The 229,234-nt window shown below is 58.4% G+C and carries 211 protein-coding genes, 5 tRNA genes, 2 other RNA genes, 1 pseudogene and 2 other annotated features (2 of these 221 only partly in view); of the genes and pseudogenes, 102 read left to right on the top strand and 117 right to left on the bottom strand.

Annotation, left to right across the window (positions count from 1 at the left end; translation table 11 throughout):
- The 5 genes in view from CYR55_RS02405 to yihU are tightly spaced (at most 58 nt apart) and all read right to left on the bottom strand, a layout consistent with a single transcriptional unit that may run on beyond the window.
- Nucleotides 1-945: the 5' portion of an alpha-glucosidase gene (locus CYR55_RS02405; RefSeq protein WP_101814546.1), read on the bottom strand. Its footprint begins 1,092 nt before the window's first position; 945 of the gene's 2,037 nt are visible here — the first part of the coding sequence; its start codon is at nt 943-945; the stop codon falls past the left edge of the window.
- A gap of 30 nt (nt 946-975) precedes the next feature.
- On the bottom strand, nt 976-2,331 hold the full coding sequence (locus CYR55_RS02400) for an L-fucose/L-arabinose isomerase family protein (RefSeq protein ID WP_101814545.1): 1,356 nt from the start codon (nt 2,329-2,331) through the stop codon (nt 976-978).
- 3 nt (nt 2,332-2,334) lie between these two features.
- Complete coding sequence (locus CYR55_RS02395; RefSeq protein ID WP_101814544.1) at nt 2,335-3,384, bottom strand: aldose epimerase family protein; 1,050 nt, start codon at nt 3,382-3,384, stop codon at nt 2,335-2,337.
- Between the two features lies 1 nt (nt 3,385).
- A complete protein-coding gene (locus CYR55_RS02390; protein ID WP_101814543.1) occupies nt 3,386-4,258 on the bottom strand; it encodes a class II fructose-bisphosphate aldolase in 873 nt (290 codons plus the stop codon).
- Between the two features lie 58 nt (nt 4,259-4,316).
- Nucleotides 4,317-5,210: a sulfolactaldehyde 3-reductase gene (gene yihU / locus CYR55_RS02385; protein WP_101814683.1), complete on the bottom strand. Its 894-nt coding sequence runs from the start codon at nt 5,208-5,210 to the stop codon at nt 4,317-4,319.
- Between the two features lie 178 nt (nt 5,211-5,388).
- Between yihU and CYR55_RS02380 the strand changes: the two genes are divergently transcribed.
- From CYR55_RS02380 to CYR55_RS02370, 3 genes are all read left to right on the top strand, one after another.
- The gene (locus CYR55_RS02380) at nt 5,389-6,285 is read left to right on the top strand and encodes a PfkB family carbohydrate kinase (RefSeq protein WP_101814542.1); all 897 of its coding nucleotides are present in this window, start codon (nt 5,389-5,391) and stop codon (nt 6,283-6,285) included.
- A 43-nt stretch (nt 6,286-6,328) separates the two neighbouring features.
- Entirely contained in the window at nt 6,329-7,132 is an 804-nt protein-coding gene (locus CYR55_RS02375; protein WP_101814541.1) for a DeoR/GlpR family DNA-binding transcription regulator, read from the top strand.
- A gap of 116 nt (nt 7,133-7,248) precedes the next feature.
- Nucleotides 7,249-8,154: a LysR family transcriptional regulator gene (locus CYR55_RS02370; protein ID WP_101814540.1), complete on the top strand. Its 906-nt coding sequence runs from the start codon at nt 7,249-7,251 to the stop codon at nt 8,152-8,154.
- Between the two features lie 50 nt (nt 8,155-8,204).
- Here the strand turns inward: CYR55_RS02370 and CYR55_RS02365 are convergent, their stop codons facing one another.
- Both CYR55_RS02365 and dacD read right to left on the bottom strand, forming a co-directional pair.
- Nucleotides 8,205-8,780 (bottom strand): YecA/YgfB family protein, encoded by a 576-nt coding sequence (locus tag CYR55_RS02365; RefSeq protein ID WP_101814539.1) that lies wholly within the window; start codon nt 8,778-8,780, stop codon nt 8,205-8,207.
- A 131-nt stretch (nt 8,781-8,911) separates the two neighbouring features.
- Nucleotides 8,912-10,105 carry a serine-type D-Ala-D-Ala carboxypeptidase DacD gene (gene dacD / locus CYR55_RS02360; RefSeq protein WP_101814538.1) on the bottom strand — a complete coding sequence of 398 codons (1,194 nt, stop codon included), beginning with the start codon at nt 10,103-10,105 and terminating at the stop codon, nt 8,912-8,914.
- 347 nt (nt 10,106-10,452) lie between these two features.
- On the opposite strand from dacD, the gene CYR55_RS02355 reads away from it, so the two are divergent.
- From CYR55_RS02355 to CYR55_RS02340, 4 genes are all read left to right on the top strand, one after another.
- Entirely contained in the window at nt 10,453-12,759 is a 2,307-nt protein-coding gene (locus CYR55_RS02355; RefSeq protein WP_101814537.1) for an FdhF/YdeP family oxidoreductase, read from the top strand.
- 144 nt (nt 12,760-12,903) lie between these two features.
- The gene (locus CYR55_RS02350) at nt 12,904-14,841 is read left to right on the top strand and encodes an exoribonuclease II (RefSeq protein WP_101814536.1); all 1,938 of its coding nucleotides are present in this window, start codon (nt 12,904-12,906) and stop codon (nt 14,839-14,841) included.
- A 260-nt stretch (nt 14,842-15,101) separates the two neighbouring features.
- Nucleotides 15,102-17,168 (top strand): carbon starvation CstA family protein, encoded by a 2,067-nt coding sequence (locus CYR55_RS02345; RefSeq protein WP_101814535.1) that lies wholly within the window; start codon nt 15,102-15,104, stop codon nt 17,166-17,168.
- Complete coding sequence (locus tag CYR55_RS02340) at nt 17,161-17,460, top strand: YbdD/YjiX family protein (protein ID WP_101814534.1); 300 nt, start codon at nt 17,161-17,163, stop codon at nt 17,458-17,460. The genes CYR55_RS02345 and CYR55_RS02340 overlap by 8 nt, the downstream gene beginning before the upstream one ends.
- 48 nt (nt 17,461-17,508) lie before the next feature.
- On the opposite strand, the gene CYR55_RS02335 is transcribed toward CYR55_RS02340, so the two are convergent.
- The 3 genes from CYR55_RS02335 to fsa form a co-directional block, all read right to left on the bottom strand.
- A complete protein-coding gene (locus tag CYR55_RS02335) occupies nt 17,509-19,233 on the bottom strand; it encodes a hypothetical protein (protein WP_101814533.1) in 1,725 nt (574 codons plus the stop codon).
- Between the two features lie 300 nt (nt 19,234-19,533).
- Nucleotides 19,534-20,523 carry a 2-keto-3-deoxygluconate transporter gene (gene kdgT / locus CYR55_RS02330; RefSeq protein WP_101814532.1) on the bottom strand — a complete coding sequence of 330 codons (990 nt, stop codon included), beginning with the start codon at nt 20,521-20,523 and terminating at the stop codon, nt 19,534-19,536.
- 299 nt (nt 20,524-20,822) lie between these two features.
- Nucleotides 20,823-21,488: a fructose-6-phosphate aldolase gene (fsa, locus tag CYR55_RS02325; protein ID WP_101814531.1), complete on the bottom strand. Its 666-nt coding sequence runs from the start codon at nt 21,486-21,488 to the stop codon at nt 20,823-20,825.
- A 131-nt stretch (nt 21,489-21,619) separates the two neighbouring features.
- Between fsa and CYR55_RS02320 the strand changes: the two genes are divergently transcribed.
- The 3 genes from CYR55_RS02320 to CYR55_RS02310 all read left to right on the top strand — a co-directional run bounded on the left by CYR55_RS02320 (nt 21,620) and on the right by CYR55_RS02310 (nt 25,770).
- The gene (locus CYR55_RS02320) at nt 21,620-22,519 is read left to right on the top strand and encodes a glycyl-radical enzyme activating protein (protein ID WP_101814530.1); all 900 of its coding nucleotides are present in this window, start codon (nt 21,620-21,622) and stop codon (nt 22,517-22,519) included.
- A gap of 4 nt (nt 22,520-22,523) precedes the next feature.
- Nucleotides 22,524-24,956, top strand: coding sequence for a formate C-acetyltransferase/glycerol dehydratase family glycyl radical enzyme (locus tag CYR55_RS02315; protein ID WP_101814529.1), 2,433 nt, complete (start codon nt 22,524-22,526; stop codon nt 24,954-24,956).
- Between the two features lie 67 nt (nt 24,957-25,023).
- Nucleotides 25,024-25,770, top strand: coding sequence for a DeoR/GlpR family DNA-binding transcription regulator (locus tag CYR55_RS02310; RefSeq protein WP_101814682.1), 747 nt, complete (start codon nt 25,024-25,026; stop codon nt 25,768-25,770).
- Nucleotides 25,771-25,892: 122 nt separating this feature from the next.
- Here CYR55_RS02310 and araD read toward each other — a convergent pair whose 3' ends face one another.
- Nucleotides 25,893-26,588 carry an L-ribulose-5-phosphate 4-epimerase gene (gene araD / locus CYR55_RS02305; protein WP_101814528.1) on the bottom strand — a complete coding sequence of 232 codons (696 nt, stop codon included), beginning with the start codon at nt 26,586-26,588 and terminating at the stop codon, nt 25,893-25,895.
- A 450-nt stretch (nt 26,589-27,038) separates the two neighbouring features.
- Between araD and osmB the strand changes: the two genes are divergently transcribed.
- Nucleotides 27,039-27,257, top strand: a complete 219-nt coding sequence (gene osmB, locus CYR55_RS02300; protein ID WP_072933019.1) for an osmotically-inducible lipoprotein OsmB — start codon at nt 27,039-27,041, stop codon at nt 27,255-27,257.
- Between the two features lie 317 nt (nt 27,258-27,574).
- Here the strand turns inward: osmB and yciH are convergent, their stop codons facing one another.
- The 5 genes from yciH to pgpB form a co-directional block, all read right to left on the bottom strand.
- Nucleotides 27,575-27,901: a stress response translation initiation inhibitor YciH gene (yciH, locus tag CYR55_RS02295; protein ID WP_101814527.1), complete on the bottom strand. Its 327-nt coding sequence runs from the start codon at nt 27,899-27,901 to the stop codon at nt 27,575-27,577.
- Nucleotides 27,902-27,911: 10 nt separating this feature from the next.
- Nucleotides 27,912-28,640, bottom strand: a complete 729-nt coding sequence (gene pyrF / locus CYR55_RS02290) for an orotidine-5'-phosphate decarboxylase (protein WP_101814526.1) — start codon at nt 28,638-28,640, stop codon at nt 27,912-27,914.
- Nucleotides 28,641-28,757: 117 nt separating this feature from the next.
- A complete protein-coding gene (gene lapB / locus CYR55_RS02285; RefSeq protein WP_101814525.1) occupies nt 28,758-29,927 on the bottom strand; it encodes a lipopolysaccharide assembly protein LapB in 1,170 nt (389 codons plus the stop codon).
- Nucleotides 29,928-29,933: 6 nt separating this feature from the next.
- The gene (locus tag CYR55_RS02280) at nt 29,934-30,242 is read right to left on the bottom strand and encodes a LapA family protein (RefSeq protein ID WP_101814681.1); all 309 of its coding nucleotides are present in this window, start codon (nt 30,240-30,242) and stop codon (nt 29,934-29,936) included.
- A gap of 208 nt (nt 30,243-30,450) precedes the next feature.
- Nucleotides 30,451-31,212, bottom strand: a complete 762-nt coding sequence (gene pgpB / locus CYR55_RS02275) for a phosphatidylglycerophosphatase B (RefSeq protein ID WP_101814680.1) — start codon at nt 31,210-31,212, stop codon at nt 30,451-30,453.
- Nucleotides 31,213-31,569: 357 nt separating this feature from the next.
- Between pgpB and ribA the strand changes: the two genes are divergently transcribed.
- Nucleotides 31,570-32,166 carry a GTP cyclohydrolase II gene (ribA, locus tag CYR55_RS02270; RefSeq protein ID WP_101814524.1) on the top strand — a complete coding sequence of 199 codons (597 nt, stop codon included), beginning with the start codon at nt 31,570-31,572 and terminating at the stop codon, nt 32,164-32,166.
- Nucleotides 32,167-32,257: 91 nt separating this feature from the next.
- On the opposite strand, the gene acnA is transcribed toward ribA, so the two are convergent.
- The 3 genes from acnA to topA form a co-directional block, all read right to left on the bottom strand.
- A complete protein-coding gene (acnA, locus tag CYR55_RS02265; RefSeq protein ID WP_101814523.1) occupies nt 32,258-34,930 on the bottom strand; it encodes an aconitate hydratase AcnA in 2,673 nt (890 codons plus the stop codon).
- A gap of 252 nt (nt 34,931-35,182) precedes the next feature.
- Entirely contained in the window at nt 35,183-36,157 is a 975-nt protein-coding gene (cysB, locus tag CYR55_RS02260) for an HTH-type transcriptional regulator CysB (protein WP_101814522.1), read from the bottom strand.
- 339 nt (nt 36,158-36,496) lie between these two features.
- Complete coding sequence (gene topA / locus CYR55_RS02255) at nt 36,497-39,094, bottom strand: type I DNA topoisomerase (RefSeq protein ID WP_101814521.1); 2,598 nt, start codon at nt 39,092-39,094, stop codon at nt 36,497-36,499.
- 442 nt (nt 39,095-39,536) lie between these two features.
- On the opposite strand from topA, the gene CYR55_RS02250 reads away from it, so the two are divergent.
- A complete protein-coding gene (locus tag CYR55_RS02250; protein ID WP_101814520.1) occupies nt 39,537-39,788 on the top strand; it encodes a YciN family protein in 252 nt (83 codons plus the stop codon).
- 58 nt (nt 39,789-39,846) lie between these two features.
- Here CYR55_RS02250 and sohB read toward each other — a convergent pair whose 3' ends face one another.
- The gene (sohB, locus tag CYR55_RS02245) at nt 39,847-40,890 is read right to left on the bottom strand and encodes a protease SohB (RefSeq protein WP_101814519.1); all 1,044 of its coding nucleotides are present in this window, start codon (nt 40,888-40,890) and stop codon (nt 39,847-39,849) included.
- A 338-nt stretch (nt 40,891-41,228) separates the two neighbouring features.
- Here sohB and CYR55_RS02240 point away from each other — a divergent pair, with 338 nt between their 5' ends.
- Nucleotides 41,229-41,990 (top strand): YciK family oxidoreductase, encoded by a 762-nt coding sequence (locus CYR55_RS02240; protein ID WP_101814518.1) that lies wholly within the window; start codon nt 41,229-41,231, stop codon nt 41,988-41,990.
- Between the two features lie 4 nt (nt 41,991-41,994).
- A complete protein-coding gene (gene cobO / locus CYR55_RS02235) occupies nt 41,995-42,582 on the top strand; it encodes a cob(I)yrinic acid a,c-diamide adenosyltransferase (RefSeq protein ID WP_101814517.1) in 588 nt (195 codons plus the stop codon).
- A gap of 54 nt (nt 42,583-42,636) precedes the next feature.
- Here cobO and cobT read toward each other — a convergent pair whose 3' ends face one another.
- The 6 genes from cobT to rnm all read right to left on the bottom strand — a co-directional run bounded on the left by cobT (nt 42,637) and on the right by rnm (nt 48,209).
- Complete coding sequence (gene cobT, locus CYR55_RS02230) at nt 42,637-43,683, bottom strand: nicotinate-nucleotide--dimethylbenzimidazole phosphoribosyltransferase (protein WP_101814516.1); 1,047 nt, start codon at nt 43,681-43,683, stop codon at nt 42,637-42,639.
- A gap of 155 nt (nt 43,684-43,838) precedes the next feature.
- Nucleotides 43,839-44,570 carry an adenosylcobinamide-GDP ribazoletransferase gene (gene cobS / locus CYR55_RS02225; RefSeq protein ID WP_165699506.1) on the bottom strand — a complete coding sequence of 244 codons (732 nt, stop codon included), beginning with the start codon at nt 44,568-44,570 and terminating at the stop codon, nt 43,839-43,841.
- A 533-nt stretch (nt 44,571-45,103) separates the two neighbouring features.
- Nucleotides 45,104-45,976, bottom strand: coding sequence for a 23S rRNA pseudouridine(2605) synthase RluB (rluB, locus tag CYR55_RS02215; protein WP_101814513.1), 873 nt, complete (start codon nt 45,974-45,976; stop codon nt 45,104-45,106).
- A gap of 219 nt (nt 45,977-46,195) precedes the next feature.
- Nucleotides 46,196-46,312: a YmiA family putative membrane protein gene (locus CYR55_RS02210; RefSeq protein ID WP_101814512.1), complete on the bottom strand. Its 117-nt coding sequence runs from the start codon at nt 46,310-46,312 to the stop codon at nt 46,196-46,198.
- A 368-nt stretch (nt 46,313-46,680) separates the two neighbouring features.
- On the bottom strand, nt 46,681-47,301 hold the full coding sequence (locus tag CYR55_RS02205; protein WP_101814511.1) for an L-threonylcarbamoyladenylate synthase: 621 nt from the start codon (nt 47,299-47,301) through the stop codon (nt 46,681-46,683).
- Nucleotides 47,302-47,333: 32 nt separating this feature from the next.
- Entirely contained in the window at nt 47,334-48,209 is an 876-nt protein-coding gene (rnm, locus tag CYR55_RS02200) for an RNase RNM (protein ID WP_277622300.1), read from the bottom strand.
- A gap of 220 nt (nt 48,210-48,429) precedes the next feature.
- Nucleotides 48,430-48,531, top strand: a sequence feature (Trp leader region).
- A 28-nt stretch (nt 48,532-48,559) separates the two neighbouring features.
- On the opposite strand from rnm, the gene CYR55_RS02195 reads away from it, so the two are divergent.
- From CYR55_RS02195 to CYR55_RS02165, 6 genes and pseudogenes are all read left to right on the top strand, one after another.
- A complete protein-coding gene (locus CYR55_RS02195; RefSeq protein ID WP_101814679.1) occupies nt 48,560-50,122 on the top strand; it encodes an anthranilate synthase component 1 in 1,563 nt (520 codons plus the stop codon).
- Nucleotides 50,122-51,736: pseudogene (gene trpD / locus CYR55_RS23880) on the top strand (bifunctional anthranilate synthase glutamate amidotransferase component TrpG/anthranilate phosphoribosyltransferase TrpD). Before CYR55_RS02195 ends, trpD begins: the two are co-directional and overlap by 1 nt.
- A gap of 3 nt (nt 51,737-51,739) precedes the next feature.
- Nucleotides 51,740-53,098, top strand: a complete 1,359-nt coding sequence (gene trpCF / locus CYR55_RS02180) for a bifunctional indole-3-glycerol-phosphate synthase TrpC/phosphoribosylanthranilate isomerase TrpF (protein ID WP_101814507.1) — start codon at nt 51,740-51,742, stop codon at nt 53,096-53,098.
- Nucleotides 53,099-53,139: 41 nt separating this feature from the next.
- Complete coding sequence (gene trpB / locus CYR55_RS02175; RefSeq protein ID WP_101814506.1) at nt 53,140-54,330, top strand: tryptophan synthase subunit beta; 1,191 nt, start codon at nt 53,140-53,142, stop codon at nt 54,328-54,330.
- Nucleotides 54,330-55,136 carry a tryptophan synthase subunit alpha gene (trpA, locus tag CYR55_RS02170; protein WP_101814505.1) on the top strand — a complete coding sequence of 269 codons (807 nt, stop codon included), beginning with the start codon at nt 54,330-54,332 and terminating at the stop codon, nt 55,134-55,136. Before trpB ends, trpA begins: the two co-directional genes overlap by 1 nt.
- A 167-nt stretch (nt 55,137-55,303) precedes the next feature.
- A complete protein-coding gene (locus tag CYR55_RS02165; protein ID WP_101814504.1) occupies nt 55,304-55,618 on the top strand; it encodes a BON domain-containing protein in 315 nt (104 codons plus the stop codon).
- A 61-nt stretch (nt 55,619-55,679) separates the two neighbouring features.
- Here CYR55_RS02165 and ompW read toward each other — a convergent pair whose 3' ends face one another.
- A complete protein-coding gene (gene ompW / locus CYR55_RS02160) occupies nt 55,680-56,312 on the bottom strand; it encodes an outer membrane protein OmpW (protein WP_101814503.1) in 633 nt (210 codons plus the stop codon).
- Between the two features lie 285 nt (nt 56,313-56,597).
- On the opposite strand from ompW, the gene CYR55_RS02155 reads away from it, so the two are divergent.
- The 4 genes from CYR55_RS02155 (at nt 56,598) to yciA (ending at nt 58,951) form a co-directional block, all read left to right on the top strand.
- Complete coding sequence (locus CYR55_RS02155) at nt 56,598-56,984, top strand: YkgJ family cysteine cluster protein (RefSeq protein ID WP_101814502.1); 387 nt, start codon at nt 56,598-56,600, stop codon at nt 56,982-56,984.
- A 52-nt stretch (nt 56,985-57,036) separates the two neighbouring features.
- Nucleotides 57,037-57,789 (top strand): YciC family protein, encoded by a 753-nt coding sequence (locus CYR55_RS02150; RefSeq protein ID WP_101814501.1) that lies wholly within the window; start codon nt 57,037-57,039, stop codon nt 57,787-57,789.
- 118 nt (nt 57,790-57,907) lie between these two features.
- Complete coding sequence (locus tag CYR55_RS02145) at nt 57,908-58,465, top strand: septation protein A (RefSeq protein ID WP_101814500.1); 558 nt, start codon at nt 57,908-57,910, stop codon at nt 58,463-58,465.
- Nucleotides 58,466-58,522: 57 nt separating this feature from the next.
- Nucleotides 58,523-58,951 carry an acyl-CoA thioester hydrolase YciA gene (yciA, locus tag CYR55_RS02140; RefSeq protein ID WP_101814499.1) on the top strand — a complete coding sequence of 143 codons (429 nt, stop codon included), beginning with the start codon at nt 58,523-58,525 and terminating at the stop codon, nt 58,949-58,951.
- Between the two features lie 51 nt (nt 58,952-59,002).
- Here the strand turns inward: yciA and CYR55_RS02135 are convergent, their stop codons facing one another.
- Nucleotides 59,003-59,752 (bottom strand): energy transducer TonB, encoded by a 750-nt coding sequence (locus CYR55_RS02135; RefSeq protein WP_101814498.1) that lies wholly within the window; start codon nt 59,750-59,752, stop codon nt 59,003-59,005.
- A 281-nt stretch (nt 59,753-60,033) separates the two neighbouring features.
- On the opposite strand from CYR55_RS02135, the gene CYR55_RS02130 reads away from it, so the two are divergent.
- Nucleotides 60,034-60,330 (top strand): YciI family protein, encoded by a 297-nt coding sequence (locus CYR55_RS02130; protein ID WP_101814497.1) that lies wholly within the window; start codon nt 60,034-60,036, stop codon nt 60,328-60,330.
- A gap of 72 nt (nt 60,331-60,402) precedes the next feature.
- Here the strand turns inward: CYR55_RS02130 and CYR55_RS23265 are convergent, their stop codons facing one another.
- A complete protein-coding gene (locus CYR55_RS23265; RefSeq protein WP_139300324.1) occupies nt 60,403-60,576 on the bottom strand; it encodes a YciY family protein in 174 nt (57 codons plus the stop codon).
- Nucleotides 60,577-60,830: 254 nt separating this feature from the next.
- On the opposite strand from CYR55_RS23265, the gene cls reads away from it, so the two are divergent.
- Entirely contained in the window at nt 60,831-62,291 is a 1,461-nt protein-coding gene (gene cls / locus CYR55_RS02125) for a cardiolipin synthase (RefSeq protein ID WP_101814496.1), read from the top strand.
- 132 nt (nt 62,292-62,423) lie between these two features.
- The gene (locus CYR55_RS02120) at nt 62,424-62,747 is read left to right on the top strand and encodes an HI1450 family dsDNA-mimic protein (RefSeq protein WP_101814495.1); all 324 of its coding nucleotides are present in this window, start codon (nt 62,424-62,426) and stop codon (nt 62,745-62,747) included.
- 437 nt (nt 62,748-63,184) lie between these two features.
- On the opposite strand, the gene oppF is transcribed toward CYR55_RS02120, so the two are convergent.
- From oppF to CYR55_RS02085, 7 genes are all read right to left on the bottom strand, one after another.
- Complete coding sequence (gene oppF / locus CYR55_RS02115; protein WP_101814494.1) at nt 63,185-64,186, bottom strand: murein tripeptide/oligopeptide ABC transporter ATP binding protein OppF; 1,002 nt, start codon at nt 64,184-64,186, stop codon at nt 63,185-63,187.
- Nucleotides 64,183-65,178, bottom strand: coding sequence for an ABC transporter ATP-binding protein (gene oppD / locus CYR55_RS02110; protein ID WP_101814493.1), 996 nt, complete (start codon nt 65,176-65,178; stop codon nt 64,183-64,185). Before oppD ends, oppF begins: the two co-directional genes overlap by 4 nt.
- 11 nt (nt 65,179-65,189) lie before the next feature.
- Nucleotides 65,190-66,098 (bottom strand): oligopeptide ABC transporter permease OppC, encoded by a 909-nt coding sequence (gene oppC / locus CYR55_RS02105; RefSeq protein ID WP_101814492.1) that lies wholly within the window; start codon nt 66,096-66,098, stop codon nt 65,190-65,192.
- Nucleotides 66,099-66,113: 15 nt separating this feature from the next.
- Complete coding sequence (gene oppB, locus CYR55_RS02100) at nt 66,114-67,034, bottom strand: oligopeptide ABC transporter permease OppB (protein WP_101814491.1); 921 nt, start codon at nt 67,032-67,034, stop codon at nt 66,114-66,116.
- Between the two features lie 115 nt (nt 67,035-67,149).
- Nucleotides 67,150-68,796 (bottom strand): oligopeptide ABC transporter substrate-binding protein OppA, encoded by a 1,647-nt coding sequence (oppA, locus tag CYR55_RS02095; RefSeq protein WP_101814490.1) that lies wholly within the window; start codon nt 68,794-68,796, stop codon nt 67,150-67,152.
- A gap of 169 nt (nt 68,797-68,965) precedes the next feature.
- Nucleotides 68,966-70,594 (bottom strand): ABC transporter substrate-binding protein, encoded by a 1,629-nt coding sequence (locus CYR55_RS02090; RefSeq protein ID WP_101814678.1) that lies wholly within the window; start codon nt 70,592-70,594, stop codon nt 68,966-68,968.
- 686 nt (nt 70,595-71,280) lie between these two features.
- Nucleotides 71,281-71,925, bottom strand: a complete 645-nt coding sequence (locus CYR55_RS02085; RefSeq protein WP_072930797.1) for a YchE family NAAT transporter — start codon at nt 71,923-71,925, stop codon at nt 71,281-71,283.
- A 522-nt stretch (nt 71,926-72,447) separates the two neighbouring features.
- Between CYR55_RS02085 and adhE the strand changes: the two genes are divergently transcribed.
- Nucleotides 72,448-75,129: a bifunctional acetaldehyde-CoA/alcohol dehydrogenase gene (gene adhE, locus CYR55_RS02080; protein ID WP_101814489.1), complete on the top strand. Its 2,682-nt coding sequence runs from the start codon at nt 72,448-72,450 to the stop codon at nt 75,127-75,129.
- A gap of 148 nt (nt 75,130-75,277) precedes the next feature.
- On the opposite strand, the gene CYR55_RS02075 is transcribed toward adhE, so the two are convergent.
- Nucleotides 75,278-75,874, bottom strand: a complete 597-nt coding sequence (locus CYR55_RS02075; RefSeq protein ID WP_101814488.1) for a thymidine kinase — start codon at nt 75,872-75,874, stop codon at nt 75,278-75,280.
- A 486-nt stretch (nt 75,875-76,360) separates the two neighbouring features.
- On the opposite strand from CYR55_RS02075, the gene hns reads away from it, so the two are divergent.
- Nucleotides 76,361-76,768, top strand: coding sequence for a histone-like nucleoid-structuring protein H-NS (hns, locus tag CYR55_RS02070; RefSeq protein ID WP_101814487.1), 408 nt, complete (start codon nt 76,361-76,363; stop codon nt 76,766-76,768).
- A gap of 157 nt (nt 76,769-76,925) precedes the next feature.
- On the opposite strand, the gene CYR55_RS02065 is transcribed toward hns, so the two are convergent.
- From CYR55_RS02065 to rssB, 4 genes are all read right to left on the bottom strand, one after another.
- Entirely contained in the window at nt 76,926-77,930 is a 1,005-nt protein-coding gene (locus CYR55_RS02065; RefSeq protein ID WP_101814486.1) for an NAD-dependent epimerase, read from the bottom strand.
- 9 nt (nt 77,931-77,939) lie between these two features.
- Nucleotides 77,940-79,283, bottom strand: coding sequence for a UDP-glucose dehydrogenase family protein (locus CYR55_RS02060; protein WP_101814485.1), 1,344 nt, complete (start codon nt 79,281-79,283; stop codon nt 77,940-77,942).
- A gap of 40 nt (nt 79,284-79,323) precedes the next feature.
- A complete protein-coding gene (galU, locus tag CYR55_RS02055; protein WP_101814484.1) occupies nt 79,324-80,259 on the bottom strand; it encodes a UTP--glucose-1-phosphate uridylyltransferase GalU in 936 nt (311 codons plus the stop codon).
- A 214-nt stretch (nt 80,260-80,473) separates the two neighbouring features.
- Nucleotides 80,474-81,487 carry a two-component system response regulator RssB gene (gene rssB / locus CYR55_RS02050; RefSeq protein ID WP_101814483.1) on the bottom strand — a complete coding sequence of 338 codons (1,014 nt, stop codon included), beginning with the start codon at nt 81,485-81,487 and terminating at the stop codon, nt 80,474-80,476.
- Nucleotides 81,488-81,857: 370 nt separating this feature from the next.
- On the opposite strand from rssB, the gene CYR55_RS02045 reads away from it, so the two are divergent.
- From CYR55_RS02045 to CYR55_RS02025, 5 genes are all read left to right on the top strand, one after another.
- Nucleotides 81,858-82,322: a YchJ family protein gene (locus CYR55_RS02045; RefSeq protein ID WP_101814482.1), complete on the top strand. Its 465-nt coding sequence runs from the start codon at nt 81,858-81,860 to the stop codon at nt 82,320-82,322.
- Nucleotides 82,323-82,386: 64 nt separating this feature from the next.
- Complete coding sequence (purU, locus tag CYR55_RS02040; RefSeq protein ID WP_101814481.1) at nt 82,387-83,235, top strand: formyltetrahydrofolate deformylase; 849 nt, start codon at nt 82,387-82,389, stop codon at nt 83,233-83,235.
- A gap of 153 nt (nt 83,236-83,388) precedes the next feature.
- Nucleotides 83,389-83,473 (top strand) — tRNA-Tyr (locus CYR55_RS02035).
- Nucleotides 83,474-83,518: 45 nt separating this feature from the next.
- Nucleotides 83,519-83,645: non-coding RNA, RtT sRNA (locus CYR55_RS02030), on the top strand.
- A 104-nt stretch (nt 83,646-83,749) separates the two neighbouring features.
- A tRNA-Tyr gene (locus tag CYR55_RS02025) sits at nt 83,750-83,834 on the top strand.
- Nucleotides 83,835-84,001: 167 nt separating this feature from the next.
- On the opposite strand, the gene CYR55_RS02020 is transcribed toward CYR55_RS02025, so the two are convergent.
- The 6 genes from CYR55_RS02020 to pspA form a co-directional block, all read right to left on the bottom strand.
- Complete coding sequence (locus tag CYR55_RS02020; RefSeq protein WP_101814480.1) at nt 84,002-85,054, bottom strand: TIGR01620 family protein; 1,053 nt, start codon at nt 85,052-85,054, stop codon at nt 84,002-84,004.
- The gene (locus CYR55_RS02015; RefSeq protein ID WP_101814479.1) at nt 85,051-86,448 is read right to left on the bottom strand and encodes a YcjX family GTP-binding protein; all 1,398 of its coding nucleotides are present in this window, start codon (nt 86,446-86,448) and stop codon (nt 85,051-85,053) included. Before CYR55_RS02015 ends, CYR55_RS02020 begins: the two co-directional genes overlap by 4 nt.
- Nucleotides 86,429-86,656 (bottom strand): phage shock protein PspD, encoded by a 228-nt coding sequence (locus CYR55_RS02010; RefSeq protein ID WP_101814478.1) that lies wholly within the window; start codon nt 86,654-86,656, stop codon nt 86,429-86,431. Before CYR55_RS02010 ends, CYR55_RS02015 begins: the two co-directional genes overlap by 20 nt.
- Nucleotides 86,657-86,753: 97 nt before the next feature.
- Nucleotides 86,754-87,113 (bottom strand): envelope stress response membrane protein PspC, encoded by a 360-nt coding sequence (gene pspC / locus CYR55_RS02005; RefSeq protein ID WP_101814477.1) that lies wholly within the window; start codon nt 87,111-87,113, stop codon nt 86,754-86,756.
- Complete coding sequence (gene pspB, locus CYR55_RS02000) at nt 87,113-87,340, bottom strand: envelope stress response membrane protein PspB (RefSeq protein WP_072930836.1); 228 nt, start codon at nt 87,338-87,340, stop codon at nt 87,113-87,115. The genes pspC and pspB overlap by 1 nt, the downstream gene beginning before the upstream one ends.
- A 70-nt stretch (nt 87,341-87,410) precedes the next feature.
- Nucleotides 87,411-88,076, bottom strand: a complete 666-nt coding sequence (pspA, locus tag CYR55_RS01995; RefSeq protein ID WP_101814677.1) for a phage shock protein PspA — start codon at nt 88,074-88,076, stop codon at nt 87,411-87,413.
- 219 nt (nt 88,077-88,295) lie between these two features.
- Here pspA and pspF point away from each other — a divergent pair, with 219 nt between their 5' ends.
- The 8 genes from pspF (at nt 88,296) to dtpA (ending at nt 97,853) form a co-directional block, all read left to right on the top strand.
- Entirely contained in the window at nt 88,296-89,306 is a 1,011-nt protein-coding gene (pspF, locus tag CYR55_RS01990) for a phage shock protein operon transcriptional activator (RefSeq protein ID WP_101814676.1), read from the top strand.
- Nucleotides 89,307-89,396: 90 nt separating this feature from the next.
- Nucleotides 89,397-91,040 (top strand): ABC transporter substrate-binding protein SapA, encoded by a 1,644-nt coding sequence (gene sapA / locus CYR55_RS01985; protein ID WP_101814476.1) that lies wholly within the window; start codon nt 89,397-89,399, stop codon nt 91,038-91,040.
- Entirely contained in the window at nt 91,037-92,002 is a 966-nt protein-coding gene (gene sapB / locus CYR55_RS01980) for a putrescine export ABC transporter permease SapB (RefSeq protein WP_101814475.1), read from the top strand. The genes sapA and sapB overlap by 4 nt, the downstream gene beginning before the upstream one ends.
- Nucleotides 91,989-92,882, top strand: a complete 894-nt coding sequence (gene sapC, locus CYR55_RS01975; RefSeq protein WP_101814474.1) for a putrescine export ABC transporter permease SapC — start codon at nt 91,989-91,991, stop codon at nt 92,880-92,882. Before sapB ends, sapC begins: the two co-directional genes overlap by 14 nt.
- A 46-nt stretch (nt 92,883-92,928) precedes the next feature.
- On the top strand, nt 92,929-93,921 hold the full coding sequence (gene sapD, locus CYR55_RS01970; RefSeq protein WP_101814473.1) for a putrescine export ABC transporter ATP-binding protein SapD: 993 nt from the start codon (nt 92,929-92,931) through the stop codon (nt 93,919-93,921).
- On the top strand, nt 93,921-94,733 hold the full coding sequence (gene sapF, locus CYR55_RS01965) for a putrescine export ABC transporter ATP-binding protein SapF (protein ID WP_101814472.1): 813 nt from the start codon (nt 93,921-93,923) through the stop codon (nt 94,731-94,733). Before sapD ends, sapF begins: the two co-directional genes overlap by 1 nt.
- Nucleotides 94,734-94,879: 146 nt before the next feature.
- A complete protein-coding gene (gene fabI, locus CYR55_RS01960) occupies nt 94,880-95,668 on the top strand; it encodes an enoyl-ACP reductase FabI (RefSeq protein ID WP_101814471.1) in 789 nt (262 codons plus the stop codon).
- Between the two features lie 673 nt (nt 95,669-96,341).
- Nucleotides 96,342-97,853 carry a dipeptide/tripeptide permease DtpA gene (dtpA, locus tag CYR55_RS01955; protein ID WP_101814470.1) on the top strand — a complete coding sequence of 504 codons (1,512 nt, stop codon included), beginning with the start codon at nt 96,342-96,344 and terminating at the stop codon, nt 97,851-97,853.
- A 45-nt stretch (nt 97,854-97,898) separates the two neighbouring features.
- On the opposite strand, the gene CYR55_RS01950 is transcribed toward dtpA, so the two are convergent.
- The 3 genes from CYR55_RS01950 to CYR55_RS01940 all read right to left on the bottom strand — a co-directional run bounded on the left by CYR55_RS01950 (nt 97,899) and on the right by CYR55_RS01940 (nt 100,235).
- Nucleotides 97,899-98,210, bottom strand: a complete 312-nt coding sequence (locus CYR55_RS01950; protein WP_101814469.1) for a hypothetical protein — start codon at nt 98,208-98,210, stop codon at nt 97,899-97,901.
- Entirely contained in the window at nt 98,203-99,087 is an 885-nt protein-coding gene (locus tag CYR55_RS01945; RefSeq protein ID WP_101814468.1) for a hypothetical protein, read from the bottom strand. The genes CYR55_RS01950 and CYR55_RS01945 overlap by 8 nt, the downstream gene beginning before the upstream one ends.
- A 119-nt stretch (nt 99,088-99,206) precedes the next feature.
- Nucleotides 99,207-100,235, bottom strand: a complete 1,029-nt coding sequence (locus CYR55_RS01940; RefSeq protein WP_101814467.1) for an AraC family transcriptional regulator — start codon at nt 100,233-100,235, stop codon at nt 99,207-99,209.
- A 200-nt stretch (nt 100,236-100,435) separates the two neighbouring features.
- Between CYR55_RS01940 and CYR55_RS01935 the strand changes: the two genes are divergently transcribed.
- The 5 genes from CYR55_RS01935 to gstA all read left to right on the top strand — a co-directional run bounded on the left by CYR55_RS01935 (nt 100,436) and on the right by gstA (nt 105,522).
- Nucleotides 100,436-101,059 carry a glutathione S-transferase family protein gene (locus tag CYR55_RS01935; protein ID WP_101814466.1) on the top strand — a complete coding sequence of 208 codons (624 nt, stop codon included), beginning with the start codon at nt 100,436-100,438 and terminating at the stop codon, nt 101,057-101,059.
- A 155-nt stretch (nt 101,060-101,214) separates the two neighbouring features.
- Nucleotides 101,215-101,478, top strand: a complete 264-nt coding sequence (locus tag CYR55_RS01930; protein ID WP_101814675.1) for a hypothetical protein — start codon at nt 101,215-101,217, stop codon at nt 101,476-101,478.
- A gap of 377 nt (nt 101,479-101,855) precedes the next feature.
- Nucleotides 101,856-103,508, top strand: a complete 1,653-nt coding sequence (locus CYR55_RS01925) for a sensor domain-containing protein (RefSeq protein WP_101814465.1) — start codon at nt 101,856-101,858, stop codon at nt 103,506-103,508.
- A gap of 393 nt (nt 103,509-103,901) precedes the next feature.
- Nucleotides 103,902-104,768 (top strand): 4-hydroxy-tetrahydrodipicolinate synthase, encoded by an 867-nt coding sequence (gene dapA / locus CYR55_RS01920; RefSeq protein ID WP_101814464.1) that lies wholly within the window; start codon nt 103,902-103,904, stop codon nt 104,766-104,768.
- A gap of 148 nt (nt 104,769-104,916) precedes the next feature.
- Nucleotides 104,917-105,522: a glutathione transferase GstA gene (gene gstA / locus CYR55_RS01915; RefSeq protein ID WP_101814463.1), complete on the top strand. Its 606-nt coding sequence runs from the start codon at nt 104,917-104,919 to the stop codon at nt 105,520-105,522.
- Nucleotides 105,523-105,564: 42 nt separating this feature from the next.
- On the opposite strand, the gene pdxY is transcribed toward gstA, so the two are convergent.
- The 5 genes from pdxY to anmK form a co-directional block, all read right to left on the bottom strand.
- Nucleotides 105,565-106,425 carry a pyridoxal kinase PdxY gene (gene pdxY, locus CYR55_RS01910; protein WP_101814462.1) on the bottom strand — a complete coding sequence of 287 codons (861 nt, stop codon included), beginning with the start codon at nt 106,423-106,425 and terminating at the stop codon, nt 105,565-105,567.
- Between the two features lie 205 nt (nt 106,426-106,630).
- Entirely contained in the window at nt 106,631-107,905 is a 1,275-nt protein-coding gene (tyrS, locus tag CYR55_RS01905; RefSeq protein WP_101814461.1) for a tyrosine--tRNA ligase, read from the bottom strand.
- Nucleotides 107,906-108,049: 144 nt separating this feature from the next.
- Nucleotides 108,050-108,697: a pyridoxamine 5'-phosphate oxidase gene (pdxH, locus tag CYR55_RS01900; protein ID WP_101814460.1), complete on the bottom strand. Its 648-nt coding sequence runs from the start codon at nt 108,695-108,697 to the stop codon at nt 108,050-108,052.
- A gap of 65 nt (nt 108,698-108,762) precedes the next feature.
- Entirely contained in the window at nt 108,763-109,068 is a 306-nt protein-coding gene (locus CYR55_RS01895; protein ID WP_101814459.1) for an MliC family protein, read from the bottom strand.
- Between the two features lie 27 nt (nt 109,069-109,095).
- Nucleotides 109,096-110,217, bottom strand: a complete 1,122-nt coding sequence (gene anmK, locus CYR55_RS01890) for an anhydro-N-acetylmuramic acid kinase (protein ID WP_101814458.1) — start codon at nt 110,215-110,217, stop codon at nt 109,096-109,098.
- Nucleotides 110,218-110,522: 305 nt separating this feature from the next.
- Between anmK and CYR55_RS01885 the strand changes: the two genes are divergently transcribed.
- Nucleotides 110,523-110,990: an outer membrane lipoprotein gene (locus tag CYR55_RS01885; RefSeq protein ID WP_101814457.1), complete on the top strand. Its 468-nt coding sequence runs from the start codon at nt 110,523-110,525 to the stop codon at nt 110,988-110,990.
- A gap of 73 nt (nt 110,991-111,063) precedes the next feature.
- On the opposite strand, the gene slyA is transcribed toward CYR55_RS01885, so the two are convergent.
- Complete coding sequence (gene slyA / locus CYR55_RS01880) at nt 111,064-111,495, bottom strand: transcriptional regulator SlyA (RefSeq protein ID WP_101814456.1); 432 nt, start codon at nt 111,493-111,495, stop codon at nt 111,064-111,066.
- A gap of 182 nt (nt 111,496-111,677) precedes the next feature.
- On the opposite strand from slyA, the gene CYR55_RS01875 reads away from it, so the two are divergent.
- The 3 genes from CYR55_RS01875 to CYR55_RS01865 are packed head-to-tail and all read left to right on the top strand — an operon-like array spanning nt 111,678 to nt 114,808.
- Nucleotides 111,678-111,914, top strand: coding sequence for a DUF1656 domain-containing protein (locus CYR55_RS01875; RefSeq protein ID WP_420912711.1), 237 nt, complete (start codon nt 111,678-111,680; stop codon nt 111,912-111,914).
- 7 nt (nt 111,915-111,921) lie between these two features.
- A complete protein-coding gene (locus tag CYR55_RS01870) occupies nt 111,922-112,776 on the top strand; it encodes an efflux RND transporter periplasmic adaptor subunit (protein ID WP_101814455.1) in 855 nt (284 codons plus the stop codon).
- 4 nt (nt 112,777-112,780) lie between these two features.
- A complete protein-coding gene (locus CYR55_RS01865) occupies nt 112,781-114,808 on the top strand; it encodes an FUSC family protein (RefSeq protein ID WP_101814454.1) in 2,028 nt (675 codons plus the stop codon).
- Between the two features lie 21 nt (nt 114,809-114,829).
- Here CYR55_RS01865 and sodC read toward each other — a convergent pair whose 3' ends face one another.
- The 3 genes from sodC to CYR55_RS01850 form a co-directional block, all read right to left on the bottom strand.
- Nucleotides 114,830-115,351, bottom strand: a complete 522-nt coding sequence (sodC, locus tag CYR55_RS01860) for a superoxide dismutase family protein (protein ID WP_101814453.1) — start codon at nt 115,349-115,351, stop codon at nt 114,830-114,832.
- A gap of 120 nt (nt 115,352-115,471) precedes the next feature.
- Nucleotides 115,472-116,368, bottom strand: a complete 897-nt coding sequence (locus CYR55_RS01855; protein ID WP_101814452.1) for an aldo/keto reductase — start codon at nt 116,366-116,368, stop codon at nt 115,472-115,474.
- Nucleotides 116,369-116,472: 104 nt separating this feature from the next.
- Nucleotides 116,473-116,712 (bottom strand): DUF1289 domain-containing protein, encoded by a 240-nt coding sequence (locus CYR55_RS01850; RefSeq protein ID WP_101814451.1) that lies wholly within the window; start codon nt 116,710-116,712, stop codon nt 116,473-116,475.
- 315 nt (nt 116,713-117,027) lie between these two features.
- On the opposite strand from CYR55_RS01850, the gene eptA reads away from it, so the two are divergent.
- The 4 genes from eptA (at nt 117,028) to rnt (ending at nt 121,262) form a co-directional block, all read left to right on the top strand.
- Nucleotides 117,028-118,665: a phosphoethanolamine transferase EptA gene (gene eptA, locus CYR55_RS01845; protein WP_101814450.1), complete on the top strand. Its 1,638-nt coding sequence runs from the start codon at nt 117,028-117,030 to the stop codon at nt 118,663-118,665.
- 160 nt (nt 118,666-118,825) lie between these two features.
- Entirely contained in the window at nt 118,826-119,917 is a 1,092-nt protein-coding gene (gene nemA / locus CYR55_RS01840; RefSeq protein ID WP_101814449.1) for an alkene reductase, read from the top strand.
- Between the two features lie 156 nt (nt 119,918-120,073).
- Nucleotides 120,074-120,481 carry a lactoylglutathione lyase gene (gene gloA / locus CYR55_RS01835; protein WP_101814448.1) on the top strand — a complete coding sequence of 136 codons (408 nt, stop codon included), beginning with the start codon at nt 120,074-120,076 and terminating at the stop codon, nt 120,479-120,481.
- 85 nt (nt 120,482-120,566) lie between these two features.
- Nucleotides 120,567-121,262 carry a ribonuclease T gene (rnt, locus tag CYR55_RS01830; protein ID WP_101814447.1) on the top strand — a complete coding sequence of 232 codons (696 nt, stop codon included), beginning with the start codon at nt 120,567-120,569 and terminating at the stop codon, nt 121,260-121,262.
- An 84-nt stretch (nt 121,263-121,346) separates the two neighbouring features.
- Here the strand turns inward: rnt and CYR55_RS01825 are convergent, their stop codons facing one another.
- Entirely contained in the window at nt 121,347-121,691 is a 345-nt protein-coding gene (locus tag CYR55_RS01825; RefSeq protein ID WP_072930895.1) for a Grx4 family monothiol glutaredoxin, read from the bottom strand.
- Between the two features lie 427 nt (nt 121,692-122,118).
- On the opposite strand from CYR55_RS01825, the gene CYR55_RS01820 reads away from it, so the two are divergent.
- Entirely contained in the window at nt 122,119-122,910 is a 792-nt protein-coding gene (locus tag CYR55_RS01820) for a C40 family peptidase (protein WP_101814446.1), read from the top strand.
- Nucleotides 122,911-122,975: 65 nt separating this feature from the next.
- Here CYR55_RS01820 and cydH read toward each other — a convergent pair whose 3' ends face one another.
- Nucleotides 122,976-123,065 carry a cytochrome bd-I oxidase subunit CydH gene (gene cydH, locus CYR55_RS01815; RefSeq protein ID WP_101814445.1) on the bottom strand — a complete coding sequence of 30 codons (90 nt, stop codon included), beginning with the start codon at nt 123,063-123,065 and terminating at the stop codon, nt 122,976-122,978.
- 324 nt (nt 123,066-123,389) lie between these two features.
- Here cydH and purR point away from each other — a divergent pair, with 324 nt between their 5' ends.
- Nucleotides 123,390-124,415, top strand: a complete 1,026-nt coding sequence (gene purR / locus CYR55_RS01810) for an HTH-type transcriptional repressor PurR (RefSeq protein ID WP_101814444.1) — start codon at nt 123,390-123,392, stop codon at nt 124,413-124,415.
- Nucleotides 124,416-124,458: 43 nt separating this feature from the next.
- Here purR and punR read toward each other — a convergent pair whose 3' ends face one another.
- Complete coding sequence (gene punR / locus CYR55_RS01805; RefSeq protein ID WP_101814443.1) at nt 124,459-125,364, bottom strand: DNA-binding transcriptional activator PunR; 906 nt, start codon at nt 125,362-125,364, stop codon at nt 124,459-124,461.
- 128 nt (nt 125,365-125,492) lie between these two features.
- On the opposite strand from punR, the gene punC reads away from it, so the two are divergent.
- Together punC and cfa are read left to right on the top strand one after the other, a co-directional pair.
- A complete protein-coding gene (gene punC / locus CYR55_RS01800) occupies nt 125,493-126,701 on the top strand; it encodes a purine nucleoside transporter PunC (RefSeq protein ID WP_101814442.1) in 1,209 nt (402 codons plus the stop codon).
- A gap of 348 nt (nt 126,702-127,049) precedes the next feature.
- Nucleotides 127,050-128,201, top strand: a complete 1,152-nt coding sequence (gene cfa, locus CYR55_RS01790; RefSeq protein WP_101814440.1) for a cyclopropane fatty acyl phospholipid synthase — start codon at nt 127,050-127,052, stop codon at nt 128,199-128,201.
- An 85-nt stretch (nt 128,202-128,286) separates the two neighbouring features.
- On the opposite strand, the gene bglB is transcribed toward cfa, so the two are convergent.
- Nucleotides 128,287-129,426: a beta-galactosidase BglB gene (gene bglB, locus CYR55_RS01785; protein ID WP_101814439.1), complete on the bottom strand. Its 1,140-nt coding sequence runs from the start codon at nt 129,424-129,426 to the stop codon at nt 128,287-128,289.
- A gap of 204 nt (nt 129,427-129,630) precedes the next feature.
- Nucleotides 129,631-130,287, bottom strand: coding sequence for a riboflavin synthase subunit alpha (locus tag CYR55_RS01780; RefSeq protein WP_101814438.1), 657 nt, complete (start codon nt 130,285-130,287; stop codon nt 129,631-129,633).
- A 205-nt stretch (nt 130,288-130,492) separates the two neighbouring features.
- On the opposite strand from CYR55_RS01780, the gene CYR55_RS01775 reads away from it, so the two are divergent.
- The 6 genes from CYR55_RS01775 to CYR55_RS01750 all read left to right on the top strand — a co-directional run bounded on the left by CYR55_RS01775 (nt 130,493) and on the right by CYR55_RS01750 (nt 134,798).
- On the top strand, nt 130,493-131,866 hold the full coding sequence (locus CYR55_RS01775; RefSeq protein WP_101814437.1) for an MATE family efflux transporter: 1,374 nt from the start codon (nt 130,493-130,495) through the stop codon (nt 131,864-131,866).
- 173 nt (nt 131,867-132,039) lie between these two features.
- Nucleotides 132,040-132,116, top strand: a tRNA-Val gene (locus CYR55_RS01770).
- 30 nt (nt 132,117-132,146) lie between these two features.
- Nucleotides 132,147-132,223: transfer RNA gene (locus tag CYR55_RS01765), tRNA-Val, on the top strand.
- A 16-nt stretch (nt 132,224-132,239) separates the two neighbouring features.
- Nucleotides 132,240-132,316 (top strand) — tRNA-Val (locus tag CYR55_RS01760).
- Nucleotides 132,317-132,849: 533 nt separating this feature from the next.
- Complete coding sequence (gene pykF, locus CYR55_RS01755; protein WP_101814436.1) at nt 132,850-134,262, top strand: pyruvate kinase PykF; 1,413 nt, start codon at nt 132,850-132,852, stop codon at nt 134,260-134,262.
- A 299-nt stretch (nt 134,263-134,561) separates the two neighbouring features.
- On the top strand, nt 134,562-134,798 hold the full coding sequence (locus CYR55_RS01750; protein ID WP_004943717.1) for a major outer membrane lipoprotein: 237 nt from the start codon (nt 134,562-134,564) through the stop codon (nt 134,796-134,798).
- Between the two features lie 179 nt (nt 134,799-134,977).
- On the opposite strand, the gene CYR55_RS01745 is transcribed toward CYR55_RS01750, so the two are convergent.
- The 7 genes from CYR55_RS01745 to sufA all read right to left on the bottom strand — a co-directional run bounded on the left by CYR55_RS01745 (nt 134,978) and on the right by sufA (nt 141,853).
- Nucleotides 134,978-136,003: a L,D-transpeptidase family protein gene (locus CYR55_RS01745; RefSeq protein WP_101814435.1), complete on the bottom strand. Its 1,026-nt coding sequence runs from the start codon at nt 136,001-136,003 to the stop codon at nt 134,978-134,980.
- Nucleotides 136,004-136,096: 93 nt separating this feature from the next.
- On the bottom strand, nt 136,097-136,507 hold the full coding sequence (gene sufE / locus CYR55_RS01740) for a cysteine desulfuration protein SufE (protein ID WP_101814434.1): 411 nt from the start codon (nt 136,505-136,507) through the stop codon (nt 136,097-136,099).
- A 42-nt stretch (nt 136,508-136,549) separates the two neighbouring features.
- Nucleotides 136,550-137,770: a cysteine desulfurase SufS gene (sufS, locus tag CYR55_RS01735; RefSeq protein WP_101814433.1), complete on the bottom strand. Its 1,221-nt coding sequence runs from the start codon at nt 137,768-137,770 to the stop codon at nt 136,550-136,552.
- Nucleotides 137,767-139,071, bottom strand: coding sequence for a Fe-S cluster assembly protein SufD (gene sufD / locus CYR55_RS01730; RefSeq protein WP_101814432.1), 1,305 nt, complete (start codon nt 139,069-139,071; stop codon nt 137,767-137,769). Before sufD ends, sufS begins: the two co-directional genes overlap by 4 nt.
- Nucleotides 139,046-139,792, bottom strand: coding sequence for a Fe-S cluster assembly ATPase SufC (sufC, locus tag CYR55_RS01725; protein ID WP_101814431.1), 747 nt, complete (start codon nt 139,790-139,792; stop codon nt 139,046-139,048). Before sufC ends, sufD begins: the two co-directional genes overlap by 26 nt.
- 130 nt (nt 139,793-139,922) lie before the next feature.
- Nucleotides 139,923-141,452, bottom strand: coding sequence for a Fe-S cluster assembly protein SufB (sufB, locus tag CYR55_RS01720; protein ID WP_101814430.1), 1,530 nt, complete (start codon nt 141,450-141,452; stop codon nt 139,923-139,925).
- An 11-nt stretch (nt 141,453-141,463) separates the two neighbouring features.
- Nucleotides 141,464-141,853 carry a Fe-S cluster assembly scaffold SufA gene (gene sufA / locus CYR55_RS01715; RefSeq protein ID WP_420912710.1) on the bottom strand — a complete coding sequence of 130 codons (390 nt, stop codon included), beginning with the start codon at nt 141,851-141,853 and terminating at the stop codon, nt 141,464-141,466.
- A 550-nt stretch (nt 141,854-142,403) separates the two neighbouring features.
- On the opposite strand from sufA, the gene CYR55_RS01710 reads away from it, so the two are divergent.
- A complete protein-coding gene (locus CYR55_RS01710; RefSeq protein ID WP_101814429.1) occupies nt 142,404-142,808 on the top strand; it encodes a hypothetical protein in 405 nt (134 codons plus the stop codon).
- A gap of 19 nt (nt 142,809-142,827) precedes the next feature.
- On the opposite strand, the gene CYR55_RS01705 is transcribed toward CYR55_RS01710, so the two are convergent.
- Together CYR55_RS01705 and ydiJ are read right to left on the bottom strand one after the other, a co-directional pair.
- Nucleotides 142,828-143,247, bottom strand: coding sequence for a hotdog fold thioesterase (locus CYR55_RS01705; RefSeq protein ID WP_101814428.1), 420 nt, complete (start codon nt 143,245-143,247; stop codon nt 142,828-142,830).
- Complete coding sequence (ydiJ, locus tag CYR55_RS01700) at nt 143,244-146,297, bottom strand: D-2-hydroxyglutarate dehydrogenase YdiJ (protein WP_101814427.1); 3,054 nt, start codon at nt 146,295-146,297, stop codon at nt 143,244-143,246. The genes CYR55_RS01705 and ydiJ overlap by 4 nt, the downstream gene beginning before the upstream one ends.
- A 308-nt stretch (nt 146,298-146,605) precedes the next feature.
- On the opposite strand from ydiJ, the gene ydiK reads away from it, so the two are divergent.
- Entirely contained in the window at nt 146,606-147,709 is a 1,104-nt protein-coding gene (gene ydiK, locus CYR55_RS01695) for an AI-2E family transporter YdiK (RefSeq protein ID WP_101814426.1), read from the top strand.
- A 254-nt stretch (nt 147,710-147,963) separates the two neighbouring features.
- Nucleotides 147,964-148,078: antisense sRNA RprA (gene rprA, locus CYR55_RS01690), an RNA gene on the top strand.
- Nucleotides 148,079-148,352: 274 nt separating this feature from the next.
- Here rprA and ppsA read toward each other — a convergent pair.
- Nucleotides 148,353-150,734 (bottom strand): phosphoenolpyruvate synthase, encoded by a 2,382-nt coding sequence (gene ppsA, locus CYR55_RS01685; protein ID WP_101814425.1) that lies wholly within the window; start codon nt 150,732-150,734, stop codon nt 148,353-148,355.
- Between the two features lie 390 nt (nt 150,735-151,124).
- On the opposite strand from ppsA, the gene ppsR reads away from it, so the two are divergent.
- Together ppsR and CYR55_RS01670 are read left to right on the top strand one after the other, a co-directional pair.
- Nucleotides 151,125-151,946 carry a posphoenolpyruvate synthetase regulatory kinase/phosphorylase PpsR gene (gene ppsR, locus CYR55_RS01675; protein ID WP_101814672.1) on the top strand — a complete coding sequence of 274 codons (822 nt, stop codon included), beginning with the start codon at nt 151,125-151,127 and terminating at the stop codon, nt 151,944-151,946.
- A 179-nt stretch (nt 151,947-152,125) separates the two neighbouring features.
- The gene (locus tag CYR55_RS01670; RefSeq protein ID WP_101814424.1) at nt 152,126-153,172 is read left to right on the top strand and encodes a 3-deoxy-7-phosphoheptulonate synthase; all 1,047 of its coding nucleotides are present in this window, start codon (nt 152,126-152,128) and stop codon (nt 153,170-153,172) included.
- Between the two features lie 63 nt (nt 153,173-153,235).
- On the opposite strand, the gene CYR55_RS01665 is transcribed toward CYR55_RS01670, so the two are convergent.
- The 8 genes from CYR55_RS01665 to CYR55_RS01630 all read right to left on the bottom strand — a co-directional run bounded on the left by CYR55_RS01665 (nt 153,236) and on the right by CYR55_RS01630 (nt 160,618).
- A complete protein-coding gene (locus CYR55_RS01665) occupies nt 153,236-154,678 on the bottom strand; it encodes a protein adenylyltransferase SelO (RefSeq protein ID WP_101814423.1) in 1,443 nt (480 codons plus the stop codon).
- Between the two features lie 88 nt (nt 154,679-154,766).
- Nucleotides 154,767-155,495, bottom strand: a complete 729-nt coding sequence (locus tag CYR55_RS01660; RefSeq protein ID WP_101814422.1) for an EAL domain-containing protein — start codon at nt 155,493-155,495, stop codon at nt 154,767-154,769.
- A gap of 372 nt (nt 155,496-155,867) precedes the next feature.
- Nucleotides 155,868-156,884, bottom strand: coding sequence for a lipoate--protein ligase (locus CYR55_RS01655; protein WP_101814421.1), 1,017 nt, complete (start codon nt 156,882-156,884; stop codon nt 155,868-155,870).
- Nucleotides 156,885-156,910: 26 nt separating this feature from the next.
- Nucleotides 156,911-157,384: a C40 family peptidase gene (locus tag CYR55_RS01650; RefSeq protein ID WP_101814420.1), complete on the bottom strand. Its 474-nt coding sequence runs from the start codon at nt 157,382-157,384 to the stop codon at nt 156,911-156,913.
- 196 nt (nt 157,385-157,580) lie between these two features.
- Nucleotides 157,581-158,336 carry a vitamin B12 ABC transporter ATP-binding protein BtuD gene (gene btuD / locus CYR55_RS01645; RefSeq protein WP_101814419.1) on the bottom strand — a complete coding sequence of 252 codons (756 nt, stop codon included), beginning with the start codon at nt 158,334-158,336 and terminating at the stop codon, nt 157,581-157,583.
- A 2-nt stretch (nt 158,337-158,338) separates the two neighbouring features.
- Nucleotides 158,339-158,890: a glutathione peroxidase gene (locus tag CYR55_RS01640; RefSeq protein ID WP_101814418.1), complete on the bottom strand. Its 552-nt coding sequence runs from the start codon at nt 158,888-158,890 to the stop codon at nt 158,339-158,341.
- A gap of 76 nt (nt 158,891-158,966) precedes the next feature.
- Entirely contained in the window at nt 158,967-159,995 is a 1,029-nt protein-coding gene (gene btuC / locus CYR55_RS01635; protein ID WP_101814417.1) for a vitamin B12 ABC transporter permease BtuC, read from the bottom strand.
- A gap of 152 nt (nt 159,996-160,147) precedes the next feature.
- Nucleotides 160,148-160,618: a DUF2502 domain-containing protein gene (locus CYR55_RS01630; RefSeq protein WP_165699515.1), complete on the bottom strand. Its 471-nt coding sequence runs from the start codon at nt 160,616-160,618 to the stop codon at nt 160,148-160,150.
- Between the two features lie 270 nt (nt 160,619-160,888).
- Here CYR55_RS01630 and CYR55_RS23475 point away from each other — a divergent pair, with 270 nt between their 5' ends.
- Nucleotides 160,889-161,047 carry a hypothetical protein gene (locus CYR55_RS23475; RefSeq protein WP_165699496.1) on the top strand — a complete coding sequence of 53 codons (159 nt, stop codon included), beginning with the start codon at nt 160,889-160,891 and terminating at the stop codon, nt 161,045-161,047.
- 324 nt (nt 161,048-161,371) lie between these two features.
- On the opposite strand, the gene ihfA is transcribed toward CYR55_RS23475, so the two are convergent.
- The 10 genes from ihfA to CYR55_RS01585 form a co-directional block, all read right to left on the bottom strand.
- Nucleotides 161,372-161,668, bottom strand: a complete 297-nt coding sequence (gene ihfA, locus CYR55_RS01625; RefSeq protein ID WP_004717732.1) for an integration host factor subunit alpha — start codon at nt 161,666-161,668, stop codon at nt 161,372-161,374.
- Between the two features lie 4 nt (nt 161,669-161,672).
- Nucleotides 161,673-164,060, bottom strand: a complete 2,388-nt coding sequence (gene pheT / locus CYR55_RS01620; protein WP_101814415.1) for a phenylalanine--tRNA ligase subunit beta — start codon at nt 164,058-164,060, stop codon at nt 161,673-161,675.
- A gap of 14 nt (nt 164,061-164,074) precedes the next feature.
- A complete protein-coding gene (pheS, locus tag CYR55_RS01615) occupies nt 164,075-165,058 on the bottom strand; it encodes a phenylalanine--tRNA ligase subunit alpha (protein WP_101814414.1) in 984 nt (327 codons plus the stop codon).
- A 125-nt stretch (nt 165,059-165,183) separates the two neighbouring features.
- Nucleotides 165,184-165,308: a sequence feature (Phe leader region), on the bottom strand.
- Nucleotides 165,258-165,302, bottom strand: coding sequence for a pheST operon leader peptide PheM (pheM, locus tag CYR55_RS24180; protein ID WP_165699514.1), 45 nt, complete (start codon nt 165,300-165,302; stop codon nt 165,258-165,260). It overlaps the preceding feature by 45 nt.
- A gap of 112 nt (nt 165,309-165,420) precedes the next feature.
- Nucleotides 165,421-165,777 carry a 50S ribosomal protein L20 gene (rplT, locus tag CYR55_RS01610; protein WP_013576134.1) on the bottom strand — a complete coding sequence of 119 codons (357 nt, stop codon included), beginning with the start codon at nt 165,775-165,777 and terminating at the stop codon, nt 165,421-165,423.
- A gap of 40 nt (nt 165,778-165,817) precedes the next feature.
- Nucleotides 165,818-166,015 carry a 50S ribosomal protein L35 gene (gene rpmI / locus CYR55_RS01605; RefSeq protein ID WP_101814413.1) on the bottom strand — a complete coding sequence of 66 codons (198 nt, stop codon included), beginning with the start codon at nt 166,013-166,015 and terminating at the stop codon, nt 165,818-165,820.
- 96 nt (nt 166,016-166,111) lie between these two features.
- Complete coding sequence (infC, locus tag CYR55_RS01600) at nt 166,112-166,663, bottom strand: translation initiation factor IF-3 (RefSeq protein ID WP_101814412.1); 552 nt, start codon at nt 166,661-166,663, stop codon at nt 166,112-166,114.
- 3 nt (nt 166,664-166,666) lie between these two features.
- Nucleotides 166,667-168,595 carry a threonine--tRNA ligase gene (gene thrS, locus CYR55_RS01595; protein WP_101814411.1) on the bottom strand — a complete coding sequence of 643 codons (1,929 nt, stop codon included), beginning with the start codon at nt 168,593-168,595 and terminating at the stop codon, nt 166,667-166,669.
- Between the two features lie 291 nt (nt 168,596-168,886).
- Nucleotides 168,887-170,017, bottom strand: a complete 1,131-nt coding sequence (locus CYR55_RS01590; protein ID WP_101814671.1) for an ABC transporter substrate-binding protein — start codon at nt 170,015-170,017, stop codon at nt 168,887-168,889.
- 114 nt (nt 170,018-170,131) lie between these two features.
- Nucleotides 170,132-170,758, bottom strand: a complete 627-nt coding sequence (locus CYR55_RS01585) for a transglycosylase SLT domain-containing protein (protein WP_101814670.1) — start codon at nt 170,756-170,758, stop codon at nt 170,132-170,134.
- Nucleotides 170,759-170,884: 126 nt separating this feature from the next.
- Here CYR55_RS01585 and ghoS point away from each other — a divergent pair, with 126 nt between their 5' ends.
- Nucleotides 170,885-171,199: a type V toxin-antitoxin system endoribonuclease antitoxin GhoS gene (gene ghoS / locus CYR55_RS01580; protein WP_101814410.1), complete on the top strand. Its 315-nt coding sequence runs from the start codon at nt 170,885-170,887 to the stop codon at nt 171,197-171,199.
- 181 nt (nt 171,200-171,380) lie between these two features.
- Nucleotides 171,381-172,250, top strand: a complete 870-nt coding sequence (locus CYR55_RS01575) for a fructosamine kinase family protein (RefSeq protein ID WP_101814409.1) — start codon at nt 171,381-171,383, stop codon at nt 172,248-172,250.
- A 51-nt stretch (nt 172,251-172,301) separates the two neighbouring features.
- Here the strand turns inward: CYR55_RS01575 and CYR55_RS01570 are convergent, their stop codons facing one another.
- Nucleotides 172,302-172,850 (bottom strand): YniB family protein, encoded by a 549-nt coding sequence (locus CYR55_RS01570; RefSeq protein ID WP_101814408.1) that lies wholly within the window; start codon nt 172,848-172,850, stop codon nt 172,302-172,304.
- Between the two features lie 199 nt (nt 172,851-173,049).
- Between CYR55_RS01570 and hxpB the strand changes: the two genes are divergently transcribed.
- Complete coding sequence (gene hxpB, locus CYR55_RS01565) at nt 173,050-173,715, top strand: hexitol phosphatase HxpB (RefSeq protein ID WP_101814407.1); 666 nt, start codon at nt 173,050-173,052, stop codon at nt 173,713-173,715.
- Between the two features lie 69 nt (nt 173,716-173,784).
- Here hxpB and CYR55_RS01560 read toward each other — a convergent pair whose 3' ends face one another.
- A complete protein-coding gene (locus tag CYR55_RS01560; RefSeq protein WP_101814406.1) occupies nt 173,785-174,117 on the bottom strand; it encodes a cupin domain-containing protein in 333 nt (110 codons plus the stop codon).
- A gap of 44 nt (nt 174,118-174,161) precedes the next feature.
- Nucleotides 174,162-174,326 carry a hypothetical protein gene (locus tag CYR55_RS23465; protein WP_165699505.1) on the bottom strand — a complete coding sequence of 55 codons (165 nt, stop codon included), beginning with the start codon at nt 174,324-174,326 and terminating at the stop codon, nt 174,162-174,164.
- 77 nt (nt 174,327-174,403) lie between these two features.
- Between CYR55_RS23465 and kduI the strand changes: the two genes are divergently transcribed.
- From kduI to CYR55_RS01540, 4 genes are all read left to right on the top strand, one after another.
- Nucleotides 174,404-175,240 carry a 5-dehydro-4-deoxy-D-glucuronate isomerase gene (kduI, locus tag CYR55_RS01555; RefSeq protein ID WP_101814405.1) on the top strand — a complete coding sequence of 279 codons (837 nt, stop codon included), beginning with the start codon at nt 174,404-174,406 and terminating at the stop codon, nt 175,238-175,240.
- Nucleotides 175,241-175,304: 64 nt separating this feature from the next.
- Nucleotides 175,305-176,066, top strand: coding sequence for a 2-dehydro-3-deoxy-D-gluconate 5-dehydrogenase KduD (gene kduD / locus CYR55_RS01550; protein ID WP_101814404.1), 762 nt, complete (start codon nt 175,305-175,307; stop codon nt 176,064-176,066).
- 195 nt (nt 176,067-176,261) lie between these two features.
- Nucleotides 176,262-176,825, top strand: coding sequence for a metal-dependent hydrolase (locus CYR55_RS01545; RefSeq protein ID WP_101814403.1), 564 nt, complete (start codon nt 176,262-176,264; stop codon nt 176,823-176,825).
- A gap of 193 nt (nt 176,826-177,018) precedes the next feature.
- Nucleotides 177,019-178,410 (top strand): L-cystine transporter, encoded by a 1,392-nt coding sequence (locus CYR55_RS01540; RefSeq protein ID WP_101814402.1) that lies wholly within the window; start codon nt 177,019-177,021, stop codon nt 178,408-178,410.
- Nucleotides 178,411-178,482: 72 nt separating this feature from the next.
- On the opposite strand, the gene kdgR is transcribed toward CYR55_RS01540, so the two are convergent.
- Nucleotides 178,483-179,274 carry a DNA-binding transcriptional regulator KdgR gene (gene kdgR / locus CYR55_RS01535; RefSeq protein ID WP_101814401.1) on the bottom strand — a complete coding sequence of 264 codons (792 nt, stop codon included), beginning with the start codon at nt 179,272-179,274 and terminating at the stop codon, nt 178,483-178,485.
- Nucleotides 179,275-179,551: 277 nt separating this feature from the next.
- Here kdgR and rhaS point away from each other — a divergent pair, with 277 nt between their 5' ends.
- Nucleotides 179,552-180,376: an HTH-type transcriptional activator RhaS gene (rhaS, locus tag CYR55_RS01530; RefSeq protein WP_101814400.1), complete on the top strand. Its 825-nt coding sequence runs from the start codon at nt 179,552-179,554 to the stop codon at nt 180,374-180,376.
- A 119-nt stretch (nt 180,377-180,495) separates the two neighbouring features.
- The gene (locus CYR55_RS01525) at nt 180,496-181,905 is read left to right on the top strand and encodes an MFS transporter (RefSeq protein WP_101814399.1); all 1,410 of its coding nucleotides are present in this window, start codon (nt 180,496-180,498) and stop codon (nt 181,903-181,905) included.
- A gap of 51 nt (nt 181,906-181,956) precedes the next feature.
- Here the strand turns inward: CYR55_RS01525 and htpX are convergent, their stop codons facing one another.
- From htpX to CYR55_RS01505, 4 genes are all read right to left on the bottom strand, one after another.
- On the bottom strand, nt 181,957-182,838 hold the full coding sequence (htpX, locus tag CYR55_RS01520; RefSeq protein ID WP_101814398.1) for a protease HtpX: 882 nt from the start codon (nt 182,836-182,838) through the stop codon (nt 181,957-181,959).
- A 265-nt stretch (nt 182,839-183,103) separates the two neighbouring features.
- Nucleotides 183,104-185,143 carry a carboxy terminal-processing peptidase gene (prc, locus tag CYR55_RS01515; RefSeq protein WP_101814397.1) on the bottom strand — a complete coding sequence of 680 codons (2,040 nt, stop codon included), beginning with the start codon at nt 185,141-185,143 and terminating at the stop codon, nt 183,104-183,106.
- Nucleotides 185,144-185,162: 19 nt separating this feature from the next.
- Nucleotides 185,163-185,882, bottom strand: coding sequence for an RNA chaperone ProQ (gene proQ / locus CYR55_RS01510; protein WP_101814396.1), 720 nt, complete (start codon nt 185,880-185,882; stop codon nt 185,163-185,165).
- Nucleotides 185,883-185,973: 91 nt separating this feature from the next.
- The gene (locus CYR55_RS01505) at nt 185,974-186,474 is read right to left on the bottom strand and encodes a GAF domain-containing protein (RefSeq protein WP_101814395.1); all 501 of its coding nucleotides are present in this window, start codon (nt 186,472-186,474) and stop codon (nt 185,974-185,976) included.
- A gap of 359 nt (nt 186,475-186,833) precedes the next feature.
- Between CYR55_RS01505 and yebS the strand changes: the two genes are divergently transcribed.
- The 11 genes from yebS to CYR55_RS01450 all read left to right on the top strand — a co-directional run bounded on the left by yebS (nt 186,834) and on the right by CYR55_RS01450 (nt 200,703).
- A complete protein-coding gene (yebS, locus tag CYR55_RS01500; RefSeq protein WP_101814394.1) occupies nt 186,834-188,081 on the top strand; it encodes a membrane integrity lipid transport subunit YebS in 1,248 nt (415 codons plus the stop codon).
- On the top strand, nt 188,050-190,683 hold the full coding sequence (locus CYR55_RS01495; RefSeq protein ID WP_101814393.1) for a PqiB family protein: 2,634 nt from the start codon (nt 188,050-188,052) through the stop codon (nt 190,681-190,683). Before yebS ends, CYR55_RS01495 begins: the two co-directional genes overlap by 32 nt.
- A 149-nt stretch (nt 190,684-190,832) precedes the next feature.
- On the top strand, nt 190,833-192,278 hold the full coding sequence (rsmF, locus tag CYR55_RS01490) for a 16S rRNA (cytosine(1407)-C(5))-methyltransferase RsmF (RefSeq protein ID WP_101814392.1): 1,446 nt from the start codon (nt 190,833-190,835) through the stop codon (nt 192,276-192,278).
- Nucleotides 192,279-192,694: 416 nt separating this feature from the next.
- Nucleotides 192,695-193,225, top strand: a complete 531-nt coding sequence (locus CYR55_RS01485) for a Csu type fimbrial protein (RefSeq protein ID WP_101814391.1) — start codon at nt 192,695-192,697, stop codon at nt 193,223-193,225.
- 71 nt (nt 193,226-193,296) lie between these two features.
- Entirely contained in the window at nt 193,297-193,788 is a 492-nt protein-coding gene (locus CYR55_RS01480) for a Csu type fimbrial protein (protein WP_101814669.1), read from the top strand.
- An 18-nt stretch (nt 193,789-193,806) separates the two neighbouring features.
- A complete protein-coding gene (locus CYR55_RS01475; protein ID WP_101814390.1) occupies nt 193,807-194,364 on the top strand; it encodes a Csu type fimbrial protein in 558 nt (185 codons plus the stop codon).
- Between the two features lie 38 nt (nt 194,365-194,402).
- Nucleotides 194,403-195,167 carry a fimbrial biogenesis chaperone gene (locus tag CYR55_RS01470; RefSeq protein ID WP_101814389.1) on the top strand — a complete coding sequence of 255 codons (765 nt, stop codon included), beginning with the start codon at nt 194,403-194,405 and terminating at the stop codon, nt 195,165-195,167.
- A 405-nt stretch (nt 195,168-195,572) separates the two neighbouring features.
- Complete coding sequence (locus tag CYR55_RS01465) at nt 195,573-197,948, top strand: fimbria/pilus outer membrane usher protein (RefSeq protein WP_101814388.1); 2,376 nt, start codon at nt 195,573-195,575, stop codon at nt 197,946-197,948.
- A gap of 35 nt (nt 197,949-197,983) precedes the next feature.
- The gene (locus tag CYR55_RS01460) at nt 197,984-198,937 is read left to right on the top strand and encodes a Csu type fimbrial protein (RefSeq protein ID WP_101814387.1); all 954 of its coding nucleotides are present in this window, start codon (nt 197,984-197,986) and stop codon (nt 198,935-198,937) included.
- A gap of 55 nt (nt 198,938-198,992) precedes the next feature.
- Entirely contained in the window at nt 198,993-200,345 is a 1,353-nt protein-coding gene (locus CYR55_RS01455) for a sensor domain-containing diguanylate cyclase (protein WP_241522055.1), read from the top strand.
- 112 nt (nt 200,346-200,457) lie between these two features.
- Nucleotides 200,458-200,703 (top strand): DUF1480 family protein, encoded by a 246-nt coding sequence (locus CYR55_RS01450; protein WP_101814385.1) that lies wholly within the window; start codon nt 200,458-200,460, stop codon nt 200,701-200,703.
- A 729-nt stretch (nt 200,704-201,432) separates the two neighbouring features.
- Here CYR55_RS01450 and CYR55_RS01445 read toward each other — a convergent pair.
- From CYR55_RS01445 to CYR55_RS01430, 4 genes are all read right to left on the bottom strand, one after another.
- Nucleotides 201,433-202,077: a hypothetical protein gene (locus CYR55_RS01445; protein WP_241522054.1), complete on the bottom strand. Its 645-nt coding sequence runs from the start codon at nt 202,075-202,077 to the stop codon at nt 201,433-201,435.
- Complete coding sequence (locus CYR55_RS01440) at nt 202,064-202,453, bottom strand: ASCH domain-containing protein (protein ID WP_101814383.1); 390 nt, start codon at nt 202,451-202,453, stop codon at nt 202,064-202,066. The genes CYR55_RS01445 and CYR55_RS01440 overlap by 14 nt, the downstream gene beginning before the upstream one ends.
- 86 nt (nt 202,454-202,539) lie before the next feature.
- Nucleotides 202,540-205,443, bottom strand: a complete 2,904-nt coding sequence (locus CYR55_RS01435) for a WG repeat-containing protein (RefSeq protein WP_101814382.1) — start codon at nt 205,441-205,443, stop codon at nt 202,540-202,542.
- Entirely contained in the window at nt 205,440-208,172 is a 2,733-nt protein-coding gene (locus CYR55_RS01430) for a WG repeat-containing protein (RefSeq protein ID WP_101814381.1), read from the bottom strand. The genes CYR55_RS01435 and CYR55_RS01430 overlap by 4 nt, the downstream gene beginning before the upstream one ends.
- A gap of 512 nt (nt 208,173-208,684) precedes the next feature.
- Here CYR55_RS01430 and CYR55_RS01425 point away from each other — a divergent pair.
- On the top strand, nt 208,685-209,560 hold the full coding sequence (locus tag CYR55_RS01425; RefSeq protein WP_101814380.1) for an NAD(P)-dependent oxidoreductase: 876 nt from the start codon (nt 208,685-208,687) through the stop codon (nt 209,558-209,560).
- 10 nt (nt 209,561-209,570) lie between these two features.
- Here CYR55_RS01425 and CYR55_RS01420 read toward each other — a convergent pair whose 3' ends face one another.
- Nucleotides 209,571-210,125, bottom strand: coding sequence for a sugar O-acetyltransferase (locus CYR55_RS01420; RefSeq protein ID WP_101814379.1), 555 nt, complete (start codon nt 210,123-210,125; stop codon nt 209,571-209,573).
- 127 nt (nt 210,126-210,252) lie between these two features.
- Between CYR55_RS01420 and yddG the strand changes: the two genes are divergently transcribed.
- The 3 genes from yddG (at nt 210,253) to CYR55_RS01405 (ending at nt 214,264) form a co-directional block, all read left to right on the top strand.
- Entirely contained in the window at nt 210,253-211,152 is a 900-nt protein-coding gene (gene yddG / locus CYR55_RS01415; RefSeq protein ID WP_101814378.1) for an aromatic amino acid DMT transporter YddG, read from the top strand.
- Between the two features lie 653 nt (nt 211,153-211,805).
- Complete coding sequence (locus CYR55_RS01410) at nt 211,806-212,936, top strand: acyltransferase family protein (RefSeq protein WP_165699504.1); 1,131 nt, start codon at nt 211,806-211,808, stop codon at nt 212,934-212,936.
- 173 nt (nt 212,937-213,109) lie between these two features.
- Nucleotides 213,110-214,264: an acyltransferase family protein gene (locus CYR55_RS01405; RefSeq protein ID WP_101814376.1), complete on the top strand. Its 1,155-nt coding sequence runs from the start codon at nt 213,110-213,112 to the stop codon at nt 214,262-214,264.
- A 338-nt stretch (nt 214,265-214,602) separates the two neighbouring features.
- Here the strand turns inward: CYR55_RS01405 and CYR55_RS01400 are convergent, their stop codons facing one another.
- Nucleotides 214,603-214,914, bottom strand: coding sequence for a hypothetical protein (locus CYR55_RS01400; protein ID WP_101814375.1), 312 nt, complete (start codon nt 214,912-214,914; stop codon nt 214,603-214,605).
- 143 nt (nt 214,915-215,057) lie between these two features.
- Between CYR55_RS01400 and CYR55_RS01395 the strand changes: the two genes are divergently transcribed.
- Complete coding sequence (locus CYR55_RS01395) at nt 215,058-215,867, top strand: DUF2971 domain-containing protein (RefSeq protein WP_165699503.1); 810 nt, start codon at nt 215,058-215,060, stop codon at nt 215,865-215,867.
- 76 nt (nt 215,868-215,943) lie between these two features.
- On the opposite strand, the gene CYR55_RS23875 is transcribed toward CYR55_RS01395, so the two are convergent.
- The 5 genes from CYR55_RS23875 to ftnA all read right to left on the bottom strand — a co-directional run bounded on the left by CYR55_RS23875 (nt 215,944) and on the right by ftnA (nt 218,910).
- On the bottom strand, nt 215,944-216,114 hold the full coding sequence (locus tag CYR55_RS23875) for a YnfU family zinc-binding protein (protein ID WP_277622297.1): 171 nt from the start codon (nt 216,112-216,114) through the stop codon (nt 215,944-215,946).
- A 473-nt stretch (nt 216,115-216,587) separates the two neighbouring features.
- Nucleotides 216,588-216,923 carry a YebY family protein gene (locus CYR55_RS01390; RefSeq protein WP_101814373.1) on the bottom strand — a complete coding sequence of 112 codons (336 nt, stop codon included), beginning with the start codon at nt 216,921-216,923 and terminating at the stop codon, nt 216,588-216,590.
- 33 nt (nt 216,924-216,956) lie between these two features.
- On the bottom strand, nt 216,957-217,853 hold the full coding sequence (copD, locus tag CYR55_RS01385; protein ID WP_101814372.1) for a copper homeostasis membrane protein CopD: 897 nt from the start codon (nt 217,851-217,853) through the stop codon (nt 216,957-216,959).
- Nucleotides 217,850-218,224, bottom strand: a complete 375-nt coding sequence (gene copC, locus CYR55_RS01380) for a copper homeostasis periplasmic binding protein CopC (protein WP_101814371.1) — start codon at nt 218,222-218,224, stop codon at nt 217,850-217,852. Before copC ends, copD begins: the two co-directional genes overlap by 4 nt.
- 176 nt (nt 218,225-218,400) lie before the next feature.
- Nucleotides 218,401-218,910: a non-heme ferritin gene (gene ftnA, locus CYR55_RS01375; protein WP_101814370.1), complete on the bottom strand. Its 510-nt coding sequence runs from the start codon at nt 218,908-218,910 to the stop codon at nt 218,401-218,403.
- Between the two features lie 358 nt (nt 218,911-219,268).
- Here ftnA and CYR55_RS01370 point away from each other — a divergent pair, with 358 nt between their 5' ends.
- Entirely contained in the window at nt 219,269-219,499 is a 231-nt protein-coding gene (locus CYR55_RS01370) for a DNA polymerase III subunit theta (protein ID WP_101814369.1), read from the top strand.
- A gap of 24 nt (nt 219,500-219,523) precedes the next feature.
- On the opposite strand, the gene pip is transcribed toward CYR55_RS01370, so the two are convergent.
- Nucleotides 219,524-220,480 (bottom strand): prolyl aminopeptidase, encoded by a 957-nt coding sequence (gene pip, locus CYR55_RS01365; protein WP_101814368.1) that lies wholly within the window; start codon nt 220,478-220,480, stop codon nt 219,524-219,526.
- 443 nt (nt 220,481-220,923) lie between these two features.
- On the opposite strand from pip, the gene CYR55_RS01360 reads away from it, so the two are divergent.
- Nucleotides 220,924-221,676: a carbon-nitrogen hydrolase family protein gene (locus CYR55_RS01360; protein WP_101814367.1), complete on the top strand. Its 753-nt coding sequence runs from the start codon at nt 220,924-220,926 to the stop codon at nt 221,674-221,676.
- 28 nt (nt 221,677-221,704) lie between these two features.
- Nucleotides 221,705-222,364, top strand: a complete 660-nt coding sequence (exoX, locus tag CYR55_RS01355; RefSeq protein WP_101814366.1) for an exodeoxyribonuclease X — start codon at nt 221,705-221,707, stop codon at nt 222,362-222,364.
- Nucleotides 222,365-222,502: 138 nt separating this feature from the next.
- Here exoX and CYR55_RS01350 read toward each other — a convergent pair whose 3' ends face one another.
- The 4 genes from CYR55_RS01350 to dbpA all read right to left on the bottom strand — a co-directional run bounded on the left by CYR55_RS01350 (nt 222,503) and on the right by dbpA (nt 226,863).
- A complete protein-coding gene (locus CYR55_RS01350) occupies nt 222,503-224,545 on the bottom strand; it encodes a S9 family peptidase (RefSeq protein ID WP_101814365.1) in 2,043 nt (680 codons plus the stop codon).
- A 157-nt stretch (nt 224,546-224,702) separates the two neighbouring features.
- Nucleotides 224,703-225,008, bottom strand: a complete 306-nt coding sequence (gene yqfB, locus CYR55_RS01345) for a N(4)-acetylcytidine aminohydrolase (protein WP_101814364.1) — start codon at nt 225,006-225,008, stop codon at nt 224,703-224,705.
- A gap of 25 nt (nt 225,009-225,033) precedes the next feature.
- Nucleotides 225,034-225,369 carry a YebG family protein gene (locus CYR55_RS01340; protein WP_101814363.1) on the bottom strand — a complete coding sequence of 112 codons (336 nt, stop codon included), beginning with the start codon at nt 225,367-225,369 and terminating at the stop codon, nt 225,034-225,036.
- A 111-nt stretch (nt 225,370-225,480) separates the two neighbouring features.
- Complete coding sequence (gene dbpA, locus CYR55_RS01335; RefSeq protein ID WP_101814362.1) at nt 225,481-226,863, bottom strand: ATP-dependent RNA helicase DbpA; 1,383 nt, start codon at nt 226,861-226,863, stop codon at nt 225,481-225,483.
- Nucleotides 226,864-227,328: 465 nt separating this feature from the next.
- Between dbpA and purT the strand changes: the two genes are divergently transcribed.
- Nucleotides 227,329-228,507, top strand: a complete 1,179-nt coding sequence (gene purT / locus CYR55_RS01330; protein WP_101814361.1) for a formate-dependent phosphoribosylglycinamide formyltransferase — start codon at nt 227,329-227,331, stop codon at nt 228,505-228,507.
- Nucleotides 228,508-228,567: 60 nt separating this feature from the next.
- Here the strand turns inward: purT and CYR55_RS01325 are convergent, their stop codons facing one another.
- Entirely contained in the window at nt 228,568-228,807 is a 240-nt protein-coding gene (locus CYR55_RS01325) for a YoaH family protein (protein WP_101814360.1), read from the bottom strand.
- A gap of 217 nt (nt 228,808-229,024) precedes the next feature.
- Between CYR55_RS01325 and pabB the strand changes: the two genes are divergently transcribed.
- Nucleotides 229,025-229,234 carry the start of an aminodeoxychorismate synthase component 1 gene (pabB, locus tag CYR55_RS01320; RefSeq protein WP_101814359.1) on the top strand. 1,176 nt of this gene lie beyond the right edge of the window, so 210 of the gene's 1,386 nt are visible here — the first part of the coding sequence; the start codon lies at nt 229,025-229,027; the stop codon falls past the right edge of the window.

The raw sequence follows: 229,234 nt of genomic DNA, 5'->3' as shown, positions 1-229,234 counted from the left end.
AAGCCCCGGGTAGAGTTCTTCGTCCCAGCGCCAGTTCCACATCAGCCGTTTGCCGAACGAGGTGATGCGACGCCCTTCCCAGTCCTGCGCCCAGATGCCCGCCACGCTGACGCCCATTTCACGGGCGCGATCCAGCTTCTGCTGGCAGACGTCGGTGCCGCCCTGAATGCCGAGGATGATGCCGTCATACACCCAGTCCGGCAGTTCCGGCTGGCGGCCGAGCATCGTCGAGAGTTTGCTGACCAGCGCCAGCTGGCTTGGGGCGGTGTCAAAGCAGAGCTCGGCCTGTGCTTCCCAGATTGCCAGCTCATGGTGGTCAGGCGCAGAGAAGTCAAAACACATGTAGCTGCTGTTGCTGACATGGCAGAAATAGCGGCGGCTGGAGACAAAGGTCGGCTGCGGGAAGAACGTCCAGTAGTAGTCGCCGCCGGCGTTTTCCTGGCAGTCCGCCTGCCAGGTGACCAACGTTTTTTTGTTGCGCCCGACGCCCTGTTCACTGGTCCAGAGCGGGAACGGGCGGCCGCGCAGGTTGAAGTAGGAGAACTGCTCGCCGCAGCCGTAAACGCGCTCCTCCGGCTCCGCCACCAGGTTCAGCCAGAGCCGGTTATGGTGCGGGCTGGCGTTGGCGATCAGAAGCCGCAGGCGGCCTGCGTCATCCTGTGCGATGGTCAGCGTGGCGGAGGCGACCGCCCCGCGTGACAGCGTGACGCAGACCCCGTGTGCGCTGTCACGGATGGCGCACTCAGTCAGCGCCAGTTTTTCATGCAGCTTGTCTTTGATGCTGAAGTTGCCGCGGAACATCTCAATGTCCGCCTCGCCCTGCCCGACGCTCAGGCAGGGGTGTTGCGCGCTGTGCTGCAACAGCAGGCGGCCGTCGAGGTGCAGGGTAAAGCCGTCTGTGGCCGGGCTGAACCGGAGGCCGCCCTGGGGGGTGGTGCTTGTCATGATGGTATGCTCCCTGTGTGTGAGCCGGCATCAGGCCAGTTCAAGCAAGTCCAGATCCAGCAGTTGCGCGACTTTGCGCAGCAGCGGGCGGTGGTCGCCGTAGGCCAGCGAGGTGTGGTGCTCCATCCCGGCCGCCAGCAGCCGCTGCCGGTAGAGGTCAGCGTGAACATCCAGCCGCGCCACCCCGGCGGTGCCGGAGAAGGCCAGAGGCGCTTTCAGCATCTCGCCGCCCGCCAGCATCAGCCGCAGTTTGCCCTGCCCTTGTGAGATGCGGCAGAGGGTGATGCGCCCCGGTTTCAGCGCGAACTCCGACAGCAGCGGCAGTTTGCGGTTGGAGTGCAGCGCGGCGCGCACCGGCCCGTCGCGGTCGGCCATCTCAATCGGTGCCTGCCCGCAGTGCCAGAACACCACGCTGTCCTGTTCCGGGTCGATGTCCACCAGATCGGTATTGAACGCCCCCTGCCCGGAGGCCCACTGCAACAGCAGCGAGGAGAGCACGCCGAACATGTCCGCCTCACAGCCGCAGGGGATCTGGTCTTCATTCATCAGCGCCAGCGCACCGCAGGCGGCACAGCCATAGTCGGTGAAGAAATCGGGCCAGCAGCGCACGGCGATGCCGTCATAGCCGTGGGTTTTCGCCTGCTGTTGCAGCGCGGCATAGACTTTCAGCGTTTTGCGGGTCGGCGCTTCCGGCATCTCCTCAAGGTTGCTGAAATCGCGGCTGCGCCGCTGCCACGGGGCATCGGTGACGCGCTCCGGCAGCGCGGCCGCCTGCGCGATCAGTTCCTGCACCGGCAGCCGCTCGCTGTGGGTACCGAAGCGTGCTTCCAGCTGGTCACGGTCATAGTTGCAGGCATCAAAGCCTTGCGGGTGGTCGCCCACTACCAGCACTTTCGCCCGCCGCAGTTTGCTGACGATCCCGGCGGCCTGTGCCAGCAGGCGCAGCTCCGTGGCGGCGTGGGCGCTGCCCGGCGCGGCGTGCAGCGTGTGTACGCGAAGGCCGTGGCGGCTCAGGGCATGGCAGGCGAGGTTCACGCCGCAAAAGGCGTTTAGCCGCAACCGCCCGCCGGTGCGCGCCTCCGGGAACGACCAGAGCAGCGTGGGCACCGCCCATGCCCGCAGCAGTTCGGTGGTCAGCGCCGCGTCGGTAAAGGTCACTTGCAGGATCACCAGCAGATCGGGTTGCGCCTCACGCAGCGCGGCAGCGGCGGTGTGTACCGCGTCCGCATCCAGGCAGAGCACCGGCTCCCCGGCCAGCCGGACGCCGAGGCCGCGCAGCGTCTGCCACGCCTGCGCCAGCATCTCCTCTGCATAGGGCACATCAAAGGTGGCGCGCCCCAGCGCCAGCACGCCGAGGGTCAGCGGACGGGCAGTATTATCGTTCATGGCTTACTCCTCCCTGAGGATGCTGAAATGGTGCGCGGTGTGGTGGCGGTAGATTTCGCCCGGTTGCAGGACAACGCCGGGGAAGTGCGGCTGGTTAACGCTGTCCGGGAAGGCCTGCGTCTCCAGGCACAGCCCGGCAAACGCGCCGTAGGGCGCGCCGCCCTTGCCGACCCACGGCCGGTTGCTGAGTTTCGCGCCGTTATAGAGTTGCAGGCCGGGCTGGTCGGTAAACACCCGCATTTCACGCCCGGAGACCGGGTCTGCCAGCGTGGCGGCCGGGTGCAAACCGTTGCCCGTAGAACGCGCCCGCAACACATAGTTGATGTCGATGGCCGGTTGCTGCGCCATCGCCGCGCCCAGCGCGATCGGTTGACGGAAATCGAGCGGCGTGCCCGCTACCGCGTAGATCCCGCCGGTCGGCAGCATGGTCGCCGGGTCAACCGGGGTATAGAGATCGGCCTCTATCTGCAACCGGTGCCCGCGGATGTCAGACGCCTGCGCTGACAGATTGTAGTAGCTGTGGTTGGTGAGGTTGACCGGCGTCGCCCGGTCGGTCACCGCGTCATACTCAACATGCAGCACGTTCTCTTCCGTCAGGCGGATGCGGTGCGTCACCGCCAGCGTGCCGGGGTAGCCCTCTTCGCCGTCCGGCGAGACGCGGTGGAAGCGCACGCCGTCCGCTTCAGCCTCCGCCTGCCAGACGTACTTATCAAAGCCGCGCACCCCACCGTGCAGGTGCTGGCCGGTGGCCGCCTCATTGCAGGCCAGCGTGAACGTCTCCCGGCCGAGGCGGAAGCCGCCGCCGCCGATGCGGTTGGCACAGCGCCCGGCTATCGCGCCGAAAAACGGGTGCCCGGCCTGATACTCCGCCAGCGTGTCAAAGCCCAGTACCACGTCCGCCAGCCTGCCGTGCCGGTCGGGCAGCCAGAGCTGGGTAATGATGCAGCCATAGTTAGTGACTGCTAACCTGATGCCCTGCGCATTGGTCAGGGTAAACAGGCTCACCGCCTGCCCCTGGTGTTCCCCAAACGGGGTTGCTGTTACCTGCGTCATCTCACTCTCCTGTAAAATGGCCCGCCTGCCCCTGACTGCCGAACAGCCGGATCTTCTCCTGCACTTTGCGCCGCATCGCCTCGCGCCCGCTGCCCAGCGACACCGCCAGCGCGTACTCCTGCGGGTCATCGGCCAGCACCGCCGCCATGCCTTCGGTAAACGCCTGCCGCAACTCGGTGTCCACGTTGACTTTGGCGACCCCGAGGCCGATGGCGCGGCGCACCTGATCGTCCGGCACGCCGGAGCCGCCGTGCAGCACTACCGGCCGCTGCACGATTTCACGGATCTCCGCCAGCCGGTCAAACGCCAGCCGGGGCGTTGTTTTGTACAGCCCGTGGGCGGTGCCGATAGAAACCGCCAGGTAATCCACCCCGGTGGCCTGCACAAAGGCCAGCGCCTCGTCGCAGCCGGTGATCAGCGCATCCTCTTCCGCCACGTCGATCTCATCCTCCACGCCGCCGATTTTGCCGATCTCCCCTTCACAGCCGATGTGCAGCGCGTGGGCGACCTCCGCCACCGCGTGGGTAATGCGCACGTTCTCATCAAACGGCAGGTGCGAGCCGTCAAACATCACCGACTGGAAGCCGCAGCGCACCGCCTCCATGGTCTGCTCAAAGCTGCGGCTGTGGTCGAGGTGCACGCAGACCGGCACCGTCACGCGGTCCAGCCAGGCATCCACCAGCGCTTTCATCGGCCGCATCCCCAGCGTGTTAATCACCTTCTGGCCGATCTGGATCATCACCGGGGACTGCTCCGCCTCGGCAGCCTCCAGGATCGCCAGCACGGTTTCGGCGTTGTGGGCGCTGAACGCGCCGATGGCATAACCCTGCTGCCACGCATGGCGAATCAGGGTATCTCCCGCGATATAGGGCATAGTTCACTCCTCTGTAGTGATGTGTCAGATGTCGTGATATGTCAGATGTCGTGACGTGTCAGGCACCGTGATAATGCCGCCCTGCGGCGGCCCGGGCCTGTTCCAGCAGGGCGCTCCAGTCCTGCCGCCCACGCCCCTGTGCCCGCGCCTGGCTGTAGAGCTCACGTGCGGCCGCGCCCAGCGGCAGCGGCACGCGCAACTGGCCGCCGATGTCCAGCGCCAGCCCCAGATCCTTGTGGGCCAGATCGATCATAAAGGCCGGGCTGAGGTCGCCTTTCAGCACTTTGTCCGGCCAGCTGGTGGTGAAATGTCCGCGCCCGGCGGAGGTCTGGCCCATCACCTCCAGCGCGTTGGCGAGCGGCAGGCCGAGCGCCTCGCACAGTACCGCCGCCTCGGCCGAGAGCGCATTGAGCGCGATGCTCATGTAGTTGTTGACGATTTTCATGCGGATGCCGCACCCCGGGCCGCCCGTTTCCACCAGCGTGTCCCCCATGCAGCGCAGCAACGGCGCGGCACGGCGCACCTGTTCCGGCGTGCCGCCCGCCAGGATCAGCAGCGTGCCTGCTACCGCATGTTCCGAGGTGCGCCCGACCGGCGCATCCATAAAGCTGACGCCCCGTTCGGCCATCGCCTGCGCCAGCGCGTCGCTCTCCAGCGGATGGATGGTGGACATCTCCACCACCAGCGCGCCGGGGGTGAGGGTCTCCGCGACGCCCTGCGCGCCCAGCAGCACCTGCCGCACCCGCTGCCCATCCGGCAGCATGGTGATCACCACCTCCACGCCGCGCGCCGCGTCTGCCGGGCTGGCGGCGGCCTCTGCCCCGTCGGCCACCAGCGACGCCACCGCCTGCGGGCTGAGATCGTAAACCTGTAGCCAATGCCCGTGGCGCAACAGGTTCCGCGCCATCGGCGCGCCCATCTGCCCCAGTCCGATAAATGCCACTTTCGCCATGGCTGCGTTCTCCCTTTTGGTCATGCCCAAGAAAAAATGACATTCAATCTGTCATTTCATGGTGTTTTTTGATCATATTTGTTGTTTTGAGTAAAAAATCAGACACCAGTCACTTTTTCAACAATTTGCGCCGATAAACTGGACAGCAGTGACCATCAGGATCGTTAAGGAGAGCGCCATGACCACATTGGCCTGCGTGGGGATTACCGTGGAAGACCGGTTGTATTATCTGGATACGCTGCCTGAGGGCGGCGGCAAGTATGTGGCCCGGGAGTATCAGGAAGCGGGCGGCGGCCCGGCGGCCACCGCGGCGGTGGCGGCCGCGCGGCTGGGGGCGCAGGTCGATTTTATCGGCCGCGTCGGGCAGGATGCCTGCGGTGAGGCACTGTGCGCCGGGCTGGCGGCGGAGGGCGTATCGGTGCAGCACTGCCGCCGGATAGCGGGCGCGGCCTCCGGCCAGTCCGCCATTGTGGTGGATCGCTACGGTGAGCGGATGATCATCAACTTTCCCGGCCGGGCGCTGGCGGCCGACGCGGAGTGGCTGGATGCGATCGATTTCCGGCGCTATGACGCGCTGCTGGCTGATGTGCGCTGGCCGGAAGGGGCGCAACAGGCGATGGCACAGGCGCGGGCGGCGGGCATCCCGACGGTGCTGGACGCCGACCTCACGCCGCAGCCGATCGCCCCGCTGCTGGCGCTGGCTGACCATGCGGCCTTCTCCTGGCCCGCCCTGCAACGGCTGGCCGGGGATCTGCCGCCGGAGGCCGCCCTGCGCCGGGCCGCCGCGCTGACGCCCGGCACCGTTTACGTCACGCTCGGCAGTCAGGGCTGTTTCTGGCTGGAAGAGGGGTGCTGCCGCCACCAACCGGCATTTGAGGTGGAGGTGAAAGACACCACCGGCGCCGGGGATGTGTTCCACGGTGCGCTGGCCTGGGCGATTGCCCGCCACGCGACCCCGGCGGAGGCCGTGCGCCTGGCCAGTGCGGCGGCGGCGCTCAAATGCACCCGGCCGGGCGGACGGGCGGGCATTGCGGACTGTGATCAACTCAGCGCATTTTTGTCACATTATGTATAAACTGGCCCGCAACCGGACACGGAGATAAGGATAAGGAGCAGCCATGAGTTTGACGGATCTGACGGGCAACCCCCGGCATGACCAGCTGATCGCGCTGATCGCGGAGCGGGGCTACATGAGCATTGAGGCGCTGGCGCAGTTGCTGGCGGTATCGACCCAGACGGTGCGCCGCGATATCCGCAAGCTGAGCCAGGAGGGGTTTATTACCCGCCACCACGGCGGCGCGGGGCGCGCCTCCAGCCTGGTAAATACCGCCTTCGAACAGCGCGAACTGGCCTGCAACGATGAAAAACGGGCGATTGCTGAGGCGTTGGCCCGGCAGTTGCCTGACCGCTGCACGCTGTTTATGACCATCGGCACCACCGTTGAGCATATCGCCCGGGCGCTGCTCTCCCACAGCCAGTTGCGCATCATCACCAACAGCCTGCGGGTGGCGCAGATCCTCTATAAGCAGAAAGATTTTGAGGTGCTGGTGCCGGGCGGCACGCTGCGCGCCCACAACGGCGGCATTATCGGGCCGAGCGCCATCCAGTTTGTCTCCGGTTTCCGCGCGGATTACACCCTCACCAGCACCGGCGCGCTGGAAGCGGACGGCACGCTGCTGGAGTTTGACGTCAACGAAGCGGCGATGGCGCGGGCGATGATGGCCCACAGCCGCAATGTGCTGGTGGCGGCGGACCACACCAAGTTCCGCGCCTCGGCGGCCGTGGAGCTGGCACAGGTCAGTGAGATCAGCGCGCTGTTTACCGACACCGCCCCGCCGCCGCCGCTGGCCGCCCGGCTGGCTGCCGCCGCGGTAGAGGTACACCTGGCACCGGTCACTGCCGCCGGTGACGCCGTGCCCTGATCGTTGTCAATCCGCTGAATGGGCGGCCCCGGCGGCCGTTTCACAGCGGATTACCCGGCCGCCGGGGTGGTATACTGGCCGCCATCACATCGCCGAGCGGATCACCTGCCCTATTTATGGACATTAAACAACTTATCTACCTCTGCAACCTGGAGCGGGAGCGCCACTTCGGCCGCGCCGCCGAGGCCAGTTTCGTCAGCCAGCCGACGCTCTCCATGCGCTTAAAAAACCTGGAGAAAGAGCTGGGGCTGAACCTGATCAACCGGGGCAATAACTTCGAGGGCTTCACCGCTGAGGGGCAGCGGGTGCTGAACTGGGCGCGTGAGATTGTCGCGGTGTATCAGGGGCTGAAGCTGGAAGTGGACTCCCTGAAGCACGGGCTGACCGGCACGCTGCGCATCGGCGTGATGCCGCAATGCAGCCTGTCGCTGGCGGAGATGCTGAAGGGCGTGCAGGCGGATAACCCGCGGCTCGACTACCGGGTGGCCGAGCTGAGCGCCGATCAGCTGCTGGATGCGCTGAACAGCCACGCGGTGGATGTGGGCATCGGGTTCTTTGAAATGACCACGCTGAACGAACTGCGTTTCCAGATGCAGCCGCTGGAGGACAGCGGCGTGGATGTGCTCTACCACCCCGACCATTTCCCGCACCTGAACGGTGACACGCCGCTGGCGCTGGCGGAGGCGGCCGCGCTGCCGCTCTGCCTCTCTGATTCCAGCCGCTACTTCCGCCGCTACCTGGATAACCAGTTCAGCCTGGCCGGGCTGGTGCTGCGGCCGATCCTTGACAGCAGCTCGATTTTCCAGCTGATGCAGGGGGTGTATGTCGGGCTGGGTTGTGGGCTGGTGCCGCACGGCCACCTGATTGACGCCATGACCCCCGCCCTGCGCTACCGCCCGCTGGCGATTGCGCCGATGAGCCGCCACGCCGCGCTGGTGGTGGCCGAAACCGGCCGCGCCACCCCGCTCGCCCAGCACTTCTTCGATGCCGCCCAGGCCTGGCTGCGCGAACGGCAGGCGTAAAAACGCCGCCTGAGAAGGCGGCGTGATGGCGTGCCGGGTGGACGGCGCGCCTAGTGCAGCTGGAGGGCGTGCTGTTCGCGCCAGTAAGCGTGCAGTTGCAGGGCGGCAGGCTGGATCGCCTCCTGGCTTTCGGCGTATTCCTCCGGCGTCATCTGTGCCAGCAGCGGCGCGTTCTCCTCCTGCCCGTGCAGGGTGATCGCCCCCAGCGCCGGTTCCAGATCTGCCGGCAGCGGCGGCCAGTCGCCCAGCGCCATGCCGCGCAAATACCCGAAGCACCACTCTTCCACAATGGTGTGCTCCTCTTCCCCTTCCTCGAGGTAGCCGAACATCGGGTCAAACTGGTCAGGCGCCTCATTGAGCCGCTGATCGATGTCGTTCATATGCTGGAAGGTGAGATCCATAAAGCGGGTCATCTCCTGCTCCGATGACCAGTGCGGGACGTGCGCTTCGCCGCCCCACAGCGCCGTCAGCCACTGCGCGGGCTCAATCACCGTTGGCCCGGAGAGAATCGCCGTCAGCAGGCCATCCAGCTCCGAGACATCCAGCACCGAGTCCTCATTGCCGTATTTGAGCAGCACCTCGTCCAGCCACTCAAGCTCTTCTTCATTCAATGGCCCTTGATTCATACCGCGCCTCCTCAGGCTTAGGGGGGCCGTGAGAACGGCACCCGGGTGTATTACTCTATTTTAGCTGCCAAAACCGGAACGGCAGGGAGAAAAAAGCCGGCACGGTGGCCGGCTCGTCTTTGTCTGGCGTACTAGATCTTCAGTTTGACGTAGTCCACCGCGCGGCTGAACAGGCTGCCCTGTTTCACCGGCTCCAGCACCACCAGCGGGATCGATTTGAGCACTTTGCCCTGATCGACGATGTTGATCTTGCCCACCGCCTGCCCTTTTTGCAGCGGCGCGTCCAGCTGCGGGCTGTTCAGCACGTATTGCGCTTTGATCTTGTCGCTGTCACCGGCCGGGACGCTGAGGAACACCGCGTCGGCGCTGCCCAGTTTCACTTTGTCGGTGTCACCGTACCAGACCGGCTCGCTGGCGATGTTCTGCCCGGCCTTGAACACCGGCAAAGTGGAGAACTCGCGGAAGCCCCAGGTCAGCAGTTTGCGCGCCTGCTCCTCACGCCCTTTCGGGCTTTTGCCGCCCATCACCACGGCGATCAGGCGGCGCTGGCCTTCGGTCGCCGAGGCGATAATGTTGAACCCGGCGCTTTCGGTATGGCCGGTTTTCAGGCCGTCCACGTTGAGGTTTTTGTCCCACAGCAGGCCGTTGCGGTTGTTCTGGGTGATGTTGTTATACGTCAGCGTCTTCTCGCCATACATCCGGTACTCCTCCGGCTCGCCGTGGATGATGGCGCGCGAGAGCACCGCCAGGTCATGCGCGGTGGTGTATTGCCCCGGCGCATCCAGCCCGTGTACGGTCTGGAAGTGGGTATCGTTCAGGCCGAGCCGGGTGACGTACTGGTTCATCAGATCCACAAACGCCGGCTGGCTGCCCGCCACGTAATCCGCCATGGCCACGCAGGCGTCATTGCCGGAGTCGATGATGATGCCGCGGCTCAGGTCACGCACGGTGACGCGGTCGCCGGGCTTGAGGAACATCAGGGAGGAGCCGGCAAACACCGGGTTGCCCGCGGCCCACGCATCTTTGCCCACGGTGACCACGTCATCCAGGGTGATTTTGTGCTGATCCAGCGCGCGATCCACCACATAGCCGGTCATCAGCTTGGTGAGGCTGGCCGGGTTGCGGCGTTCGTCCTGGTTGCCCTGCGCCAGGATGTCGCCGGTGGCGTAGTCCATCAGCACAAAGGAGGCGGCATCAATGCCCGGGGCCACCACCGGGAACGCCACCGGCGCGACGCCGGCCGCCGTCGGCGCATCGGCCGCCATGCTCTGCCCGGCGGTCATCATCAATACGCCACATAACATACTCAATACACTACGCTTCACACACTTATCCTCTTACCGCGCAGGCAACCCCGGCCCGCGCCAAAAAACCGATGAAAATCCGGCGGGTAGAGTGCATGAATTCCGCAGCAGGTGAAACCCTAAGACCTTTGCCAAAGATTGCATAATGAAACGGCGCTGTTACAAGTCGGTCACAAAAACAACAGCCTGCGCCGGCGGGCTTTTTGTTGCGCAATCTGTTCCGGTGCGATAAGCATCCTCTATCAGGCGATTGCGCCATTCGATTAGACGCTCCCCCCTTCACTCCCTAGAATTGCGACATAAATTATGCAAACGCTTAAAAAAGTGTTTACGTTTCTGAAACAACTACACCTGCGACAACACATCGAATGAAATTCAAACCTGCTATTAAACCGTACACCGGCGCTGCGGGCGGCTGGGGCGCGCTTGAGTCCACTACCCGTTATGTCTTCGACAGCAAAAAAGTGCTGTCTAACCTGCGCAACCTGATGCGCGTGAACAAAGGCCGCGGGTTTGACTGCCCCGGCTGTGCCTGGGGTGACGACAACCACAGCACCTTCAGCTTCTGTGAGAACGGCGCGAAAGCCGTGACCTGGGAAGCGACCCGCAAAGCGGTGGAGCCGGAGTTCTTCGCCAAACACAGCGTCTCTACCCTGCGTGAGCAGAGCGACTATTTCCTGGAGTACCAGGGCCGCATCACCCACCCGATGCGCTATGACCGCGCCACCGACCGCTACCGCCCGGTAAGCTGGGAAGCCGCCTTCGCGCTGATTGCCGAGCACATCAAGGCGATGGACAACCCGAACCAGATCGAGCTCTACACCTCCGGCCGCGCCAGTAACGAAGCCTCTTACCTTTATCAGGTGTTCGGCCGCATGCTCGGCACCAACAACTTCCCGGACTGCTCCAACATGTGCCACGAGGCGAGCGGTGTGGCGCTGAAACAGAGCATCGGCGTCGGCAAGGGCACCATCCGCCTGGATGATTTCGAAAAAGCGGACGCGATTTTCGTCTTCGGCCAGAACCCCGGCACCAACCACCCGCGTATGCTGCACAGCCTGCGCCATGCCGCTGACCGCGGCGCGCGCGTGGTGAGCTTCAACACCCTGCGTGAACGTGGCCTGGAGCGTTTCGCTGACCCGCAGAAACCGCTGGAAGTGATCACCACCAAAGCCGGCCGCATCAGCTCCGCCTATTACCAGCCGAACCTCGGTGGTGACATGGCCGCCGTGCGCGGGATGGTGAAAGTGCTGCTGGAGCGCCACCGCCTGAAACTGGCGGCCGGTGAGCCGGGCCTGTTCGATCAGGCGTTCCTCGACCAGAACTGCGAAGGCGTGGAAGCCTATTTCGACGCGGTGGATGCCACCTCCTGGGATCACATCGTCAGCCAGTCCGGCCTGAGCGAGCAGGAACTGCGTGAAGCCGCCACCATTTATGAAGGTGCAGAGCGCGTGATCTGCACCTGGGCGATGGGCCTGACCCAGCACAAGCATTCGGTGCCGACCATCCGTGAAGTGGTGAACCTGCAACTGCTGTTCGGCCAGCTCGGTAAACCGGGTGCCGGCCTCTGCCCGGTGCGCGGCCACAGTAACGTGCAGGGCAACCGCACCATGGGCATCGACGAAAAAGCCCCGGCCGCGCTGATGGACAGCCTGGCGGCGCATTTCAACTTCACCCCGCCGCGTGAAAAAGGGCACAACACCGTGGAAGCGCTGGAAGCGATGCTGCGCGGCGAAGTGAAAGTGCTGATCGCGCTGGGCGGCAACCTGGCGGCGGCCGCGCCGGACACCGACCGCACCGCAGCCGCGTTGCAGGCCTGTGACCTGAGCGTGCAGATCAGCACCAAACTCAACCGCAGCCACCTGCTGCCGGGCAAAGATGCGCTGATCCTGCCGACCCTGGGCCGTACCGAGCTGGACATGCAGGCCACCGGTTCGCAGTTCATCACCGTGGAAGACTCCTTCAGCATGGTGCACGCCTCTGAAGGCGTGGGCAAACCGATCTCCGACATGCAGCGTTCCGAAACCGCGATTGTCTGCGGCATCGCGGATGCGGTGCTCGGCACCCAGTACCTGGACTGGATGGCGCTGGCAGCGGACTACAACCTGATCCGCAACCACATTGAAGCCACCATCCCCGGCTTCCAGGATTTCAATGCCCGTTGTGACATCAAAGGCGGCTTCTACCTCGGCAACGCAGCGGCAGAGCTGCGCTTCAATACGCCGGGCAACAAGGCCCACTTCAGCAACGCCCCGCTGCCGGAAGCCGTGATCCCGATGCCGGACGGTGAAAAAGCGCCGTTTACCCTGCAATCCCTGCGTTCACACGACCAGTACAACACCACCATCTACGGCCTGGATGACCGCTACCGCGGCGTGTACGGCCAGCGTGAAGTGCTGTTCATCCACCCGCAGGATATGGCGGCGCTGGATCTGAAAGAGGGTGAGCTGGTTGACATCGAGACAATCTGGCATGACGGCGTGGAACGTGTGGTCACCGGCTTCAAGCTGGTGAGCTATGACATTCCGCGCGGTAACCTGGCGGCCTACTACCCGGAAACCAACCCGCTGGTGCCGATGTCCAGCTTCGGTGACGGCACCCATACCCCGACCTCCAAATCGGTGCCGGTGGTGATTCGCCGCAGCGAACAACGTGACCTCCGCCGCATCGCCTGATGCGGTTTCCCGGCCGGTGGCCGGGCCTTGCCAAAGGCGCTTTATTCGCAGGGGATTGCGGCTAAAGCGCTTGCCCGTCGCGGCTGATTCGCGTAAAACTGTCAGCCGCGATTTATGCCACCCTTAACCCACGCCCGGGACGCTATGTTTCAAGATAACCCGCTGCTTGCACAGCTAAAACAGCAACTCCACTCTCAGACTCCCCGCGCGGAAGGCGTGGTCAAAGGCACTGAGAAAGGCTTTGGCTTCCTGGAAGTGGACGGCCAGAAAAGCTACTTCATCCCGCCGCCGTACATGAAGAAAGTGATGCATGGTGACCGGGTAATCGCTGCCCTCCATACCGAAAAAGAGCGTGAGGTTGCTGACCCGGAAACGCTGGTGGAGCCGTTCCTGACGCGCTTTGTCGGCCGGGTACAGAAAAAAGATGACCGCCTGTCCATTGTGCCGGATCATCCGTTGCTGAAAGACGCCATCCAGTGCCGCCCGGCACGCGATGTAAAACATGACTTCAAAGAGGGTGACTGGGCCGTTGCTGAGATGCGCCGCCACCCGCTGAAAGGCGACCGCAGCTTCTACGCTGACCTGACCGCCTACATTACTTTTGGTGAAGACGATTTCGCCCCCTGGTGGGTGACGCTGGCGCGCCATAACCTTGAGCGTGAAGCGCCGGAGGCCGAGGCCCCGACTGAGATGCTGGCCGCCCAGCCGCCGCGTGAAGACCTCACCGCCCTGCCGTTCGTGACCATCGACAGCGCCAGCACCGAAGACATGGACGATGCGCTCTATGTTGAGACGCTGGCCGACGGCCGCCTGCAACTCACCGTGGCGATTGCTGACCCGACCGCCTACGTCAGCGAAGGCAGTGACATCGACAACGCTGCGCGCATCCGCGCCTTCACCAACTACCTGCCGGGCTTCAACATCCCGATGCTGCCGCGCGAGCTGTCTGACGACACCTGCTCACTGCGCCCGGACGTGCTGCGCCCGGTGCTGGCCTGCCGCGTGACGCTGGGTGAAGACGGCAGCCTGGGTGATGACATCCGTTTTTTTGCCGCCAACATCGAGTCGAAAGCCAAACTGGTGTATGACGAGGTCTCTGACTGGCTGGAAGAGAAAGGCGGCTGGCAGCCGCAAAATGACGCGATTGCTGAACAAATCCGCCTGCTGAAGCGCGTGTGTGACCTGCGCAGCCAGTGGCGTGAACAGCACGCGCTGGTGTTCAAAGACCGCCCGGACTTCCGCTTTGTGCTGGGTGACAAGGGCAATGTGCTGGAGATCGTGGTGGAGCACCGCCGCATCGCCAACCGCATTGTGGAAGAGTCGATGATTGCCGCCAACGTCTGCGCCGCCCGCGTGCTGCGTGACCGCCTCGGCTTCGGCGTGTACAACGTCCACACCGGCTTCGACCCGCTGCTGGTGGAGAATGCGGTGGCGATCCTCGAGGCCAACGGCATCAAGGCGGACGCCGCCGAACTGCTGACCCTGCCGGGCTTCTGCACCCTGCGCCGTGAGCTGGATGCCCAGCCGACGCCGTTCCTCGACAGCCGCATCCGCCGCTTCCAGACCTTCGCGGAGATCGCTACCGAACCCGGCCCGCACTTCGGCCTCGGCCTGGAGGCGTACGCCACCTGGACGTCGCCGATCCGTAAGTACGGCGACATGGTGAACCACCGCCTGCTGAAAGCGATCATCCTGGAACAGGGTGCTGAGCGCCCGCAGGCCGAGATGACGCAACAGCTGGCCGACCGCCGCCGCCTGAACCGCATGGCGGAGCGCGATGTGGGTGACTGGCTCTACGCCCGTTACCTGCAGCCGAAAGTCGGCAGCGGCGAGCGCTTCCGCGCCGAGGTGATCGACGTCACCCGCGGCGGCCTGCGCGTGCGCCTGCTGGACAACGGCGCGGTGGCCTTTATCCCGGCCCCGTTCCTGCACGCCGTGCGTGACGAACTGGTGTGCAGCCAGGAGACCGGCACCGTGCAGATCAAAGGTGAAGTCGCCTACCGCCAGAGCGACGTGATCGAGGTTGAAATCGCCGAAGTGCGCATGGAAAACCGCAACGTGATCGCCCGCCCGGCCGCCTGACCGGTTAATCCCCGGCATTGATCTGCTCATCCCGCACTCCGGTGCGGGATTTTTTTGCCTGCGTCCGGCCTGTTTCTCCGGTTAAAACCCTGCCCGCCTCACACTTCTTCGCAGCCCCGCTTCTCAAGCGCGCCACAATCCCTATGGTTAACAGGTTACAAAAGTTTAGCCGGGGTTACAGGTGGTTAACGGCACGCCGCGCCCTGCCCCCGGCCGCGCATTTCCCCCTTCCTCCCCTACAGATACAAGGAGCAGTTTCCATGAACAACGTCAAAACCAGGCTTATCTGGTTAGCGGTGGCGTTACTCGGTGCGGTGGCCTTTGCCATGCTGGCCCTGAGCCGTGGCGAGGCGGTCAACGCCGTGTGGCTGGTGGTGGCCGCCGTGGCCTGTTACAGCATCGCTTACCGTTTTTACAGCCGGTTCATCGCGACAAAGGTGTTTGAGCTGGATGACCGCCGCATGACCCCGGCGGAGCGCCGAAACGACGGGCTGGACTATGTGCCGACCAATAAGTGGGTGCTGTTCGGCCACCACTTCGCGGCGATTGCCGGGGCCGGGCCGCTGGTCGGGCCGATCCTGGCGGCGCAGATGGGCTTTCTGCCCGGCACGCTGTGGATTTTGATCGGCGTGATGCTGGCCGGTGCCGTGCAGGATTTCCTGATCCTGTTTATCTCGACCCGCCGCGACGGCCGCTCGCTGGGCGAAATGGCGAAGCAGGAGCTGGGGGCGTTCGCCGGGGTGGTGACCATGCTCGGCGCGCTGGGGGTAATGATCATCATCCTGTCGGCGCTGGCGCTGGTGGTGGTCAAAGCGCTGGCCAACAGCCCCTGGGGCCTGTTTACCATTGCCGCGACCATCCCGATTGCGCTGCTGATGGGCGTGTATATGCGCTTTATCCGCCCCGGCAAAATCGCGGAAGTCTCGGTTATCGGGTTTGTGCTGATGATGCTGGCGATTATCTACGGCGGCAACGTGGCGCAAGACCCCTACTGGGGGCCGTTCTTTACCCTCTCCGGCACCGCGCTGACCTGGGTGCTGGTGATTTATGGCTTTGTGGCGTCGGTGCTGCCGGTGTGGCTGCTGCTGGCCCCGCGTGATTACCTCTCCACCTTCCTGAAAATCGGCGTGATCGTCGGGCTGGCGGTGGGCATTGTGTTCGCCATGCCGGAGATGAAAATGCCGGCGGTGTCGCGCTTTATTGATGGTTCCGGCCCGGTGTTTGCCGGCAGCCTGTTCCCGTTCCTGTTTATTACCATCGCCTGCGGCTCTATTTCCGGCTTCCATGCGCTGGTCTCCAGCGGCACCACGCCGAAACTGATTGAGCGCGAAAGCCATATCCGCGTTATCGGCTATGGCGCGATGCTGATGGAATCCTTTGTGGCGATCATGGCGCTGATCTGCGCCTCGGTGATTGACCCGGGCGTCTACTTCGCCATGAACTCCCCGGCGGCGCTGATCGGCACCACAGTGGAGAGCGCCTCGCAGGCGATCAACGGCTGGGGCTTTGTGGTGACGCCGGATCTGCTGACGCAGATTGCGCGTGACGTGGGCGAAACCTCGATCCTCTCCCGCGCCGGCGGCGCGCCGACCTTCGCCGTGGGCATGGCGCATATCATCACCGAGGTGTTCAACAGCCGCGCCATGATGGCGTTCTGGTACCATTTTGCCATCTTGTTTGAGGCGCTGTTTATCCTGACGGCGGTGGATGCCGGTACCCGTGCCTGCCGTTTTATGGTGCAGGATCTGGCGGGCGTAGTGGTGCCGGGGCTGGCGAATAACCGCTCATGGCTCGGCAATATGGCCGGGACGACCGTGGCGGTGGCCGGCTGGGGCTTCTTCGTTTATCAGGGGGTGATCGACCCGCTCGGCGGCATCAATACCCTGTGGCCGCTGTTCGGCATCGGCAACCAGATGCTGGCCTCGATGGCGCTGATCCTCGGCACCGTGGTGCTGTTCAAGATGAAAAAGCAGCGCTACGCCTGGGTCACGCTGTTGCCCACCGCCTGGCTGTTTATCACTTCGATGACCGCCGGCTGGCAGAAGATTTTCCATGAGAAACCGGCGATCGGCTTTCTGGCGCAGGCGCGCAAGTTCTCCGCCGGGATTGACGCCGGTACGGTGATCGCCCCGGCCAAATCGCTGAAAGACATGGAAACCATTGTGTTTGCCAACCAGATTAACGCCGCACTGTGCGCCTTCTTTATGCTGGTGGCGGTAACGATGCTGATTTCCGCCTTCTTCGTGATCCGCCGGGCATTGCGCTCCAGCCAGCCGACCACCCATGAAACCGAGGTGCGGTTGCGCCGGGAGGTGACGCATGGCTGAACATTCTCTGATACTGGCCGTGCCGCGCCCGGCAGTGTTGACAATCCGGTCTTGTCACCCGCTGGCGGACGCGCCGCCGCAGACCCTGAACAGCCGGGTGCGCCTGGTGTTCCGCCGGCTGGCGCAAAGCTTCCGGTTAATGGTCGGCGTGCATGATTACCAGGCCTACCTGCGCCACCACCGGCTGCACCACCCTGGTGACGTGCCGATGAGTGAGCGGGCCTTCCACCGTTACTGCCTGGAGGCGCGCTTCCCCAGCCAGGGCGGAAAACTGGGGAAATGCCCCTGCTGAGGCAAAAAAAACGGCTCCGCAAGGAGCCGTTCTGACGGGTGGTGCCGCTTAGGCCACCTTGGCAATGGAAGACCAGGTCAGCGCCCCATCGGTATTGACAAAGATAATCCCCGCTTTGGCCGTGTCTGCCCCTAACCTTTCGGTAATTGTCCCGATAGGGTAGTTGGTGCCGGACGGCGTCGCCCATTTGGTCACCGTCGTGGCGCGGCAGCCACGGGTCACGAACCCCCGTTCGCCGGTGTAGTTGAAACTGTCCATTAATACGTTATTGAACACAATCGCCGCACCGTTCACCAGGTCCACCTTGTCGGCCCGCCCGCCATTGAGGATGGCGCTCTGGCGGTAAGCCCCGCTGATGGTGCCGGTGAAGTTACAGTCAGTGAAAGTCACCGGGGCATACCCGGCCACCGGCACTTTGGTACCGGTGATGTCGCCGCTGATGTAACTGCCCATGAAGGTGATGTCTCCGCGGATATTGTTCGGGAAGCTGACGTTGGTGATATTCCCCTTGATAATCTTCACCTTACCGGCGTTGTAGAAGAACGACAGGTTCGCCACGGTAGGGTTGATGATGTCCATATCTGACTCAACCTGGAACACATTGGAGATGGCCGGTTCCATTACTGTAATGTCGTAGGTCGGCGCCTTGATGTACCAGGAGCTGAACAGGCAGGTCGAGAAAATCGACTTGGTGCCGTAGGCGGTGCTCACCACTGACGAGCCGCAGTTCCAGTTGCGGAACTCCGAACGGTCAGCCGCCAGGTAGATCGACGGCACCAGCGACACCCCCACCGTCTGCTGGGTGGTGTTATCGAGTTTGTCGGCGTCAATAATTACCTGCTGGATAATCGAGTTACCGGTGACGATGCTGTGGTTGAGGTACTTCAGGCCGGACGCCAGCCCGGTGGTGCCGTCATCTTCGGTCAGGATAATCAGCCGCTCGGCGTGGATGTTGTTGATCACATTCCGCACCTTGTTGGCGATCTTGATGCCGCGATGGTACGCCTGCTCACACTGCACCGACACAATGTGGGTGGCGTTCTGGGTATCCGAATCTGACCCCATCACCAGCGCATAATCATTCAGGTTACCGCAGCGCTCCACGCTCAGCCGCTGGAAGGTGGAGTCCCAGATGGTGTCCTGGTGAATACCGATACCGTTGAACCCTTGCGCGCGGACATGCTCACCGACAAACCATTGACCTTTCATATAGATTCCGTTCAGCACCGTATCCCGGCTGTCGCACTCCACCACTAATGAGCCGTCAATGATCTGGCGGCTGGTGCGCCCCGCGTTGGCTGCTTTGGTCGGGTCCCCCAGTGTCAGCACATAATCGCCGACGAAGCCGCTTGGTTTGACTTTAAACCGGCCCGCCTGGTCCGCCACAATACGCGTGACGTTGGTCAGGTCGATGGTGGCACTGACGCGCCACGGGCCAAAGCGGAAATCCACCACTTTACCGGCCGAGGCCGCCACATAGGCTTTCATCTGCGTGGTGCAGTCAATGCTGCCGCCGGGGCGGCAACCGAAATGCACCGGCAACAGCTGGGTATCCATGCGTTTCCAGCGCTTGCCGCCAGCAGTGACAATCACTGAGCCGCCATTGTCTACGCTGGTGGTGTCTTTGGCATCATAGGCAAAGAGGCCACCGCCGTTAGGGATGCTGTCGGTATAGGTCACGTTGCTGTAATAGCTGGCGACGTTAATGGTTTCGCCATCGGTAGTCGGTTCAACTTTGCGTAAAGCGACGATATCAAGGCATTGTGTAGCCATGGTTACTTCCTCCTGTTCACTATGAACACCTGCATAATCACAAAACCCCGTGGCAGGTACGAATCGCTAACTTAAGGGGCGATAATGATTTTTCGCCTCCCAGCAAGCCAAAGACTAGCGAAACCGTGGGCAGTGAGGAGTCAACAAACATCAATAAACAACACTGTTAATGTTTAAGCAAAACAGCGCCTGAAGAAACAGCAGGATAGTACCGGAGGAAAATGCCCGGCGACGAAGGCAGGCCCTATAAAAAACCCCACCTGGTGAGGGTGGGGCATGCAGATAACGGATATAAATGGCTTATTTAATGCGCGCGGCCTGCTGGTCAAGGCTGCTTTTACGGGCACTCTTTACTTTTCTTGACCAGATGGCAGTAATAATCGGCACCAGCACTGAGGTGACAATCACTGACGTCGCCACCAGCGCCGTGGCGGCCGGGGCCACACTGCGGAACTCCGGTACCATTTCTGCGATCAGCACCGGGGTAGCCACCGCCGCCCCGGCCGAACTGGAGGCGGCAATACCCGCCGTGCCGTCGCCGCCGCCCAGGAATTTATCCGCCAGGATCAATGGAATACCGGTAATAATGATCACCATCACCCCCAGCAGGATACCCAGCAGGCCGGTCTGGGCAATCACGCTCAGGTTGATGGTGTTGCCCAGGGCAAAGGCGAAGAATGGGATCAGCGTCTGCACCGCCTTGCCGAAGAAGTCACGCAGTTCCGGGTCAAGGTTGCCGAGCGCAAAGCCCACCAGGAACGGCAGCACCGCCCCGACAAACACGTGCGGCTCAAAGGAGGCGATGCCTGCGGTGCCGAGGATGATCATGGTCATCAGCGGGCCGGACTCCAGCGACATCAGCACAAAGGCCCCCGCCTCCTCTTTGGTGCCGTACTGCTGCATGATGGAGGCGTACAGCCCGCCGTTGGTCATGTCCATCGCGGCCACCAGCGCCAGCGTGGACAGCCCGGCAAAGAAGCCGATCTCCACCCCATTTTCCGGCAACACCCGGGAGGCTACCGCTGCCACAATCCAGGCAACCGCGATTTTCGTTAACACCAGCGTACCGGATTTGCGCAGCACGGTCCCGGTGGCGCTCAGCTTGATCGACGCGCCCATACAGAAGAACCAGACGGCCAGGATCGGCACCGTACCGGCGATCAGGCCATTGGTAAAGGAACCAAAATATTTCCCGGCATCAGGCGCAAAGGTGTGGCACAGCGCCCCAATAAACAACGGCACCAGCATCATGCCACCCGGAATTTTTTCTATCGCACGTTTAATTTGCATGGGACTTTTTCGCCTCAGAGAACTAAGAAAACGGATGCGGGCCACTGGTACCAGCCGGCCTCATTCATTGATGAGCCAATGGGTGAGTAAGTTAAACGTTTACATAGTGAATAAAAATGATCTCGCCCGCATTTATGAAACGCCGTTTCTATTTTTGTGACGCAGGCAGTTCAACTACGCTTGGGAGGGCTAAAAAAATCTCATGCGGTCTCATTTATCTCAGAATGGGTGATAAAACAGACAGATTGCAGGCGTAAAAAAGCCTGCCGGGCGGCAGGCTTCAGCGGATGGGGGGTGTATCAGCTCAGCAGCCGGGTACCGAAAGCGCCCTGCCAGTCATTACCGAAAGCCTGAATCGCGGCATCCACCGCCGGGGCGGTAAACAGCTGCTCCGCCACATCCACCGGCAGGGTAATGGCGCGGCAACCGGCCAGCAGGCAATCCACCGCCTGACGCGGGGTGCGGAAACTGGCGGCCAGCACACTGGCGTCCGGGGCGTGCTGATCCAGCAGTGATTGCAACTGGCGCACCATGGCAATGCCGTCACTGCCCTGCGCATCCAGCCGGTTTACGTAAGGGGCCACATACTCCGCCCCGGCCAGCGCGCCCAGCAACCCCTGCCCGGCGGCGTACACCGCCGTGCCGAGCGTCGGGATGCCGAGGGTTTTCAGCGTTTTCAGCGCCGCCAGCCCTTCGCCGTTCACCGGCACTTTCACCACCAGCCCCGGCACGCGCTGCGTCAGCAACTGCGCCTCTGCCACCATGTGGTCTGCGTCCTCTGCCAGCACCTGGGCAAACAGTTTGCCGGTGCCGCCCAGCGCATCCCGCAGCGCCGGCAGGACGTCCCATAACGGTTTACCGGCACGGGCCACAATGGTCGGGTTGGTGGTCACGCCATGCAGCGGCAGAATGCGCGCCAGGCGTTTGACGGCATTTACGTCTGCCGTATCCAGATATAGCTCCATCTCACTCTCCTGATTAGTCGGGCAACATCACACTGCCCGCATGGTAACGGATAAAGCCGCCCTCTTCTTGACACACGTCAATATAACTTTCGTTCGAAAGCACTTTAATCTCCGAACGAAACGGAGGCGCTATGCTGTTTAATCTTCAACGTTACTCAACCCACGATGGCCCCGGCATCCGCACCGTGGTGTTTTTAAAAGGCTGCTCGCTGAGCTGCCGCTGGTGCCAGAACCCGGAAAGCCGCGCCCGCACGCCTGACCTGCTGTTCGACCCGCGCCTGTGCATTGCCGGTTGCCGCGAATGCAGCCAGCGCTGCCCGGAGGCGGTGACGCATCACCAGGATCAGCTGACGCTGCACCGTGAACGCCTGACCGACGCTGACCAGCAGGCACTGGCTGCCGCCTGCCCCAGCGGCGCGCTGTCACTCTGCGGTGAGGCGCTGAACCTGGATTCAGTGATGGCGACCCTGCTGCGTGACCGCCCCTTCTACCAGCGCAGCGGCGGCGGCATCACCCTTTCCGGCGGCGAACCCTTTATGCAGCCGGACACCTGCGCCGCCCTGTTGCAGCGCTGCCGGGCTGAGGAGCTGCACACCGCCGTGGAGAGCTGCCTGCATGTGCCGTGGCGTTATATTGCGCCCTCCCTGCCGCACCTGTCGCTGCTGCTCGCTGACCTGAAACACGTGGATGAGGCGCGTTTCCGCGACTGGACCGGCGGCTCCGCCCGGCGGGTGATGAGCAATTTCCGCCGCCTGGCCCAGGCCGGGGTGCCGGTGATTGTGCGGGTGCCGGTGATCCCCGGTTTCAATGCGGACTGCGCCTCGCTGCGCGCCATCATCGATTTTGCCGCAGACGAAACCTGCTGCAAAGAGATCCATTTTCTGCCCTATCACACGCTCGGCATCAATAAGTATGCCCTGTTGAACCAGCCTTACACCGCACCGGCCACGCCGCTGGATGATCCGGCGCTGCTGGCCTTTGCCCGGCACTATGCCCGGCGGCGCGGCCTGAACGCCCTGTTAAGAGGATAGCACCATGACCCAACTCAACCTTGATACCCTGAGTGACCGTATCCGCGCCCACAAAGCAGCGCTGGTGGCGATTGTTAAACCGCCGATCTGCACCGAGCGGGCGCAGCACTACACCGAGATGTACCAGCAGCATCAGGACAAGCCGCTGCCGGTGCGCCGCGCACTGGCCCTGGCTCACCACCTGGCGCAACGCACCATCTGGATTAAGCATGACGAGCTGATCGTCGGCAACCAGGCGAGCCGGGTGCGCGCCGCGCCGATTTTCCCGGAATATACCGTGGGCTGGATTGAGAAAGAGATCGACGATCTGGCGGATCGCCCCGGGGCCGGGTTCGCCGTCTCGGAACAGGATAAAACCGTGCTGCACCGGGTCTGCCCGTGGTGGCGCGGCCAGACGGTGCAGGATCGCTGCTACGGCATGTTCACGGATGAGCAGAAAGCGCTGCTGGAGGCGGGCATCATCAAGGCCGAAGGCAACATGACCTCCGGTGACGCCCACCTGGCGGTGAACTACCCGTTGCTGCTGGAGCTCGGGCTGGATGGCCTGCGTGAAAAAGTCAGTGAACGCCGCGGGCGGCTGGCGCTGACCGACTGGGACGACCTGCATAAAGAGCAGTTCCTGAAGGCGATTGATATTACGCTGGGCGCGCTCAGCGACCACATTTTACGTTTTGCCGATCTGGCGCGGCGCATGGCCGCGGAAGAGACCCGCCCTGCCCGCCGGGATGAGTTGCAGGCGATAGCGGCTAACGGTGACCTGATCGCCCACCAGCCGCCGCAAACCTTCTGGCAGGCGCTGCAGCTCTGCTATTTCGTGCAACTGGTGTTGCAGATTGAGTCTAACGGCCATTCGGTTTCCTTCGGCCGCCTCGACCAGTACCTCTACCCGTGGTACCGGCGGGATGTGGAGCTGACCGGGCAACTGCCGCGTGAACAGGCGATTGAGCTGCTGAACAGCTGCTGGCTGAAACTGCTGGAAGTGAACAAAATCCGCTCCGGCAGCCACTCCAAAGCCTCCGCCGGCAGCCCGCTCTACCAGAACGTCACCATTGGCGGCCAGCGCTGGGCAGATGGCCGGGCGGTGGACGCGGTTAACCCCCTCTCCTATGGGGTGCTGGAGTCCTGCGGCCGGTTGCGCTCCACCCAGCCGAACCTCAGCGTGCGTTACCACAGCGGTATCAGTGATGATTTTATGGATGCCTGTGTACAGGTGATCCGCTGCGGCTTCGGGATGCCGGCGTTCAACAACGATGAGATTGTGATCCCGGAGTTTATCAAGCTGGGCGTTTCGCGTGAGGATGCCTACGATTATGCCGCCATCGGCTGCATTGAAACCGCCGTGGGCGGCAAATGGGGCTACCGCTGCACCGGCATGAGCTTTATCAACTTCGCCCGCGTGATGCTGGCGGCGCTGGAACAGGGGCGGGACAGCCAGAGCGGCCGGGTGTTCCTGCCGCAGGAACAGGCGCTCTCCAAAGGCAATTTCACCCGGTTTGATGAGGTGATGGCGGCCTGGGACCGCCAGATCCGCTACTACACCCGCAAATCGGTTGAGATTGAATGTGTGGTGGATACGGTGCTGGAGGAGAACGCCCATGACATTCTCTGCTCAGCGCTGGTGGATGACTGTATTGAGCGCGGCAAGAGCATCAAACAGGGCGGCGCAAAATATGACTGGGTTTCCGGGTTGCAGGTCGGCATTGCGAACCTCGGCAACAGCCTGGCGGCGGTGCGCACGCTGGTGTTTGAACAGGGCGTGATCGGCCAGCAACAGCTGGCGGCGGCGCTGGCCAGCGATTTTGACGGGCTGGACGGCGAGAAACTGCGCCAGCGGCTGATCAACGGCGCGCCGAAGTACGGCAATGACCGCGATGAGGTAGATGACCTGCTGGTGCGCGCTTACCAGACGTATATCGATGAGCTGAAGCAGTACCACAATACCCGCTTCGGCCGTGGCCCGGTGGGCGGCACCTATTACGCCGGGACGTCATCCATCTCTGCCAATGTGCCGTTCGGCGCGGCCACCCCGGCGACACCGGACGGGCGCAAGGCCGGTACCCCGCTGGCCGAGGGTGCCAGCCCCGCGTCCGGCACCGACACCCTGGGCCCGACGGCGGTGTTCAACTCGCTGGGCAAACTGCCGACTGCGGCGATCCTCGGCGGCGTGCTGCTGAACCAGAAACTCAACCCGGCCACGCTTGAGAACCCGCGTGACCGCGAAAAACTGCTGGCGCTGCTGCGCACGTTCTTTGACGTCCATCACGGCTGGCACGTGCAGTACAATATCGTTTCGCGTGATACCCTGCTGGCAGCCAAGGCGCAGCCGGATCAGTACCGTGACCTGGTGGTGCGTGTCGCCGGCTATTCGGCGTTCTTTACGGCTTTATCGCCGGACGCGCAGGATGATATTATTGCGCGCACTGAACACACGCTCTGAGAAACCTCTTTTTTTCAGAAGATACTTTGTGGCAGCCACCCGGCTGCCCTTTTTTGTCTGGGCCACTATGAACGCACGACAACAACACATTATGCAGGTGGTAAACCAACAACGCCGGGTCAGCGTGGGCGAGCTCGCCCAGCAATGCGGCGTCTCTGAGGTGACTATCCGGCAGGATCTTAACCGGCTTGAACAGCGCAGCTACCTCAAGCGCGTTCACGGTTACGCCGTCGCGATTGAGAGTGACGATCTGGACGCGCGGATGATGTCCAACTTCGCCCAGAAGCAGAAGCTGGCGCAGTTCGCCGCTTCCCTGGTGAACGATGGCGACACCATCTTTATTGAGAGCGGCAGCAGCAACGCCCTGCTGGCGCGCTACCTGGCGGAGCGCAAGCACATTACGCTTATCACCGTCAGCAGTTATATCGCCCATTTACTGCGTGCGACCCCGTGTGACGTGATTCTGTTGGGCGGTATGTACCAGAAAGAGAGCGAAACCGTGGTCGGCCCGCTGACCCGCCTCTGCATCCAGCAATTGCATTTCAGCAAGGCGTTTGTCGGCATTGACGGCTTTACGCCGGAGAGCGGGTTTACCGGCCGGGACATGATGCGCGCCGATGTGGTCAACGCGCTGCTGGCGAAAGGGGCGGAAAATATTGTGCTGACCGACTCCTCGAAATTCGGCCAGATCACCCCGAACGTGCTCGGGGCCGCCAGCGCCTTCAGCCGGGTGATCACCGACGATAAACTGCCGCCGCAGTATGCCGGGTATCTGGCTCAGCAAGGGATTACGGTAGATTTGGTCAGCGAATAGGCCTGCGTTGCCGCAGGCCGGTCAGAGGGAATGAGGACGTCGGGACGTGGCGTCGGCGTGATTGGCCCCAGCTATTATTGACCCCGGTTGTCATTGACCCCGGTTATTATTGACCCCGGTTATTATTGACCATAATAGGCATTTTTGCCGTGCTTGCGCAGGTAGTGCTTGTCCAGCAGTTGTGGTTGCATCGCCGGTAAGTCCGGGGTGAGCTGGCGCGAGAAAATGCCCATGTACGCCACCTCTTCCAGCACCACGGCGTTGTGTACCGCGTTATCGGCGTCACTGCCCCAGGCAAACGGGCCGTGGGAGTGCACCAGCACCGCGGGTACCGCCTGCGGATCGATATTGCGTTCACGGAAGGTTTTCACGATCACCTCGCCAGTCTCCCACTCATACCGCCCGCCAATTTCCGCTTCATTCATCATCCGGGTACAGGGGATCGGGCCGTAGAAGTAGTCCGCGTGGGTGGTGCCCCAGGCCGGGATGTCCTGCCCCGCCTGCGCCCAGATGGTGGCATGGCGCGAGTGGGTATGCACAATGCCGCCCACCTGCTCAAAATTGAGGTAGAGCACCCGGTGGGTGTCGGTGTCTGATGAGGGTTTTTTGTTGCCTTCCACCACGCGGCCGCTCTCCAGCTCCACCACCACCATATCTTCTGCCGTCATGTGCGCATACTCGACACCGGAGGGTTTGATCACCAGCAGCCCCTGCCCGCGGTCAACCGCGCTGACATTTCCCCAGGTAAAGGTCACCAGGTTATGGCGCGGCAGGGCCAGGTTCGCTTCCAGCACCTGTTGTTTCAATTCGTTAAGCATCGTCTTGTCCTTGGTTACTGCGCAGATGCCCTATTCTGGAAGCCCGGCCCGGCGCCCGGTATGGGCGAAATCGCTGAAGAGTGCGTAGAAACCTGCTGTGTCACGATCTGTGTCTTTTTGTGCGGCGCTAATTCCGGCTGTAATAAATTAAGAATATTTACCTAGTCGCTGCGCCGGCAATAAATAGAATACGCCTTGTCCGGCACGCTTTTTTACGCTGTTTTCGTTACCCTGTTGTCGCACGGTAAAATAGAACACCAAAAAAGCCGGTGCATTCCACGGGAATGCCAATGATAATTCTGATGTTCCCGATAATCTGCTGTGTGGAATACCATACAGAGACCCTGAAATGGGCATTATTGCCTATAATGAATACAGCAGTACCGGCTTAAGTTGATTAATTTCACTTAAGTCAGAATATGGCGTATTCCCCTGCAAGGAGAAGTAAACATGATGAAAGTAAATAAACGCCTGACCACCGTGGTGCTGGTCACAACCCTGGCCCTCTCCCTGTCGGCCTGTTCGAACATGTCCCACCGTGGCCGTAACACCGCCATCGGTGCCGGTGCCGGCGCACTGGGCGGCGCAGTACTCACAGACGGCAGCACCCTGGGCACTCTGGGCGGCGCAGCCATCGGTGGGATTATTGGTCATCAGGTTGATCGTTAATTGACATAGCGTGGAAGAAAAGAAAGGTAAAGAAAGGTCTGTCTGGGTCAGTTTATTTCCCCGGCACACGCTTTACCCGGCAACTCTCTATAAAAGAGAAGGCCAGGCAGGACGCCGATAACAGATTTCAGGTCTGATAATAAAAAAAGGTGCGGTAACCGCACTGCGTCAGGAATAACCGGGGTATCCGCCGGGATACTGAATTAACCTGTTACCTGAACGCATTTTGATAAGTATGATGTTTATTCACGCCCAGCAACCTCAACGTTGTTACCTGCGGGCGCATTGCGCGCCCGCAGTTTTCATCCATTTACCCGTCAGCCGCCCGCCAGTTTGACTTTCATGCCTTTGGCTTCCAGTAATTGCTGCAACAGTTCACGCTTGTCGCCCTGGATTTCAATCACGCCCTCTTTCACCGCCCCGCCGCAGCCGCATTTTTTCTTCAGCTCTGCCGCCAGTTTCTCCAGCGCCGTATCATCCAGATCCACGCCGCTGATCACGCAGACGCCTTTGCCTTTGCGGCCGCTGGTCTGGCGCTGAATACGCACGATGCCGTCGCCTTTCGGGCGCGCCGGTTTACTCTCCGGGGCCACAATCCGGCCGCTGCCGGTGGAATACACCAGCGGGTTATCATCACGTGCCATGCTCTTCTCCTCAGGCCAGCTCAGCCAGAATGGTACGCAGGGCAGCCGCCGGATCGGCAGACTGGGTAATCGGACGCCCGATCACCATATAGTCCACGCCCGCCGCCTGCGCCTGCTGGGGGGTCATGATGCGGCGCTGGTCGCCCGCCTCACTGCCGGCCGGGCGGATGCCGGGCGTCACCAGTTGGAAATCGCGGCCGCATTGCTGCTTGAGGCGCACCGCTTCATGGGCGGAGCAGACCACGCCGTCCAGCCCGCAGTCGCGGGTCAGGCGTGCCAGCCGCTCCGCATGGTCTGCCGGGGAGAGATCAATGCCGACTTCCGCCAGATCGCTCTGCTCCATGCTGGTCAGCACGGTAACGGCAATCAGCAACGGGGCATCTGCGCCGAACGGCAGCAATGCCTCCCGGGCCGCGGTCATCATCCGGCGGCCCCCGCCGGCATGCACGTTCACCATCCATACCCCCAGTTCGGCGGCGGCAGCCACCGCTTTGGCCACGGTGTTGGGGATGTCGTGGAATTTCAGGTCGAGAAACAGCTCAAACCCCCGGCTGTGCAGGTCGCGCACCAGTTGCGGCCCAAATAGGGTGAACATCTCCTTGCCGATTTTCAGGCGGCAGTCACGCGGGTCAATCTGGTCAGCAAAGGCCAGCGCGGCCGCCTGATCAGCATAGTCCAGTGCGACAACAACCGGTGAGGAGACCGGGCCACGGGAGGTGGGGGTGAGAACAGACGCCATTTCTTCATCCTTATACGCGGGGGGTTGGGCTGGGTTCGCCATTTTTACCGCCCGCATTCTACATGGCAGCGGCGGGAAAGCCCAGCGCGCGCCGGGCAGCACAACAGGGCGTCGTGCTTACTGGCCGTCGAGGCCGCGGATAGGTTTGACCGAGGCCCAGGCCCGGCAGGAAGGACAGTGCCAATAGAGGGAATGGGCGGTAAAGCCGCATTTATGGCAGCGGTAGCGCGGTTTGGTGCGGATCTGCTCGCCCACCATGTCACGCAGCAGTTGCAGGCTCTCTTTGGCGCGCCCCTCTTCGGCGTCCGCCAGGTGATAATCCATCAGCCGGTAGAAGACGCGCATGGTCGGGTGGCGCTGGAGCTGCCGGTTGATATAGACCTGCGCCACGTCGCGGCCTTCGTCCTGTTCGAGGATCTCCGCCAGATAGAGTTCAGCTATCGCGCCGGTGTTGCTCTCCACGCAGCGCTTGAGGAAATCTGTCCATTCAGTGGGCTGTTGCAGGTGGGTAAAGCATTCATGCAGCATCGGCAGGGTTTCGCTGACCATCTCTTTATCCTGCTCCAGCACCTGCTCCAGCGCGGCGGCGGCTTTCGCCCAGGCCTGTTGCGCCATAAAGATCCGGCCCTGCATGATGGAGACGCGCGCACAGTTCCGGTCTGCGGCGGAGGCCTTTTTCAGCAGCCCCATCGCCTTCTCCTGATCGTCACTGCCCATGGCCAGCAGCGCCAGTTCACAGTAGAAGTGCGCCACCTCAACCCGTTTGTCCTCTTTGCCCAGCCGGGTGAGTTTTTCAGCGACATCAATCGCCTTTTGCCAGTCGCTGGTGGCCTGGTGGATCACCAGCAGCTGTTGCAGCGCCGAGTGCTGGAAATCCTCTTCTTTAATCAGCTGGGTAAACATCTCTTCCGCCCGGTCGTAGAACCCGGCGGCCATGTAGTCACGCCCCAGTTGCTGCACCGCCAGCAACCGCTGCTCAAAGGTCAGTGAGGCGCTCTCCATCAGAGCCTGGTGAATACGAATGGCGCGGTCCACTTCGCCGCGTGAACGGAACAGGTTACCCAGCGTCAGGTGGGCCTCCACGGTGTTGCTGTCCTCTTTTAACATGTCGAGGAACAGATCCACCGCTTTATCCTGCTGGTTGGAAAGCAGGAAGTTAACCCCCGCCACATATTCGCGTGACAGGCGGTTCGCCTCCTGTTGCTTGTTCTGTTGAGCACTTCTGTGCCCCATGTACCAGCCGTAGGCGGCTGCCACAGGCAACAACAGAAACAGCAGCTCTAACATAGGGTGTTATTCCTTGCTGAGAGAGGTCTGCGCCACTGGCAGGCTCTCACCGGCCGGTGCAATCTGCTGCTCCAGGCGTTTGATTTTACGCTGTGCGCGGGAGAGGGACAGGCGGACGCGCAAATAGAACAGGCCGCAGATGACCCAGCCAAGGATGAAGCCGGTACCGAACAGCGTGGCCAGCAAAGTAGAGACGCGGTAATCGCCCTGGGCGAGAAGATAATTAAAGGTGACAACCTGATCGTTATGGGCGCCTAACGTGATGGAAATCACGATGATCACCAGCAAGACCAAAAAAATGAGCAGATATTTCACATTCATTCCTGTGATGCCGGGTTAACCGGATGAATTAAGCCAACATTGTGGCGTCCTGACCTATTAAGTTAGCACTTCCCATTGCGGCTGGGAAACCCTGCGCCATGATAATGCCGCTTACCGGCGCTATTTGCACACTGCGTGCCCAACGGCCGGGAGAGGATATGGGGCCGCCGGCGCGCTGACACAAGCGCCGGGGCCGCCGGGATCAGGTTTTCTCGCGTGCGGCAATCTCTTTATGCTCGTCGCGCTCAACGTTCAGCGGGCCGATAAAGCGCTGAACCAGACAGCAGGCCACTGTCACCAGCACCCAGCTCATCACGGTCGCCATCGCCAGATCGCGCGGCCAGTGCATGCCGAGCACCAGCCGGCTGCCCATCACCGCCACTGCCCAGACCACCAGCAGCGCAATGGTTTTATAGCGCCGGCGCGGCCATAACAGGCCGATGCCGAGCAGTGCCCAGCTGGCGGCAAACATCGTATGGCCGGATGGGAACGCGAAGCCGGTCTCAAACTGCCAGTGCGCTTTCAGCCAGTGCGGCACCTGGGTGTTGTCCCGCAATTGCTCTTCCACCAGCGCGCTGCGATCCGCCCGCTTGAGCTGGTAGAACGCCTGGTTATCCACCTGATATTGCTTCTCCATCCAGACCACAAACGGCCGCGGCTCCTGGACGTGATCTTTCACCAGGCTCTTGAGTTGCTGGCCCAGCAGGATGGCCGCCGCCAGCAACAGCGCCAGACCGATCGCCCCGCGCAACTGGAAACGCAGGCACCACAGGAACCAGGCGATCAGCAGCACAGAGGTGATGATGCCCCAGGGGCGGGTCACGGTCTGGGTTATCCAGTACAGGACGCGCAAAAAGGCGCTGGCGTCACCCGGCTGCCACTGCCAGCCGGAAGCCCAGACCGCCAGCGGCATCACCAGCAACAGCAGTGCGCCCAGGGTGGTCCGTTTTACGATGGCAAACAGGCTGCCGTCGGTGATCGGGGGGGTGCGGTGTTCAGGCATAGTACCGTCCTTGTAAAAATGAGCATTAATTTAACCACGTTGTCATAAGCTTGACACAATAAATCCATTTCACCGCAGCCAAAGTGCGCTAGTATTTTGAATAGCCATAATTTTGCCGCTAACCGGCAGGTCATCAGCCGTTTTGATAGCCAGCCAGCACGATCGGCGGGCTTTTTGCTGCCCGGCGTCTGTTTTTTGCTGTACCGGCTGCGGCCGGATGAACCGCCGCCCGGCGGTTTAGTGCTGGTCAAGGCGCGCCACAAAACGTAGGATGCGCAACAAGAATAACGTCAAATATCAGTTTTTTTGGAGAGTAACATGCAGCTTAAACGGGTCGCCGAAGCGAAACTGCCGACGCCGTGGGGAGATTTCCTCATGGTCGGCTTCGAAGAGTTGGCCACCGGTCAGGATCACCTGGCGCTGGTGTACGGCGACGTCTCCGTCAGTGAGCCGGTGCTGGCGCGCGTACACTCAGAGTGCCTGACGGGTGATGCCCTGTTCAGCCTGCGTTGCGATTGCGGTTTCCAGCTGGAGGCCGCCCTGACGCAGATTGCCGAAGAGGGGCGCGGCATCCTGCTTTACCATCGTCAGGAAGGGCGCAACATCGGGCTGCTGAATAAGATCCGCGCCTATGCGTTGCAGGACAAAGGGGCTGACACCGTGGAAGCCAACCACCAGCTCGGGTTCGCCGCCGATGAGCGCGACTTCACGCTGTGCGCGGACATGTTCAAGCTGCTGGGGGTAGACGCCGTGCGCCTGCTGACCAATAACCCGAAAAAAGTGGCGATCCTGACGGAAGCCGGCATCAACATCACCGAACGTGTGCCGTTGATCGTGGGTCGCAACCCGAAAAATGAGCACTATCTGGCGACCAAAGCGGCCAAAATGGGCCACCTGCTCGACCCGAAAAAATAAGCCGTTCCGGCACGAAAAAGGGCACCCATGCGGGTGCCCTTTTTTATGGCCTGCCGGGGGAATTCCCCGGCAGCTTCCGTGAATTTGCCGGTTATGCCAGCATTTTACGGATCATATAATGCAGGATGCCGTCATTGTTGAAGTAGGTCAGCTCATTGCCGGTATCGATGCGGCAGCGGGCATCGATCTCTGCGGTATGGCCGTCGGCATAGGTCAGCGTGACTTTCACCGTCTGCCCCGGTGACAGGGTTTGCAGGCCATGAATACTGATCTGCTCCTCGCCGGTCAGGGCCAGGGTTTTGCGGGTCACCCCTTCCGGGAACTCCAGCGGCAGAATGCCCATGCCGATCAGGTTAGAGCGGTGGATACGCTCAAACGACTCGGCAATCACCACCCGGATCCCCAGCAGGCGCGGCCCTTTTGCCGCCCAGTCACGGCTGGAGCCGGAGCCATACTCTTTACCGGCAATCACCGCCAGCGGCACCTTCTCCTGCTGGTAACGCATCGCTGCGTCATACACCGCCATCTGTTCCTGGGACGGCAGGTGGCGGGTCACCCCACCCTCCACGCCCGGCACCAGCTCGTTACGGATACGCACGTTGGCAAAGGTACCGCGCACCATCACCTCATAGTTGCCGCGGCGTGAGCCGTAGGAGTTAAAGTCATTCTTCTCTACGCCATGATCGCGCAGATAATGCCCGGCCGGGCTTTCCGCCTTGATGTTGCCCGCTGGTGAGATGTGGTCAGTGGTGACGGAGTCGCCCAACATCAGCAGGATGCGCGCGCCTTCGATGTCCTGCACCGTTTTCGGCTCTGCTTCCATATCATCAAAGAACGGCGAATGGCGGATATAGGTGGAGTCATCCTGCCAGCTGTAGGTCGGCGAGCCTTTCACCTGAATCGCCTGCCAGTTTTCATCGCCGTTGAACACCTCAGAGTACTCTTTGAGGAACATCTCCGTACGCACCTGCTCCACCGCCTGCGCGATCTCATTGGCACTCGGCCAGATCTCATGCAGGTAGACCGGGTTGCCCTGTTTGTCCGTGCCGAGCGGGTCTGCGCTGAGGTTGACCTTCAGGTTGCCGGCCAGCGCATAGGCCACCACCAGCGGCGGTGAGGCCAGCCAATTGGTTTTGATCAGCGGGTGGATGCGCCCTTCAAAGTTACGGTTACCGGAGAGCACCGCGCCTACCGTCAGGTCACCGGCCTTGATCGCCTCCTCAATCGGCCCGAGCAGCGGGCCGGAGTTGCCGATACAGGTGGTACAACCGTAGCCCACCAGGTTGAAGCCGAGCTTGTCGAGATAGCTCATCAGCCCCGCTTTGGCCAGGTAGTTGGTCACCACCATGGAGCCGGGTGCCAGCGAGGTTTTCACCCACGGCTTGCTCATCAGCCCGCGTTCCACCGCTTTTTTCGCCACCAGCCCGGCCGCCATCAGAATGCTGGGGTTGGAGGTGTTAGTGCAGGAGGTAATGGCAGCGATGACCACCGCGCCGTTCTCCAGTTGCATATCCTCGCCGCGCAGGGTGATGGTCTCGGCCTCACTGCCGGCGCGGGCGTTGACATCCAGTTCTGTCGCGGCGGTAAACGCCTGCGGCACACCAGGCAGCGATACCCTGTCCTGCGGGCGTTTCGGCCCGGAAACGCTGGACTGCACCGTGCCCATGTCCAGCGACAGCGTGCTGGTAAAGATCGGCTCGTCGCCCTCGTGCCGCCACAGCCCCTGCTCGCGGGTGTATTTTTCCACCAGCGCAATCTGCTCATCGCTGCGACCGGTGAGTTTCATGTAGCTGAGCGTCACCTCATCCACCGGGAAGAAGCCGCAGGTCGCGCCATATTCCGGCGCCATGTTGGCAATGGTGGAGCGATCCGCCAGCGGCAGATCTGCCAGCCCATCGCCATAGAATTCAACAAACTTGCCGACCACGCCATGCTTACGCAGCATCTGGGTCACGGTCAGCACCAGATCGGTGGCGGTGATGCCTTCGCGCAGTTTGCCGGTGAGTTTGAAGCCCACCACATCCGGGATCAGCATCGAAACCGGCTGGCCGAGCATCGCGGCCTCCGCCTCAATACCGCCGACGCCCCACCCAAGCACGCCCAGGCCGTTGATCATGGTGGTATGGGAATCAGTACCGACCAGCGTGTCCGGGTAGGCGATCTCTTTGCCGTCCTGCTCCTCATGCCACACCGCCTGCCCGAGATACTCCAGGTTCACCTGGTGGCAGATGCCGGTGCCCGGCGGCACCACGCGGAAGCGGTTAAACGCCTGCTGCCCCCAGCGCAGAAACTGATAGCGCTCATGGTTGCGCTCCATCTCCAGCCGCACGTTCTCGTCAAACGCGCTGGTGGTGCCGTACTCGTCCACCGTCACTGAGTGGTCAATCACCAGATCGACCGGTGACAGCGGGTTAACCTGATCCACCGCCCCGCCCAGCCGTTTTACCGCCTCACGCATTGCGGCCAGATCCACCACCGCCGGTACACCGGTGAAGTCCTGCATCAGGACGCGCGCCGGGCGGTAGGCAATTTCACGGTTGGCGTGGCCGGTTTTCTGCCAGGCCACCATCGCCCGCAGGTCGTCTTCGGTGACAGTGTCGCCATCAATATGGCGCAACAGATTCTCCAGCAATACCTTCATCGATTTCGGCAGGCGGGAGATGTCCCCCAGTTGCTCAGAGACCGTATTCAGGCTGTGGTAGTGGTACTCGTGATTCAGCGCGTCCAGCTTTTTCTGACTTTGCTCACGAAGATCGGATGACATGGCGCTCCTCCCATTTGGATCTGTTCATGTCACACAATATCCGGCCAGTGAACGGAATACCGCCAATACCCGGCCAGCTTGTGCGTCTTAATTTAAAGATAACACAAACAGCGTGTAACGTTTTGATAACAACACATTTTGATCAGGGCGATCGGCGCAACCCCTTAATGGCAGGGGAAAATCGGCAAAACAGAGAATAATGCGGGAACGGGCAGAAAGGGAAAGCCGCCGGGCTATGCCCGGCAGACCAGGTTATTTCACCGGCAGGGAGATGTCTTTGAACATCGCTTCGATCTCTTCGTTGGAGCGCAGTGACACCGCGCTGTCTACCACGTCGCGCGTCAGGTGCGGGGCGAACCGGTGGATGAAATCGTACATGTAGCTGCGCAGGAAGGTGCTGCGGCGGAAACCGATTTTGGTGGTGCTGTAGGTGAAGATGTCGCGCGCATCCACCGTGACCAGATCCGGGTCTTGCACCGGGTCAATCGCCATGCTGGCGATCACCCCGACGCCCAGCCCCAGCCGCACGTAGGTTTTGATCACATCCGCATCGGTGGCCGTAAACACGATGCGCGGCGTCAGCCCGGCGCGGTTAAAGGCGGTGTCCAGCTCGGAACGGCCGGTAAAACCGAAGGTGTAAGTGACGATCGGGTAGGTCGCCAGCTCCTCAATGGTGACATGCTCTTTCCCGGCCAGCGGGTGATCGGGCTGAACCACCACGGCGCGGTTCCAGTGGTAGCACGGCAGCATCACCAGATCGTCATACAGGTGCAGCGCCTCGGTGGCGATGGCGAAATCAGCGGTGCCTTTGGACACCGCTTCGGCGATCTGGGTCGGCGACCCTTGGTGCATATGCAGCGAGACGCGCGGGTAGCGCTCAATAAAGCCTTTGATCACCTGTGGTAAAGCGTAACGCGCCTGGGTGTGGGTGGTGGCCACATAGAGCGAGCCTTTGTCGGGATAGGTATGCTCACCGGCGACTGCTTTGATGGCGTCCACTTTAGACAACACTTCGCGCGCGATGCGGATGATCTCCTGCCCGGCCGGGGTAACCTGCGTAAGGTGTTTGCCGCTGCGGGCAAAGATCTGAATGCCCAGCTCGTCTTCCAGCATCCGCACCTGTTTGCTGATGCCCGGTTGTGAGGTGTAAAGCCCTTCTGCCGTCGAGGAGACGTTAAGGTTGTGATTGACAACTTCCACAATGTAACGAAGCTGCTGCAATTTCATATCTTTACCGTCCTAGGTTAAGCACTGCCCCGCAGGCAGCCAGACAAGTGATGATAAGCGTATCGCCGATCTCTGCATCGCCGGGGGAAGCGTAACGCCGGGGCGAAAGAAGTCAGGTCAGTTAATGACAATTAAACATAAAAAAAGATTTTATATAACTATTATAACAATCGGAACGGGCCTGTATAGCGCTTCGCCCTGCCTGTAGGCTATTTCTATCAATCAATTTACATAAAATCATATGTATGCATGATGATAAATCTACCCGGTATAAAAAAACCAGCGTTTACACGCTGGTTTTTTACGGAGTGCTCAGGCGGTCACCTTCTCAGGTGATGCTTATTTTTTGCTTTCAGTCCACTTACCGTCAACAAAGAACGCTGACCAGCCGGTGGCCTTGCCCTCTTTCTCCGAGGAGACGTACTGCTGCTTGGTTTTGCGGCTGTAACGCACCAGGGTTTTGTTGCCGTCCGGATCGGTGGCCGGCGCATCCGCCAGGTAACGCAGCTTCTCCGGCAGGCGGTCGCGGAAGCGGGCCAGCTCTTCTACCAGGGGCGCACGGGTCTCGCGTGATTTCGGGAAGGTGTTGGCCGCCAGGAAGACCCCGGCCGCGCCGTCACGCAACACGAAATAGGCGTCAGACTTCTCGCACTCCAGCTCCGGCAACGGCACCGGATCTTCCTTCGGCGGCGCGACTTCACCGTTACGGAGGATCTTACGGGTGTTTTTGCACTCGTCGTTGGTACAGCCCATGTACTTGCCGAAACGCCCCATTTTCAGGTGCATCTCTGAACCACATTTTTCGCACTCCACCACCGGGCCGTCATAGCCTTTCAGGCGGAATTCGCCCTGCTCAATCTCATACCCTTCACAGGCCGGGTTATTCCCGCAGACGTGCAGCTTGCGCTGGTTGTCGATCAGGTAGCTGTCCATCGCCGTGCCGCATTTCGGGCAGCGGCGGCGGGCGCGCAGCGCGTTGGTTTCGGCGTCTTCGCCTTCCAGCACGTTGAGCACTTCCGTTTCCGGCACCAGGTTAATGGTGGTTTTGCAGCGCTCTTTCGGCGACAGCGCATAGCCGGAGCAGCCGAGGAACACGCCGGTGCTGGCGGTACGGATGCCCATTTTGCGGCCGCAGGTCGGGCAGTCGATGCTGGTCAGCACCATCTGGTTCGGGCGCATACCGCCCTCTTCCGGGTCCTGCTCCGCTTTGCCGAGCTGGTCGCTGAAATCGCTGAAGAAGCCGTCCAGCACCGCTTTCCATTCGGCCTGATTATTGGCCACCTGGTCGAGGTCATTTTCCATGCGCGCGGTGAAATCGTAGTTCATCAGCTCGCGGAAGTTCTCTTCCAGGCGGTCGGTGACAATCTCACCCATCTTCTCGGCGTAGAAACGGCGGTTTTCCACCCGCACGTAACCGCGATCCTGAATGGTGGAGATGATCGACGCATAGGTTGACGGGCGGCCGATGCCGCGTTTTTCCAGCTCTTTCACCAGCGAGGCTTCGCTGAAGCGTGCCGGCGGCTTGGTGAAGTGCTGGCTCGGCAGCAGCTGCTGCAGGGTCAGTTCGGTGCCGATTTCCACATTCGGCAGCGTGCGGTCTTCATCATTTTTACGCAGCGCCGGCATGACACGCGTCCAGCCGTCAAAGCGCAGGATGCGGCCTTTGGCACGCAGCTGGTAGTCCGCTGCCTGCACCGTCAGGGTGGTGGAGTCGTATTTGGCCGGCGTCATCTGGCAGGCCACGAACTGGCGCCAGATCAGCTGGTAAAGCTTCTGCGCGTCCGCTTCCATGTCTTTGAGCTGCTCAGCCACCACCTGCACATCGGAAGGACGAATCGCTTCGTGCGCTTCCTGCGAGTTCTCTTTGCTGCTGTAGGTATTCGGCTCTTTCGGCAGGTATTTATCGCCGAATTCGGTGCCGATGTAGCCACGCACCATGGTCAGGGCGTCCTGGCTCAGGTTGGTGGAGTCGGTACGCATATAGGTGATGTGGCCCGCTTCATACAGGCGCTGCGCCATCATCATGGTTTTTTTCACGCCAAAGCCCAGGCGGGTACTGGCCGCCTGTTGCAGCGTGGAGGTAATGAACGGCGCGCCGGGGCGGCTGCTGGTGGGTTTGTCTTCGCGGTCCAGCACCGTATAGCGCGCTTTTTCCAGCAGGGCGACGGCGGCGTGGGTCTGCTCGCGGTTAACCGGCTTGAAGGGTTTGTCATGATGGTGGGTCACCTCCATGTTCAGCACGGTTTCATCCTGGGTGTTCAGCTGTGCATGCAGCTCCCAGTACTCTTCCGGCACAAACGCCTTGATTTCGCGCTCACGCTCTACCACCAGCCGGACGGCCACAGACTGTACGCGGCCGGCGGACAAGCCGCGGGCAATTTTCTTCCACAGCAGCGGCGAGACCATGTAGCCCACCACGCGGTCCATAAACCGGCGTGCCTGTTGGGCATTGACGCGGTCGATGTTCAGCTCGCCCGGCTGGTTAAACGCCTGCTTGATGGCATTTTTGGTGATTTCGTTGAACACCACGCGGCTGAAGCGGCTGTCATCACCGCCGATCACTTCCCGCAGGTGCCAGGCAATGGCTTCCCCTTCGCGGTCAAGGTCGGTTGCGAGGTAGATGTGGTCGGCGTTTTCCGCCAGGGATTTCAGCTCCGCCACCACTTTCTCTTTGCCGGGCAGGATTTCATACTGCGCCTGCCAGCCGTGGTAAGGGTCAACCCCCATCCGGTTTACCAGCGCGGCTTTCTCATCCTTTTTGACTTTTTTCTTTGGTTTTTCTTCGGAAGATTCGGCGCTTTTTTTACTGGCAGACCCGCTGGTGGGTAAATCGCGGATATGACCCACGCTGGACTTCACCACGTAGTCATTGCCTAAATATTTATTAATCGTTTTGGCTTTTGCCGGGGACTCAACTATTACGAGAGCTTTTCCCATATTTATCTTTACCTAAATTAATTCTTCCGAAAAAGAAATTTTTATCTCGTTATGCCGCAGCAGTATGACGCTCTTTTTTATATTGCGACAGTGAAGCAGGAGATCAAGGCATTTTTCATCATCGGGTTACTGATTGCTCATCACTGACACAATCAGCCCGGTCCGCCTGCGGGGTAGGCCCCGGCACCTGCCGACTGCAACCGTTTTTTCCATGCGCCTGACAGCAAGCCGACACACAAAAAGTCTCAAGCGTAAAGTAAATCTTCCACTTATCCGGCGAAACGCCACACTCTACCTGATAAATAACGCCACGCAACCTAATTAGCATGGATCCTGCGTTTTCGCCAATGCTCTCTTTTGGCTCGAATGTCCTTATCCGGTTTGCGGGTGTTCGAAGGCCGCACTACACTGGCGGCGGATAATCAGTTGCGGAGTCATCAGGATGAACAAAAATAGAACGGCAATCGGTAAAAACGCGTTACTGGATCTCGCCAATAATATTATCAAAACACATGAGGATTATTTGCACGGTATGGTTGCCACCGATGTGCGGCAAAATGGCGATGTGCTGGTTTTCAGCGGGGAGTTTTTCCTTGATCAGCAAGGGTTGCCTACGGCGAAAAGCACGGCGGTATTTAATATGTTTAAACACCTGGCCCATCAGTTATCCGATAAATATTATCTGGAAAATTAACCATTCGGTTAAAAGGGGCGGACGCCCCTTTTTCTTCTTTATAACACCGCTGTTTTGTTTATAACATTGGCTTCTGGCCGCGCTGCCACCAGCGCAGCAGCAGGCGGTCAGCACTTTCAGCGGCGCTGCCGGTGAAGCGGTCCATCAGGCGCTTGCGGCGGGTGTAACGCACGCTTATCACCTCGTGATTTTCCATCTCGGCGATCAGCAGATCATCACTGGTGCCGATGGCATCAATCAGCCCTTTTTCACGCGCCTGCATGCCGAACCAGTGCTCGCCAGTTGCGACACTGTCGATGTCGAGCGACGGGCGCTGCTGCTTGACGAACTCTTTGAACAGCAGGTGCGTTTCATTCAGATCCTCGCGGAACTTCTCGCGCCCCTGCTCGGTGTTCTCACCAAACAGCGTCAGGGTACGTTTGAACTCCCCGGCGGTGTGCAGCTCCACGTCGATGTCGTTTTTCTTCAGCAGCCGGTTAAAGTTAGGGATTTGGGCCACCACGCCGATAGAGCCGATCACCGCAAACGGCGCGGCGATAATGCGGTCCGCCACGCAGGCCATCATGTAGCCGCCGCTGGCCGCCACCTTGTCCACCGCTACCGTCAGCCGGATACCGGCCTGGCGCAGGCGCGTCAGCTGTGACGCCGCCAGCCCGTAACCGTGCACCACCCCGCCGGGGCTTTCCAGGCGCAGCAGCACCTCATCCTGCGGCGTCGCCACCGCGAGCACCGCAGTAATCTCCTCACGCAGCGACGCCACTTCATGGGCATCGATGCTGCCCCGGAAATCCAGCACGTAGAGGCAGGGTTTGCCGTCGCTGACGCCCTGTTTCGCATTGTGTTTTGCCTGTTTCGCCTCCGCTTTGCGCTCTTTTTTCAACGCTTTGGCACGGGCTTTGCGCGCAGGCTCATCCATGCGCGCAGCGCGCATGTCCTGCTGCACTTCCCGGTACTGTTCCGAGAGATCGGTGAGTTGCAGTTCGCCGGGGCGCTGCGCTTTGCGCGCCCGCAGGCTGAAGATCAGCACCACCAGGGCGCCGACGGCCACCACCAGGGTGACGACTTTGGCTAAAAACAGCCCATACAGAGAGAGTAACTCCACAAATTTCCGCCTTTTTCCTGTCAGTCAATGTCCGGTTATCCAGTGTAAACATTTCCGGCGGCGACGTCTTGCCGCAGGCTGCCGAACCGGGCAGAGAGTGTCGCACGGCCGCGCCGGAGGCGCACGGTATGTTCCTGTTTTGTTACAAAGATTAGGCTGAAATTGCGGTTATTCATTGAAAAGTCGATCCATTTGAGGCATATAACGTGCAATATTCCTGAAAACACCCACGATTCGCGCCAGGGTTGCGTTGACGGTCGAGCCTGCTCCCGCCGTGCCCCTGGTCTCCGTGACCGGCCCACGCCGCCGGCACCTTTGCCACGCGAGAGGACACCCCTGTGCATTATCATCCAAAGCGTAACCTGCTTGAAAACCGCCTGATTCTGGTCACCGGTGCCGGTGACGGCATCGGCCGTGAAGCCGCCCTGACTTACGCCCGCTTCGGCGCGGGCGTTATCTTGCTGGGCCGTACCGAGAGTAAATTGCTGGCCGTGCAACAGCAGATCGCCCAGGCCGGGCTGAAACCGGCACGCGTCATCACGTTTGACCTGCTGACCGCCACCCCGGCTGATTGCCGCGCCGTGGCCGACACGCTGGCACAACACCTGCCGCGCCTTGACGGCGTGCTGCACAACGCCGGGCTGCTGGGTGAGATCACCCCGATGGCGCAACAGGACAGTGAGCTGTGGCATCAGGTGATGCAGGTCAACGTCAATGCCACCTTTATGCTCACTCAGGCGCTGTTGCCGCTGTTGCTGAAATCCCCGGGCGGATCGCTGGTGTTTACCTCGTCCAGCGTCGGCCGCGAGGGCCGCGCCGGCTGGGGGGCTTACGCCGTCTCCAAGTTCGCCACCGAAGGGATGATGCAGGTGCTGGCGGAAGAGTATAAACACTCCACCCTGCGGGTGAACTGCATCAACCCCGGCGGCACTCGCACCACGATGCGCGCCTCCGCTTTCCCGCAGGAGGACGCCAACAAGCTGAAAACCCCGGCGGATATTATGCCGCTCTACCTCTACCTGATGGGCGACGACAGCCGCCGGAAAACCGGCATCAGTTTCGATGCGCAACCGGGCCGCAAGGCCGGCCCGGCGGAGTGATGCCATGAGTGACCGCCACCAGCAACGCCAGCAGAAACTCAAAGAACAGGTCGATGCCCGCATCAAAGCCGCGCAGGAGACCCGCGGCCTGCTGATTGTCTTCACCGGCAACGGCAAGGGCAAAACCACTGCCGCATTCGGCACCGTGACCCGCGCGGTGGGGCATGGGCTGCGCGCCGGGGTGATCCAGTTCATCAAGGGCGAATGGCCGAACGGCGAGCGTAACCTGCTGGAACCGCACGGCGTGGAATTTCAGGTGATGGCGACCGGCTTCACCTGGGAAACGCAGAACCGCGACACCGACACGGCCGCCTGTCAGGCGGTGTGGCAGCACGGTAAAAAAATGCTGGCCGATGAGACACTCGATCTGGTGCTGCTGGATGAGCTGACCTATATGGTGAGTTACGGCTACCTGGATCTGGCGGAGCTGATGGCGGCGCTGGATGCCCGCCCGGCGCACCAGACGGTGATCATCACCGGGCGCGGTTGCCACCGTGACCTGCTGGAGCGGGCTGATACGGTAAGCGAGCTGCGCCCGGTGAAACACGCCTTTGACGCCGGGGTCATGGCGCAGAAAGGCATCGACTGGTAACGGCCAGCGCTGGAGGGTTGTCAGAGCTGGACTGTTGCCAAAACGGGACGGTTGTCAAAGCTGAATATTGCACTCCGCCAGCGTCGCCATTTCATTGTGCATGGCGCAGGCGGCATCCACCAGCGTAAAGGCCAGCGCGGCCCCGCTGCCCTCGCCGAGGCGCAGGGAGAGATCCAGATAAGGGTGCAACTGCAGGTGCGCCAGTGCCAGCTGGCTGCCGCGTTCCGCTGACGTGTGCGACGGGATCAGGTAGTCACGGGCCGCCGGGGCAATCAGGCAGGCCGCCAGCGCCGAGGCATAAGAGAGGTAGCCATCCAGCACTACCGGGATACCGGCCGCCGCGGCTCCCAGGATCGCCCCGCTCATCGCCGCCAGGTCAAAGCCGCCGACTGCGGCCAGCACGCCGAGGCCGTCCTGCGCGTCCGGCTGGTTGGTGTCCAGCGCGCGCTGTACCACCGCCACTTTATGGGCCAGCTGCTCCGGCGGCAGATTTGCGCCTAAGCCCACGGCCTGCTCCGGCGGCTGGCCGGTAATGGCGCAGATCACCGCGGCAGCCGGGGTGGTATTGCCCATGCCCAGCTCACCCACGCCCAGCAGATCCAGCCCGTCAGCCACTTGTGCCGCTACCCAGCGCGCACTCCACAGGATAATCGCCTCCGCCTGCGCCCGGTGCATTGCCGGCCCCACTGCGATGTTCGCGCTGCCCTGCCCCTGATGGCAGTCCAGCGCCCCGGCCACCGGGCCGCCGATGATGCCGGTATCCACCAGCGTCACCCGGGCACCGGCCGTTTTAGCCATCACGTTAACCCCGGCGACCCCACGCAGGATATTGTTGGCCTGAATCGCCGTCACTGCCTGCGGTGACGGCGTGACGCCCTCCTGCCAGACGCCATGATCGGCAGCCATCACCACAATCTCTTTCTGTGGGAAGTGCAGCGGGCGGTCACTGCCGCGGATGCCGGCCAGTTGTACCGCCAGGGTTTCCAGACGGCCCATACTGCCGGGCGGCTTGACCAGGGAATCCAGCCGTTGCTGGGCGCGCGTCATTGCTGCCTTGTCGAGGGGGGCGATAGCGCCGGGGATATCGTTGACCGTGGTCATATTGTTACTCTCCATGTGATGTCGCGGCAGCCAGGCCGCTGTTGACTTTTTTCAAGGGGAAATGCTGCACGTGCCGCCGGGCGGGCAGTTTTTTGCCGGCGAAAAGAGGGCTGCCCCGCCACACCCGGTGTCGGGGGGCAGCCGGGGTGATCAGATCAATGCCACATCAGCGCAAGCAGGAACACAATCTCAAACAGTTCGTTACCGGCGCCCAGCGTATCGCCGGTTTGCCCGCCGATTTTCTCCTGCACCGCACTGCGGAACATCAGTGCGGCAAACAGCGTCACCGCCACCGCAATCAGGCTCATGACCCCACATAACAGCACCACACCCACCAGGGTGATCAGCAGGGTGAACACGAAGCGGCGCGGGCAGATCTTGCCGATATAGAGATTGCCCAGCCCATCCTCACGCGCGTAGTTCTGCCGGAACATCAGGATCAGCAGCATCCCGCGGCTCAGCAGCGGCGTGGCGAGCAGTACCGGCAGCATGGCATAGCCGCTGACGCTCATCTGGTAGACAGCCCCGACGCGGATCAATAGCGTCAGGATAACTGCCGCTGCACCATAGGTACCGATGCGGCTGTCACGCATAATCTCCAGCGCCCGCGCCCGGCCGGCACGGGAAAACAACCCGTCACAGCTGTCCGCCAGGCCATTCAGGTGAAAGGCCCCGGTCACCAGCACATTGGTGGTCACCGCCAGCATGGCGGCCATCAGCGGCCCCAGTGCACTGGCCGTCAGCATATAGATGACGGTACAGCACATCCCCACGATTAATCCGATAACCGGGAACCAGTAAACCCCCCGGGGATAATCCTCCACGCTCATCCGGGCTGAGGCGTTAGCCGGTACCGGGAGGCGGGTTAAAAATTGTAAGGTTGCCAAAAAAACTTTCATAGCGAGCATCTGTCCATTGATGTTAATCCTAGCCTTTAAAGGTGTACTAAATGCCGGTGGCCCACAGGCGTATCCCTGGGTTCATCCGGTAATATGCAGGCATTCCCTGCCGGCCTGATGGTCTCCCTCCCTCCCCGTACCGCAGGGAACCCCTGGCGGCCGGGCATTGCTCACGGCCTGTTTTCATGTGGCCAACCTGTCCGGCGGAACCAAAGATGCGCATAACCACTCTTTTCTGGTGGCTTATCCGGTTACGGCCTGTTTTCTCCGTAACGGGCTGATGAACCGGCAAAATACCCGCTCCCGGCGCATTTTCCCTCGGTACCGCCGCTTATTAATATCACAGGTCTAACCACGGTTTAATCGCAATTGATTGAAATGAAATTCGTTTCTATTTCAGCGATGAATATCTTACTGAAATAATGTTACTTTTATATAATTTCATTACGTAAAATTCAGAAAAATTCAAAAAAAAACCGCAGCGAAGGCTGCGGTTCAAGAGATCGGGCGGCGTGAATTGATTAGCCGCGCTTATTTGTCGCGCTGCGGCGGCTGGGTGCGACCTGGCTATGGCGCTTCACCGCACGCCGGATTTGGTTGGCTTTTACGCGGCGGCGATCTTTTTCCACCGGCATTTTGCTGACGGTTTCCGGGTCCAGTTCTACCAGTTCACGCAGGTAATTAATCTGCGGCAAATCCAGCTCTGTCCAGCCGCCGCGCGGCAGCCCTTTCGGCAGCGTCAGGTCACCGTAACGTACGCGGATCAGGCGGCTCACCTGCACGCCCACCGCTTCCCACAGGCGGCGCACCTCACGGTTACGGCCTTCGGTCAGGGTTACGTTGTACCACTGGTTCAGCCCTTCCCCACCCTGATAGGTGATGGTGCGGAATGCCGCCGGGCCATCTTCCAGCTGAACGCCACGGCTGAGCTGTTTGATTTTTTCATCGTCTACCTGGCCGAATACGCGCACGGCGTATTCACGCTCCACTTCACGGCTCGGGTGCATCAGGCGGTTTGCCAGCTCCCCGTCGGTGGTAAACAGCAGCAGGCCGGAGGTGTTAACGTCCAGGCGGCCCACGGCCACCCAGCGCGCACCACGCAGTTTCGGCAGGCGGTCAAACACCGTCGGGCGGCCTTCCGGGTCGTTGCGGGTACAGAGTTCGCCTTCCGGCTTGTAGTACGCCAGCACGCGGCACACCGCTTCGGTGGATTCATTAATGGAGACCACGTGGCCGTCCATACGGATTTTCATACCCGCCGTCACCTCAACGCGATCGCCGAGCGTGGCGATTTTGCCGTCTACACTGACGCGGCCTGCCTGGATAATGGCTTCAATTTCGCGGCGGGAACCGTGGCCGGCCCGCGCCAGAACTTTCTGTAATTTCTCGCTCATTGAGCAACCTCTGTTGTCGCCTTCACAGGCGTCAGATAAACCGCAAAAGGAATTTCTGCGGCTCAGGAATGGGGCTTATAAGCAATCTTGATATAAATCAATCACTTATAAAAAGTTTAGCCGACTATTATACACAGTTACGGCCACTTTGTATTCCCTATTATAGCGTGAGGAAAACGGAAAGGATCGGGCGGAGCGGCCCGCAACGAAGAAGAGAAATTAACCAAACAGCCACCAGAGCAGGCAACCCCAGAACAGGCCACACCCGGCCAGCATTGCCAGCCACACCTTACGGCGCAGGCGATTATCTTCAGCGCGTTGTTTCTGTGAACGCATAGATCATTCCAATAAGAAATAAGATCAATCTTATTGTGAATAGGTAAGCACGGATAATCGTTTGAACCGTTTAATATCATGAATGTAATAGCCATGATTAATCATCGCAAGATATTGAATTAACGGAACCGTTAATTCATACCCTGCAAAATATAATTAATTTAACTTAAGTCATGTTAATAATAATACTTAAGCCAAATCAGGCGGGCCAGAAAAGAAAATAAGGGGGAACCCGCCGCGCCGGGTAATTAACCGCACAGGGGACGACACTCCGGCAAGAAACACATTGGCAAGAAGCAAGAAACACATTGGCAGAGATAACAGCGCCGGGGTCTGCCCGGTAACGCAGGGTTACCGGGCGGTGGCCATTAGCGGAACGGGGCCGGATCGCCCGCCCCTTCGCGGATCACTTCTGGGGTGCTGTCGGTGAGGTCGATCACGGTGGTGGGTTGCTGGCCCAGCGAACCGCCGTGGATAATCAGATCCACCTGCTTGCCCAGGGTCTCTTTGATCTCGTCCGGATCGGACTCGGCAAAATCGTTGCCCGGCAGCATCAGCGTGGTCGACATCAGCGGCTCATGCAGCGCCTCCAGCAATGCCACGGTAATCGGGTTGGACGGCACCCGCAAACCAATGGTTTTACGTTTTTCGCTCATCAACCGGCGCGGCACCTCTTTGGTGGCTTTCAGGATGAACGTGTAGTTACCCGGCGTGTTGTTTTTAATCAGACGGAAGGCGCTGTTGTCCACGTAGGCATAGGTGGAGAGCTCGCTTAAATCACGGCAGACCAGCGTAAAGTTGTGATTGCTGTCCAGCTGGCGGATGCGGCAGATGCGCTCCATCGCCGCTTTCTCCTCCAGCCGGCACCCGAGCGCATAACCGGAGTCCGTCGGGTAAACAATCACCCCGCCTTTGCGCAGCACGTCTACCGTCTGGTTGATCAGGCGCAGTTGCGGATTTTCGGGGTGAATATAGAAAAACTGACTCATCAGGTACCTCTTTTATCGTTGTGATCCCGGCTTCATGCCGGGCTTCCGGCGGGCCAGTCACGCCAGACCGGCTCCACGCCGCCCGGCAGCCAGAGCTTGCGGCCCAGTTCTATCCACGAGCAGGGCTGGTGGAAGTCCGATCCCTGCGACGCCAGCAGCTGAAACTGCTGGGCGTACTGGGCCAGTTGCGTGCGTTCATTGGGGGCTTGCTGACACTGGGCCACTTCCATGGCATCGCCCCCGAGCTCAGCAAAAAAGGCCAGCAGCCGCTTGAGCCATTTTGCGGAGAGATCGTAACGGCCGGGGTGGGCCACCACCGCCTGGCCGCCAGATTGATGAATAACATCAATAGCCTGTTCTATTGTACACCACTGGGGCGGAACGTAGCCGGTTTTCCCCTTGGCCAGGTATTTCTTGAATACCTGCGCGACGTTCTCCGCTTTGCCGGCCTCAATCAGGAAACGGGCAAAGTGGCCGCGCGTCACTGCCCCGCCGTCCGCCAGCCGTAACGCGCCCTCCAGCGCACCGGGAATGTGCGCTTTCTCCAGACGGCGCGCCATCTCCTCCGCCCGCTGCTGACGGTAGAGCCGCTGCTGTGCCAGCAACGCCTGCATCATTGGGTGCTGCGGATCGATATTCAACCCAACGATGTGAATCTCATGGTTTTCCCACAGGGTGGAGATCTCCACCCCGTTTACCAACTGTAGCGGCAACTGCTGCGCCGCAATGGCCTCCGCTGCTGCTGCCAGGCCGTCAACCGAGTCATGGTCTGTGATCGCCAGCACCCCGACGCGCATCGCCACGGCGCGCGCCACCAGCGCGGCAGGCGTCAGGAACCCGTCTGAGGCGGTGGTGTGGCTGTGGAGATCGAACAGGGTAAAGGCGGTGGAAGTGGCGTCAGTCAACATGGTCATCCTGCAAAAAACGTGAATCCCCGGTGGGGCTGTGGCGGCACGTTACCCCATTGTGGCGGCCGGATGCCAGCCCTAAGTCATATTCATCATTTTTATCATTTCACGCTAAACCCCGGAAATGAGGGTTGACTTTCTTTCTCCGAACCCGTTAACTAGTACACAAGTTCACGACAACCTGGTGCTGATGATGAAAACTCTGCGGATTACCCTTCTTGCTCGCTGGTGGCGCTCCTCCCTTTTGCGGGCGGTGTAATCACGCATGCGGTCGTCAGACCTTGCAGATACCCAAGAGCCCGCCAAGTGCGGGCTTTTTTGTGGATAAAAATAACGACGTGGAAGCAAACATGAACATAACTCAACCTACACTAGACCTGCTGAGCGTGACCGGTTGCTACCGGGACGACCCGACCGCCATCTTTAACCAGCTGTGCGGCGCACGCCCGGCCACCCTGCTGCTGGAATCCGCTGAGATCACCAGCAAGCAGAACCTGAAAAGCCTGTTGATTGTAGACAGCGCCCTGCGCATCACCGCACTGGGCCGCACCGTCAGCCTTCAGGCGCTTACCGCCAACGGCGCGTCACTGCTGCCGCTGCTGGATGCGGCACTGCCGCCGGAAGTCAGCAACCGCGTGCGCCCCAACGGCCGTGAGCTGACGTTCCCGGCCATCGACCCAATGCAGGATGAGGACGCGCGCCTCTGTTCACTGTCGGTGTTTGATGCGCTGCGCCAGATCCTGACGCTGGTTATCTGCCCGCCTGATGAACGTGAGGCAATGTTCCTCGGTGGCCTGTTTGCCTACGATCTGGTGGCCGGGTTTGAAGACCTGCCGCCGCTGCGCGCTGACCAGCGCTGCCCCGATTTCTGCTTCTACCTGGCGGAAACGCTGCTGGTGCTTGACCACCAGCACCGCACCAGCCGCCTGCAGGCCAGTGTGTTTACCCCGTCTGCCGCTGAGAAACAGCGCCTGCAACAGCGCCTGGCCCAGTTGCAGCAGCAGTTGCAGCAGCCTGCGCACCCGATCCCGCACCAGACGGTGCAGGACATGGCGCTGAGCTGTAACCAGAGTGATGCCGAGTACGGCGCGGTCGTGAGCGGGTTGCAAAAGGCTATCCGTGTGGGTGAGATTTTCCAGGTGGTGCCGTCGCGCCGCTTCTCCCTGCCCTGCCCGTCGCCGCTGGCCGCTTACCAGACGCTGAAAGAGAACAACCCCAGCCCTTATATGTTCTTTATGCAGGACAACGATTTCCAGCTGTTCGGTGCCTCGCCGGAAAGCGCCCTGAAATATGAGGCCGACAGCCGCCAGATTGAGATCTACCCGATTGCCGGTACCCGCCCGCGCGGCCGCCATGCGGACGGCTCGCTGGACCGCGACCTCGACAGCCGGATTGAGCTGGAGATGCGCACTGACCATAAAGAGCTGGCAGAGCACTTGATGCTGGTGGATCTGGCGCGCAACGATCTGGCGCGCATCTGCGAGCCGGGCAGCCGCTACGTGGCAGATCTCACCAAAGTTGACCGCTACTCGTTCGTGATGCACCTGGTCTCCCGCGTGGTGGGCACCCTGCGCCGCGATCTGGATGTGCTGCACGCCTATCAGGCCTGTATGAACATGGGCACCCTGAGCGGCGCGCCGAAAGTCCGCGCCATGCAGCTGATTGCCGCCTCAGAAGGCAGCCGCCGCGGCAGCTACGGCGGCGCGGTGGGTTACTTTACCGCCCATGGCGATCTGGACACCTGCATCGTGATCCGCTCCGCCTATGTGGAGGATGGGATCGCCACCGTGCAGGCCGGCGCCGGCGTGGTGCTGGACTCCGTTCCGCAGGCGGAAGCTGACGAAACCCGCAACAAAGCCCGCGCCGTGCTGCGCGCCATTGCTACCGCACATCATGCCCGGGAGGTGTTCTGATGGCTGACATCCTGCTGCTCGATAATATCGACTCCTTTACCTACAACCTGGTGGACCAGCTGCGCACGTTCGGCCACCGGGTGGTGATTTACCGCAACCAGATCCCGGCGGACACCATCATCGCTAAACTGAAAGAGATGGAACAGCCGATCCTGATGCTCTCCCCCGGCCCCGGCACCCCGGCCGAGGCCGGCTGTATGCCGGAACTGCTGCAACGGCTGCGCGGCCAGCTGCCGGTGATCGGCATCTGTCTCGGCCATCAGGCGATTGTGGAAGCCTATGGCGGCCATGTCGGCCAGGCGGGTGAAATCCTGCACGGCAAGGCCTCGCCGGTGGAACATGACGGGCAGGCGATGTTTGCCGGGCTGCCAAACCCGCTGCCGGTGGCGCGTTACCACTCGCTGGTCGGCAGCGACACCCCGGCCGGGCTGGTGGTCAATGCCCACTTCAACGGCATGGTGATGGCCGTCCGCCACGATGCCGATCGCGTCTGCGGTTTCCAGTTCCACCCGGAATCGATTCTTTCCTCACAGGGCGCACGTCTGCTGGAGCAGACCCTGGCCTGGGCACTGGTTTAAGACAAGGAGACAGATTATGACAACGTCACATGAACCCCATGCCGCCATCCTTGAGCAGCTCTACCGTGCCGAGCCGATGAGCCAGGCACAGAGCCGCCAGCTGTTTACGGCCATTATCCATGGCGAGCTGGAGCCGTCACAGCTGGCCGCGGCGCTGATCAGCATGAAAGTGCGCGGTGAACGCCCGGAAGAGATTGCCGGGGCAGCGCAGGCGCTGCTGGCCGATGCACAGCCTTTCCCGCGCCCGGACTACCCGTTTGCCGATATCGTCGGCACCGGCGGCGACGGCAGCAACAGCATTAACATCTCCACCGCCAGCGCCTTTGTGGCCGCGGCCTGCGGGGTGCGGGTTGCCAAACACGGCAACCGCAGCGTTTCCAGCCGCTCCGGGTCTTCCGATCTGCTGGCGGCGTTCGGCATCCGCCTTGATTTACCGGCTGACGAGGCACGTCAGGCGCTGGACGATCTCGGCATCTGTTTCCTGTTTGCGCCGCAGTACCACACCGGGTTCCGCCACGCGATGCCGGTGCGCAAGCAGCTGAAAACCCGCACGCTGTTTAACGTGCTGGGGCCGCTGATCAACCCTGCCCGCCCACCGCTGGCGCTGATTGGCGTCTACAGCCCGGAGCTGGTGCTGCCGATTGCCGAAACCCTGCGCACACTGGGTTACCAGCGCGCTGCGGTGGTACACGGCGGCGGCATGGATGAGGTGGCGATCCACGCACCGACCCAGGTGGCAGAGCTGAACCACGGCAGCGTCACCACCTATCAGCTGACCCCAGGCGATTTCGGCCTGCCGGGCTACCCGGTGGAGGCGCTGCTGGGCGGCACACCGGAAGAAAACCGTGACATTCTGGCACGCTTGTTACAAGGTAAAGGTGAACCCGCCCACGAGGCCGCGGTGGCCGCTAATGTCGCGCTTTTACTGAAGCTTTTCGGGCAAGAAGACCTAAAACAGAATGCGCAGCAGGCGCTTGCGGTGATCCGCAGCGGCGACGCTTACCAGCGTGTCAGCGCATTGGCAGCAAGAGGATAAGTGATGCAGGAAACCGTGCTCCACAGGATCGTTCGTGACAAGGCAGTTTGGGTCGCGGCACGTAAAGAACAGCAGCCGTTGGCCGATTTTGAACACCTGCTCGGCCCCAGCCGGCGCAGCTTTTACCACGCCCTTCAGGGCGCCCGGACCGCCTTTATCCTGGAATGTAAAAAGGCGTCCCCCTCCAAGGGGCTGATCCGGGAAGATTTCGACCCGGCTGAGATTGCCGGGATCTACAGCGACTACGCCTCCGCCATTTCGGTGCTGACAGATGAGAAATATTTCCAGGGCAGTTTTGATTTTCTGCCGCTGGTGAGCGCCGCCGTGACCCAGCCGGTGCTGTGCAAAGATTTCATCATCGACCCGTACCAGATCTACCTGGCGCGCCACTATCAGGCCGATGCGGTGCTGCTGATGCTCTCGGTACTGGACGATGAGCAATACCGCCAGCTGGCCGCGGTGGCACACAGCCTGAACATGGGCGTGCTGACCGAGGTGATCAGTGACGAGGAAGCCGCGCGCGCCCTGCGTCTGGGCGCAAAAGTGGTCGGCATTAATAACCGCGACCTGCGCGACCTGAGCATCGACCTTGACCGCACCCGACGCCTTGCGCCGCTTCTGCCGGGCGTGACGGTGATCAGCGAGTCGGGCATCAACACCTACGCCCAGATCCGCGAACTGAGCCGCTTTGCCAACGGCTTCTTGATCGGCAGCGCGCTGATGGCGGAGCCGGATCTGGCCGCTGCCGTGCGCCGCGTGATGCTGGGTGAGAACAAAGTCTGCGGCCTGACCCGGCCGGAAGATGCCCGGGCGGCCCATCAGGCCGGGGCGGCATTCGGCGGGCTGATCTTCGCAGCCCGCTCACCGCGCTGCATCACGCCGGAACAGGCGCAGCAGGTGATGGCGGGCGCGCCGCTGAAGTATATCGGCGTGTTCAGCGACCAGCCGGTTGACGGGGTGGCGCAGACCGCCGCCGCACTCGGCCTGCACGCGGTGCAGTTGCATGGGCAGGAGGATCAGGCCTATATCGACAGCCTGCGTGCCGTGCTGCCGGAGTGCTGCCGCATCTGGAAAGCGCTGAGCGTGCGCGGCCAGATGCCCGCCCGCGACCTTAACCACGTTGACCGTTATGTGCTGGACAACGGCAACGGCGGCAGCGGCCAGCGGTTTGACTGGCGGGTGCTGGCCGGGCAGCCGTTGGAGAATGTGCTGCTGGCCGGTGGGCTGGGCGCGGACAACTGCGTACAGGCGGCCCAGCTCGGCTGCGCCGGGCTGGATTTTAACTCCGGCGTGGAGTCCGCCCCCGGCATCAAAGACCCTGCGAAACTGATCGCCGTATTCCAGACGCTGCGGGCCTACTGAGGCGCGCCGTCAGACCGTTTTCATATACAGGACAGCGAAGAATGACATTACTTAACCCCTACTTTGGTGAGTTCGGCGGGATGTATGTACCGCAGATTCTGATGCCCGCGCTGAAACAGCTGGAAGAGGCATTTGTCAGCGCCCAGCGCGACCCGGCATTTCAGGCCGAATTTTTTGACCTGCTGAAAAACTACGCCGGCCGCCCGACCGCGCTGACGTTGTGCCGTAACCTCACCGCCGGCACCCGTACCAAACTCTACCTGAAGCGCGAAGATCTGCTGCACGGCGGCGCGCACAAAACCAACCAGGTGCTGGGGCAGGCGCTGCTGGCAAAACGGATGGGCAAAACTGAAATCATCGCCGAAACCGGTGCCGGGCAGCACGGCGTGGCGTCGGCCCTGGCCTCCGCCCTGCTCGGCCTGAAGTGCCGCATCTATATGGGCGCGAAAGACATAGCCCGCCAGTCACCGAACGTGTTCCGCATGCGGCTGATGGGCGCGGAGGTGATCCCGGTACACAGCGGCTCCTCCACGCTGAAAGATGCCTGTAATGAGGCGCTGCGTGACTGGTCCGGCAGCTATGAAAATGCCCACTACATGCTGGGCACCGCCGCCGGCCCGCACCCCTACCCGACCATTGTGCGTGAATTCCAGCGGATGATTGGCGAAGAGACCAAGGCGCAGGTGCTGGAGAAAGAGGGCCGCCTGCCGGATGCGGTGCTGGCCTGTGTGGGCGGCGGCTCCAATGCCATCGGGATGTTTGCTGACTTCATCGAAGAGGAGTCAGTGGCATTGATCGGCGTTGAGCCGGGCGGGCTGGGCATTGAGTCCGGCCAGCATGGCGCGCCGCTCAAGCATGGGCACGTCGGCATCTATTTCGGCATGAAAGCGCCGATGATGCAGACCGAAGAGGGGCAGATTGAGGAGTCCTACTCTATTTCTGCCGGGCTGGATTTCCCGTCCGTCGGCCCGCAGCACGCTTACCTGAACAGCATCGGCCGCGCGGAGTATGTTTCGATTACCGATGAAGAGGCGCTGGACGCCTTCAAAGCGCTCTCCCGCAGCGAGGGGATCATCCCGGCGCTGGAGTCCTCCCATGCGCTGGCCCATGCGCTGAAAATGATCAAAGAGAACCCGGAGAAAGAGCAACTGCTGGTGGTGAACCTCTCCGGCCGCGGCGACAAGGATATTTTCACAGTTCATGACATTCTGAAAGCACGGGGAGAGATTTGATGGAACGCTATCAGCAACGTTTTACGGCGCTGGCCGCCCGCCGGGAAGGCGCATTTGTGCCCTTCGTGACCCTTGGCGACCCGAACCCGGAACTCTCGCTGGCAATTATCGACACGCTGGTGGAAGCCGGGGCCGATGCGCTGGAGCTGGGCATTCCGTTCTCCGATCCGCTGGCGGATGGCCCCACCATCCAGAACGCCACCCTGCGCGCGTTTGCTGCCGGGGTAACGCCGACCCGCTGCTTTGAAATGCTGGCGGCGATCCGCGAAAAACACCCGGACATCCCGATTGGCCTGCTGATGTATGCCAACCTGGTGTTCCACAAAGGGATTGATGCTTTCTACCAGCGCTGCGCCGAGGTCGGGGTGGATTCCGTGCTGGTGGCTGACGTGCCGGTTGAAGAGTCTGCGCCGTTCCGCGCCGCCGCCCTGCGCCACGGCATCGCGCCGATCTTTATCTGCCCGCCGAATGCCGATGATGGCCTGCTGCGCGAGGTGGCTGCCCATGGCCGCGGTTACACCTATCTGTTGTCACGTGCCGGGGTGACCGGTACCGAGCAGCGCGCCCAACTGCCGCTCGGCCACCTGATCGACAAACTCACCGAATACCAGGCTGCGCCGCCGTTGCAGGGCTTCGGCATCTCCGAACCGTCACAGGTGCGTGAGGCGCTAAATGCCGGGGCGGCCGGGGCGATCTCCGGCTCTGCCATTGTGCGCATCATTGAGCAGCACCATGCCCAGCCGGAAGAGATGCTGCGCCGCCTGGCGACGTTCGTGACTGAGATGAAGGCCGCAACCCGCGCCTGATCCCCTACGCCTTACCGTTTCGTGCGGTAAGGCGTTATTTGTGCTGCTTATTTCCCCACCGAATTTGTCTAACCCCCATCTATGCACCACACTGATTGAACCTGCGCCCGTAACGGCCCATCGGCCGCGGCAAAGGACGATCCTTTTATTTGGCATGGAGAGTGGATATGAAAATAATCAAAGCCTTATCTGCACTGTGTATGGCGCTGATGGTTGCGCTGACCCTGTCCGCCTGTGCACCGACCGCAAAATCGGAAGGTACCGGCGGTTATCTTGATGATACGGTGGTCACCACCAAAGTGAAATCTGCCCTGCTGGCCGATGAGACACTGAAATCGACCGAAATTAATGTAGAAACCTTTAAAGGCCGGGTTCAGTTGAGCGGCTTCGTCAGCTCGATGGCGGACGCCAGCCGCGCCGTTCAGGTCACGCGTAAAGTGACCGGCGTGCGCTCGGTTGAGAACGCGATGCAGATCAAATAACCGCTTCGCCGCACAGAAACAGAAAAGGCGCACCCCGGTGCGCCTTTTTTCTGCCGGCCTTTCAGAAGCGGTAACCGGCACCAAACATAAAGACCCACGGGTCGATGCGGGTGTCGATACTCTGGTGGGCATCCCCGGCGTTAAAGCGCGCCTTGGTTTCGATATTCATCCACCATACCGACATGTTCAGCAGCCAGTGATCGTTGAGGTTGTAGTCCAGCCCCGCCTGCCCGGCGATGCCCCACGAGTCTTTCAGGCTGAGATCGCTGAGGCCTGCCGCTTTGCCGGTGTCATTGAATTTCTCATCAAAGAAGGTGGTGTAGTTCACCCCGACGCCCAGGTAGGGGCGTAACTTGTCCTGTTTGCTGCCGAAGTAGTATTGCGCCATCAGCGTTGGCGGCAGTTGCTTCACTTCGGCAATAGTGCCGGTGGATTGCAGGCCAATTTTGTGTTTGAACGGGGTGGCCGCCAGCAACTCAACGCCGATGTTGTCCGTTACCAGGTAGCTGAAGGTCAGCCCCAGCTGGGTGTTGTTATCCACATTGAAGGGGCCAAGCCCCATCACATTGTCTGACCCTTCCGTCGGCCGCACCGTGGCCGTACCGGCACGCACGATGAAATCCCCGGCCTGATGTGCCGACGCGATGGCCGGCAGTGCCGCTGCCGCCAACAAAACCCAGGATGCCTTGTTCATTCTTCTCTCCTTTGCCTGAATATATTTCCGTGAGAAATGTTTATGGTTTTTACATTTACATTTTGTATGGATGCGCATCATTGCATTGAAAAGATAAGGATTCCATCCCGATCAATTTGCCCTAAACCATTAAAAAGAGATGAATTGATCCAGATCAAAAACACCTCTTTTTCTCAGCATTTTTTTCGGCCTGAAATTTCAGTTGCCAAAAAACAGGGCCGTGCGTAACGTGCTCTTTCCCCGTGTTTTTGGTTCGAAACCGTAAGGAGTCGGTGGGTAATCAAGATGAGCGAATCCCTTAATCCCTGCATTAGCTGTGGCGCCTGTTGCGCCTATTTCCGGGTCTCCTTTTATTGGGCCGAGGCTGAAGACGGCGGCGGGCCGGTGCCGGTTGACCGCACTGAACCTGTCACCCCGTTTCTCCGCTGTATGCAAGGCACTAACAGTAAGTCGCCGCGCTGTACCGCCCTGGAAGGTGAGATAGGCCAGGCCGTTTCCTGTTCCATCTACCTTAACCGGCCGACCCCGTGCCGGGAGTTTGATCAGTCTGGTGAAAACGGCATCGCCAATGAGGCGTGTGACCGGGCGCGGGCGCGCTATGGCCTGCCGCCGCTGCCGGTCAGCCTGCTGCCGTCAGCAATGCCGGATGCGGGGTGCCACACAGGCACGTAACAGGTTACAATCAGCGCCTTATTGTGATTTTGATTGTTGCCAAGGAGTTTCCATGCCCATCACGGCCAGTACGTTGTACCGTGACAGTTTCAACTTTATGCGTAACCAGCTGGCCAGTATTCTGCTGCTGGCGCTGCTGACCGCATTTATTACCGTGCTGCTGAACCAGGCCTTTATCCCGGACGCCGACCAGCTCAATGTTCTGGCCAACGCCGAGAGTGACCTGACCTCGACGGCCGGGATGGGGCTGCAGGAGATTATCCAGCAGATGACGCCGGAGCAGCAGATCGTATTGCTGAAGGTCTCTGCGGCCGCGACCTTCTCCGCGCTGGTGGGCAATGTGCTGCTGGCGGGCGGGATGCTGACGCTGATCCGCCTGGTGTCTGAACGCCAGCCCACCAGCGCGCTGCGGGCCATTGGGGTATCCGCCCCAATTTTGCCGCGGATGCTGCTGCTGATGTTCATCTGTACCCTGCTGATTCAGCTGGGCCTGATGCTGTTTATCCTGCCTGGCGTGTTGATTGCGATTGCTGTGGCGCTGGCCCCGGTGATTGTCGCCAGCGAGCGGGTCGGCGTGATGGGCGCGCTGCGCCTCAGTGCGCGGCTGGCGTTTGCCAATATCCGGCTGGTGGTGCCGGCCATGATGCTGTGGCTGGCGGCCAAATTGCTGCTGCTGTTCCTGGTCAGCCACCTCACGGCGCTGACCCCGACCGTGGCCACAGTGGTGCTGACCGCGCTGAGCAATGTGGTCTCCGCCATGCTGCTGATCTACCTGTTCCGTCTCTATATGCTGTTACGTAAGTAACCGGCATGATGTTATGAGGGCACCTGCGGGTGCCCTTTTTTCTGCCTGCCCGGCCGGTGGTACACACGCCCCACTGAATCCGGTATAGTCGGCCAATGGGTTTAACTTGGAATAATGTATGAAGCAGTTTCTGGATTTTCTTCCGCTGGTTGTGTTTTTCGTGGTTTACAAGCTGTATGACATCTACGCCGCCTCCGGTGCGTTGATCGCGGCCACCGCGCTGGCGCTGATTTTTACCTGGGTGAAATACCGTAAAGTTGAAAAGATGACGCTGATCACCTTCGCGATGGTGGCGGTGTTCGGCACCCTGACGCTGGTTTTCCATGACGATCTGTTCATCAAATGGAAAGTTACGGTGATTTATGTGCTGTTTGCCCTGGCGCTGCTTATCAGCCAGTGGGTACTGCGCAAGCCGCTGATCCAGCGGATGCTGGGGAAAGAGCTGACGCTGCCGGACAGCGTCTGGAACCGGCTCAACAGCGCCTGGGCCCTGTTCTTCCTGGTCTGCGGCCTGGCCAACATTTATGTGGCGTTCTGGCTGCCGCAGAGTGTCTGGGTGAATTTCAAGGTCTTTGGCCTGACCGCGCTGACACTGGTGTTTACCCTGCTGAGCGGCCTCTATATCTACCGCCATATGCCGGAAGAGCAGAAACACCCACAAGAGCCTAAAAAATAAGTGGCCTGCCCCTGCCGCACCGGCAGGGATATTATTTCCTTACTGTGAAGCAATCCCATGAGTGAAAAACAGAGTTTACCCAACGGCGAGCTGGTGCTCCGCACGCTGGCGATGCCGGCAGACACCAACGCCAACGGCGATATTTTCGGCGGCTGGCTGATGGCGCAGATGGACATGGGCGGCGCGATTCAGGCCAAAGAGATCGCCGAAGGCCGGGTGGTCACGGTGCGGGTGGACGGCATGACCTTCCTGAAGCCGGTGGCGGTGGGCGATGTGGTGTGCTGTTATGCGCGCTGTATCCGTACCGGGCGCAGTTCGATGACCATCCATGTGGAAGTGTGGGTGAAGAAGGTATCGTCTGAGCCGCTGGGCCAGCGTTACCGCGCTACCGAGGCAGTGTTTACCTATGTGGCGGTGGACGATCAGGGCAAATCCCGCCAGTTGCCTGCCGGGAAAGATAATTTCCGCGTCGGCAGTGACGACTGACCTGCCCCGCGTCAGAAAAAAGCCACGGCCTGTGCCGTGGCTTTTTTTCGCTTACTGGATGCTGCTGCCGCCATTGATTTTAAACACGATGGTCACCACCAGATCTTTACCGGGCTTCGCTTCGTAACGCCATTTGCGCATCGCCTGTTTGACTTCGCGCTCGAACATGTTGCGTGGCTCCGCAGACAAGATACGCACATTCCCTACGCTGCCGTCGCTCTCCACATCAAACTGGACTTTGACCCGCCCTTCCAGCCGCAGGGCAAAGGCACGCTGTGGGTAGGTGGGCTGGTCACGCTGCAGCGGGCGCGGCCCCTGGGCCACCGCAGGTTGCGCTGCCGCCGCCGGTGCGGCCTTCGCCGGTGACGGTGTGTTGGCCGTCTGGCTAAACGGCGTGGCGTCCGGTTTGGCCTGGCGCTCTGCCGGTTTCACCACCTCTTTGGGCCGGGGCTTCGGTTTTGGCTTTTCAACCTTTTTCTCAACCGGTTTCGGCTTTGGCTTCTCAATGGTCACCGCTTTCGGCGGTGGCGGCGGCTCCGGTTCAGGCTCCGGCTGTACCTCCGGCTCCGGCGGCATGGGCTCCGGTTCAACCGGTGGCGGCGGCTCTGCCGCTTTCGGCGGGGCAAAATCCGCCGGATTCACCATGGTGACGCTGATCGGCGCCTCCTGTTTAGGCGGCAAGGTGATCTCCTGATTAAAGGAGGCATAAAGCAAACCGCCAACCACGGCACTATGCAATCCAACCGAGAGCACAACCGGGAGCGATATCCTGCGGGCAAATGAGAAGGTTTTTGGCGGCATAATGATTCGTTTTCCTCTGAAGCCGCAAGTTTAAATGCAAATAGCAATCATATTCAATAAGCAGCGGGTAACTCTTCCCCTCCGGCCAGAGAAAAAAACGCTAATCCGCTTTTTTCAGCAACTTATTAACAGGCCAAGAGAATTAACCCTACAGAAGTTACGTTTTGTTAACGTAGTCAGCGTGCCGCCGCGCCGCAGAACGCACGTTAACCCCTTCCCGCGCGCCCCGTTTTTCCGTTATGGTAGAACGCTGTTCAGCCTAATGATTTGAAAGGTGAAATATGCTCTATCTGTTCTATTGCGAAGATCATCCTGACACGCTGGCGAAACGCCAGGCTGCCCGCCCGGAACATCTGGCGCGTTTGCAGGCGCTGCATGACGCCGGGCGTCTGATTGTTGCCGGGCCGCATCCGGCTATCGACAGTAACGATCCGGGTGACGCCGGGTTTACCGGCTCCACGATTATTGCGGAATTTGATTCGCTGGCTGAGGCGCAGGCATGGGCAGATGCCGAGCCTTATCTGGCTGCCGGGATCTATAAATCAGTGGTAGTGAAGCCGTTCCGCCGCACCTTTTAAGCGGGCCGGGCGCTGTTTCTCACGTTACTGTGCCCAGAATGCAAAACAGTCCCGCCAGGGACTGTTGTTCACTCAGTAATTCACCGCATTAAGCACCATACGACGCAGCAGCTGATGGTGGTTTACCGCACGGATCCGGTAGATGTGCCGGTAACGACGCGACTGCGCCTCCAGCCAACGGCTGCGGCGGCGTTGCTGTTGACGCAGCATCCGCCAGCGTCCCACTTCATTTCTGGTGCGTTTCATGACGATAATTCTCAGTTCTGGGGTGACCGGGGCATTATAGGCATTTCATTTTGTGATCCAAGTCTAAAAATGCTGCGCTAATTCCCTGCTTTTTATCAGTCTTTCCCTGCAGCCCCCGGCATACGCGGCGTGCCGTAACGGCGGCTTACAGGTCTGATCACTTTGCACCGCTTTATGTGGGACAAAAGGTTTCACCTTTCGTTAACTCTGCGTAAACTCAGTAAAACGGCTTGCGAACAGGATTTTTCGCCCTTATGACAACATTTTATACAGTGATCAGTTGGCTGATGGTCTTTGGCTATTGGTTACTGATTGCCGGGATTACCCTGCGGATTCTGATGAAACGCCGGGTGGTGACGTCGGCCATGGCCTGGCTGCTGATTATCTATATCCTGCCGCTGGTAGGGATTGTGGCCTATCTCTCCTTTGGGGAACTGCATTTGGGCAAACGCCGCGCTGAGCGTGCCAAGGCGATGTGGCCCGCCACCGCACGCTGGCTGAGCGAGCTTAAACAATCCAAGGATATTTTTGCCACAGAGCACAGCGAGGTCGCCTTGCCGCTGTTCCAGCTGTGTGAACGCCGCCAGGGAGTGCCTGGCGTCAAAGGCAATCAGTTGCAGTTGCTGACCACCTGTGATGACACCCTGAAGTCGCTGATCCGGGATATTGAGCTGGCGCGCCATAATATTGAGATGGTGTTTTACATCTGGCAGCCGGGCGGGCTGGTTGATCAGGTGGCGGAATCCCTGATGGCCGCTGCCCGCCGCGGCATCCATTGCCGGTTGCTGCTCGACTCCGCCGGCAGCCTGCAATTTTTCCGCAGCCCCTACCCGGCAATGATGCGTAACGCCGGGATTGAGGTGGTGGAAGCGCTGAAAGTAAACCTGTTCCGCGTGTTCCTGCGCCGCATGGACCTGCGCCAGCACCGTAAGGTAGTGTTGATCGACAACTATGTGGCCTATACCGGCAGCATGAATATGGTGGACCCGCGCTATTTCAAGCAGGATTCCGGCGTCGGCCAGTGGGTTGACCTGATGGCGCGCATGGAGGGGCCGGTCGCCACGACGATGGGCATCGTCTACTCCTGTGACTGGGAGATCGAAACCGGTAAGCGTATTCTGCCGCCGGAACCGGAATCCACCATTATGCCGTTTGAGCAGGAGAGCGGGCATACCATCCAGGTGATCGCGTCCGGCCCCGGCTTCCCGGAGGAGATGATCCATCAGGCGCTGCTGACCGCGGCCTATTCCGCACGTGAACAGCTGATCATGACCACGCCCTATTTTGTGCCCAGTGATGATCTGCTGCACGCCATCTGTACCGCCGCCCAGCGGGGGGTGGAAGTCAGCATCATTGTGCCGCGCAAAAACGACTCCTTGCTGGTGGACTGGGCCAGCCGGGCCTTCTTTAATGAGTTACTGGAGGCGGGCGTCAATATCTATCAATTTGAGGGCGGGCTGCTGCACACCAAGAGCGTGCTGGTGGATGGGCAGCTCAGCCTGGTCGGCACGGTGAACCTTGATATGCGCAGCCTGTGGCTCAATTTTGAGATCACGCTGGTGATTGATGATGATGGTTTTGGGGCCGATCTGGCCCGGGTGCAGGAAGATTATATTGCACGTTCAACCCTGTTAAACGGCAAAAAATGGCTGAACCGGCCATTATGGCACCGGATCGTTGAGCGGCTGTTTTACTTTTTCAGCCCGCTGCTGTAAAAAACGGGGCGGCCGCCATTGCCCTGCGCAAACAGACAAAGGCGGCCTCTCTTTCATAGAGAAAAGGTTTAAAAAGAGTGCGGCAGCCCATGCTATGCTGCTGATTCCCCCATTTTACTCACGGGATTGTATATGGATCTGAATAACCGCCTGACTGAAGATGAAACGCTGGAGCAGGCTTACGATATTTTTCTGGAGCTGGCGACCGATAATCTGGATCCTGCGGATGTGCTGCTGTTCAATCTTCAGTTCGAAGAGCGCGGTGGTGCGGAGCTGTACGACCCGGCCGAAGACTGGAGTGAACATGTCGATCTCGATCTGAACCCGGACTTTTTTGCCGAGGTGGTGATTGGCCTGGCGGATGCGGATGGCGAACCGATTAATGATGTGTTTGCCCGTGTTTTGATCTGCCGCGAAAAAGATCACAAGTTCTGCCATATTCTCTGGAAAGAGTAACTGCCCCACCCTGCGTGCGGCAGGCCGACAGCGGTTTGTCGGCCTGCCCCCTGCTGTTGCCTTGCTGTTGCCCTGACGCCCTGCTGCTGCCCTGATGCCCTGCTGCTGCCCTGATGCCCTGCTGCTGCCCTGATGCCCTGCTGCTGCCCTGACGCCCTGCTGCTGCCCTGATGCCCTGCTGCTGCCCTGACGCCCTGCTGCTGCCCTTATTCCCGCGGTTGCTGATACGTCACTGCCTGCCGATTACGCCCTGCAAGACGATTTGAAAATGAGCTCATCACCGATGCCTGGGTAATTAAAGAGCACCTAAAAGTATGTTGTAACTATATAACACGTTGAGCAGCGGCGAGTCATCAGTCAGCGTTTTATAAGGTACGAGGCGTAAAAAGACACCGCGCAGCAGGCGCGGTGTCTGGGTTCACAGTAACGCGGAGCCGTTACAGCGGGTCAACTTTCAGGCAGGAAACCGCGTGGCGGAAACTGCCCTCCAGTAGCGGACGGGTTTGCGCGCATTCCGGCCCGGCGATCGGGCAGCGGGTACGGAAAACACACCCAGAAGGCGGGTTAATCGGTGACGGCAAATCGCCTTCCAGCAACTGGATAACTTTCAGCTTCTCTTTGTCCGGATCGGGGATCGGCACCGCCGACATCAAGGCGCGCGTATAGGGATGCTGCGGATTATGGTACACCTCGTCATAGGTGCCCAGCTCCACCGCATGCCCCAGGTACATCACCAGTACCCGGTCAGAAATGTGCTTCACCACCGCCAGATCGTGGGCGATAAAGATCAACGACAGCCCCATTTCCCGTTGCAGTTTCTGTAACAGGTTCACCACCTGCGCCTGGATGGAAACATCCAGCGCGGAGACCGGCTCATCACAGATGATCAGCTTCGGCTCCAGGATCAGCGCGCGCGCAATGCCGATGCGCTGGCACTGGCCGCCTGAAAATTCATGGGGATAGCGGTTAACCAGGTTAGGCAGCAGCCCCACCTTCATCATCATCGCTTTGACTTTCTCTTTGACCTCAGCGCGCGGCATCTTCGGATAATAAGTGCGCAGCGGCTCGGCGATAATTTCACCGATGGTCATCCGCGGGTTCAGCGAGGCCAGCGGGTCCTGGAAAATCATCTGAATATCGCTGCGGGTTTCACGCCACTGCGCATCGTTCATGCTGAGCAGATCTTTCCCCAGCCAGGCGACCCGTCCGCTGGTGGCTTTGACCAGGCCGATAATAGCCCGCGCAAAGGTCGATTTACCGCAGCCGGACTCCCCCACCACGCCCAGGGTTTCCCCTTCGAATAACCGCAGGGTCACGCCGTCTACCGCTTTCAGGGTTTTTGGCGGTTGCCAGAACCACTGTTTCCCGTCTTTGATATCGAAATGCACTTTCAGATCGGCGACTTCAAGCAAGACTTTCTTTTCAGCGACGCTGTTCATACTAACTCCTCTACCGGCTTGAAGCAGGCGCGCAGGCGCCCATCACCAAAGCGTTCCAACGGCGGTGCGTTAGAACAGATCTCCATCGCGTAGGGGCAGCGCGGCTGGAAGGGGCACCCTTTCGGCAGGCGCAGCAGGTTAGGCGGATTGCCGGGAATCGTCATCAGGGTTTCGCCTTCGGCATCCAGGCGCGGCACCGCGTTCAGCAGGCCGATAGAGTACGGGTGCGTCGGCTGATAGAAAACATCACGTGCGCTGCCATACTCCATGGTGCGGCCGGCATACATCACCAGCACTTTGTCACAGATACCGGCCACCACCCCCAGATCGTGGGTAATCATGATGATGGCGGTGTTGAATTCGCGTTTCAGCTCGTTCAGCAACGTCATGATCTGCGCCTGTACCGTGACATCGAGCGCGGTGGTCGGTTCATCGGCTATCAGCAGTTTGGGCTGGCAGAGCAGCGCCATGGCGATCATCACCCGCTGGCGCATCCCGCCGGAGAACTCGTGCGGGTACATCGCCATACGCTTGCGCGCTTCCGGCATTTTGACCGCGTCCAGCATCCGCACAGACTCATCAAACGCCTCGCGGCGGCTCATCTTTTTGTGCAGCTGCAACACTTCTATCAGCTGCTCGCCCACCCGCATGTAGGGGTTCAGCGAGGTCATCGGATCCTGGAAGATCATGGCGATCTCCTCGGCGCGCAGTTTGTTGAGCTGCGCTTCCGGCAGGTTCAGGATCTCCCGCCCGTTCAGTTTTGCCGAGCCGCCAATGCGGCCGTTGCTGGCCAGCAGGCCCATCAGGGCAAAGGCCGTCTGGGATTTGCCGGAACCGGATTCACCCACGATACCCAGCGTTTCGCCGGCACGCAGGTCAAAGTTAAGATCGTTGACTGCTGTGACATCACCGTCCGGTGTGCCGAAGGTTACGCGCAGATCTTTGACATCCAGCAGACTTGTTGCCGGCGTATTCACAGTAATGATGCTCATGATTGCACTCCTTAACGATCTTTCGGGTCGAGGGCATCACGCAAGCCATCGCCGATAAAGTTAAAACAAAACAGAGTGACAACCAGGAAACCTGCCGGGAACAGCAGCAACCAGGGTGAAACTTCCATGGAGTTGGCACCGTCACTTAACAGCGCCCCCCAACTGCTCAGCGGCTCCTGCGTGCCCAGCCCCAGGAAACTCAGGAAGGACTCAAACAGGATCATGCTCGGCACCAGTAATGAGGCATACACCACCACCACGCCCAGCACGTTCGGAACGATATGGCGCAGCACGATATTGCGGGTAGAGACCCCGCCCACCAGCGCCGCTTCGATGAACTCTTTGCGTTTCAGGCTCAGGGTCTGGCCACGCACAATACGCGCCATGTCCAGCCACGACACCATGCCGATTGCCACAAAGATTAGCAGGATGTTCTGACCAAAGAAGGTCACCAACAGGATGACGAAAAACATGAACGGGAAGGAGTTAAGAATCTCCAGCAGGCGCATCATCACGGAGTCCGTTTTGCCGCCCAGGTAACCCGAGAGTGAACCGTAAAGGGTGCCGACGATCACCGCCACCAGCGCTGCCGCGACCCCCACCATCAGAGAGATGCGCCCGCCGATTGCCACCCGCACCAGCAGGTCACGCCCGGAGGAGTCCGTGCCGAAATAGTGGCCGGATGCCATATCCGGCGCGGCGGACATCATGTTCCAGTCGGTATCATCGTAGGTAAAAGCGGCAAGCAGCGGTGCCAGCGCGACGAATAGCGCAATCAGGCAGAGCACCACCAGGCTGGTGACCGCTGCACGGTTATGCATAAAACGACGGCGAGCATCCTGCCACAGGCTGCGCCCTTCCACTTCCAGTTTTTCAGTGAAACTTTCCAGAGCTTCGCTGTTTTTCTTACTGACAATCATGAGCGTGCTCCAGCGTTAATAACGGATTTTCGGATCGATAACGGCATACAGCACGTCAACAATCGCATTGAACAGAATCGTCAGCCCGCCCACCAGAATGGTCAGGCTCAGCACCAGCGAATAGTCACGGTTCAGGGCGCCGTTCACAAACAGCTGGCCAATGCCCGGCAGACCATAAATGGTTTCAATCACCATTGACCCGGTGATGATGCCGACAAACGCCGGGCCCATGTAGGACATCACCGGCAATAGCGCCGGCTTCAGCGCATGGCGCAAAATGATGCGGCGCAGCGGCAGTCCTTTGGCACGCGCAGTGCGGATGAAATTGGAATGCAGCACTTCAATCATCGAGCCGCGGGTAATACGCGCGATACTGGCGATATACGCCAGCGACAGCGCCACCATCGGCAGGATGATGAATTTGGGTGCCCCGCCGTTCCAGCCCCCGCCCGGCAACCACTTCAGGGTAATCGAGAAGATCAGCACCAGCAGCGGTGCCACCACAAAGCTCGGAATGACGACCCCGGTCATCGCGAATCCCATCACGGTATAATCCCATTTGGTGTTCTGGTTCAGCGCAGCAATGACGCCGGCAGTGACCCCCAGCACCACCGCCAGCACAAATGCTGCCAGCCCCAGTTTGGCTGACACCGGGAAGGACGCGGCGACCAAATCGTTGACGGTGTAGTCTTTGTATTTAAACGAGGGGCCGAAATCGCCTTTGGCCAGTTGCTCAAGGTAATTAAAATACTGTTTGTACATCGGATCATTGAGGTGATATTTCGCCTCAATATTGGCCATCACCTCAGGCGGAAGATTACGCTCACCGGTAAAAGGGCTGCCCGGCGCAAGACGCATCATAAAGAACGAGATGGTGATCAGGATAAAAAGTGTCGGAATCGCTTCCAGACAGCGACGGAAAATAAACTTTAACATTGCCCATACCTGTTTTTAAGCCGCAATAACGGCTTTATAACGACAGCTCACTCTCTTCATTATTATAAGCGGGCAGCCACATAGCCTGCCCGCTAACACTCAGTGTTTAACCCACTCAGTGTTTAATAATGTAGAGGTCTTTGACGTAGACGTTGTCCTGCGGGTCTTTACCGGTATAGCCGCCGACGTAAGGTTTCACCAGACGCGCATTGACATAGTAGTAGACCGGGACGATCACGGAGTCTTTATCCAGCTGTGCTTCTGCTTTCTGGTAAAGGTCTGCACGCTCACTGTCAGTTTTTACTGTCGCGGTATCGGCGATCAGTTTGTCAAATATCTCACTCTTGTAGTGAGAGGTATTGTTGCTGCTGGTAGAGAGCATGACGTTCAGGAATGAGGTCGGCTCATTGTAGTCAGAACACCAGCCGGCACGCGCCACATCAAAGGTGCCCTGATGGCGGGTGTCCAGGAAGGTTTTCCACTCCTGGTTTTCCAGCTTCACGTTAACGCCCAGGTTTTTCTTCCAGATGGACGAGACAGCAATCGCCAGTTTTTTATGCAGGTCAGAGGTGTTGTACAACAGATCAAAACTCAGCGGTTTACCCGGGCCATAGCCCGCTTCTGCCAGCAGTTTTTTGGCCTCTTCGTTACGTTTTTCCTGCGTCCAGGTGAACCACTCCGGTTTGGTCAGCTTGCCTTCGGTGCCGTCTGTGTAAGGCGGGGTAAAGCCGTAAGCCGGCAGATCACCCTGGTTTTTTACTTTATTGACGATGATGTCACGATCCAGGCCCATTTTCAGCGCGGTACGCACACGCACATCCGTGAACGGGGCTTTCTGGTTATTGATTTCGTAATAATAGGTGCAGAGGTACGGGTCAACATGCACCTCGGTTGGGATCTCTTTCTTCAGCTTCTGGAACAGTTCAATCGGCATGTTGTTGTAAGTCATGTCGATTTCACCACTGCGGTAGCGGTTAACATCAGTGACTTCAGAGGAGATCGGCAGGTACGTTACCTGATTGATCACGGTGTGGGCGTTATCCCAGTATTGCGGGTTGCGCTCCAGCACGATGCGCTCGTTGACTGTCCAGTTCTTCAGCTTGTAAGCGCCGTTGCTGACGTAGTTTTCCGGCTGCGTCCATTTATCACCGAATTTCTCCACGACTTTCTTATTGACCGGTTTCATCGAGGTATGGGAGAGCATTTTAACGAAGTACGGCACCGGTTCAGTCAGGGTGACTTCCAGGGTGTGATCATCTACCGCTTTCACGCCCAGCGTATCCGGGCTTTTTTTGCCGGTGATGATGTCATCAATATTGGCGATGTGGCCATATTGCAGGTAGCTTTCATACGGGGAAGCGGTTTTCGGATCGGCCAGGCGCTGCCAGCTGAACACGAAATCTTCCGCCGTGACCGGATCGCCGTTTGACCATTTAGCATCTTTGCGCAGATGGAATGTCCAGACTTTGAAGTCTTTGTTGTCCCAGCTCTCTGCCACACCCGGCGTTACGCTGCCGTCTTTGACGGAGGTATTGACCAGCCCTTCCAGTAAGTCGCGGATAACGTTGGACTCAGGTACCCCTTCCACTTTATGCGGATCAAGGGACTGCACTTCCGATCCGTTGTTACGCACCAGCTCCTGCTTCGCTGCCAGCTGGACGCCGGCCGGCACTTCTGCCGCAAACGCACTGCTGACAGTGATGATACTGGTCGCTGCCATGACCGCCACGGCCAGCACTGTTTTTTTCGTGATGTTGGTCATTCTGTTTTTAACTCCACTTTTTATTATGAACCTGCCGTTAAACGGCAGGATTGCTCCGCGAACGGAGAGTGACTGCAGAGTGACCGGAACGGCGGCCGCTCCGCAGTGGCTCACTTTGTACTGCCCCCAATAAGGGCACTACCCCTGATTCTTATCCTGTGAACCCGGCTCAGGGCTGGATTCGGTAGTAATTTTTCAAATCCGTCAGATCCTGCGGATCTTTACCGGTAAAGCCCCCCACGGTTGGCTTGACCAGCCGGGCACTGACCCGGTAATAGACCGGGACCAGGACGGAGTCGCTATCCAGCTGATTTTCCGCCTGCTGATAGAGGGCATGGCGGGCCGCATCATCCGGTGCGGTCAGTGATGCCGCCATCAGGCGGTCATACTCTGCGCTCTTGTAAAACATGGTGTTGTTCGTGCTGGTAGAGAGCGCCATGCTGAGGAACGTTGACGGCTCGTTGTAATCCGCACACCAGGTTGCGCGGGCAATGTCATAGTTACCCTGGCGGCGGGTCTCCAGCATGGTTTTCCACTCCTGGTTCTGCAGGGTAACCTGCGCGCCCAGGTTTTTGGTCCACATCGAGGCGGCGGCAATCGCCTGCTGTTTGTTTTGATCGGAGGTGTTGTAGAGCAGCGCGACCTTAAGCGGATGCTGGTCAGTGAACCCCGCCTCCGCCAATAATTTGCGCCCTTCGGCATTGCGCTGTTGCTGGCTCCAGCCGGCCCAGGCGGGTGCGGTAAAATCTGCGCCGGCGGTATAAGGCGGCGTCAGGCCATAGGCAGGGATTTGGCCCTGCCCCATGATTTTCTCGGTAATGATCTGGCGATCCAGCCCCATTTTCAGCGCGGTACGAACACGCACATCATTCAGGGGCGGACGGCGGTTATTCAGCTCATAATAAAACGTGCACAGCAACGGGCTGACATGCAGCTGCGTAGTCAGCTCTTTTTTCACCATCGGGAACAAGGTCGGAGGTATAGCGCTGTTAGTGATATCGGTATCACCACTGCGGTAGCGGTTCACATCACTCACTTCCGAGGAAATAGGCAGGAATGTCGCATGCTCAATAACCGTTTTACTGTTATTCCAGTAAGTCGGGCTGCGTTCAACCTCGATACGCTCATTCACCACCCACTTCGTCAGGCGGAATGCACCGTTACCGACATAATTCTCCGGCTGGGTCCAGCGTTCACCATACTTTTCAATCACTGACTGCTTAACCGGTTTAAGGGCAGTATTCGCCAGTAATGACACGAAATAAGGCACCGGCGCGCTGAGCGTCACTTGCAGCGTCTTTTCATCCAGCGCTTTGACGCCAAGGGCATCCGGCGTTTTTTTACCGGCCAGGATAGCGTCTATATTTTCGACTTTGCCGAATTGCAGATAGCTGCCGTACGGCGAGGCGGTTTTTGGATCAACCAGACGTTGCCAGCTATAGACAAAATCTCCGGCCGTGACCGGTGTACCATCACTCCAGCGGCTATTCTGGCGCAGATGGAAGGTCCAGACCCGGTAATCACTGTTTTCCCAACGTTCGGCCACGCCGGGCGTAATGTTACCGTTGGCATCCGTTTCGACTAGGCCTTCCAGCAGGTTAAGAATAATATTCGATTCAGGGACACCCTCTATTTTTTGTGGATCAAGGGAGGAGACCTCTGAGCCGTTATTAATCACGATGGACTGCTGTTTGGCTAACGTTACTGACGCAGGCACTTCGGCAGCAAACAGCAAAGGAGCAGGAAAGGCCCCAGCCAGGGCAGCAAACACTGCCGCGCGTGCAGGTTTAAACAACATTGAGATCACTGCCACACTCCTCTCCCTCTGTTTTAATTTGATCACTTAAGATGGGGTTACTAGCAAATTTCAGGCCTGCCTACGTCCAAAAGCCCAAAAGGGCCAGCACACAAGGTGGGTTCGAAAAATTATCAGAAGCTAAAATGTTGTGCCAATCTATTTTGCAGAAATGTTAAGCATTTCTCTTTTATAGACATGTGTGTATGCCGCAAAGTAGAGAAAATATGTCATCTAAACGGCATAAAAACATTAAAAACAATAAGTTGGCTTTGAAGGCCTTTGTCGGTCAGAAGCAGACACCTGTAATAATCTAAAAATCAAAAACAAAGCGTTAACATCCTTTTCGCCTGAAGAATAAACTTCTGCTCAGGTCTGATAAAACACTAATATCATCTCATAACCGGCTTCACAAGCCCCCCTGAATGATGTGACTAAATTAACATCAAAAGAAAAAACGAGATTTTTTTAAACGAGGTAAGCGCAAGAAAAGTGGCAGAAATAAAGGATTGAACCCAGATGGTTCATTAAGGCTGGTTTAATGCAACATTGTAGTGCAATCGCGGGTTTGCTCAGCAAATGTTGCACCGATAAAAGGCAGGGAAAAGAATCGTATCATTGCTTCTGGCCCGTGAAACCTGTCACGGGCCGAAAGTCAGGCCGGTTAACACAGCCGGCAGGAAATAACGTTACAGCAAACCAGGGAAAATCGTTTTGATACCGGTAACAATAAATTCGATACCCAACGCCATCAATAATAATCCCATAATACGGGTAACGACGTTAATGCCGGTTTGCCCCAGCAACCTCACCACCAGCGGGGCAGCGCGGAACAGCAGCCAGCAGCAGAAGGAGAAAAAGGCAATAGCCAGTGTCAGCCCAAGCAGGTTTTGCCAGCTATGATAACGGGAACTCCAGACAATGGTGGAACTGATAGCCCCCGGTCCCGCCATTAAGGGCAGTGCCAGCGGCACCACACCAACGCTTTCACGAATGGCTGACTCCGATTTTTCCTGTTTATTTTGCTTATCCTCACCCAGCTTACCGCTGATCATTGACATCGCAATGGTAACCACCAGAATGCCGCCGGCAATTCTGAACGAATCAATGGAAATACCGAAAAGGTGCAGAATCGCATCGCCCAGGAACAGTGAGGTGCAAAGAATAATCGCGACTGACAGGTTAGCCGTCAGGTTGGTTTTATTCCTGCCGGCAGCTGCCTGATAGCTGGTCATACTGATAAATACCGGCAGGATCCCAATCGGGTTTACCAGCGCAAAAAGTCCGACAAAAAATTTAATGTATCCTGACAAATCCAGTAGTGTCTGGCTCACGCAGAACTCCGTCAACAGGCCATAAGAGTGAGATTTTGAAGGCCGCTAATGTAATAGAATTACCTGATATAATCCATCACCATTAACAGGATTAAATAGTGATATTCAGACCTATTAAGAAACAAATCACTGCCTTTAGTGAAGGGTTTTGCCTAATCTTTTCTTTCTGGCAAGAAATAAAAAACATTTCTTATCTATGAGACTTTTTCTCATTCCTGGTGTTTGCTGAAAGGTGTCAGCTTCGCGTTTTCTTGATCTGGATCAAGAAACGTTAAACAGGGAAGAGTAAGATTGCACCATATTAAGAAATCACGAGACCCTGTCCAACTTCATCATAAGCGGCTTTTTTTCTCATTACGCCGCACCGCAGCATGCTAACAAGCTCTTTCAGTAAATAAGCGATATTGCACTCTGACCAGGGAAACAGGTCATCACCAAAACGTACATGTCCCCCAGGGCTATACTTGGTGCGATGCTGACAGCTCATTTACTAAAAGAGTTTAACCTTATCAGGAGAGCATTATGGCTGTAACGAATGTTGCTGAACTTAACGCACTTGTGGCCCGTGTCAAAGAAGCCCAGCGCGAATATGCCAACTTTACCCAGGAGCAAGTCGACAAAATCTTCCGTGCCGCCGCTCTGGCTGCCGCTGATGCCCGCATTCCGCTGGCCAAAATGGCCGTTGCAGAATCCGGCATGGGTATTGTGGAAGATAAAGTCATTAAAAACCACTTTGCTTCTGAATATATTTACAACGCCTACAAAGATGAAAAAACCTGTGGGGTGCTGTCAGAAGATGACACCTTCGGGACCATTACCATCGCTGAACCTATTGGCCTGATTTGCGGTATCGTTCCTACCACCAACCCGACCTCGACTGCCATTTTCAAGGCGCTGATTAGCCTGAAAACCCGTAACGGCATCATCTTCTCCCCGCATCCACGGGCGAAAAATGCCACCAACAAAGCCGCTGATATCGTGCTGCAGGCCGCCATTGCCGCCGGGGCACCGAAAGATATTATTGGCTGGATTGATGAACCCTCCGTTGAGCTTTCTAATCAACTGATGCATCACCCGGATCTGAACCTGATCCTGGCAACCGGCGGCCCAGGTATGGTGAAAGCAGCATACAGCTCCGGTAAACCGGCTATCGGCGTCGGGGCGGGTAATACCCCGGTGGTCGTGGATGAAACCGCAGATATTAAACGTGTTGTGGCCTCTATCCTGATGTCGAAAACCTTCGATAACGGGGTTATCTGTGCGTCTGAGCAGTCAGTGATTGTGGTTGACGCTGTGTATGATGCCGTCCGCGAACGTTTTGCCAGCCATGGCGGCTACCTGCTGCGTGGTCAGGAGCTGAAAGCCGTTCAGGATATTATCCTGAAAAATGGTGGCCTGAATGCGGCCATTGTCGGCCAACCGGCACACAAAATTGCTGAAATGGCCGGCATCCGCGTGCCTGCATCAACCAAAGTCCTGATTGGTGAAGTTGCTCTGGTCGATGAGTCTGAGCCTTTCGCCCATGAAAAACTCTCTCCGACACTGGCGATGTACCGTGCCACTGACTTCCACGACGCAGTGAGCAAGGCGGAGAAACTGGTCGCTATGGGCGGTATCGGCCATACCTCCTGTCTCTATACTGACCAGGATAACCAACCGGAACGGGTGAATTACTTCGGTGACAAGATGAAGACCGCCCGTATCCTGATTAATACCCCGGCATCACAGGGGGGGATCGGCGACCTGTACAACTTCAAGCTGGCGCCTTCTCTGACGCTGGGCTGCGGCTCCTGGGGCGGCAACTCCATTTCTGAGAACGTAGGTCCTAAGCATCTGATCAATAAGAAAACCGTCGCAAAACGAGCAGAAAATATGTTGTGGCATAAACTTCCGAAATCTATCTATTTCCGTCGTGGTTCACTGCCGATTGCTCTGGAAGAAGTCGCAACAGATGGCGCTAAACGTGCGTTTATCGTTACTGACCGCTTCCTGTTTAATAACGGTTATGCCGATCAGGTCACCAGCGTACTGAAATCGCATGGTATTGAAACAGAAGTGTTCTTCGAGGTTGAAGCTGATCCAACCCTGAGCATCGTGCGTAAAGGTGCGGAGCTGATGAACTCCTTTAAACCGGATGTCATCATTGCGCTGGGCGGCGGCTCCCCGATGGATGCGGCCAAAATTATGTGGGTGATGTACGAGCATCCTGAAACCCACTTCGAGGAGCTGGCGCTGCGCTTTATGGATATCCGTAAACGCATCTACAAATTCCCGAAAATGGGCGTTAAAGCAAAAATGATCGCCATCACTACCACCTCCGGTACCGGTTCTGAAGTGACGCCGTTTGCTGTGGTAACTGATGATGCGACCGGCCAGAAATATCCGCTGGCTGACTATGCGCTGACCCCGGATATGGCGATTGTCGATGCCAACCTGGTCATGAACATGCCGAAATCACTCTGTGCCTTTGGCGGCCTGGATGCAGTCACCCATGCGCTGGAAGCGTACGTTTCTGTACTGGCAAATGAGTACTCTGATGGTCAGGCACTCCAGGCTCTGAAACTGCTGAAAGAAAACCTGCCACAAAGCTACCGTGACGGCGCGAAAAACCCGGTGGCCCGTGAACGTGTCCATAATGCGGCGACCATCGCGGGTATCGCGTTTGCCAACGCCTTCCTGGGGGTCTGCCACTCTATCGCCCACAAACTGGGCTCAGAGTTCCATATTCCTCATGGCCTGGCGAATGCGATGCTGATTTCCAACGTTATCCGGTATAACGCGAATGACAACCCGACCAAGCAAACAGCCTTCAGCCAGTACGACCGTCCGCAAGCACGCCGTCGTTATGCTGAAATCGCTGATCACCTTGGCCTGAGCGCACCTGGCGATCGCACCGCACAGAAAATTGAGAAATTACTCAACTGGCTGGATGAAATTAAAGCTGAACTGGGTATCCCAACGTCTATCCGTGAAGCAGGCGTACAGGAAGCTGATTTCCTGGCGAAAGTGGATAAGCTGTCTGAAGATGCCTTTGACGATCAGTGTACCGGGGCTAACCCACGTTACCCGCTGATTGCTGAACTGAAACAGATTCTGCTGGACACCTACTACGGCCGCAAATTTACTGAAGAGGAAAAGGCCACGGAAGTTGAAACCGTTGCCGTCGCCGAGCTGGTAAAAGCGGATAAAAAAGCGAAGAAATAATGTTTGCAGGCTGCGCCTCTTTTCAAAAGGGGCGTACTGTAAAATCATCCCCTTTCAGGCAAATGATTTAGCATGACCACTAAAAACCCGCCATTCAGGCGGGTTTTTTTATGCGGGTTTTTATATAAAAACGGGCGCAATAAAAGCGTTACTCGTGCTCTTCACTGGTGCCGGATAGGGCATCCCTGTAGTGTTTGCGGCAAACCGATACATAACGCTCATTACCGCCAATCACCACCTGCTCGCCGGCATGCATCGGCCGGCCATTCTGGTCGAGGCGTAATACACGGTTAGCTTTACGGCCACAATGACAAATTGTCTTTAACTCCACAAGCTTATCCGCCCATGCCAACAGATATTGGCTGCCGGTAAAGAGCTCACCAAGAAAATCCGTCCTGAGTCCGTAACATAATACCGGAATATCCAGTTGATCGACCACGTCACATAACTGGCTTACCTGGCCCTTTGTCAGAAACTGGCTTTCATCTAATAAAACACAGTGTACCGGCTGCTGAACATGCTCTTGGGTAATCATGGCCTGTAAATCGGTGTCTGCATTATAGAGCTGTGCCTGAGAAGAGAGGCCTATTCGGGAACTGACTTTACCTACCCCAAAGCGCCGGTCAATTTCAGCGGTAAACACCAGGGTGCGCATACCGCGTTCCTGATAGTTATAGGACGATTGCAGCAAAGCGGTAGATTTTCCGGCGTTCATCGCGGAATAATAAAAATAGAGTTGAGCCATTGCTCTCGCGTTCCCTATCACACTAAATCGAATTTGCGTGGAGTGTAACATAGCGCTACAGGCAGATCCTCTGCCTGTTCATCTTCCCTGCCCTGTCTGCCGTTTCCTGGCACGCACCGACCGCGTAATTTGGGCTATCTCGTTAAAATGAATATGAAGGCAGCATTCTGGCTACATCGTCTGCCCCCGGCTTACGATTTCCTTACAAAATAGCGTAAATAATGTCTGGTCTATGGAAAGAGGTATAATAAAACAGGTTTTCATAATCAAAAAAACGCCTGGATACAGTAAATTCAAATACCTGTAGTCGCTCTTTTTATCTGTTCCCTTTTTTATCTCCCCTCGTTTTATAGGCTATTTTTAACGGGAAAAATAATGGGCTTATACAATAACTGACTGAGCCGCGGCATATTGGCTGTTGCAGAATTTAAACCTGCACTCTATTATTACGGCGAATACCCCATATGATAATTAGAGAGTAGGACAATGAGCGAAGCTTTGAAAATTCTGAACAACATCCGCACTTTGCGGGCGCAGGCAAGAGAGTGTTCTCTTGAAACGCTTGAAGAGATGCTGGAAAAATTGGATGTTGTTGTTACTGAACGCCGGGAAGAAGAACAACATGTTGCTGCGGAAACAGAAGAGCGTACCCGCAAGCTGCAGCAATACCGCGAGATGTTAATTGCTGACGGTATCGATCCAAACGAGTTAATGCAAACCCTGGCTGCCGCTAAGCCGGCAGGGAAAGCCAAGCGTGCTGCACGCCCGGCAAAATACCAGTATCAGGACGAGAACGGTGAAACCCGTACCTGGACAGGCCAGGGGCGTACACCAGCAGTGATCAAAAAGGCAATTGATGAAGAAGGTAAATCGCTGGACGATTTCCTGCTCTAATTTGTCATTGTGTTGCACGTCATCTGCTTAAAACAATACTCCCGATGGGAGTATTTTTATATACATTTATTTTACATTTTAAAAACACAAATAAAACAATAATAGAATAGCCATAAAAAAGGGATGCCGAAGCATCCCTTTTTAAACTCTCTTCGTTTTATTGTTGATAAAAGTTACGATACCAATCAACAAAGCGTTGAATACCGTCGGTTACGCTGGTCTCTGGCTTAAAACCAATCGCCTGATAAAGCGCTGTGGTATCCGCGCTGGTTTCCAGCACATCACCCGGCTGCATAGGCAGCAGATTTTTTCTGGCTTCAATTCCTAACGCGGCTTCCAGCGCTTCTATATACGCCATCAGCTTCACCGGCTGGCTGTTACCGATATTGTATACCCGGTATGGGGCTGAGCTGGTTGCAGCAGAGCCCTGCTCCACCGTCCAGCCTGTGTCCGGTTGCGGAATAACCGCTTGTAACCGGACAATGGCTTCCGCGATATCATCGATATAGGTGAAGTCACGGCGCATCTCGCCACGGTTATAGACGTCAATCGCCTCTCCGGCCAGCATGGCCCGGGTAAACTTAAACAGCGCCATATCCGGCCGGCCCCAGGGGCCATACACGGTAAAGAACCGCAGTCCGGTCGTCGGCAGACTATAGAGGTGCGAATAAGTATGTGACATCAGCTCATTCGCTTTCTTGGTCGCCGCATAGAGTGACACCGGGTGATCAACCGAATCATCGGTAGAGAAAGGCATTTTCTGGTTCAGGCCATAGACTGAACTGGAGGACGCATAAAGCAGATGCTCTACCTTATTATGCCGGCACCCTTCCAGCACATTCAGGTGACCAATCAGGTTGGCATCCGCGTATGCCAGCGGGTTCTCCAACGAATACCGAACCCCGGCCTGCGCGCCCAGATGAATGACACGCTGGAAATGATGGGTTGCAAACAGTTCAGCCATGCCCTCACGGTCAGCCAGGTCCAGCTTGATAAAGGTGAAACCCGGCTGCTCCAGCCTGGCCAGGCGCGCCAGCTTAAGATTGACATCATAATAGTCATTCAGGTTATCGATCCCGACCACCTGATGGCCGGCAGCCAGCAGTCGCTCAGTGACATGATAACCAATAAAACCGGCCGCGCCTGTTACCAGAAAATTCATACCTACCTCTTAATCGTGCACTTGCACCGATGCGCCACGGCCGATTGCATAGTAGGTGAAACCACGCTTCGCCAGACGCTCCGGATCGAAAAGGTTACGGCCATCAAAAATGACCGGCTGCTTCAGCGACGCCTTGATCACATCAAAGTCCGGCGCGCGGAAGTTCTGCCATTCGGTACAAATTACCAGTGCATCAGCGCCTTGCAAAGCAGCTTCTTTGGTGCCCATCAGTTTCAGGGAGTCACGGTGACCATAAATGCGCTGGGTTTCGTCCATCGCTTCCGGGTCAAAGGCCTGCACCTGCGCACCGGCTTCCCACAGGGTTTCCATCAGCACGCGGCTGGAGGCTTCACGCATATCGTCGGTATTTGGCTTGAAGGAGAGGCCCCACAGCGCAAAGGTTTTGCCTTTCAGGTTGTCGCCGAACTCACGTTTGATGAACTGGGTCAGCTTATATTTCTGCTGATAGTTCACGTGCTCCACGGCTTGCAGCAGCTTCGGCTGGTAGCCAATCTGTTCGGAAGTACGGATCAGGGCCTGTACATCTTTCGGGAAGCAGGAACCGCCGTAACCACAGCCCGGATAGATGAAGTGGTAACCGATGCGGGAATCAGAACCAATGCCCTGGCGCACTTTTTCAATATCCGCGCCCAGAATCTCTGCCAGGTTCGCAATTTCGTTCATGAAGCTGATCTTGGTTGCCAGCATGCAGTTAGCGGCATATTTGGTCAGCTCAGCACTGCGCACGTCCATCAGGATCATACGATCGTGATTACGGTTGAACGGCTCATAGAGCTCACGGATCGGCTCAATGGCTTCTGGGTTATCCGTACCGATAACGATACGCTCCGGACGCATACAGTCAGCCACCGCTGCCCCTTCTTTCAGGAACTCCGGGTTGGAGACCACATCAAAGGCAATCTCTGCGCCACGCTGCTTCAGCGTCTCTGCCATCACAGAGCGCACTTTGTCCGCGGTGCCCACCGGTACGGTAGACTTGTCGATGACGACTTTGCGGTCGGTCATGTGCTGTGCGATGGTACGCGCCACGGCAGTCACATATTTCAGGTCGGCGGAGCCGTCTTCATCCGGCGGGGTGCCCACAGCGATGAATTGCATCACACCATGCGCCACGCCCTGCTCTGCGTCTGTCGTGAACTGCAGGCGGCCGGCTTCGTAGTTTTGTTGTACCAGCGGGGTCAGGCCCGGCTCATAAATCGGGATGATGCCTTTTTTCAGGTTCTCGACCTTACGCGCATCGACATCTACACAGAGTACATCATGGCCAACTTCAGCTAGGACGGCAGCTTGCACCAAACCGACATAACCAATACCAAAAACTGTTACTTTCATTGGAAAATCCTAGTTTTTAAAATTGAAAAGAAAAAGGGTGTTACGCGTGCCCGGCAGTACGTTCGTCCTGTTGCTTGACGAAATCGGCTACCCAGTCACTGAATGCTTTACCCAACCCCTGATGACGCATGCCATATTCAACAAACGCCTGCATATAGCCCATTTTATTGCCGCAATCATGGCTGACGCCCTGGAGGTGATACGCCTCAACAGTTTCGTTATCCATCAGCATGGCGATGGCATCCGTCAGCTGGATCTCGTCACCGGCACCCGGCTCAGTTTTTTCCAGTAACGGCCAGATGTCAGCGGAAAGGACATAACGGCCGACGACGGCCAGGTTGGAGGGGGCGGTACCGGCGGCCGGTTTTTCAACCATACCGACCATCGGGGCGCTTTCGCCCGCCGCCAGTTCACGGCCTTCGCAATCTGCCACCCCGTAGTTGGAGACGTCGCTTTCCGGCACCGGCTCAACCAGGATCTGGCTGCGTCCACTCTGTTCAAAGCGGGCCATCATCTCTGCGAGGTTTTCTTTGGTCAGGTCGGCGGAGTATTCATCCAGAATCACATCCGGCAGCACAACCGCAACCGGTTCGTCACCCACCAGCGGTTTGGCGCAAAGGATGGCATGGCCGAGGCCCTTGGCCTCACCCTGACGTACCTGCATGATGGTGACATGCTTCGGGCAGATCGCCTGCACTTCTTCAAGCAGCTGGCGCTTGACGCGTTTTTCCAGCATAGCTTCCAGTTCGAAACTGGTATCGAAGTGGTTTTCGATGGAGTTTTTAGAGGAGTGGGTCACCAGGATGATCTCCTGGATGCCTGCGGCGATGCATTCGTTGACCACATACTGAATCAGCGGCTTGTCCACCAGCGGCAACATCTCTTTAGGAATGGCTTTTGTTGCAGGCAGCATACGCGTCCCAAGCCCCGCAACAGGTATCACAGCCTTTTTTACTTTTCTATTTGATGCAGACATTGACTATCTCTCTCTTGCCCCGTTCATTTAATGAACATTAGCGGGTTTACCCTAAATTAGCGTTTTCGAGTATACCACCTTCATTCTGCCGCGCTTATTTCATATGAGGGTTTGAGAAAAATTAAGATAATTACCTAATAGCCCTTATCTGCAATATATTGAACCCGGTTAAATAATGAATATAAAAAGGAAGCAGCGCTCCCTTTTTTACAGATTAATCTGAGGACAACATTAAACGTAATCGCCCGCCGGCACCCCACACCTGGCACTGCCAGGCCGCGCAACGCTGTGAAATCTGGTTTGAATAGGTTGCGCCCAGCGTCCCCAAAGGGACCCCATTACTGAGCTGAATCTGATTTTCACCGGTGTTGACCGTGGCATGTAACCCGGCCGAGACCAATATTAAATTCTTATACTCAGCATGGTAATAACCCAGCAACAGAGGGAATTGCCCCTCCAGATGTGCTTGTTTTAATAACTGGTTAACCTGCTTTAAAATAGTGGACATCTGCGGCAAACGCTGGCGTTGATTGGTTAAATGGTCACGTAACAACCCATTGAATATTGCCCGCAGCAGCAGCGCGGCTAATACGCCATTTTCCCCGGCACGGGTTACGTCCAGGCAATAAAATGCCAGATCGTTCGGCGATAAGGCGGCAACATCCAGCACCAGCCCCGGGTGCTCTGCCATGGTGAGTTGCCGGTAGTTAATACGGCAATGCGCCAGCACCTGCTGAACCGGCGGCTGAAGTTGTTTCAACAGCTTGGCCGCTTGTGCCGGGTTCTGGCAAAGCGCCGACCAGTCCTGAATCAGGTCATTCCCCTCCATGGCCTGTGACGTAAACAGGTTAGGATAAAGACAGGCCAGCAGCGCTTCGCGCAACCGGTTAAGATCGGTAAGCGGTTTCAACAGCACGTCCTCGACGCCCAGCCGCAATACTTTTGCCACATCGCTCATGTTGTCGGTTGCGGAAATCACCAGCACCGGAATTTTATTTCCCTGCAGGCGGAGATTCTCGACAAACTCAATGCCGTCCATCTCAGGCATCGCCAGATCACACAAGATCAAATCAGGCGATACCTCCTCTACAGCTGATAACGCTTCCAGGCCATTCTCCGCTTCGCTGGTGGTTGCCCCCAGCGTTTTCAGGTAGCCGACAAGCACCGAGCGAAAGACGGCTTCGTCCTCCACGATCAGGATATGCTTGCTTGTTAACGGTTTATCCATCTGGCCCCCTTGCTCACTCCTCTTTAATAGTGGCCTAAAAAGCGGTTTTTCGCATGTCTGAAAGTAGGGTTAATGCACCAAACTGGTGAGAAACCCGCCTGCTGACTCACTTTTTTTACGAAACAAAGTTTTTATAACCGAACCCACTCTGCGGCCTGACACGGTAAACATCCAGATAATTTGATCGTACCCAATGTTAGCATGCAGGTAAACGCTTGCACTAAGGGCAGCCGGCCGGGCTGCCCTTAGTGCAGGGAAATCAGAACCTGCCGGCTGCATTGTCAGCCGGCAATATTGTTAGGTAACATAGTCCGCCTGTGTGATTCAAGTGCGCTGATGCGCCAAACTTATTGTTAAATCAGGAGTCGTTGTGTCCCAGACCTGTCCTTGCGGCAGTGGCATACCTTATAGCCTCTGCTGCCAGCCTTACCATAAGGGTACGGATACCGCCCCGACGCCGGTGGCCCTGATGCGCTCGCGCTATACTGCATATGTGATGAATGACGTCGCCTACCTGCTGGCCAGCTGGCACCCGGATTGCCGGGCTGAACAGTGGCGCGAAAGCCTGGTGGAGAGTGTTGCCCTGACCCGTTGGCTGGGGCTGCACATCATTGATGAGGCCGCGGGTACCGGGCCGGATGAGGGGTTTGTGGAGTTCGCGGCCCGCTTCAGCGAGGGCGACGACCCACGGGCACATCTGTTACACGAACGTTCACGCTTTCTTCGGGTAAATGAACGCTGGTACTATAGGGACGGAACCCACCTGCAAAGCGGCCGCAATGATGCCTGCCCTTGCGGTTCTGGGAAAAAATATAAGAAATGTTGCGGGCATTAATTCCGGAACATTCCGAAAACAGAGACACACTCACACCATCGCAACGCCTACAGGATTACCCCCGATGCAACATCAGCACGTACAACGAAAAATTTTGCGCACCATCTGCCCTGATGCCAAAGGCCTGATCGCCAAGATCACCAACATTTGTTACAAGCATGAACTTAATATCGTGCAGAACAATGAGTATGTTGATCACCGCACCGGACGGTTTTTTATGCGCACCGAGCTGGAAGGCATCTTCAACGACAATACGTTGCTGGCCGATCTGGACAGCGCCCTGCCTGAGGGTTCCGTGCGTGAATTGCAGGCCGCCGGCCGCCGCCGGATTGTGGTGCTGGTGACCAAAGAGGCCCACTGCCTGGGCGATCTGCTGATGAAGAGCGCTTATGGCGGCCTGGATGTCGAGATTGCGGCGGTCATCGGTAACCATACCACTCTGCAGACGCTGGTAGAGCGTTTTGACATTCCGTTCCATCTGGTCAGCCATGAGGGGTTAACGCGTGAGCAGCATGATAACCAGATGATTGCGCAGATTGACCAGTATCAGCCGGATTACGTGGTGCTGGCGAAATATATGCGCGTGCTGACGCCGCAATTTGTGCAGCACTACCCGAATCAGGTGATCAATATCCACCACTCCTTCCTGCCGGCCTTTATCGGCGCGCGGCCTTACCATCAGGCTTATGAGCGCGGGGTAAAAATCATTGGCGCAACCGCCCATTACGTAAATGACAATCTGGATGAAGGCCCGATCATCATGCAGGACGTGATTCACGTGGATCACACCTATACGGCGGATGACATGATGCGAGCCGGACGGGATGTGGAGAAAAATGTCCTGAGCCGTGCCCTGTACCAGGTACTGGCCCAGCGGGTATTTGTGTACGGTAACCGCACGGTTATCCTGTAATCCTGCTTCGGGCGGTGCAAAAGGTGAAGAATGCACCGTCCGGGGTAAAAAATCGGCAAACGAATCATTTTCTGCATTTCAACGCTTTACAGCACAGCTTCATTTGATATGATGCGCCCCGCTTACCGCGACAGCGGAGCAAGCAAGGCCAGTGGTGGGGTTCCCGAGCGGCCAAAGGGAGCAGACTGTAAATCTGCCGTCACAGACTTCGAAGGTTCGAATCCTTCCCCCACCACCATTTTTCGATATCAGTTTGATATCAACACCTTGAAACGGTAGCAACATGTTGCAGTTTCGGGGAAGGGTGAGAACCTTTGACAAGGTTCGAGCGAGCGAAAGCGAGCAACGTTGCGCAGCAACGGCCCGAAGGGTGAGGAACGAAGTGACGAATAATCCTTCCCCCACCACCATTTTTCGATATCAGCGTGATATCAACCCTCAGAGCAGCCAGTTAGCCAGGCCGTTTTGGGCGAAGGAGAAATCCTTCTACAATTCGCAAATCCACGAATTTCGTGGTGGGGTTCCCGAGCGGCCAAAGGGAGCAGACTGTAAATCTGCCGTCACAGACTTCGAAGGTTCGAATCCTTCCCCCACCACCATCCTTTCAGATAGCTCTGCATTCCCTGATAACCTTCCGTAATAAAAGAGATTTGCCCATGCGGGGAAGGACGAGAACCTTCGATTAAGGTTCGGGCGAGCACATTTCAGCCATAAGTAAACAGAATGATCATGCCCGGCCAATAACACCGGGCATGTCTTGGCAGGATCAGGCGCGTGGAGGCGTTTTACTCAATGCGCCTTTGACCTGACTCACCAGATCACGGCGGAAATCACCAAGGCGCGGTTTATCATCTTCCAGCCACGGCAGAGGGCGGCATAACTCCATCGCCTTAACGCCCAGCCGGGCGGTCAACAGGCCGGCCCCAATTCCCTGGGCAGCGCGGGCGGAAAGGCGGGCGGCTAAATCCTGTGACAACCAGTCAACCCCAACTTCCCGCGCCAGCTCTGACGCCCCGGCAAACGCCATATTCAACAGCACCAACCGGAACAGCCGCAGCCGGCTGAAATACCCCAGCTCAATACCGTAGAGCAACGCGATCCGGTTCACCAGCCGCAGGTTACGCCAGGCGATAAAGGCCATATCCACCAGTGCCAGCGGGCTGACCGCGATCATCAGCGCCGATTCCGCAGCCGAATGGCTGATTTCCCGGCGGGCTTGTTTGTCCAACACCGGCTGCACCAGCCGTGCATAGAGGGCCACGACTTCGCGATCATTCTGCGTTTCATGGAGCGAGGCCTGCCAGCGCTGCAATGCCGGGTGACCGGCGTCAATCCCGGCCTGCCGGGCAAGGTTTTCACAAAAAGCCCGCCCCTGCCCTACCCCGTGGCTGTGCAGCAGGTCACGGGCGGTATCCCGCATTTCAGCGCGCTGGCGCAAGCGGTATAACCGCCGCCATTCGGCGATCAGCGAGCCGGCGCCTGCCAGCACAATCAGGCCACCGGCCGCACATCCACCCAGGGCGATCCACTGCTGCTCCACCCAGGCCTGATGCGTCCACTGCACGCCCTGCGCCACCACGCTGACGCCAAAAATCGTCAGCCCCAGCGTCACCAGTTTGCGCCAGAGGCTGCGGCGGGGTTTTAACACCTGCGCCACCACGGCCTCTGCCTCGCCTTCGGTCTCCTGCGCTTCCGGGGCGGCAGGCAGGAAGTTTTCTGCATCCCGATCGCTGAAGGCCTGCGCTGCGCGCAATACCGGCTGTGCCGGTGCCTCAAGCGGCTGGTCAAAATCGATGCGTGGTTTTATTGGATCGTTCATCGCAATTTATCTCCCAATAAAAATTCCATCACGGCATCCAGCCGGATATGCGGTAAAGGGGTATCCACCGCGAGGGCCGGCGGCCGGAACTGTTCAAAGCGAAAGCCCTGTTGCTGCCAGAACGCCCCGCCCGGCAGGCGTGCTGGCACTTCACCGGGGAACACCGTCAGCGGCGCGCCATCTTCCAGCCGGTGGCCTTTCAGCGCCGGTACCGGCTGCCCCTGATAGTCAATGATACCGCTCTGGGTCGCCTGTACCGAGGCCAGGCCGACGCAGTCCATGCCGATCCCTTCAAAAGCAGCATTCTGCCAGGCTTCCTGCACCAGTTGCTGTAGCAGAGAGACCAGATTGGCATGCTGCTCGCCGGTAATATGGTCGGCTTTGGTGGCCGCAAACATCAACTTATCGATGCAGGGAGAGAATAACCGGCGGAACAGGGTGCGCTTGCCGTAATGGAAACTCTGCATCAGTTGGGTCAGTGCCAGGCGCATATCGTTGAAGGCGTGCGGGCCGCTGTTGAGCGGCTGGAGGCAATCCACCAGCACAATCTGCCGGTCAAAGCGGACAAAGTGCTCTTTGTAAAAGCCTTTCACGATGTTCTGGCAATAGTAGTGATAACGCTCCCGCAGCATCCCGATATTGGTCTGCTTGCCGGCTTGTGCCAGCCGCGCCTCGCCGATGCCGTTAACGTCCGGCCAGGGGAAGAATTGCAGCGCCGGCGCGCCCGCCAGTTCACCGGGCAGCACAAACCGCCCCGGCTGGATAAAGTGCAGCCCCTCCTGCTTGCAGCGCACCAGATAGTCGCTGTAAGCCTGCGCAATGGCGGCCAGCAGGTTCTCATCGGCCGGGGCAAAGGGATCACACCGCTTGCAAAGCACCAGCCAGGGTTCTGCCCATGCCGCGCGTTCTCCCTGCAATAGCCCGGCCATCTGCAACGACCAGCTGAGATAATCCTGATCCAGCATCGGCAGGTCGAGCAGCCACTCGCCCGGGTAGTCAACGATCTCAAGATAGAGCGTGGAGGTCTCTTTAAGGTGGCGCAACAGTGAAGCCTGCGAGCGGAACCGCAACGCCAGCCGCATCTCGCTGACACCGCGGGTCGGCAGCGGCCAGGCGGGCGGCGTGCCGTACAGCGAAGCCAGGCCTTCATCATACCGGAAGCGGGGAATGCCGAGATCGCGCTGGGGCACGCGTTTTACCCCCAGCAGGCGATCCTCGCGGGCGGCGGCGAACAGCGGCAAACGGGCACCGCTGTGCAGATGCAGAAGTTGGTTAACGAAAGCGGTAATAAAGGCGGTTTTGCCGCTGCGGCTCAGGCCGGTGACGGCCAGCCGCAGATGCCGATCCATGCCGCGGTTGACCAGGGAATTCAGTTCATTTTGTAATCGTTTCATTCGGCTCCTTGGTGAAACGTCCAAACAGCGCGGTAAGCCCGCGTTTCAGCAGCGGTTCCAGTACCAGCGCCAGAACAAAGCGCAACGGACGGCTGCCCACCACGCCCAGAATACGGGTGGCGACGCCGGCCGGTCCATAGCTGATCGCCATCATGAACAGAAAGCGCAGCACTTTTTTAAGGGTAACGCCGGAAGCGTAACGTGTCATGAGGGCAACTCCAGAATGGATAGACTGTGTGGTGATGACCATGCCGCTATAAAAACGGCGCGTACCGCCGGGCGATACGCGCCGTCATCGGGCAGGCTTAAAGCTGGCGGAAACGGCTGCGCACGCCAAAGGTTTCTGAGGTGACATAGCGCTCCACATCCCGCAAACGGCGCTCGCTGTTATTCAGCACCGCGTCCGCTTCGTCCAGCAGATCATGGGGAGAGGCCGCCTCTTCCCCGCTGAACCGGCTGGCAGGTACCGGGTCCAGCACAAAACTGAGGATGACATAAGCCAATACGGTAAAGGCGAACAGCCCAAAGAACAGCGAGAGCACCACCATCACCCGCAACAATTTAACCGGGACATTAAAGTAGTGCGCAAGCCCGGCCAGCACGCCTTTTACCATGCCCTCTTCCGGCACCCGGTAGAGTTTTTTCTCAGTGAGACCGTTATTCATTATGATTCTCTCCAGTGCGGGTGTTCAGCATCCAGAATCTCTTCCAGTGCCCGGATACGATCCTGCATCCGGCGTGCATCCTGCGTCAGCTGGGTGAGGTGTTGCACATCCTGTTGGCTGAGCTGCCCACCGCGCTGCTGGCGGCTGCTGTAGTGCAGCCAGAGCCAGATCGGCGCCACGAACAGCACAAAAATGGTCAGCGGAATCGCTAAAAATAAGACGCTCATTCCTTCTCCTTACTGTGTGACATAAGAGCGGCAACCGGCCCACGTACCGGGCCGGGCATCCCTGTTCCTGTTATTCCGGGCGCTGCATTCTGGCTTTCAGCGCCGCCAGTTGCGCGCTGATCTCATCATCTGCTTTCAACTCAGCAAACTCCTGGCTGAGCGACTTCTGTTTGCCCAGGCTGACGCTCTCTGCTTCCGCTTCCATCTGGTCAATACGGCGTTCAAATTGCTCGAAGCGCACCATCGCCTCATCCAGTTTGCCGCTGTCGAGCTGGCGACGCACCTCGCGTGAAGAAGAGGCCGCCTGGTGGCGCAGCGTCAGCGCCTGCTGGCGGGCGCGGGTTTCGGTGAGCTTTTTCTCCAGCTCGCCGATTTCCCCTTTCATGCGGCCCAGCGTCTCTTCCACGACCGCCACTTCAGTTTTCAGCGTGACGACCAGGTCAGCCAGTTTCTGCTTCTCGATCAGCGCTGCGCGGGCCAGATCGTCTTTGTCTTTACGCAGTGCCAGTTCGGCTTTCTCCTGCCACTCCGCCTGCTGGCTTTCGCCCTGCTCAATACGGCGCAGCAACTGCTTTTTCTCTGCCAGGGCACGGGCTGAGGTAGAACGCACTTCCACCAGCGTGTCTTCCATCTCCTGGATCATCAGGCGAACCAGTTTCTGCGGGTCTTCGGCCTTGTCCAGCAGGGAATTGATGTTGGCATTTACGATGTCAGCAAAACGCGAAAAGATACCCATAAAAAACATCCTCTTTGACGGTCACGCGACAATTGCCGCAAATTTTCTCTCACCGCAGCCTGTTGCTCCGGCATGCTTCAGTAGCCCATTCTCTAATACAATCGCCATGCCAACTTTTTATTAAAAATATCTTATTGAAATAGAAACCATTTCTTGAAAAGAGTCTGCTACCCTTACCAGGAGACTGGTCAATTTAACCAATGCGTGGTGATTTTAATCATGAGTGAATCCCTGGATAACCTGCTGGGTGAGGCCAACAGCTTTATTGAGGTGCTGGAGCAGGTGTCGCGGCTGGCAAAACTGAATAAACCGGTGCTGGTGATTGGTGAGCGCGGTACCGGCAAAGAGCTGATTGCCCACCGGCTGCACTACCTCTCTGAACGCTGGCAGGGGCCGTTTATCTCGCTGAACTGTGCGGCCCTGAACGAAAACCTGCTGGATTCCGAACTGTTCGGCCATGAGGCCGGGGCGTTTACCGGGGCGCAAAAACGCCATCTGGGGCGGTTTGAACGGGCGGATGGCGGCACGCTGTTCCTGGATGAACTGGCCACCGCCCCAATGCTGGTACAGGAGAAGCTGCTGAGGGTGATTGAGTACGGCCAGCTGGAGCGGGTTGGCGGCAGCCAGCCGTTACGCGTCGATGTGCGGCTGGTATGTGCAACCCATGCCGACCTGCCGGCACTGGCGGCGGCCGGCAGGTTCCGCGCCGACCTGCTTGACCGGCTCGCCTTCGACGTGGTGCAGCTGCCGCCCTTGCGGGAGCGCCAGCAGGACATCATGCTGCTGGCCGAACATTTTGCCATCCTGATGTGCCGCGAACTGCATCTGCCGTTGTTTCCCGGCTTCACGTCACGGGCGAAACGTGCCCTGCTGGGCTATCACTGGCCGGGTAACGTCCGTGAGCTGAAAAATGTGGTTGAGCGCTCCATGTACCGCCACGGTAACAGCGACGACGAACTGGATGAGATCATCATTAACCCGTTCAGCCCGCGTACCCGCCCGGCGGAACCCGCCCCGGCCGCCGGCACCCTGCCCGCGCTGCCGCTCGACCTGCGCCAATGGCAGCACCAGCAGGAGCATGCCCTGCTTCAGCAGGCGCTGACGCAGGCACACTATAACCAGCGCCGTGCCGCCGGGTTACTGGGGCTGACCTACCATCAGCTGCGCGGCATGCTGAAAAAACATGCACTGCTGGCCGCGGATAGGCCCGATGGGGCAAAAAATGCCTGACCTCACTGGCCGCCCCCCTGTGCAACAGATTGGGGTGATCGCCAGAGTACGGTACAATCATCTTATTGCTTACTTAACAATGAAGCGTTTATGCGAGTCTTAACTTACTGGATGCTGGCACTGGCCGGGCTGGCCGGCAGTGTCTGTGCCGCACCGAAACCAGTGCCTGCCACCCCGCCCGACATCCGCCAGAGCGGGTTTGTCTACTGCGTCAGCGGCATCCTCAACACCTTCAACCCGCAGATGGCCAGCAGCGGGCTGACGGTGGATACGCTGGCGGCCCAGATCTACGATCGCCTGCTGGATGTCGACCCCTATACCTACCGGTTAATCCCGGAGCTGGCGCAGCGCTGGGAAGTGCTCGACAACGGCGCAACCTACCGTTTTCACCTGCGTAAGGATGTCCCGTTCCAGACCACCAGCTGGTTCCGCCCGACCCGGATGATGAATGCCGATGATGTGATTTTCAGCTTCCAACGGGTGGTGGATGCACACCACCCTTACCATGAGATTAACGGCGGCAGTTACCCCTACTTCGACAGCCTGAAATTTGCCGACACCGTCAAACGCATCCGCAAAATTGACAACTTTACCGTGGAATTCCGCCTCACCCAGCCGGACGCCTCGTTCCTCTGGCACCTGGCCACCCACTATGCGCCGGTGCTGTCGGCGGAGTATGCCGACGACCTGAGCCGCCGTGGCCACGAAGAGGAGATTGACCGCCAGCCGGTCGGCACCGGGCCGTTTATGCTGAATGAATACCGGGCCGGGCAGTATATTCGCCTGGCGCGTAACGGGGCCTACTGGAAAGGGGTGCCGCGTATGCCGCAGGTGATTATTGACCTCGGTGCCGGCGGTACCGGCCGCCTCTCCAAACTGTTGACCGGGGAGTGTGATGTGCTGGCCTATCCGGCGGCCAGCCAGCTCACTATCCTGCGGGATGACCCGCGTTTGCGGATGACCCTGCGCCCCGGCATGAACGTCGCGTATCTGGCGTTTAATACCGGCAAGGCTCCGCTGGACAACCCCAAAGTGCGCGAGGCGATTGCGCTGGCGATCAACAACCAGCGGCTGATGCAGTCGATCTATTACGGCACCGCAGAGACGGCGGCCTCCATCCTGCCGCGCGCCTCCTGGGCCTATGATAACGCCGCACAAGTCACGGAATACAACCCGGAAAAAGCGCGGCAGCTGTTACAAAGCCAGGGCATCTCCGGGCTGCAGCTCCATCTTTGGGTGCCGACCGCCTCCCAGGCCTATAACCCGAGCCCGCTGAAAACCGCCGAACTGTTGCAGGCCGACCTGGCCCAGGTGGGCATTCAGATCGTTATTGTGCCGGTCGAGGGGCGATACCAGGAGGCGCGGCTGATGGAGATGAACCATGACCTGACGCTCTCAGGCTGGGCCACTGACAGCAACGACCCGGACAGCTTCTTCCGGCCGCTGCTGAGCTGCGCGGCGATCCATTCGCAGACCAACTATGCTCACTGGTGTAACCCGGAATTTGATGCCTTGCTGCAACGCGCCCTGCTCTCCCAACAGCTTTCCCAGCGGATGGATGAGTACCAGCTGGCGCAGCGCATTCTGGAACAGCAGTTGCCGGTGCTGCCGCTGGCGTCATCGCTGCGGTTGCAGGCCTACCGCTATGACATCAAAGGGCTGGTGCTCAGCCCGTTCGGTAACGCCTCCTTTGCCGGGGTGTACCGTGAGGCCCCGGAAGGATCACAACCATGATTATCTTTACCCTGCGCCGCCTGCTGCTGCTGCTGATCACCCTGTTCCTGCTGTCGCTGGTGGGGTTCAGCCTGAGCTACTTCACCCCCCATGCGCCCCTGAGCGGCGCGGCGTTGTTTGATGCCTACCGCTTCTATTTCCAGAGCCTGATGCAATGGGATTTCGGCGTGTCCAGCATTAACGGCCAGCCGATCCGTGAACAGCTGCATGAGGTGTTCCCGGCCACCATGGAGCTGTGCGTGCTGGCTTTCACGCTGGCGCTGCTGATTGGTATCCCGCTCGGCATCACCGCCGGGGTAACACGCCATAAATGGCCGGACACGCTGATCAGTATGCTGGCGCTGCTGGGCTTTTCGATGCCGGTGTTCTGGCTCGCCCTGCTGCTGACGCTGTTTTTCTCGCTGCATCTCGGCTGGCTGCCGGTCTCCGGGCGTCTTGACCTGCTCTATCAGCTTAAACCGGTAACCGGGGTGACACTGATTGATGCCTGGCTGTCCGATTCCCCATACCGGGATGACATGCTGCTCAGCGCCCTGCGCCATATGGTGCTGCCGATTGCCGCGCTGGCGGTCGCCCCCACCACGGAAGTCGTACGCCTGATGCGCATCAGCACCGACGAGGTGTTCAGCAAAAACTATATCAAGGCTGCCGCTACCCGCGGCCTGTCGCGCTTTACCGTGATCCGGCGCCATGTGCTGCACAATGCCCTGCCGCCCATCATCCCTAAACTCGGGCTGCAATTTTCCACCATGTTAACCCTGGCGATGATCACCGAAGTGGTGTTCAGCTGGCCGGGCCTGGGCCGCTGGCTGATTAACGCCATCCGCCAGCAGGACTACGCCGCGATTTCTGCCGGCGTCATGCTGGTGGGGGCGCTGGTGATTGTGGTCAATGTGCTCTCCGACATCCTCGGCGCCCTGACTAACCCGCTGAAACATAAGGAATGGTATGCCCTACGATAATGTCTACCATGAGAAGCGGATTGCCGGGCCGCTGCGGGCGATGTGGCGCGCGTTTTACCGCGACCCGCTGGCGATGATTGGCTTCTACGGCGTGCTGTTGCTGGTGCTGCTCTGCGTGTTCGGCCATTACCTCGCGCCTTATACCCTCGACCAGCAGTTTTTGGGTTATCAGTTACTGCCGCCCTCCTGGTCGCGCTACGGCAACGTCTCCTTCTTCCTGGGGACGGACGACCTGGGGCGTGACATCCTGAGCCGCCTGCTGTCCGGCGCGGCGCCGACGCTCGGCTCAGCCATGGTCGTGACCGTGGGCGCCGCGCTGTTCGGGCTGATCCTGGGCGTGCTGGCGGGCATCACCCACGGGTTACGCTCAGCCGTCATGAACCATGTGCTGGACACCTTGCTCTCGATCCCCACCCTGTTACTGGCGATTATTGTGGTGGCCTTTATCGGCCCGAAGCTGGAGCATGCGATGCTGGCGGTGTGGCTGGCGCTGGTGCCGCGCATGGTGCGCACCGTGTACAGCGCAGTGCATGACGAACTGGAAAAAGAGTATGTGGTCGCCGCCCGGCTGGATGGGGCGGCTGTCCGTTATTTGCTCTGGTATGCCATACTTCCCAATATTGCCGCCGTACTGGTGACCGAATTCACCCGCGCCCTCTCCATGGCGATTCTGGATATTGCGGCCCTCGGCTTTCTCGATCTCGGTGCCCAGCTCCCCTCGCCGGAATGGGGGGCGATGCTGGGCGACTCGCTGGAACTGGTCTATGTGGCTCCCTGGACAGTGATGCTGCCGGGCGCCGCCATCATGGTCAGCGTGTTGCTGATCAACCTGATGGGCGACGGGATGCGCCGGGCGATCAACGCAGGGATTGAATCATGAATCAGGTCGTTAACATGCGCCACTTTACCCGGCAGGAGGAGTGCTGATGCCTCTGCTTGATATCCGAAACCTCACCATCGAATTTATGACGCCGGACGGCCCGGTCAAGGCGGTTGACCGCGTCAGTATGGCGCTGATGGAAGGGGAAGTCCGTGGGCTGGTCGGTGAATCCGGCTCCGGCAAGAGCCTGATCGCCAAGGCGATCTGCGGCGTGACCAAAGATAACTGGCGTGTTACCGCCGACCGGTTCCGTTTTAATGACATCGACCTGCTGCAACTGACCCCGCGCGAGCGGCGCAAGGTGGTCGGCCATAACGTCTCCATGATTTTTCAGGAGCCGCAATCCTGTCTGGATCCGTCAGAGAGCATCGGCCGCCAGTTGATGCAGGCGATCCCGGGCTGGACTTATAAAGGAAAGTGGTGGCAGCGGCTGCACTGGCGCAAGCGCCGGGCGATTGAGCTGCTGCACCGGGTCGGTATTAAAGATCACAAAGATATTATGGGCAGTTTCCCCTATGAGCTTACCGAAGGGGAGTGCCAGAAGGTGATGATCGCCATCGCCCTGGCTAACCAGCCGCGCCTGCTGATCGCCGATGAGCCGACCAATGCCATGGAACCCACCACCCAGGCGCAGATTTTCCGCCTGCTGGCGCGGCTTAACCAGAATAACAATACCACCATCCTACTGATCAGCCATGATTTGCAGACCATGAGCAAATGGGCCAACCGCATTAACGTGCTTTACTGCGGCCAGACGGTGGAGAGCGCAACCTGTGAGGATCTGCTGGCCGCGCCGCACCACCCTTACACGCAGGCGCTGATCCGCGCAATGCCGGACTTCGGCCGCTCCCTGCCGCACAAAAGCCGGCTGAATACCCTGCCGGGGGCGATCCCTTCGCTGGAGCACCTGCCGATCGGCTGCCGGCTGGGGCCGCGCTGCCCCTACGCCCAGAAAAAATGCATTGAGACCCCGCCGCTGAAACCGGTGAAAACCCATGCGTTTGCCTGCCACTTCCCGCTGAACATGGAGAAATCCTGATGGCCGACACCCTGTTTGAGGTGCGCAATCTCAGCAAGACATTCCGCTACCGCACCGGGTTGTTCCGGCGTATGAATGTCGAGGCGGTCAAGCCGGTGAGTTTTACCCTGCGTGAACGCCAGACCCTGGCGATCATCGGGGAAAACGGCTCCGGCAAATCGACACTGGCAAAAATGCTCTCCGGCATGATTGAGCCGAGCGGCGGCGAAATGCTGATCGACGACCATCCGCTGGCGTTTGGTGATTACGGCTACCGCAGCCAGCGCATCCGCATGATCCTCCAGGACCCGAGCACCTCACTGAACCCGCGCCAGCGCATCGGCCAGCTGCTGGATGCGCCGCTGCGCCTGAATACCGACCTGGACGCCCCGGCGCGCATACAGCGCATTAACCAGACGTTGCGCCAGGTGGGGCTGCTGCCCGACCACGCCGCTTACTACCCGCATATGCTGGCCTCCGGCCAGAAACAGCGTGTGGCGCTGGCGCGGGCGTTGATCCTGCAACCGCAGGTGATCATCGCCGATGAGGCGCTGGCCTCACTGGATATGTCCATGCGCTCACAAATTATTAACCTGATGCTGGAATTGCAGGAAAAACACGGCATATCGTATATCTACGTCACCCAGCACCTCGGCATGATGAAACACATCAGCGATCAGGTGCTGGTGATGCACCAGGGCGAGGTGGTGGAGCGCGGTAATACAGCGGAGGTGCTGGCCGCCCCGCTGCATGACCTCACCCGGCGGCTGATTACCAGCCACTTTGGTGAAGCCCTGACCGCCGATGCCTGGCGGCGTGATACCCGCTATTAAGCACTGATCGGAGCAGATGGCGAATCATCTCCTAATTTCGTCCGGGCGTGCTAGAATCGCCCGGTTTATTAACGCGGAAGCGCGGCCCGGCGCTGCTGTCGGGCAGTCAGGCTTCCGCACGCACAATGACCACAAGGATTATTGCTATGGGTTTTCTTACCGGCAAACGCATTTTGATTACTGGCGTTGCCAGCAAACTTTCCATCGCTTACGGTATTGCTCAGGCTATGCACCGCGAAGGCGCGGAACTGGCGTTCACTTACCAGAATGACAAGCTGAAGTCCCGCGTTGAAGAGTTCGCCACCGAACTGGGTTCCAACCTGGTGCTGCCGTGCGACGTGGCAGAAGATGCCAGCATCGATGCAATGTTTGCTGAACTGGCTAAATCCTGGCCGAAATTTGACGGCTTCGTTCACTCCATTGGTTTCGCCCCGGCTGACCAGCTGGACGGCGACTACGTAAATGCCGTGACCCGTCAGGGCTTCGGTGTGGCCCACGACATCAGCTCCTACAGCTTTGTGGCAATGGCAAAAGCCTGCCGCTCCATGCTGAATCCGGACTCTGCCCTGCTGACCCTCTCTTACCTGGGTGCTGAGCGCGCAATTCCGAACTACAACGTGATGGGCCTGGCGAAAGCCTCCCTGGAAGCCAACGTGCGCTACATGGCCAATGCCATGGGCCCGGAAGGCGTGCGCGTCAACGGCATCTCTGCCGGCCCGATCCGCACCCTGGCTGCCTCCGGCATCAAAAACTTCCGTAAGATGCTGGCACACTGCGAAGCCGTGACCCCGATCCGCCGTACCGTGACCACCGAGGACGTGGGTAACTCCGCGGCGTTCCTGTGCTCCAACCTGGCGGCCGGCATCTCCGGTGAAATCCTGCACGTTGACGGCGGCTTCAACATCGCGGCCATGAACGAACTGGAAATTAACTAAGCCTGCCCCGGCCGCCTCTTTGCGGCGGCATGTTTAAACCGGCCTTACAGGCCGGTTTTTTTATGCGTGTTACCCCGCCTTACGGCAAAATCCCCCCGCTTTTACCCCGGCTTCGCCGTGTGGCCTCATTTTCTGTCGGAAATGTGATTTAAAACGGATAAATCCCTTCTGTGGCCCCGGTTAATCGCCAGATGTGGTAAAAACATTTTTTTCAACCTGAAATTTAAGCAGGAATTGGGATCTGACTCACATTTCTATCGGGCATTAAAAAAACCGGCAATCTTCCTGCTTCATTAAAAAGGGGAATATAGGGAAAAACGGAGAGGGAGCCTTATCATCATCAATCAGACTATTCAGATATAAACGGATGAACTGCAACACTGCAAAAAAGCAGAATATATCACTAATAAAAAATTGGATGGCAAGTAATCAATATAATAGTTTGGAAAACCTAACGAACATAAACGTTAATCCTGCATAACATTTGCAACACCTTCTCATTATGCCGTCTGCAATATATGTAACAGTTTATGTCAAACAGCTTGCCTCATTGACAAAGATAGGGAACATTACCCTCCGCTATTCATCTTATAACAATGCGAAGGATACTTTCGGTATCACTTCCGCGCCTTCCCTGTGCAACTTAAAACAGGCTGTGAATAAAGAGGTTTCAGTGTCAACATCAAACAAACAGACATCACACAACGACGTCAGCTTAAACGCCTTTAAACAACCGAAAGCGTTCTACCTGATCTTCTCAATCGAACTCTGGGAACGCTTCGGTTATTACGGCTTGCAGGGCATCATGGCGGTGTACCTGGTCAAGCAACTTGGCCTGAGTGAAGCCGACTCTATCACCCTGTTCTCCTCGTTCAGTGCCCTGGTCTATGGCTTTGTGGCTATCGGCGGCTGGCTGGGTGACAAAGTGCTCGGCTCCAAACGCGTGATCATCCTCGGCGCGCTGGTGCTGGCGATAGGGTATGCCTGCATCGCCTACTCCAACCACGACGTCTTCTGGGTCTACGTCGGTATGGCGACCGTGGCTGTGGGCAGCGGCCTGTTCAAGGCTAACCCCTCCTCCCTGCTCTCCACCTGCTATGAGAAAGATGACCCGCGCCTCGATGGGGCATTCACCATGTACTACATGTCAGTGAATATCGGTTCCTTCTTCTCTATGCTGGCGACGCCGTGGCTGGCCGCCAAATATGGCTGGAGCGTGGCCTTCTCCCTGAGCGTGGTCGGGATGCTGATCACCCTGGTGAACTTCCTGTTCTGTGCCAAATGGGTCAAAAACCACGGATCCAAACCCGATTTCGAGCCGCTGCAGATGAACAAACTGCTGATGACGCTTGTAGGTATTGTTGCACTGGCAGCCGCCTCCACCTGGCTGCTGCACCACCAGGATATCGCCCGCATGGCGCTGGGCGTGGTGTCACTGGGCATCATCATCATCTTCGCCAAAGAGACCTTTGCGCTGCACGGCATTGCCCGCCGCAAAATGATCGTGGCGTTCCTGATGATGCTGGAAGCGGTGGTGTTCTTTGTGCTCTACAGCCAGATGCCGACTTCCCTGAACTTCTTCGCTATCCATAACGTTGAGCACAGCCTGTTCGGCATCAGTATGGAGCCGGAGCAGTATCAGGCGCTGAACCCGTTCTGGATCATGCTGGCCAGCCCGCTGCTGGCGGCTTTCTACGCCAAAGCCGGTGACCGCCTGCCGATGCCGCACAAATTCGCGGTGGGTATGGTGCTCTGCTCTGCCGCCTTCCTGGTGCTGCCGTGGGGTGCCTCTATGGCAAACGACGCCGGGATTGTCTCAGTGAACTGGCTGGTACTGAGCTATGCCCTGCAAAGTGTTGGTGAGCTGATGATCTCCGGCCTCGGCCTGGCGATGGTGGCGCAACTGGTGCCGCAACGACTGATGGGCTTCATCATGGGCTCCTGGTTCCTGACCACCGCCGCGGCAGCTATCATTGCCGGTAAAGTGGCTAACCTGACCGCCGTGCCGCAGGACATTCCCGATGCCCATGCTTCCCTGGCGATCTACAGCCATGTCTTCCTGCAGATTGGTATCGCCACCGGCGTGATCGCGGTACTGATGATTCTGGCGGCACCGAAACTGCACCGTATGACGCAGGACACCGCCCAGGAACGTAAAGAGACAGAACTGGCCGGGGCGCGTTAATCCTTTGCCTGTTGCCTGAAAAAACGCTCCTCCGGGAGCGTTTTTTTATGGCTGACGTTTATGCAACAGCGCCAGCACCTTAGCCATGCAGGCTTCAACACTTTTCACAAAAGGTGCCGGTGCCACCAGGCCAGTCTGCGCCTGATGGGCTTGCTCCGCCCCCTGCCGGAGCGCCTCGGTTAACGCCGCGTAGAGCGGGGTCTGCTGAGCGATGGACTGCAACAACATCGCTTTTTTCACCGGATAAAGCTGGGACAACAGCTGTTGTGCCTGTTTTCCCGCCTCCCCACCCTGATCACTGACCACTTCCAGTTGGGCCAGGGTCTGGTTCAGTTGCTGTATCAGAGAGTCACTCATGGTTTACCTCGCCTTGCGCCGGCAGTAACAGGAATTGCATCACCCGTCCGGCATGGCTGACGTTGTTGCTGTAGGCATCCAGTGCCGGGTGGGCATCGGCTGGTTGTTCCAGGTTACGCACTGCCTCTTGTTGGGCGGCGTGCAACGCCGTCGCCATCGCCACCATCCGTGCGCCTAATGCCTGGCCCTGTTCCTCTGCCTGTTCCGCATCATTCAGAGCCGCCAGTGCCGCTTGTCGCCGGGCCGGGCCGGGCTGCCCCCCGGTCAGCACCTGTTTCGCCGTGTTGCGCAATTCCGCAGCACTGGTCAGGTAAAGCGCCATATAGCCTGAGCCGTCAGGCTCGAAATCCTCCGCCAATAACCCGGCCAACTGGGTCACGGCCGGCTGGTACGCGTTCATCAACAGCCTGGCCTGCGTGATTTTCTGCCCGAAATAGTGGCGTTGCCCGAGGGTGTCACCCATCGCGCGGATCTGCTTCGTGACAATGGCGGGCAGGAACATCCCCAATGCCGTCTGGGTGCTGTCGAGCAGGCCATTAAAGGTCGCCGCCGCCTCCGGGGTACGCTCCTGCCGCAGCAGCGCCCGCAAGGCTTTGCCATACTGTTGCAGCGCCCGTGCGGCGGCCACCCGCTGCACGGTATGCTCCAGCGGCAGATCCTGCCGCGGCGGGATGCCGCTGTCGCGGGTCAGCAGCAGGCGCTGTTGCCGGTGCGCCATGCCGTTGATGCCCCGGTGCATCAATACCAACGCCTGTTCGCTGAGTTTGCCCGCCTCCACACTCTGTTGTGCAAAGTTTTCCGCATCCCGTTGCTGTTGGGTATCCACCGCGCAACCGGTCAGCAGGCACACCAAAAGTAACCCTGTTTTCATCCACATATTGTTCCGGCCCCCCGCCTGACACACAGGGGTAACCTTAGCCTGCCGGGATCGCCCCGGCAGGGGCGGCCGGGTTAAATGAGGAAAAATGACAACAATGAGCCGTTGGCCGCCGCAGTTTACAGGTGGCTGACCCAGTTGAGGTGGGTCGGGGTGCCGGCGGCCATCGTCGGCGCATTCTGCAATGCCGTGCGGACATCCCGCGATGACATGCCATACTCCTGCACCAGCAGGCGGCGTAAGGCTGCGGGCGACAGGCCACAACGGCGGGCGATGGCCGTCAGGCTCAGGTCAGAGAGTGAGGTGGTGCGCATCAGCCGGCGCGCCAGCGTGGCACGCCGGTTACGGATAAACAGCGCGATGCCGCCCAGCGGTTCAAACAGCCGGTAGAGTGCCGCGCGGGAGAGGCCAAACTGCCGGCACAGCCCGTCGGCCGTCAGCGGCTGTGCCAGATGCTGCTCGATATAGAGGCAGATCTGCTCCAGGCGGGAACTGTGGGCAAAGGGGGCTTCAACGGGGGTACCGGCCACCAGCGCCAGGGTATGCAGGATCAGCGCGGCGGCCCCCTCGCCGGTCGCCAGCACCTCCGGTTCGCTCAGGGTATCGAATACCTGCAACATGGCATTGAAATGCTGGCGCAGCAAAAAGCTCATCGGCGAGGCGGCGGGCAGTACCCGGCCGTGCAGCGCCGCAATATCCAGGCTCAGGGCGACCGTGTGTTTCGGCAGGATGATGTATTGATAGGTGCAGAGATGGGGCGGCGATTTATCCGGGTGCACGTGGATAGCGATCGGTTGTGAGGAGTCCTGAATCAGGATATCCCCCTGCAACAGGGAAAAACGGCGGCCAAAGCTGCGGCACTCCATCCCGCCCAGCACCATAATAAAGATCAGCACATGATCGGGCATGGAGAAGACATTGCCGCGCTGGCGGTGGATATCGTGTTCACTGACATTCAGCACTCCGCCCACCAGGCGGCCGAAGTTATAGCCGGTGACCCCCCAGTCAAACCCGGTGAACGCCTGGCGGGAGAGCTCCAGCTTCAGGCCGGCGGAGGACATGCCGTCCTCCCACTCATAAAAACGCGTATCGAAATCCTCATAGATATGGGCTGAATCGGTAATTTTTCGCGTAACAAGGTGGCTCATCGTCCTCTCCGGGTGCGGACATAACAGGTTGACGGTCAAAGGGCTTTCATCCGGAAGCCGTGTCTTTCATTATCGGCATCCGCCTGCTGATATTTACGTTACCGGTGGCTTTTTAAGCAGGGATTTTGCGTATGCCGGCAGCTACAACGTATAGTTATCTCACTGTGGCCTGCCGGCCATCCGCTTCAGGGAGCCTTGTTATGCTGACCATTCTGGGAAGGACGTCCTCTATCAACGTCCGGAAAGTGCTGTGGACCTGTGACGAACTGGCGCTGGACTACCAGCAGGAGATGTGGGGGAACGGTTTCCGGGAGACGCACCAGCCTGACTTCCTGGCGCTGAACCCCAACGCGCAGGTGCCGGTATTGCGGGAGGGGGAGTTTGTGCTCTGGGAATCCAATACCATCTGCCGTTATCTGGCTGCCAGCCAGCCGGAGACAGCGCTTTACCCGCACGCAGTACGTGCCCGTGCGGAGGTAGAGCGCTGGATGGACTGGCAACTGGGCGATTTAAACAACGCCTGGCGTTATCTGTTTAACGCGAGGATGCGCAACACCCCCGCCATGCCGGACCCGGCCCAACTGGCGGAGGGCGAGGCCAGCTGGAACCGGCATCTCACCCTGCTGGCCAATCAGCTGGAACACACCGGTGCCTATGTAACCGGGGAGACCTTCACCCTGGCCGATATTGTGCTGGGCCTGTCGGTGCATCGCTGGCTGATGACGCCGATGTCGCGCCCAGCGCTGCCGGCTATCGACCGCTATTATGATTTGCTGCGTGAGCGGCCGGCCTTTGCCCGGTATGCTACCCAGCAATGGCCCTGAGGGCCGGGCGCGGCCAGGAAGCGGAGGGAAAAGCCGCAAACGCGTTATCGCGATTATTCCCTCGCGTAAACCAATCACTCTTTGGTAACCTTATCTTGCTGAACATTCAGCAAAATGAACCCTTTTACGTGACCTTTCCGCTACCTGAGATGCCGATGGAAAAAAGAAAATTCCTGGACGAATCGCGCCAGCTCAAGCGGCTGAATGCCCTGACCCGCCGGCAATCCCATCTGTATAAATGGTTTGCCATTATTGCCGCGCTGGATTGCCTGCTGGTGTCGCTCTACGATCAGGATATGCGCAATATTATTTTCTCCGGCGCGGTGTGCGTGGTCAGTACCTATCTTTATTTACGTGACCGGGCCAGGGCGCGCCGTTATCGCCGGGAATGGGATGAGAAATTTGGCCCGAAGCCTTGAGCGATCCCCCTCTCATCCGCTGTGCCTGCCACATTGTTCCCTCTGTCTTGTGATGAACCCTGCCCTGAGCGAGTTCTGCCTTGCCGCGCTGAGGATGAAGGAACGGCGCGCTTCTCTTTTCCCGGTTCGCTCTCTTTCACCGGTGATACTCCCCTTGCTCCGGTTTGCCCACTTTTCACCTGCCGGATAAAATAAGGCTGCCGGTACTTAAAACGTGATAAACAGTTGATGACACTTAAATAATCAGAATCGCGTTATGATTCGCTGGCAGAGTTAAAAAATGCAGCAAAATAATTCACTTATTGCCTGCCCGGCGCGAGACGCGGTCATATTTCAGTGCTAATCTTGCCTCTTCCCCCTGCTCAGGACGTTTGAAAATGCTCAATGACATTGCCATATGTCAGGCTGTGCTGAATGCACTTCCGGAAGCTACCCTTATAAAAGATGACTCACTGACGCTGGTTTTTGTGAACCAGAAGGCGTGCGAATTTTTTGGTTATTCCCGTGAAGAGATGGTCGGGCAGGATTTCACTTTTTTTATGACGGCTGAACAATCAGCACGGCACACCAGCCGCGTCCTGAAAGTATTAAAGAGCGGTGAACAGCTCGAAAGTGAAGAGGTTATTACCGATGGGGCCAATAAAAGCCGGACGGTATTGATCCGTAAATCGCGCATTACTCTGAATAACCGCTTCTATGTGCTTTCTATTCTCAGTGATATTTCGTTGTTACGCAGTTCAGAGGCGCAGATCCGCTATCTTGCCTACCATGACACCCTGACCGGCCTGCCAAACCGCACCTCACTGAATGAGGAGCTGAACCAGCTGGCAGCCCGCAGCCTTTACCATCCGCAACACTGCGCGCTGCTGGTGTTTAACCTGAACTTTTTCACCGTGCTGAATGACACCTACGGTTACCAGTCCGGCGACACTATTTTGTGTGAATTCGGCCAGCGCCTGCGTTCGCTCATCGGCCAGCAGGGGATGCCCGCCCGCCTGGGTGCGGATGAGTTTGCCCTGCTGCTGCGGGGGAAATCGGCCATCGAAGAGGTTGAGCCGGTGGCCAGCGCCATTATCGCCATGATGCATGAGCCGTTTACCCTGACACAGGCCAAACCGGTGGTGACCCTCTCCTGCGGGATTGTCAGCCTTAACAGCGAGAACCTCACCGCCGGGGAGATCCTGCGGCGCGGCAATGCCGCTCTGCGGGAGGCCCAGCGCCAGGGGCAGAATACCTTCTGCTTCTACTCCGAGGCGCTGGATGCGGGGTCAGAGAATAAACGGGTAATGGTGAAGGCGCTGGCGGAATCGCTGACCAAAGAGGGCGAGCTGACCTGCGTCTACCAGCCGATTCTGCGCAGCAGCGATGAAAAAATCATCGGGGTCGAGGCACTGGCACGCTGGACGCACCCGGAACTGGGGCCGGTGCCGCCAGTTCAATTCATCTCACTGGCAGAAGAGACCGGGCTGGTAAGCCAGCTGGGTGAATCGGTATTGCGCCAGGCGTGCCGCCACATCCGGCCGCTGGGCGATCTGCGGCTGGCGATTAACGTGTCGGCCGTGCAACTGCGTGAAAGGCAGTTTGCTGAAAAAACGCTGGCCCTGCTGCATGAAGAGGGCTTCCCCTGCCACCGGCTGGAGCTGGAACTCACCGAAACCGCCGTGATGAACGCGGATGCCGACAGCCTGCAGCAGCTGATGCAATTGCGCACCGCCGGCATCAAAATCTCGCTGGATGATTTCGGCACCGGCTACTCCAGCCTGAGCCTGCTGAAAGACATTGCGGTGGACAGTGTCAAAATCGATCGCTCTTTTGTGCAGTACGTGAATGACGTGACCGACACCGCGGCGATTGTCACCGCCGTGTCGCAGCTCGGCCATAAAATGAAGCTGAACGTGATCGCCGAGGGCGTGGAGAATGATTTGCAAAAAAATTTCCTGCTGAGCGCCGGTTGCTCCCATATGCAGGGCTTCCTGTTTTCACGCCCGGTGCCGGTAGATGTGCTGACTGCCCTGTTGCCCGCCGCCTGACGCCCTGCCGGCCTCTGCCCGGTTCGCGGCAGGGGCCGGCACCTTCCATAAGTAAAAACAATAATATCGTTTTTGGTATTAATTCATTCAATTGGTACTCGGCCACAGGCTACGTCATAGTCTTCACAGGCGATGACCCCCGCTTAAAAAGACACAAAATCAACCGACTATGGAACAGCCCATGATGCTATCTGCCACCCTGACCGGCCTTTCCGGCACCCCCGCGGTGACCCAGGCCCGTGGCGCGCGTGCTGCTGATAAATCAAAGAAACAGTCGCTCATTTGACCGGGCGCTGTCCCGTCAGGTGAGATGACAGGACAGCGGCACCACGGCAACGTGACCCTCCCCTGACTTCTTCTCCCTGGCGGCACTTACTTTTCAAGGAGAAGAACATGTCACACTTTTCAGGTATCTGGGTTCCGCTGGTCACCCCTTTCCGCCAGGGCGCACTGGATCTGCCCGCACTGAAGCAGCTGGCCGCGTCACTGATTGCCGCCGGCGTCTCCGGAGTGGTGGTCTGCGGCACCACTGGTGAAGCCGCCGCCCTGAGCCACGACGAGCAATTGCAGGCGCTGGACGCCGTGCTGGACGTGGTGCCGGCCTCTCAGGTGGTGATGGGGCTGGCCGGCAACCATCTGCCGTCCATCCTGGCCATGCAGGATGCCATCCAGCTGCGGCCGGTGGCCGGGCTGCTGGTGGCCGCCCCTTACTACATCCGCCCGACCCAGGCCGCGCTGGCCCACTACTTCACCACCCTGGCCGATCGCACCCACTTGCCGATTATTCTGTATAACGTCCCTTACCGCACCGGCATTGCGCTGGAGTGGGAGACGCTGCGCACCCTGAGCGATCATCCCCGGATTGTGGCGATCAAAGATTGCGGCGGCAACGCCGAGCTGACGCTGGATCTCATCAATGACGGCAAGCTGGATGTGCTGACCGGCGAGGATACCCAGATGCTCACCGTGCTGGCACTGGGCGGTACCGGGGCGATTACCGCGTCAGCCCATCTCTGCCCGGAACGGTTTGTCGCACTGGTGCAGCAGGTGGAGGCCGGTAACCTCCGGGCTGCCCGCGCAACCTTCTTCGGCCTGTTGCCGATGATCCGCCTGTTGTTCTCTATTGCTAACCCGGTGGCCATTAAATGCGCCCTGGCGTTACAGGGGCAGATGGAAAACGAGTTGCGCGAGCCGATGCTGGCGGCCCCCGCCGGGGTTGAGCAGGCGCTGCGCGACTATTTTATTCTGCACACCCGTTAGGTAAATCCTGCACACCTGCCAGGCAGAGAGCGGCGAACCGGGTCACCCACGACGCCGCTTTTTATTCAGTATTTCGCACACTTACACCCTGACTTTTCCCCCACCGGCTTCTAGGATAAAGGTTTATCCCCTCTGATGGAGCCTTACCATGAAACTCTACTACAAGCCGGGCGCCTGCTCGCTCTCTCCCCACATTGTCCTGCGTGAGGCCGGGCTTGATTTCAGCATTGAGAAGGTCGATCTGGCCGCGAAAAAGACCGAGCATGGCGCGGATTTCCTCGCGGTCAACCCGAAAGGCCAGGTGCCGGTGCTGCAACTGGACGACGGCAGCATCCTGACGGAAGGCGCAGTGATTGTGCAGTACCTGGCCGATCAGAAGCCCGACCGCCAGCTGTTGCCGGAAGCCGGTACCCCGGCGCGTTACCATGCGCTGGAGTGGCTTAACTACGTCGCGACGGAGCTGCACAAAGGGTTCAGCCCGCTGTTCAACCCGCGTTTCCCGGACGAGGCCAAAGCGGTAGCACGTGAGATGCTGGAGAAGAAATTTGCCTTTCTGAACGATCAACTGGCGGGTAAAGAGTATCTGTTGGGGAACCGCTTCAGCGTAGTGGATGCTTACCTGTTTACGGTGATGGGCTGGGCGAAAGCGCTGAAATTTGATCTCTCCGCGCTGCCGCACCTGAGTGCGTTTGTGGAGCGCATGGCGGCCCGCCCGGCGGTTGATGCCGCCCTGGCGGCGGAAGGAATGAAATAACGCCTTCCAGACAGCAGGGGCAGCAATGGCCCCTGCAGAGCCTCAGAGTTTTTCTGCGGTGAAGTGGTGTGTCGGGCGGGCAATCGCGTCCTGGGCCGCAACCACCTGCAACTCATATTCGCCCATCTGCCGCGTCGTCAGCATCACCTCGTACACTGCCGCCGTCACATGTTCCAGCGCTTTGTCCAGCGGTTCGCCCTTCAGCAGATTCACCAACAGCAAACCACTGGTGAGATCGCCGACGCCAACCGGCTGGCGATCGGGGAAGGTCACCAGCGGGCGGCTGATATGCCACGCCTCGTCGGCGGTCACCAGCAGCATCTCAAACGCATCCGCCCGGCGGGCAGCACGCGCCAGGTGTTTCACCAGCACAATCTTTGGCCCCTGGGCGCAGAGCGCACGGGCGGTGGCGACGGCTTCATCCACACTGTTGACGGCCCGGCCGCTCAACTGCTCCAGCTCAATCAGGTTGGGCGCAATCACATCACTGCTGGGCAGCGACTGTTTGCAGTGGAACTCCGCCACGCCCGGTGCCACGATGCAGCCTTTTTCCGGGTGGCCCATCACCGGGTCACAGAAATAGAGCGCCTGCGGGTTGGCCTGCTTCACCCGGCGGACAATCTCCTGGATATGCTCGCCCTGCTCAGAGGAGCCGATATAGCCGCTCAGCACCGCATCGCAATGTTTCAGCTGATCGATTTCCGCGATGCCCTGCACAATCTCGGTCAGGTGGCTGGCGGGCATCACGCAGCCGGTCCAGTGACCATACTGGGTATGGTTGGAAAACTGCACCGTATTGAGCGGCCAGACGTTAACGCCCATGCGGCGCATCGGGAATTCGGCAGCACTGTTACCGGCGTGGCCGAATACCACATGCGATTGAATGGAAAGTATATTTTTCATTGCAACAACCTACTCTCTTACCCTTGCCAAAAGCGCCGGTTATGCCGGCAGCCGGATGCCGCCGACATAACCGGCAGCACGCTGTTTTCAACCGGTGTGGCCGGTTATGGTTATCGCCCTGCATAGTGCGGGCAACATTATTATCGCCCCGCGTTGCGGGCAAAAATAAAGGGGGCATTACGCCCCCTTCTGCATCATGCGCCGGTTATTTCCAGCACACCAGGCAGTAATGTTTCTTGCCGCGGCGCAGCAGGGTGTATTTGCCGAACAGGCGGTCATCCGCCGTGAAGTGGTATTCCGCGTCCGATTGTTTCTCACCGTTCACCTGTACCGCATTGGAGGTGATCATGGTGCGCGCCTGCCCACGGGACGGTACCAGCTCAGCATTCACCAGCGCCTGTTGCAGGTCAGCATCCTGTTCCAGTTCAATGGCCGGCATTCCGTCCTGCGCCAGCTGCGCGAAATCTGCTTCGGTCATCTCACCCAGCGCGCCGGAGAAGAGGCTGGCCGTGATACGGCGGGCCGCCGCCAGCCCTTCCTCGCCATGCACCATACCGGTGACCTCTTCCGCCAGCACATACTGCGCACGCGGTGCCTTGCCGCTGTTTTTGTCTTCTTCTTCCAGCGCGTTGATCTCGTCCAGGCTCAGGAAGGTGAAGAACTTCAGGAAACGGTAAACATCGGCATCCGCGGTGTTGATCCAGAACTGATAGAATTTGTACGGGCTGGTTTTTTTCGGGTCCAGCCACACGGCGCCGCCTTCGGTTTTGCCGAATTTGGTGCCGTCTGATTTGGTGATAAGCGGCACAGTCAGGCCGAATACCTGTTTCTGGTGCATACGGCGCGTCAGATCGATACCGGAGGTGATGTTGCCCCACTGGTCAGAACCGCCGATCTGCAACTCCACGCTGTGCAGGCCATACAGCGAGGCGAAATCGTACCCCTGCAGCAGGTTGTAGGAGAACTCGGTGAACGAAATGCCGCTGTCTTCGCGGTTCAGGCGCTGTTTCACCGCTTCTTTGTTAATCATCTGGTTAACAGAGAAGTGCTTGCCGATGTCGCGCAGGAAGGTCAGCACGTTCATGTTGCCGAACCAGTCGTAGTTGTTGGCGGCGATGGCGCTGTTGTCACCGCAGTCAAAGTCCAGGAACGGGGAGACCTGGCGGCGGATCTTCTCTACCCACTCTGCCACAGTGTCGCTGGTATTGAGCTTGCGCTCTGCGGCCTTGAAGCTTGGATCACCGATAAGCCCGGTTGCCCCGCCCACCAGCGCCACCGGTTTGTGCCCGGCCAACTGGAAACGTTTGAGGCAGAGTAACGGAACCAGATGGCCCAAGTGCAAGCTGTCTGCGGTGGGATCGAAACCGCAATAGAGTGCAATTGGCCCTTGCGCCAGTCGCTCTGCTAACGCTTTTTCATCCGTTACCTGGGCGATGAGGCCCCGCTCTTGCAATTGTGCAATCAAATTACTGCTGGTCATCAATGACTCCGTTGAGGGTGAATAATGAGTACTGCCGCGCCGCTGACCGGCTAAAAGCCTGCGCGGTCACGGCGAAATATGGCAAAGCACATAGAATAAAGCGCCCGTAGCCCGAGCGCCAGAAGTAAGCACGGTTTTTACGGCTCAGGGGGCCAGGCGGTCGATTTTCCAGCCATCCGCCTGACGCTGGTAGATAAACCGGTCATGCAGGCGGTGCTCACCCCCCTGCCAGAACTCCACCGAGTCAAACACCACGCGGAATCCGCCCCAGAAACTGGGCAGCGGCACCTCACCCTGCTGGAACTTCTGCTTCAGCTCCAGGAATTTGCTTTCCAGCACGCCGCGTGCCGAGATACGCGAAGATTGCTGCGAGACCCAGGCGCCGATCTGGCTCTCTTTCGGCCGGCTGCTGAAATACTTCACCACCTCCAGCGTGGAGAGCCGCTCCGCCCGCCCCAGGAAACTCACCTGCCGCTCCAGCGTATGCCAGGGAAAATGCAGGCTGATTTTGGGGTTGTGGCTGAGATGCTGTGCCTTGCGGCTGCCGAGGTTGGTGTAGAACACCAGCCCTTTTTCATCATAGTGCTTGAGCAGCACAATCCGCTGGAACGGCTGGCCGTCCTCGGCAACGGTCGCCACACACATCGCCGTCGGGTCGGCCAGTTGCGCCTCGCACGCCTGTTGCAGCCACAGGGTGAAGAGATCCAGCGGGTCATCCGTCAGGTCATGGCGGCGCAGGCCGCCTTTGGTGTATTCACGCCGTAAATCAGCGATAGAGAGTTTTTCAGTCATAGCCACGTGATCCTGTCAACATGTACAACACGGCCAGCCCGGCCCGCCGGTGTCACGGCACCCGGTCAACGGCTGACCACACAATCAGAGATAATTACTTCATCGTCCCGCTGGATCAACGCTTTCTCGCCCTGGGTCCAGTAGGTATAGCGGCCATCACTGTATTTGGCACCGGATGCAGCCTCCACATGCGGCAGGTGCAGTTGCTCTCCGTCCAGCAGCAGGCTCACGCTCTGGCGATCCGCAGCCAGGGTCACGGTAAGCGGCAGGGTACCGCATTGATAGTGGGTAGACTGCGCCTCCGGCTTATTGACGTGGCTGCATCCGGCCAGCGCCAGCAACGCGGCGGCGGTGAGGATGTGTTTACGCATAGGGTATCTCCTTGTTGTACGGGTGCCTCAGCACAGCAACCCGCTTGCACCCGGGTATACCGCGCCCAGCACGGCGGCGGCCGAGGCCCCGGTCACGGACGGCAGGTTGCCCGGCAGCCCGGAGAGCGTCCGGGACGCCAGCCAGGCAAAAGCCAGCGCTTCCATATCATCGCCGCTGATGCCGAACGGATCGGTAGGGCTGACCTCCGTGCCCGGCAGCAGTGCGGCCAGGCGGGTCATCACCAGCGGGTTACGGGCACCGCCGCCACAGACCAGCAGCCGCTCACAGCCGCCGCTGAGCAGCACCTGCTCCGCAATCGTGACGGCCGTCAGCTCGGCCAGCGTGGCCTGAACGTCTTCTGCGGCCAGCCCAGGGTAGGCCGCCAGATGGCGTTCCAGCCAGGCAAGGTTGAAATACTCCCGCCCGGTGCTTTTCGGGGCCGGGGCGGCAAAATAGGGGTCTGCCAGCATCTGCTGCAACAGCGCAATAGCCGGCCGCCCGGCCAGCCCCAGCGCGGCATCTTCATCATACGGCAACGCGCGCTGACGCCAGATCCAGGCGTCCATCAGCATATTGCCGGGGCCGGTATCAAACCCGCGCACCGGCTGGCCCGGTAACAGCAGGGAGAGGTTGGCAATGCCGCCGATATTGAGCACCATCCGCCGCTCGCCGGGGTGGGAGAGCAGCGCATCATGGAACGCCGGCACCAGGGGCGCGCCCTGGCCGCCCAGCGCAATATCACGCCGGCGGAAATCACCCACCGTCGTGATGCCGGTCAGGGCAGCGATGCGGTGATTGTCACCCAACTGCATCGAAAAGGGGGCCGGGCCGTTGGGTTCGTGCCAGACGGTCTGGCCATGGCACCCGATGGCGGTAATCTCGCCCGCCTGTACCTGATAATGGGCCAGCAAGCCCTGAATCGCCTCGGCAAACAATTGACCCAGTTGAGCATCAAGCTGCCCCACGTGTGACAATGTCACTTCCTGCCCCTGGCACATTCCCAGGATCGCCTGCTTGATCGCCAGCGGCATCGGGTGGGTATAGCTGCCCTGCTGCGCCACCATGCGTTCATCAATGGCGGCCAGCACGACGTCGATCCCATCCAGGCTGGTACCCGACATAACACCGATATAACGGCCTGACTTCATAACCTGTCCTCTTATTGCACCGCCTTTCACTACACCAGATTTATACGCTTAACGCCATGAAAGCGGCTGATTTTTTAACATCTCTGCGATCGTACCCCGTAATGTCTGCTACGGCCCGCCGGCCGCGGCAGAAACCTAAACATCCGTTTATTATCAGTTGACGTGCATACAGGTATGCTGGTTTGCCGTAAACCGGCAGAATAGCCATTGGCCCGGTTATCAGCCATACTTTCACTGGTCGTTATCATCATTACGTCGTCAGGCAGGAAGTGCTGGGGACGGAGCGTAAAAAAATAGGAGTTTTTATGATTAAGCGTCTTCTCGTGGTGGCATTAACGGGCGTAACGCTGACAGGTTGTGTAAACGACAGCGCCCTTTCGGGTGATGTCTATACCGCTGATCAGGCCAAACAGGTGCAGAATGTAACCTACGGCACCATTGTTTCTACGCGTGCTGTGCAGATTCAGGGCGGTGAAGAGAGCAACGTTATCGGGGCTATTGGCGGCGCGGTGCTGGGTGGGTTCCTGGGTAACACGATTGGCGGGGGCTCCGGTCGTGGTCTGGCGACTGCGGCGGGTGCCGTGGCCGGTGGGGTAGCGGGCCAGGGTGTCCAGGGCGCGCTGAACCGCAGCAATGGCGTCGAGCTGGAGATCCGTAAGGATGACGGCAACACTATCATGGTGGTACAGAAAGCGGATGCCAGCAAATTCAGCGTTGGCCAGCGTGTGAGCCTGGCCAGCAGCGGCAGCACGGTGACGGTCTCCCCGCGCTGATCTTTGCATAATGAGAAACCGGCGGCCAATGGCCGCCGGTTCTGTTTGTGTGCTGTGAGGTCATCAAATTTTGTTATTTATTATGTAATTCAATAATATTTTCTTCCAATTTTTCAATCAGTTTTGTCAGTAATTCCACCTCTTCTGGTGAGATGCCGGCCAGAATTTCCCGGCGTGTAGAATCAATCACATTTTCTACCTCGCCAATCACCGGCGCAGCCGCCTCAGTGAGCTTGATGCGTTTGGCCCGACGGTCACTGGCACAAGTATGGCGCGTTATCAGCCCCTTCTCTTCCAGTTGGTCAAGCGTACGTACCAGCGACGGCTGCTCAATGCCGATGGCTTTCGCCAGCTGGATTTGTGACTGCTCAGGCGGTAGCCTGTTGATATTGTGCAACGTTACCCAGTGGGTCTGGGTCATTTCCAGTGGTTTAAGCCGATGGTCTATCAGGGCACGCCATACGCGTACCAATCGTGCTAAATCTGAACCTAAGTTGGACTCCAATTGCCCCTCCTTATAATTAGCATGCTAACATTGTTTCCCAGAGTGTAGCCTATTTTGGAGAGATAAGAACCCAAATTCAATTATATATATCATTATAATGATATTTGACTTAATAATTTATGACATGAATCATTGATGGGCTTTTAAAACAAATATGTATTCATCAAAAGGATAATACCATTGTGAATATTCCCCATTTTTTGGCTGCCAGCCCCCTCCAGGATGTGATATTTGGGGCTTCTCTCTATTTCCCGCCTATATTTAAAGCATTTGCACTGGGTTTTGTATTATGGCTGCTGATACATCACGCCTTGCGTGAAAAGATCTATGCCGGTGACATCTGGCACCCTTTGTTGATGGATTTGGCACTGTTTGTAATCATGGTGAGTGTTTCCCAGTGGTTTTTGGTGAAGTGGTAAATAAATAATGACATTTAAAACATTAAAATATTTCTCAACACTTTTGATCTGTATCGTGGCAATTTTTTCAGGAGGTTGGTTATGGAATTATTACATGCAATCTCCCTGGACCCGCGACGGAAAAGTCAGGGCTGAACTGGTCATGGTGACCCCGGAAGTGTCCGGCCGCCTGACCACGATTCCGGTGCATGATAACGAATTCGTCAAAGCCGGTACCCTGCTGTTCTCCCTTGATCCTGAACCTTTTGAGATTGCGCTGGCCAATGCACGCGCCGCCCTGGCGAAAGCGGAAGCCGATCTGGCCAAAGCCACGCACGAGGCCGCACGTCGCCAGGGGCTGAAAGGCGTGATCTCGGCCGAAACGCTGGATGAATCCAGGCTGGCGGTGAAGTCGATGCAGGCGCAGTACCAGCAAGCGGAGGCGGCAGTGGCCCAGGCGCAGTGGAATCTCAGTAAAACCCGCATCGTTGCGCCTACCGACGGTTACCTTACCAATTTACAGGTCCGGCAAGGGAATTACGCCACGGCCGGCACCCCACTGGTGGCGCTGGTGGATGTGCACTCCTTTTATGTCATGGGCTATTTTGAGGAGACCAAACTGCGCCATATCCGGGAGGGCGACCGCGCCCGGATGGTGCTTTATAACGGCAATGTGCCGCTGGAAGGCCAGGTCGAAGGCATCGGGCGGGCTATTTATGATCAAAGCGTCGACAGCAGCGGTGCCTTATTAATGGATGTGAAACCCAATGTCCCCTGGGTGCGGCTGGCGCAACGCGTGCCGGTACGGATTAAACTGCTGAAGGTTCCGGCGGGCGTAATGCTGGTGGCCGGTACCACCTGTACCATTTCAATTGGGGAGTAGACGGGTGAAACTTTCCTGGCCGGCGTGGCCGCGCACGCCCTGGGGCAAGGCGACATCAGGCCAGTGGCGCTATGCATTGCGTAATAGTCTGGCGATGGCACTGGCGCTGTGGGTGGCATTTTATCTGCAACTGGATCAGCCCACCTGGGCACTGACTTCGGCAGCGGTCGTGAGCTTCCCTACTGTAGGCGGTGTGATCAGCAAAAGCCTGGGGCGGATCGCCGGCAGCCTGCTGGGGGCCGCCGCATCTATCCTGATTGCCGGCCACTGCCTTAATGACCCATGGCTCTTTACCCTGGTAATCGCTGCCTGGATTGGCGGCTGTACTTTTGTGTCGAACCATTACCAGAATAACGTCTCCTATGCTTTTGCGCTGGCCGGGTATACCGCCGCCATCATTGCCTTTTCCACGGTGAATATCACTGATACCCAGGACATCTGGAATCTGGCCCAGGCGCGGGTCTGTGAGGTGATCACCGGCATTCTGTGCGGCGGGCTGATGATGATGATCCTGCCCAGTACCTCGGACGGCAGCACACTGCTGACCTCCTTGCGCACGCTGCATACCCGGCTACTGGAACATGCCGCCATGCTCTGGCAGCCGGAGGTCAGCCCACGGATCCGCACCTCCCATGAAGGGGTCATCAGCCAGATTCTGACGCTGAACCTGCTGCGTATTCAGGCCTTCTGGAGCCATTACCGCTTCCGGCGGCAAAACCGCACCATTAATTTTCTGCTGCATCAACAACTGACCCTGACCAGCGTGATCTCCAGCGTCCGCCGGATGCTGCTGAACTGGCCATCGCCGCCGGAAAACCTGCCGGCCATTCTGGAACGGTTACTGACCCAGCTGGCGCAGCCACACAGCACCCCCTATGAGCTGGCAAAGACGTTGCACGCGCTGGCCCCGGCCGGCGACGCGGATTTCCGGCATCGTGCCCTCTGGCTGCGCCTGCACCACTTTTGCCGGCTCTACCTGCAAAGCGAGCGTTGGTTACGGCGCGTTGAAACGGCCGGCCCGGTCACCACGCTCTCCCCGCCGGCGACCCGCCGCCTGGCGCGCCACACGGACAGCTACGAGGCAGCGTATAACGGCCTGCGCACCTTCCTGTGCATTGTCATCGGCTGTGCATACTGGATTACCACCCAATGGGATGCCGGCAGCGCCGGGTTGACGCTGGTGGCGATCAGCTGCGTGCTCTACTCTTCCACGCCGTCGCCTATTAACAGTATTACGACCTTGCTGAAAGCGATGGTGCTGCTGTCGGTCTCCACCTACCTGATTAAGTTCGGCCTGATGGTGCAGATCGGCGATCTCTGGGTATTCAGCTGTTTTCTGCTGCCGGTGCTGATCACGATGCAGTTGGTCAAGTTGCAGAATGCCCGCTACGCCGCCCTCTGGGGGCAATTGATTGTGTTCAGCGGCTCCTTTTTATCCATCGCTAACCCGCCGGAATATGATTACCAGGCCTTTATCAATGACAGCCTGGCGAAACTGGCCGGGGTCATGCTGGCCGGGCTGGCGTTCCAGGTGCTTAAGCCAAGCTCGGACAAGCGAAAAAGCCGCCGGTTAATCCGCGCCTTGCGGCGTGACTTTATTGACCAGCTCAACGCCCGGCCGCAGCGCAGCCAGAGCGATTTTGAGTCATTGATTTATCACCGTATCAGTCAGCTCAATCAGGGCAAGGATGAGGTCTCGCGGATTTGGTTACTGCGCTGGGGCGTGGTGTTGCTGAACTGTGCGCAAGTGGTATGGCAACTGCGTGACTGGCAGACGCGCTCTGATCCGCTCGCGGCGGTACGGGATCGCTCCCTGTATCACCTGAAAGGCATTATGACTGAGCGCGGGGTCAACCATGCCGCCCTGACAGAGAGCCTGAATGAACTGCAGAGAATGTGTGATGCCCTGGCCCGCCACCCTGATCCGGCGGCGCGCGATCTGGCGGGGGTCATCTGGCGGCTGGCCAGCTCGCTGTCTCAGTTGCAACAGGCGGTACCCGCACCGGATTCCGCCATGTTGAAACCGGCCTGACAGGCAGCCCGGTCGCCGGGGTCAGATCACGCCGCAGGCGAGGCGGCTCCCCCCGCCGCCCAACGGCATCGGCATATCCGCGTGGTTATCGCCACCCGCGTGGATCATCAGCGCTTTGTTGTCGATCTCTGACAACGTTTTCAGGCGCGGGGCCAGTACCTGATCGCTGGCCGAGCCGTCCTCATGCACATACAGCACCGGCAGGTCGCCCAGGTGGCCATCCTGATAGGGCCCCAGATGTTTGCCGGTCTTCCCTGGATCAAAATGGTCACCGGCTGCCTGCGCCGCCACCTTTTTGCCGTCCTTCATGGCCGCGTCACAACTGCCGTTCTGATGCACATGAAAACCGTGCACGCCCGGTGGCAGGGAGGCCAGTTTTGGCGTAAACAGCAGGCCATACTGCGTCTCGCTGATGGTTATGGTACCGATCGGTTTTGGCGCACCGTCTGCCGAGACCAGGTTCATCGTCACATCTTTACTGGCGGCCTGTGCGGCGCCACATACCATCATGGCGGCCAGTGCCACGCCGGAAAGAGAATTCATGCTGCCTCCAATGCCTGTCGATTCAGAACCCTGAGTATAGGCAACCCCGCTGCTTTCCGTGCTGCCGCCCCGCTTACAACCGGGGCAGCCCGCCTTATTGTGACACTGGTCACTTTTGCATCAGGGTACGTCGTACCCCAGCGCAGCCTTACGGATGCGGAACCACTGCTGGCGGCTGAGCGGCAGGGAAAGCGCTGCCCACGCATCCCGCATCCGCTCAATTTTCCCGGTACCGAGAATCGGCAAGGGCCGGCTGGGCAGCCGCAGGATCCAGGCATACACCACCTGCTCCGGTGACTGCGCGCCGATTTCTCCGGCGATCGCCTCCAGTTCATCCCGCAGTGCCTGGTAACGCGGCTCGGTGAACAGCCGCCCACCGCCCAGACACGACCAGGCCATCGGCCGGATGCGCAACTGCTGGCACTGGTCCAGGGTGCCGTCAAGCGTCACCGTCTGGTTCAGCGGTGAGATCTCCACCTGGTTGGTGGCCAGCGTAAACGGCAGGCGTGACTGCAACAGGCTGAACTGGGCCGGGGTGAAATTGGACACACCAAAATGGCGCACCTTGCCGCTGCTGTGCAGCGCGGTAAATGCCTCGGCCACCTCGTCGGCGTCCATTAACGGGTCTGGGCGGTGGATCAGCAGCAGATCGAGGTAGTCGGTATGCAGGTTTTTCAGCGACTGTTCCGCGCTGGCCAGGATGTGTGCCCGGTCAGTGAGGTAGTGGCCGAGGACATGTTCCGGTTTGGCCGTGGTGGCAATGCCGCACTTGCTCACCAGCTCCAGTTTTTCACGCAGTGAGGGCTTCAGGCGCAGCGCCTCACCAAAGGCCGCCTCGCACTGGTAGTCGCCATAAATATCCGCATGGTCAACAGTGGTGATGCCCAGTTCACTGTGCTGTTCGATAAACGCCAGCACATCCTGCGGGCGCATCCCCCACTCCATTAAACGCCAGTACCCCGCAATGAGCGGAGAAAATTCAGGGCCTTGCGGGGAGATCTGACAACGTGAGTCCATAACCAACTCCTCAAAATAGGTAAGGTGCCAAGCATACACAATTGCCCGGCCAGACTCGATGACAGTGCGCTGCTTTGCGTACTGCCTCGCAAGAAAAGAGGAGGTCAGAACAGAGAGGGTTGTTCCGGCGGGGGATCGTCGGTTTTGCGGGCCAGCCGCTGTTGCCGCAGGAAACGCTGGCGGCACAGGTAAAGGACATGCCGCTTCTGGGCGTCGCTCATGGTTATCCAGCCAAAACGTTCTTCCCGGCTGCGCAGACACCCCCGGCAGAAGCCGCGCGCATCCATCTGGCAGATGCCGCGACAGGGACTGGGTATGTCAAAAAATTCCAGCTGCTCGGCCATAAAACCTCCCCGTACCGCTCCTCGCCCGGCGGCATGGCTGGCGAATAAAAAGATGATGACTTTAATTGAAGCTGCTATCTCCCCGGCTGGCAAGGCATAAACGCCCTGCCGCGGTGAGTTTCGCGACGATAATTCATGAAAGCTTATGATTTATGCCTATGCTTTATGGCAAGGGCACACGTCACCCCCGCCGTGCTGTGGCCCCGACGGCTGGCCCGTGATTCGTGAAAGAGTTGTTGCCGGACTGTTTAAGGTTCTCTTAAGTTTCACCTGATACCTTGTGCCTATTCCTTTCGGACGGACTTCCCTATTTTGATGCGTACCCTGCGATCGTTACACTGTAACTCCCTGAGCTTTGTGCTGCTGACGGCTCTGGCTTTTCTGCTGTTTCAAAATGCCCTGTTCCTGCATAAAACCTGGTCATTAATCACCTTTAACCGGCTGCATGATGTGCTGTTCGCCATGAGTGTACCGCTGGTGCTGTTTCTGGCGCTGAATATTCTCTTCAGCCTGCTGGCCCTGCCCTATCTCCGTAAGCCGCTGGCGATTATTTTGCTGCTGTGCGGTGCGGCGGCGAACTATTTTATGTTCAGTTATGGGGTGGTGATTGACAGCAACATGATGCAGAACGCCTTTGAGACCACGCCACAGGAAGCCACCGCGCTGCTCACGCCGCAACTGCTGCTGTGGCTGCTGGGTGCCGGAGTATTGCCGGCGCTGGTGCTTGGGCTGGTGAAGGTGCGCAACCGTCGCCCATGGTGGTACATGCTGGGGCTGCGGGCCGCCAATATCCTGGCGTCCGTGGTCATTATTCTGTTGATTGCCGCATTTTTCTATAAGGATTACGCCTCGCTGATTCGCAATAACCGGTCGATCGTCAAAATGCTGGCACCCACCAACTATGTCAGCGGCACAATTGCGTTTGCGCATCACCGCTATTTTGCCGAGAACCTGCCGCTGATCCCTATCGGCACAGACGCCCACAAAGGCCCGCTGATTTTGTCACAACCGAAGAAAACGCTGGTGGTGCTGGTGGTCGGGGAAACGGCACGGGCCGAAAACTTCTCCCTGGGCGGTTATGAAAAACAGACTAACCCGCGCCTGGAAAAAGAGGGGGTCAGCTATTTCCGCCATGCCACCTCCTGCGGCACGGAGACCGCAATTTCCGTGCCCTGCATGTTTTCCAATATGCCGCGTCAACATTATGACGCCTCCCTGGCCAGCCATCAGGAGGGGTTACTGGATGTGATGAAGCATGCCGGTATTAACGTGCTGTGGCGTGAAAATGACGGCGGCTGTAAAGGGGCCTGTGACCGGGTGCCGCACCAGGATGTGACCCAGCTAAAACTGAGTGAGGATTGCCAGGGCGACCTCTGCCGCGACGGCGCGCTGCTCTCCCGCCTCAACAATTATATTGACGGCCTGAAGGATGACAGCGTGATCGTGCTGCACCAGATTGGCAGCCATGGCCCGGCCTATTATCAGCGTTACCCGGCGCAGTTCCGCACCTTCACGCCAACCTGTGACAGCAACCAGATCCAGGATTGCGATCATGAAAAACTGGTGAACACCTATAACAATACGTTGCTGTATACCGATGCAATGCTGGATGACACCATTAAATTGCTGCAACAACACAGCGAAAAATTCAATACCGTGATGGTCTACCTCTCGGATCATGGCGAATCTCTGGGTGAGAACGGCATGTACCTGCATGGCACGCCCTATCTGTTTGCCCCGTCGCAACAAACCCATATTCCGTTCCTGATCTGGATGTCACCTCAATATGAGAAGAGTTACGGCGTCGATCGCCAGTGCCTTAACCGTATTGCCGCCAACGATGACATCTCCCAGGACAATCTGTTCCCGCTGATGCTGGGCCTGATGAATGTACAGACACGCGAATACCAGCCGGCGCTGGACTTTATGCAGCGTTGTCGCCGCAACAGCTGATCCCTCTGCCTTTTGACCGGCGTGATAAGACGCCGGTTTTTTTATGCCCCGCTTTTTACCCCTTCATAAACGCTGCCGCGCTTCGCACATTTAAACAATCTGTAGTCGCCCTGCCCTTGCATAGTGTGCGCTGACAATCTGTTAGTTTTTTGGAGATATGATGAGCACACTTTTTACGCCGTTAACCGTCGGCAAACAGACCTTGCCGAACCGCGTGTTTATGGCCCCGCTGACCCGTCTGCGCAGCATTGAGCCGGGCGACATCCCTACCGGACTGATGGGCGAGTACTACGCCCAGCGCGCCGGTGCCGGGCTTATCATCTCCGAAGCGACCCAAATTTCGTTCCAGGCCAAAGGCTATGCCGGTGCGCCCGGCCTGCACACGCCGGAACAGATCGCCGCATGGAAAAAGATTGTGGCCCAGGTTCACGCGCAAAATGGCCACATGGCGGTGCAGCTGTGGCATGTGGGGCGGATCTCACACCCTGACCTGCAACCGGGCAACCAGTTACCGGTTGCGCCGTCTGCCTTGCCGGTGAATACCCGTACCACACTGCGTGACGCCGCCGGCCAGCCGGTGCGGGTGGACTGCCCGGTGCCACGCGCGCTGGAGACCGATGAGATCCCGGGGATTATCAATGATTTCCGTCAGGCGGCGGCCAATGCCGTTGCAGCCGGTTTCGACTACCTGGAGCTGCACGCCGCCCACGGCTACCTGTTGCATCAGTTCATTTCGCCGGAATCGAACCAGCGTACCGACCAGTATGGCGGCAGCGTGGAAAACCGTGTCCGGCTGACGCTGGAAGTGGTCGATGCTGCGGTGGCAGAAGCCGGGGCCGATCGCGTCGGCATCCGTATTTCGCCGCTCGGTACCGTCAGCGGGCTGGGCAACGGCGAGAATGAAATTAACGATGCGCTGTATCTGATCGAGCAGCTGAATACGCGCAACCTGGCCTACCTGCATATCTCCGAGCCGGACTGGGTCGGCGGTGCGTCTTACACTGAGAGCTTCCGTGACGCCGTGCGCGCCCGTTACCAGGGGGTGATTGTCGGGGCCGGCGGCTATACGCAGGAGAAAGCGGAAACGCTGATCGCCAAAGGGTATATCGATGCCGTGGCCTTTGGCCGTGACTACATTGCCAATCCGGATCTGGCTGAACGCTTCCGCCAGGGCGCAGCCCTGAATGCCCAGCGTACCGAGCTGTTCTATGGTGGCGGCGCAGAAGGCTATACCGATTACCCAACGCTGTAAGCGGCCCGTCACGCCTGCGGCTTTTTGCATCACATTGAATTTATTCGCCTGCGAAGGCTATACTTAACTGTTTTTATCTTAATGACACGGGGATCCCCACCGGTTTTCGTACCGGAAAGGGGATTGTCGTGCCCTAACTTGTTATCAGAGGACAATATGCGCTTACTCCATACCATGCTTCGCGTCGGTGATCTGCAACGCTCTATCGACTTCTACACCAAGGTATTAGGCATGCGTCTGCTGCGTTCCAGTGAAAATACCGAATACAAATACTCCCTGGCGTTTGTGGGTTACACCGATGAGAGCGAAGGCGCGGTGATTGAGCTGACCTACAACTGGGGTGTGGAAAGCTATGACATGGGCACCGCGTATGGCCACATTGCGCTGGGCGTGGACGATGTCGCCGCGACCTGTGACCAGATCCGCAAGGCCGGCGGTAACGTGACCCGTGAAGCCGGCCCGGTGAAAGGCGGTACCACGGTCATCGCCTTTGTTGAAGATCCGGATGGTTACAAGATTGAACTGATCGAAAACCGCCACGCCGGCCACGGTCTGGGCAACTGATTTCCTGCCTGACGGGTGCGGTTCTGCACCCGTTTCCTCCCTTCCAGATGTTCCCCGCCTGCATCCGCTGCAAAAATTTGCCATAATGCGCGCTGAATTCGGACAAGATAAGAAACTGATGGCTGATAAAAGTGATCTCAACGCCCTGAGTGGCCGCTTCCGTGGGTTCTACCCCGTCGTTATTGATGTTGAAACCGCCGGTTTCAGCGCCCGCACCGATGCCCTGCTGGAGATTGCCGCAGTAACCCTGCGCATGGACAGCGAAGGCTGGCTGATGCGTGACGAAACCCTGCACTTCCACGTTGAGCCGTTTGAGGGGGCCTTGCTGCAACCCGAAGCGCTGGCGTTTAACGGCATTGATCCCCATAACCCGTTGCGGGGGGCCGTCAGCGAATATGATGCGCTGCATGCGATTTTCAAGGCTGTGCGCAAAGGCATGAAAGAGCAGAACTGTAACCGGGCGATTATTGTGGCGCACAATGCCACCTTTGATCACAGCTTCCTGATGGCCGCCGCCGAACGGGCCGGGCTGAAGCGTAATCCATTCCATCCGTTTGCCACCTTTGACACTGCCGCCCTCAGCGGGCTGGTACTGGGGCAGACGGTGCTGGCCAAAGCCTGTATCACCGCAGGCATTGAGTTTGACAGCACCCAGGCACACTCCGCGATTTATGACACCGAGCAGACAGCCCTGCTGTTCTGTGAGCTGGTCAACCGCTGGAAACGGCTGGGGGGCTGGCCGCTGGCAACAGCGGATGACGCACGCGAAACGGATGCCTGAACAGACGCCTTACCGGAAACGAAAGCGGGCGGCCCGAGGGCTGCCCGCTTTTTTGCATGATGGGCAGTTGCCCGCCCGGCACAATTACTGCTGATCTTCCTGAGACTTGTGCTTTTCAGCGGTCTCTTTGATCAATTGTTGCAGTTCACCACGCTGGTACATTTCCAGGATGATGTCACACCCGCCTACCAGCTCGCCATCTACCCACAGCTGCGGGAACGTCGGCCAGTTGGCGTATTTCGGCAGCTCGGCGCGGATGTCCGGGTTCTGCAGGATGTCCACGTAGGCGAAACGCTCGCCGCAGGCTGACAGCGCCTGTACCGCCTGAGCAGAGAAGCCGCAGCTCGGCAACTTCGGTGAGCCTTTCATGTAGAGCAGGATCGGGTTTTCAGTAATCTGGGCCTGAATTTTATCAATCGTCGTCGTCATTGTCTTGCTTCCTCACGCCATAAGCTGGCTGTTATGCGTCACGTCAAATCGGCACTGGGTCTATTGTAACGATGGCAGCTACGGGATAAAAACGCCATTTTTTACAGGGTTTTTCCCGCTGCCCGGCCATAAGCCGCGCCACCCGCCACCCGTAATCAATAAACATTCATTGAGAATAACATTTTTAAGCGGGGCTTTTCACCTCTAAAACCTTGCCCTGGCCCGGCCGTTTTTGCAGGCTAAGCTGTTGAGCAGAGAATAAAATAGCAGCAAACGGCACTGATTTTTCATTTGTGAAAAAAGCTATTAACGTTTTCTGACAATATGAATTAGAATCGATGCGTTTCGTGCTTTTTTGTACGGCAGGTTTCAGGAATACTGAGCCTCCTTTGACGTTCTTTCCGGGGCCACTTTTGGTAGCGTTACTATGCGTTTAATCGTCACGCTTTTTGTCCTGTTGTTGACACAACTGTTTATGAATCTGGCGCATGCGTCGCCTCACGCCCGTGTTTCTGCTGAACCGCGTAAAAGCCATGTCAGCGAGGCCAAAGCGGATGAGCGTAAAAAGCGAAAGCCGGTTAAAACCAGCGCTAAAAAGAAAAACAGCGGGGCAGAAAAATCGCGGGTGGTTAACGTCATCACTAAAAGCGGCAAAAGCCGTAAAACGGCCTCTACCCGGCTGGTCAAGGTTACCCCCCCAAAAAAAGGTTACAAAAAAGGTTACGGCCGTCACCGCACCAAAGGCGTGGACGCGCAGGAACTGGCCCAGCTCAGCAAACCGCTGACCCTCAGCCCGGCCCACAAAAAACGCTACCAGCATGCCAAGCAAACCGCCATGGCCAAGCTGATGAACCAGGTCGGCAAACCTTACCGCTGGGGCGGTACCTCCCCCAATACCGGCTTTGACTGTAGCGGCCTGGTCTATTACGCCTATAAAGATGTGATGAAAATCCGCATGCCGCGCACCGCCAATGAAATGTACCACCTTCGCGACGCGGCACCGGTGAAGCGCGGTGAGCTGGAAACCGGCGATCTGGTGTTCTTCCGCATTAATAACCGCGGTGCCGCTGACCACGTGGGCGTTTACCTCGGCAACGGCAAGTTTATTCAGTCACCGCGCACCGGTGAGGACATCCGCATCAGTTTCCTGGATAACGACTACTGGCAGGATCACTACGTCGGTGCCCGCCGGGTGATGACGCCGAAAACCATCCGCTGAGCCCCGTCAGACATGGCATAAAAAAACGCCGGAATGCCGGCGTTTTTTTATGCGCCCGGTGAAGGTCAATGCAGCACGGCGGTAAAGCTGAAAATCAAAATCACGGCCAACGCGCCCACGGTGGTCAAGAGCGACATTTTCAAATCACTGTCCATTATTCTCTCCTTGGTGAAAACAGAAAAACCACACACTCAGTGTGCTCACGCTATTCTCACACTTTTTAAAGAAATTCCTAAACAATTTCGGGGCGCACGGCACAATTTTCCTCTTTCCCTTTTCACCATAATGAGTGAAAATTCGCGGTTTACGCACTGCGTACCCGGCCGGCTGCGATGCCCCACCGCTTATTTCAGCGAAGATGACCGCTCCTCCCCCAGAATCCACTGCATTCCTTTCAGCGGGCAGGAGAATAAACGCAGGCAAACGATTAACATAATAGTTACGTGCTATAACACGGACTATCAGGAGTCATTCTTTCCATGGCAACGATTAAAGATGTCGCCAGACGTGCCGGCGTATCCACGACTACCGTGTCACATGTCATTAATAAAACACGTTTTGTCGCTGAAGAGACCAAGGCGGCGGTCTGGGCTGCCATTAAGGAATTACACTATTCCCCCAGTGCCGTTGCACGCAGCCTGAAGGTCAACCATACAAAATCGATTGGCCTGCTGGCGACGTCCAGTGAAGCGCCCTATTTCGCTGAGGTGATTGAGGCGGTGGAAAACAGTTGCTACAGCAAAGGCTATACGCTGATCCTGTGCAACTCCCATAACAATCTCGACAAGCAGCAGGCCTACCTGGCGATGCTGGCGCAAAAGCGCGTTGATGGGTTGCTGGTGATGTGTTCCGAGTACCCTGACCAGCTGCTCGGCATGCTGGAAGAGTACCGTAATATTCCGATGGTGGTGATGGACTGGGGGTCGGCGCGCAGCGATTTCACCGACTCCATCATTGATAACGCCTTTGAAGGCGGTTACCTGGCGGGGCGTTACCTGATTGAGCGCGGCCACCGTGACATCGGGATCATTCCCGGCCAGCTCTCGCGCAATACCGGCGGCGGGCGGCATCAGGGTTTCCTGAAGGCGATGGAAGAGGCCAATATTCCGGTACGCGAGGAGTGGGTGGTTCAGGGTGATTTCGAGCCGGAATCCGGCTATAAAGCGATGCACCAGATCCTGACCCAGAAACAGCGCCCGACCGCGGTGTTCTGCGGCGGCGACATCATGGCCATGGGCGCGATTTGCGCAGCCGATGAGCTGGGGTTGCGCGTGCCGCAGGATGTGTCCGTGATTGGCTATGATAACGTGCGCAATGCGCGCTACTTCTCCCCGGCGCTGACCACCATCCACCAGCCCAAAGAGCGCCTGGGCGAGAATGCATTTGCCATGTTGCTGGATCGCATTACCAGCAAACGTGAAGATCCGCAGACCATTGAGGTGCATCCGAAACTGATAGAGCGCCGCTCTGTGGCGGATGGCCCGTACCGCGATTACCGCCGTTAATCCCCTCTTTCGCCGGGGGCGTTCTGTACGCTCCCGGCCCGCATTACCCGCGCAACCACTCCCGGTTCAGCGTGTCACTCTCCCCGAGATAATCCAGCAACCATCCCAACGCCGGTGACGATTTCTCCTGCGCCCAGGTCAGGCAGCAGGCGCTGTCCGGGAAGGGCTGATGCAGGCTCAGCACCGCCAGCTCACCGCGGTCAATCAGCGGTTGCGCCATGTGCGCCGGGATCATGCCGACACACAACCCGGCCAGCAGGCAATCCAGCGCGCTGGTCCAATCCGGCACCACCAGCCGCCGCTGGTTGTCGAGCGTCCAGGTATCGCGTTTCGGCAAGTTGCGTGACGTATCCTCCTGGCACAACGCCGGATAGGGCCGCAACTGATCGTCCGTCAATGGCCCGGCCTGCTGCGCCAGCGGGTGTCCCCGGCTGACCACACAATGCCACGGCATAAACCCCATATCGCGGAAACGGAAACCGCCCCCCACCGGCACCGCACGCGTGGCACCGATGGCGGCATCCACCCGCCCGTCGGCCAGGGCATCCCATACGCCGTTAAACACTTCGGGTGAAATTAACAGCTCCATGTCCGGGAATTCCCGGTAAAAATCCAGCACCAGCTGCCGGGTGCGATCGGCCCGGACGATCCGGTCCACCGCAATACTGAGCTGGCCGCGCCAGCCATTTGCCACCTGCTGGCACTGACGCCGCGTAGCCTGCATTTTTTTGATAAGCAGCCGCGCCTCCTGCACGAACACCCGCCCGGCCTCGGTAATCACCACATCCCGGTGGCGGCGCTCAAACAGTTCGACCGCCAGCCATTGTTCCAGCTGGCGCACCGTATAACTGACGGCAGAAGGCACACGGTGCAGCTCCTGGGCTGCCGCACTAAAGCTGCCGGTGCGGGCCACGGCATCAATCACTTCCAGAGAGTATTCAGACCACATATTCTGCCTTCAATTTTTTTCACAGCATGGTGCAAATTTTACCGTTTCACAACCCGCTAAGGCTACCGTAGAGTGCGCGACGATATAGGTTTTGTGTATTACCTCTGAATAAAATATTGAGATTACTTATGACTCGTTCCCCCTTTTTCATGCTCTATCTTGCCGTCCTGAGTATGCTGGGCTTTCTGGCCACGGACATGTACCTGCCCGCATTTGCGTTGATGCAGGAAGACCTCGCGCTCTCCCCCAATGCCATCAGTGCCAGCCTGAGCCTGTTTCTGGCCGGTTTCGCCTGCGCCCAGCTGATCTGGGGGCCGCTCTCTGACCGCATCGGCCGTAAGCCGGTGCTGGTACTGGGCCTGCTGTTGTTTGCTGCCGGGTGTGCCGGGATGATGTGGGTCACGAATGCGCACCAGCTCTGGCTGATGCGTTTTGTGCAGGCCATCGGGGTCTGTTCGGCTGCGGTGAGCTGGCAGGCGCTGGTGGTGGACCGCTACTCGCGCCATCAGAGCAAAAAAGTGTTCGCCACGATTATGCCGCTGGTGGCGCTTTCCCCGGCCCTGGCCCCGCTGCTGGGCGCATGGCTGCTGAACCATTTTGGCTGGCGCAGTATTTTCCTGGCCCTGTTGGCGATCACGCTGGTACTGCTTATCCCCACGTTACGGCTGAAAGCCGGCAAGCCTGCGGCGGGCGCTGCCGACGCGCCGAAGATTAGCCTGTGGATGCTGCTTAACTCCCGCGTCTTCAGCGGCAATGTGCTGATGTATGCTGCCTGCTCTGCCGGTTTTTTTGCCTGGCTGACCGGCTCGCCGTTTATCCTGCATGCGATGGGCTACAGCCCGGATGATATCGGCCTGAGCTATGTGCCGCAGACCTTTGCTTTCCTGCTGGGAGGCTTCGGCTGCCGGATGGTGGTCAGCCGCCGTGACGGCAAGATCCTGGTGCCGTGGCTGTTGGCCGGTTATGCCCTGAGCATTGTGACCCTGTTCCTGCTGGCCTTATTGACGCAACCGGGCCTCACAGCATTACTGGTGCCTTTTTGTGTGATGGCTTTGGCAAATGGCGCGCTTTATCCCATAATTGTTGCCAATGCCCTGCTGCCTTTCCCGCACAGCACGGGGAAGGCCGCCGCCCTGCAGAATGCATTACAGCTGGGATTATGCTTTGTGGCCAGCCTGGCGGTCTCCGCCTTTATCAGCCGGCCACTGATGGCAACGGTGACCGTAATGTTAATAACGGTGGGGGTCGCCGCGTCAGGCTTTTTCGTGCAGCGTGGCATTGTACCGCGGCGTCAGGTATCGTCTGCCAGCCGCGAAAACAGTAACCAGGCGGCATAATTGCCTTTGCTAATAATAACTTAAATAATATTAAGCCCGGAAGCGATTTGCAGTTGAGTATCGTTTCCGGCGCGCATATACTCGGTTTTAACAAATAAAAATAACGCTTTTACAAATCTTTTATTACAAACTTTTTGGTGCGCGCGGAAAGCGCCCGCTTTATCAGGGATGACCTCTCCGTCGCCTGCTCTCGGGCTCTGTTGGCGATCCGGGGTTTTTCCTGCATTTTCCTCTGTTCATAGTCGGATATCAGATACGGCGGGCGACCGCGGGTTCTCGTATACGCCTGCAAATTGTCGATGCTTTTCCTTGCAGGTTATAAGTCAGAAGAAAGGTGATGGAGAAGCTATGAGTTCATCGTGTATAGAAGATCTAAGCATCCAGGATAATCAGTGGTACCGCATTGCCCATGAGATGCTCAGCATGGCGGATATCGAAATCAACGGCTCACGGCCTTTCGATATCAAGGTTAATCATCCCGATTTTTTTAAACGCGTTTTACAGGACGGCTCGCTCGGCCTGGGCGAGAGTTATATGGATGGCTGGTGGGAGTGTGATCGGCTGGATATGTTTTTCCACCGTGTCATTGCCGCCGGGCTGGAACGGAAGCTTCCGCACCACCTGAAAGATACCCTGCGTATTGCCGCCGCCCGTCTGACCAACCTGCAATCCAAAAAACGTGCCTGGATCGTCGGTAAAGAGCATTACGATCTTGGTAATGATCTCTTTACCCAGATGCTTGACCCCTACATGCAGTACTCCTGTGGCTACTGGAAGGAAGCGGATACGCTTGAGCAGGCACAGGAGCACAAGTTACGCATGATTTGCGAGAAACTGCAGCTGAAGCCGGGCATGACCCTGCTGGACATCGGCTGTGGCTGGGGTGGGCTGGCGGCGTTTGCTGCACGCCATTATGGCGTGTCCGTCAGCGGCGTAACGATCTCTGCCGAACAGCAGAAACTCGCCCAGCAGCGCTGCGAGGGGCTGGATGTCACCATTCTGTTGCAGGATTACCGCGATCTGAACCAGCAGTTTGACCGGATTGTCTCCGTCGGTATGTTTGAACACGTGGGGCCAAAGAATTACCAGACCTACTTTGATGTGGTCTCCCGTAATCTGAAGCCGGACGGCCTGTTCCTGCTGCATACTATCGGGGCCAATAAAACCGATATATCGGTGGACCCGTGGATCGACAAATACATTTTCCCCAATGGCTGCCTGCCGTCAGTGAAACATATTGCCCAGGCCAGTGAGGGGGTGTTTGTGATGGAAGACTGGCATAACTTCGGGGCGGATTACGACCGCACGCTGATGGCATGGTATGAGCGTTTCCTGAAGGCGTGGCCACAGCTGGCCGGAAATTACACTGACCGGTTCTACCGTATGTTTACCTATTACCTGAATGCCTGCGCCGGTGCCTTCCGCGCACGGGATATTCAGCTCTGGCAGGTGGTGTTCAGCCCACATGGGGTAGAAGGCGGGATCCGCGTTCCACATTGATCGCTATAAAAAACGATCTCTGCAAAAGCGATGCCCACAAAAAAACCGGTCAATTGACCGGTTTTTTTCGCCCGCATTCAGGCCATTAAATATAAACCCGCAGGTATTCAGAGAGGCAGAGCACTGCCATCGCCTGACCATAGGGCATGGAAGTGAGCGGAATCTCACGGTAGAAATCGAGGTTGCTGCCCATCGCCGTGCCGAAGGAGACCTGCGTCAGCTCGCCCTGGCTGTTGATGTGGCGCACCACGCCCTGTGCGGCGCGCAGCCCCATCTCTGCATACTGTTTGCCCACATAGCGTTTGCGCACCGCTTTCAGGATGCCGTAGGCAAACCCGGCGGTGGCGGAGGCTTCCAGATAGGAATCGCGATCGTCAATCAGCGTATGCCACAGGCCGGAGGTGTCCTGGTACTGTTGCAGTGCGGCAATCTGGCTCTCCAGCACCTGCAACAGGAAGCGGCGGGTGGCGTCCTGTTCCGGCAATTCCAGCATCTCAATAAAGTCCGGGATCGCCACCGTCAGCCAGCTGTTGCCGCGCGCCCAGCGCGCCTCGGCGAAGTTATGGTGGCCTTCAAACGTCCAGCCATGGAACCAGAGGCCGGTTTTGCGATCCATCAGGTACTGCACGTGCAGCATAAACTGGTATTTCGCCTCTTCGACATACTCCGGCCGGTTGAGCAGTTTGCCGATTTTCGCCAGCGGCAGCACGCTCATCATCAGGGTGTCATCCCACATCTGCTGATGGTTTTCATTGTTATAGACAATATGCTGCAACCCGCCCTTCTCGGTGCGCGGCATCTGGTACATTACCCAATCAGCCCACGCTTCCAGGTAAGGCAGCCAGCTCTGGTTATGCGTCTCTTCATACCGGTACGCCAGCGTCAGGAACGGGCACATGGTGTTGACGTTTTTGGTCGGCATCGGCTCGTTGAAACGGGCGGCGAACCAGTCATCGATGATCGCCAGTGCCTGCGGATCGTTAGTCTGTTGATAATATTTATAGATGCCGTACAGCCCGATGCCGTGCGTCCACTCCCAGCCCGCCCAGCCTTTGGTGTCAATCACCCGGCCGTCGTCCAGCCGCAGCAGGAATTCGCCGGTTTCATCCTTGATATTGATAAGATTATCGGCCGTGAGGCGAATCAGGCGCGTAACCTCGTCGCGGCTAATAAAATAGTCAGGCTGGCGCAGCAGTTCACTCTGTTTTACCGGGAATACGTTCATTTTTCACCTTTGCAAGAGAACAGGTTATGACCTTTCCCCGCAGTGTAGGCAGGTGAAAACGCGGCCGCCTTTAGCTGACTGCCACGCCGCCCAGAGGGCTGGCAACATCGGAAAGGGCACCGCGCTGCGCCCACGGTTTTGTGAGCCACGCCACAGCGAAAAAAAACCCGGCACAGGGCCGGGTGTGTGATTTAGCGGCAACACTCACTCTGCCAGATTTTCACCGATCGCTTTGGCGGCGGCCATCGCCGCTTCCCGGCTGGCGAGCACCCGCTCTACCGTATCCACAATCGCCTGGGTCTGCGGATCGATCTCGATGTTGACTACGTCACCCAGACGTTTTTTGCCCAGCGTGGTGCGCTCCAGCGTCTCCGGGATCAGGTGGACGCAGAACCGGTCTTTGACCACTTCGCCTAAGGTCAGGCTGATGCCGTCGATGCCGATGTACCCTTTATGCAGGATATATTTCATATACTCTGCGTTGGCAATGCGGAACCAAACCTGCCGGTTATGCTCAGAGGTAACGATTTTGCTGATCTCGGCGGTACAGATGATATGGCCGGACATCAGGTGGCCGCCAATCTCATCACTGAAACGGGCCGCCCGTTCAAGGTTGACCCGATCGCCCACCTGAAGGGCACCGAGGTTGGTCAGCCGCAAGGTTTCTTTAATCAGATCAAAGCTGACGCGATCGCCGTCAATCGACGTGACCGTCAGGCAGCAGCCGTTATGGGCCACCGAGGCCCCCAGCGCCAGGCCGGGCAGCATCTCTGCCGGAAGCTGCACCACATGGGTACGGAAATTGGGTTTTTCATCAATCGCCACCAGGGGCGCGGTGCCCTGAACAATACCGGTAAACATTAGCAAGCCTCTTTCATATTTTCAGGCGTTATCAATGCATCCAGTGTGCCGCAGTTTTCCCGGCTTGCCAACTCGGTGCTTTTCGTTGCCGGGGTTTGCTTAGCCGGAGTGGATCGGTACAATCTTATGCTTATTCCTATTTTCTCTGATGCCGCCAGTGACGGCCGGCTCCCCTGCTCATTCCCCATAATAAAAAGGTGTTGGCGTGCAGAAGTATCTGATCGAAGCGCGAAGTTTATTGGCGTTAGCCATTCCGGTGATTATTGCGCAAATTTCCCAGACGGCGATGGGCTTTGTTGACACCATCATGGCCGGCTCTGTCAGCGCCACCGACATGGCCGCCGTGGCGATCGGCACTTCGATCTGGCTGCCGACGATCCTGTTCGGGCATGGCATTCTGCTGGCGATGACGCCGGTGGTGGCCCAATTGAACGGCGCCGGCCGCCGTGAGCGCATTGCCCACCAGGTGCGGCAGGCATTCTGGCTGGTGGCGGCGCTGTCAGTGCTGGTGATCGCCGTGATCTCGCAAAGCGGCCACCTGCTGGGCCTGATGCAGGATGTTGACCCGGCGCTGGAAGCCAAAGCCGTGGGGTATCTGCACGCGATTATGTGGGGCGCACCGGGCTACCTCGGTTTCCAGGTGTTGCGCAACCAGTGTGAGGGGTTGTCCAAAACCAAGCCGGGTATGGTGATTGGGTTCATCGGGCTGCTGGTGAATATTCCGGTCAACTATATCTTTATCTACGGGAAATTCGGCGCGCCGGCGCTGGGCGGCGTCGGCTGTGGTGTGGCGACCGGCACGGTGTACTGGGTGATGTTCCTGCTGATGAGCTGGTACGTAAAACGCGCGCCCTCAATGCGTGACATCCATTTGCAGAGCAAACCGGCCCAGCCGGACTGGCAGGTGCTGCGCCGCCTTACCCTGCTCGGGCTGCCGATTGCGCTGGCGCTGTTTTTTGAGGTGACCCTGTTTGCCATTGTGGCGCTGCTGGTCTCCCCGCTCGGCATCGTGCCGGTAGCGGGCCACCAGATCGCCCTTAATTTCAGCTCGCTGATGTTCGTGATCCCGCTGTCAGTAGGGGTTGCTGCCACCATCCGTGTAGGCCACCGGCTGGGTGAAGGGTCGGCGGAAGCCGCGCGGGTGGCGGCCTATGCCAGCCTGGCAACCGGCGTGGTTATGGCCAGCTGTACCGCGATTTTCACCGTGCTGATGCGTGAGAAAATCGCCCTGCTGTATAACGAAAACCCGGCGGTGGTGGCGATGGCCAGCCACCTGATGCTACTGGCGGCGGTTTACCAGATCTCTGATTCGTTGCAGGTGATCGGCTCCGGCGTGCTGCGCGGTTATAAAGATACGCGTTCGATCTTCTTTATTACCTTTGTGGCCTATTGGGTGCTGGGCCTGCCCAGCGGGTACCTGCTGGCGCTGACTGACGTGCTGGTGCCGCGGATGGGCCCAAGCGGCTTCTGGTGTGGCTTTATTATCGGCCTGACCTTCTCTGCCATCATGGTGATTTGGCGTATGCGCTGGCTGCAATGTCAGCCGGCGGCGCTGATCCTGAAACGCGCGGCGCATTGACACAGCTTTTGCGCCCGGCGCGCGCCGGGAGTGACGAAAAAAACAGCGGAGTGCGCACTCGCTCGGCAATCGCGTGAAATCTGGAAGAAAATTGCATTTTTCCGCTTGCCAGTGCCCGGCCGCGCCGTTAATATTCGTCCCCGTTGCCGGCACCGGCAATCAGAAAAAATGATGCGTCCGTAGCTCAGTTGGTTAGAGCACCACCTTGACATGGTGGGGGTCGGTGGTTCGAGTCCACTCGGACGCACCACACTTTCTGGCTTCTGCAATATGATAATGTGCGTCCGTAGCTCAGTTGGTTAGAGCACCACCTTGACATGGTGGGGGTCGGTGGTTCGAGTCCACTCGGACGCACCACATCAGCGTTTCACATGCGTTCTTAGCTCAGTTGGTTAGAGCACCACCTTGACATGGTGGGGGTCGATGGTTCGAGTCCATTAGAACGCACCATTCATGCCTTACTCTTCTTTTCTCTCTGCTTTTTTACCTTCTCCTGTTTTGTTCGCCGCCACCCTGCGTTTTTCCCTTTTTTTGTCTGCCCTTTTTCCGCTCTGCTCTGCTGTTAATCAATTTGCATTGCATAAGGAGATGAAAAACAGTCATTAAACGGTTGCGCAACACCCATATGCAAAAAGTTTCATTTGCGTCACATTCCTGAGGTTTTGTATAAATCAAGTCGCCTCTTTCTGATTTTTGTTTTGTTTCCCCGTCGCTTACCCTCTATAATGCGGAACGTCATTTCAATTGAAAGGTTTCAGCGCCTTGAACTGTCGATACCTCTTACAACAATTATTCCGACCTCTTCGACCGGCCACTGCCACGTCCGGCGCTGTTTCAACACATATTTCCACCCCAACCCTGCTGCCATCGCCTACGCTTAGTTATGTTTTGCAGCGCCCGACACCGTTCATATTCCACGCTGGTCGCACAGCGGCCAGCCATACGCACTTTTCAATCCATCACAACTTGTAGAACCTATTGTCATGAAAAAGACCAAAATTGTTTGTACGATCGGCCCGAAAACTGAATCAGAAGAGATGCTGACCAAGCTGCTGGATGCCGGCATGAATGTGATGCGTCTGAACTTCTCCCACGGGGATTATGAAGAGCATGGCCAGCGCATCAAAAACCTGCGCGCGGTTATGGAGAAGACCGGCCATAAGGCTGGCGTCCTGCTGGACACCAAAGGCCCGGAAATCCGCACCATGAAGCTGGAAGGCGGTAAAGATGCCTCTCTGGTTGCCGGCCAGACCTTTACCTTCACCACCGATCAGAGCGTCATTGGTAACACCGAGCGTGTGGCCGTGACCTACGCCGGTTTCGCCGCTGACCTGAAAATCGGTAACACCGTGCTGGTCGATGATGGCCTGATCGGCATGGAAGTGGTTGAAGTCACCGAAACCGAGGTGATCTGTAAAGTCCTGAACAGTGGCGACCTGGGTGAGAACAAAGGCGTTAACCTGCCGGGCGTTTCCATTCAGCTGCCGGCACTGGCCGAAAAAGACAAACGTGACCTGATCTTCGGCTGTGAGCAGGGCGTTGATTTCGTAGCGGCCTCGTTCATCCGTAAACGTTCTGATGTGTTGGAAATCCGTGAGCACCTGAAAGCCCACGGCGGCGAGCAGATCCAGATCATCTCCAAAATCGAAAACCAGGAAGGCCTGAACAACTTCGACGAAATCCTGGATGCGTCTGACGGCATCATGGTGGCGCGTGGCGATCTGGGCGTTGAAATTCCGGTTGAAGAAGTGATCTTCGCACAGAAGATGATGATCGAGAAATGTAACCGCGCCCGCAAAGTGGTCATCACTGCGACCCAGATGCTGGATTCCATGATCAAAAACCCGCGCCCGACCCGTGCAGAAGCCGGTGACGTGGCGAACGCCATCATCGACGGCACCGATGCGGTAATGCTGTCTGGTGAAAGCGCCAAGGGTAAATACCCGCTGGAAGCGGTCACCATCATGGCGACCATCTGTGAGCGTACTGATCGCGTCATGCAGAGCCGCATTGACAGCCTGAATGACAGCCGTAAGCTGCGCATCACCGAAGCGGTATGCCGCGGTGCGGTAGAAACCGCTGAGAAGCTGGATGCACCGCTGATTGTGGTCGCCACCGGCGGCGGTAAATCAGCTAAAGCGGTACGTAAATACTTCCCGCATGCCACTATCCTGGCCCTGACCACCAATGCCGTGACCGCCCGCCAGCTGATCCTCAGCAAAGGCGTGATCACCCAGGTGGTGAAAGAGATCGCCTCTACGGATGATTTCTACCGCATCGGTAAAGAAGCGGCGCTGGAAAGCGGCTTGGCTCAGAAAGGCGACGTGGTCGTCATGGTGTCGGGTGCGCTGGTACCAAGCGGCACCACCAATACCTCTTCGGTACACGTGCTTTAATTAAACGTGACATCCTGAGCAGAATAAAAACGCCGCGCTTCAGCGGCGTTTTTTTCATCCGTCGATCGGGTATTTTCAGAAAATCGCTACTTTTTTAAGCGAACAAATTTTGAGAGGGTTCCCATAGAAGCAGCATGTTTTCGCTGGTTTTTTTAACTTTACAGCAAAAGCAGATGCTTCTTTGAGCGAACGATCAAAATAAAGTGCTTCAGCCCTAAAAATTTATTCTCATTAGAAAAAGGTTTGTGTAATACTTGTAACGCTACATGGAGATTAACTCAATCTAGAGGGTATTTATAATGAATCGCACTAAACTGGTACTGGGCGCAGTAATCCTGGGTTCTACTCTGCTGGCAGGTTGCTCCAGCAATGCTAAAATCGATCAACTGTCTTCTGACGTTCAGACTCTGAACGCTAAAGTTGACCAGCTGAGCAACGACGTGAACGCAATCCGTTCTGACGTCCAAGCCGCTAAAGACGATGCAGCACGCGCTAACCAGCGTCTGGACAACCAAGCTCACGCTTACAAAAAGTAATCGAGCTCGGCTAATAAAAATGGCGCACACTGTGCGCCATTTTTTTGCCCGTTTTTATACGCATCAATAACACAGGCATTAATAGGTTCTGCCCCTGCCTTCCCCCTCCGGCCCTTTTCCCTTTTCTGTCTGAACGCTTATCTGCGCCTCCATGCGCAAGGAAACCTTATGTAAGCGCGTTATTGCAGGCTTTGTGGCGGTGTGGTTTCTGTCACGGGCGCAGGTTGGCTGCTGGCGCTCTGCGGCATGATCGCTTCAGGGATCGCATCATTGGCATCCGGCCCGGTGTTGACCAGTACCGGCATCCCTGAGCGGCGCTCAATCGCCTGTTTGACGACCTCCGCATTGGTTTCCGGCGTTTTGATAAAGGCCTTGATCACCCTGGTTTTCGCAATGGGCATGGTCTGCGGATCATCCTTATCGGTGTGCGATAACGGCTGATGCACCTCAATGTAGCGTTTACCATCCGGCTCGACCGCGACTTTAATCGGCTGGTTGATGACCTGCACCCGTGTGCCTTTCGGCACCTGATTAAACAGCGCCTCGATATCTGCGGCCCGCAGGCGGATACAACCAGAGCTCACACGCATCCCAATGCCGAAATTGGCATTGGTGCCGTGGATCAGGTAAACGCCCCCACCTGCGGCCATACGCAGCGCAAACAGCCCCATGGGGTTCTCCGGCCCGGCAGGCACTACGGCCGGCAAGGTGATGCCCTGCTCTTCCAGATAGTGCTTACGGATATTGGCGGTAGGCGTCCAGGTCGGGTTAGGGATCTTCTGGATAATCGAAGTCACCATCGTGGGCGTATTACGCCCAAGCTGGCCGATGCCGATGGGGTACACCACCACTTTATTTTCCCCTTTCGGGTAATAGTAAAGCCGCAGTTCCGCGAGGTTAATCACGATGCCTTCACGGGGCGTGTCCGGCAGCAGCATCTGGGTCGGGATAGTCAATACCGAGCCGGGCGCCGGCAGATAAGGGTCTGTGCCTGGGTTGGCTTCCAGCATCCCCAGCAGGCCGATTTTATAATCGGCAGCAATCATCTCCAGCGAGCGGCCGTCATTCGGCACGGTGTACGTGACATTTTCACCAATCAGCCGGCTATTTTCAGGCGGCAGCGGGTAATCCGTGGCGCGTACAGAGAATGAAGTGAGTAACCAGAGGGTGCTGAGAAGGCCCAGCAACCAGCGTGCTTTTTTCATACCTGATTTATCCTTATCACGAGCGGTGTCGCTATCCTGATGCCTGATACAGGCCAAAAAAAAGCCGCGCAGAAGGCGCGGCTTACAGGAAGTTTAAAGCTCTGCAGCGTTGGTGCGGATGGCGCGAATCATCGCCTCCAGCCCCTGTGAGCGTGAGGGGGTGAGATGCTGGCTCAGCTCCAGCTCAGCAAAGAACGGGCGCACATCCAGTGCCACAATCTCTTGCGGCGTCATGCCGCTATAGAGAATAAACACGATGGTCAGCAACCCTTTCACGATGGCAGCATCACTGTCACCCTGGAAGGTGACCCGGCCGTCCGTGTTAGTCATTGCAATCCATACCTGGCTCTGGCAGCCGGAAATACGGTAACGATCCTGGCGCAGTTCTTCACTCAGCGGCGGCAGGCTTGCCCCCAGCTCAATCACATACAGGTACTTCTCTTCCCAGTCAGCGCAACGTGAGAAGTTGCGCAGCAATTTTTGTTTGTCCGGCAACGTCGCCATAATGCCTATCCTGCCTCAGTTAACATAAACGCGGCCGGGCATTCAGCCCAGCAGCCGGTGGATCCGCTGTAAGCCGGCCACCAGACGATCCACTTCTTCACGGGTATTGTACATGGCCAGGGAGGCACGGCACATCGCCGGAACCTGATAAAACGCCATCAGCGGCATCGCACAGTGGTGCCCGGTACGGATGGCGATGCCGTACTGGTCGAGGAAACTGCCGACGTCATAGGCATGGTGTTTGCCCAGGTTAAACGGAATCACCCCGGCACGTTCGGCCGGGCCATACAGCGTGATATCCGGTACCTGCGCCATCGCTTCCAGCGCATAACGCATCAGCGAGGATTCATACTCATGGATGGCATCCAGGCCAATCGACTCGACATAGTCAATCGCCGCGCCCAGCCCCATCATCCCGGCGGTATTGGGTGAACCCGCCTCAAAGCGCCACGGCGCGGCAACAAAGGTGGTTTCCCCGGTCAGGCTCACTTCGCGGATCATCGACCCGCCCCCTTCCCACGGCGGCATCTGTGCCAGCAGCTCAGCCTTGCCGTAGAGAATCCCAATGCCGGACGGCCCATACAGCTTGTGGGCCGAGAAGACATAGAAGTCACAATCCAGCGCCTGCATGTCCACTTTCTGATGCATCACGGCTTGCGCCCCATCCACCAGCACTTTCAGCCCGGCAGCTTTCGCTTGCGGGATAATCTGTTCCAGCGGGTTGATGGTGCCCAGCACGTTAGACACCTGCGTCAGCGCCAGCAATTTGGTGCGCGGGGTGATCAGTTGCTCCAGCATGCCGGGCTGCAGTTCACCTTCGGCGGTCAGCGGCCAGACGTCAATATGCAGCGAACGGGCCTTGGCCAGCATCTGCCACGGCACGATGTTGGCGTGGTGCTCCATCTCGGTGATCAGGATGCGATCGCCGGGTTCCAGGAAGGTGCTGCCGAAGCTGTTGGCGACCAGGTTAATCCCTTCGGTCGAGCCTTTGACGAAGATGATCTCTTCCGGTGACGCCGCGTTAATAAAACGCGCCACCTGGGCGCGGACGCCCTCCATCTGCTCGGTGGCTTCCGCGCTGAGGGTATGAATGCCGCGATGAACGGCGGCATAACCGTGGCGATAGAATTCCGCCTCGCGGGCAATCACCTGCTCCGGTTTCTGTGCACTGGCCGCGCTGTCGAGATAAACCAGTGACTGGCCATTCACCTCACGCGCCAGCAGCGGAAAGTCCTGCCGGATCCGTTCAATCGGGTAACTCATTGCTGGCCTCCACGTAAGCGCCCGGCAATACGGTGCAATACCGTTTCACGCAGGGCGTCGTCCTCCAGCGCCTCAGTCAGTTCGGCGGCAAAGGCGAAGATAATCATCTCCTGCGCCGCATCACCGGCAATACCGCGTGAGCGCAGGTAGAACAGCTGTTCATCATCAATACGCCCAACCGTGGCACCGTGGCTGCATTTAACGTCATCGGCGTAAATTTCCAGCTGCGGCTTGGTATCCACTTCAGCCTGTTTGCTCAGCAACAGGTTGTTGTTGGTCATCTGGCCGTCGGTTTTCAGCGCATGTTTGGCGACTTTGATCATGCCGTTAAACACCGCTTTGGCACGGTCATGCACAATCACTTTATGCATCTGGCGGCTCTGGCAATACCCTTGGTTGTGCTCAAGGTAGGTGCGCGTGTCGCTTACCTCATCATCCACCGGCAACACCAGGCTGTTGATGTGCAGCAAGGTATTTTCGCCGTTCAGCTGCGCGCTGGTGTTATGGCGCGACAGGCCCGCCCCCAGCAGGAAGCTGTGGCTGGTCACCTGGGCATCACGGCCCACCACCAGATCGTTATGCGCGAAGTGGTAGCTGGCCTGGCTCTCGAACGCCAGCTTGATATGGCGCAGCACGGCGTTGTCGCCGATGTCCGCCGTGAGACGTGCGCCGGTAAAGTGCCCGTTCTCTGTGAGGCTGAGGTAGTGCTCAATCACCTGGGCCTGGGCACCACGGCCAATTTCCAGATGGTAACGATGGTGCACGGTGTTGATTTCGGCATCCTGTGCGCGGCCGCTGGAGATATGCAGCAGGTAAAGCGGCTTGTCAGCCTGTTTGCCGGCCGGCAGGCGGATCATCCGAGGCTGGTGCGCCAGGCTCTCCGTCAGGTGCAGGAAGACCTCAGACTGCACCGGTTCCGGCAGCGCGTTGTGCAGTGACGGCGTCAGGGCCTCGACAATAAAGTCGCCGGTTTCGCTGTCACTCAATTCGGCACTGAACTCACCATCCACAAACACCAGGCGATAAGCGTCAATCGCCAGGGCGCGCTGGTCACATTCGCTGCGGTTTAACGCCTGGGCTTCCGGTGCAAAGAACTGTTTGCCCAGCAGCGGTGACACCGGCGTATATTTCCAGTTTTCCATTTTTGCATGAGGAAAACCGAGGCGCATCACCTGTTGCCAATGGGTATGTGCGTGGGCGGAATGCTCACCGCCACGGCTTTCAAACAACCGGTAAAGCTGTTGCATCGCATGCGGGCTGCCGGCCTGGGGTGCATCACTCTTGCTCGGTAAGCCAGCCATAACCCTGCTCCTCTAACTGTTTGACCAAGGTAAAGTCGCCGGACTTCACAATGCGACCCTGATACAGCACATGGACGAAATCAGGCTTGATGTAGTCCAGGATACGCTGGTAGTGGGTCACGATGATGAAGGAGCGCTTGCCGTCACGCAGCGCGTTCACGCCGTTGGAGACGATTTTCAGCGCATCGATGTCCAGACCGGAATCGGTTTCATCGAGGATACAGAGCGACGGCTCAAGCGCAGCCATCTGCAGGATGTCATTACGCTTTTTCTCGCCGCCGGAGAAGCCCACGTTAACGGAGCGGGTCAGCAGGTCAGACGGCATCTTGAGCAGGTCAATTTTCTCTTCGATGAAATCAGCAAAATCAAAGCGATCCATCGGCTCCTGGCCGCGGTATTTACGCACCGCATTGACCGCAGTCTGCAGGAAGAAATTATTGCTGACGCCCGGGATTTCGACCGGATACTGGAAGGCCATAAACACGCCTTCACCGGCCCGGTCTTCCGGATCGAGTTCCAGCAGGTCTTTACCGTTGAAGAGGACATCACCGTCAGTGACTTCATACTCTTCACGGCCCGCCAGCGTCGCTGACAAGGTACTTTTGCCGGAACCGTTCGGCCCCATAATGGCGTGAACCTCACCCGGCCTGATCTCCAGATCGATGCCTTTGAGGATCTCCTTGTCTTCAATGCTCACTTTTAAATCTTTAATGCTTAACATGTCTGTCCTTTAGCGCGCCTGCGCCCTGTTCAGCGTGGACCTGCACGCTCTTGACCGCAAAATCCGGTGTTGTTCAACCTGGGTAATGTTCAAAACAGGTGCCGCTCCCGGCATCCTGTTTCTGCGCCGGTTACCCGACGCTGTGTTCAAGGCTTATCGCCAGCAACTTCTGCGCTTCAACGGCAAACTCCAGCGGCAGCTCGGAGAAAACATCCTTACAGAAGCCGTTCACGATCATGGAGATCGCATCATCTTCACTGATGCCGCGTTGCAGGCAGTAGAAGAGCTGGTCATCCCCAATCTTCGAGGTGGTGGCTTCATGCTCCAGCTGGGCGCTGTTATTGCGCACTTCCACATACGGGAAGGTGTGCGCTGCGCTGTCCGGCCCAATCAGCATGGAGTCACACTGCGTAAAGTTACGCGCGTTCTCCGCCCCCGGCAGCACTTTCACCAGGCCGCGGTAGCTGTTCTGGCTGTGGCCGGCCGAGATCCCTTTTGAGATGATGGTCGATTTGGTGTTTTTACCAATGTGGATCATCTTGGTGCCGGTATCTGCCTGCTGTTTGCCGCTGGTCAGCGCAACCGAGAAGAACTCCCCAATCGAGTTATCCCCTTTCAGGATCACGCTCGGGTATTTCCAGGTAATGGCAGAGCCGGTCTCAGACTGAGTCCAGGACATTTTCGAGCCGTTGCCTTCACACAGCGCACGCTTGGTCACAAAGTTCAGGATGCCGCCGCTGCTCTCTTTGCTGCCGGAGAACCAGTTCTGCACCGTGGAGTATTTCACTTCCGCGTCTTTGTGCAGAATCACTTCCACCACCGCCGCATGCAGCTGGTAGGTGTCACGCACCGGCGCGGAACAGCCCTCGATGTAGCTCACGTAGCTGCCTTCATCCGCAATCAGGATGGTGCGCTCGAACTGGCCGGTCTTCGCCGCGTTGATACGGAAATAGGTCGACAGCTCCATCGGGCAGCGCACGCCTTTCGGCACATAAACGAAGGTGCCGTCAGAGGCCACCGCCGCGTTGAGCGCTGCGAAGAAGTTATCCTGTGCCGGCACCACGGTGCCGAGGTATTTACGCACCAGCTCGGGGTGTTCCTGAATCGCTTCGCCAAACGAGCAGAAGATCACCCCGTGTTTGGAGAGCTTGTCACGGTAAGTGGTCGCTACCGATACGGAGTCAAAGATGGCGTCTACCGCCACTTCTGCCCCTTCACGCACCGGCACGCCGAGCTGGTTAAAGGCGGCTTCCACTTCGCTGGTCAGGTAGTTTTTGTGGGTCTCCAGCGCCGGCACGCCCAGCGCATCCGCCGCGGACGGCTGTTGCGTGGCACCCGGCTGCGAGCCGCAGACATCATCACAGCTGCCGCAGGAAGGCGCGGAATAGTAGCTGTAATCCTGATAGTCCAGGGGCTTGTAGTAGGCTTTCAGCCAATGCGGCTCTTCCATCTTGGTCCAGGCATGGTACGCCTTCAGCCGGAATTCGAGCATCCATTCAGGTTCATTACGCTTGGCGGAGATGGCACGAACCACATCCTCATTGATGCCGGAGGCCAGCTCATCGGTCACCAATTGGGTAAAGAAACCTTCCTTGTATTTGCTGCCCTCACCGACCCAAGCCTGTACGTTCTCAGGAATTTCTACATTGCTTCGTGTCATGTTGGAGTCACTTAAACGCCAAAGCTCTCGCCGCACCCGCAGGCGTGCTGAGCTCTAGGATTGTTAAATTTAAAAATCTGATTCAGCCCTTCACGGACGAAATCGACCTCAGTACCGTCGATAAACGGCATCGCTTTCAGCGGGACATACAGCCGGGCACCGTCGCGCTCATAGACCAGATCATCTGCGGCCGGATTTTTAGTCAGATCCAGCACGTAGGCAAAACCGGCACAGCCGGATTGCTTCACTGCCAGTTGCAGCCCCTGAACTTCCGGGTCCTGCTCCACCAGCTTTTTGACCTGCCGGGCCGCGGCATCGGTTAATGAAAGCCCCTGCCAGACATTCTCTTCCAGCGAGAACGTTCCGACATTTTCCTTTGGCAACGTGTTGTCTGTCTGCATCGTAACCACCTCGTAATGAGCAAAAATTGTACGCGCCATGCCTTGATGTTAACGAAACCAGGGCGTCGTCCAATCTGATCCTACCTGAATTATAGTGTACCGGCGCTGACCCGAGGAAGAGTACCGGTCAGGAAGCGCTGCCGCATAGCGACCATCTTAGTGATAAGAATAATCACTTCAACCTCTTGTTTTGAGAGGGTATACCGATTAGGGCTTTCCTGACGGGGCAACAGGCGGGCCGGGCTGGCTATGCCAGGATGCGTGCCTCTGGCCTGCCGGGCCGAACGCGTTGAAATCGTTGTAAATTTAATGTTAACAGATTAATGCTTTCCGGTATATCTCATGTAACACAATAGACCGCGCATTGGTTATTAAACATTCATTGGCAATACCTATTTATCTTACAGTGCCTGACTATGAAGCGAAACCGGTTTAAAAAGGGATGTGAGATTCTGGTTAAATGGGGGCGAAAAAGTACTCAGGCAACCATTGATCGGCGCTATTTTTATGAATATGATAATCATTATCATTCATGACGGGCGAAACACCTATGACGGCCTCCCTCAATGCCTGGCTGCAGGGCAAAATCGATGAGTATAAGTTTCAGGTGCGCGATGCGACCGTAGACTTTTATATGGCCGACGCGGCCCTGAAGCGTCCTGAGGCGGACATTGAACAACTGACCCGCTTTAACCGCCTGTGCCTGGAGATGGCCAACCTCTGCGGGATGAACGGCGATGACGAAAGTTACCTGCATGCATTATGCAAACTCCATAACCGGCTGATCATTGAAATCAACAACCCGGCGCGCGCTTACCTGTTCCGGGTTCAGTGCTACCACTTCGCACGCCATACGCTGAAACTGATCTGCCAGCATTACGCCCAGCTTGGTATCTGGGAAAAAGCCACCGCGTTCCAGAACGATTTTGTTAAGCGCGTCCCTAACCCGCTGTAACCCCCACCGTACGGGGCCGTTAACTGCCCCGCACGGCCGTGGTCAGCCGTGCCGTACAGCACTGCCGCCCCTCATCATCATAAATATCGATCTGCCATACCTGATGGCTGCGCCCGCAGTGCAACGCCCGGCAGACGCCGTGCACCTTCCCCTGACGCACGCCGCGCAGGTGGTTGGCGTTCACCTCCAGACCGACCACCTGCTGCTCGCCTTCCGTGCACAGGTAACCAGCCACCGATCCCAGCGTTTCCGCCAGCACCACCGATGCCCCGCCGTGCAGCAACCCGAACGGCTGGGTGGTCCGGCTGTCCACCGGCATGGTCGCTTCCAGCCGGTCAGGTTCCAGCCGGGTAAACACAATCCCCAGATGCCCGACCATGCACCCGGCGCTCATTTGGTTGAGCGCCTCCAGCGTTGCCGCGCGTTTCCACAGCGTCATACCAGCTCCAGCAGCGCCTGCAGCGGGTGGCGCAACCCGTTGCCCTCGATGCGTTTCACCTGGCTGCGGCACGAATAGCCGGTCGCCAGGCAGCGCTGGCGCGGCAGCCGTTGCAGTGACTGATGCCAGGAGAGTTCATAGATCCCTAACGAGTTGGCGATGTTTTTCGCTTCATGGCCATAGGTGCCCGCCATGCCGCAACAGCCGACGCTGATGTTCTCCAGCTTCGCCCCGAAACGGGCAAAAATATCGGCCCATTGCTGGCTGCTGGAGGGCAGCGAGGTGGTTTCCGTGCAGTGGCCGAACAGGTACCAGGACTCCCCGCTGATCTGCTGCACCGGCCGCGCGGCCAGCGCCTGTTGCAGCCACTCATGCACCAGTTGCACCTGGAAGCTGCCGCGGCGGCTGCCCAGGATCTCGCGGTACTCTTCGCGGTAACAGAGCACCAGCGCCGGGTCGACCCCCACCATCGGCATATCCAGCTGGGCGATGCGGTTGAGGAAGTCGGCGGTTTTGGCGGCAGTTTTCGCAAAGCGCACCAGGAACCCTTTGATATGCTGGGCCTTGCCGTTTGGCGCAAACGGCAACAGCACCGGTTTCAGCCCCAGCTTATCCACCAGATAGACCAGATCGCTGACCACTTCCGCATCGTAGAAGCTGGTGAACGGGTCCTGCACTATCAGCACATACTCATGGCGCTGGCTTTTCGGCACGCTCTCCAGCTGTTCCAGCGTCATGGTCACGGCGCGGTGGCCAATCAGCTGCTGCTTCAGCGTCGGGCTGGAGAGCAGCGGCAGGTCCACCATGCCGAGTGCATTGCGGCTCATTTCGCGCACCCACGGCTGTTTAAAGAAGAAGTTAAACACCCGCGGCGCTTTCGCCATCAGCGGGGTGTAGCTTTCGACGCCGGCCACCAGGTGGTCACGCGCCGGGCGCAGGTAACGGGTGTGGTAAAGCTGGAGGAAACGCGCCCGGAAGCCCGGCACGTCAATCTTGATCGGGCACTGCGTGGAACAGGCTTTGCAGGCCAGGCAGCCGGACATCGCCTCTTTCACTTCGTGGGAGAAGTCATACTCGCCTTTGTTGGCATGCCAGCTGTTGCGCATTTTCTCAATCATACCGCGCAGGCTGATGCGGTTTTCCGCCAGCCGTTTCTCCAGCTCCAGCGGGTCGACGCCCTGCTCCGCCAGCAGCCGCAGCCACTCGCGCACCAGCCCGGCCCGCCCCTTCGGCGAGTGGATGCGGTTGCCGGTAATCTTCATCGACGGGCACATCGGGCTTTTCACATCGAAGTTAAAGCAGAGGCCGTTGCCGTTGCACTCCATCGCGCCGCGGAACGACGTCCGCACCGCCAGCGGGATGCGCCGGTCAAAGGTGCCGCGCTTCACCGCATCCACCCGCATCATTGGTTCATCACTGCCCAGTGGGGCGCAGATCTTGCCGGGGTTGAGGCGGTTGTCCGGGTCAAAGGCGGCTTTGATGCGGCGCAACTCGGTAAAGAGTTCCTCGCCAAAGAAGGCCGGGCTGTATTCGGCGCGAAAGCCTTTGCCGTGCTCGCCCCACAACAAACCGCCATATTTGGCGGTCAGCGCCACCACCTGATCGGAGATCTGCTTCAGCAACACCTCCTGGCGCGGGTCGCACATGTCCAGCGCCGGGCGCACATGCAGCACCCCGGCGTCCACGTGGCCGAACATGCCGTAGCTGAGGTCGTAGCTGTCGAGCAGCGCGCGGAACTCCACGATGTAATCGGCCAGGTGCTGGGGCGGCACGCAGGTATCCTCTGCAAACGGCAGCGGCTTGGCCTGCCCTTTGGCATTGCCGAGCAGCCCCACCGCTTTTTTGCGCATCGCATAAATACGCTCAATGTCAGCCAGTTCCCCGCATACCTGATAGCCGATCACCCCATCCTTGCCGTCAGACATCAGCCCGTCGAGCTGGGAACAGAGATCCGTGACCTGGTTTTCGATCAGGTCATGATCGTCACCAGCGAACTCCACGATGTTCAGGCCCAGCATCTCTTTGTCCGGCACATCTTTGATCAGCGCTTTCACCGAATGCCAGACGATGTCCTCACGGGCCAGGTTAAGCACTTTGGAATCCACCGTCTCCACGGAGAGCGCGTTGGCACGCACCATAAACGGCGCATTGCGCAACGCGGAGTCAAAGGAGTCATATTTGATGTTCACCAGCCGGCGCACTTTGGGGATCGGCGTGATGTCGAGACGCGCCTCGGTAATAAAGGCCAGCGTGCCTTCGGCACCGGTGAGGATGCGCGTCAGGTCAAAGGTCTGGAGATCGTCACTCAGCACATGGCGCAGGTCGTAGCCGGTGAGGAATCGGTTCAGCTTCGGGAATTTTTCCAGGATCAGGTTGCGCTGCTCACGGCAACGCGTCAGCACCGTGCGGTAGATGGTGCCGGTTGGGGAGTCCTCTTTCGCCAGATGCTCCGCCAGCGCGGTGGGCATCGCGCGGGTATCGAGGATTTCGCCGCCAAGCAGCACCGCGCGCAGCCCCAGTACATGGTCAGAGGTTTTGCCGTACACCAGCGAGCCCTGCCCGGAAGCATCGGTATTGATCATGCCGCCCAGCGTGGCGCGGTTGCTGGTGGAGAGTTCCGGTGAGAAAAAGTAGCCGAAAGGTTTCAGGTAGGCGTTGAGCTGATCTTTGATAACCCCCGCCTCTACTTTGACCCAGCCCTGCTCGGTGTTGATGTCGAGGATGCGGTTCATATAGCGCGACATGTCCACCACGATCCCGCTGTTGAGGGCCTGCCCGTTGGTGCCGGTACCGCCGCCGCGCGGGGTAAAGACCAGTGAACGGAAACGCTCTTCGGCAGCCAGGCGCGCCAGCAGGGCCACATCCGCCGTGGAGCGCGGAAACACCACCGCGTCCGGCATCAGCTGGTAGACGCTGTTGTCAGTGGCCATGATCAGGCGGTCGGCATAGCTGGTGGCGGTGTCGCCGTTAAAGCCGTTTTTCTTTAATGCTTCCAAAAAGTCGAGCACACGCTGAATAAGCCCCGGTGCCTGAGAAATCTGTGGGATCATTGCTGTTGACCCTGTCCGTGTGAGGTTGTGTTCACGCCTGATCCGCCGGAAAAGCGGATGCACAGGCCCTTCCCGTTTGCCGAGCCTTCTCCGTATTATTGTTATAGGAATAACGGCATGCGGCACACGCAGTGCTACAGAAAATTACCACACTTCTTTTTTCTGCGCGCCGTCACCTTACCATAAACTTTTCCGCCGCAGGCGTTTGCAACTAATCATCCTTGCGGCAGGAAAAAACTCTTATAATGCGTCATGATTCAGCGGTTAGATGTTGGCATTGTTGCCTTTTATTGAGATGAGATCCTTCCATGATGTATTCGAATAAGAACTATGATCTGCCTCAGATTATGTTTGGCGTGTTGTTCATCTCGTTGATGACCATCGCCAGTATCTGGGTGGTGCAGCCCTTCATCCTGGGGTTCGCCTGGGCCAGTATGGTGGTGATCGCCACCTGGCCGCTGCTGTTGAGATTGCAGGCGCTGCTGTGGGGCCGGCGATCGCTGGCGGTGGTGGTAATGACCCTGCTGCTGATCCTGCTGTTTGTGTTGCCGATTGCCCTGCTGGTGAACAGTGCGATTGAAAATGGCGCACCGCTGATGGCGCTTGCCAACGATCCTTCGCAACTGCACCTGCCGACACTGGAATGGCTGCGTGATATCCCGATGGTGGGCAACAAGTTCTATAACGGCTGGCACAGCCTGCTGGATGGCGGCGGCAGCGCGCTGGTGGCGAAGCTGCAACCATATATCGGCCGCACAGCCAGCTGGGTCGGGATTCAGGCCGCCCACCTCGGCCGCTTCATTATGCACTGTGCGCTGATGGTGCTGTTCAGTGCCCTGCTCTACAGCCGTGGTGAGCAGGTTGGCATGGGGATCCGCCATTTCGCTTACCGTCTGGCCGCAGAGCGCGGTGACGCGGCGGTGGTGCTGGCCGGCCAGGCGATCCGAGCCGTGGCACTCGGCGTGGTAGTGACGGCGATTGTCCAGGCGGTGCTGGGCGGTGTCGGGCTGGCGATTGCCGGCATCCCTTACGCCACGTTACTGACGGTGCTGATGTTTATCCTGTGTGTGGCGCAACTGGGGCCGTTGCTGGTGCTGATCCCGGCGATCATCTGGCTCTACTGGTCTGGTGATACCACCTGGGGCACGGTACTGCTGGTCTGGAGCTGCATTGTCGGCACGTTGGATAACGTCCTGCGCCCGTTATTGATCCGGATGGGCGCCGATTTGCCGATGATTCTGATTCTCTCCGGCGTTATTGGCGGGTTGCTGGCATTTGGCATGATCGGGCTGTTTATCGGGCCGGTGGTGCTGGCGGTTTCTTACCGGTTAATCTCCGTGTGGGTCAGTGAAGCCCCGGAACCGGAAAAAGATATTCGTGATGCCGCGCACAGTCTGGATGAATTAAAATAAAAAAATTTGGGGCGGATTAAGTAGCTTTGCTGAATCCGTTCCCACTCTTCCTCTGTTATTTCTCAACGGGCCTGACCTGGCCGACTGTTGATAAAAGAGTAAGATACCTGTTGGGAAACCGGTTTATTTATCATTATAAATATTTTGTCTGCTTTGAAACCCTTAAGTCATCGTAATCATTTATCTCACAATGCCAGAATGATTAGGATGATTCTTAAAGACTCCACTGCCCCATCTCTCTAGTATTGTTGGTAATTCGGATTTCAACCCACTGATTTATATACAACCTTTCCCCTGAGTGAGTATAGAGAATCATCGAATTGCTGTGTGTAGTCTTTGCCCGTCATCCTATGATGGGCTTTTTTTTTGGTTTTTCAGCCGCTAAACGGATAATTCCACAGCACTTTAAAAAAACCGGTGTCATAAAAAACCGGCCCTCTTAATTGCGGGTGGCGATAAAAAAGCGCAGATTTTATTTCCGGTGTGATGATATTTTATTTTTATGCTGAAACACGTGCGTAAAAAGAGAATGCCTGAAAAAAAAGGCTGATAAGTAAATCGGTTTACAGCCCCTGCCGGGATGAGATAGTGCGGACGCCGGTGCAAAAACACCACGGCCTGCGCCGTGGTGTGCGTTGGTGAATTACGCCGGCTTTTCTGCCAGTGCCAGCCAGGTCTGTACCACGGTATCGGGGTTAAGCGACAGGCTGTCGATCCCTTGCTCCATCAGCCAGGCCGCGAAATCCTGATGGTCGGACGGCCCCTGCCCACAGATGCCCACATATTTACCCTGCCGTTTGGCGGCCTGAATCGCCATCGCCAGCAGCGCTTTCACGGCCTCGTTACGCTCATCGAACAGCTCTGAGACCACGCCTGAGTCGCGGTCCAGTCCCAGCGCCAGCTGGGTCATGTCATTGGAGCCGATGGAGAAGCCGTCAAAGTGGTCCAGGAACTGGTCGGCCAGCAGGGCATTGGACGGAATTTCACACATCATGATTACTTTCAGCCCATTCTCGCCGCGTTTCAGCCCCTGCGCCGCCAGTTCAGCGACCACCGCTTCCGCCTGCGCCACGGTGCGCACAAACGGCACCATAACTTCCACGTTGGTCAGCCCCATATCATTGCGCACCCGCTTCATCGCCTCACACTCCAGCGCGAAGCAGGGTTTGAAACTCTCAGAGACATAGCGGCCGGCCCCACGGAAGCCCAGCATCGGGTTTTCCTCATGCGGCTCATATTTCTCGCCGCCCACCAGGTTGGCATATTCATTGGACTTGAAGTCAGAGAGGCGCACGATCACGCGTTTCGGCCAGAAGGCGGCCCCCAGCGTAGCGATCCCTTCGGTCAGGCGGGCCACGTAGAACTCCACCGGGTTGTCATACCCCTGCATCAGTCCTTTGATTTCCGCCTGCAACGCCGGTTCCTGCTGGTCAAACTCCAGCAAGGCGCGCGGGTGAACGCCAATCATGCGGTTGATGATGAACTCCAGGCGCGCCAGCCCAACGCCTTCATTCGGCAGGCAGGCAAAATCAAAGGCGCGATCCGGGTTACCAACGTTCATCATGATTTTCAGCGGCAGCGGCGGCAACTCATCAATTTCTGAACTGTGTACGCTGAAGTCCAGCATCTCACTGTAGACGTAACCGGTGTCGCCTTCTGAACAGGAGACCGTGACCTTCTGGTTCTCCTGCAGGCGCTCGGTGGCGTCCCCACACCCGACCACCGCCGGAATGCCCAGCTCACGGGCAATAATTGCCGCATGGCAGGTACGGCCGCCGCGGTTGGTCACAATCGCGGAGGCTTTTTTCATGATCGGTTCCCAGTCCGGGTCGGTCATGTCAGTCACCAGCACGTCGCCGGGCTGGATGCGGTTCATCTCACTGATGTCATGGATGACTTTAACCGGGCCGGCCCCGATGCGGTGGCCGATGGCGCGCCCTTCCACCAGCACCTTACCGCTGGTGTTGAGCTGGTAGCGCTCCATCACCTGGCCGTTGGAGCGCACGGTTTCCGGGCGGGCCTGCACAATAAACAGCTTGCCGGTGTGGCCATCTTTGGCCCACTCAATGTCCATGGGCCGTTTATAGTGCTGCTCGATCAGCACCGCCTGCTGCGCCAGCGCCTGTACTTCCTCATTGGTCAGGCAGAAGCGCCCGCGCTGTTCTTCCGGCACATCCTCAATCTGCACCTGTTTGCCGTGCTCCTGGCTGTCGGCGTAGACCATGCGGATCTTTTTCGACCCCAGCGTACGGCGGACAATCGCCGGGCGGCCATTGGCCAGCGTGGGTTTATGCACGTAGAACTCATCCGGGTTCACCGCGCCCTGCACCACCATTTCACCCAGGCCATAGGCGGCGGTGATGAACACCACCTGATCAAAGCCTGACTCGGTATCAATAGTGAACATCACGCCGGAGGCTGCCAGATCGGAGCGCACCATCCGCTGCACCCCGGCCGACAGCGCTACGCCGCGGTGGTCATAGCCCTGATGCACCCGGTAGGAGATGGCACGATCGTTAAACAGGGAAGCGAACACATGCTTCACGGCCACCAGCACCGCGTCAAATCCCTGTACGTTGAGGAAAGTCTCCTGCTGACCGGCAAAGGAGGCATCCGGCATATCTTCTGCTGTCGCGGAGGAGCGCACGGCAAACGAAGCATCGGCATCATCGGCGGAGAGCGTTTCATACGCCTCGCGGATCGCCTGTTCAAGGGAGGGCTGGAAAGGTGTTTCGATAATCCACTGGCGGATCTGGTTGCCCGCTTTTGCCAGTTGGGTGACATCATCAATATCGGTCTGGTCGAGCAGTTGATAGATACGCTGGTTGACGCCGCTCTGATCCAGAAACTCATTAAACGCCCCGGCCGTGGTGGCAAAGCCGTTGGGCACAGAGACACCCAGCTCAGACAGGTTAGTGATCATTTCACCCAGGGAGGCATTTTTACCGCCCACTTTATCCACGTCATGCATACCAAGCTGGTTGTACCAGAGGATATTACGCACGTCAGACTCTTTATTGGACATCGAAGCAATCCTTTTGACATTCAGTAAGATACAAATGGAAGCATTTCTGGCTGATTATTCAGCGATTCCAGCCTAGCACATTGATCCATATCGATTGGATGGGTGAATCGATACAACTCTCTCAATCCCAACGCTTTAGGATTAATCCGCGCTGTTTCTGCCGGGACTAAAAAGCGACAATTGCTTGATCGACGGGGTTTTTCCCTGAAAAGTGCCCCTAAGTGAAATTAAATTTTCCTTACCCTTAATAAAGGAATAAATGTTCCTTCGTTAACAGGCGAGCTGCAGCGGGATTTCACGTAACAAAGGGTTTCATTCGCCTGAAATTTTATGCTGTGCCAGACTGGTTTCAGGGCCGGTGTCGGCCATAAAACAGACAAGGAGATGGATGTGGAAAGGTGTGTGTTCTATATCTCAGACGGAACGGCCATCACGGCAGAGGTGCTGGGCCATGCGGTGCTGTCACAATTTCCGGTGAAGGCGACCATTTTTTCCCTGCCTTTCGTGGAAAACGAAGGGCGCGCCCGGGCCGTCTGCCAGCAGATTAATGAGATCTACCAGAAAAGCGGCGTCCGCCCGCTGGTGTTTTACTCCATCATCTCCCCGGCCGTGCGGGACATCATCAATGGCAGCGCGGGCTTCTGCCAGGACATTGTGCAGGCGCTGGTGGCGCCCTTGCAGCAGGAGCTGGGCGTTGACCCCACGCCGGTGGCCAACCGTACCCATGGCCTGACCGAAAGCAACCTCGGTAAATATGATGCGCGTATTGCCGCCATTGACTACACCCTGGCGCACGATGACGGCATTTCGTTGCGTAACCTCGATCAGGCGCAGGTGATTTTGCTCGGCGTCTCCCGCTGCGGCAAAACGCCCACCAGCCTCTATCTGGCGATGCAGTTCGGCGTGCGTGCCGCCAACTACCCGTTTACCGCCGATGACATGGACAACATCCAGTTACCCGCCGCGCTGCGCCCTTACCAGAGCAAGCTGTTTGGGCTGACTATTAACCCGGAGCGGCTGGCGGCAATCCGTGAGGAGCGGCGCGAGAACAGCCGTTACGCCTCTCTGCGCCAGTGCCGGATGGAAGTGGCGGAAGTGGAAGCGCTGTTCCGCAAACACCAGATCCGTTACCTCAACAGCACCAACTATTCGGTGGAAGAGATCTCCACCAAAATCCTCGACAGCTTCGGCATGAGCCGCCGCCTGTTCTGATCGCTGGCCCGGCAGGCATACGCCTGCCGGCGCACGTTTTTCGCTACTTTTCACGTTGTCGCGTCAATACTGCCTGCATAACGCATCACAGATGGTTGAAATCATCGCCATTTGCTTTATTGTGATCGCCATCACTTCCCGGCATTCCTGCCGCAGCGAAGACCCAATTTGAGATCGTTATGAACAAAACCGATGAATTGCGGACCACGCGCATCGACAGCCTGATCACCCCGCAAACCCTGGCCGATCGCCTGCCGGTTTCTGCGGCGGTGGCCCAGAGCGTGACCGGCGCGCGTCAACGTATTGAACAGATTATCAGCGGCGCGGATAAGCGCCTGTTGGTGGTGATTGGCCCCTGCTCCATCCATGATGTGGAAGCCGCCATTGACTATGCCCAACAACTCAATGAACTGCGTATCCGCTATCAGGATCGGCTGGAGATCGTGATGCGCACCTATTTTGAGAAGCCGCGCACGGTGGTGGGCTGGAAGGGGCTGATCTCTGATCCGCACCTGGACGGCAGCTATCAGGTTAACCAGGGCATTGAGCTGGCGCGCCGTTTGTTGCTGGCCGTGAATGAACTGGGCCTGCCGACCGCCACAGAGTTCCTGGATATGGTGATCGGGCAGTATATTGCTGACCTCATCAGCTGGGGGGCGATTGGCGCACGCACGACCGAGAGCCAGATCCACCGCGAAATGGCCTCGGCGCTCTCCTGCCCGGTGGGCTTTAAAAACGGCACAGACGGCAATACCCGCATCGCCATTGACGCCATCCGCGCCGCCCGCGCGCCACACATGTTCCTGTCACCGGACAAGAACGGCCAGATGACGGTCTACCAGACCACCGGCAACCCTTACGGCCATGTAATTATGCGCGGCGGCAAGACGCCGAATTACCGGGCGGAATACCTCCAGCAGGCGTGTGACAACCTGCGCGAATTCGCCTTGCCGGAGCGGCTGGTGGTGGATTTCAGCCACGGTAACTGCCAGAAAGTCCACCGGCGTCAGCTTGAGGTAGCAGAAGACATCTGCGGCCAGATCCGCCGCGGCAGCACCCAGATTGCCGGGATCATGGCGGAAAGTTTCCTGGTGGAGGGCACCCAGCAGGTGATCGCCGGAGAACCGCTGACCTATGGCCAGTCGATTACCGACCCGTGCCTTAACTGGGGCGACAGCAAAACGCTGCTGGCGATGCTGGCCGATGCGGTGGACAGCCGTTTCTGACCGGTGCCCTGCCCCATAAAAAGGAAAAGCCTTGCATCTGCAAGGCTTTTTTATGTCTCCGGGTCAGCTGGAACAGGAGATCTCCAGGTGTTTGCCCCAGTCCGGCGGCAGGGCAGCGAAATCATCAAACGCCGGATCATCACTGTACGGGTCACGTAATGCCTGATGCAGCCGCGTCAGGGTGCTGATGTCATCTTTCTCCGCGCCGTCAATCGCCTGTTGCGCCAGATAGTTACGCAGAATGATGCGTGGGTTCACCGCTTTCATCGCCTGCTGGCGCTCGCCGTCGCTGATACCCTCCTCCCGCAGCCGTTCACGGTAGCCCTGATACCAGCGGTCAAACGCCTCACGGTCGATGAACTCATCACGCAGCGGGGAGACCGCCTGATCCTGCTGCACATCACTCAGTAACCGGAAAGTGCGAGTGTAATCCCGCCCCTCTTTGGCCATCAGGCTCAGCAGGCCGGTCAGCACGTCGTTGTCTTTGGCGCTCTGGGTAAACAGCCCCAGCTTGGCACGCATCTTTTCACCGAAGGCCGCCATCAGCGCCGGCTCATACGCTTTCAGCGCCTCCTGCAACACCTCCGTCGGCATCAGGTCAGAGAGCGCCTGCGCCAGCCGGTGCAGGTTCCAGAAGGCCACCGCCGGTTGGTTGTCAAAGGCGTAGCGCCCCTGATAGTCCGAGTGGTTGCAGATGTAACCGGGCTGATAATCATCAAGAAAACCAAACGGGCCGAAATCGATGGTGAGGCCCAGGATCGACATATTATCGGTGTTCATGACGCCATGGGCGAACCCGACCGTCTGCCAGTGGGCCATCAGCCGCGCAGTGCGCTCCACCACATCGGTCAGCCAGCGTGCATAGCGATCCGGTGCCTGCGCCCACTGCGGCCAGTGTTTGGCAATCACGTAATCTGCCAGCTGTTGCACCTGATCAGGCTGCTGACGGTAGTAGAAGTGCTCAAAATGGCCGAAGCGGACGTGGCTCTCGGCCACCCGCAGCAGCATCGCACCACGCTCCTGCCGCTCGCGGTAGACCGGCTCATCGCTGGTGACAATGGTCAGCGCACGGGTGGTCGGGATGCCGAGATGGTGCAGCGCCTCCGAGGCGAGAAACTCACGCACCACAGATCGCACCACCGCCCGGCCATCGCCCATCCTTGAATAAGGCGTCAGCCCGGCCCCTTTCAGGTGCCAGTCAACATGGCGGCCATCCCCGAGCTGCTGCTCGCCAAGCAGGATGCCGCGCCCGTCGCCGAGCTGCCCGGCCCAGACGCCGAACTGGTGGCCGCTGTAGACCTGCGCCAGCGGCTGCATACCCGGCAGCAAGCGCTCCCCGGCCCAGACCGGCGTGTTTTCCGTGCTGAACCATGACGCCTCCAGCCCCAGATCCTGGGCCAGGGGTTCACTGTGGTAGAGCAGACGTGCGCCTTTCAGCGGGGTGGGTGTCAGGGCGGTGTAGAAGCCCGGTAGTTGGGTAAAGTAGGTATTATCAAATTGTGGCATTAATGTATCCCCCTGCTGACAGTGTAGAACGCCGGGCGGGGAATTCATACCGGGCAACGCCCGGTGGGCAGGTGATAACCGGCAGAATTCAGCGGAATTCAGGCGGCTTTTGCAGCAGGCTATCAAGCTGGCTGCCATCCCGGCTGGGCCAGAGCTGGCCCTGCACGCCGGCCAGCGGCAATTCAGAAAACGCATTGAAATAGGCCGGGGTATCGACCCCTTCAATAACAATGCCGTGGCAGAAACGGTTAACGTTACGGATAAGCGAAGGCATCACGATAGTGAAGTGTTCACCATCCACCAGCTGCCAGAAAAAGGTCTTATCGACTTTTACGTAATCGAACAGCCCGTCAAACAGGGGGGTCAGGGTAGCGTTGCCGGAGCCAAAGCTGTCCAGCCAGAGGGTAAAATCACGGCGTAGCGCCGAGAGCACCGGGTTACGTTTGCCGCTGGAGAGCGCCGGGTAAGACTCGGCAATCTCCAGGTGGATAAACGGCAAGGCTTTCAGATGGCGGCGCAGCACCGGCTCCTGCACGATAGCCCGGGCGCACGCCTCACCCACATTCAGGTTCAGCGGCACTCCTACCTGGCGGAACCAGTCAGCATGCTGTTCGGCCCAGGCAATCTGTTCCATCAGCAGCGCCACAATCTGTGGCCGCTCCAGTGACTTCATCACCAGTTCTGTCGGGGTGCTCAGTTTATGGTCTTCACTGTTAAAACGCACGAGCAGTTCAACGGCCAACAGCGCACCTTGCAAGGTGTAGACAGGCTGGAAGAAAAAGCTGCTGATGAATGTCGTATCGCGTTGTATTTTCATTTCAGTTCCGAACAGGCATGGGGGCGCTCGCCTCCGGCAAACGCCAGCGCCGTGCCGCACTGCACGCGTTATGCGTGGATATAAAGCATTATGTTGTTTTCCAAGAAAAATTTAAAGGAGGGCCCGGTTTTTTAAGAATTTATCTTGCTGTTTCTTTTCATGAAACCATCGTACTTATTTAAGCATTAACTGTATAAAAAATAACCAACAAAGTCACGCGCTTCTAGGCTGCATGGGCAGGCGTCTGTTTTCCGGGAAAAAGGGTCCCGGCAGGCTGGGGCGCCTGCCGGGAACCACGCCGAAAAATATCGCATCGCCATTAACTATTACCGCCATTAACTCTCGTGGCCATAAACCGCATTACCGCAACCGCTATCTTAAAACCTGCGCCAGCCACGCCGCCAATGCCTGGAGTTCTGCCTGCTGCTGCGGATAGGTGGTGGCCAGCGCCAGGCAACGGGCGGCCACCGCGTCACTCTGGTAAGCACAGCCCACCAGATGCCCGGCCAGCGCCTGAAACGGCTCCGGCTGGAGGCTGTCGGTGAACAGCTGCGCCCGGCTGATATGCCCCTGCTCAATGTCCAGATAGAGGTCAATACCGCCCCAGACGAACCGCTCCTCCAGCAGGTGGCTGAACGCCGGGGCCTTGCCGAAATTCCACGCCCAGCTGCTCTGTCTGGCAAACTGTTCCGGGAAACCCGGCAGATCGGGGAAAACATCCGGGGAGATCACCTCTGCCTCCACCTCTTCGCCATACCAGCTGAAAAAGGCGGCGGCCACGGCGTCACAGATCTGCTGGTGGGTCAGGCCGGGGCGCAGTTCGCTGAGGTTGGCGACCCGCCCGCGCACCGAGGTAATGCCCTTGGCCTGTAACTTTTTGATGTCAGGGTTAAGGTAGTCTGCCAGACGGCTGAGATCGGCATCCAGCAACAGGGTACCGTGGTGGAAGCCGCGATCGGCGGTTTCCCGGTAGGCAGAGCCGGAGATCTTCCGCTCCCCCTGTGGCGTGCTGACCACCAGATCGTTACGCCCTGAGGCCGACGCCGTAATGCCGAGCGACTGCAAGGCATTGAGGATAATCTGGGTCGAGACGGTTTTGTCATACTCCGGCTTGCCGGCCATAAAGGTAAAGCAGGTGTTGCCGAGATCGTGGAACACCGCCCCGCCCCCGCTGCTGCGGCGCGCCAGTTTGATGCCGTCCTGCTCCATGCGCCGGGTATTGCACTCTTTCCACGGGTTCTGCGCCTGCCCGATAACCACGGTTTCCGCATTCCGCCACAGGAACAATACCCGCTGGGTGGTCATCTGCCGGAAAATGCACTCCTCCACTGCCAGGTTAAACCAGGGGTCATGGGAATCAGAGATCAGTAAGCGTAAACGGGGCGTCATGTACCCTCCTTGGGCTGGGAAGCGTGCTAAATGCGCCGCGCCTGCCAATAGACGCGCTTCCAGTAAACGTTGTCAAGGGAGGAACGGGTCACCCCCTGGCTGGTCGAGGCATGGATAAAGGTGTCATCCGTGTCATAAATGCCGACATGCAGACCATTTTCGCCACTGCCGGTCTTGAAGAAGATCAAATCACCGGGCAGCAGCTCATCCCGCGACACTTTGGTGCCGATGTGGGTCTGGTCTTTGGTGGTACGCGGCAGTTGCAGATCAAAGCGATCCTGGAAAGTGAGGTAGACAAACCCGGAGCAGTCCACCCCGCCCTGGCTGAGGCCGCCATAACGGTAAGGGGTGCCGTGCCATTGCCGGAGTTGGTCGTTAAGCTCTGCCACCACGGTAATGGAATCCGCCAGACGCCCGCTTGGCGGCGGCGCATGGCTGCTGCACCCCACTAATACCCCGCTGATGAAAATAATACAGATGAGTAATGGCCAACGTCGCATGGCGGAACATCCTTGATGGAGAAGCGGAACAAACCTCATTTCCCGGGGGAAATCTCCTTGCCCCCGTATCAATGCCGGCGGGCGCGCTGCTCAATGTAGCCTGATTTTTCCCCCTTTCCAACGGAAAAACAGGCATTTTGCCGGGAAGCAGGGATTTTATGCCGTATCGTCACGAAATTTGGCTTATTCCCCGGGCTCAGGCGGTACGGGTAATCAGCCACTGGCGATCGGCGGCGGCATGACGCTGGAAGGTGACGCCATAAACCGGGTCAAGCAGCGCCGGTTGCATCACGGCATCCGGGGAACCGGCGGCCGCCAGCCGCCCCTGATGCAACAGCCAGACGGTGTCCGCCTGATGCAGGGTGTGGTTGAGATCGTGGGCGCTGAGGATAACGCACAGGCCGTGGCCGCACACTTCAGCGATCAGCTGATCCAACGCGGCTTTTTGGGCAACGTCGAGGCTGTTGACCGGCTCATCAAGCAGCAGCAGCCGCCCATGTGGGTTAAGCGTCGGCCAGATTTGGAGCAGTACCGCCATCAGCCGTACCCGTTGCCACTCACCGCCGGAGAGCGCCGTGGTCGGGCGTGCCAGTTTGTCTGCCATACGCAGTTGGGCAGCAAGGTAAGCGATGACCCGTTCAACAGCCTGCGGTGCGCTGCCCGGCGGCTGATGCAGGGCCAGATACTGAAACACCGGCATCATAGAGACCGGTGGCTGTTGCTGGCTCAGGTAGGCCCGGCGCCCGGCCTGCTGCGGCCCATGCGGTGTGAGCAGCGGTTCACCGCCCAGCCGGGCCTCGCCCCCGCTGGCAGCTACCCCGGCCAGGGCCGCCAGCAGGGAACTTTTGCCGGCCCCGTTCGGGCCAATCAGATGCACCTGACAGCCGGCGGCCACCTCCGCACTGAACGGGGCGAGACGCCCCGCCACCGCAAATTGCCGGAGTTCCAGCATCCCTATTTCGCCAGTGCGATCTTGATGGCTTCCATAATGATCGGATCCTGCGGATCCATGTCCGGCGCAAAGCGCTGGATCACGGTGCCGTCACGGCCCACCAGGAATTTCTCGAAGTTCCACAGAATATCCTGGGAGAATTTCGGTTCGCGGCCTTTGCTGGCGAGACGGTTATAGAACTCACTGCCCTCCGCCTGCACGGCCGTTGGGCAGGCATTAATCAGAGACTGGTAAAGCGGGTGGCGGCGATCGCCATTGACCTCAATTTTGCTGAACATCGGGAAGGTGACGCCGTAGGTGCTGCTGCAAAACGCCTGGATTTCTGCTTCACTGCCCGGCTCCTGACCGGCAAACTCATTGCTTGGGAAGCCCAGCACCTCAAAACCGCGCGGGTGCCATGCCTCATAGATCCCTTCCAGCTGTTCATACTGTTTGGTCAGCCCGCATTTCGAGGCAACGTTCACAATCAGCAGCACTGACCCTTTGTACGCCTCCAGCGTGGTGGGTTTACCGTCAATGGTTTGCAGCGGAGTAGAGAATTCAACTTTATTCATCGCATCAGTCCTTCTGTCAGAGTGTTCCGGGCAGCATGCTGCCGCAGAGAAAAGGGAAACCGGTAGGACGGCGGCCTTACGCCTGCCGCTCTTTCAGCCGCACCAGTAACCAGATAAAAACCGGAGCGCCGAGGGTGGCGGTCACCACGCCAATCGGCAGTTCCGCCGCAGGCAGCAGCGTGCGGGCCAGCACATCCGCCAGCAGCAGAATCGCCGCCCCGGCCAGCGCACAGCCCGGCAGCAGGCGGCGCTGGTCGGTCAGCCCACAGAGCCGCAGGATATGAGGAATAACCAGCCCGACAAAGCCAATCACCCCCGCCAGCGCGACGCTGACCCCCACCAGCCAGCCCACGGCCAGCACCAGCAGACTGCGCCACAGGGCGACGTCCAGCCCCAGTTGCCGCGCCTGCACACCGCCCAACGCCAGCAGGTTCAGGGCATTGCCCTGACCGCCAAGCCAGAGCGTAACCGGCAGCAACCCCAGCATCAGCCAGCCCTGCTGCCAGTCGACCCCGCCGAACCCGCCCATCATCCAGTACATAAGCTGGCGCAGATCGAGTTCGGTGCTGAAGTAAACGGCCCAGGTCATCACGGCGCTGCAGACAATCCCCAGCGCCACGCCGACTAATAATAGCCGCGCATTGCTGAGTAAGCGCCGCCGGGCAACCATCAGTAACAAAAAGGTGACCATCAGCGCCCCAGCTACCGCACTCAGGCTGATGAGCCAGCCAGGCAACACCCCCTGCCCCAGCAGCAGCGCCAGCACCAGTGCCACCCCTGCGCCGTTGGCGACGCCCAATAGCCCCGGCTCAGCCAGGGGGTTTTCAAACAGTGATTGCATCACGGCTCCCGCCATCGCCAGCGCCGCACCGGCCAGCAGCACCGCCAGCGTTCGCGGCAGCCTGATCTGCCAGACAAACAGGCGGGCACCCTCATCCCACCAGTGACGCGGGCCGATCCAGGCGTCCCCGGCACTGAGGCTGAGCACCACCACGCCCACCAGCACCAGCGCCAACAAAATCAACCCACGGCGATCGCGGCGGCGTTGCTGCCGTATCAGGTGGGAAAAAGTCAGATCAGAAGAGGCAGTCGGAGCGCGGTACATGACAATATCCGGAGGCGGCAATGCCGGTAAATCAATGGGATTGATCCCCATCCTACCGGGAAGCGGGCGTTAGCTCCAGAGGGGGAAAGCGATGACGTGCGGGCATAAAAAAATCAGACCGCATTGCGCGGCCTGAAGATCTGTCATCGGAATCAATGGCGCGGGCCATTATCCTGTGGCGGTACCGGCTGGCCGTTACCGCCCCGGTGATCATCGCCACCGTGATTACCGCGATCGCCGTTGTTGCCGTTACCATGATTACCGGGATTACCGTTGCCATGGTTGCCATTACCGGGATTGCCGTGGTCATTGTGCCCACGCTCGTCATGGCCGCGCGGGCCGTTATCATGCTGTGGGCCGTTGGCGCGCTGTGGCGGACGGTGCGGCTGCCAGCCACCACCGTTCCAATAGAGCCCGCGTTCGTTACGGTCACCGATATGCTTGTTTTTATGCTCATGCCACCACTGTGGCGGGCGCCAGTCGTATCCGTCCCAGTAATAGCCCCGGTTATCCTGATCACCCAGATGTAATGACACGCCAGGAACATTAATATCAAGAGATACGCCTGCCTGCGCAATTGCCGGCAGCGCCAGAACGCCGCACAACACCACACTACGCAGCAGTAAAGAAGAAGTTTTCATTTTATGCTCACCTTATTTATTTAGGCATGGCTTCTTATATCAACTCTTTATTTTTCCCGCTATCGGCAGATAGCGCATTTGCACATCCATTTCATTGATCTTACAAAATCCTTACACTCAACGGCCCGTTACCTTTTATTTTTAGCCGGGGATTAATCCGCATCCCCTTTAACAACTCTTAACGATAAGCTTACGTGCTTTATTTATTACCGCTTTTATACTGAGCATGCTTTCAATTAGAGGGTTATAAAAATGATGCGTAAATTAATTGCTATGTTTGGTGTTGCTCTGGTAGTCACTTCTCTTTCCGGTTGCCTGTTCCCGCCTCCTGGCGGCGGCGGTGGCTGGGGCGGCGGCCATGGTGGTGGCGGCCACGGCGGCGGTGGCCCGGGCATGCGTTTCGATCGCTAAGCGCCGACACACAATAGCCGGTTTATTTGACTTAATGCAGCATAGATCGGTATTAAGTATCAGACTATAAAGGGAGCCACGCTCCCTTTTTTATTTCTTTGCTTTTATTCCCTTCGTATTTTATTCCTGCCGCCCTGCCTTTATTTTTTCTTTACATACATCAGAATAATCCTGAAGTTAATTTACGTTTCTATAGGCAAATAAAAAAAGCACCGCATGCTAAAAAAAGAATGGCGAAAAAGGCGGCGAATATTTTTTAGGGATGACCGGCAACGTAAAAAGAAAAAGGCCGCACAAGGCGGCCTTTTTTAACAGGGTGAGTGCTTACTCTTTTGGCGTCGCATTTTCTACCCGGCTTTTTAACTTCTGCCCCGGACGGAAAGTGACCACACGACGCGCCGTAATCGGAATGTCCTCGCCCGTTTTCGGGTTACGGCCCGGACGTTGGTTTTTGTCGCGCAGATCAAAGTTGCCAAACCCCGACAACTTGACTTGTTCTCCATTTTCCAAAGCACGGCGTACTTCTTCGAAGAACAACTCCACCAGGTCTTTGGCATCCCGTTTGCTCAGCCCGAGCTTTTCAAACAGGTGTTCTGACATTTCAGCTTTAGTAAGCGCCATAGGTTCAATCCCTCAAGGATGCTTGGAATCGCTGTTTCAGAGCCTCTACACATTTTGCAACGGTAGCGGCGATCTCCTCTTCTTCCAGTGTACGAGCGGTATCCTGCAATACCAGACTGATAGCCAGGCTCTTAAAACCGTCTGCCACGCCCTTGCCACGGTACACATCAAACAAGTTTACGCCAACTACCTGATTTGCGCCAACTTTCTTACATTCGACCAAAATATCGTCTGCGGGAACGTTTTCTGCCACTACAATTGCGATGTCACGGCGGTTTGCCGGGAAGCGCGAAATCTCGCTCGCGTCAGGCAGGGCGCGGTCTGCGACCTTATTCCACAGCATTTCAAACACGATGGTGCGGCCGTTCAGATCCAGCTTGCGCTCCAGCTCCGGGTGCACGACCCCAATGAAACCAATACGTTCGCCCTGTAAATAAATCGCGGCACTCTGGCCCGGATGCAGCGCCGGATTGGCCTCAGCGCGGAACTGAATGTCCGCTGCCTTACCGGTAAGATCCAGAATTGCTTCGAGATCACCCTTCATATCGTAGAAGTCAACCGGCTGGCGCGCCAGATCCCAGTGCTCTTCATAGCGATGGCCGGCAATCACACCTGCCAGCATGAGATCCTGCCGGATAGCGAGATCTGCCGAACTATCAGGCACAAAACGCAGGCCGCTTTCAAACAGGCGCACGCGCCCCTGCTGGCGATTCTGGTTATACACCACCGCAGAAAGCAGGCCTGTCCACAGGGAGAGGCGCATCGCGGACATCTCTACCGAGATCGGGCTTGGCAGAATCAGCGCCTCTTCCCCCGGATGCAGCAACGCCTGCACTTTCGGGTCAACAAAGCTGTAGGTGATCGCTTCCTGATAGCCGCGATCCACCAGCATGGTTTTCACGCGCTTCAGCGACAAATCGGCTTCGCGGTGCGTGGTCATCTCCAGGTTCGCCCTGACCGGCACGTCCGGGATGTTGTTGTAGCCGTAAACGCGCGCCACCTCTTCCACCAGATCCTCTTCGATCTGCATGTCAAAGCGCCAGCTTGGGGCCACCGCCTGCCAGCCGTCGTCGATGGCGGTGACGATGCAGCCAAGACGGGTCAGGATGTCACTGACCTGATGGTCTTCTACCTGAATACCGATCAGGCGATTGAGTTTTTCACGGCGCAGGGTAATGGTGGCCGGGCGCGGCAGGCTCGCCTCATGGGTGACGTCAATCACCGGGCCGGCCTGACCGCCGCAGATGGCCAGCAGCAGCGCCGTTGCGCGCTCCAGAGCCTGGGGTTGCAGAGCCGGATCTACGCCACGCTCATAGCGGTGCGAGGCGTCAGTATGCAGGCCGTAACGGCGCGCACGGCCGGTAATCGCCAGCGGGTCAAAGAAGGCACACTCCAGCAGCACATTTTGGGTCTCGCCATTCACACCGGAATGTTCACCCCCAAAAATGCCGCCCATTGCCAGCGCTTTCTGGTGATCGGCAATCACCAGCGTGTCATCACGCAGTTTGACTTCGGTGCCGTCCAGTAATACCAGCGTCTCATCCGGTTGTGCCATTCGCACCACGATACCGCCGTCAATGCGATCGAGGTCGAACGCATGCATCGGCTGGCCCAGTTCGAGCAGCACATAGTTGGTGACATCCACCACCGGGTCGATAGAGCGGATACCGCAGCGACGCAGCTTCTCACGCATCCATAGCGGGGTTGCCGCTTTCACATTGATGCCCTTCACCACCCGGCCCAGATAGCGTGGGCAGGCTTCGGTGGCTTCAACCTTGATCGGCAGCGTATCGGTAAGCGTCGCGGCTACCGGTGCCATTTCCGGTGTGTTCAGCGCCAGCTGGTTATTCACCGCTACGTCACGCGCCACACCGATCAGGCTCAGGCAATCAGCGCGGTTTGGCGTCACGCTAATTTCGATGGTGTTGTCATTGAGCTTCAGGAATTCACGGATGTCGGTACCGATCGGCGCCTCTTCCGGCAATTCAATGATGCCGTTGTGATCGTCAGAAATACCCAGCTCGGAGAAAGAGCAGAGCATGCCTTCAGACGGTTCGCCACGCAGTTTCGCGGCCTTGATTTTGAAGTCGCCCGGCAGTACGGCGCCCACAGTGGCCACTGCCACTTTCAGGCCCTGACGGCAATTTGGCGCGCCGCAGACGATGTCCAGCAGGCGATCGCCGCCCACATTGACTTTGGTGACGCGCAGTTTGTCTGCATTCGGGTGCTGGCCGCACTCTACAACATGCCCCACCACCACGCCGTGAAACGCCCCGGCAACCGGCTCCACGCCGTCCACTTCCAGGCCGGCCATGGTGATTTGCTCGGCCAGTTCATTGCTGCTGATGGCTGGGTTTACCCACTCACGCAACCAGAGTTCACTGAATTTCATGTGATATTCCCGCCTTACTTAAACTGTTTGAGGAAACGCAGATCGTTTTCGAAGAATGCACGCAGATCGGTCACGCCGTAACGCAACATGGTCAGGCGCTCCATACCCATGCCGAAGGCGAAGCCGGAATAGACTTCCGGGTCAATGCCGACATTGCGCAGAACATTCGGGTGCACCATGCCGCAGCCCAGCACTTCCAGCCATTTGCCGTTTTTCCCCATCACGTCCACTTCCGCGGAGGGTTCGGTGAACGGGAAATAGGAAGGACGGAAACGGATCTGCAGATCGGCCTCAAAGAAGTTATTCAGGAAGTCATGCAGCGTGCCTTTCAGGTTGGTGAAGCTGATATCTTTATCAATGATCAGCCCTTCCATCTGGTGGAACATCGGCGTGTGCGTCTGGTCGTAGTCGTTACGGTAAACGCGGCCCGGCGCAATGATGCGGATAGGCGGCTGCTGGGCTTTCATGGTACGGATCTGTACGCCGGAGGTTTGGGTACGCAGCAGGCGCGTGGCATCAAACCAGAAGGTGTCATGGTCAGCACGGGCCGGGTGGTGGCCCGGAATGTTCAGCGCATCGAAGTTGTGATAGTCATCTTCAATCTCCGGGCCGGTTGCCACAGAGAAGCCCAGCTCGCCAAAGAACTGCTCAATACGGTCAATAGTGCGGGTGACCGGGTGCAGGCCGCCATTTTCCATCCGGCGCCCCGGCAGGGAGACATCAATGGTCTCTTCTGCCAGCCGTGCATTCAGCGCAGCACTCTCCAGGCTTTGCTTACGGGCATTCAGGGCTTCCTGCACCTGCTGCTTGGCATCGTTAATCACTGCACCGGCCGCCGGGCGCTCTTCCGGCGGCAGCTCACGCAGTGATTGCATCTGTAAGGTAAAATGGCCCTTCTTGCCTAAATATTCGACGCGTACCAACTCCAACGCGGCAACATCCTTGGCATCTTCTACGGCTGCCTTGGCATTGGCAACCAGCTCTGCGAGATGTGGCATTGCTTTCCTCTTCTTCTGGCCAAATGGCCCGATGTCTGTTTATTATTTTCGCCGGTCAACGATGACCCGCGCCTGTAACCTGCTGATTCCTTAAAAGATGTGGCATCATGCCTGCCTTTAACGCCAAAAAAAAAGCCTCCGCGAGGGAGGCTTGGCGCTGTTTTCCGTTTCTTCTCTTACGCGCAGAAGCCCCCTGAGATCAGGTGCTAAAGTAAAAAAAGAAGCGGAAAACAACAGTATTCATGTTGGGCGTGCCTTAAAAATCAGCTGGCGGCTATTGTCAGGTTTTGCGGGGCAGAATGTCAAACATTCTCTTTAAATTACAACGTAAAAGAGGGAGCAAGCTCCCTCTTTTAACTGACTTACGCCAGTGCTGCTTTCGCTTTCTCAACCAGTGCGCTGAAGGCCACTTTGTCGAAGACTGCGATGTCAGCCAGAATCTTACGGTCAATTTCAATAGAGGCTTTTTTCAGGCCGTTAATGAATTTGCTGTAAGACATGTCGTTCTGACGGGCTGCGGCGTTGATACGCGCAATCCACAGTTGACGGAACTGACGTTTCTTTTGACGACGGTCACGGTAAGCGTATTGACCAGCTTTGATAACAGCCTGGAATGCAACACGATATACGCGCGAACGGGCACCGTAGTAACCTTTCGCCTGTTTTAAGATTTTTTTGTGACGTGCACGTGCAATCACACCACGTTTTACGCGAGCCATATGCTCTCCTGAGTATTATTCTTGATTAAAAAAAGTGTAATTATGCGTACGGCAGACATGCGACGACAAGGCCAAGATCACTCTTAGATACCATGCCTTTAGGACGCAGATGACGTTTACGCTTAGTAGCTTTTTTGGTCAGAATATGACGCAGGTTAGCGTGCTTACGCTTGAAACCACCGTTGGCGGTCTTTTTAAAGCGTTTAGCGGCGCCACGTACGGTTTTGATCTTTGGCATTTTAATTTCCACTTCGCATTGTTAATTACAACGAACCAGAAGGCGAAAAAATCCCACGCTACGCGAACGCAGCGCGGGACTTATTACTTGGAAGCCTTACTGTTTCTTCTTAGGTGCGAGCACCATAATCATCTGACGGCCTTCGATCTTCGAAGGGAAGGACTCGACAACGGCCAAATCAGAATCTTCACACAGGTCTTTACGGACGCGGTTAAGCACTTCCATACCGATCTGTTGGTGCGCCATTTCACGCCCGCGGAAACGCAGGGTGATTTTGGCTTTATCGCCATCTTCCAGAAAGCGAACCAGGTTGCGCAGTTTGACCTGATAGTCGCCATCATCGGTACCAGGCCGGAATTTGATTTCCTTGACCTGAATAACTTTTTGTTTTTTCTTCTGTTCTTTGGTGGACTTGCTCTTCTCGTAGAGGAATTTGCCGTAATCCATCACGCGGCAGACCGGCGGTTCGGCATTTGGGCTGATTTCCACTAAATCAACGCCTGCTTCCTCAGCTTTCTCAAGAGCTTCATTCAGACTGACAATACCAATCTGCTCGCCATCGACGCCTGTAAGGCGCACTTCTTGGGCGCGAATTTCTCTGTTAATGCGATTCGGACGCGCCGGTTGAACTCTTTTTCCGCCTTTAATACTTTATTCCTCCAGTTGATGAAGACTTCTGCTGCGTATCTCGCTGAGCAGTTTGTCTACGACTTCGTTGACGTCCAGGCTCCCCAGGTCTTTTCCACGGCGGGTGCGAACGGCAACTTTGCCTGTTTCCACCTCTTTATCACCGCAAACCAACATGTAGGGAACACGACGCAACGTGTGTTCACGAATTTTAAAGCCTATCTTCTCGTTTCTCAAGTCCGCTTTCACGCGAATGCCGACTTCCTGCAATTTTTTGGTCACTTCTTCAACGTACTCTGCCTGGCTGTCAGTAATGTTCATCACCACAACCTGCACCGGTGCCAGCCAGGTCGGGAAGAAGCCGGCGTACTCTTCGGTAAGGATACCGATGAAACGCTCCATCGACCCAAGGATGGCACGGTGAATCATGACCGGGACCTGGCGGTCATTGTTCTCTCCGACATACGAGGCGCTCAAACGGCCTGGCAGAGAGAAGTCGAGCTGCACGGTACCACACTGCCACGCACGATCCAAACAATCATACAGGGTAAATTCAATTTTCGGTCCGTAGAACGCGCCCTCACCCGGCTGGTAGTCAAACGGGATCGCATTTTCAGTCAGGGCGGCGGCCAGATCGTCTTCGGCACGGGTCCACATCTCATCGGAACCGATGCGTTTTTCCGGGCGGGTGGACAATTTTACCACAATTTTTTCAAAACCGAAGGTGCTGTACATGTCGTACACCATCTTGATGCAGGCATTCACCTCATCACGCACCTGATCTTCAGTACAGAAGATGTGGGCATCATCCTGCGTAAAGCCGCGCACGCGCATCAGGCCATGCAACGCACCGGACGGCTCATTACGGTGGCAACTGCCGAATTCCGCCATACGCAGCGGCAGGTCACGGTAGGATTTCAGGCCCTGGTTGAAGATCTGCACGTGGCCCGGGCAGTTCATCGGCTTGATGCAATATTCACGGTTTTCTGAGGAGGTGGTAAACATCGCCTCTTTATAGTTGTCCCAGTGCCCGGTTTTTTCCCACAACACGCGGTCCATCATGAACGGGCCTTTCACTTCCTGGTACTGGTACGCTTTGAGCTTCATGCGCACAAAGGCTTCCAGTTCACGGAAGATGGTCCAGCCATCGTTATGCCAGAACACCATACCCGGCGCCTCTTCCTGCATATGGTAGAGATCAAGCTGCTTGCCGATGCGGCGGTGGTCACGCTTGGCCGCCTCTTCCAGACGTTGCAGGTAGGCGTTCAGCTGTTTCTTGTCTGCCCAGGCCGTCCCGTAGATGCGTTGCAGCATCTTATTGTTGCTGTCACCACGCCAGTAAGCGCCGGAGGTTTTCTGCAGTTTGAAGTGGTGGCAGAAACGCATGTTCGGCACGTGCGGGCCGCGGCACATGTCCACGTACTCTTCGTGATGGTAAAGACCGGGATGGTCATCATGGCTGATATTCTCATCCAGGATCGCCATCTTGTAAGTTTCACCGCGGGCGGCGAAGGTATCACGCGCCTCCTGCCAGCTCACTTTCTTCTTGATGACGTCGTAGTCTTTGTCCGCCAGCTCATGCATCCGCTTTTCCAGCAGATCCAGATCTTCCTGGGTCAGCGTGCGGTCGATATCGACATCATAATAGAAGCCGTTATCAATCACCGGGCCGATAGCCATTTTGGTGTCCGGCCACAGCTGTTTGATGGCGTGCCCCAGCAGGTGCGCACAGGAGTGGCGCAGGATTTCCAGGCCTTCCGGGTCTTTGGCGGTGATGATGGCAAGCTGGGCGTCGGTCTCGATCAGGTCACCGGCATCAACCAGCTCCCCGTTTACGCGGCCGGCAATACAGGCTTTCGCCAGGCCGGGGCCGATATCCAGGGCCACATCCATCGGGGATACGGCACGGTCATAGTGACGCTGGCTTCCATCAGGAAGAGTAATAACAGGCATGATAATTCCTTATCTACAGTGGTGAACCACACGACAGTTCACATGCAGTAATAAATTTGAGTGTATTTTCAACGCATGGACAAAAATCTAACCCACAATTGTTACATTTCCATCCATACGGGCAACAAGGCTGGCGGCGGGCTGAGCCGCCGGCAGCCTGCGGATAGTAACACTAATTAATTTAGTGATTCCAACCTCTTTCTTGGGAATTCTCTGATCGCGTTCAGGCAGAGGAAGGCAGGGAAAGGGGAATACCCGATGCCCCGGCGGATTACCGGGGCATCAGGGTAATCAGTTGGCGGGGGCCGGCGAGGCGAGTACCCCGGTGCCTGCCGGAATAGCCGTGAAACGGCTTAAAATGTCATTCCAGGTCTGGTCTGGATGGAGATCCGGGAACTGCTGCGGATAAATAAACTTCGCCAGATATTCCAGCCCAACGATGTTGTACGGGTGGTTGTAGAAGTTGTGATAGATGCCGTAGAACCGCTGGTTGCGGATCGCCGAGACCTCACTGAAGCCTGGCCGGCTCTTCATTTTCGTAAAGGCCGCATTGACCTGGGTTTGCGTGACGTTGTAACCGAAGGGTACCGCCGCATTATTTTTGCTGGCCCATTGGGAGCCGGACACGATGTAAACATCTGGTTTCAGGCTGATGACTTTTTCCAGGGAAATATCGCCGGTGGCACCCGGCAGCAAGGAGGAGCCGATGTTCCGTGCCCCTACGGCTTCCACCAGCGCCCCCCACCCTACATGGGCGTGGGTAAAGCAACAGGCGTCCAGCCCACCCAACCCCGCCTTGGCTTCGATAAAGACCAGCGGCTTAGGCTCCACGCTTTTCACCTTATCCAGCAGCGCCTGATAGTGCTGCTGATAAAAGTCGGTATAGGCTTTCGCTTCCTGCTCACGGTTAAGCACCTCGCCCAACAGGGTCACGCTTTTCGGGGTGTCTTCCACTGGTTTCAGCATGGTGTCAATGAACAGCACCGGCACATTCAGCGCCTTCATTTTTTCCAGAACGCCGGTTTCAGTCAGCGAAGGTTTGGCACGCAGCTGCGCCACCATCAGATCCGGGCGCTCGGCGATCACGCTTTCAAGATTGACTTCCCCTTTATCACTGAAGCCCATATCCAGAATTTTTTTCGCGGCGGGCCATTTCTGGTCAAGCAGTTGCCAGGTCGCGCCATCACTCTTTTTCAGCAGGTTATTCCAGGCCACCACGCGGGCAAACGGGTCTTGCCGGTCAAGCAGTGCCAGCGCCAGGATGTCACGGCCATCCTGCACGATGATGCGTTTCGGCTCCTGCTTGAGAGTGACCGTCTGGCCGGCGGTGTCGGTAACAGTCAGTGGGTAAGTGGTGGCCATAACGGGGGCGGCACAGCAAAAGGCTACAGCGGCAGCCAGCAGAGAAAGGGAACGCGGCACGGAGAACTCCTGTAAAAAAGTGTGCATGGATAGTAATGAGAATTGATTACATTATCAATCATGCACTCTGCCCGTTTTCCTTTTCATGCCCCCCGCTGACTTCGCGCCCGGTCATCACGCCTCTGGCAACAAAGACTGATAGGCGGTATTGACCTTCCAGAGATACCGGGGTGCCTGTGGCGCCGGGTGGTTCGCCTGAATATGCGCATAAAACGCCGTAGGCGAGAGCCGGTTGATGGCGCGAACCGCTTGTTTGCGATCCGGCGAGAAGGTGCGTAACAGCGCGCCGGCCCCGTTGACATAGGCCACCGTGACGGCATAACGCAGCGTCAGCGGGTCATCAATCCCGGCCAGCTGGCGCTGGAGCATACTGAGATAAGCCGTGCCCAGCTCAATGTTGGTCTCAGGATCTTTCAGTTCGCGGCTGCTGGGTTGCCCGCGCCGCCCCTGAAGCTGGTAGGCATCACGCCCGGCGGTTGAGGCTTTGAGTTGCATCAGCCCAACCGCATTGGAGTGGCTGACCACGTCCGGGTTAAAGCCGGATTCCACCTGAATAATGGCTTTGACCAATGTTTCATCCACCCCGTAGCGCCGCGCAGCCTGGTGGATCGTCTGGTTATAGGCCAGCGCATTCATATTGGTACCGCTAAAGACCTTGCCACTGGCCTGATGCTCTTTTTTCTGACCGGCGCACCCTGCCAGCAGCAGCGCCACCAGCAAATAGCTCAGTTTTCGGTTTATGCTCATTCCCTGTTTCCCGCTGTGTTGCACATAGTCACCGGCGTCAGGATACCGGCTCCGGCGCACTACCTGAATAGGATTCTTGAACTATTCTGAAGCATATCCCAATAAATAATGAGGTGAATTATGGCGTTGTCACACCCCAAACCCTATGTCGTCACCTTTCGCTATCAGGAGCAAGGGCTGGCCGACCTGGCGAAACTCACCAATCAGCTGACGCTGGCGGGGTTTACAACCTCGTTAACCAGCGAGGATGGCGTACTGCATGAACTGGGCACCAACAGCTATGGCATCAGCGGCCTGCACAGCAAAGAGGATGTCACCGAACTGGCGACCCGGCTTGGTGAAACCGCGCTGGGCCAGACGCCGGACGTAAGCCTGATTTCGCTGGAAGAGTACCTGCAACAGATTGAACAGGTAAAATTACCGCCAAAAGCGTGATCGGCCACGCGCCGGATTGCACAATTTTTGCGCTTTTTTCAGGCGTACTATCAATCGCGTATATACTTCGTAGGGCAAACTGCCCCGGCAGCGCCCTATCGGGCCTGCCTGTGCGCCAGATCGTTTTTTATCAGTGCCTTTAACGCCCTGATGAATCACCGGCCGGACGGAGGGTATTACCATGTGGCAAGCCATTAGTCGTCTGTTGAATGATCACCTTGGTGTCGCAGAGATACGTGAGCGTGTGGAGTTGCCCGGGGGTGAAATCCATCCGGCCTGGCGTGTGAGTTATGGCGAGCATGACGTGTTTGTCAAAGCCGACCGCCGCGAGCTGCTGCCGATGTTTACGGCAGAAGCGGATCAGCTTGACCTGCTGGCCCGCAGTAAAACGGTGCAGGTACCGCAGGTGTACGGTGTGGGCAGTGACCGGGATGACAGTTTCCTGTTGCTGGAATATATCCCCCTGCGCCCGCTGGATGGGCCCGCGGCTTACCGCCTTGGGCAGCAGCTGGCGGCCTTACATCAGTGGAGTGAACAACTGCAGTTTGGCCTGGATTTTGATAACGATCTGGCCACGCTGCCGCAGCCCAACAGCTGGCAAAGGCGCTGGAGCACTTTTTTCGCCGAGCAGCGCATTGGCTGGCAATTACAGCTGGCGGCTGAAAAAGGCATGGTGTTCGGCAACATGGAAGAGATTATTGACCTGGTAAAACAGCAGTTGCATAACCACCAGCCTCAGCCCTCGCTGTTGCATGGTGACCTGTGGCCCGGGAACTGCGCGCTCGGCCCGGATGGCCCGGTACTGTTTGACCCGGCCTGCTACTGGGGTGACCGGGAGTGTGACCTGGCGATGCTGCCGCGCTACCCCGACCTGCCGGCCCAGCTGTATGACGGCTATGAGAGCGTCTGGCCGCTGCCGGAGGACTTCCCTGCCCGCCAGCCGCTTTATCAACTCTACTTCCTGCTTAACCGCAGCAACCTGTTCGGTGGCCAGCACCTTGTCGCTGCCCAGCGTGCCGTAGACCAGCTGTTGCACCCGGAACCGTTCTGAGCGCATAAAAAAACCCGGCAGCACCGGGTTTCTTCAGGTGGGCGCAGCGCCTCAGGCAATCAGCCCCAGCAGCTTCAGCACCAGCCAGGCGATCACCGCAATCACCACCGGCAGAATATAGAGCGAGAACACCTGCAAAAAGATCGTGTGGCGCGGCAGGACAATCCGCTCTTCTACCTGCGCCCGTGACCGCCCCTCACTGCCGCGTGCCTGCTCCAGAATCATCTGGTCTTCCACCCCTTCGCGGACATGGCGGACTTGTCGCGACATGCGTGCGCCGGAAGCCTGTAACGCCAGCCCCACGAAGATCAGAATATAAATCACCGCGAACATCAGGTTAGCCCCGCTCAGCCCCTGGCCCAGTGCCGGCACCGGCGAGTTGTGCCAGAAAATGTTCAGGAAAGGGGTGTTAAAGCGGACCATATCGATCATGACGTGCAGGAAATCCAGCATCACTGCATTGATGCCCTGAGTCTGTTTGCTTTGGCTGTAGATAAAATTCAGCAGTGAGATCACTGTCGACAGCAGGGCCGGAATAAACACTACCCAGCCTAATACCCGTTTGAGCACGGCAACGCGCCCAGCCTGTTGATACGTCATGGATTCCCCTTGTAAAGACGTCATTCCTGTCAGCCAAGTGTACCTACAGTTATAAAAAGCGCCCAAACTTTTCATGATTTAGCAATGCAAGGCATCACAGGCGCTTACGCCGTGAACAAAGCATGTTCAGCCTGCAGCGGGCAATGGTAGAGTGACGGCGATAGCCTTTTTCTTTCTCTGCTTTGAGGAGCCTCTGCGCATGGCCTATGTCCGACCGATACACGCGGCAATTTTTGATATGGATGGGTTGCTGATTGATTCAGAGCCGTTATGGACCCAGGCTGAGCTGGATATCTTCGGCGACCTGGGGCTGGATCTCACCCAGCGTGATAGCTTGCCGGACACGCTGGGGCTGCGCATCGATCAGGTGGTCGAGATGTGGTATCAGGCGATGCCGTGGCAAGGGCCCAGCCGGGACGAGGTCACCGGGATGATCATCGCCCGCGCCATTGCGCTGGTGGACCAGCACCGCCCCCTGCTGCCCGGCGTTACTCATGCCCTTGAACTCTGCCGCCGGCAGGGGCTGAAAATCGGCCTGGCCTCCGCCTCACCCCGGTTTATGCTGGATAAGGTGCTGGCTATGTTTGCGCTGGAAGAGTATTTCCCGGTGCGGGTTTCTGCCCAGCCGCTGGCGTACAGCAAACCTCACCCGGAGGTTTACCTGCTGGCGGCGGCACAGCTGGGGGTTGATCCCCTGAATTGCGTCACGCTGGAAGATTCGGTTAACGGCATGATTGCCACCAAAGCGGCGCGGATGCGCTCGATTGTGGTACCGGCCGCGGAGAACCGCGGGGATGCGCGCTGGGCGCTGGCAGAGGTTAAGCTGGACTCGCTGGCGCAATTGCGCGTTGAGCACCTTATCTGATAACACGCTGACATCACACTTCACCACAGGCCGGGCGGATGAGCCGCCCGGCTTCCTGCAGGTCGGGCGTTATAAAAAGTCATCGCGCTTCGGCGAGAAGGTATCGATCAGAATACTGCCCGCTTCCAGCGCCACCACGCCGTGCATCTCATGCCTGACGGCCCGGTAGGCATCGCCGGTTCTCAGCACCTGTTTTACCCCCTCAATTTCCACCTCAAAACTGCCGGCGGCGACATAGGCAATCTGGTCATGGATATCGTGCTGATGCGGGGTGCCGATGGCCCCTTTTTCAAAATGAACCGCCACCATCATCAGTTCATCGCTCCAGGTCATCACTTTGCGTTTGATGCCCTGCCCCAGGTCGTCCCACGGGGTCTCTTGATCGAAAAAGAACGTCTTCATGCTCTGCTCCTGTCGCCAAAGGGGGTAGCGGCCCATACTACGGGTTACTGATGCGCCGTCAGTGCAAAAATAGCAAAAGCATGACGCCCTTCAAAAAATAAATAAAACATCATTTCATATTTATTGAATTCACATCCCGCAGGCACTATGCTTTTTTCAGAACGAGGATGAACCGGGCACACTCCGGAGAGGCCGGCTGTCGCTGCCACGCGGCCGGCCTCTCTGCCCGGTGCATTCCCTCCCACGGGCCTCCGCCCGCTACGCCACTCCCTCAAGAGGCACTGACATGCAAGTCCGTCAAAGCATTCACAGCGAACACGCCAAACAACTCGATACTGCCGGCCTGCGCCGGGAGTTCCTGATTGAGAAGATTTTCGAAGACGATACCTACACCATGACCTACAGTCATATCGACCGCATCATCATCGGCGGCATCAAGCCGGTGCAGAACAGCGTATCGATTGGCGGGGAAGTGGGTAAACAACTGGGCGTCAGCTATTTTCTGGAGCGCCGGGAACTGGGGGTGATCAACATCGGCGGGCCGGGCCTGATCGTGGTTGATGGTGACACCTTTGAAATCGGCTCTGAGGAAGCGCTTTACGTCGGCAAAGGGGCACAGGAAGTGGTGTTCAGCAGCGTGGACGCCGCGCGCCCGGCTAAGTTCTATTACAACAGCGCCCCGGCCCACACCACGTTCCCGACCCGCAAAATCACTCTGGCGGAAGCCTCGCCCCAGACGCTGGGCGACGACGCCACCAGCAACCGCCGCACCATCAACAAATTCATCGTGCCGGATGTGCTGCCGACCTGCCAGCTCACCATGGGGCTGACCAAACTGGCGGACGGCAACCAGTGGAACACCATGCCGTGCCATACCCATGAGCGCCGTATGGAAGTCTACTTCTATTTCGATATGGATGAGGACACCGCCGTCTTCCATATGATGGGTGAACCGCAGGAGACGCGCCATCTGCTGGTACACAACGAGCAGGCGGTGATTTCGCCAAGCTGGTCAATCCATGCCGGGGTCGGCACCAAACGCTATACCTTTATCTGGGGCATGATTGGTGAAAACCAGGTATTCGATGACATGGACCACGTGGCTGTGGCCGACCTGCGCTGACCCGCGCACCTGCCGCTGACGGCATAACCCGCGCCAATCCGGCTGCTGACAAGAGAAGCGAGAGATGATGCTGAATGCGTTTGAACTGAAAGATAAGGTGGCCATGGTCACAGGCTGCAATACCGGCCTGGGCCAGGGTATGGCGATTGGCCTGGCCCAGGCGGGCTGCGACATCGTGGGCGTGAATATGTCGGAACCCACTGACACCCGGCAGGCGGTAGAGGCGCTGGGACGGCGTTTTCTGGCAGTGAAAGCGGACCTGAGCCGCACCGACGTGATTCCGTCGGTGGTGGAACAGGCGGTCACAGCCTTCGGCAAGATTGATATTCTGGTCAATAACGCCGGCATTATCCGCCGGGAAGATGCCCTGTCCTTCACCGAGCAGGACTGGGATGACGTGATGAACGTCAATATCAAAACCCTGTTTTTCCTGTCACAGGCGGTGGCGCATCAGTTCATTAAACAGGGCAACGGCGGCAAGATCATCAATATCGCCTCCATGCTCTCTTTCCAGGGCGGCATCCGCGTACCTTCTTATACCGCCTCCAAAAGTGCGGTAATGGGCGTGACCCGGCTGCTGGCCAATGAGTGGGCAAAGCACCGGATTAATGTCAATGCCATCGCGCCGGGTTACATGGCCACCAACAATACCCAGCAGTTGCGTGACGATGAAGACCGCAGCAAAGCGATCCTGGACCGCATCCCGGCCGGCCGCTGGGGCGCCCCGGAAGATATGATGGGGCCGGTGGTGTTCCTGGCCTCAGCGGCGGCAGATTATGTTAACGGCTATACGCTGGCGGTTGACGGCGGCTGGCTGGCGCGGTAACGTTCCGGCGCATCACGATAACGCGGCCCTGGCCGCGTTTTTTTATGCCTGCACTTCCCTGCTGCCCGCCTGTTTTTATCTGCTTTCACCCTCCGGCTGATTCCGCTTGCAAATAGTTACAGGGTAACGGCTTCCGCGCGCCAACAATATGTTTTATACTGGATAAATTACCAGTTTTTCAGTCAGGATTGTCGTATGACTGCCGAAGGGCATCTCATTTTTTCTGTTGCCTGTGCCATTTTCGCCAAAAAGGCAGAACTTTCCCCTGAGCTGGCACAGGGTGACTGGTGGCATATTATCCCCGGCGCGTTGGTCACTTCGCTGCTACCGGACATAGACCACCCTAATTCGCTGCTCGGCCAACGGCTGAAATGGCTTTCGCTGCCCATTTCCCGCCTGTGTGGCCACCGTGGGTTTACCCATAGCCTGCTGGCTGTCGCCGGCGGTATTTTTCTGTTCCGCTCTCAGGTGCCCGCTGACTGGGGTATTCCGCTGGATGTGCTGCACGCGATGATCATTGGCTACCTGAGCCACATCATGGCCGATATGCTCACCCCGGCCGGTGTCCCGTTGCTGTGGCCCTGCCGCTGGCGCTTCCGTTTGCCGATTCTGAACAGCCAGCGCGGCAACCAGCTGGAGCGCACGCTGTGCCTGGTGCTGGTGGGGCTGGCAGTCTGGTGGCAACAGGGGCCGGGCTTTATCAATACGCTCCATCTCCAGTCATTGGGCCAGTTTCTAAAGAATATCACCTCAATCTGAGCACCTTATCGCCATCTTGTTTAAATAACCGCCTGAATCACAGGAAAAGTTATAAGCCATAAGATCTGGTTATAAGCGCCCTTATTGCGGCCTGTTACCCTATACGCAGGCAAAAGTCAGGGTAAACCGTCTGAAAAAACGGGTGCCCTGAAAATAATGCACTGTTTATTGGATAACTTCTGGAGAGTTGGGTATGAATCTTCCGCTCGTTATTAACGTAGTGGTTTTTGTTGCCCTCCTGTGGCTTTTGGCGCAAACCCGCCATAAGGCCTGGAGCCTGGCAAAAAAAGTGTTGGCAGGTCTGGTGCTGGGCGTGCTGTTTGGCCTCGGCCTGCAGGCGGTTTACGGCTCAGACAGCGAAACGCTGAAAACCTCAATCAGCTGGTTCAACATCGTCGGCAATGGTTATGTGCAGTTGCTGCAGATGATTGTGATGCCGCTGGTGTTTGCTTCTATTCTGAGCGCGGTGGCAAAGCTGCATAATGCCTCTTCCCTGGGCAAAATCAGCGTCCTGACCATCGGCACCCTGCTTATCACTACCATGATTGCGGCACTGGTCGGCGTGCTGGTGACCTGGCTGTTCCACCTGACGGCAGATGGCCTGGTACAGGGCGCGCAGGAGACGGCGCGTCTGGCCGCCTTGCAGACGAACTATGCCGGTAAAGTCGCAGATTTGACCGTCCCGCAACTGCTGCTCTCTTTCGTGCCGAAAAACCCGTTTGCCGAACTGACCGGTGCCAGCCCGACGTCCATCATCAGCGTGGTGATCTTTGCTGCGTTCCTGGGTGTGGCGGCGTTGCAGCTGCTGAAAGATGACAAAACCAAAGGCGAGCGTGTGCTGGTGGCCATCGATACCCTGCAATCCTGGGTGATGAAGCTGGTGCGCCTGGTAATGAAACTGACGCCGTATGGCGTGCTGGCACTGATGACCAAAGTCGTGGCCGGTTCCAACGTCCAGGACATCATCAAGCTCGGTAGCTTCGTGGTGGCGTCTTATCTCGGCCTGGGCATCATGTTTGTGGTTCACGCCCTGTTCCTGGCCGGTGTCGGGGTCAACCCCGGCCGCTTCTTCCGCAAAGTCTGGCCGGTGCTGACGTTCGCCTTCACCAGCCGTTCCAGCGCCGCGACCATTCCGCTGAGCGTGGAAGCGCAAACCCGCCGCCTGGGTATCCCGGAATCTATCGCCAGCTTCTCCGCCTCCTTTGGCGCGACCATCGGGCAGAACGGCTGTGCCGGGCTCTACCCGACCATGCTGGCCGTAATGGTGGCCCCGACGGTGGGCATCAACCCGTTTGACCCGGTATGGATTGCCACGCTGGTGGGCATCGTGACCCTCAGCTCTGCCGGTGTGGCGGGCGTGGGTGGCGGCGCGACTTTCGCGGCGCTGATTGTGCTGCCGGCGATGGGCCTGCCGGTGACGCTGGTGGCGTTGCTGATCTCCGTCGAACCGTTGATCGATATGGGACGTACTGCCCTGAACGTCAGTGGTTCAATGACGGCCGGTACCGTGACCAGCCAGCTGATGCGCCAGACTGACAACGCGCTGATGGACGCAGACGAGACGGCAGAACTGGCGCACCGCTGATTCCGCTGAAGGTAAGCTGCACAAAAAAACCGGCGCATCGTGCGCCGGTTTTTTTATCGGTTCATGTAGCCATCAGAACGGATAGTCGTGATAGCCCATTTGTTCGGAGATATTGCGGGCAGCGGTGTGCAGCATCGCGACGTAATCCACTTTCGCCTCTTCCGAGAAGCGGATAGTCGGGAACGACATGCTCAGGCCGGCGATCACCACGCCAAAGCGGTCGAATACCGGCACCGCCAGGCAACGCAGCCCCTCTTCCTGCTCTTCGTTGTCCTCACCGTAACCCTGCTCACGCACCAGATCGAGCACCGGCATCAGCTCATCTGCGCTGCCGACCGTGCGCGAGGTGCTGCGGGTAAATTCCACATCCTTCAACACTTCCGCCACGTCTTTGCGATCGCGCCAGGCCAGTAACACTTTGCCGATGGCCGTGCTGTGCAGCGGGTTACGGCGGCCGATGCGGGAATACATACGCAGGTTATACATGGAGTCAATTTTATGGATGTAGACGATGCTGTCTTCATCCAGCGCCCCGAGGTGGATGGTTTCCCGGGTCAGCTTTGACAGCTCACGCATTTCGATGTCAGCACTGCGGATCAGATCGACGTTCTGCAACGCCTTGGCCCCCAGTTCAAACAGCTTCAGTGTCAGTGAATACTTCTCTGACTCCCCCTCCTGCGCCACGTAGCCCAGGGACTTCATGGTTTGCAGAAAGCGATAGACAGTGCTCTTAGACATCATCACCCGCTGGGAGAGTTCAGTAATCCCAATTTCCCGTTCTTCACCCAGCGCCTGAAGGATGCCGAACACCTTAAGTACGGAGGAAACGGAATCGGGTTGTTTATCAAAATCTGCAATAGCCATGGTTGCCTTACCTTCTCCGGCCCGCTGTATGGCCCGGATTAATGGGTTTCAAAAAAATCAGAACAGTAATTCAGTATAAAAGAAATAGCGCACAGTTAGCAATCTACGGGACTTTCAGGCACCTTTCACTCTTTCTTCATGCTGATAAGAAAATATCTCACCGCCGTCACAATTTAATGAAACGTTGGTTTATTTTTTTTATTTATACGTTTTAATTAATGCCATTCCCTAACCGCGGGCTGCGTATTGTGTGGCCCGGCCAGAGTGAGAGACCCACATGTATACCTTGCGCAGCTTTGATTTTTTCCCGCGCCAGGAGGATGCCGTGGCCCTGGCATTTCGCGAGCCGCAGGAGCCTTTTCCTGAACATACCCACGATTTTAATGAAATCTTCATTGTGGATGGCGGCAGCGGGTTACACGTTCTGAATGATTTCCCGTACACCATTAATTGCGGCATGTGCTTTTACATCAATGCCGACGATCGTCATCTGTTCGAACAAGTGGACGACTTGCGGCTGGTCAATATTCTCTACCGGCCTAATGCCTCTTTTACCTTCATTAAAAACTTCAGCCACCTCTTACCCTCACCGGATGATGGGTGTGTCTGGAGCATCAGCCCGGTGCTGAAAAAAGCGCTGAAAAGCCTGCTGGATGAGATGAAACTTCAGGTTGAACAGGAGCCGTTGATTGAGCAGTGCCGCCAGGAGACGCTGTTTTTGCGCATCCTGATGCTGTTGCGCCAAGGGCGTTACCGGGTTACCCCCACCGGTTCTAACCAGGATAAACTGCAACAAATCCTGCTCTACCTGCAACAAAACCCGCAGGATGACATTAACTGGGAGGCGCTGGCTGAGCGCTTTTTTATCACGCCCCGTACCCTGCATCGCCAGTTCCTCAGCCATACCGGCCAGACGCCGCAGAAATACCTGAATACCCTGCGGCTGAACCGGGCGAAATACCAGATTCAGTCTACGGATGACACCCTGACGGAGATCGCCTTTGCCTGCGGTTTCAGCGACAGCAATAACTTTTCTACGTCGTTCAAAAAAGCGTTTGGGGTCAGCCCCAGCCAGTTGCGTAAATCATTGCACTACAACTAACCTCTGCCGGGCAGCGGTTGCTTACAAAAAAGAGGCCGGTTACCGGCATGAAACGCCACGCTTAAATAATTAGCATGGTAATATTTTAAACATCACCTATTTAGCCTCAGACTGCTTTCATGACCGCAACCCCTGCTGACGGACTGCCCGTCCCCCAACGTTATGGCGCGATCCTGGCCATCGCCCTGGGTATTATTGTTTCCGTACTGGATGGCGCCATCGCCAACGTTGCGCTGCCGACCATTGCCAAAGATCTGCATGCCAGCCCGGCCTCTTCCATCTGGATTGTGAACGCCTACCAACTGGCAATCACCATCTCTCTGCTTTCACTCTCCTCATTGGGGGATATTCTAGGCTATCGCCGTATCTATCAGGCCGGGTTGCTGGTGTTCAGCATTACCTCTGTGTTTTGCGCCCTGTCCGACTCGTTAACCACTCTGACCATCGCCCGCGTGCTGCAAGGGTTTGGCGCGGCGGCGATCATGAGCGTCAATACCGCCCTGATACGTATTATCTACCCGCAGCGCTATCTGGGGCGCGGTATGGGCATCAACGCGCTGATTGTGGCGGTCTCTTCCGCAGCCGGGCCAACGGTGGCCTCTGCCATTCTCTCTTTTGCCGCCTGGCCCTGGCTGTTCGCCATTAATCTGCCGATTGGCCTGGTGGCGTTGGCACTCGGTATGAAGTTTTTACCGGCCAACCTCAGCCGCCGTAAAGGCCAGCGTTTTGATGTGCTGAGCGGAGTATTGAATGCCCTGACCTTCGGCTTGCTGATTACCGCGCTGAGCGGCTTTGCCCAGGGGCAGAGCCGGCTGCTGACGCTGGGGGAAGTACTGGTGCTGCTGATTGTCGGCGTGGTGTTTGTCCGGCGGCAGCTGAATCAGCCCTTCCCGCTATTGCCGGTTGATCTGCTGCGTATCCCGATCTTTTCGCTGTCAATCGGCACTTCAGTCTGCTCCTTCAGTGCCCAGATGCTGGCCTTTGTGTCGTTGCCGTTCTTCCTGCAAACCGTGCTGGGCCGAAGTGAAGTGGAAACCGGCCTGCTGCTGACACCCTGGCCGCTGGCGACGATGGTGATGGCCCCGATTGCCGGAAGGCTGGTGGAGCGCTACCACGCCGGGCTGCTGGGCGGCATCGGCCTGCTGGTGTTTGCCGGTGGCCTCTTTGCGCTGGCGTTACTGCCGGCCTCCCCCAGTGACGGCGATATTATCTGGCGGATGATCCTGTGTGGTGCCGGTTTCGGCCTGTTTCAGTCGCCCAACAATCATACCATTATCAGCGCCGCCCCGCGTGAGCGCAGCGGCGGGGCCAGCGGTATGCTCGGTACGGCCCGCCTGCTGGGCCAGACGGCCGGCGCGGCGCTGGTAGCACTGATGTTTAATCTGTTTTCACAGGCCGGCACCCATGCCTCACTGCTGCTGGGCGGCACGCTGGCGGCGGGTGGTGCGGTGGTCAGCTTCCTGCGGATGACCCAGCAACGCGGCCCGGCCGCAGAAAGCCCCCCGTCACCGCAGAGCCCACCGCGCTGACGCCATAAAAAAGCCCCGCACACCGGCGGGGCTTTTCCTATTACTTCACGGTCAGTTCAGGTACTGGCCGCTGCGCAGCGCCTCAATCCGCTTATCCAGCGGCGGGTGAGACATGAACAGCTCACTGAGCGATTTATTTTTACCATTGATACAGAACGCCATCATGCTGCCGGCCTCCTGCGGTTCATGGCTGGTTTTCAGCCGTTGCAGCGCCGCAATCATCTTGTCACGCCCGACCAGCTTCGCGGAGCCGGCATCGGCGTGGAATTCACGGTGGCGGGAGAACCACATGGTGATGATGCTGGCCAGAATACCAAAGACCAGCTCCAGCACGGTCGCCACCGCAAAATAGATCAGCGGGTTGCCGTTGCTGCTGCCCTCTTCCTCGCGGTTACCGCCGAGGAAACCGGCCGCCACCTGCGCCAGCAGGCGCGAGATGAAGATAACAAAGGTGTTTACCACCCCCTGGATCAGGGTCATGGTTACCATGTCGCCATTGGCAATGTGGCTGATTTCGTGGGCCAGCACCGCTTCTGCTTCTGCCTGGCTCATGTTCTGCAACAGGCCGGTACTCACTGCCACCAGCGAGGCATCACGCCGGGCACCGGTCGCAAAGGCGTTGATGTCCGCCGCGTGGTAAACCGCCACCTGCGGCATGGCGATGCCCGCCTGTTGTGACTGCTGGCGGATGGTGTCGAGCAGCCAGCGCTCGGTGGCATTACGGGGTTGTTCAATCACTTCGCCGCCGACCGCGCGCAGCGCCATCCATTTGGACATCAGCAGCGAAACCAATGCGCCGCCAAAACCAAACAGCCCGGCCATGATCATTAACCCCATGACACTGCTTGATTGGATCCCTGTCAGGCTGAGAACCAGCCCGAAGACCACCATCACTGCCAGGTTGGTCAGCAGGAATAACGCTATACGCATCATAAAATTGTCACTTCCTCTTCGTTAGGGTTTTGCCGTGCAGGCCACATGCCTGCCCCCTGATCGTATGGGCTTGGCGGCATGATTCAAGCGCTGGCGGCACTTAAGCTGCTAAAATCACAAAACTTTACAAAATGCAGCGATCTGTCTCGCATTGTGAGAAGACTTAAGGGAAATATGTCTGCCCTGCGATTGCCGCGCCTGCCACGGGTGAAACCCGGGGCATAAAAAAAGCGCACCGGAGTGCGCTTTTTCAGGGCGGGCCAGCTTACTTCGCTGCCGCATTACCCTCAGAGGATTCCATCCTGGAAAGATCAAGCGCAATATGCGCCGTCTCATCGAGATAAGGATCGGGCTGCTGGTAATCTTTCGGCAGATCGTCGAGCGATTTCAGCGGTTTTTTCCCTTCGCGTTTGAAGCGCTCATTGATGCGGTTCAGGCGGATGGCGTCATCTTCGTGGTTCTCTTTTTCGCGCTGGGCAAAATTGAGTGACACGATGTCGCGCTTATCTTTGGTCGCCTTATACTTTTCAATGTCCTGCGCAATGCTCTGGAACTCCGGATCGCCGGCGATACGGTCAGCGTGCGTTTTCAGCAGCGCCGGCACGAACGGTTTCATGTCGCCGGTTTTGCTGTAGGTCGCCGCGTTAATGCTGTCCCACGGCAGGGCGTTATCCTCGAAGGCTTCCCCGGTTTCTGCCGCCTCGATACCGGTCGGCATCAGGATGTCCGGCGTAACCCCTTTACGCTGGGTACTGCCGCCGTTAACCCGGTAGAATTTCTGGATGGTGTACTGCACCGAGCCCAGCGCCGGCCACTCAGGGCGCAGCATCTGGTCATAGATGCGGTTCAGCGAACGGTACTGCTGCACGGTGCCCTTACCGAAGGTCGGTTCACCCACAATCAACGCCCGGCCGTAATCCTGCATGGCGGCCGCGAAAATCTCAGACGCCGAGGCGCTGAAGCGGTCAACCAGCACCACCAGCGGCCCTTTGTAATAGACCACGCCGTCGGTGTCGCTGTCTTCACGCACCTTGCCGTTGTTGTCGCGCACCTGAACCACCGGGCCGCTCGGGATGAACAGGCCGGAAAGCGACACCGCCTCGGTCAGCGCGCCGCCGCCGTTGGTCCGCAGATCGATAACCAGGCTGGTGACGTGCTGTTTCTCCATCTTCTGCAACTGCACCTTGACGTCATCCGTCAGGCCCACGTAGAAGCCGGGGATGTCCATCACCGCGACTTTCTGCTTGCCGAAAGTTTTTACCGTCATTTTCACGGCACGGTCTTCCAGGCGGATGCGCTCACGCGTCAGGGTCACGGTACGGGTTTTGGTGCCCTTCCCGGCCGGCAGCACTTCCAGACGCACTTTACTGCCCTTCGGCCCTTTAATCAGCGCGACCACATCATCCAGACGCCAGCCAATCACGTCCACCACCGGTTTGCCGCTCTGGCCTACCCCGACGATACGATCGCCCACGGTGATGTTTTTGCTTTTCGCCGCCGGGCCACCCGGCACCATGGAATTAATGACGGTGTAGTCATCATCCTGTTGCAGCACAGCCCCGATCCCTTCCAGCGACAGGCTCATCTCGGTATTGAACTGCTCGGTGTTACGCGGGGAGAGATAATTGGTGTGCGGGTCAATCTCATGCGCGAACGCATTCATGATCAGCTGGAACACATCTTCGCTGTTGCTCTGCGCCAGACGCTTAATCGCGAAATGGTAGCGTTTGCTGAGCACATCGCGGATCTCTTTTTCATCTTTGCCGGTAAGCTTAAGGTTCAGCTCGTCATATTTGACTTTGGCGTCCCATAGGCTGTTCAGCTCATTGATGTCCTTCGGCCACGGCGCTTTGCTGCGGTCAAGGTCAATGGTGTCATTGCCGGTAAAGTCCATGGGTCTGGCCAGTACCGTCAATGCATATTGGAAGCGTTCAAACCGGCGTTTCTGCGCCAGATTGAACAGGGCATAGGCGGTATCGAGCTTGCCGGTTTTCAGCTCCTCGCCCATGCTGGTTTTTTTATCCGCAAATTGCGCCACATCTGCCGCCATCAACACGTTGTGGTTGAAGTCCAGCATATTGAGGTAGCGATCGAAGATTTTCGCGGAGAAGTTCTCATCAAGGTCAAACTGACGGTAATGGGAACGGGTGAAACGCGCCGTCACACGTTCGCTGACGGTGGCGTCCTGCGGCTCCTGCTGGAGCTGAGGCAGCGTCTCAAGCGTCACGGGGGCTTCATTGGCAAAGCTTACGCCCGCCAGAAACAGGCCCGCCGCAATCGCGGTAACTCTGACAAATTTGTTCATGCCTGGGTTGGCCTCCGTATCAGAACTGCAAGTGTTCTGCGCGCACGATCATCGCCAGACCGGAGGAAAGCTGCACACGGACACCGTCTTTGGCAATTTCCAATACGGTGGCATCCATCGCGCTTTTACCGGCCCGGACTTTGATCTCCTGGCCAATCTGCAGTTTTGAGATGTCGGTGACGGGCACCAGACTTGCCGGGCTTTCCTGACGTTCAGCGCGAGGCTCTTTAGCCTGTTGCGGACGCGGTGGGCGCGGCTTGCGGGTCTCCTGGGCTGCGGCGTTCTCACGGCGCGGCGCAGGTTTTTTACCCGCCGGGCGTGGGCGGCGGGCAGGGGCAGCGTCCGGGGTCTCCCCGTTGGCAATGGCCGCTTCGCGGCGCTTGGCCTGCTGTTCGGCACGTTGCGCCTGGACACGGGCTTTCGCCTCTTCCAGTTGCTTACGCGCATGTTCAACATGCTGCTCTTCAAGCTCGCCGCATGGGTTGCCGTCTAAATCGACGCGCTGGGCACCGACTTTGACGCCATACAGATACCGCCAGCTTGAGGTATAGAGGCGCAGGGCGGAACGCAATTGCGTTTTGCTGAGGTTCTCCTCAGCCTGGACGCGTTCCACAAGATCCTGAAAAATGCCGATCTTTAACGGACGCGCTTCGCCTTCGGCAGTGAAACAGAGCGGGAACCGCTCAGCCAGATAGGCGATGACTTCTTTACTACTGTTCAACTTAGGTTGATTTTCCATGAAATTTCCTGATTACAACGGGTTTGCCAACCGGCGCAGGCATGAACAGGCGCCATTATAATGACGCCATCAGTAAATGCCACGTTATCCGTTAATCATCGTGAGAAAGAAGGACATATTTTGCCGCGTCGCACTGTTCCAGCTGCGCGCACAGCGCGTCAACCACCGAGATCAGGCCGGTTTCGTCTTCCTCGTCGAAGCGTTGATAAACCGTGCTGTCGATGTCCAGTACCCCGATAATCTGCCCGCCAACCCGCAACGGCAGCACGATTTCAGCGTTACTGGCCGCATCACAGGCGATATGGCCGGGGAACGCGTGGACGTCGCCAACACGCTGGACAGCAGCCTCGGAGACGGCGGTTCCGCACACCCCTTTGCCTACCGGAATACGCACACAGGCGATTTTCCCCTGGAACGGCCCCAGCACCAGCGTTTTGCCGTCCATCAGGTAGAAGCCCGCCCAGTTTACGCCCTCAAGGCGCTCATACAGCAGCGCGCTGGCGTTGGCCAGTGTGGCAATAAAATTGGTTTCGCCGGCCAGCAGCGCGCCCATGTCACGTTTTAATTCTGTGTAGAATGCGTTTTTATTCATGTTATGACCATAAAATCGGTGAGGGTGACCAGCGCCGCACTGCGCTTAGCCCCTATAAAATAAGCATTAAATGCGTATCGTCACAAGGTTAATCGGAGGTTACTTCACAAAACCCCCTGTGTCGGGGTATGTTGGCCGCAGAAAGTCGCCGGATTTATCTGAACCATGCCTGACCGCGCCCTCATTTCACGCTACGCTAAGTGTCTAGACGTGCATCAAAAAACGCATTGCCCTTCCGGCCGGTACCGCCGGAGGCGGATTGTGCCCCAGATACGATGCAGGGAAAGCACATTTTTTTGTAACCAGGTGGCACAGACCCCTCACAGGCTGTTCCTGCACCTTCTGCCGAGTCCGGAATCATGAAAATAGAGACACTCTCCGGCCCGTTGCCCCAGGCCCGCTACCAGCGTTGCAGCGAGTGCGACATGCTGTTCACCCTGCCGTTCCTCACGCGGCGTGAATCCGCGTACTGCCCGCGCTGCAATGCCCGGGTAGAGAAAGGGCGTGACTGGTCACTGACCCGCCTGGCGGTGGTCGCGGTGACGGCGCTGCTGCTGATGCCTTTTGCCTTCAGCGAACCGCTGATCAGCATCCGCCTGCTCGGCACGCGGATTGACGCCTCCCTGCTGGAAGGGGTCTGGCTGATGACGGACCAGAATTCCCCGCTTACCGGCAGCATGGTGCTGTTCTGCACCGTGGGCGCGCCGTTGACGCTGGTGCTCTCCCTGCTCTATCTCTATATCGGGCGGCAGCTCGGCATGAATCTGCGGCCGGTGCTGCTGATGCTGGACAGGCTGAAAGAGTGGGTGATGCTGGACATCTACCTGGTGGGCATGGGCGTGGCCTGCATTAAAGTCAAAGAGTATGCCGACATCACGCCCGGCCATGCCCTGATTGCCTATCTGGCGGTGATGCTGCTGACGATTTTGCTGCTGATCCACCTGAACGTGGAGCAGCTCTGGCTGCGCCTCTACCCGCAGCCGCAGCCGGGCGGCGATCCCGCCGCGTTCCGGCTCTGCCTGCCGTGTAAATTCACCGGCAACCCGGATGCCCGCGGCCGCTGCCCGCGCTGCCATGTGCCGATGCGCCTGCGCCGCCGCCACAGCCTGCAAAAGAGCTGGGCCGCCCTGCTGGCGGCGATGGTGTTTCTGCTGCCGGCCAACCTGCTGCCGATCTCCATCATCTACGCCAACGGCCAGCGCATGGACGACACCATTTTTTCCGGGGTGGTTTCGCTTGCCACCTCCGGCAATATCCCGATTGCCGGGATTGTCTTCATCGCCAGTGTGCTGGTGCCTTTTACCAAGATCATCGTCCTGCTGGTGCTGCTGCTCAGTATTCATTTCCGTACCCAGCACAGCCTGAAAACCCGCATCCGCCTGCTGCGGCTGGTGACCTGGATTGGCCGCTGGTCAATGCTCGACCTGTTTGTGATAGCGCTGATGATGTCACTGATCAACCGCGATCAGTTGCTCTCGTTTACTATGGGGCCGGCTGCCTTCTATTTCGGCAGCGCGGTGTTCTTAACTATCCTTGCCGTACATTGGCTGGATAGCCGTTTGATTTGGGATGCACATGCAACACGAAACGCCGACTACACCGACTGAGGCGCGGGTAAAAAACAAGCGCCGGATTTCCCCGTTCTGGTTACTGCCGTTTATTGCCCTGATGATTGCCGGCTGGCTGATCTGGAGCAACTATCAGGAGCGCGGCACCACCGTCACCATCTCCTTCCAGTCTGCGGCGGGCATTGTCGCCGGCCGCACACCGGTGCGTTATCAGGGGGTGGAGGTCGGAACCGTCCAGACCATCAGCCTGAGCAAGGATCTGCACAACATCCTGGTCAAGGTCAGTATCCGCAGTGAGCTGGAAGATGCCCTGCGCGACGGTACCCAGTTCTGGCTGGTGACGCCCAAAGCCTCGCTGGCCGGGGTCTCCGGGCTGGATGCGCTGGTAGGCGGCAACTACATCGGCATGATGCCCGGCCCGGGCGAGCCGAAAACCCAGTTCACCGCCCTCGATACCCAGCCAAAATTCCGCCTGAATACCGGTGAGCTGATGGTGCATTTGCGGGCGGCGGATCTGGGCTCCCTCAACACCGGCTCGCTGGTCTATTACCGCAAAATCCCGGTCGGCAAAGTCTATGACTATGACATCGCGCCCGGTAAAGAGGGCGTGACCATTGATGTGCTGATTGACCGCCGCTTCGCCAACCTGGTCAAGCGCGACAGCCGCTTCTGGAACGTCTCCGGTTTCCAGGGCGATTTCAGCCTGCAAGGGGCGTCGGTCAAGATGGAGAGCCTGGCGGCGCTGGTCAACGGGGCGATTGCCTTTGACTCGCCCACCGGCGGCACCCAAGCCCAGGCGGATCAGAATTACCAGCTCTACCCCGATCTGGCCCACAGCCAGCGCGGGGTGTTGATCCACCTTGACCTGCCCTCGGGCGATGGCCTGAACGCCGGCCACACGCCGCTGATCTATCAGGGGTTGCAGGTCGGCACCCTGACGGCTGTCACGCTGGACAAAGGCGGCAAGGTCAGCGGTGAACTGACGGTGGATCCGTCGGTGGTGGAGCTGATGCGCAGCGGCACCCGCATTGAACTTAACAGCCCGAAAATCAGTTTGAGCGATACCCGCCTGAGCGCGCTGCTCACCGGCAGTACCCTGGAATTGATCCCCGGCGAGGGCGAGCGGCAGGCGCGCTTTACGGTGCTCGACAGCAGCCTGAAGCTGTTGCAGCAACCCAATGTGCTGACGCTGGAACTGCTCGCCCCGCAGACCTACGGCATCAACCCCGGCCAGCCGCTGATCCTGTATGGCATCAATGTCGGCCAGGTACTGTCACGCGATCTCACAGACGCCGGTATCCTGTTTAAAGTGGCGGTCAAACCGGAATACCGCCGCCTGATCCACCAGGACAGCAAATTTGTGGTCAACAGCCGGGTGAATGTGAAACTGGGGCTGGATGGGCTGCAGGTTACCGGGGCCAGCGCCGCGGAGTGGATCGACGGCGGCATCAAGATCCTGCCGGGCGGGAAAGGGACACCGGCGGCCCGCTACCCGCTCTACAGCGATGAGCAGAAAGCGGAGGAAGGGACGCAGGGCGACACCCCGAAACCGACCCTGACGCTGACGGCCGACAGCCTGCCGGATGTGCAGGCCGGTTCCGTGGTGCTCTACCGGAAGTTCCAGGTAGGGGAAATCACCGACATCCGCCCCCGCGCCAATGCCTTTGATGTGGATGTCTACATCCAGCCGGAATACCGCAAGCTGCTCACGGATAAAAGCATCTTCTGGGCCGAAGGCGGCGCAAAAGTGCAGCTGAACGGGGCCGGTTTCTCGGTGCAGGCCTCCCCGCTGAACCGGGCGCTGAAAGGGGCGATCAGCTTCGATAACCTGGAAGGGGCCACCTTTACCAAAGGGGTCAAACGGGTGCTCTATAACAATGAGACCGCCGCGCGGGCGGTGGGCAGCCAGATCACCCTGACGACCTTTGACGCCAGTAAGCTCTCGCCGGGGATGCCGATCCGCTATCTGGGTATCGACATCGGCCAGGTGGAATCCCTGAAGCTGACCCCGGAACGTAATCAGGTGGATGCCAAAGCGGTGCTTTACCCGGAATATGTGCAGACCTTTGCCCGCGCCGGTACCCGCTTCTCGATTGTGTCGCCGGAGATCTCGGCCGCCGGGGTGAGTAACCTCGACACGCTGATCCAGCCCTATATCAATGTGGAACCGGGCGCGGGCGGCCATCTGGCGCGCACCTTTGAGTTGCAGGAAGCCACCATCACCGATTCGCGTTACACCGACGGGCTGGGGATTGTGCTGGATGCGGCAGAAACCGGCTCGCTGTCAGTCGGCACGCCGATCCTCTACCGCGGCATTGAGGTGGGCACCATCACCGGCTTCTATCTGGGTTCGATGGGTGACCGGGTGCATGTCACGCTGCGCATCAGCAAAAAGTATCAGCACCTGGTGCGCAATAACTCGGTGTTCTGGCTGGCCTCCGGCTATAACTTGCAATTCGGCCTGACCGGCGGCGTGATTAAAAGCGGCACCTTCCAGCAGTTTATCCGCGGCGGCATCGCGTTCATGACCCCGCCAAGCATTCCGCTGGCCCCGAAAGCCCTGCCCGGCAAGCACTTCCTGCTCAACAGCGAAGAGCCGAAAGGCTGGCAGAGCTGGGGCACGGCCATCCCGCAGGACTGATCGCGGCGGCACACTCTGTACCCTGAAGCAGCCTGCGGGCTGCTTTTCTCTTTTTTAATGCAGTCTGCGGGCCGGGCCGCCATTTCACCGCCGCGTCGCAGGTGTGCTAGACTGCGCGCCACTTTTATTGCGCTTGCGGACCCTCCCCTGTGGCTAAACACCTCTCTGCTTTCCTGCCGCCTGAATTCCTCGCGGCCACCCGGGCCATCATGCCCGCTGACCTGTCGATGGACGATTTTATCGCCGCCTGCCAGCGCCCGTTGCGCAGCAGCCTGCGCGTCAACACCCTGAAGATCAGCGTGGCCGACTTCACTGCCCGTGCCGCGGCCTATGGCTGGCAGCTGTCGCCCGTGCCGTGGTGCGCGGAAGGGTTCTGGATCGACCGCAGTGATGATGAGAGCCAGCGGCTCGGCAATATGCTGGAGCACCTGGCCGGGCTGTTTTATCTGCAGGAAGCCAGTTCGATGCTGCCGGTCAGCGCGCTGTTCAGCGATAACACGCTGCCGGAGCGGGTGCTGGACGTGGCCGCCGCCCCCGGCTCGAAAACCACCCAGATTGCGGCCCGCATGGGTAACCAGGGCGGCATCGTCGCCAATGAATATTCCGCCAGCCGGGTCAAGGTGCTGCACGCCAACATCAGCCGCTGCGGCGTCAGCAACAGCGCGCTGACCCACTTTGACGGCCGGGTGTTTGGGGCCGCGCTGCCGGAAACCTTTGACGCCATCCTGCTGGATGCACCCTGCTCCGGCGAAGGCGTGGTGCGCAAAGACCCGGATGCGATGAGCAACTGGTCGCCGGAGAGCATCGTCTCCATCGCCGCCACCCAGCGGGAGCTTATCGACAGCGCGTTCCATGCGCTGAAACCGGGCGGCACGCTGGTCTACTCCACCTGCACCCTCAATGCCCAGGAGAACCAGGAGGTGTGCCGCTGGCTGCTGGCGCGCTACCCGGAGGCGGTCACTGTGGAGCCGCTGGATGGCCTGTTCCCCGGCGCGGAACGGGCCGCCACGCCGGAAGGCTTCCTGCACGTTTTCCCGCAGATTTTTGACAGCGAAGGCTTCTTCGTGGCGCGGCTGCGTAAAACCGCTGCCATTGCCCCCCTGCCCGCGCCGACCTATAAAGTGGGGGCGTTTCCCTTCTCGCCACTGCCGGGCAAAGAGCGTGATGCCATAACGCAGGCGGCACGGGCCGCCGGGCTGCCGCTGCCGGAGACCCACTCTCTGTGGCTGCGTGACAAAGAGATCTGGCTGTTCCCGCAGGCGCTGACCCCGCTGTTCGGCAAGGTACGCTTCTCGCGCATCGGGTTGAAACTGGCCGAGCGCTTCCCGAAAGGTTATCGCTGGCAACATGAGGCGGTGGTGGCACTGGCTGACACCAGCGGCCATGCCACGCTGGAACTGGACGCAGAACAGGCACAAAGCTGGTTTATGGGGCGTGATTTCTACCCGGAATCCCTGCCGGACGGGGATGAGTTCATCCTGACCTGGCTTGGCCAGCCGCTTGGGTTAGCCAAGCGCATCGGCAGCCGCATCAAAAATGCGCTGCCGCGTGAACTGGTACGTGACGGGGCCGCCTTTGTGATGCCCCCGGCCTGAACCGACCCTCTTTCAGGCGGGCTAAGGCCCGCTTTTCTTATTATTCCTTACCTGATAACCCGGTTTTCCTGTTTACAAAATAATCAATTCTCTAAAAACGCTCTCAAATACATTAAAAAAATTACTCAATTAACCACCCCTCCCCAGAAACACACGCTATCAACTTATTACCTTAACTTAACACCAAATTTACATCACAGAAATTTATTGCCCCTTTTCACCGGTTGCAGCCTAAAAAAAGTGCGTTTTCTCTTATCGTGTTTTTTTTATTTTTAAGAGGAAATATGAACAAATGTATTCTAATAATTAATCTTATTAACAAGGCTAACCAATGAAGAAAGCGTGGAGGATGCCACAGCCCGGTTTCTGATGTGTCTACTGATTCAGCTTTTGTTTTTTACTGAAAGGAACAGGTTATGAAGAAAACACAACTCACGCTGGCTTCCGCCGCGTTGATGATGCTGACCCCCGCCGCCCCGGTATTTGCGGGTACCGTTACCGGTAATATGGGGGTTACCCTGACCGTGGGGGCCGGGTGTGAGGTGGTCGGCGGGAATTCAGGCGGCTCGGTGAACCAGTTCGGTACCCTGAGCTTTGGCGAGTACTCTTCTCTGGCCAACATCATTAACTCGCAGTCAACCGATGCCGCCGGTTCCGGCAGCCTCCAGTTGCTCTGCACCACCGGCACACCGTTCACCGTGGCGCTGGACAACGGCGTGAATGCTGCCGCCGGGCAGCGGCGGATGGCCGGTACCGGCGGTGCCTTTATTAACTATAACCTCTATCAGGAGCCGGCCCGTACCACACTCTGGGGGCCGGGCACCCCACTGGCGGGTACCGGTACCGGCACCCCGGTTAACCTGATCGTGTATGGTCAGGTGCCGGCGCAGACCACCCCGGCAGCCGGTACCTACACAGACACCGTGACCATGACCGTCACCTGGTAACGTACAGACTGATGAACAGCAGCCACGGAAAGGACGCCGGGCGGCCCGGGTACCGGCTGGCCGCCGCATTGATGATGCCGGTGCTGATGCTGCCGGCGTTGCCGTTGCCGGCTGCGACCAAAACCGCCAGCGTGGGATTCAGCGCCACGCTGGTGGCCGCCTGCTCCGCCGGTACTACCAGCAATGGTGTGGTGAGTTTCGGCACGCTTAATTTCGGCACCACGTCTTTTCTCTCCCGTGCGATAAGCGTTACCGGCCAGCAAAACGCCGGGGCGATTCGCATCCAATGCAATAACGGCACGACCTGGCGGGTATTGCTGAACGGCGGGAACAGCGGCAGCCCGGCAAGCCGGTATCTGGTGGGTGGCCCCACGTCCCAGCGGATCACCTACAACCTCTATACCAACGCGGCCTACACCACCGTATGGGATAACGTTACCGGCGTTTCCGGTACCGGCAACGGCCAGATCCTCTATCTGCCGGTGTATGGGCGGATACCGGCCCAGGCCACGCCGTCGGTAGGGAATTACAGTGACACGGTTCAGGTCACAGTTAGCTGGTAACAGGAGAGCGCCGCCTTGATGCGATGGACAATCCCGGCCGGGTTGACGGCCATCGCCCTGCTGCTGACGCCCTCAGCCGGGGCGGATACCGGGGTAGATGATCTGAGCAAAAGCCAGGCGTTTACCCTGAGCGCCACGCTGGTGAACGGCTGTGTGCTGGGCAGCGGCAGTGCGGATGTCACCACTTTCGGGACACTGAGTTTCGGCACTATTTCGTCACTGGATGTGCCGGTGGATGCGGTCTCCAGCCAGGGCACCGGGTCGATCGTGCTGAAGTGCACCCCCGGCGCGCCGGTGACACTGGCTCTGGGCAACGGCAATAACGTCAGTGGTTCCATTTCAGCCGGTCGCCGGATGATCAACACCGCGACCAGTGAAACCCTGGCCTATCAGCTTTACCAGAATGCCGCGCGCACCACCGTGTGGGGCAACGGCAGCAACGGTGGCACCACCCTGGTGCTCAGCGCCACCGGCGCGGTACAGGAGTACAAGATTTACGCCCGGGTGCTGACTGCCAGTGCCATGCCCAGCGCGGGCAACTACAGCGACAGCGTGCTGGTCACTGTGACGTATTGATGTTGACCTCTTGAGATAATGTGAAAAGGATATTTGGCATGAAGTTACCGGTATGGGCACCCCTGTGGTGCGTACTGCTCTCCCCCTTCCTCAGCGCGACGGCGCAGGCCGCCGCCGCTATCCTGATTTGGCCCATTGATCCGGTGATTGAATCTTCCCAGCAGGCCTCCGCGCTCTGGCTGGAGAACCGTGACAGCAAACCGGTCTACCTTCAGGTGCGCATCCTCAGCTGGCGGCAAGGAAATGGCGAGGATCGTTATGACAGCCAGACCGGGGTGATCCCCAGCCCGCCGGTGGCCTCGATCGCCCCTGGTAAACGCCAGCTAGTACGGCTGGTGAGAAACAGCCAGGTGCCGGCGGGTCAGGAGCGGGCTTACCGTATCCTGGTGGATGAAGTGCCGCAGGGTGACGCTGCCCCGGAAACCAACAGCCTGGGGTTAAAATTCCAGATGCGCTATTCGGTGCCGCTGTTCGTCAGCGGCCCGGGGATCTGGACCAAGCAGGACTATGAACACCCGCGCGATTATGCCGGTGCCGCCCAGCCGGTGCTCCAGTTCCGTGCCGTTTCCGCCCAGGGCAAAGCCTGGCTGATGGTGCGTAACCAGGGGGCGGTGCATGCCCGCATCTCCCGCGTTTCCTGGCTGTCTGGGTCACGCCGCACGTCCCTGAGTGAGGGGTTGCTGGGGTATGTGCTGCCGGGGCAGGAGATGCGTTTCCCGCTGAAACAGACCGTGGGCGGGGCTACCCGGCTGGAGGCGACGGTCAATGACAACCCGCAGCCTGTCACGATCCCTGCCTACTGACCGGCGTTCCGGGGTGATTGCGCACACCGCGCCCGGCAGGAGGCGCTGATGTCTCCTCGGCATAATGGGCTGCTGCCGTTATTGACGGTACTGATACTGCTCAGCCTCCGGGCCGGGGCTGAGGATCTTCCCGCGCCCCCGGCGGCAGCTGTGCCCATCTCCCCTGTGCAGACGGAGGAAGCCGCTGAGGCGGCTGACCCTACGCCGCCTTCGCCTTCGGAGATTGCCGCCACGTATGCCCTTCCCTCGCCTCCGGCGACGGCGGCTGAACCTGCTCCGCCTCTGGAGAGTGCCGCTGCGTCTGAGCTTCCTCCGCCCCCGGCGGCAGCCGTTGCCCCCGGTTCTCCGTCACCGGAGGGTGTCTCTTCGTCCGGCTTGCCCCCGCCGCCGGGGGCAGTACCCGCGATGCCGGACACCGTGCTCTACCTGGAAATTGTGGTGAACGGGCAGCCGGGCGGCCAGGTGCTGCCGGTCGAATACCGGGGCGGCCACTACTACCTGACGCCCGACCAGCTGCGCAGCGCCGGGGTGCCGTTGCAACAAGGCGGCAGCCAGCCCGTGGCGGTTGACCGGATCGACAGCCGTTTGCAGGTCGCGTATAGCGGGGAAACCCAGCAACTGTTAATCACGGTGCCGGGCGACTGGCTGCCGGAACAGCGCGTCGGCGAAGGCCCGGCGGAGAATTTCCTGCCGGCGGAGAGCAGCACCGGCCTGCTGTTTAATTATGAGGTGTACGCCAACCAGACACCGGATGCCCAGTCACACGGCTACGTCTCCGCCTGGACCGAACAGCGGCTGTTCGGCGGCTTTGGCGCGTTTGTCAATAACGGCCTCTACCGGCGCGATCTCGGGTCTGCCCAGGGTGTGGCGGCGGAGAACCGCTACATCCGCTATGACACCCAGTGGCAATATAACGATGACGTCAACATGATGAGTTACAGCGCCGGGGATGTGATCACCGGTGCCCTGCCCTGGAGCAGCGCCGTCCGGCTTGGCGGGCTTCAGGTGTCGCGCAATTTCTCCACCCGCCCTGACCTGATTACCTATCCGTTGCCGGCGTTTGCCGGGCAGGCGGCGGTGCCGAGCACGGTCGATCTCTATATCAACAGTTATAAAACCAACAGCAGCCAGGTGAACCCCGGCCCCTTTACCATCGACAGCGTGCCCTTTGTCAGCGGCGCGGGCGAGGCCACGGTAGTGACTACCGATGCCCTCGGGCGGCAGGTCTCCACCGTGGTGCCCTTCTACGTCGCCAGCGAGCTGTTGCAGGCGGGCCTGACGGACTACAGCGTCAGCGCCGGGGCAATCCGCCAGAATTACGGCATCCGCTCTGCCGATTACGGCGAGCCGGCGGCCAGCGGCCTGGTGCGCCATGGCCTGACGGACTGGCTGACGCTGGAGGCGCAGGCCGAAGGCGCGCCCGGCATGGCGGTGGGCGGTGCCGGGGCCGGGGTGCGGCTTGGCCGGCTTGGCGTGCTGAACCTGGCCTGGAGCGGCAGCAGCAGCCGTAATGATGCCTTCGACCAGTCGGAGCAGGCCGCGCAGGCCCTCGGCAACCGCACCGGGGCGGGCCTCGGTGACAGCGACGTCAGCGGCCCCATTACCGATTACAGCACCGGCTTCACCCCGCCCCCGGAAGGTGGCCGCGGCAATCAGGTCTCGCTGGGTTACGCCTACAGCACGACCCTCTTCAGCCTGAATGCCCAGCGCATTTTGCGCAGTGAACGCTACGCCGATCTCTCCAACTATAATACCCGCTCGCGCCTGAGCCGCCGCAGTGACCAGCTCACCGGCAGCATCAGCCTTGGGCGGTTCGGCACCCTCGGCAGCGGCTACTTTGACGTGCGCGATGCGCTGGGCCGCCGGACGCGGCTGGTTAACCTTAGCTACAGCAAAAGCCTGTGGGGCAACAGTACCTTTTACGCCACCGCCAACCGGGCCATCGGCGGCGAGGGGTTTAATGCCCAACTGATGTTAAGCATTCCCTTCGGGGACGCAGGTACCGCCAGCTTCAGCGCCACCCGCGATACTGACAACCAGTGGAACGGGCGCGCCACCTACAGCCGCGCCATCCCGACTGACGGCGGTTTCGGCTGGAACCTCGCCTACGCCGATGGGCAGGTCAGCAACAGCCAATACCAGCAGGCTGACCTGAGCTGGCGCGGTGATCATCTGGAAACGCGTGGCGGCGTATACGGCAGCCGCGGCCGGTTCAGCCGCTGGGGGCAAGTCAGCGGGTCACTGGTGGCGATGGCAGGCCGGGTCTACGCCGCCAATCAGGTTAACGACGCCTTTGCGCTGATCTCCACCAGCGGCTATGGCGGCATCCCGGTCTCTTATGAGAACCAGCGCATCGGTGAAACCGACGAGCGGGGCTACCTGCTGGTGCCTTCGGTGACCTCGTTCTACCATGCCCGTTTCCAGATAGACCCGCTTAACCTGCCGGCGGAGGTCAGCACCCCGACGGTGGAACAGACGCGCGCCATCCGCCGTGACAGCGGGCTGTTGATCACCTTCCCGGTAAAAACGCTCTCCTCCGCCAACCTGACGCTGGTCGGCCCCGACGGCCAGCCGCTGCCTAACGGCAGCCCGGTCAGCCTCGCCGGGTCAGCGCAAAAAAGTTACGTCGGCTGGGATGGCCTGGTGTGGCTGGAGGAGGTTCAGCGGGAGAATCTGCTGACCATCACCCGTGCAGATGACGGTTCAGTCTGCCGGGTTACCGTGCGGGTGCCGCGCCCACAGGGCATCCATAACCTGGGGCCGCTGGTATGCCGCCCTTAATGCTGTTTGCTGCCCCCCTTTCACAGGAGCCAGAGATGAACACAGGAAGACGTTTTCCCCCCTGCACCGCCGCATGGCTGCTGCTCGGGTTAATGCTGCTGTCCGGCGGGGCGCAGGCTGAATGCGCCATCGGCAACGGCTCGGTTAACCTCGGCACCCAGAGTTCATTTACCGCCTACACCACCCAATTCCGTGTGCAGGGCACCGGCGGGCTGAGTTGCAGCGGCGTGACCCTGAACCTGCTGACCAACAACACGGTGCGCGGCACCATTCAGTCCACCACCAACGCCATGCGGCTGGCCAATACGGATGGCTCCGGGGACACCATTCCCTACCTGATCTACCCGGACGCCAACTACCAATACGCCTTCAGCACCGGCCAGACCATGGACTACGGCAGCCTGGGCCTGCTGCAGGCGCTGTTCCAGTCCACCAACGTTGTCGTGCCGATCTACATCCGCACCACTGCCGGGGCCAATGTGCGCTCCGGCACCTATACTGATGTGATTAATATCAGCTGGACCTACTCCGTTTGTGTAGTGGGACTCGTGGGTGCCTGCCTGAACGCCTGGACCGGCACCGGCGTGGCAGCGGTGACGGTGACCGCCATTATCACCAAAGATTGCGCCATCAACAGCACCCCCAATGTCAACCTCGGCAGCATGGCTCTGGTCAGCCAGTTCAGTGCCGTCACCCAGAGCGTGACCCTGACCTGCACCAAAACCGAGGGGTATAAAACGTACTTTACCAACGGCAATAACTACGGCAGCCCGTGGCGGCGGATGCGCAACGGCACCACCAGCAACTACATTCAGTACCAGATTTACCAGGCCAACGGCACCACCGTCTGGGACAGTAACAGCAAGCTCACCGGCATAGGCAGCGGCCTGAGCCAAAGCCTCTCTTATGTGGTGCGTGTCAACACCGCCCAGCTGGCACAACCGGCCGGCAGCTACAATGACACCGTCAGCCTGGTGCTGGAATATTGAGTATATGGCGGCAACAGGCCGTGAGCCGCCGACTTCCCGTTTTGGAGAGCGCATCATGCGACATGATGACCCTAAAGAGAACCAGGCCCTCCTGCGTGAAACGGACAGCCAGCGCCTGTTCCAGCTGGAATCCATGTATGCCAGTGCCCCGGTCGGACTCTGCTTTATTGATCTTGCCTTCCGTTATGTGACGGTCAACGACGCGATGGCGGCGATCCTCGGGATACCGCCTGCCCTCATGGCCGGCCACGAGGTTGGGGAGTTTATCCCGTCTTTCCGCCCGCTGGTCAGTGAGGCGCTGGCGCATGCTGCCCGCCGCCAGGTATTGCCGGACAGGGAGTTCAGCCTGGATGACCGGGTCTATTTTATCCGTATCCAACCGGCACGGGATGCCTGCGGGGAGGTGAGCGGCCTGTCGCTGGCGATGATTGATCTCACAACGATGAAGCAGATGGAACGGGCGCTGCGTGAAAGCCAGGAGCACTACCGCAATATGGTGGAGCTGAACCCGCAAATTCCCTGGACCTCTGACCCGGACGGCCGGCTTACTGATGTCAGCAGCCGCTTTCAGCGCATCACCGGTCTGCCGCAGCAGGATGTGTTGGGTGACCGGTGGGTAGAGGCGATTCACAGCGAGGATCGCCGCCGCGCCCTGGAGAGCTGGGAGAACAGTTTGAAAACCGGCCTGCCGCTCGATATGGAGGTACGCTTCTGCCACGTAGAGCGCGGCTGGAACTGGATGCGCCTGCGCGCCGCCGCACGCTATTCGCCGGAAGGCCAGATCATGCGCTGGTACGGTACCGCTGAGGATATCCACGAGCGCAAGCTGCTGGAACTGAAACTAGTGAAGGCCAACCGCCGCCTGGAGATTCAGGCGCATACCGACGCGCTGACCCGGCTGCCCAACCGGCGCGAGTTTAAAAAAGTGCTGGGGCATGAATTTATGCGCGCCCGGCGCGCCCGCGCTCCGCTGTCACTGATTATGATCGATATCGACTACTTCAAAGCGTTTAATGACCACTACGGCCACCCGTCGGGGGATGCCTGTTTGCGGCTGGTGGCCCGCACCCTGCGCCGTGCGCTGAAGCGCAGCACTGATGTGGTCACCCGTTTTGGCGGCGAGGAGTTTGCCGCCATTCTGCCGGATACCGATCCGGGCGGCGCGCAGGTGGTGGCCCGGCAATTGATGGAGGCAGTTCGCGCGCTGGGCATCCGCCATCAGGGCAGCGAATTCGGCAGCGTCACCATCAGCCTCGGCACCGCCACTTACTGCCCGGCAGGCAGCGAGGATGAGATCGAGCAGGCGGACATTCTCAACGCCGCCGATGAGGCGCTCTACCTTGCCAAAAACCATGGACGTAATCAGGTAACGATGATGGCGGTCACACCCCGCTTATCGCCTCGTTGATCGCCTGCCGGTTGCGCCCGCCATTGCTGGCAATTTTATCCGGCTCGGCTACGCTCAACAGAGGGGGGCCGAACTGGTCATACCTCACTCGTCAGCCACAGAGGATCGCATCATGAGCAAAACCACGGTAAAAATTGGCAGTTATGAGATTGATGACGCAGAGCGTTCAGCGCCGGATGAGTCCGGCAGCCTTACGCTGCGCATTCCCTGTAAATCTGACCCGGAATTGTGCATGCAGCTTGATGGCTGGGACGATCACACCAGTATTCCGGCGACGCTCGATGGGCAGCAGTCGATACTCTATAAGCAACATTATGATAAAGCGGGGGATGTGTGGGTGATGCGGTTAGAGCGTTAGCGCGGGGGCGTTCGGCCTGCCCTGGGGGCGCGTGGAGGGTTTCGGTTGTTGATGTGCGGTTGGTTGCCCGGTTTGCCGGGCTTCACGTGTGGGATATTAAGTATGTTGTAATGAAATCTCTTTTGTATGTTGTAATGAAATTGGTTATTTGCGTGGCTGGCTGGGTCTAAGCTGTGCGGATGCTAAGTATGTTGTAATGAACTTCATCGGGGGATTGTTTCGGTTGTTCATGTGTGGTTGGCTGCCCGGCCCCCGAAGCCTCAACCGAGCAGGGCGCGCCGGTGCGCTCGCCCTGCACCCGCGCACGTTCGGTGCCCTGGCTGAATCATTGCCCGCTCTCGCGGGTGGCCCTCATTTTCGCCTCCGGGCTGATCGGGCCGCCGCAGACACGCTCCCGGCGTGGCTGCGACTCTCGCACACATCCTTGTGTGCTCGCCCGGCCCTGCGGCTCCACTCGGCAATGATTTTTACGCCCCCACCATTTCTGCAAATTTTTAAGTATGTAAGGAAAGGATAGGTGGGGGGGTTTGGGCGTTCTGAGTGTTGCCCGGCCCTGCGGCTCCACTCGGCAATGATTTTTATGCCCCCACCACTTCTGCAAATTTTTAAGTATGTAAGGAAAGAATAGGCGGGGGGTTTTGGGCGTTCTGAGTGCTTTGCCGGGCCTGCGGCTCCATTCGGCAATGATTTTACGTTTCCGCCGGGTGCAAAAGCGGAACTGAAGATGTTTTACTTCTCTGAAGCAGGTGCGGAGAGCGCGATGCCGCGGCCGGCGAAGAAGCGGGCGAAGATGGTGAGCGGCAGCGTAACGTAGGACTGGGTTTCCGGGCGATCGCCAGACGGGTTATGGAAGGTGATGTGTCGATCGTCAGCAGCAGAAACCAGCACCAGATGGCCGCCGGTGTGGGGCGGGTCGCGCTCCGGCTGGCGGATAGACGGGTGAACAGAAGCGATAAACCACGTATAACGGGTGAGCAGCGGCGCTATCTCCTCGGCGGTAATACCGGTGGTGACCGCCGCAGCCATCGCCCAGGCTTCCTGCACGTACGCCACAAAAGGCGCATAAATCAGCCCGCGGATTGCCTCGCCCTCACGCACATAGGTGCCGTACGGCAGGCTCGCGCGCGTCAGCGGCAACAGCGGCGGCGGAGGGTGGCCGCTGGCGGCCAGCGCCATCTTCAGACAACACATCCCGCAGAGATGGTTCGCCCACTCAATAAACTCCGCCTGCGACTGCGCGCCGGAAGCCGCCCAGTCCGTAACATCGGCCAGAGACCGGCGCCCGTCAATCAGGGCGGCGGCCTCCGTTGGGGATTCCCACTGGCTGAAATAGGGAATGCGGCCCGGTAACACCACTGCCTCAGAACGTCTCAATCACGCGGAAATTCATCAGCACCAGCGTCATCTGTGGGGAGAACATCTCATACTCCTCAAAAAATGCCTGCTGCTGCTGACGCCAGTTGGCCAGCGTACCGTCCCCCTCGTTTTCCGCTTTGGCGTGGGATTCCGGCACCTGATCAAACGGCACCAGATCGGTCGCCGTCAGCTCAACGGCACATACCGGCTGATTACGCCCGTCCACGATCAAAAACTGATCGCCAACCTGCGGCACACCCTCATCGTCCAGCGCTGCACAGGTGGCGGTTTTTGTGCCCTCTACCACCCGCTGCGCCAGCGCGTCCGCCTGCGCTTCGTTATCCGCGAAGGCCCAACGCTCAAGATCCTGATACTTCTCCGGCAATGTTTTCATTATTTCGCTCACTTTTACCTGCCCGGCACCCGGCCGGGCCTGTTCTGTTTGGTGAAACCCGGTGCCTGACCGGGCATAACATATCTCTATGGCGTGACAGGTTCCGGCGTGCCCGCATCCGGCGGCGTACCGCCGCAGCGCACCGGCAGCGTCAATGGCCACTGGCGCTCACTGCCGCGGCCATATAACACCTGCACCCCGCACTCACGCCCTACCCGTGCCAGCAACTTCCCGCTGGAGTCAATCATCATGGAGGCCGTGTCATCTGACACGATGGCCGCCCCACCCTCAAACGGAGAAACCGCATCAAACACCGGCGGGATCACAAAATTGCCCTGCGCATCGACAAAACCGTAATGGCCGGCGGTTTTGGCAAACGCCAGCCCGTCCACCGGCAGGCCGAGATCCTGATAATGCAGCGCGCCCAATGGCTGCCCTTTGGCATCGATCCAGCCCATATCACCGGGTTTTACCGCCAGCACGGCCCGGCCACCGGTCATCCGGCTGCCCTGCCCGGTGACCGTCAACGCCAGGCGGCCGTTAGTGTCAGCATAGCGGGTCGTGGCCTGCCCGCCATTGTCGAGAATACTGAAACTCATCTCACTGGCGGCGGGCCAGTACCACTGCCCGCCCGGTAAGGTACCGACACGGGTACCTTGTGCATCCACCACCTCGGTCAGCTGGCCCTGCGCCCGCAGCGCGCGGCCGTTGATAAAGGCACTGCCCGCGCCGCGCCCGTCGGCGGCAATCTGCCAGCTGCCCTGCGCGTTAAGGTAGCCCTCCTGCGGGAGACGGGAGAGCTTCACCCAGTCGCCCAGCGCCCGGATAGTGGTGTCCTGTTCGTTCAGCTCGGGGTTGCCCTCCGCCGACAACAACCATGACTGCCCGTCCGGCGCACTCGCCAGAATGCGGCCGTCACTGAAGTGCTCCTGCGTCAGCCCGCTGGTAGGCGGCACACGCGGCTGCCCGTCAGCGCCGATCACGGCGCGGGTGGTGGCAGCGTCACTGCCTGCCGGTGCGGGCAAGGTGGCAAACCACAGCGCCGGGTTAATGCGCGCCAGGGCCGCATAGTCCGGCGCGATCACCCAGCTGTTCTGGCTGTTGATCACCCCCCAGCGACCATTCGGTTGCTGCACATCCGCCTGCCCGTTGGCGTAAAGGCCGACCTGGCGGTAAACCGGTGCCGCCACTACCCGCTGCGCCAGCGCGTCGAAAATCCCCCACGGGGCATCTTCTGCGGCAGCATCACGGAAACGGAACCAGCCACCGCCAATGGACTCTATCTGCACTTCATCCGGCAGTGCGTAGCGTTTGCCCTGATGATCCAGCGCGCTCAGCGTGCCGTCGCGGTAAACGAACGCGTAACCCTGCACGAACGAGGAGATATTCTCTTCACCAAACGGCAACCGCTGCTGCCCCTGGCTGTCCACCAGCCCCATGCCCTCCTGGGTGGTGACAATAAATTGCAACGGCGCGCCTGCATCGGCCCCGGCATCTGCGCCGTCCGCCAGACTCACAGACAACCAGGACACCTGTTGCAGCAGGGAACCGTCAGCCCGCAACAGCCCGGCGTTCCCCTCACCGTCAGCCACCGGATCCAGCCGGGCCAGCGGTAAATCCGGCTGTACCGACCGCTGGGTGCGGTCATTGCCATAAAGCGGCTGCAACGGGTGGCCGTCAAGGGCCTCCAGCGTGCGGGCGTTCAGCAACGCTTTGCCCTGCGGATCGATAACGTTCAGCAACTTGCCGCGCGCATCGCGCAGCCAGAGGCGGCCATTAATCAACTCCGCTGAAGCAGCCTGCCCAAGCCAGGCCGCGTTGGCCAGCAGGGTACCGTCCGGCGCGATCACGCCGCTGATTTTCCCGCCCGGCCCCGCCAGCGTCACCAGATAGGGCAAGGTGTCCCGTTCATCGAGAGTACTGCCCTGCGGCAGCGAAACCGGGGCCTGCCGGCCGTCCAGATAGAGGCTCACCGGCCCCTTGCCGCGTTCCAGTACCGCACGGTCATGGATGCTCAGGGCGGATACCGCGCCCTCCGGCAGGGTGCGCATCACATTGCCGCTGCTGTCGAGCAGATCAATCCGGCCGTCAGCCTGCGTGGCCTGCCAGATGTCGCGGGTCAACGGCTCAGCCGCACGGTAGGTTTTCCCCACCAGCGAGCCGTCTGCGCGGATAAAGGTGATGCCGCCTGCCCCCTCTGCCCGCGCCAGCCCGTGCCCCTGTGGCGGCACGGTAATGGCGCTGAACTGTGGCGCGATCCGCCACGTCAGGCTGGGATCGGCAATGCCGTAACGGTTTTCACTGTTACGGGCAATAAACAGCCCCTCATCACCAAAGGGCTGCACAATCTCCATCTGGTCACGGGCGAAATGGCGCTGGCCGTCCGGCGATATAAACACGGTGCGGTACGTGAGGCGGATCTGGAGCGGCGTTCCGTCCTGTAACGAAACGCTCTCCACCAGGTCGTCAAAGGGCTGGCCGAGCGGCGCCCCACTGCGGTTAATCAGCAGCGGGCGGCCGTCGCGGCTCACCACCGCCACGCCGGGCTGGGTGAAATCCGCGGCGCTGTCGAACTGCGGCGCAATCGCCCACTTGCCGCTGAGGTCAATATACCCCCACTTGCCCTTCTGGCTGGCGGCGGCCAGATCGTGATGATAGTCACTGACCTGGTCAAACACCGGGCGGATCGCCAGTTGCCCGGTGCTGTCCAGAAAGCCCCAGCGGTGGCCGCTCAGGCCGGGCGCGAGGGCGGCATCATCCACCGGCAGATCGGCAGCCGGCAACAGCACCGCGGCCCGCCCCTGATGCACATCGCGGATGCAAAGATTAATGGCTTGCGGCAGGGCGGCGCGCGCCCTGGCCTCTGCCTGGGTACTCTCCTGCACCGGGCTGCTGCATGGCGTTTCCGCCGCGGCGTACGCATGCTGGCATAACGCCAGCAGGGTCACTACGCCGCCTTGCCGCCAGGCCCGGCAGAAGGCTGGTTTCATTTTCCGGCTCCCTGCGGAGTGCCCGCACAGGTCACTGCCTTGGCCGGCCACACCGGGCGGCCTTTGGCATCGGTCACGATACGCTGGTTGCAACGCACGATCAGCTGTGCCTGCACCTTGCCGTTGGGATCAATCAGCTTGGTCACGCCCTTGTGTACTACCCAGGCGCGGTGATCGCTGAAATCCCCTGCGTCACTGTAGGCCGGTTTGATGACAAAACGGCCGGTCTTATCAATGTAGCCGTTCAGCAGCCCAAAGGTGGCCCGCTTCACTGCCCTGGCGCGGCCCTCTTTCATCGGCCCCAGCTGGTCAAAATAGGTCGCGACCACGGTTTTGCCCTCGGCATTCACAAAGCCGTAGCGGTTATCGGCACCGCGCAGCGGCACCAGCCCTTCAGAGGCGGCAGAGGTGACCAGGCTGTCCAGCCCGGCGAACCGCTGGATCTCCCGGCCGCTGAAGTCACGCAGTACGCTTTGCTGGGCGGCCGGGTCGGTGTCTGCTACCCGTACCATGCCCACCAGCGGCACGGCGCTGGTGGCATCTGGGATCGGCTGGCCGCCGTGGCTGTCAATCAGCGTGGTGCGCTGATCGCGCTGGGCAACCGCCCACTGGCGCGGGCCGGTGAAGGTCAGCGGCGCAGTGTAGACAGGCGGCACCTGCCATTCGCCCTGGGCATTGATTGCCCCGAAACGCTGGCCGAAATTAAGCAGCACCCGGTCACCCTCAATCGTGGCATTCTCTACCGGAACGGCTTTTTCCATCACCGGGCGGCCTTCGCTGTCCAGCAGCGCCACGCCGCCTTCCGCCGGTTTCACCAGCCAGTGCCCTTCGCCCACCGCGCGCGGTTTTTCCAGCAGGTTATCCGCCAGCGGCTGGCCGTTCTCCGCGTTTACCAGCCGGTAGCGGCGTGCACCGTCATTACCGAAGGTTTGCAGATAGAGGCCATTGCCCATCGCCAGCGGCTTCTCGCTCTGTTGGGCATCCGGGGCAATGGCCCAGTGACCGGCCGCGTTAATCACACCCCACGCTTTGTCGCTGCGTGCCGGCGCATAGCCTGCGGTGAACGGGTCAATCTGGTCATACACCGGGGCGATAACCTCACGTTTACCCGCGATGTCCCACACGCCCCAGCGCTGTTGCGCGCCTTCACCGGCCACCGTCTGCAACAGGCCGCCGGACAGCCCTTTTGCCATTTGCAGGGTACGGGTCGGGACGTCCATTACCGTGCCGCTGCGATCAATGATGCGCTGGCTGCTGGTTTTGCCGTCGGTGACGGTGGCCCAGCTGTAAGGGCCGCTGAATGGCTGGATTTCCTCAAACTGCGGCGGGATAACCCACTGGCCGTTGGCGTCTACTGCGCCCATTTTCTGCGTCTGGGTACGGATGCGCAACGGCGCGGTGGTGTCATTCTCCACGCTTGCCCACTGCGGATCCGAGAAGATTTCACCGTGCGCGGTCAGCAGCGCCGGGGGCTGTTTTTTGTCGGTTGCGATCAGCACTGCCAGCGGCAGGCGCTGCTCCGCCTGGGTGTCATCCATCGCCGGCTGGCCGCCAAGCGGTTTCACCTGATAGCCCTCCAGTGCCTTAAGGGTGGCCTCAGAAAGCAGGCTGACACCGTGGCTGTCCACGATCTGTACAATGCGCGGGTTCTCTTTGCCCTGCGTAATCCACAGCGCCTGCGGCTGGATGTCGAGCCGCGCCTTATCCGCCTTGATCACCTGCACGCTGTTGTGCGGCCCAATCATCACCACGCCGTCATTGCTGGTGCCTACCCACCACTGGTGCCAGGGGTGTAATGTCTCCTCCAGCCCGGCCGGCAGATCCTGCTGTTTCTCCAGCGCCTCATTCAGCAGCTGGCGCGCGCCCTCCTGGGTCGTTACCAGCCAGTTACCGTCCGGCAACGCGGTGACGGCTTTATAGGTTTGTTTGCTGCGGGTCACGCCCTGGCGGTCAATAAAGGCCCAGCCAGTTTTGCCCTGTACCGCCAGCATGGCGCCGTTAAGCAGCGGCAGCGTGCGGCTCTTGATGGTCATCGGGTCGATTGCCCAGTTGCCGGCATCATCCAGGTAGCCCCAGTAACCGCTGGTGCGGGAATCACGCTTCTGGGCCGGGGTCAGGCCGGATTGCGGGGCATCCAGCGCCATGACGTCATCCGGCAGCGCCAGGGCGCGGCCGGTACTGGCCTGCCACAGCGCCGGGGCAATCTGCATCTGCACGCTGGCCAGGGACTGGCCATCCACAAAACCGGGGGTGCCGAGGCTGGCGGCAAACGGCAGGGTGTGAATCACCGCGCCCTGCTTGTCGATCAGTGCCAGCCGGTCATCTACTTCCACCAGCGCCGTGCCTTCGGCATTAAACGGGGTCGCCCGGCTGAAGCGCGGCGGGATCACCGCGTTGCCGCGCTGGTCGATGTAACCATATTTGCCGTCCTGCGCGACCGCGGCCAGCCCGTTGACGAAGCCCTGGGCCGCGCTGTAGGCAGGCGCAATCACCACGTGGCCGGCGGTGTCCATGAAGCCCCAGCTGCCTTGCTTCTCTTTTCCACTGCCGAGCAGCACCGGTGACAGCCCCTGCTGGAAAGGCTGCTGACAGGCGTGCTCACCCTGCACCGCCCCACAACCTTGTAGCCAGCTTTGATCGGCGCTGGCCGGAAACAGAAAAATGGCGTTAATCGCCAGTGCCAACGCGCTGAGTGCCCCTGCGCGGGTAAAATGTTCGGCGTGATGCATCCGATTCCCTTTCTGGCAAAAGTAGGTAAAAGTGTAGCGTATTCCGCACCGGCCTTACGCCGGTACATCATTGCGCTGCAACGGTCGGCGGAGTCTGCACGCATACGCCGTTGCGGTTCTGGTGTCCGCCCTGGTTGCCCGGCTACTGCCGGAATCAGCCTCAACGTGCCGGACAAATAAGCAACAAAATGTAATTGGTTATCGGGCCAGCAGGTCAATGCTGCATGGCCATGCTTTTATGCATGTGATAACCGCAGCGTTTATAACATAGGCGCAGAATTTTTAAAAACCGGCCACTCTGTCAAGCGGTTATGCCGGCGCTTTACGCCCCCCTTTCGGACTATTTACCCTCTTTTGCCCCCCGGCCTCCGCCCTGAATGATTACCTTCTTACATGGTTTTTTCACTTTACTGAGGAAAATCGGTACGAAGGCTGTTGTTCCGCCTGCTATGTTTAAAACAACAGGACATCAGATCCGTTACCTCAGCAAATGAATGGGCAAGGAGAAGAAGATGAAAGTTGGATTCGCAGGGCTGGGCGCAATGGGCAGCGCCATGGCAAAAAACATTCTGGATGCGGGGCATTTTCTGGTGGTGTGGAACCGCAGCCCGCAGGCGGCTGAAGCACTGGCTGCCCAAGGGGCGACGCAGGCTGACGACCCCACGGAGCTCGCCAATGTCGATGTGCTGATTACCATGCTGGCGGATGACGCGGCCACCTGGTCAGTGGTGGTGGAGAGCGGCCTGCTGGGCCAGCTGGTGCCGGGGGCGGTGCATGTCAATATGGCCACCATTTCCGTGGCGCTGGCGCAGGAGCTGGCAGCGCTGCACCAGGCGCGCGGCATCAGTTATGTGGCGGCGCCGGTACTGGGGCGGATTGACGTTGCGGCAGCCGGTAACCTGAATATTCTGGCCGCGGGCGATGCCGCTGCACTGGCGCGGGTGCAGCCGTTGTTTGACGTGATGGGGCAGAAAACCTGGCATTTCGGCGAGCAGCCCGAGCAGGCTAACGTGGTGAAAATTGCCGCCAACTTTACCCTGGCCAGCGCCATTGAAACCATGGCGGAAGGGGCGGCCCTGGTAAGAAACCACGGTGTGGCAGCCCCCGATTTTCTGGCGATGCTCTCCGGCACGCTGTTTAACTGCCCGGCCTACAAAAACTATGGCGGCATGATTGCCGAACAGCGCTACTCCCCGGCCGGCTTCAAGCTGACGCTGGGCCTGAAGGATGTCAATCTGGCCCTGGAGGCGGGTAACCAGAGCCATACCCCGCTGCCGTTTGCCGGGGTGCTGAAAGATAACTTCCTGGATGCCGTCGCCCAGGGTGACGGCCAGCTCGACTGGTCAGGGCTGGCAACGGTCGCAACCCGCCGCGCCGGCCTGAAATAGCGGCGCGCCCTTACGCCAGGGACTTCACCGGCCGGGCAGGTGTCCCGACACAGACACTGTTGTCCGGCAGGTCATGCACCACCACACTGCCTGCCCCCACCACCACGTTATTGCCGAGGGTCACGCCGGGGCAGAGGGTAACATGGGCACCCAGCCAGACATCATCCCCAATCGTAATCGGTTTGACGTACTCTTCGCCGGTGGCGCGCCGCGTCTTATCCAGCGGGTGCCCGGCAGTGGCGATCACTACATTGGGCGCGATAAACACATTTTTCCCGATGATAACGGGCGCGCCGTCCAGGATGGTCAGCCCGTGGTTGGCGTAGAAGTTGTCACCTATTTGTATGTTGTAACCATAATCCACATACAGCGGCGGCTCGATCCAGAATTTCCCGTCAAAACGAATCAACACGGCCAGCAATGCCTCGCGCCCGGCCAGATCGTCCGTATCGTGCTGGTTGATCTGCTGGCAGGCCTTTTTCGCCCGTTTGCGATCCTGCGACAGTACCGGGTCACAGGCCTGATAGGGTTCCCCCGCCAGCATCTTCTCTTTTTCCGTTCTCATCCTTGTTACTCCACGTGATAAAGGTTTCGCTGTTATAACCGGTAACACAGCGGCTGTCATGCCGGCAGCTTGACCCGCCGGAAATGTGCAGGCTACAGTGCCCTGCCCAATGACAAGGATGCCGCCGATGAAAACCCTGCCCTCTCCCGCACTGACGCCGCCGCGCGCGACGCTGATTGGCCTGATTGCGATCCTGCTCTGGAGCATGGCCGTGGGGCTGATCCGCAGCGTCACAGAACAGCTCGGCACCACCTCCGGTGCAGCATTGATCTACAGCGTCAGTGCGCTGTTGCTGGTCGCGGTGAAAGGCTGGCCGCGCCCCAGGGAGCTGCCGCGCCGTTACCTCTGGCTGGGTGGTTCGCTGTTTATCGCCTATGAGGCGCTGCTGGCGCTGGCGATCGGCATGGCGCACAGCCGCAGCCAGTCACTGGAGATCGGCATGATCAACTACCTCTGGCCCTGCCTGACGCTGGTGTTCGCGGTGCTGTTCAGCGGCCAGCGCACCCGTTTCTGGCTATGGCCCGGCGCGCTGCTCTCTTTCGCCGGGGTCGTCTGGGTCATGAAAGGTGACGGCAACGGCTCACCGCAGCAGATGCTGGCGAATATCATGGATAACCCGGTGGCGTATGGGCTGGCGCTGCTGGCCGCGCTGTTGTGGGCCACCTATTGCACCGTGGCGCGGCGTGATGGCGGCGGCAAGAGTGGCGTGACGCTGTTTTTCCTCGGCACCGCGCTGGTGTTGTGGCTGAAATATGCCTTTACCCAGGAACCTGAATGGCACATGACCTTCAGCGGAACCTGGCAACTGCTGCTGTTGGGGGCCGCCACCGCGACTGCCTACAGTTGCTGGAATACCGGCATCCAGCATGGCAACCTGACGCTGCTGGCTACCGCCTCCTATTTCACGCCGGTCTTGTCGGCGCTGGTCTCCTGTTTCTGGCTGGGGCTGGTGCCGGGCATAGGGTTCTGGCAAGGGGTGGTGATGGTGACCGCCGGGTCGCTGATCTGCTGGCGGGCCACCGCCTGAAGTTAATGCCGCTTACTGCTTGTTATTGCAATTGATTAGCGGCCCACCCTGGCGGGTATTTCCCGACAGCCCTCTTTTCCGGCGTTCGCCTGAGACTCTTTATATCAATAATCCTGACGTTCCACTCAGGCGTGCGGCTGTGCCATAAAGGCAGAATGCTTCACCATGGTATTCCGGTTAACCTGAATTGATAAGAAATATAAAACATTTGTGGTCTGACACCTGCCGGTGTAAATGGCAGGAATAATGCGCTATCTGGTTATTATTAATATGAATTTAGTCCACATCATTACTATCAGTGATATATATTTATCATCAATGCATTGCTTACATAAATATTTCACCTTATTTCACCGTGCCTGATGGCTAAAAAGCAGTTACATTGCAATTAATCCCCTCCAAAAAATCCGTTGCGTAATTATCCTAAAAATTAGCCCGGATTTTTCAGACAACATGTGTTTACTTATTAAGTATTCATTCTTGAATATTAGTTATTCTATTGATATTAGTAGCAATTTACCTAAATTAAAATTTAAGATGATTCTTATTTAAGATTGGTTTTATTTTTATCGACTTAATTAAAGAAACCCGCTATTGCGCCGCAAATGGAAATCTTTACACTTTTATGGGTTAACTCAGGCGAGGAATTTATCATGGCAGTAAATAAGCGCTTCGATGCGCTGGACAGCTTTCGTGGCCTGTGTGCCATATCGGTGGTTATCTATCACGTGAATATGGCAGGCAGCCTGACCGAACTCTCTTTCTTTCGCGGCAGTCACCTGCTGGTAGATTTTTTCTTTGTATTGAGCGGGTTTGTGCTGGCTCATGGGTATGGATTTAAAAGCGGCCTTCGCTTTAAGGACTTTTTTATATCCCGCACCTTCAGGATTTTCCCGCTGCATGTGTTTATGCTCGGCGTGTTTATCCTGCTGGAAGTCGGGAAGTGGCTGGCCTATAAAAAAGGGTTCATGTTTAACAGCGTTCCCTTTACCGGCGTGACCGCACCGCATGAGATCCTGCCTAACCTGGTTCTGGTGCAGTCCTGGACAACGCTGACCAACCCGCTCAGCTATAACTTCCCGGCCTGGAGCATCAGCGTTGAGTATTACATGTATATGATTTTCTTTGCGCTGACGATGCTGCGCGGGGCCGGCAAATACCTGGCATGGGCCGCCCTTTCCCTGTCAGCGCTCTACCTGCTGCTGACTAACCACCATGGCCTGACGGAAGAGGTACTGCGCGGGTTAAGCTGCTTCTTTGGCGGGTCACTGACGTATGCCCTTTATCGCCGCGTGGCGGATAACATTAACCTGAGTTATACCCTCGCCTCCCTGGTGGAGATCGTGGTGCTGGTGGCGGCGATTACGGTAGTCGCCCTGCCGGTGCCGGAAAAAACCCTGACCTGTATTCTGCTGTTTTGCCTCTGCGTATTTACCTTCTCCCTTGAGCAGGGCGCGGTATCGCAACTGATGAAACGGCCGTTTTTCCTGCGGATGGGGGTGCTCTCCTATTCCATCTATATGACGCATGCAGCCATCCTTTTCTGCTTGATTTCACTGATGATCGTAATGCAAAAAGTCACGGGCTGGCACATTGCGCCGATGGTCGGTGACAAGCGGTACCTCGATTTCGGCAGCGCATTGATGAACAACGTGGCGCTGCTGGCGATCCTGGCATTGGTTATCTTTGTTGCCGGCATCACCAACCGACGTATTGAGAAGCACTGGCAACAGATTGGCCGGTCACTCACCCAGAGTTATGCCCTCCGACGTGCTGAAAAATAATAATAATATCCCCTTCTGACTGGCCCCTCCGGGGGCCTTTTTTTTGCCCGCGTCCCACTCTGAGGCTTTTCTGATTCCTCACCTTTTTATGACAATTCTTAAATATTTGTAATCTCAGTATGTTTACATTCATGCGTTTGCCTAATTTGTCAGCCAATGTAAAGGAACGCAGTATGAAAGCACCAAAGAACTGGTCCCCGGAACTGGAAGGTCTGCGGGGCCTGGCCTCTCTGTGGGTTTTGCTGGGCCACATCTGCATTTTGATAAACTTCTCTTTCCCCCTGCTCTCAGACCCCAGTATGGGCGTTGACCTGTTTATCCTGCTTTCCGGCTTCCTGATGGCGAAAAACTATCAGGAGCGCCGTGACGCAGAACCCTGGACCGACGCCGCCACCTTTAAAAAATTCTGGTTACGGCGCTATTTCCGTATCGCGCCGCTCTACTATGTGCTGCTGGTGGTGGCGATTGGCTTCGGCCCCTACTTCGGGGAGATGCGCAACGTTATTTCGTCGTTCTACCCGGCCACGGCTACCGAGGTGTCTCGTTACGCGGATCAGTCATTCGGTAACCTGGCAACCCATGTGCTGTTCCTGTTTGGTTTCCTGCCGCACTACGCGTTTAATACCGTGCTGCCGGACTGGAGCATCGGGCTGGAGATGCAGTACTACGCCCTGTTCCCCTTCATCATGCTGGCCATTATGCGTTTCGGTTACCCCGCAACCTGCCTGGTGCTGATGCTGGCCGGTATTGCGCTGAAATTTGCCCTGCCGGCCTATGTGGACGCGTTTAAAATGCCGTCGCTGATTTTCCTGAAGCTGCATATGTTTGTGGCCGGGATGTTAATCTCCGAAGCCGTGCGGCGTATGCAGGTACGTTACCTGCTGCTGGCACTGCTGGCACCGGTCATCAGTATTTTCCTGACCATCGGCTGGCATAAGGTGCGTATCGGCGTGGAAGCCATCATGATCCTGCTGATGGCCGCCATCCTGTGGAAATTCCGCGCCGGCAGTATGATGGCAAACATCATGGCCTTGCCTAAGCGCCTTCTTACCTTGCGCTTCAGTACCTTCCTCGGCGACGTCTCCTATTCGGTGTATATGCTGCACCTGCTGATTGTGATCCCGGCCTGCGGCCTGTTGCTGAGCCACACGGCGCTGGCACAGCAGAGCGCCGTGCTGCGGTTCCTGGAAGTTGCCGCGCTCTGCTTGCCGGTGACATATCTGCTGGCCATGCTGCTCTATAAAGGTGTGGAAAAACCGGGCATTAAGCTGGGGAAATATGTGCTGAAGCAGAACAAAGCAGAACCCCGCATTGAGCCGCTGGCCTGATACCCGCCGCGGCCGGGCAACCGGCTGCGGCATAGCGGTACAGGTGGGTAGTTGAGGGAGATTGACCTAAGATTTATCTTAATAAAAAACACAGATTGCTTAACTGTCACGCCACGGAACGATTACACTTATCTAAGAATAGTCTGAGAGAGGTGAATGCTATGGCACTGTTTATCTTCATATTGTGCAACGTGGCACTGGTGCTTGCATCGATGCAAGTGCGTAACTGATGCATGCGGCGGCCCGATGTTTCATCCCGGCAGATCCGTCCCCCTGAGCCCGGCCTTAACCCGCCGGGCTTTTTATTGGGTGGAACCGCGTAAAACAGGATGAGGCGGCTACAACGGTTGTGCAGCCGGTACCTGATGGTGAAACACGTAAGGGTCAGAGATGAGCTCAAACTGTTCATCATCCGGGTAGGTCACCGCCACCTCATATGCTTCCCCGGCAAACGCACGGACGGCGGCCAGATCGCGCCAGTAGGTCGCCAGGAAAAAGTGCATATACCCCTCCTGGGCTTCCTGACGAACAAACGCACCGCAACACCCCTCAATGCCCTGTGCATGGTTAACGCCGGTTAATTGTAAATGGTGGGCAAATCCTGCTGCATGTTGTCGCGGCACACACCCGTGCCAGGTTCGGCAAATCATCACTTTCCTCGCATAATTACTTAAGTAAGATGCATAACTATTATTTGATTAAGGTAGCAAAATCAATCACTGTGCGGTTAAAAAGCATTGAAAAGCATCGCTGAGCACTTATGCTGTCAGCTACTAACCGGGGAGACACAGGCATGCTGCTCTACCATTACACCAATCAGGCGGGCTTTCTCGGCATTATGGAGAGCGGCACCCTGTGGGCGACTAAAATTCAATATCTCAATGACAATAAAGAGTTTTTCCTTGCCCTGAGCATTGCAGACGAGATTCTGAAAGAACGGTTACGCACTGAGATCAACCGGGACGTGGTGATCCGCCTGATTCGTTTCCGTGAGGCGCTGCCCCGGATGAATGACGTCAATGTGTGCGTCTGCTCCCTGTCAGAGAACGGCGACTTACTCAGCCAATGGCGCGGCTATGCCTCCGGGCTGGGCGGTTATTCGATTGGGTTTGACTATGAGGCGCTGAAAACCGGCTTTAACCGGCATGACTATGTGCTGATGAAGTGCTGTTACCAGCCGCAAGAGCATGAAGATTTTATCAATAACGTCATCGATACCATTCTGATGATGTTTGAAGGGCAGCCGGAACCGGATCATGCGGAGATAGAGAAGCCTTCCGCCGCCTCGCGCCTGTTTCAGGAGCATCTCTCTTGCGTGGCAGCGGTATTGAAAGACAGCAGTTTCAGTGAAGAGGCCGAATGGCGCGCGATCTCCCGCCGCTCGCTCAGCCCGGCTGAACTGGCCTTCCGCCCCGGCCACTCGACCCTGACGCCTTACCACAAACTGCCGTTCGACAACCGGCAAAATGGCTGCGTGCGGGAAGTGATTGTCGGCCATACGCCCAACAGCGATCTGGCCATCGCGGCCACTCATACCCTGATGCAAAAGATGGGGCTTCAGGTCGCCCTGCACGCCAGCCAGATACCGTTCAGGAACTGGTGATGCCGGCGGCCACCTTTTGAGTGAGTCGCCCTATTTACTTTAATAAAAAAGCCGCCTGGGGGCGGCTTAACATTCTTTATTTTGATTTATGGTGTCTGACAAACAATGAATTGCAGTATGGGCATATCATGGTTTGTTCCCGGGATATCTTAGTTATTGATTGTTTGGATGATTTCCCACATATCGGACACCGGGCAGTAGAGGTAGCGTTCGCGATATGATCCATTAAGCGGCTGAGATAGGACATAGTGTTCGGCCTTTTTACTGAATGAGACCTATCATAACACCGGTGTCTATTTTTTACCCAAAAACCCTATTATTAATGCGTTATTTGCAAATTATTTATGCAGGGTAACGAAGCCCTGCTCGGCAGAATTCACGCTGCTGTAAAAGACCGGATATAGCATTTCGGACATTTTTCGGACAACCAAAAAAAATCCTTTGCAAATCAAAGGAATAAAAAAAGACCGAATACGATTCCTATATTCGGTCTAGGGAAATGGCTCTTGGGAGAGAGCCGTGCGCTAAAAGTTGGCATTAATGCAGGCTGTTATGCCTTGCACTTTAAAGCGTAGTCGACGCAGGTGATTTTTCCAGCAGCCTCACCGGGCAGTGAGAGTGACAGCCGGGCAGGAATTCACTTTTGTGATAACAGTCCCAAAACAAGCCCTTAACACTGGCGCTCTGCCATTTCCCTGACTTTTTATTACGCCGCCCCCTTTACTCGCACAGGGTCAGGGCCTTCTGCTGTACAGCGGCCAGACTCATTTTCTGCCCCGGATGCCCGGGATCATCAAGCTGGATAATGGCGATCGGCTTCGCCTGAGTTTTTCCCGCTTTGACTTCCGCCTCAGCGACCTCGTTCAGCGGGTACTGCACCAGCGTACTGTCGTTGATGGCATAAAGCGCATGGCCGGCGCGGCACTGCAACATCACTTCCTCACGGGTGAACGGCCATGCCTTGCCGAACTGGAAGCGGCTCACGGTCACAATATCGGCGGCAACTGCACTGCTGCACACACCGGCCAACACCAGGGAGAGGATTACTTTTTTCATCAGGGAGTCCTTTACTCTATCCAAATCAGAAACTTAGCTTACCGCCACCGGCTCCAGGGTCGCAAAAATACTGACCAGCAGGACAACCAGTAACGAAAGCCCGAGCAGCAGTGCGGTTGCGCGCACCACACCACGCTGTGCCTGGTCCGGCGACGCCGTAAAACGCGGCACAATACGGTAACGGTTATACAACGCCACCGCGACCATCACCGCCACCAGCGCCATTTTAGCCAGCAGCAACATCTGGTAAGGCGAATGGCGGTCAAACGGCCAGCCCTGCACAATCAGCCAGGTGTCGATAAGCCCGGTGGCAATCACCAGCGCCACGGTCAGATGGCCGAACGTTGAGAAACGCAGTAAGCAGCGGATCGCCTCCTGACGCCACGGCCCGCGCCGGCTGAAACGCAGGCAGGTGAGTAACGGCAGCAAGCTGCCAAACCAGTAGGCGGCAGAGAGCAGATGCAACGTATGGTTGACGCGCTGGGCAAGCCCGGCCGCGCCTTCACGCATCGCGGCGTGGCCGACGCTCCCCAGCCCCACCAGCAGCACGGTGGCCGCCAGCAGAATCAGCCTGTCGCGCATGCGGTCAGCCGGCAGCAACAGGCTCAGAAGTAATAAGGCGGCAAACAGCAGATGCCAGCGCCACACCTGCCCAAAGGCCGTGTCCAGCACCGCAACCCAGATGGGAAACGCGGTCACATCCTCCCAGCCTTCGCCCATCAGCCCGCCCTGCACCGCCACCATCAGGCAGGCGGTCAACAAGGTCATCAGGCCCGCCCACCCTTGCCAGTAACGCAGGCGTTGCAGCAATACCGCGCCAAACGGTGCAGGTGCAAGAAGATGGGTAAACACACTGATACCGAACAGCTGCATGACCGCCAGAAAATGCACGAAGCGGCATATTATCCAGAGCAGGGAAAGCGTACTCATTTTACCGTGAAACGGTAAGTCCCCTGGGTACGGTGCCCATCCACAGAGACGACCTTCCACACCACCTGATAATCCCCGGCGGGGAGCGCCTTATCCAGCGGTACCCGTAAACGCGTGTTATCGCCGTTGTCGCTGCTCAGTACCGCGGACGGCACCGTGACCTGCAGCGGGCCAACCAGGCGGATGCGGCTGAAGCGGGGTTCAACCCCTTCGGTGAAGGTTAACACCAGCTGTTGCGGGCTTCCCTGCACCAGAGCATTGGCGGCAGGTGCTGAAGAGACAAGGTGGGCATGGGCCAGCGCCGCGGGGGCGATAGCAGCGGTTAACAGGAAAGCGCATAACACACGAAGACAAAGGAACGTTTTTGGCATAACAGGCGTCTCTCAGGCTGCGGGGCAAAATTTGCGCCTACTTTACCCGATTCAGCCAGCGAGATGTTGCAAAAAATGCATTGAGTTATCGCGCAGTGGTGAAAATATGTGACGTTTGAAAACGCCATAAAAAAGGCCCGTACCGGAGTGCAGGCCAATACGTACGCGCAAACTTTTTATGCCGCCGGATCGCTGTCCGCCGTCATGTTTTTTAATTCTTTATCGATAATAAACAAGCCGTTGCCGGTATTGCTTACCATGCCCAGTTTGTCGAGCACAGATTTGAACAGTTTTTCTTCTTCATGCTGTTCAGCCACATACCATTGCAGGAAGTGGAACGTGGAGTAGTCCTGCAAGGTCATGGCCAGATGAGCCAGCTCGTTGATCTTGCGGGTGATAAACTGCTCATGTTCGTATGTCAGGGTGAAAACATCCGCCAGGGAGGCAAACTCTACCGGCGGCGCGGCGATGGTGCCGAGCAGCGGCAGGGCGCCGGTATCACTGACATAGTCAAACAGACGCTGCATATGTTCCATCTCTTCGCGTGAATGCGATTTCAGGAACGCGGCCGCCCCTTCGAACCCTTTATCACTGCACCAGGCGCTCATTTGCAGGTAGAGATTGGCAGAATAGAACTCCAGGTTCAGTTGCTCGTTAAGCTGGCTGACCATTTCTGGCTTTAACATAGGCATATCCTTATAAATGACAGGCGAAGACATATTTAATAATTTCCTGCATTATGAAGACATCCCTTTAAATTATAAACAGCAATTTTAACAAACACAGCATAATTAATTTATCACTATGATAGTCATGACTATTTTTTAAATAAACCCAACCCAAGATACTGCTCTGAAATCTATTTAATGATAACTGTTTTCATCCATAAAATAGAGTAAGACGAATCGTTCTTATTTATATTTTTACTTTATTGCCTTCAATGCCCGATGGCCGGTATGCCCGCAAGGCACACGCCGCCTTGCCATTTCCATGGGCTTGCTTTATTTTTGCCGCAGCATAACCAACGCCCGGCAGGAGAGAATGATGGGATACAATCTGGCTGACCTGACGCCCGACGAGAAGAACCGGATCAATGTGGATTTGGCTGCGTCCGGCGTCGCCTTTAAAGAGCGTTACAATATGCCGGTGGTGCCTGAACTGGTTGAGCGTGAACAACCGGAAGCGCTGCGTGACTACTTCCGTGAACGGGTGGCGTTCTACCGGAGTGAGTCGCACAAGTACTCACGCCTGCCTTACGAACCCAAAATGAAGTAAGCGTGCCCCGGCCGGAGCCGGGCGCTACGCCTCGCCGGCAAACTGCTCAGTCGCGCGGATCAGGCGGTCCAGAATGCCCGGTTCATCAAAAGAGTGTCCTGCCCCTTCAATAATATGCAGTTCTGCCTCCGGCCAGCGTGCGGCCAGATCCCAGGCGTTCTGCACCTGGCAGGCCATATCATAGCGCCCATGCACAATGACCCCAGGAATATGGCGGATGCGGGTCACGTTCTCCAGCAACTGATCGTCGCGTTCCAGAAAGCCGCCATGGCTGAAATAGTGGTTTTCAATGCGGGCAAATGCCAGCGCAAATTCATCCTCACCAAACGAGGCGGCATTCACCGCCGGCATCAGCGTCACGGTCTCCCCTTCCCACAGGCTCCAGAGGCGCGCCGCCTCCAGCTGCACCACCGGATCATTGCCGGTCAGGCGACGGCGGTAAGCGCCAATTACATCCTGCCGTTCCTCTTCAGACAGAATCGAGAGGACGCGCTGCCACTTATCCGGGAAGAAGCGTGAGGCACCGTCCTGATAGTACCAGTCCAGCTCCTGCCGCCGCAGGGTGAAGATGCCGCGCAGCACCAGTTCACTGACGCGCTCAGGATGGGTCTGGGCATAGGCCAGGCCCAGCGTAGAGCCCCAGGAGCCGCCAAATACCAGCCACTGTTCTGCCCCGGCCATTTCCCGCAACTTCTCCATGTCGTCGATCAGGTGCCAGGTGGTGTTGTTGTCCAGGCTGGCATGGGGTCGTGAGCGGCCACAGCCACGCTGGTCAAACAGCGTGACGTTATAGCGCGCCGGATCAAACAGCTGACGATGAAGAGGCGAACAGCCGCCTCCCGGCCCGCCATGAATAAACACCGCAGGCTTACCTGCCGGGTTACCGCTGCGCTCCCAGTAAACCTGGTGCCCGTCGCCGGTGTTCAGCCACCCGCTGGCGTAAGCTTTGATGGGCGGATATAAGCCCTTTAATACCGTCATCTGCTGTCCCGATCTGCCTGATCCCAAGGTTTACTAAAACCGATTGTTATATTTGCGTCAATGAATTAGCGCTATTGTGTAGTAATTCCGGTTTTTTTGACCATTTTCCCACCACTGTTGCGCTACATTTTGTTCAAAAAGAGTTCTTAAAAAAAAACAGATGCTTTTAAAAATTTTGGTTAATAGCGCTTGAAAAATTTTCTTAATCAGCTGTTAATAAGGGTGCATACCAACCCAGTCACCGGTACAGAGAGGCCACCATGAGTAAGGGAATGGATAGCAAAAAAAATGCGAAGAAGAAGCCGTTGAAAACCCCAGCTGAAAAGCGGGCGGATAAACGTTCAAAAAAGGCGCATCCGCAAGAATGAGTCCGGCTGAACCGCGTACTTAAACCCGCTCAGGCGGGTTTTTTTATTGTCTCTGATATCAAAAGGATTGAGTGCATGAGTCGGATTGTTATTGCAGCGGCACAATATTGCAGCGTGCCATGTGATATCGAGAAAAATGTCTCGTTACATCGCGAGTTTATTGCTCTGGCCGCCGAAGAGCAGGTCAACCTGTTGATTTTTCCTGAATTGTCGATTACCGGCTATGAAATTGCCCATGCACCGGAACTGGCCCTGATGCTTGGCGATCCACGCCTTGAGGCGCTGCGTGATGATGCACGGCAGCATAAGATGACCATTGTCTTCGGTGCGCCGATTATTACCGATGAGCAGGGTACCTGCTGCATCGGCGCAGTGACCTGTGAGGCCGACGGCACCCTCTATGCCTATACCAAGCAGCACCTGGCCGGGAATGAACCGGACTATTTCTCTCAGGGTGAAGGCGGCCCGCTGGTGAATGTACAGGGCTACCCGGTGGGGCTGGCGATCTGTGCTGACGTGCGCGTGCCGTCCCACCCGGCTCAGGCGGCCCTTTCCGGCGCGCAGATTTATACCGCCAGCGTGCTCTTTTCCGAAGAGGGTTACCATGACGACACCCAAAGCCTGGAAACCTACGCCCGGCAGCATCAGATGGCGGTGCTGATGGCTAACCACGGTGGCCATACCGGTGGCTGGCAACCGGCCGGCAAAAGTGCCATCTGGGCCGAAAATGGCCATTGTATTGCCCGTGCACCCAGCCACGGCAATGCGCTGGTGGTAGGTACCCGCCACCAGAATCAGTGGCAAGGCCATGTCTTATCATTAGGGTAATTGACCCCTACCCAAAGGAGCGCCTAGGATGCTGCGAGTTATTGATACTGAAACCTGTGGCCTGGATGGCGGCGTTGTTGAGATCGCGTCAGTAGATCTGGTCGCAGGAGAGATTGTTAACCCGATGAGCGATCTGATTTCCCCCGATCGTCCGATCAGTATTGAGGCGATGGCGATACACCACATCACCGAAGAGATGGTCGAGGGTAAACCCCGGATTGCGAAAGTGATCGGCCGTTACCACGGCAGCCCCTATTATGTGGCGCACAATGCCGCCTTTGACCGCGCCATGTTACCGGAAATGCATGGGCGCTGGATCTGTACCGTAAAATTGGCCCGGCAGGCGTTTCCCGGCCTGAAATACAGTAACCAGCATTTACGTTACGCCTTGCGGCTGAAGGTTGAGGTGCCGGAGGGGCTTTACCCGCACCGTGCGCTGTATGACAGCTATGTCACGGCCGCGCTGTTGCAGCGCATTATGCAGGAGACCGGCTGGAGCGCGGAGGAGATGGCGGACATCACGGAACAGCCGGTACTGCTGCGCACCATGAAATTCGGTAAATACCGTGGCCGCCCGATTGAAACCGTGGCCCAGGAAGATCCCGCCTATTTACGCTGGATGCTGAAATCCATTGACGATCTCAGCCCCGATATGCGCTATACGCTGAATCACTATCTGGCCCCGTGAGGGGTGCCCAGGATCTGCTGCACGCAACGGGCCTGGCCGGCGTTCTGCCTGACCGGCCAGGCCCGTTGCCCTTCTGACAGCGGCCGTTACCCGGCCTGAACATACCTGCGGCGGCGCAGCCTGCCCCGCCGCACTGCCTTAACCCTGGGCGTCGTTCAGTGCCAGCACGAACGCATACTCCATCGCAATATCCTCATAGGCCTTGAAGCGGCCCGATTTACCGCCATGCCCGGCATCCATGTCGGTGTACATCAGCAGTTGGTTATTGTCCGTTTTCATCTCACGCAGTTTTGCCACCCACTTGGCCGGCTCCCAGTACTGTACCTGTGAGTCATGCAACCCGGTGGTGACCAGCATATGCGGATAAGCTTTGGCGGTGATCTGGTCATAGGGGCTGTATGCCAGCATGCAGCGGTAATAGGCTTCCTGATTCGGGTTACCCCACTCATCATATTCGCCGGTGGTGAGAGGAATGCTTTCATCAAGCATCGTCGTCACCACATCCACAAACGGCACCTGCGCCACAATGCCGTGATAAAGATCCCCGGCCTGGTTAATCACCGCACCCATCAGCAACCCACCAGCGCTGCCGCCCATGGCATAGACCTTGTCAGCGTGGCCGTATTGCTGCTCTACCAGTGCGCGGGTGACGTCAATAAAGTCATGGAAGGTGTTCATCTTATTGAACAACTTGCCGTCCTCGTACCACTGTTGGCCCAGTTCGCCGCCGCCGCGGATATGGGCCAGCGCAAAGACAAACCCGCGGTCGAGCAGGCTGAGGCGGCTGGCGCTGAATGACGGATCCATGCTGCTGCCGTAGGAGCCGTAACCGTAAATCATCAAGGGGTTGTTGCCGGCGGTGAACCGGTCACGCCGGTACACCAGTGAGACCGGCACTTTCACGCCGTCGCGCGCCGTCACCCACACCCGTTCACTGGCATAGTGATTGCTGTCGAAATCTTTGACCTCCTGCTGTTTCAGCAGGGCGCGCTCGCCGGTGTCCATGTTGACCTCAAACATCGAGGCCGGCGTGGTCATCGAGGAGTAGCCATAACGCAGCAGAGACGTCTCCGGTTCCGGGTTATAGGCCAGCCAGGTGACATAAGTCGGGTCATCAAAGCGGATCTCTTTCTGTTCGCCGCTCTGCCAGTGGATCTGGCGCAAATGGGTCAGCCCTTCGCTACGCTCCTCCACCACCAGCCAGTCACGGAACAGGCTGAAGCCCTCCAGCATCACGGTATCACGCGGCGGGATCACCGCCTGCCACTGCGCCTCCTCCGGCTGATCTGCCTGATAGAGCCCGAAGTTTTTACCGTCTTTATTGGAACGGATATAGAAACGGCCCTGATAGTGATCCAGCGCATACTCATGGTCACGGCGGCGCGGCACAAACACCTGCGGCGTCGCGTCAGGCTGGTCAGCATCCAGTAACAGGATTTCCGACGTAGTGGTACTGCTGAGGTGGATCAGGATAAAGCGTTCGGAGGTGGTTTTCTCCAGGCCCACATAGAAGGTGTCATCCTGCTCCTGATAGATCAGGGTATCGTCGGCCGGATCGCTGCCCACGGTATGGCGGTAAACCTGATAAGGCAGCAGGGTTTTGTCATGTTTACGCACGTAATAGAGCGTGCGGGCGTCATTGGCCCATTCAAAACTGGCGGAGGTGTTGGTGATCACCTCATCGGCCCATTCGTCACTGCCGATCTGTTTGATGCGGATGTCGTACTGGCGGCGGGAGAGGAAATCCTCTGCCAGTGCCAGTTGGCGGTTGTCCGGGCTGACTTCCATCGCGCCCAGCGTATAGAATTCGTGCCCTTGTGCACGCACGTTAGCATCAAGCAGGACGTCCCACTCTGCGGCTGTGCCGGCCGGCTGGCGCAGGTAAATGGGGTACTCGTTGCCGGGCTGGTAGCGGGTCTGGTAACGGAAGCCGTGGCGCACATAGGGCACTGAGGCATCTTCTTGCGGGATGCGGTCAACCATTTCCTGATACAGCGCTTCACGCAGGGGATGATAGGGCTGCATGGCTTGCGCCGTATAGGCATTCTCTGCCGTCAGGTAGTCCAGCACCTCGGGTTGTGTGCGGTCATCGTCACGCAGCCAGTAATAATTATCGATCCGGGTATCGCCGTGGACGGTAATCGGATGGGGGCGTTTCTCTGCTTTTGGTGGTGTGGTCATGAACTGATCCCTGGCACTGCCATTATGAACCGACTGAAAAAATACGGGGCGCGGGCGACAGGCGTCCCCGGAGTCTGCACGGTCATCATACGTCATGCTGCACCGGTTACGCGGGCGTCCCGTCACAACACATTAATAACAAAAATAATGATAGACCCTAACAGAGGGTGAACTCAATGCAGGTGAGATGCTGAATACCGGGGTAGATGGTCTGGATGACCTGCTGTAATTCGGGGAGGGTCATGTTCTCCTGCCGGGCATGGGAAACATCAAGCGCGGAGAAGGCAACAGGCGTGACAGCAAGCACACGCAGGCGGCAGAAGAATACTCCATCCTCCAGGCGCGAAACGTGCAAAATATCACCCGGCGCAACGTCAGCGTCGCTGCCGCTACGCAGGGTGATGGTTTTACGGCCTGCCAGAATGTCCGCCTCAAAACGGCGGTAAAAGGTGAAGGGTTTCACGGCATCACTCCCTGATGACGCAGGCTCAGGCGGCCTGCTCGTCGCTGTCGGCGGCCTTGCCGCGGCTTTTAGGTTTCAGGCGCGCCGGTTCTGCGGCGTCGTTGTCCGGTGCGGATGCCAGCACGCTTTCCAGCGAACCACCCCGCAGGATCTGCGTCAGCGGATCTTTATGTTCCGCCAGGAAGAAGCTCAGGCGCTCGCGTTCACTCTCTTCCATCTCCAGTGCAGACTGGGCCAGCCATTCAGACAGGGTATCGGCCAGATCCAGCATCTTGTCGTAAGCGTCAGCTTCTTTCTTGGTCGCAAACGTCATCTTTTCCTCGCCTTGTCGCACCACGACATATTTTACTTCTACCGTCATGAGTGATAATCCTCTTATGGCACACTACTGTATGAATATACAGTTTAAGTAAATCGGGGCGCGGAGGCAAGCTCTTTTACACAATCCGGAACCTGCCTCGCAAAAGAAAAACTACTTCAATAATCGGGCTTTACAGCTTTTGCCTTTGATTTTACCTTGCTGCAACTGAGACAACGCCCGGCGGGCGCTGGCACGGCGGATGGCGACATAGGCATGGACCGGGAACATGTCAATTTTGCCCACCTCGGCCGCCGTCAGCCCGGCGTCACCGGTCAGCGCGCCCAGAATGTCACCGGGGCGGATTTTTGCCTTGCGGCCGCCGTCAATGCAGAGGGTCGCCATCTCCGGCTCAAGCGCCACCGGTGGGGTGGCGAGCAGTTTTTCAGCCGGTTGCCAGGTGGTACGGATAGCGAGGTAATCCTCCAGCGCGTGCACGCGCACCATCTCCTGCGGGGTACAGAAGCTCACGGCCAGGCCGCTCATACCGGCACGGCCGGTACGGCCGATGCGGTGAACATGCACTTCCGGGTCAAAGGAGAGCTCATAGTTGACCACCAGTTCCAGATCCTTGATGTCCAGCCCGCGTGCGGCGACATCCGTCGCCACCAGCACCCGGCAGCTGCGGTTGGCGAAGCGCACCAGGACCTGATCGCGGTCACGCTGCTCCAGATCGCCATGCAGCGCCAGCGCACTGATGTTCTCATCGGCCAGCGCCTCATAGACTTCCTGGCAATCGCGTTTGGTGTTGCAGAACACCACACAGGAAGCGGGCTGGTAATGGCGCAGGGTGCCGGTCAGCAGGCGCAGCCGTTTTTCGCGGGTGGTTTCAACAAAGATCTGCTCAATGGTGGTCTGCTCCGCTTCTGCGGCGATCTCGACATCCAGCGGAGTCTGCTGGACGCGGGCGCTGATGCGGGCGATGCCTTCCGGGTAAGTTGCGGAGAAGAGCAGCGTCTGGCGTTGTGGCGGGGTATAACGGATCACCTCGTCAATGTCGTCGCTGAAGCCCATATCCAGCATACGGTCGGCTTCATCCAGCACCAGGATGCGCAGCGCGTCCAGTGACAGCGTCTGTTTGCGCAGGTGTTCCTGGATGCGCCCCGGTGTGCCGACCACGATATGCGGCGGGTGCACCAGTGAGTCGAGCTGCGGGCCGATAGGCTGGCCGCCGCACAAGGTCAGGATTTTAATGTTCTGGGTAAAGCGCGCCAGCCGGCGCAGCTCTTTACTGACCTGATCTGCCAGCTCACGCGTCGGGCATAACACCAGCGCCTGCGTGACATACTGCCCGGGCACAATTTTGTCCAGCAGGCCAATGCCGAATGCGGCAGTTTTGCCGCTGCCGGTCTGGGCTTTGGCGCGCACGTCGCGGCCGCTGAGAATGGCCGGCAGTGACGCCGCCTGTACCGGGGTCATGGTGGCGTAGCCCAGTTCCGCCAGATTGGCGAGTTGCTCCGCCGGCAGCGGCAGGGAAGAAAATGAAAGTGTGCTCAAGACAGTAACTCTTATGATGATCAGAAAAGGAGGCGGGAGTGTGCTGCTATACAGTCAGTTCCAGCAAACGCCCATCATAACAGAGCCGGCGCCCTGCGTGTTAATAGTGGCTTAACCGGGTGAAAAAAGCCGCAACCAGGTGCTTTTTTATGCCGGGGCCGCCTTTTCTGTGACCCGTGAGATGGCGCGGCCCGCGTAATGCCATCACCGGGTTTTACCATTACCTTGTGCTGCCGCCACCGGACTTACCATTACCGGATACTGCCCTGTTCGCTTTATCGTGGGCTCGCCCACTTTAATGGGTGTCGCCTGCGTTGATGGGTACCGCCCGCGTTGCCGGGCGGTAAAGTGGCCACTCTCTGCCGGGTAATAACCGGCACGGCAGTGACCACGCAAACGTTTTCGTTTATACTGCGCGCGATTTTCTTCTGTCTCGTCAGTTAACCCTGTAAATGAAGGTGAGTTATGTTGATCCTTGGAACTGCCCTGCGCCCTTCCGCCACCCGTGTCATGCTGCTGGGTTCCGGTGAACTCGGTAAAGAAGTGGCCATCGAATGCCAGCGCCTCGGCCTGGAGGTGATTGCCGTTGATCGCTATGCCGATGCCCCGGCGATGCACGTTGCCCATCGCAGCCATGTGATTAACATGCTGGACGGCGACGCCCTGCGGGCAGTGATTGAACATGAACGCCCCGATTTTATTGTGCCGGAAATTGAGGCCATCGCCACCAGCATGTTGGTTGAGCTTGAGCAGCAGGGCCATAATGTGGTGCCGTGTGCCGAGGCGACCCGCCTCACCATGAACCGCGAAGGCATCCGCCGCCTGGCCGCAGAGACCCTGGGGCTGCCGACCTCCACTTACCAGTTTGCCGACAGCGAAAGCGCCTTCCGTCAGGCCGTGAAAGAGATCGGCCTGCCCTGCATCATCAAACCGGTGATGAGCTCCTCCGGCAAGGGCCAGAGCCTGATCCGCCATGAGGACGAGCTCCAGGCAGCGTGGGAATATGCCCAGCAGGGCGGCCGCGCCGGCGGTGGCCGGGTGATTGTGGAAGGGCTGGTGCGCTTCGATTTTGAGATTACGCTGCTGACCATCAGCGCGGTGGACGGCATCCATTTCTGTGACCCGATTGGTCACCGTCAGGAAGAGGGGGATTACCGGGAATCCTGGCAGCCGCAGCAGATGAGCGCCCTGGCGCTGCAGCGTGCGCAGGTGATTGCGGAAAAGGTGGTGACGGCGCTGGGCGGCCACGGCCTGTTTGGTGTGGAGCTGTTCGTCTGCGGGGATGAGGTGATCTTCAGCGAAGTGTCGCCGCGCCCGCACGATACCGGCATGGTGACGCTGATTTCGCAGGATTTGTCAGAGTTCGCGCTGCATGTGCGCGCCTTCCTCGGCCTGCCGGTGGGCGAAATCCGCCAGTTCGGGCCGTCGGCGTCGGCAGTGATCCTGCCGTCACTGACCAGCCGTGATGTGCGCTTCAGCGGTGTCAGCCAGGCATTGACCGGCCACAATCAGGTGCGCCTGTTCGGCAAGCCGGAGATCGCCGGTACGCGCCGCCTGGGTGTGGCGCTGGCCACGGGTGACACCGTGGAACAGGCCGTCGTACGGGCGGTAGAAGCGGCAGCGGCGGTCAACGTCAGCGGCTGACCGCCCGCTGAGGCAAAAAAAACGGGCGCTTCAGCGCCCGTTTCCCAGCATGCCCACCGGTCAATAACCGTGGTCATCCTCTTCATCTTCGTCGTGGTGTTCAGCGTCCTGTTGGTCCGCGTCATCGTCTTCATCATCAAAGCGTACCGCGACCTGCCCACCCTGATGGGTCTCCCGGATCTCCTGCGCCACCATGGCGATGGCCTGGCCGCTGCTCATCCCCTCTTCCATCAGCTGATGGATGCGTTCCGCAGCCTGTTGCTGCTCCTGATGTGAAAGTGCCGGCATACCCGCTTGCATGGTTCGTCTCCTCTGTTGACCGGCACAGTATACGCGCCGGCGGCCCAATGACCTACTCCCCTTGCCGCAATGCCCCCTCACCGCATGCGCCCTTGCCGCCAACCCCCTTGCCGTACCGTCTCCCCGCCGCGCGGGCACGCGGCCGCCCCTTTTTCACCCACCGCGGTTCTGTGGTAGGCTGGGCGACTGTTTTTGACTGCCCGGCCAGCCCGACACCATGTACGCAACCCATACCCTGACTTACACACCCGATGCGCTGCTGACGCGCTTTGCCCCGCTCTCCGGCTCTCCCTGGGCGATGCTGCTGCATTCCGGCCAGGCAGATCATCTGCATAACCGGTTCGATATTCTGGTGGCTGACCCGCGCATCACGCTGGTGACCCACGGTGAAGAGACAACCATTACCGGTGACGAGAGTGAACATCTG

Source organism: Chimaeribacter californicus (assembly GCF_002858675.1).
Classification (GTDB): Bacteria; Pseudomonadota; Gammaproteobacteria; order Enterobacterales; family Enterobacteriaceae; genus Chimaeribacter; species Chimaeribacter californicus.
The sequence above is the reverse complement of the archived record's forward strand: the minus strand, read 5'-3'. Positions and strand labels throughout refer to the sequence as shown.

Excerpts from the sequence above, each read along its gene's own strand:
- CYR55_RS02150 (WP_101814501.1), top strand. The coding sequence starts at position 57,037 with ATGCCCATCACGGCCAGTACGTTGTACCGTGACAGTTTCAACTTTATG.
- CYR55_RS02365 (WP_101814539.1), bottom strand. The coding sequence starts at position 8,780 with ATGAATCAAGGGCCATTGAATGAAGAAGAGCTTGAGTGGCTGGACGAG.
- CYR55_RS01390 (WP_101814373.1), bottom strand. The coding sequence starts at position 216,923 with ATGAAAAAAGTAATCCTCTCCCTGGTGTTGGCCGGTGTGTGCAGCAGT.
- ompW (WP_101814503.1), bottom strand. The coding sequence starts at position 56,312 with ATGAACAAGGCATCCTGGGTTTTGTTGGCGGCAGCGGCACTGCCGGCC.
- sufS (WP_101814433.1), bottom strand. The coding sequence starts at position 137,770 with ATGAGTTACCCGATTGAACGGATCCGGCAGGACTTTCCGCTGCTGGCG.
- CYR55_RS01495 (WP_101814393.1), top strand. The coding sequence starts at position 188,050 with ATGCAACACGAAACGCCGACTACACCGACTGAGGCGCGGGTAAAAAAC.
- CYR55_RS02375 (WP_101814541.1), top strand. The coding sequence starts at position 6,329 with ATGAGTTTGACGGATCTGACGGGCAACCCCCGGCATGACCAGCTGATC.
- copC (WP_101814371.1), bottom strand. The coding sequence starts at position 218,224 with ATGCCAAAAACGTTCCTTTGTCTTCGTGTGTTATGCGCTTTCCTGTTA.
- CYR55_RS01325 (WP_101814360.1), bottom strand. The coding sequence starts at position 228,807 with ATGCAAGCGGGTATGCCGGCACTTTCACATCAGGAGCAGCAACAGGCT.
- rplT (WP_013576134.1), bottom strand. The coding sequence starts at position 165,777 with ATGGCTCGCGTAAAACGTGGTGTGATTGCACGTGCACGTCACAAAAAA.
- CYR55_RS01545 (WP_101814403.1), top strand. The coding sequence starts at position 176,262 with ATGACTGCCGAAGGGCATCTCATTTTTTCTGTTGCCTGTGCCATTTTC.
- kdgT (WP_101814532.1), bottom strand. The coding sequence starts at position 20,523 with ATGCAAATTAAACGTGCGATAGAAAAAATTCCGGGTGGCATGATGCTG.
- CYR55_RS01670 (WP_101814424.1), top strand. The coding sequence starts at position 152,126 with ATGAACAAAACCGATGAATTGCGGACCACGCGCATCGACAGCCTGATC.
- pip (WP_101814368.1), bottom strand. The coding sequence starts at position 220,480 with ATGACGGTATTAAAGGGCTTATATCCGCCCATCAAAGCTTACGCCAGC.
- CYR55_RS01925 (WP_101814465.1), top strand. The coding sequence starts at position 101,856 with ATGCTCAATGACATTGCCATATGTCAGGCTGTGCTGAATGCACTTCCG.
- oppB (WP_101814491.1), bottom strand. The coding sequence starts at position 67,034 with ATGTTAAAGTTTATTTTCCGTCGCTGTCTGGAAGCGATTCCGACACTT.
- ydiK (WP_101814426.1), top strand. The coding sequence starts at position 146,606 with ATGATGTATTCGAATAAGAACTATGATCTGCCTCAGATTATGTTTGGC.
- nemA (WP_101814449.1), top strand. The coding sequence starts at position 118,826 with ATGAGCACACTTTTTACGCCGTTAACCGTCGGCAAACAGACCTTGCCG.
- CYR55_RS02135 (WP_101814498.1), bottom strand. The coding sequence starts at position 59,752 with ATGCCGCCAAAAACCTTCTCATTTGCCCGCAGGATATCGCTCCCGGTT.
- topA (WP_101814521.1), bottom strand. The coding sequence starts at position 39,094 with ATGGGAAAAGCTCTCGTAATAGTTGAGTCCCCGGCAAAAGCCAAAACG.
- CYR55_RS01470 (WP_101814389.1), top strand. The coding sequence starts at position 194,403 with ATGAAGTTACCGGTATGGGCACCCCTGTGGTGCGTACTGCTCTCCCCC.
- punC (WP_101814442.1), top strand. The coding sequence starts at position 125,493 with ATGACTCGTTCCCCCTTTTTCATGCTCTATCTTGCCGTCCTGAGTATG.
- CYR55_RS02395 (WP_101814544.1), bottom strand. The coding sequence starts at position 3,384 with ATGACGCAGGTAACAGCAACCCCGTTTGGGGAACACCAGGGGCAGGCG.
- rnm (WP_277622300.1), bottom strand. The coding sequence starts at position 48,209 with ATGTTGACTGACGCCACTTCCACCGCCTTTACCCTGTTCGATCTCCAC.
- osmB (WP_072933019.1), top strand. The coding sequence starts at position 27,039 with ATGATGAAAGTAAATAAACGCCTGACCACCGTGGTGCTGGTCACAACC.
- CYR55_RS01420 (WP_101814379.1), bottom strand. The coding sequence starts at position 210,125 with ATGAGAACGGAAAAAGAGAAGATGCTGGCGGGGGAACCCTATCAGGCC.
- CYR55_RS02015 (WP_101814479.1), bottom strand. The coding sequence starts at position 86,448 with ATGAAACGATTACAAAATGAACTGAATTCCCTGGTCAACCGCGGCATG.
- cydH (WP_101814445.1), bottom strand. The coding sequence starts at position 123,065 with ATGGACAGTGATTTGAAAATGTCGCTCTTGACCACCGTGGGCGCGTTG.
- CYR55_RS01745 (WP_101814435.1), bottom strand. The coding sequence starts at position 136,003 with ATGAAAAAAGCACGCTGGTTGCTGGGCCTTCTCAGCACCCTCTGGTTA.
- CYR55_RS01660 (WP_101814422.1), bottom strand. The coding sequence starts at position 155,495 with ATGAAAATACAACGCGATACGACATTCATCAGCAGCTTTTTCTTCCAG.
- CYR55_RS02340 (WP_101814534.1), top strand. The coding sequence starts at position 17,161 with ATGGCTGAACATTCTCTGATACTGGCCGTGCCGCGCCCGGCAGTGTTG.
- CYR55_RS01640 (WP_101814418.1), bottom strand. The coding sequence starts at position 158,890 with ATGAATAAAGTTGAATTCTCTACTCCGCTGCAAACCATTGACGGTAAA.
- CYR55_RS01820 (WP_101814446.1), top strand. The coding sequence starts at position 122,119 with ATGCGTTTAATCGTCACGCTTTTTGTCCTGTTGTTGACACAACTGTTT.
- oppF (WP_101814494.1), bottom strand. The coding sequence starts at position 64,186 with ATGAACAGCGTCGCTGAAAAGAAAGTCTTGCTTGAAGTCGCCGATCTG.
- yebS (WP_101814394.1), top strand. The coding sequence starts at position 186,834 with ATGAAAATAGAGACACTCTCCGGCCCGTTGCCCCAGGCCCGCTACCAG.
- trpB (WP_101814506.1), top strand. The coding sequence starts at position 53,140 with ATGACATTACTTAACCCCTACTTTGGTGAGTTCGGCGGGATGTATGTA.
- CYR55_RS02075 (WP_101814488.1), bottom strand. The coding sequence starts at position 75,874 with ATGGCTCAACTCTATTTTTATTATTCCGCGATGAACGCCGGAAAATCT.
- CYR55_RS01825 (WP_072930895.1), bottom strand. The coding sequence starts at position 121,691 with ATGACGACGACGATTGATAAAATTCAGGCCCAGATTACTGAAAACCCG.
- CYR55_RS01400 (WP_101814375.1), bottom strand. The coding sequence starts at position 214,914 with ATGATTTGCCGAACCTGGCACGGGTGTGTGCCGCGACAACATGCAGCA.
- pdxY (WP_101814462.1), bottom strand. The coding sequence starts at position 106,425 with ATGAAAAATATACTTTCCATTCAATCGCATGTGGTATTCGGCCACGCC.
- exoX (WP_101814366.1), top strand. The coding sequence starts at position 221,705 with ATGCTGCGAGTTATTGATACTGAAACCTGTGGCCTGGATGGCGGCGTT.
- CYR55_RS01750 (WP_004943717.1), top strand. The coding sequence starts at position 134,562 with ATGAATCGCACTAAACTGGTACTGGGCGCAGTAATCCTGGGTTCTACT.
- sufD (WP_101814432.1), bottom strand. The coding sequence starts at position 139,071 with ATGGCTGGCTTACCGAGCAAGAGTGATGCACCCCAGGCCGGCAGCCCG.
- cobO (WP_101814517.1), top strand. The coding sequence starts at position 41,995 with ATGAGTGACCGCCACCAGCAACGCCAGCAGAAACTCAAAGAACAGGTC.
- copD (WP_101814372.1), bottom strand. The coding sequence starts at position 217,853 with ATGAGTACGCTTTCCCTGCTCTGGATAATATGCCGCTTCGTGCATTTT.
- CYR55_RS02345 (WP_101814535.1), top strand. The coding sequence starts at position 15,102 with ATGAACAACGTCAAAACCAGGCTTATCTGGTTAGCGGTGGCGTTACTC.
- yciH (WP_101814527.1), bottom strand. The coding sequence starts at position 27,901 with ATGGCACGTGATGATAACCCGCTGGTGTATTCCACCGGCAGCGGCCGG.
- rnt (WP_101814447.1), top strand. The coding sequence starts at position 120,567 with ATGCGCGCTGAATTCGGACAAGATAAGAAACTGATGGCTGATAAAAGT.
- lapB (WP_101814525.1), bottom strand. The coding sequence starts at position 29,927 with ATGTTAGAGCTGCTGTTTCTGTTGTTGCCTGTGGCAGCCGCCTACGGC.
- CYR55_RS02355 (WP_101814537.1), top strand. The coding sequence starts at position 10,453 with ATGAAATTCAAACCTGCTATTAAACCGTACACCGGCGCTGCGGGCGGC.
- hns (WP_101814487.1), top strand. The coding sequence starts at position 76,361 with ATGAGCGAAGCTTTGAAAATTCTGAACAACATCCGCACTTTGCGGGCG.
- CYR55_RS02370 (WP_101814540.1), top strand. The coding sequence starts at position 7,249 with ATGGACATTAAACAACTTATCTACCTCTGCAACCTGGAGCGGGAGCGC.
- CYR55_RS01395 (WP_165699503.1), top strand. The coding sequence starts at position 215,058 with ATGCTGCTCTACCATTACACCAATCAGGCGGGCTTTCTCGGCATTATG.
- purU (WP_101814481.1), top strand. The coding sequence starts at position 82,387 with ATGCAACATCAGCACGTACAACGAAAAATTTTGCGCACCATCTGCCCT.
- CYR55_RS01435 (WP_101814382.1), bottom strand. The coding sequence starts at position 205,443 with ATGAAACCAGCCTTCTGCCGGGCCTGGCGGCAAGGCGGCGTAGTGACC.
- CYR55_RS02380 (WP_101814542.1), top strand. The coding sequence starts at position 5,389 with ATGACCACATTGGCCTGCGTGGGGATTACCGTGGAAGACCGGTTGTAT.
- CYR55_RS01370 (WP_101814369.1), top strand. The coding sequence starts at position 219,269 with ATGGGATACAATCTGGCTGACCTGACGCCCGACGAGAAGAACCGGATC.
- sodC (WP_101814453.1), bottom strand. The coding sequence starts at position 115,351 with ATGAATTCTCTTTCCGGCGTGGCACTGGCCGCCATGATGGTATGTGGC.
- CYR55_RS02390 (WP_101814543.1), bottom strand. The coding sequence starts at position 4,258 with ATGCCCTATATCGCGGGAGATACCCTGATTCGCCATGCGTGGCAGCAG.
- CYR55_RS01475 (WP_101814390.1), top strand. The coding sequence starts at position 193,807 with ATGCGATGGACAATCCCGGCCGGGTTGACGGCCATCGCCCTGCTGCTG.
- CYR55_RS02145 (WP_101814500.1), top strand. The coding sequence starts at position 57,908 with ATGAAGCAGTTTCTGGATTTTCTTCCGCTGGTTGTGTTTTTCGTGGTT.
- sufE (WP_101814434.1), bottom strand. The coding sequence starts at position 136,507 with ATGGCGACGTTGCCGGACAAACAAAAATTGCTGCGCAACTTCTCACGT.
- CYR55_RS01540 (WP_101814402.1), top strand. The coding sequence starts at position 177,019 with ATGAATCTTCCGCTCGTTATTAACGTAGTGGTTTTTGTTGCCCTCCTG.
- CYR55_RS01485 (WP_101814391.1), top strand. The coding sequence starts at position 192,695 with ATGAAGAAAACACAACTCACGCTGGCTTCCGCCGCGTTGATGATGCTG.
- CYR55_RS01560 (WP_101814406.1), bottom strand. The coding sequence starts at position 174,117 with ATGAAGACGTTCTTTTTCGATCAAGAGACCCCGTGGGACGACCTGGGG.
- cysB (WP_101814522.1), bottom strand. The coding sequence starts at position 36,157 with ATGAAATTGCAGCAGCTTCGTTACATTGTGGAAGTTGTCAATCACAAC.
- CYR55_RS02210 (WP_101814512.1), bottom strand. The coding sequence starts at position 46,312 with ATGCGTTCACAGAAACAACGCGCTGAAGATAATCGCCTGCGCCGTAAG.
- CYR55_RS01855 (WP_101814452.1), bottom strand. The coding sequence starts at position 116,368 with ATGGACTCACGTTGTCAGATCTCCCCGCAAGGCCCTGAATTTTCTCCG.
- thrS (WP_101814411.1), bottom strand. The coding sequence starts at position 168,595 with ATGCCTGTTATTACTCTTCCTGATGGAAGCCAGCGTCACTATGACCGT.
- CYR55_RS02120 (WP_101814495.1), top strand. The coding sequence starts at position 62,424 with ATGGATCTGAATAACCGCCTGACTGAAGATGAAACGCTGGAGCAGGCT.
- pdxH (WP_101814460.1), bottom strand. The coding sequence starts at position 108,697 with ATGACTGAAAAACTCTCTATCGCTGATTTACGGCGTGAATACACCAAA.
- punR (WP_101814443.1), bottom strand. The coding sequence starts at position 125,364 with ATGTGGTCTGAATACTCTCTGGAAGTGATTGATGCCGTGGCCCGCACC.
- ihfA (WP_004717732.1), bottom strand. The coding sequence starts at position 161,668 with ATGGCGCTTACTAAAGCTGAAATGTCAGAACACCTGTTTGAAAAGCTC.
- sufA (WP_420912710.1), bottom strand. The coding sequence starts at position 141,853 with ATGCAGACAGACAACACGTTGCCAAAGGAAAATGTCGGAACGTTCTCG.
- CYR55_RS01655 (WP_101814421.1), bottom strand. The coding sequence starts at position 156,884 with ATGACGCCCCGTTTACGCTTACTGATCTCTGATTCCCATGACCCCTGG.
- trpCF (WP_101814507.1), top strand. The coding sequence starts at position 51,740 with ATGCAGGAAACCGTGCTCCACAGGATCGTTCGTGACAAGGCAGTTTGG.
- CYR55_RS01460 (WP_101814387.1), top strand. The coding sequence starts at position 197,984 with ATGAACACAGGAAGACGTTTTCCCCCCTGCACCGCCGCATGGCTGCTG.
- CYR55_RS01940 (WP_101814467.1), bottom strand. The coding sequence starts at position 100,235 with ATGAGCCACCTTGTTACGCGAAAAATTACCGATTCAGCCCATATCTAT.
- CYR55_RS01410 (WP_165699504.1), top strand. The coding sequence starts at position 211,806 with ATGGCAGTAAATAAGCGCTTCGATGCGCTGGACAGCTTTCGTGGCCTG.
- yciA (WP_101814499.1), top strand. The coding sequence starts at position 58,523 with ATGAGTGAAAAACAGAGTTTACCCAACGGCGAGCTGGTGCTCCGCACG.
- btuD (WP_101814419.1), bottom strand. The coding sequence starts at position 158,336 with ATGCTGGAACTCCGGCAATTTGCGGTGGCGGGGCGTCTCGCCCCGTTC.
- proQ (WP_101814396.1), bottom strand. The coding sequence starts at position 185,882 with ATGGAAAATCAACCTAAGTTGAACAGTAGTAAAGAAGTCATCGCCTAT.
- CYR55_RS01350 (WP_101814365.1), bottom strand. The coding sequence starts at position 224,545 with ATGACCACACCACCAAAAGCAGAGAAACGCCCCCATCCGATTACCGTC.
- sapD (WP_101814473.1), top strand. The coding sequence starts at position 92,929 with ATGCCTCTGCTTGATATCCGAAACCTCACCATCGAATTTATGACGCCG.
- eptA (WP_101814450.1), top strand. The coding sequence starts at position 117,028 with ATGCGTACCCTGCGATCGTTACACTGTAACTCCCTGAGCTTTGTGCTG.
- hxpB (WP_101814407.1), top strand. The coding sequence starts at position 173,050 with ATGGCCTATGTCCGACCGATACACGCGGCAATTTTTGATATGGATGGG.
- CYR55_RS02155 (WP_101814502.1), top strand. The coding sequence starts at position 56,598 with ATGAGCGAATCCCTTAATCCCTGCATTAGCTGTGGCGCCTGTTGCGCC.
- CYR55_RS02335 (WP_101814533.1), bottom strand. The coding sequence starts at position 19,233 with ATGGCTACACAATGCCTTGATATCGTCGCTTTACGCAAAGTTGAACCG.
- sapC (WP_101814474.1), top strand. The coding sequence starts at position 91,989 with ATGCCCTACGATAATGTCTACCATGAGAAGCGGATTGCCGGGCCGCTG.
- kduD (WP_101814404.1), top strand. The coding sequence starts at position 175,305 with ATGATGCTGAATGCGTTTGAACTGAAAGATAAGGTGGCCATGGTCACA.
- pheS (WP_101814414.1), bottom strand. The coding sequence starts at position 165,058 with ATGCCACATCTCGCAGAGCTGGTTGCCAATGCCAAGGCAGCCGTAGAA.
- pspA (WP_101814677.1), bottom strand. The coding sequence starts at position 88,076 with ATGGGTATCTTTTCGCGTTTTGCTGACATCGTAAATGCCAACATCAAT.
- CYR55_RS02165 (WP_101814504.1), top strand. The coding sequence starts at position 55,304 with ATGAAAATAATCAAAGCCTTATCTGCACTGTGTATGGCGCTGATGGTT.
- CYR55_RS01650 (WP_101814420.1), bottom strand. The coding sequence starts at position 157,384 with ATGCGACGTTGGCCATTACTCATCTGTATTATTTTCATCAGCGGGGTA.
- CYR55_RS23265 (WP_139300324.1), bottom strand. The coding sequence starts at position 60,576 with ATGAAACGCACCAGAAATGAAGTGGGACGCTGGCGGATGCTGCGTCAA.
- sapF (WP_101814472.1), top strand. The coding sequence starts at position 93,921 with ATGGCCGACACCCTGTTTGAGGTGCGCAATCTCAGCAAGACATTCCGC.
- CYR55_RS02400 (WP_101814545.1), bottom strand. The coding sequence starts at position 2,331 with ATGAACGATAATACTGCCCGTCCGCTGACCCTCGGCGTGCTGGCGCTG.
- bglB (WP_101814439.1), bottom strand. The coding sequence starts at position 129,426 with ATGAACGTATTCCCGGTAAAACAGAGTGAACTGCTGCGCCAGCCTGAC.
- anmK (WP_101814458.1), bottom strand. The coding sequence starts at position 110,217 with ATGAAGTCAGGCCGTTATATCGGTGTTATGTCGGGTACCAGCCTGGAT.
- CYR55_RS01780 (WP_101814438.1), bottom strand. The coding sequence starts at position 130,287 with ATGTTTACCGGTATTGTTCAGGGCACCGCGCCCCTGGTGGCGATTGAT.
- CYR55_RS01480 (WP_101814669.1), top strand. The coding sequence starts at position 193,297 with ATGATGCCGGTGCTGATGCTGCCGGCGTTGCCGTTGCCGGCTGCGACC.
- CYR55_RS01895 (WP_101814459.1), bottom strand. The coding sequence starts at position 109,068 with ATGCGTAAACACATCCTCACCGCCGCCGCGTTGCTGGCGCTGGCCGGA.
- CYR55_RS01665 (WP_101814423.1), bottom strand. The coding sequence starts at position 154,678 with ATGCCACAATTTGATAATACCTACTTTACCCAACTACCGGGCTTCTAC.
- CYR55_RS01340 (WP_101814363.1), bottom strand. The coding sequence starts at position 225,369 with ATGACGGTAGAAGTAAAATATGTCGTGGTGCGACAAGGCGAGGAAAAG.
- kdgR (WP_101814401.1), bottom strand. The coding sequence starts at position 179,274 with ATGGCTATTGCAGATTTTGATAAACAACCCGATTCCGTTTCCTCCGTA.
- CYR55_RS01425 (WP_101814380.1), top strand. The coding sequence starts at position 208,685 with ATGAAAGTTGGATTCGCAGGGCTGGGCGCAATGGGCAGCGCCATGGCA.
- CYR55_RS02020 (WP_101814480.1), bottom strand. The coding sequence starts at position 85,054 with ATGAACGATCCAATAAAACCACGCATCGATTTTGACCAGCCGCTTGAG.
- CYR55_RS01935 (WP_101814466.1), top strand. The coding sequence starts at position 100,436 with ATGCTGACCATTCTGGGAAGGACGTCCTCTATCAACGTCCGGAAAGTG.
- CYR55_RS01440 (WP_101814383.1), bottom strand. The coding sequence starts at position 202,453 with ATGAAAACATTGCCGGAGAAGTATCAGGATCTTGAGCGTTGGGCCTTC.
- CYR55_RS02205 (WP_101814511.1), bottom strand. The coding sequence starts at position 47,301 with ATGAGTCAGTTTTTCTATATTCACCCCGAAAATCCGCAACTGCGCCTG.
- CYR55_RS01505 (WP_101814395.1), bottom strand. The coding sequence starts at position 186,474 with ATGAATAAAAACGCATTCTACACAGAATTAAAACGTGACATGGGCGCG.
- CYR55_RS01575 (WP_101814409.1), top strand. The coding sequence starts at position 171,381 with ATGTGGCAAGCCATTAGTCGTCTGTTGAATGATCACCTTGGTGTCGCA.
- CYR55_RS01930 (WP_101814675.1), top strand. The coding sequence starts at position 101,215 with ATGGAAAAAAGAAAATTCCTGGACGAATCGCGCCAGCTCAAGCGGCTG.
- acnA (WP_101814523.1), bottom strand. The coding sequence starts at position 34,930 with ATGTCATCCGATCTTCGTGAGCAAAGTCAGAAAAAGCTGGACGCGCTG.
- CYR55_RS01455 (WP_241522055.1), top strand. The coding sequence starts at position 198,993 with ATGCGACATGATGACCCTAAAGAGAACCAGGCCCTCCTGCGTGAAACG.
- purR (WP_101814444.1), top strand. The coding sequence starts at position 123,390 with ATGGCAACGATTAAAGATGTCGCCAGACGTGCCGGCGTATCCACGACT.
- yihU (WP_101814683.1), bottom strand. The coding sequence starts at position 5,210 with ATGGCGAAAGTGGCATTTATCGGACTGGGGCAGATGGGCGCGCCGATG.
- pheT (WP_101814415.1), bottom strand. The coding sequence starts at position 164,060 with ATGAAATTCAGTGAACTCTGGTTGCGTGAGTGGGTAAACCCAGCCATC.
- CYR55_RS02065 (WP_101814486.1), bottom strand. The coding sequence starts at position 77,930 with ATGAATTTTCTGGTAACAGGCGCGGCCGGTTTTATTGGTTATCATGTC.
- CYR55_RS01430 (WP_101814381.1), bottom strand. The coding sequence starts at position 208,172 with ATGCATCACGCCGAACATTTTACCCGCGCAGGGGCACTCAGCGCGTTG.
- pspF (WP_101814676.1), top strand. The coding sequence starts at position 88,296 with ATGAGTGAATCCCTGGATAACCTGCTGGGTGAGGCCAACAGCTTTATT.
- CYR55_RS01710 (WP_101814429.1), top strand. The coding sequence starts at position 142,404 with ATGACGGCCTCCCTCAATGCCTGGCTGCAGGGCAAAATCGATGAGTAT.
- CYR55_RS01945 (WP_101814468.1), bottom strand. The coding sequence starts at position 99,087 with ATGTGGATGAAAACAGGGTTACTTTTGGTGTGCCTGCTGACCGGTTGC.
- ydiJ (WP_101814427.1), bottom strand. The coding sequence starts at position 146,297 with ATGATCCCACAGATTTCTCAGGCACCGGGGCTTATTCAGCGTGTGCTC.
- adhE (WP_101814489.1), top strand. The coding sequence starts at position 72,448 with ATGGCTGTAACGAATGTTGCTGAACTTAACGCACTTGTGGCCCGTGTC.
- cfa (WP_101814440.1), top strand. The coding sequence starts at position 127,050 with ATGAGTTCATCGTGTATAGAAGATCTAAGCATCCAGGATAATCAGTGG.
- yddG (WP_101814378.1), top strand. The coding sequence starts at position 210,253 with ATGAAAACCCTGCCCTCTCCCGCACTGACGCCGCCGCGCGCGACGCTG.
- CYR55_RS01360 (WP_101814367.1), top strand. The coding sequence starts at position 220,924 with ATGAGTCGGATTGTTATTGCAGCGGCACAATATTGCAGCGTGCCATGT.
- CYR55_RS02320 (WP_101814530.1), top strand. The coding sequence starts at position 21,620 with ATGCTGTTTAATCTTCAACGTTACTCAACCCACGATGGCCCCGGCATC.
- sufB (WP_101814430.1), bottom strand. The coding sequence starts at position 141,452 with ATGACACGAAGCAATGTAGAAATTCCTGAGAACGTACAGGCTTGGGTC.
- CYR55_RS23875 (WP_277622297.1), bottom strand. The coding sequence starts at position 216,114 with ATGTCCTATCTCAGCCGCTTAATGGATCATATCGCGAACGCTACCTCT.
- pyrF (WP_101814526.1), bottom strand. The coding sequence starts at position 28,640 with ATGGCGTCTGTTCTCACCCCCACCTCCCGTGGCCCGGTCTCCTCACCG.
- sapB (WP_101814475.1), top strand. The coding sequence starts at position 91,037 with ATGATTATCTTTACCCTGCGCCGCCTGCTGCTGCTGCTGATCACCCTG.
- CYR55_RS01885 (WP_101814457.1), top strand. The coding sequence starts at position 110,523 with ATGATTAAGCGTCTTCTCGTGGTGGCATTAACGGGCGTAACGCTGACA.
- cls (WP_101814496.1), top strand. The coding sequence starts at position 60,831 with ATGACAACATTTTATACAGTGATCAGTTGGCTGATGGTCTTTGGCTAT.
- oppA (WP_101814490.1), bottom strand. The coding sequence starts at position 68,796 with ATGACCAACATCACGAAAAAAACAGTGCTGGCCGTGGCGGTCATGGCA.
- CYR55_RS02350 (WP_101814536.1), top strand. The coding sequence starts at position 12,904 with ATGTTTCAAGATAACCCGCTGCTTGCACAGCTAAAACAGCAACTCCAC.
- cobT (WP_101814516.1), bottom strand. The coding sequence starts at position 43,683 with ATGACCACGGTCAACGATATCCCCGGCGCTATCGCCCCCCTCGACAAG.
- CYR55_RS02195 (WP_101814679.1), top strand. The coding sequence starts at position 48,560 with ATGAACATAACTCAACCTACACTAGACCTGCTGAGCGTGACCGGTTGC.
- araD (WP_101814528.1), bottom strand. The coding sequence starts at position 26,588 with ATGCTTAACGAATTGAAACAACAGGTGCTGGAAGCGAACCTGGCCCTG.
- htpX (WP_101814398.1), bottom strand. The coding sequence starts at position 182,838 with ATGATGCGTATAGCGTTATTCCTGCTGACCAACCTGGCAGTGATGGTG.
- prc (WP_101814397.1), bottom strand. The coding sequence starts at position 185,143 with ATGAACAAATTTGTCAGAGTTACCGCGATTGCGGCGGGCCTGTTTCTG.
- rluB (WP_101814513.1), bottom strand. The coding sequence starts at position 45,976 with ATGAGCGAGAAATTACAGAAAGTTCTGGCGCGGGCCGGCCACGGTTCC.
- CYR55_RS01950 (WP_101814469.1), bottom strand. The coding sequence starts at position 98,210 with ATGAGTGACTCTCTGATACAGCAACTGAACCAGACCCTGGCCCAACTG.
- sapA (WP_101814476.1), top strand. The coding sequence starts at position 89,397 with ATGCGAGTCTTAACTTACTGGATGCTGGCACTGGCCGGGCTGGCCGGC.
- ppsA (WP_101814425.1), bottom strand. The coding sequence starts at position 150,734 with ATGTCCAATAAAGAGTCTGACGTGCGTAATATCCTCTGGTACAACCAG.
- rhaS (WP_101814400.1), top strand. The coding sequence starts at position 179,552 with ATGTATACCTTGCGCAGCTTTGATTTTTTCCCGCGCCAGGAGGATGCC.
- CYR55_RS01405 (WP_101814376.1), top strand. The coding sequence starts at position 213,110 with ATGAAAGCACCAAAGAACTGGTCCCCGGAACTGGAAGGTCTGCGGGGC.
- ghoS (WP_101814410.1), top strand. The coding sequence starts at position 170,885 with ATGGCGTTGTCACACCCCAAACCCTATGTCGTCACCTTTCGCTATCAG.
- CYR55_RS02310 (WP_101814682.1), top strand. The coding sequence starts at position 25,024 with ATGAACGCACGACAACAACACATTATGCAGGTGGTAAACCAACAACGC.
- galU (WP_101814484.1), bottom strand. The coding sequence starts at position 80,259 with ATGTCTGCATCAAATAGAAAAGTAAAAAAGGCTGTGATACCTGTTGCG.
- pspB (WP_072930836.1), bottom strand. The coding sequence starts at position 87,340 with ATGAGCGTCTTATTTTTAGCGATTCCGCTGACCATTTTTGTGCTGTTC.
- fabI (WP_101814471.1), top strand. The coding sequence starts at position 94,880 with ATGGGTTTTCTTACCGGCAAACGCATTTTGATTACTGGCGTTGCCAGC.
- CYR55_RS01525 (WP_101814399.1), top strand. The coding sequence starts at position 180,496 with ATGACCGCAACCCCTGCTGACGGACTGCCCGTCCCCCAACGTTATGGC.
- ribA (WP_101814524.1), top strand. The coding sequence starts at position 31,570 with ATGCAGCTTAAACGGGTCGCCGAAGCGAAACTGCCGACGCCGTGGGGA.
- sufC (WP_101814431.1), bottom strand. The coding sequence starts at position 139,792 with ATGTTAAGCATTAAAGATTTAAAAGTGAGCATTGAAGACAAGGAGATC.
- CYR55_RS01570 (WP_101814408.1), bottom strand. The coding sequence starts at position 172,850 with ATGACGTATCAACAGGCTGGGCGCGTTGCCGTGCTCAAACGGGTATTA.
- CYR55_RS02060 (WP_101814485.1), bottom strand. The coding sequence starts at position 79,283 with ATGAAAGTAACAGTTTTTGGTATTGGTTATGTCGGTTTGGTGCAAGCT.
- fsa (WP_101814531.1), bottom strand. The coding sequence starts at position 21,488 with ATGGAGCTATATCTGGATACGGCAGACGTAAATGCCGTCAAACGCCTG.
- btuC (WP_101814417.1), bottom strand. The coding sequence starts at position 159,995 with ATGTACCGCGCTCCGACTGCCTCTTCTGATCTGACTTTTTCCCACCTG.
- pspC (WP_101814477.1), bottom strand. The coding sequence starts at position 87,113 with ATGAATAACGGTCTCACTGAGAAAAAACTCTACCGGGTGCCGGAAGAG.
- CYR55_RS01870 (WP_101814455.1), top strand. The coding sequence starts at position 111,922 with ATGACATTTAAAACATTAAAATATTTCTCAACACTTTTGATCTGTATC.
- CYR55_RS23475 (WP_165699496.1), top strand. The coding sequence starts at position 160,889 with ATGATGCGTAAATTAATTGCTATGTTTGGTGTTGCTCTGGTAGTCACT.
- CYR55_RS02090 (WP_101814678.1), bottom strand. The coding sequence starts at position 70,594 with ATGTTGTTTAAACCTGCACGCGCGGCAGTGTTTGCTGCCCTGGCTGGG.
- oppD (WP_101814493.1), bottom strand. The coding sequence starts at position 65,178 with ATGAGCATCATTACTGTGAATACGCCGGCAACAAGTCTGCTGGATGTC.
- gloA (WP_101814448.1), top strand. The coding sequence starts at position 120,074 with ATGCGCTTACTCCATACCATGCTTCGCGTCGGTGATCTGCAACGCTCT.
- CYR55_RS02315 (WP_101814529.1), top strand. The coding sequence starts at position 22,524 with ATGACCCAACTCAACCTTGATACCCTGAGTGACCGTATCCGCGCCCAC.
- dapA (WP_101814464.1), top strand. The coding sequence starts at position 103,902 with ATGTCACACTTTTCAGGTATCTGGGTTCCGCTGGTCACCCCTTTCCGC.
- ftnA (WP_101814370.1), bottom strand. The coding sequence starts at position 218,910 with ATGTTAAAGCCAGAAATGGTCAGCCAGCTTAACGAGCAACTGAACCTG.
- gstA (WP_101814463.1), top strand. The coding sequence starts at position 104,917 with ATGAAACTCTACTACAAGCCGGGCGCCTGCTCGCTCTCTCCCCACATT.
- CYR55_RS01450 (WP_101814385.1), top strand. The coding sequence starts at position 200,458 with ATGAGCAAAACCACGGTAAAAATTGGCAGTTATGAGATTGATGACGCA.
- rpmI (WP_101814413.1), bottom strand. The coding sequence starts at position 166,015 with ATGCCAAAGATCAAAACCGTACGTGGCGCCGCTAAACGCTTTAAAAAG.
- oppC (WP_101814492.1), bottom strand. The coding sequence starts at position 66,098 with ATGATTGTCAGTAAGAAAAACAGCGAAGCTCTGGAAAGTTTCACTGAA.
- CYR55_RS01465 (WP_101814388.1), top strand. The coding sequence starts at position 195,573 with ATGCCGGACACCGTGCTCTACCTGGAAATTGTGGTGAACGGGCAGCCG.
- CYR55_RS01705 (WP_101814428.1), bottom strand. The coding sequence starts at position 143,247 with ATGACGCTGTGGAAACGCGCGGCAACGCTGGAGGCGCTCAACCAAATG.
- CYR55_RS02130 (WP_101814497.1), top strand. The coding sequence starts at position 60,034 with ATGCTCTATCTGTTCTATTGCGAAGATCATCCTGACACGCTGGCGAAA.
- CYR55_RS01850 (WP_101814451.1), bottom strand. The coding sequence starts at position 116,712 with ATGGCCGAGCAGCTGGAATTTTTTGACATACCCAGTCCCTGTCGCGGC.
- CYR55_RS02250 (WP_101814520.1), top strand. The coding sequence starts at position 39,537 with ATGAACAAAAATAGAACGGCAATCGGTAAAAACGCGTTACTGGATCTC.
- kduI (WP_101814405.1), top strand. The coding sequence starts at position 174,404 with ATGCAAGTCCGTCAAAGCATTCACAGCGAACACGCCAAACAACTCGAT.
- pykF (WP_101814436.1), top strand. The coding sequence starts at position 132,850 with ATGAAAAAGACCAAAATTGTTTGTACGATCGGCCCGAAAACTGAATCA.
- purT (WP_101814361.1), top strand. The coding sequence starts at position 227,329 with ATGTTGATCCTTGGAACTGCCCTGCGCCCTTCCGCCACCCGTGTCATG.
- trpA (WP_101814505.1), top strand. The coding sequence starts at position 54,330 with ATGGAACGCTATCAGCAACGTTTTACGGCGCTGGCCGCCCGCCGGGAA.
- rssB (WP_101814483.1), bottom strand. The coding sequence starts at position 81,487 with ATGGATAAACCGTTAACAAGCAAGCATATCCTGATCGTGGAGGACGAA.
- CYR55_RS02010 (WP_101814478.1), bottom strand. The coding sequence starts at position 86,656 with ATGACACGTTACGCTTCCGGCGTTACCCTTAAAAAAGTGCTGCGCTTT.
- tyrS (WP_101814461.1), bottom strand. The coding sequence starts at position 107,905 with ATGACCAGCAGTAATTTGATTGCACAATTGCAAGAGCGGGGCCTCATC.